At 66.8% G+C, this 229,741-nt stretch carries 209 protein-coding genes and 2 tRNA genes (1 of these 211 only partly in view); 132 read left to right on the forward strand and 79 right to left on the reverse strand.

From position 1 onward, the window contains the following. Positions 1–137 precede the first annotated feature (137 nt). From H4W27_RS11770 to H4W27_RS11830, 14 genes are all read right to left on the reverse strand, one after another. Positions 138–1,214: a CNNM domain-containing protein gene (locus tag H4W27_RS11770; protein WP_192596098.1), complete on the reverse strand. Its 1,077-nt coding sequence runs from the start codon at positions 1,212–1,214 to the stop codon at positions 138–140. Beyond that, positions 1,211–2,572: a hemolysin family protein gene (locus H4W27_RS11775; RefSeq protein WP_192596099.1), complete on the reverse strand. Its 1,362-nt coding sequence runs from the start codon at positions 2,570–2,572 to the stop codon at positions 1,211–1,213. Before H4W27_RS11775 ends, H4W27_RS11770 begins: the two co-directional genes overlap by 4 nt. A gap of 297 nt (positions 2,573–2,869) precedes the next feature. Beyond that, positions 2,870–2,945 (reverse strand) — tRNA-Ala (locus tag H4W27_RS11780). A 15-nt stretch (positions 2,946–2,960) separates the two neighbouring features. Then, positions 2,961–3,074: a DLW-39 family protein gene (locus H4W27_RS13965; protein ID WP_225939106.1), complete on the reverse strand. Its 114-nt coding sequence runs from the start codon at positions 3,072–3,074 to the stop codon at positions 2,961–2,963. 22 nt (positions 3,075–3,096) lie between these two features. Next, positions 3,097–3,170 (reverse strand) — tRNA-Ile (locus H4W27_RS11785). Positions 3,171–3,286: 116 nt separating this feature from the next. Beyond that, a complete protein-coding gene (locus H4W27_RS11790) occupies positions 3,287–3,925 on the reverse strand; it encodes a DUF3566 domain-containing protein (protein WP_192596100.1) in 639 nt (212 codons plus the stop codon). A 12-nt stretch (positions 3,926–3,937) separates the two neighbouring features. Next, positions 3,938–6,589, reverse strand: a complete 2,652-nt coding sequence (gene gyrA / locus H4W27_RS11795) for a DNA gyrase subunit A (RefSeq protein WP_192596101.1) — start codon at positions 6,587–6,589, stop codon at positions 3,938–3,940. 69 nt (positions 6,590–6,658) lie between these two features. Next, positions 6,659–8,743 carry a DNA topoisomerase (ATP-hydrolyzing) subunit B gene (gyrB, locus tag H4W27_RS11800; protein ID WP_192596102.1) on the reverse strand — a complete coding sequence of 695 codons (2,085 nt, stop codon included), beginning with the start codon at positions 8,741–8,743 and terminating at the stop codon, positions 6,659–6,661. A 337-nt stretch (positions 8,744–9,080) separates the two neighbouring features. Then, positions 9,081–9,641 (reverse strand): DUF721 domain-containing protein, encoded by a 561-nt coding sequence (locus H4W27_RS11805; RefSeq protein WP_192596103.1) that lies wholly within the window; start codon positions 9,639–9,641, stop codon positions 9,081–9,083. After that, positions 9,628–10,866 carry a DNA replication/repair protein RecF gene (gene recF, locus H4W27_RS11810; protein ID WP_192596104.1) on the reverse strand — a complete coding sequence of 413 codons (1,239 nt, stop codon included), beginning with the start codon at positions 10,864–10,866 and terminating at the stop codon, positions 9,628–9,630. The genes H4W27_RS11805 and recF overlap by 14 nt, the downstream gene beginning before the upstream one ends. Positions 10,867–10,887: 21 nt before the next feature. Next, positions 10,888–12,015, reverse strand: a complete 1,128-nt coding sequence (gene dnaN / locus H4W27_RS11815; protein ID WP_192596105.1) for a DNA polymerase III subunit beta — start codon at positions 12,013–12,015, stop codon at positions 10,888–10,890. A gap of 637 nt (positions 12,016–12,652) precedes the next feature. Next, positions 12,653–14,188, reverse strand: a complete 1,536-nt coding sequence (gene dnaA / locus H4W27_RS11820; protein WP_425572373.1) for a chromosomal replication initiator protein DnaA — start codon at positions 14,186–14,188, stop codon at positions 12,653–12,655. Between the two features lie 200 nt (positions 14,189–14,388). Further along, positions 14,389–16,041 carry an ABC transporter permease gene (locus H4W27_RS11825; RefSeq protein ID WP_192596106.1) on the reverse strand — a complete coding sequence of 551 codons (1,653 nt, stop codon included), beginning with the start codon at positions 16,039–16,041 and terminating at the stop codon, positions 14,389–14,391. Continuing rightward, on the reverse strand, positions 16,038–16,985 hold the full coding sequence (locus H4W27_RS11830; RefSeq protein WP_192596107.1) for an ABC transporter ATP-binding protein: 948 nt from the start codon (positions 16,983–16,985) through the stop codon (positions 16,038–16,040). Before H4W27_RS11830 ends, H4W27_RS11825 begins: the two co-directional genes overlap by 4 nt. A 244-nt stretch (positions 16,986–17,229) precedes the next feature. Here H4W27_RS11830 and rpmH point away from each other — a divergent pair, with 244 nt between their 5' ends. The 8 genes from rpmH to H4W27_RS11870 all read left to right on the forward strand — a co-directional run bounded on the left by rpmH (position 17,230) and on the right by H4W27_RS11870 (position 23,839). Further along, on the forward strand, positions 17,230–17,367 hold the full coding sequence (rpmH, locus tag H4W27_RS11835; protein ID WP_083504652.1) for a 50S ribosomal protein L34: 138 nt from the start codon (positions 17,230–17,232) through the stop codon (positions 17,365–17,367). A 174-nt stretch (positions 17,368–17,541) separates the two neighbouring features. Next, positions 17,542–17,934 (forward strand): ribonuclease P protein component, encoded by a 393-nt coding sequence (gene rnpA, locus H4W27_RS11840; RefSeq protein ID WP_192596108.1) that lies wholly within the window; start codon positions 17,542–17,544, stop codon positions 17,932–17,934. Then, a complete protein-coding gene (gene yidD, locus H4W27_RS11845; RefSeq protein WP_318782343.1) occupies positions 17,931–18,386 on the forward strand; it encodes a membrane protein insertion efficiency factor YidD in 456 nt (151 codons plus the stop codon). Before rnpA ends, yidD begins: the two co-directional genes overlap by 4 nt. Before the next feature lie 68 nt (positions 18,387–18,454). Then, positions 18,455–19,414 carry a membrane protein insertase YidC gene (gene yidC / locus H4W27_RS11850; RefSeq protein WP_192596110.1) on the forward strand — a complete coding sequence of 320 codons (960 nt, stop codon included), beginning with the start codon at positions 18,455–18,457 and terminating at the stop codon, positions 19,412–19,414. A gap of 5 nt (positions 19,415–19,419) precedes the next feature. Then, the gene (locus tag H4W27_RS11855; RefSeq protein WP_318782344.1) at positions 19,420–20,097 is read left to right on the forward strand and encodes a Jag family protein; all 678 of its coding nucleotides are present in this window, start codon (positions 19,420–19,422) and stop codon (positions 20,095–20,097) included. A 98-nt stretch (positions 20,098–20,195) separates the two neighbouring features. Next, positions 20,196–20,891, forward strand: coding sequence for a 16S rRNA (guanine(527)-N(7))-methyltransferase RsmG (gene rsmG, locus H4W27_RS11860; RefSeq protein WP_192596592.1), 696 nt, complete (start codon positions 20,196–20,198; stop codon positions 20,889–20,891). A 233-nt stretch (positions 20,892–21,124) separates the two neighbouring features. After that, on the forward strand, positions 21,125–22,033 hold the full coding sequence (locus tag H4W27_RS11865) for a ParA family protein (RefSeq protein ID WP_192596111.1): 909 nt from the start codon (positions 21,125–21,127) through the stop codon (positions 22,031–22,033). A 489-nt stretch (positions 22,034–22,522) separates the two neighbouring features. After that, positions 22,523–23,839, forward strand: coding sequence for a ParB/RepB/Spo0J family partition protein (locus H4W27_RS11870; RefSeq protein ID WP_192596112.1), 1,317 nt, complete (start codon positions 22,523–22,525; stop codon positions 23,837–23,839). An 85-nt stretch (positions 23,840–23,924) separates the two neighbouring features. Here the strand turns inward: H4W27_RS11870 and trxA are convergent, their stop codons facing one another. From trxA to H4W27_RS11895, 5 genes are all read right to left on the reverse strand, one after another. Next, entirely contained in the window at positions 23,925–24,251 is a 327-nt protein-coding gene (gene trxA, locus H4W27_RS11875; RefSeq protein ID WP_192596113.1) for a thioredoxin, read from the reverse strand. A gap of 14 nt (positions 24,252–24,265) precedes the next feature. Continuing rightward, on the reverse strand, positions 24,266–25,276 hold the full coding sequence (trxB, locus tag H4W27_RS11880; protein ID WP_404821855.1) for a thioredoxin-disulfide reductase: 1,011 nt from the start codon (positions 25,274–25,276) through the stop codon (positions 24,266–24,268). A gap of 130 nt (positions 25,277–25,406) precedes the next feature. Continuing rightward, positions 25,407–27,326, reverse strand: a complete 1,920-nt coding sequence (locus H4W27_RS11885; RefSeq protein WP_192596115.1) for a hypothetical protein — start codon at positions 27,324–27,326, stop codon at positions 25,407–25,409. Between the two features lie 70 nt (positions 27,327–27,396). Continuing rightward, positions 27,397–29,148 carry a murein biosynthesis integral membrane protein MurJ gene (gene murJ / locus H4W27_RS11890; RefSeq protein ID WP_225939107.1) on the reverse strand — a complete coding sequence of 584 codons (1,752 nt, stop codon included), beginning with the start codon at positions 29,146–29,148 and terminating at the stop codon, positions 27,397–27,399. Positions 29,149–29,277: 129 nt separating this feature from the next. Further along, entirely contained in the window at positions 29,278–29,781 is a 504-nt protein-coding gene (locus H4W27_RS11895) for an NUDIX hydrolase (protein ID WP_225939108.1), read from the reverse strand. Positions 29,782–29,908: 127 nt separating this feature from the next. On the opposite strand from H4W27_RS11895, the gene H4W27_RS11900 reads away from it, so the two are divergent. After that, positions 29,909–31,333: a CCA tRNA nucleotidyltransferase gene (locus tag H4W27_RS11900; RefSeq protein ID WP_192596117.1), complete on the forward strand. Its 1,425-nt coding sequence runs from the start codon at positions 29,909–29,911 to the stop codon at positions 31,331–31,333. Here H4W27_RS11900 and H4W27_RS11905 read toward each other — a convergent pair. Beyond that, positions 31,305–32,732, reverse strand: coding sequence for a glycosyltransferase family 87 protein (locus H4W27_RS11905; protein WP_192596118.1), 1,428 nt, complete (start codon positions 32,730–32,732; stop codon positions 31,305–31,307). The two genes, H4W27_RS11900 and H4W27_RS11905, sit on opposite strands and share 29 nt — an antisense overlap. A 142-nt stretch (positions 32,733–32,874) precedes the next feature. Between H4W27_RS11905 and H4W27_RS11910 the strand changes: the two genes are divergently transcribed. Further along, positions 32,875–33,960 carry an inositol-3-phosphate synthase gene (locus H4W27_RS11910; RefSeq protein WP_192596119.1) on the forward strand — a complete coding sequence of 362 codons (1,086 nt, stop codon included), beginning with the start codon at positions 32,875–32,877 and terminating at the stop codon, positions 33,958–33,960. 177 nt (positions 33,961–34,137) lie between these two features. Here the strand turns inward: H4W27_RS11910 and H4W27_RS11915 are convergent, their stop codons facing one another. Then, the gene (locus tag H4W27_RS11915; RefSeq protein ID WP_318782346.1) at positions 34,138–35,016 is read right to left on the reverse strand and encodes a potassium channel family protein; all 879 of its coding nucleotides are present in this window, start codon (positions 35,014–35,016) and stop codon (positions 34,138–34,140) included. A 151-nt stretch (positions 35,017–35,167) separates the two neighbouring features. Between H4W27_RS11915 and H4W27_RS11920 the strand changes: the two genes are divergently transcribed. The 5 genes from H4W27_RS11920 (at position 35,168) to H4W27_RS11940 (ending at position 40,659) form a co-directional block, all read left to right on the forward strand. Further along, on the forward strand, positions 35,168–36,460 hold the full coding sequence (locus tag H4W27_RS11920; protein ID WP_192596120.1) for a DUF418 domain-containing protein: 1,293 nt from the start codon (positions 35,168–35,170) through the stop codon (positions 36,458–36,460). Between the two features lie 34 nt (positions 36,461–36,494). After that, the gene (locus tag H4W27_RS11925; RefSeq protein ID WP_192596121.1) at positions 36,495–37,406 is read left to right on the forward strand and encodes an ABC transporter ATP-binding protein; all 912 of its coding nucleotides are present in this window, start codon (positions 36,495–36,497) and stop codon (positions 37,404–37,406) included. Next, on the forward strand, positions 37,403–38,278 hold the full coding sequence (locus tag H4W27_RS11930) for an ABC transporter permease (RefSeq protein ID WP_192596122.1): 876 nt from the start codon (positions 37,403–37,405) through the stop codon (positions 38,276–38,278). Before H4W27_RS11925 ends, H4W27_RS11930 begins: the two co-directional genes overlap by 4 nt. A 64-nt stretch (positions 38,279–38,342) precedes the next feature. Next, complete coding sequence (locus H4W27_RS13895; RefSeq protein ID WP_192596123.1) at positions 38,343–39,722, forward strand: sensor histidine kinase; 1,380 nt, start codon at positions 38,343–38,345, stop codon at positions 39,720–39,722. 115 nt (positions 39,723–39,837) lie between these two features. After that, positions 39,838–40,659, forward strand: a complete 822-nt coding sequence (locus H4W27_RS11940) for a response regulator transcription factor (RefSeq protein WP_192596595.1) — start codon at positions 39,838–39,840, stop codon at positions 40,657–40,659. Positions 40,660–40,678: 19 nt separating this feature from the next. Here the strand turns inward: H4W27_RS11940 and H4W27_RS11945 are convergent, their stop codons facing one another. Then, positions 40,679–40,864 carry a hypothetical protein gene (locus tag H4W27_RS11945; RefSeq protein ID WP_192596124.1) on the reverse strand — a complete coding sequence of 62 codons (186 nt, stop codon included), beginning with the start codon at positions 40,862–40,864 and terminating at the stop codon, positions 40,679–40,681. A gap of 39 nt (positions 40,865–40,903) precedes the next feature. Here H4W27_RS11945 and H4W27_RS11950 point away from each other — a divergent pair, with 39 nt between their 5' ends. The 6 genes from H4W27_RS11950 to H4W27_RS11975 all read left to right on the forward strand — a co-directional run bounded on the left by H4W27_RS11950 (position 40,904) and on the right by H4W27_RS11975 (position 45,693). Next, a complete protein-coding gene (locus tag H4W27_RS11950; RefSeq protein ID WP_225939109.1) occupies positions 40,904–42,223 on the forward strand; it encodes a M18 family aminopeptidase in 1,320 nt (439 codons plus the stop codon). A gap of 232 nt (positions 42,224–42,455) precedes the next feature. After that, entirely contained in the window at positions 42,456–42,755 is a 300-nt protein-coding gene (rpsF, locus tag H4W27_RS11955) for a 30S ribosomal protein S6 (RefSeq protein WP_192596126.1), read from the forward strand. Between the two features lie 57 nt (positions 42,756–42,812). Beyond that, positions 42,813–43,418, forward strand: a complete 606-nt coding sequence (locus H4W27_RS11960; protein ID WP_192596127.1) for a single-stranded DNA-binding protein — start codon at positions 42,813–42,815, stop codon at positions 43,416–43,418. 110 nt (positions 43,419–43,528) lie between these two features. Further along, positions 43,529–43,768: a 30S ribosomal protein S18 gene (gene rpsR / locus H4W27_RS11965; RefSeq protein ID WP_036475751.1), complete on the forward strand. Its 240-nt coding sequence runs from the start codon at positions 43,529–43,531 to the stop codon at positions 43,766–43,768. 34 nt (positions 43,769–43,802) lie between these two features. Further along, positions 43,803–44,255 carry a 50S ribosomal protein L9 gene (gene rplI / locus H4W27_RS11970; RefSeq protein ID WP_192596128.1) on the forward strand — a complete coding sequence of 151 codons (453 nt, stop codon included), beginning with the start codon at positions 43,803–43,805 and terminating at the stop codon, positions 44,253–44,255. A gap of 316 nt (positions 44,256–44,571) precedes the next feature. After that, a complete protein-coding gene (locus H4W27_RS11975; RefSeq protein ID WP_192596129.1) occupies positions 44,572–45,693 on the forward strand; it encodes an LLM class flavin-dependent oxidoreductase in 1,122 nt (373 codons plus the stop codon). A 22-nt stretch (positions 45,694–45,715) separates the two neighbouring features. Here the strand turns inward: H4W27_RS11975 and glsA are convergent, their stop codons facing one another. Both glsA and H4W27_RS11985 read right to left on the reverse strand, forming a co-directional pair. Further along, positions 45,716–46,726, reverse strand: a complete 1,011-nt coding sequence (gene glsA / locus H4W27_RS11980; RefSeq protein ID WP_192596130.1) for a glutaminase A — start codon at positions 46,724–46,726, stop codon at positions 45,716–45,718. A 623-nt stretch (positions 46,727–47,349) separates the two neighbouring features. Next, positions 47,350–48,186, reverse strand: coding sequence for an alpha/beta fold hydrolase (locus tag H4W27_RS11985; protein ID WP_192596131.1), 837 nt, complete (start codon positions 48,184–48,186; stop codon positions 47,350–47,352). An 85-nt stretch (positions 48,187–48,271) separates the two neighbouring features. Here H4W27_RS11985 and H4W27_RS11990 point away from each other — a divergent pair, with 85 nt between their 5' ends. Further along, positions 48,272–49,831 (forward strand): condensation domain-containing protein, encoded by a 1,560-nt coding sequence (locus H4W27_RS11990; protein ID WP_192596132.1) that lies wholly within the window; start codon positions 48,272–48,274, stop codon positions 49,829–49,831. Then, a complete protein-coding gene (dnaB, locus tag H4W27_RS11995; protein WP_192596133.1) occupies positions 49,777–51,189 on the forward strand; it encodes a replicative DNA helicase in 1,413 nt (470 codons plus the stop codon). The genes H4W27_RS11990 and dnaB overlap by 55 nt, the downstream gene beginning before the upstream one ends. Before the next feature lie 45 nt (positions 51,190–51,234). On the opposite strand, the gene H4W27_RS12000 is transcribed toward dnaB, so the two are convergent. Further along, the gene (locus H4W27_RS12000) at positions 51,235–51,459 is read right to left on the reverse strand and encodes a hypothetical protein (RefSeq protein WP_192596134.1); all 225 of its coding nucleotides are present in this window, start codon (positions 51,457–51,459) and stop codon (positions 51,235–51,237) included. Here H4W27_RS12000 and H4W27_RS12005 point away from each other — a divergent pair. Continuing rightward, the gene (locus H4W27_RS12005; protein WP_192596135.1) at positions 51,458–51,931 is read left to right on the forward strand and encodes a hypothetical protein; all 474 of its coding nucleotides are present in this window, start codon (positions 51,458–51,460) and stop codon (positions 51,929–51,931) included. The genes H4W27_RS12000 and H4W27_RS12005 overlap by 2 nt on opposite strands. Before the next feature lie 45 nt (positions 51,932–51,976). Here H4W27_RS12005 and H4W27_RS12010 read toward each other — a convergent pair whose 3' ends face one another. Both H4W27_RS12010 and H4W27_RS12015 read right to left on the reverse strand, forming a co-directional pair. After that, positions 51,977–52,174 (reverse strand): hypothetical protein, encoded by a 198-nt coding sequence (locus tag H4W27_RS12010; protein WP_192596136.1) that lies wholly within the window; start codon positions 52,172–52,174, stop codon positions 51,977–51,979. 134 nt (positions 52,175–52,308) lie between these two features. Further along, positions 52,309–53,688 (reverse strand): galactokinase, encoded by a 1,380-nt coding sequence (locus H4W27_RS12015; RefSeq protein WP_192596137.1) that lies wholly within the window; start codon positions 53,686–53,688, stop codon positions 52,309–52,311. 193 nt (positions 53,689–53,881) lie between these two features. On the opposite strand from H4W27_RS12015, the gene H4W27_RS12020 reads away from it, so the two are divergent. From H4W27_RS12020 to H4W27_RS12045, 6 genes are all read left to right on the forward strand, one after another. Then, the gene (locus H4W27_RS12020; RefSeq protein ID WP_192596138.1) at positions 53,882–54,154 is read left to right on the forward strand and encodes an OsmC family protein; all 273 of its coding nucleotides are present in this window, start codon (positions 53,882–53,884) and stop codon (positions 54,152–54,154) included. Between the two features lie 44 nt (positions 54,155–54,198). After that, complete coding sequence (locus tag H4W27_RS12025; protein WP_192596139.1) at positions 54,199–55,386, forward strand: pirin family protein; 1,188 nt, start codon at positions 54,199–54,201, stop codon at positions 55,384–55,386. Positions 55,387–55,486: 100 nt separating this feature from the next. Then, positions 55,487–56,302, forward strand: a complete 816-nt coding sequence (locus H4W27_RS12030) for an SDR family NAD(P)-dependent oxidoreductase (protein WP_192596140.1) — start codon at positions 55,487–55,489, stop codon at positions 56,300–56,302. An 88-nt stretch (positions 56,303–56,390) separates the two neighbouring features. Then, positions 56,391–56,768: a YidH family protein gene (locus H4W27_RS12035; RefSeq protein ID WP_192596141.1), complete on the forward strand. Its 378-nt coding sequence runs from the start codon at positions 56,391–56,393 to the stop codon at positions 56,766–56,768. Continuing rightward, positions 56,768–57,094 carry a DUF202 domain-containing protein gene (locus tag H4W27_RS12040; protein ID WP_192596142.1) on the forward strand — a complete coding sequence of 109 codons (327 nt, stop codon included), beginning with the start codon at positions 56,768–56,770 and terminating at the stop codon, positions 57,092–57,094. The genes H4W27_RS12035 and H4W27_RS12040 overlap by 1 nt, the downstream gene beginning before the upstream one ends. A gap of 84 nt (positions 57,095–57,178) precedes the next feature. Further along, positions 57,179–57,976 (forward strand): SurA N-terminal domain-containing protein, encoded by a 798-nt coding sequence (locus H4W27_RS12045; RefSeq protein ID WP_192596143.1) that lies wholly within the window; start codon positions 57,179–57,181, stop codon positions 57,974–57,976. A 60-nt stretch (positions 57,977–58,036) separates the two neighbouring features. Here the strand turns inward: H4W27_RS12045 and H4W27_RS12050 are convergent, their stop codons facing one another. Then, on the reverse strand, positions 58,037–59,221 hold the full coding sequence (locus tag H4W27_RS12050; RefSeq protein ID WP_192596144.1) for a glycerate kinase: 1,185 nt from the start codon (positions 59,219–59,221) through the stop codon (positions 58,037–58,039). 34 nt (positions 59,222–59,255) lie between these two features. Continuing rightward, a complete protein-coding gene (locus H4W27_RS12055) occupies positions 59,256–60,395 on the reverse strand; it encodes a mandelate racemase/muconate lactonizing enzyme family protein (protein ID WP_225939112.1) in 1,140 nt (379 codons plus the stop codon). Positions 60,396–60,810: 415 nt separating this feature from the next. Between H4W27_RS12055 and H4W27_RS12060 the strand changes: the two genes are divergently transcribed. The 4 genes from H4W27_RS12060 (at position 60,811) to H4W27_RS12075 (ending at position 65,123) form a co-directional block, all read left to right on the forward strand. After that, positions 60,811–61,740 carry a carbohydrate ABC transporter permease gene (locus H4W27_RS12060; protein ID WP_192596145.1) on the forward strand — a complete coding sequence of 310 codons (930 nt, stop codon included), beginning with the start codon at positions 60,811–60,813 and terminating at the stop codon, positions 61,738–61,740. Between the two features lie 130 nt (positions 61,741–61,870). Next, entirely contained in the window at positions 61,871–62,719 is an 849-nt protein-coding gene (locus H4W27_RS12065; protein WP_225939493.1) for a carbohydrate ABC transporter permease, read from the forward strand. 147 nt (positions 62,720–62,866) lie between these two features. Further along, positions 62,867–64,225 carry a Gfo/Idh/MocA family protein gene (locus tag H4W27_RS12070; RefSeq protein WP_192596146.1) on the forward strand — a complete coding sequence of 453 codons (1,359 nt, stop codon included), beginning with the start codon at positions 62,867–62,869 and terminating at the stop codon, positions 64,223–64,225. Beyond that, a complete protein-coding gene (locus H4W27_RS12075; protein WP_192596147.1) occupies positions 64,218–65,123 on the forward strand; it encodes an NAD-dependent epimerase/dehydratase family protein in 906 nt (301 codons plus the stop codon). The genes H4W27_RS12070 and H4W27_RS12075 overlap by 8 nt, the downstream gene beginning before the upstream one ends. Before the next feature lie 129 nt (positions 65,124–65,252). Here the strand turns inward: H4W27_RS12075 and H4W27_RS12080 are convergent, their stop codons facing one another. The 6 genes from H4W27_RS12080 to H4W27_RS12105 form a co-directional block, all read right to left on the reverse strand. Beyond that, positions 65,253–65,681 (reverse strand): universal stress protein, encoded by a 429-nt coding sequence (locus H4W27_RS12080; protein ID WP_192596148.1) that lies wholly within the window; start codon positions 65,679–65,681, stop codon positions 65,253–65,255. 106 nt (positions 65,682–65,787) lie between these two features. Beyond that, on the reverse strand, positions 65,788–66,966 hold the full coding sequence (locus H4W27_RS12085) for a M24 family metallopeptidase (RefSeq protein WP_192596149.1): 1,179 nt from the start codon (positions 66,964–66,966) through the stop codon (positions 65,788–65,790). Continuing rightward, a complete protein-coding gene (locus H4W27_RS12090) occupies positions 66,956–69,070 on the reverse strand; it encodes a DUF6807 family protein (protein WP_192596150.1) in 2,115 nt (704 codons plus the stop codon). The genes H4W27_RS12085 and H4W27_RS12090 overlap by 11 nt, the downstream gene beginning before the upstream one ends. Then, positions 69,067–69,963, reverse strand: coding sequence for a sugar phosphate isomerase/epimerase family protein (locus tag H4W27_RS12095; RefSeq protein WP_192596151.1), 897 nt, complete (start codon positions 69,961–69,963; stop codon positions 69,067–69,069). The genes H4W27_RS12090 and H4W27_RS12095 overlap by 4 nt, the downstream gene beginning before the upstream one ends. Continuing rightward, entirely contained in the window at positions 69,960–71,174 is a 1,215-nt protein-coding gene (locus H4W27_RS12100; RefSeq protein WP_404821869.1) for a dihydrodipicolinate synthase family protein, read from the reverse strand. Before H4W27_RS12100 ends, H4W27_RS12095 begins: the two co-directional genes overlap by 4 nt. 17 nt (positions 71,175–71,191) lie before the next feature. Continuing rightward, positions 71,192–72,358, reverse strand: coding sequence for a Gfo/Idh/MocA family protein (locus tag H4W27_RS12105; protein WP_192596153.1), 1,167 nt, complete (start codon positions 72,356–72,358; stop codon positions 71,192–71,194). 132 nt (positions 72,359–72,490) lie between these two features. On the opposite strand from H4W27_RS12105, the gene H4W27_RS12110 reads away from it, so the two are divergent. The 25 genes from H4W27_RS12110 to H4W27_RS12230 all read left to right on the forward strand — a co-directional run bounded on the left by H4W27_RS12110 (position 72,491) and on the right by H4W27_RS12230 (position 108,454). Then, entirely contained in the window at positions 72,491–73,507 is a 1,017-nt protein-coding gene (locus H4W27_RS12110; protein WP_192596154.1) for a LacI family DNA-binding transcriptional regulator, read from the forward strand. Between the two features lie 591 nt (positions 73,508–74,098). After that, positions 74,099–77,479, forward strand: coding sequence for a fibronectin type III domain-containing protein (locus H4W27_RS12115; RefSeq protein WP_192596155.1), 3,381 nt, complete (start codon positions 74,099–74,101; stop codon positions 77,477–77,479). Between the two features lie 106 nt (positions 77,480–77,585). Then, entirely contained in the window at positions 77,586–78,575 is a 990-nt protein-coding gene (locus tag H4W27_RS12120; protein ID WP_192596156.1) for a LacI family DNA-binding transcriptional regulator, read from the forward strand. 185 nt (positions 78,576–78,760) lie between these two features. Further along, entirely contained in the window at positions 78,761–80,440 is a 1,680-nt protein-coding gene (araB, locus tag H4W27_RS12125) for a ribulokinase (RefSeq protein ID WP_192596157.1), read from the forward strand. Beyond that, entirely contained in the window at positions 80,437–81,177 is a 741-nt protein-coding gene (locus H4W27_RS12130; protein ID WP_192596158.1) for an L-ribulose-5-phosphate 4-epimerase, read from the forward strand. The genes araB and H4W27_RS12130 overlap by 4 nt, the downstream gene beginning before the upstream one ends. Next, entirely contained in the window at positions 81,174–82,706 is a 1,533-nt protein-coding gene (araA, locus tag H4W27_RS12135; RefSeq protein ID WP_192596159.1) for an L-arabinose isomerase, read from the forward strand. The genes H4W27_RS12130 and araA overlap by 4 nt, the downstream gene beginning before the upstream one ends. Before the next feature lie 81 nt (positions 82,707–82,787). Beyond that, positions 82,788–83,948: a multiple monosaccharide ABC transporter substrate-binding protein gene (chvE, locus tag H4W27_RS12140; RefSeq protein WP_192596160.1), complete on the forward strand. Its 1,161-nt coding sequence runs from the start codon at positions 82,788–82,790 to the stop codon at positions 83,946–83,948. Between the two features lie 114 nt (positions 83,949–84,062). Beyond that, entirely contained in the window at positions 84,063–85,604 is a 1,542-nt protein-coding gene (gene mmsA / locus H4W27_RS12145) for a multiple monosaccharide ABC transporter ATP-binding protein (protein ID WP_192596161.1), read from the forward strand. Between the two features lie 3 nt (positions 85,605–85,607). Beyond that, entirely contained in the window at positions 85,608–86,789 is a 1,182-nt protein-coding gene (gene mmsB, locus H4W27_RS12150) for a multiple monosaccharide ABC transporter permease (protein WP_192596162.1), read from the forward strand. Positions 86,790–87,127: 338 nt separating this feature from the next. Then, complete coding sequence (locus H4W27_RS12155; protein WP_192596163.1) at positions 87,128–88,411, forward strand: ABC transporter substrate-binding protein; 1,284 nt, start codon at positions 87,128–87,130, stop codon at positions 88,409–88,411. A 132-nt stretch (positions 88,412–88,543) separates the two neighbouring features. Next, complete coding sequence (locus tag H4W27_RS12160) at positions 88,544–91,201, forward strand: glycosyl hydrolase (protein ID WP_192596164.1); 2,658 nt, start codon at positions 88,544–88,546, stop codon at positions 91,199–91,201. Positions 91,202–91,392: 191 nt separating this feature from the next. Then, positions 91,393–92,679 (forward strand): ABC transporter substrate-binding protein, encoded by a 1,287-nt coding sequence (locus H4W27_RS12165; RefSeq protein WP_192596165.1) that lies wholly within the window; start codon positions 91,393–91,395, stop codon positions 92,677–92,679. Positions 92,680–92,912: 233 nt separating this feature from the next. Beyond that, positions 92,913–93,956 (forward strand): SMP-30/gluconolactonase/LRE family protein, encoded by a 1,044-nt coding sequence (locus H4W27_RS12170; RefSeq protein WP_192596166.1) that lies wholly within the window; start codon positions 92,913–92,915, stop codon positions 93,954–93,956. A 39-nt stretch (positions 93,957–93,995) separates the two neighbouring features. After that, positions 93,996–95,273, forward strand: coding sequence for an FAD-binding protein (locus tag H4W27_RS12175; protein WP_318782352.1), 1,278 nt, complete (start codon positions 93,996–93,998; stop codon positions 95,271–95,273). A gap of 5 nt (positions 95,274–95,278) precedes the next feature. Next, the gene (locus H4W27_RS12180; RefSeq protein WP_192596167.1) at positions 95,279–95,779 is read left to right on the forward strand and encodes a DUF421 domain-containing protein; all 501 of its coding nucleotides are present in this window, start codon (positions 95,279–95,281) and stop codon (positions 95,777–95,779) included. A 106-nt stretch (positions 95,780–95,885) separates the two neighbouring features. Further along, entirely contained in the window at positions 95,886–97,115 is a 1,230-nt protein-coding gene (locus tag H4W27_RS12185) for a Gfo/Idh/MocA family protein (protein ID WP_318782353.1), read from the forward strand. 72 nt (positions 97,116–97,187) lie between these two features. Next, entirely contained in the window at positions 97,188–97,880 is a 693-nt protein-coding gene (locus H4W27_RS12190; protein WP_192596168.1) for a ThuA domain-containing protein, read from the forward strand. After that, complete coding sequence (locus H4W27_RS12195; protein ID WP_318782354.1) at positions 97,877–98,986, forward strand: Gfo/Idh/MocA family protein; 1,110 nt, start codon at positions 97,877–97,879, stop codon at positions 98,984–98,986. Before H4W27_RS12190 ends, H4W27_RS12195 begins: the two co-directional genes overlap by 4 nt. Positions 98,987–99,034: 48 nt before the next feature. After that, positions 99,035–100,102, forward strand: a complete 1,068-nt coding sequence (locus tag H4W27_RS12200) for a LacI family DNA-binding transcriptional regulator (RefSeq protein ID WP_192596170.1) — start codon at positions 99,035–99,037, stop codon at positions 100,100–100,102. A gap of 105 nt (positions 100,103–100,207) precedes the next feature. Then, entirely contained in the window at positions 100,208–101,533 is a 1,326-nt protein-coding gene (locus H4W27_RS12205; RefSeq protein WP_192596171.1) for an extracellular solute-binding protein, read from the forward strand. After that, positions 101,530–102,504 (forward strand): carbohydrate ABC transporter permease, encoded by a 975-nt coding sequence (locus H4W27_RS12210; protein ID WP_192596172.1) that lies wholly within the window; start codon positions 101,530–101,532, stop codon positions 102,502–102,504. Before H4W27_RS12205 ends, H4W27_RS12210 begins: the two co-directional genes overlap by 4 nt. Continuing rightward, positions 102,501–103,430 carry a carbohydrate ABC transporter permease gene (locus H4W27_RS12215; RefSeq protein WP_192596173.1) on the forward strand — a complete coding sequence of 310 codons (930 nt, stop codon included), beginning with the start codon at positions 102,501–102,503 and terminating at the stop codon, positions 103,428–103,430. The genes H4W27_RS12210 and H4W27_RS12215 overlap by 4 nt, the downstream gene beginning before the upstream one ends. A gap of 98 nt (positions 103,431–103,528) precedes the next feature. Further along, on the forward strand, positions 103,529–105,085 hold the full coding sequence (arfA, locus tag H4W27_RS12220; RefSeq protein WP_192596174.1) for an arabinosylfuranosidase ArfA: 1,557 nt from the start codon (positions 103,529–103,531) through the stop codon (positions 105,083–105,085). 149 nt (positions 105,086–105,234) lie between these two features. Then, positions 105,235–106,335 (forward strand): serine hydrolase domain-containing protein, encoded by a 1,101-nt coding sequence (locus tag H4W27_RS12225; RefSeq protein ID WP_192596175.1) that lies wholly within the window; start codon positions 105,235–105,237, stop codon positions 106,333–106,335. Next, the gene (locus tag H4W27_RS12230; protein WP_192596176.1) at positions 106,319–108,454 is read left to right on the forward strand and encodes a beta-galactosidase; all 2,136 of its coding nucleotides are present in this window, start codon (positions 106,319–106,321) and stop codon (positions 108,452–108,454) included. Before H4W27_RS12225 ends, H4W27_RS12230 begins: the two co-directional genes overlap by 17 nt. A gap of 73 nt (positions 108,455–108,527) precedes the next feature. On the opposite strand, the gene H4W27_RS12235 is transcribed toward H4W27_RS12230, so the two are convergent. From H4W27_RS12235 to H4W27_RS12255, 5 genes are all read right to left on the reverse strand, one after another. Then, entirely contained in the window at positions 108,528–110,156 is a 1,629-nt protein-coding gene (locus H4W27_RS12235) for an aldehyde dehydrogenase (NADP(+)) (protein ID WP_192596177.1), read from the reverse strand. Positions 110,157–110,169: 13 nt separating this feature from the next. Next, a complete protein-coding gene (locus tag H4W27_RS12240) occupies positions 110,170–111,120 on the reverse strand; it encodes a 5-dehydro-4-deoxyglucarate dehydratase (RefSeq protein ID WP_192596178.1) in 951 nt (316 codons plus the stop codon). Positions 111,121–111,315: 195 nt separating this feature from the next. Next, complete coding sequence (locus H4W27_RS12245; RefSeq protein ID WP_192596179.1) at positions 111,316–112,200, reverse strand: LysR family transcriptional regulator; 885 nt, start codon at positions 112,198–112,200, stop codon at positions 111,316–111,318. 118 nt (positions 112,201–112,318) lie between these two features. Continuing rightward, a complete protein-coding gene (locus H4W27_RS12250) occupies positions 112,319–112,987 on the reverse strand; it encodes a FadR/GntR family transcriptional regulator (protein WP_192596180.1) in 669 nt (222 codons plus the stop codon). Between the two features lie 61 nt (positions 112,988–113,048). Then, positions 113,049–114,182, reverse strand: a complete 1,134-nt coding sequence (locus H4W27_RS12255) for an L-talarate/galactarate dehydratase (protein ID WP_192596181.1) — start codon at positions 114,180–114,182, stop codon at positions 113,049–113,051. A gap of 104 nt (positions 114,183–114,286) precedes the next feature. Here H4W27_RS12255 and H4W27_RS12260 point away from each other — a divergent pair, with 104 nt between their 5' ends. After that, the gene (locus H4W27_RS12260; RefSeq protein WP_225939113.1) at positions 114,287–116,596 is read left to right on the forward strand and encodes an alpha-L-rhamnosidase; all 2,310 of its coding nucleotides are present in this window, start codon (positions 114,287–114,289) and stop codon (positions 116,594–116,596) included. A gap of 7 nt (positions 116,597–116,603) precedes the next feature. Here the strand turns inward: H4W27_RS12260 and H4W27_RS12265 are convergent, their stop codons facing one another. Beyond that, positions 116,604–117,611, reverse strand: coding sequence for a LacI family DNA-binding transcriptional regulator (locus tag H4W27_RS12265; RefSeq protein ID WP_192596182.1), 1,008 nt, complete (start codon positions 117,609–117,611; stop codon positions 116,604–116,606). A 41-nt stretch (positions 117,612–117,652) separates the two neighbouring features. Between H4W27_RS12265 and H4W27_RS12270 the strand changes: the two genes are divergently transcribed. From H4W27_RS12270 to H4W27_RS12315, 10 genes are all read left to right on the forward strand, one after another. Next, entirely contained in the window at positions 117,653–118,084 is a 432-nt protein-coding gene (locus H4W27_RS12270) for a hypothetical protein (RefSeq protein WP_192596183.1), read from the forward strand. A 187-nt stretch (positions 118,085–118,271) separates the two neighbouring features. Further along, on the forward strand, positions 118,272–119,801 hold the full coding sequence (locus tag H4W27_RS12275; protein WP_192596184.1) for a sugar ABC transporter ATP-binding protein: 1,530 nt from the start codon (positions 118,272–118,274) through the stop codon (positions 119,799–119,801). After that, a complete protein-coding gene (locus H4W27_RS12280) occupies positions 119,798–120,835 on the forward strand; it encodes an ABC transporter permease (protein ID WP_192596185.1) in 1,038 nt (345 codons plus the stop codon). Before H4W27_RS12275 ends, H4W27_RS12280 begins: the two co-directional genes overlap by 4 nt. Further along, entirely contained in the window at positions 120,832–122,058 is a 1,227-nt protein-coding gene (locus H4W27_RS12285) for an ABC transporter permease (protein ID WP_192596186.1), read from the forward strand. Before H4W27_RS12280 ends, H4W27_RS12285 begins: the two co-directional genes overlap by 4 nt. A 14-nt stretch (positions 122,059–122,072) precedes the next feature. Then, complete coding sequence (gene rhaS, locus H4W27_RS12290; RefSeq protein ID WP_192596187.1) at positions 122,073–123,113, forward strand: rhamnose ABC transporter substrate-binding protein; 1,041 nt, start codon at positions 122,073–122,075, stop codon at positions 123,111–123,113. Positions 123,114–123,208: 95 nt separating this feature from the next. Then, positions 123,209–123,658 (forward strand): L-rhamnose mutarotase, encoded by a 450-nt coding sequence (locus H4W27_RS12295; RefSeq protein ID WP_318782356.1) that lies wholly within the window; start codon positions 123,209–123,211, stop codon positions 123,656–123,658. Positions 123,659–123,664: 6 nt separating this feature from the next. Then, a complete protein-coding gene (gene rhaI, locus H4W27_RS12300; protein WP_192596188.1) occupies positions 123,665–124,825 on the forward strand; it encodes an L-rhamnose isomerase in 1,161 nt (386 codons plus the stop codon). 11 nt (positions 124,826–124,836) lie between these two features. Next, positions 124,837–126,873, forward strand: a complete 2,037-nt coding sequence (locus H4W27_RS12305; protein ID WP_192596189.1) for a bifunctional aldolase/short-chain dehydrogenase — start codon at positions 124,837–124,839, stop codon at positions 126,871–126,873. A 119-nt stretch (positions 126,874–126,992) separates the two neighbouring features. Then, positions 126,993–128,414 carry a rhamnulokinase gene (locus H4W27_RS12310; protein ID WP_192596602.1) on the forward strand — a complete coding sequence of 474 codons (1,422 nt, stop codon included), beginning with the start codon at positions 126,993–126,995 and terminating at the stop codon, positions 128,412–128,414. 44 nt (positions 128,415–128,458) lie between these two features. Further along, positions 128,459–129,694 (forward strand): alpha-hydroxy acid oxidase, encoded by a 1,236-nt coding sequence (locus H4W27_RS12315; protein ID WP_192596190.1) that lies wholly within the window; start codon positions 128,459–128,461, stop codon positions 129,692–129,694. Between the two features lie 78 nt (positions 129,695–129,772). Here the strand turns inward: H4W27_RS12315 and H4W27_RS14000 are convergent, their stop codons facing one another. Then, positions 129,773–129,931, reverse strand: coding sequence for a sunset domain-containing protein (locus H4W27_RS14000; protein ID WP_449867021.1), 159 nt, complete (start codon positions 129,929–129,931; stop codon positions 129,773–129,775). On the opposite strand from H4W27_RS14000, the gene H4W27_RS12320 reads away from it, so the two are divergent. The 6 genes from H4W27_RS12320 to H4W27_RS12345 all read left to right on the forward strand — a co-directional run bounded on the left by H4W27_RS12320 (position 129,923) and on the right by H4W27_RS12345 (position 135,051). Then, complete coding sequence (locus tag H4W27_RS12320; RefSeq protein WP_192596191.1) at positions 129,923–130,090, forward strand: hypothetical protein; 168 nt, start codon at positions 129,923–129,925, stop codon at positions 130,088–130,090. The two genes, H4W27_RS14000 and H4W27_RS12320, sit on opposite strands and share 9 nt — an antisense overlap. 132 nt (positions 130,091–130,222) lie before the next feature. Next, the gene (locus H4W27_RS12325) at positions 130,223–130,828 is read left to right on the forward strand and encodes a hypothetical protein (protein WP_192596192.1); all 606 of its coding nucleotides are present in this window, start codon (positions 130,223–130,225) and stop codon (positions 130,826–130,828) included. A gap of 226 nt (positions 130,829–131,054) precedes the next feature. After that, the gene (locus H4W27_RS12330; protein ID WP_225939114.1) at positions 131,055–131,870 is read left to right on the forward strand and encodes an electron transfer flavoprotein subunit beta/FixA family protein; all 816 of its coding nucleotides are present in this window, start codon (positions 131,055–131,057) and stop codon (positions 131,868–131,870) included. Beyond that, positions 131,867–132,832: an electron transfer flavoprotein subunit alpha/FixB family protein gene (locus H4W27_RS12335; RefSeq protein ID WP_192596193.1), complete on the forward strand. Its 966-nt coding sequence runs from the start codon at positions 131,867–131,869 to the stop codon at positions 132,830–132,832. Before H4W27_RS12330 ends, H4W27_RS12335 begins: the two co-directional genes overlap by 4 nt. 99 nt (positions 132,833–132,931) lie before the next feature. Further along, the gene (locus tag H4W27_RS12340) at positions 132,932–133,846 is read left to right on the forward strand and encodes an HpcH/HpaI aldolase/citrate lyase family protein (protein WP_192596194.1); all 915 of its coding nucleotides are present in this window, start codon (positions 132,932–132,934) and stop codon (positions 133,844–133,846) included. A gap of 35 nt (positions 133,847–133,881) precedes the next feature. After that, a complete protein-coding gene (locus H4W27_RS12345; RefSeq protein ID WP_192596195.1) occupies positions 133,882–135,051 on the forward strand; it encodes an acyl-CoA dehydrogenase family protein in 1,170 nt (389 codons plus the stop codon). Positions 135,052–135,102: 51 nt separating this feature from the next. On the opposite strand, the gene H4W27_RS12350 is transcribed toward H4W27_RS12345, so the two are convergent. Then, complete coding sequence (locus H4W27_RS12350) at positions 135,103–135,603, reverse strand: GNAT family N-acetyltransferase (protein WP_192596196.1); 501 nt, start codon at positions 135,601–135,603, stop codon at positions 135,103–135,105. 90 nt (positions 135,604–135,693) lie between these two features. Here H4W27_RS12350 and H4W27_RS12355 point away from each other — a divergent pair, with 90 nt between their 5' ends. Continuing rightward, positions 135,694–137,073, forward strand: a complete 1,380-nt coding sequence (locus H4W27_RS12355; RefSeq protein ID WP_192596197.1) for a sugar porter family MFS transporter — start codon at positions 135,694–135,696, stop codon at positions 137,071–137,073. A 50-nt stretch (positions 137,074–137,123) separates the two neighbouring features. Here the strand turns inward: H4W27_RS12355 and H4W27_RS12360 are convergent, their stop codons facing one another. Continuing rightward, positions 137,124–137,588: a hypothetical protein gene (locus H4W27_RS12360; protein WP_192596198.1), complete on the reverse strand. Its 465-nt coding sequence runs from the start codon at positions 137,586–137,588 to the stop codon at positions 137,124–137,126. 127 nt (positions 137,589–137,715) lie between these two features. Further along, positions 137,716–138,600, reverse strand: a complete 885-nt coding sequence (locus H4W27_RS12365; protein WP_192596199.1) for a LysR family transcriptional regulator — start codon at positions 138,598–138,600, stop codon at positions 137,716–137,718. A 97-nt stretch (positions 138,601–138,697) separates the two neighbouring features. On the opposite strand from H4W27_RS12365, the gene H4W27_RS12370 reads away from it, so the two are divergent. The 3 genes from H4W27_RS12370 to H4W27_RS12380 all read left to right on the forward strand — a co-directional run bounded on the left by H4W27_RS12370 (position 138,698) and on the right by H4W27_RS12380 (position 143,170). After that, complete coding sequence (locus tag H4W27_RS12370) at positions 138,698–140,098, forward strand: NAD-dependent succinate-semialdehyde dehydrogenase (RefSeq protein ID WP_192596200.1); 1,401 nt, start codon at positions 138,698–138,700, stop codon at positions 140,096–140,098. Positions 140,099–140,346: 248 nt separating this feature from the next. Further along, the gene (locus H4W27_RS12375; RefSeq protein WP_318782357.1) at positions 140,347–142,029 is read left to right on the forward strand and encodes a thiamine pyrophosphate-dependent enzyme; all 1,683 of its coding nucleotides are present in this window, start codon (positions 140,347–140,349) and stop codon (positions 142,027–142,029) included. A 34-nt stretch (positions 142,030–142,063) separates the two neighbouring features. Further along, positions 142,064–143,170, forward strand: coding sequence for a maleylacetate reductase (locus H4W27_RS12380; RefSeq protein ID WP_192596201.1), 1,107 nt, complete (start codon positions 142,064–142,066; stop codon positions 143,168–143,170). An 87-nt stretch (positions 143,171–143,257) separates the two neighbouring features. Here H4W27_RS12380 and H4W27_RS12385 read toward each other — a convergent pair whose 3' ends face one another. Beyond that, a complete protein-coding gene (locus H4W27_RS12385; RefSeq protein ID WP_192596202.1) occupies positions 143,258–144,748 on the reverse strand; it encodes an amidohydrolase family protein in 1,491 nt (496 codons plus the stop codon). Between the two features lie 340 nt (positions 144,749–145,088). On the opposite strand from H4W27_RS12385, the gene H4W27_RS12390 reads away from it, so the two are divergent. The 4 genes from H4W27_RS12390 to H4W27_RS12405 are packed head-to-tail and all read left to right on the forward strand — an operon-like array spanning position 145,089 to position 148,569. After that, positions 145,089–146,375, forward strand: a complete 1,287-nt coding sequence (locus tag H4W27_RS12390; protein ID WP_192596203.1) for a CaiB/BaiF CoA transferase family protein — start codon at positions 145,089–145,091, stop codon at positions 146,373–146,375. Further along, entirely contained in the window at positions 146,372–147,199 is an 828-nt protein-coding gene (locus tag H4W27_RS12395; RefSeq protein ID WP_192596204.1) for a citryl-CoA lyase, read from the forward strand. The genes H4W27_RS12390 and H4W27_RS12395 overlap by 4 nt, the downstream gene beginning before the upstream one ends. Before the next feature lie 2 nt (positions 147,200–147,201). Then, on the forward strand, positions 147,202–148,191 hold the full coding sequence (locus H4W27_RS12400) for a DODA-type extradiol aromatic ring-opening family dioxygenase (RefSeq protein ID WP_192596205.1): 990 nt from the start codon (positions 147,202–147,204) through the stop codon (positions 148,189–148,191). 12 nt (positions 148,192–148,203) lie between these two features. After that, a complete protein-coding gene (locus tag H4W27_RS12405; RefSeq protein ID WP_192596206.1) occupies positions 148,204–148,569 on the forward strand; it encodes a hypothetical protein in 366 nt (121 codons plus the stop codon). A 72-nt stretch (positions 148,570–148,641) separates the two neighbouring features. On the opposite strand, the gene H4W27_RS12410 is transcribed toward H4W27_RS12405, so the two are convergent. Next, positions 148,642–149,490 carry an IclR family transcriptional regulator domain-containing protein gene (locus tag H4W27_RS12410; protein ID WP_192596207.1) on the reverse strand — a complete coding sequence of 283 codons (849 nt, stop codon included), beginning with the start codon at positions 149,488–149,490 and terminating at the stop codon, positions 148,642–148,644. 10 nt (positions 149,491–149,500) lie between these two features. Then, the gene (locus tag H4W27_RS12415) at positions 149,501–150,214 is read right to left on the reverse strand and encodes a GntR family transcriptional regulator (RefSeq protein WP_225939115.1); all 714 of its coding nucleotides are present in this window, start codon (positions 150,212–150,214) and stop codon (positions 149,501–149,503) included. Between the two features lie 94 nt (positions 150,215–150,308). Here H4W27_RS12415 and H4W27_RS12420 point away from each other — a divergent pair, with 94 nt between their 5' ends. The 3 genes from H4W27_RS12420 to madM are packed head-to-tail and all read left to right on the forward strand — an operon-like array spanning position 150,309 to position 154,421. Next, complete coding sequence (locus tag H4W27_RS12420) at positions 150,309–153,215, forward strand: AMP-binding protein (protein ID WP_192596208.1); 2,907 nt, start codon at positions 150,309–150,311, stop codon at positions 153,213–153,215. A 41-nt stretch (positions 153,216–153,256) separates the two neighbouring features. Beyond that, positions 153,257–153,658 (forward strand): malonate transporter subunit MadL, encoded by a 402-nt coding sequence (gene madL, locus H4W27_RS12425; protein WP_192596209.1) that lies wholly within the window; start codon positions 153,257–153,259, stop codon positions 153,656–153,658. Between the two features lies 1 nt (position 153,659). Next, positions 153,660–154,421, forward strand: a complete 762-nt coding sequence (madM, locus tag H4W27_RS12430) for a malonate transporter subunit MadM (protein WP_192596210.1) — start codon at positions 153,660–153,662, stop codon at positions 154,419–154,421. 114 nt (positions 154,422–154,535) lie between these two features. On the opposite strand, the gene H4W27_RS12435 is transcribed toward madM, so the two are convergent. Continuing rightward, positions 154,536–157,757 carry a beta-phosphoglucomutase family hydrolase gene (locus H4W27_RS12435; protein ID WP_192596211.1) on the reverse strand — a complete coding sequence of 1,074 codons (3,222 nt, stop codon included), beginning with the start codon at positions 157,755–157,757 and terminating at the stop codon, positions 154,536–154,538. A 167-nt stretch (positions 157,758–157,924) separates the two neighbouring features. Between H4W27_RS12435 and H4W27_RS12440 the strand changes: the two genes are divergently transcribed. From H4W27_RS12440 to H4W27_RS12460, 5 genes are all read left to right on the forward strand, one after another. Then, the gene (locus H4W27_RS12440) at positions 157,925–158,869 is read left to right on the forward strand and encodes an acyl-CoA thioesterase (RefSeq protein ID WP_192596212.1); all 945 of its coding nucleotides are present in this window, start codon (positions 157,925–157,927) and stop codon (positions 158,867–158,869) included. Between the two features lie 11 nt (positions 158,870–158,880). Further along, the gene (locus tag H4W27_RS12445) at positions 158,881–160,023 is read left to right on the forward strand and encodes a CPBP family intramembrane glutamic endopeptidase (RefSeq protein ID WP_192596213.1); all 1,143 of its coding nucleotides are present in this window, start codon (positions 158,881–158,883) and stop codon (positions 160,021–160,023) included. 10 nt (positions 160,024–160,033) lie between these two features. Further along, on the forward strand, positions 160,034–161,392 hold the full coding sequence (locus H4W27_RS12450) for an MATE family efflux transporter (RefSeq protein ID WP_192596214.1): 1,359 nt from the start codon (positions 160,034–160,036) through the stop codon (positions 161,390–161,392). Positions 161,393–161,402: 10 nt separating this feature from the next. Further along, entirely contained in the window at positions 161,403–161,972 is a 570-nt protein-coding gene (locus H4W27_RS12455) for a hypothetical protein (protein WP_192596215.1), read from the forward strand. 112 nt (positions 161,973–162,084) lie between these two features. Beyond that, positions 162,085–162,498 carry a hypothetical protein gene (locus H4W27_RS12460; RefSeq protein ID WP_192596216.1) on the forward strand — a complete coding sequence of 138 codons (414 nt, stop codon included), beginning with the start codon at positions 162,085–162,087 and terminating at the stop codon, positions 162,496–162,498. Between the two features lie 13 nt (positions 162,499–162,511). Here H4W27_RS12460 and H4W27_RS12465 read toward each other — a convergent pair whose 3' ends face one another. Continuing rightward, a complete protein-coding gene (locus H4W27_RS12465; protein WP_192596217.1) occupies positions 162,512–163,312 on the reverse strand; it encodes a CGNR zinc finger domain-containing protein in 801 nt (266 codons plus the stop codon). Between the two features lie 78 nt (positions 163,313–163,390). Then, positions 163,391–163,978 (reverse strand): SRPBCC family protein, encoded by a 588-nt coding sequence (locus H4W27_RS12470; protein ID WP_192596218.1) that lies wholly within the window; start codon positions 163,976–163,978, stop codon positions 163,391–163,393. A gap of 101 nt (positions 163,979–164,079) precedes the next feature. Between H4W27_RS12470 and H4W27_RS12475 the strand changes: the two genes are divergently transcribed. Then, positions 164,080–165,339 (forward strand): hypothetical protein, encoded by a 1,260-nt coding sequence (locus tag H4W27_RS12475; RefSeq protein ID WP_192596219.1) that lies wholly within the window; start codon positions 164,080–164,082, stop codon positions 165,337–165,339. Continuing rightward, positions 165,336–166,922 carry a phytoene desaturase family protein gene (locus H4W27_RS12480; protein ID WP_192596220.1) on the forward strand — a complete coding sequence of 529 codons (1,587 nt, stop codon included), beginning with the start codon at positions 165,336–165,338 and terminating at the stop codon, positions 166,920–166,922. The genes H4W27_RS12475 and H4W27_RS12480 overlap by 4 nt, the downstream gene beginning before the upstream one ends. A 92-nt stretch (positions 166,923–167,014) precedes the next feature. Here H4W27_RS12480 and H4W27_RS12485 read toward each other — a convergent pair whose 3' ends face one another. Beyond that, entirely contained in the window at positions 167,015–167,704 is a 690-nt protein-coding gene (locus tag H4W27_RS12485; RefSeq protein ID WP_192596221.1) for a LysE/ArgO family amino acid transporter, read from the reverse strand. Positions 167,705–167,797: 93 nt separating this feature from the next. On the opposite strand from H4W27_RS12485, the gene H4W27_RS12490 reads away from it, so the two are divergent. From H4W27_RS12490 to H4W27_RS12500, 3 genes are all read left to right on the forward strand, one after another. After that, on the forward strand, positions 167,798–168,691 hold the full coding sequence (locus H4W27_RS12490) for an ArgP/LysG family DNA-binding transcriptional regulator (protein ID WP_192596222.1): 894 nt from the start codon (positions 167,798–167,800) through the stop codon (positions 168,689–168,691). An 86-nt stretch (positions 168,692–168,777) separates the two neighbouring features. After that, positions 168,778–169,851, forward strand: coding sequence for an LLM class flavin-dependent oxidoreductase (locus H4W27_RS12495; protein ID WP_192596223.1), 1,074 nt, complete (start codon positions 168,778–168,780; stop codon positions 169,849–169,851). 72 nt (positions 169,852–169,923) lie between these two features. After that, positions 169,924–171,066: a hypothetical protein gene (locus H4W27_RS12500; RefSeq protein ID WP_192596224.1), complete on the forward strand. Its 1,143-nt coding sequence runs from the start codon at positions 169,924–169,926 to the stop codon at positions 171,064–171,066. On the opposite strand, the gene H4W27_RS12505 is transcribed toward H4W27_RS12500, so the two are convergent. Beyond that, entirely contained in the window at positions 171,063–171,602 is a 540-nt protein-coding gene (locus H4W27_RS12505) for a small multi-drug export protein (RefSeq protein WP_192596225.1), read from the reverse strand. The two genes, H4W27_RS12500 and H4W27_RS12505, sit on opposite strands and share 4 nt — an antisense overlap. Before the next feature lie 128 nt (positions 171,603–171,730). Here H4W27_RS12505 and H4W27_RS13710 point away from each other — a divergent pair, with 128 nt between their 5' ends. Together H4W27_RS13710 and H4W27_RS12515 are read left to right on the forward strand one after the other, a co-directional pair. Then, the gene (locus tag H4W27_RS13710; RefSeq protein ID WP_225939116.1) at positions 171,731–172,330 is read left to right on the forward strand and encodes a TetR family transcriptional regulator; all 600 of its coding nucleotides are present in this window, start codon (positions 171,731–171,733) and stop codon (positions 172,328–172,330) included. Beyond that, on the forward strand, positions 172,327–173,925 hold the full coding sequence (locus H4W27_RS12515) for an MDR family MFS transporter (protein ID WP_192596226.1): 1,599 nt from the start codon (positions 172,327–172,329) through the stop codon (positions 173,923–173,925). The genes H4W27_RS13710 and H4W27_RS12515 overlap by 4 nt, the downstream gene beginning before the upstream one ends. A gap of 13 nt (positions 173,926–173,938) precedes the next feature. On the opposite strand, the gene H4W27_RS12520 is transcribed toward H4W27_RS12515, so the two are convergent. Continuing rightward, entirely contained in the window at positions 173,939–174,352 is a 414-nt protein-coding gene (locus tag H4W27_RS12520; RefSeq protein ID WP_192596227.1) for a hypothetical protein, read from the reverse strand. Between the two features lie 267 nt (positions 174,353–174,619). On the opposite strand from H4W27_RS12520, the gene H4W27_RS12525 reads away from it, so the two are divergent. Both H4W27_RS12525 and H4W27_RS12530 read left to right on the forward strand, forming a co-directional pair. Continuing rightward, positions 174,620–175,294, forward strand: a complete 675-nt coding sequence (locus H4W27_RS12525; protein WP_192596228.1) for a copper resistance CopC family protein — start codon at positions 174,620–174,622, stop codon at positions 175,292–175,294. Positions 175,295–175,364: 70 nt separating this feature from the next. After that, positions 175,365–175,784 carry a YccF domain-containing protein gene (locus H4W27_RS12530; RefSeq protein WP_192596229.1) on the forward strand — a complete coding sequence of 140 codons (420 nt, stop codon included), beginning with the start codon at positions 175,365–175,367 and terminating at the stop codon, positions 175,782–175,784. A gap of 122 nt (positions 175,785–175,906) precedes the next feature. Here the strand turns inward: H4W27_RS12530 and H4W27_RS12535 are convergent, their stop codons facing one another. Continuing rightward, on the reverse strand, positions 175,907–177,337 hold the full coding sequence (locus H4W27_RS12535) for an aldehyde dehydrogenase family protein (protein ID WP_192596230.1): 1,431 nt from the start codon (positions 177,335–177,337) through the stop codon (positions 175,907–175,909). 60 nt (positions 177,338–177,397) lie between these two features. After that, positions 177,398–177,820 (reverse strand): rhodanese-like domain-containing protein, encoded by a 423-nt coding sequence (locus H4W27_RS12540; protein WP_192596231.1) that lies wholly within the window; start codon positions 177,818–177,820, stop codon positions 177,398–177,400. Between the two features lie 341 nt (positions 177,821–178,161). On the opposite strand from H4W27_RS12540, the gene H4W27_RS12545 reads away from it, so the two are divergent. The 3 genes from H4W27_RS12545 to H4W27_RS12550 are packed head-to-tail and all read left to right on the forward strand — an operon-like array spanning position 178,162 to position 179,693. After that, the gene (locus tag H4W27_RS12545; protein WP_192596232.1) at positions 178,162–178,416 is read left to right on the forward strand and encodes a hypothetical protein; all 255 of its coding nucleotides are present in this window, start codon (positions 178,162–178,164) and stop codon (positions 178,414–178,416) included. Between the two features lie 37 nt (positions 178,417–178,453). Continuing rightward, complete coding sequence (locus H4W27_RS13770) at positions 178,454–178,576, forward strand: hypothetical protein (protein ID WP_264080983.1); 123 nt, start codon at positions 178,454–178,456, stop codon at positions 178,574–178,576. A gap of 16 nt (positions 178,577–178,592) precedes the next feature. Next, complete coding sequence (locus H4W27_RS12550; protein WP_192596233.1) at positions 178,593–179,693, forward strand: SDR family oxidoreductase; 1,101 nt, start codon at positions 178,593–178,595, stop codon at positions 179,691–179,693. A gap of 25 nt (positions 179,694–179,718) precedes the next feature. Here the strand turns inward: H4W27_RS12550 and H4W27_RS12555 are convergent, their stop codons facing one another. After that, the gene (locus H4W27_RS12555) at positions 179,719–180,126 is read right to left on the reverse strand and encodes a RidA family protein (RefSeq protein ID WP_192596234.1); all 408 of its coding nucleotides are present in this window, start codon (positions 180,124–180,126) and stop codon (positions 179,719–179,721) included. A gap of 184 nt (positions 180,127–180,310) precedes the next feature. On the opposite strand from H4W27_RS12555, the gene H4W27_RS12560 reads away from it, so the two are divergent. Continuing rightward, on the forward strand, positions 180,311–181,225 hold the full coding sequence (locus tag H4W27_RS12560; RefSeq protein WP_192596235.1) for a VOC family protein: 915 nt from the start codon (positions 180,311–180,313) through the stop codon (positions 181,223–181,225). A gap of 235 nt (positions 181,226–181,460) precedes the next feature. Here H4W27_RS12560 and H4W27_RS12565 read toward each other — a convergent pair whose 3' ends face one another. From H4W27_RS12565 to H4W27_RS12585, 5 genes are all read right to left on the reverse strand, one after another. Next, positions 181,461–182,015: a MarR family winged helix-turn-helix transcriptional regulator gene (locus H4W27_RS12565; protein WP_192596236.1), complete on the reverse strand. Its 555-nt coding sequence runs from the start codon at positions 182,013–182,015 to the stop codon at positions 181,461–181,463. A gap of 68 nt (positions 182,016–182,083) precedes the next feature. Continuing rightward, positions 182,084–183,148, reverse strand: a complete 1,065-nt coding sequence (locus H4W27_RS12570) for an NAD(P)-dependent alcohol dehydrogenase (RefSeq protein ID WP_192596237.1) — start codon at positions 183,146–183,148, stop codon at positions 182,084–182,086. A gap of 106 nt (positions 183,149–183,254) precedes the next feature. After that, positions 183,255–183,695, reverse strand: coding sequence for an OsmC family peroxiredoxin (locus H4W27_RS12575; RefSeq protein WP_192596238.1), 441 nt, complete (start codon positions 183,693–183,695; stop codon positions 183,255–183,257). Positions 183,696–183,839: 144 nt separating this feature from the next. Further along, positions 183,840–185,558, reverse strand: coding sequence for an ABC-ATPase domain-containing protein (locus H4W27_RS12580; protein ID WP_192596239.1), 1,719 nt, complete (start codon positions 185,556–185,558; stop codon positions 183,840–183,842). A gap of 76 nt (positions 185,559–185,634) precedes the next feature. Next, positions 185,635–186,027, reverse strand: a complete 393-nt coding sequence (locus H4W27_RS12585) for a DoxX family protein (protein WP_192596240.1) — start codon at positions 186,025–186,027, stop codon at positions 185,635–185,637. 168 nt (positions 186,028–186,195) lie between these two features. Here H4W27_RS12585 and H4W27_RS12590 point away from each other — a divergent pair, with 168 nt between their 5' ends. Next, the gene (locus tag H4W27_RS12590; RefSeq protein WP_192596241.1) at positions 186,196–187,053 is read left to right on the forward strand and encodes a UbiA family prenyltransferase; all 858 of its coding nucleotides are present in this window, start codon (positions 186,196–186,198) and stop codon (positions 187,051–187,053) included. A gap of 26 nt (positions 187,054–187,079) precedes the next feature. On the opposite strand, the gene H4W27_RS12595 is transcribed toward H4W27_RS12590, so the two are convergent. Genes H4W27_RS12595 through H4W27_RS12610 form a run of 4 tightly spaced genes read right to left on the reverse strand, consistent with a single transcriptional unit; the run spans position 187,080 to position 190,561 of the window. Next, positions 187,080–188,192, reverse strand: a complete 1,113-nt coding sequence (locus tag H4W27_RS12595; RefSeq protein WP_192596242.1) for an FAD-dependent oxidoreductase — start codon at positions 188,190–188,192, stop codon at positions 187,080–187,082. Next, positions 188,185–188,877, reverse strand: coding sequence for a methyltransferase domain-containing protein (locus H4W27_RS12600; protein WP_192596606.1), 693 nt, complete (start codon positions 188,875–188,877; stop codon positions 188,185–188,187). Before H4W27_RS12600 ends, H4W27_RS12595 begins: the two co-directional genes overlap by 8 nt. A gap of 21 nt (positions 188,878–188,898) precedes the next feature. Next, positions 188,899–189,981: a type III polyketide synthase gene (locus H4W27_RS12605; RefSeq protein ID WP_192596243.1), complete on the reverse strand. Its 1,083-nt coding sequence runs from the start codon at positions 189,979–189,981 to the stop codon at positions 188,899–188,901. Between the two features lie 46 nt (positions 189,982–190,027). Continuing rightward, positions 190,028–190,561, reverse strand: coding sequence for a DinB family protein (locus tag H4W27_RS12610; protein WP_192596244.1), 534 nt, complete (start codon positions 190,559–190,561; stop codon positions 190,028–190,030). A gap of 154 nt (positions 190,562–190,715) precedes the next feature. Here H4W27_RS12610 and H4W27_RS12615 point away from each other — a divergent pair, with 154 nt between their 5' ends. The 4 genes from H4W27_RS12615 (at position 190,716) to H4W27_RS12630 (ending at position 196,263) form a co-directional block, all read left to right on the forward strand. Continuing rightward, positions 190,716–192,350, forward strand: coding sequence for an ABC transporter substrate-binding protein (locus tag H4W27_RS12615; protein ID WP_192596245.1), 1,635 nt, complete (start codon positions 190,716–190,718; stop codon positions 192,348–192,350). Positions 192,351–192,419: 69 nt separating this feature from the next. Next, the gene (locus H4W27_RS12620) at positions 192,420–193,502 is read left to right on the forward strand and encodes an ABC transporter permease (protein WP_404821856.1); all 1,083 of its coding nucleotides are present in this window, start codon (positions 192,420–192,422) and stop codon (positions 193,500–193,502) included. Positions 193,503–193,504: 2 nt separating this feature from the next. Then, positions 193,505–194,560, forward strand: a complete 1,056-nt coding sequence (locus tag H4W27_RS12625; protein WP_192596246.1) for an ABC transporter permease — start codon at positions 193,505–193,507, stop codon at positions 194,558–194,560. Next, positions 194,560–196,263: an ABC transporter ATP-binding protein gene (locus H4W27_RS12630; protein WP_192596247.1), complete on the forward strand. Its 1,704-nt coding sequence runs from the start codon at positions 194,560–194,562 to the stop codon at positions 196,261–196,263. Before H4W27_RS12625 ends, H4W27_RS12630 begins: the two co-directional genes overlap by 1 nt. 50 nt (positions 196,264–196,313) lie before the next feature. On the opposite strand, the gene H4W27_RS12635 is transcribed toward H4W27_RS12630, so the two are convergent. The 3 genes from H4W27_RS12635 to H4W27_RS12645 form a co-directional block, all read right to left on the reverse strand. Beyond that, a complete protein-coding gene (locus tag H4W27_RS12635) occupies positions 196,314–197,066 on the reverse strand; it encodes an esterase/lipase family protein (RefSeq protein WP_192596248.1) in 753 nt (250 codons plus the stop codon). After that, the gene (locus tag H4W27_RS12640; protein WP_192596249.1) at positions 197,063–197,872 is read right to left on the reverse strand and encodes an alpha/beta fold hydrolase; all 810 of its coding nucleotides are present in this window, start codon (positions 197,870–197,872) and stop codon (positions 197,063–197,065) included. Before H4W27_RS12640 ends, H4W27_RS12635 begins: the two co-directional genes overlap by 4 nt. A gap of 115 nt (positions 197,873–197,987) precedes the next feature. Further along, positions 197,988–200,225: an MMPL family transporter gene (locus H4W27_RS12645; RefSeq protein WP_192596250.1), complete on the reverse strand. Its 2,238-nt coding sequence runs from the start codon at positions 200,223–200,225 to the stop codon at positions 197,988–197,990. A gap of 118 nt (positions 200,226–200,343) precedes the next feature. Here H4W27_RS12645 and H4W27_RS12650 point away from each other — a divergent pair, with 118 nt between their 5' ends. Then, on the forward strand, positions 200,344–200,937 hold the full coding sequence (locus H4W27_RS12650) for a MarR family winged helix-turn-helix transcriptional regulator (RefSeq protein WP_192596251.1): 594 nt from the start codon (positions 200,344–200,346) through the stop codon (positions 200,935–200,937). Positions 200,938–201,047: 110 nt separating this feature from the next. On the opposite strand, the gene H4W27_RS12655 is transcribed toward H4W27_RS12650, so the two are convergent. Continuing rightward, positions 201,048–202,034 (reverse strand): IS481 family transposase, encoded by a 987-nt coding sequence (locus H4W27_RS12655; RefSeq protein ID WP_192594253.1) that lies wholly within the window; start codon positions 202,032–202,034, stop codon positions 201,048–201,050. 135 nt (positions 202,035–202,169) lie between these two features. Here H4W27_RS12655 and H4W27_RS12660 point away from each other — a divergent pair, with 135 nt between their 5' ends. From H4W27_RS12660 to H4W27_RS12680, 5 genes are all read left to right on the forward strand, one after another. Next, positions 202,170–202,745 carry a PadR family transcriptional regulator gene (locus H4W27_RS12660; RefSeq protein WP_404821857.1) on the forward strand — a complete coding sequence of 192 codons (576 nt, stop codon included), beginning with the start codon at positions 202,170–202,172 and terminating at the stop codon, positions 202,743–202,745. A gap of 63 nt (positions 202,746–202,808) precedes the next feature. After that, on the forward strand, positions 202,809–204,515 hold the full coding sequence (locus tag H4W27_RS12665) for an ABC1 kinase family protein (RefSeq protein WP_192596252.1): 1,707 nt from the start codon (positions 202,809–202,811) through the stop codon (positions 204,513–204,515). Positions 204,516–204,637: 122 nt separating this feature from the next. Then, entirely contained in the window at positions 204,638–205,624 is a 987-nt protein-coding gene (locus tag H4W27_RS12670; protein ID WP_192596253.1) for an IS481 family transposase, read from the forward strand. A 197-nt stretch (positions 205,625–205,821) separates the two neighbouring features. After that, positions 205,822–206,763, forward strand: coding sequence for an iron-containing redox enzyme family protein (locus tag H4W27_RS12675; protein ID WP_192596254.1), 942 nt, complete (start codon positions 205,822–205,824; stop codon positions 206,761–206,763). Beyond that, on the forward strand, positions 206,760–206,972 hold the full coding sequence (locus tag H4W27_RS12680; protein ID WP_192596255.1) for a CDGSH iron-sulfur domain-containing protein: 213 nt from the start codon (positions 206,760–206,762) through the stop codon (positions 206,970–206,972). Before H4W27_RS12675 ends, H4W27_RS12680 begins: the two co-directional genes overlap by 4 nt. A gap of 11 nt (positions 206,973–206,983) precedes the next feature. Here the strand turns inward: H4W27_RS12680 and H4W27_RS12685 are convergent, their stop codons facing one another. After that, complete coding sequence (locus tag H4W27_RS12685; protein ID WP_192596256.1) at positions 206,984–207,598, reverse strand: methyltransferase; 615 nt, start codon at positions 207,596–207,598, stop codon at positions 206,984–206,986. Between the two features lie 25 nt (positions 207,599–207,623). Then, positions 207,624–208,340, reverse strand: coding sequence for a TetR/AcrR family transcriptional regulator C-terminal domain-containing protein (locus tag H4W27_RS12690; RefSeq protein ID WP_192596257.1), 717 nt, complete (start codon positions 208,338–208,340; stop codon positions 207,624–207,626). Between the two features lie 71 nt (positions 208,341–208,411). Here H4W27_RS12690 and H4W27_RS12695 point away from each other — a divergent pair, with 71 nt between their 5' ends. The 8 genes from H4W27_RS12695 (at position 208,412) to H4W27_RS12730 (ending at position 214,881) form a co-directional block, all read left to right on the forward strand. Next, on the forward strand, positions 208,412–209,650 hold the full coding sequence (locus H4W27_RS12695) for a CPBP family intramembrane glutamic endopeptidase (protein ID WP_192596258.1): 1,239 nt from the start codon (positions 208,412–208,414) through the stop codon (positions 209,648–209,650). Positions 209,651–209,745: 95 nt separating this feature from the next. Continuing rightward, positions 209,746–210,582, forward strand: a complete 837-nt coding sequence (locus H4W27_RS12700) for an ABC transporter ATP-binding protein (RefSeq protein ID WP_192596259.1) — start codon at positions 209,746–209,748, stop codon at positions 210,580–210,582. Between the two features lie 8 nt (positions 210,583–210,590). Further along, positions 210,591–211,355, forward strand: coding sequence for an ABC transporter permease (locus H4W27_RS12705; RefSeq protein WP_192596260.1), 765 nt, complete (start codon positions 210,591–210,593; stop codon positions 211,353–211,355). 58 nt (positions 211,356–211,413) lie between these two features. Then, positions 211,414–212,016 carry a cysteine hydrolase family protein gene (locus H4W27_RS12710; protein WP_192596261.1) on the forward strand — a complete coding sequence of 201 codons (603 nt, stop codon included), beginning with the start codon at positions 211,414–211,416 and terminating at the stop codon, positions 212,014–212,016. Positions 212,017–212,198: 182 nt separating this feature from the next. Further along, a complete protein-coding gene (locus tag H4W27_RS12715) occupies positions 212,199–212,579 on the forward strand; it encodes a nuclear transport factor 2 family protein (RefSeq protein ID WP_225939118.1) in 381 nt (126 codons plus the stop codon). A 132-nt stretch (positions 212,580–212,711) separates the two neighbouring features. Next, positions 212,712–213,089: an ArsR/SmtB family transcription factor gene (locus H4W27_RS12720; protein WP_192596262.1), complete on the forward strand. Its 378-nt coding sequence runs from the start codon at positions 212,712–212,714 to the stop codon at positions 213,087–213,089. Continuing rightward, positions 213,073–213,537, forward strand: coding sequence for an SRPBCC family protein (locus H4W27_RS12725; protein ID WP_192596263.1), 465 nt, complete (start codon positions 213,073–213,075; stop codon positions 213,535–213,537). The genes H4W27_RS12720 and H4W27_RS12725 overlap by 17 nt, the downstream gene beginning before the upstream one ends. Positions 213,538–214,302: 765 nt before the next feature. Next, the gene (locus tag H4W27_RS12730; protein ID WP_225939119.1) at positions 214,303–214,881 is read left to right on the forward strand and encodes a GAF and ANTAR domain-containing protein; all 579 of its coding nucleotides are present in this window, start codon (positions 214,303–214,305) and stop codon (positions 214,879–214,881) included. 741 nt (positions 214,882–215,622) lie between these two features. Here the strand turns inward: H4W27_RS12730 and H4W27_RS12735 are convergent. The 4 genes from H4W27_RS12735 to H4W27_RS12750 all read right to left on the reverse strand — a co-directional run bounded on the left by H4W27_RS12735 (position 215,623) and on the right by H4W27_RS12750 (position 218,175). After that, the gene (locus H4W27_RS12735; protein WP_192596265.1) at positions 215,623–215,985 is read right to left on the reverse strand and encodes a DUF1801 domain-containing protein; all 363 of its coding nucleotides are present in this window, start codon (positions 215,983–215,985) and stop codon (positions 215,623–215,625) included. 44 nt (positions 215,986–216,029) lie between these two features. Further along, on the reverse strand, positions 216,030–216,266 hold the full coding sequence (locus tag H4W27_RS12740; protein ID WP_192596266.1) for a hypothetical protein: 237 nt from the start codon (positions 216,264–216,266) through the stop codon (positions 216,030–216,032). 121 nt (positions 216,267–216,387) lie between these two features. Then, the gene (locus tag H4W27_RS12745; RefSeq protein WP_192596267.1) at positions 216,388–217,227 is read right to left on the reverse strand and encodes a sigma-70 family RNA polymerase sigma factor; all 840 of its coding nucleotides are present in this window, start codon (positions 217,225–217,227) and stop codon (positions 216,388–216,390) included. A 222-nt stretch (positions 217,228–217,449) separates the two neighbouring features. Then, a complete protein-coding gene (locus tag H4W27_RS12750) occupies positions 217,450–218,175 on the reverse strand; it encodes an AAA family ATPase (RefSeq protein WP_192596268.1) in 726 nt (241 codons plus the stop codon). Positions 218,176–218,451: 276 nt separating this feature from the next. Here H4W27_RS12750 and clpB point away from each other — a divergent pair, with 276 nt between their 5' ends. Then, positions 218,452–221,061 carry an ATP-dependent chaperone ClpB gene (clpB, locus tag H4W27_RS12755; RefSeq protein ID WP_192596269.1) on the forward strand — a complete coding sequence of 870 codons (2,610 nt, stop codon included), beginning with the start codon at positions 218,452–218,454 and terminating at the stop codon, positions 221,059–221,061. An 83-nt stretch (positions 221,062–221,144) separates the two neighbouring features. Here clpB and H4W27_RS12760 read toward each other — a convergent pair whose 3' ends face one another. Then, the gene (locus H4W27_RS12760) at positions 221,145–221,747 is read right to left on the reverse strand and encodes a methylated-DNA--[protein]-cysteine S-methyltransferase (protein ID WP_192596270.1); all 603 of its coding nucleotides are present in this window, start codon (positions 221,745–221,747) and stop codon (positions 221,145–221,147) included. A 327-nt stretch (positions 221,748–222,074) separates the two neighbouring features. Here H4W27_RS12760 and H4W27_RS12765 point away from each other — a divergent pair, with 327 nt between their 5' ends. The 7 genes from H4W27_RS12765 (at position 222,075) to H4W27_RS13970 (ending at position 227,392) form a co-directional block, all read left to right on the forward strand. Beyond that, entirely contained in the window at positions 222,075–222,275 is a 201-nt protein-coding gene (locus H4W27_RS12765; protein WP_192596271.1) for a DUF3073 domain-containing protein, read from the forward strand. Between the two features lie 3 nt (positions 222,276–222,278). Beyond that, the gene (locus H4W27_RS12770) at positions 222,279–223,238 is read left to right on the forward strand and encodes a Sir2 family NAD-dependent protein deacetylase (RefSeq protein ID WP_192596272.1); all 960 of its coding nucleotides are present in this window, start codon (positions 222,279–222,281) and stop codon (positions 223,236–223,238) included. Positions 223,239–223,271: 33 nt separating this feature from the next. Beyond that, positions 223,272–224,810, forward strand: coding sequence for an MFS transporter (locus H4W27_RS12775; RefSeq protein WP_225939120.1), 1,539 nt, complete (start codon positions 223,272–223,274; stop codon positions 224,808–224,810). Between the two features lie 37 nt (positions 224,811–224,847). Next, positions 224,848–225,441 carry a TetR/AcrR family transcriptional regulator gene (locus H4W27_RS12780; protein ID WP_192596273.1) on the forward strand — a complete coding sequence of 198 codons (594 nt, stop codon included), beginning with the start codon at positions 224,848–224,850 and terminating at the stop codon, positions 225,439–225,441. Between the two features lie 9 nt (positions 225,442–225,450). Further along, positions 225,451–226,062, forward strand: a complete 612-nt coding sequence (locus H4W27_RS12785) for a LysE family translocator (RefSeq protein ID WP_192596274.1) — start codon at positions 225,451–225,453, stop codon at positions 226,060–226,062. 334 nt (positions 226,063–226,396) lie between these two features. Next, positions 226,397–226,747: a hypothetical protein gene (locus H4W27_RS12790; RefSeq protein WP_192596275.1), complete on the forward strand. Its 351-nt coding sequence runs from the start codon at positions 226,397–226,399 to the stop codon at positions 226,745–226,747. Positions 226,748–226,750: 3 nt separating this feature from the next. Beyond that, positions 226,751–227,392 carry a Fic family protein gene (locus H4W27_RS13970; protein WP_192596610.1) on the forward strand — a complete coding sequence of 214 codons (642 nt, stop codon included), beginning with the start codon at positions 226,751–226,753 and terminating at the stop codon, positions 227,390–227,392. 580 nt (positions 227,393–227,972) lie between these two features. Here H4W27_RS13970 and H4W27_RS12800 read toward each other — a convergent pair. Next, the gene (locus H4W27_RS12800) at positions 227,973–229,484 is read right to left on the reverse strand and encodes an ATP-binding cassette domain-containing protein (RefSeq protein ID WP_192596276.1); all 1,512 of its coding nucleotides are present in this window, start codon (positions 229,482–229,484) and stop codon (positions 227,973–227,975) included. Next, positions 229,477–229,741, reverse strand: partial view of an energy-coupling factor transporter transmembrane component T family protein gene (locus H4W27_RS12805; RefSeq protein ID WP_318782365.1) — the final stretch only. Its footprint extends 518 nt past the window's final position; the window shows 265 of its 783 coding nt (coding positions 519–783); its start codon lies off the right edge, out of view; it ends in the stop codon at positions 229,477–229,479. Before H4W27_RS12805 ends, H4W27_RS12800 begins: the two co-directional genes overlap by 8 nt.

Genomic DNA, 229,741 nt, shown 5'->3' on the forward strand with positions numbered 1-229,741 from the left:
TGTAACTTATGCACACTGTGGATAAACCCTGTGAACAATGCTTCTCGGCCTCGGTCCCGGTGACAAAAGATGCCGGACCCACCGTGCGGTGGATCCGGCATCCCGGTGCTTCCTTGAGCCGGCCTGCGGCCTGGGGCCTACCGCCGAGGGGCCGAACCCTGCGGACGGCGCTCTGCAGCGCTGGAGCCGCTCCACTGCTCCTCCATGGTGGGCCACATCCGTTTGAGGATGTCGTTCCACGTGATCGCGCCCGCCAGACCGGTGTCCGAATAGACCACCGCCAGCTGTTCCCCCGCCTCCCGCATGGTCTGGAACGCCTCATAGACCGAGGCACCGGTGCTCACCACCAGCGCCGGACGCGCCAGGTCGCTGACCGGGTGCTCCGCGTCCACGGTGAGGGTGTCCCGGACATGGACGACCAGCGGATCCGCCCCCGTCTCGGGGATGATCAGCACGCGCAGGTGCCCCGTTCGCCGGGCGGCCGCCTGGACATCTGCCGCCGTGGCGCTGGCCGGCACCGTGGTCGTCTCCTGGCGCGTGCGGGCGGCGATCACGTCGTCGACGGTGAGCGTCTCCAGATCGATGACCCGGGAGATCTGCGAGGCGGAGGCCTCGTCCAGGGTTCCGGTGCGGGTGGAATGCTCCACCAGATGCCGGATCGTCTCCGAGTCGTAGCCTCCCGCCGCCGCCCGGTCCACCGGGGTGATGCCAGTGGCTGAGACGAGGCGGTTGGCGATGTGGTTGATCCACAGCAGCAGGGGGCGGAACCCCCAGAGGATGATCTGCGCGGGGAGCGCGACGAGCTTGACGGCCCGCTCAGGGTGGGCGATGGCCCAGGACTTCGGGGCCATCTCGCCGACCACCAGGTGCAGGAACGTCATCAGCAGCAGCGCCAGCGCAAAGGCCAGTGCATCCGCCGCCCAGTACGGCAGGCTCCAGGACTCGAAGACCGGGGTCAGCGCATAGTGCACCGCCGGCTTGCTGACCGCACCCAGAGCAAAGGTGCACGCGGTGATGCCCAGCTGGGCGCCTGCGAGCATGACCGTGAGTTCATTGAGTCCGCGCAGCGCGGCTCGGGCGGAGCGGCTGTGCTCTGCCGACTCCTCCAGCCGGTGCCGGCGTGCAGCCAGCAGGGCGAACTCCAGGATGACGAAGAACGCGGAGATGACGATGATGGCGACGGTGATCGCCAGAGTGATGACCCAGTCGCTCATCGTTCCTCCTCGTTCTCTTCGGTCAGGCGAAGGTGCACTGACTCCGGGACATGTCGGTCGACGCTGAGCACTGTCACATCGAGCCAGCGCTGCGGCGGGGAGGACTCTGCGAAGTCCGCGGGATCCGCCGGGAGCTCCACACGGACCTCCTGCCCCTCGGTCAGCAGGGAGCCCTCCTGGGCCATCAGCAGACCGGAGAGCGTCTCATAGTCTCCCTCGGGGAAGCTTCGGCCGATGACTCGTTCCACCTCATCGAGGTGAAGGTCACCGTCCACTCGCCAGAATCCTTCGCTCACGGCCTCGATGCCGCTGGGCGCCTCGTCGTCGTGCTCATCAGTGATGTCGCCGAGGATCTCCTCGGCGAGGTCCTCCATCGTGACGACCCCGGTGAATCCGCCATATTCATCGATGACGCAGGCAAGCTTCGCCTCGGCGGCGCGCAGCGTGCGGACCGCGTCAGGCAGCGGCATGAGCGTGGGGACGATGACCGGTCTGCGCATCAGCTCGGTGGCCGGGACGTCCTCGCTGAGATCGGTGCCCAGAAGATCCACCAGATGCACGACCCCCACGGGTTCGTCATGGGTGTCGACCACCGGATAACGGGTGTGCTCCTCGGCCATCAGCGTCCGAATCTCACCGAGAGTGGTGTCGGGGTGGATCAGGCCGGTCCGTGAACGGGGCACCATCGCGTGCTCGACATCGTGTTCGGGAAAGTCCAGGATCCGGTCCAGGGTCAGGTACATCTCTTCGGCGAGGTCCCCGCTCTCATGCGAGCTCGAGACGATGTGCTCCAGGTCCTTTGCAGTGGCGCTGGACTCCACATCATGGACCGGTTCGATCCGCAGCAGCTTCAGCAGGGCGTTGGCGGCCACGTCGAAGATCGAGATGAGCCAGCCGAAGGATGCCAGGTAGAACTTGGTGGAGCCGGCCAGGCCCAGCGCCAGCGGGGTGGGATTCGCAATGGCGTAGTTCTTCGGGAAGAGCTCCCCGAAGATCATCTGCACCACGGTGGAGACCAGCAGCGCGACGACGGTGCCCACGGCGATGCCGGCTGCGGCGGGGACTCCGACGCCGCCGAGCAGCTCGCCCAGACCCGCGCCGACGAAGGGCTCGGCCACGTAGCCGACCATCAGGCCGGTCACCGTGATGCCCAGCTGTGCCCCGGAGAGCATGAACGAGGTCCGCCCGGTGACATCGAGCGCGCGCTGCGCCCGCTTGTCGCCACCGGCGGCCATGGACCGCAGACGGTTTCTGTCCACCGACATATAGGCGAACTCCTGGGCCACGAAATAGCCGTTGGCGGCGATGATCACCAGGATCAGCACGATGCCGAGGAGAAGGAGCAGCAGGGCGATCACCGGAGGGCCACCCTCGGGGCGCCGCTGCAGCGGTCAGCATGACCGGCATACGCAGTGCTCGGGGGACGATGTCGTCGGCGGCGGAGCACTGCGCGTTGTAAGTCGTACACCTGTGTCAGGCACCTCTTCAGTCGTTCGGATGTTGTGTTAGATGGAGACTATAGCCGAACTGCCCTCGCGCGACAGTGCGCCGGCGGCCTTCAGCAGGAACAGAGCAGGTGAGAACGGCTCAGCGAAAAGAAAAGGCTCTCCGCACCTGCAGGTGCGGAGAGCCGGTTTCTTCAGCTGGAGCTCATCTGGTGGAGGCAAGGGGACTCGAACCCCTAACCCCCTGCTTGCAAAGCAGGTGCGCTACCAATTGCGCCATGCCCCCAGATTTTTCAGGCTATCAGACCGAATCTGTAGCCCGGGACCAGACTTCGCGAGCATCCTCAGCGCGTCGCCATTGGCGATAACCGAGGATCCCCGCCACGGAGAGAGCCGCAAAGACAATGCGCTTCATTGCTTCCTCCTGGAGTCCGGGGTGGGCGTAGGAGGACTTGAACCTCCGACCTCATCGTTATCAGCGATGCGCTCTAACCGCCTGAGCTATACGCCCCCGACACCTCATACAAGGTGCGTCATCCTCATCAGGACGACCACTACACGTTACATCGTCCCCAGCGGCGCCGCCAAATCGGGAACCGGCATCCGGTCCCACGGGAGCCGCGAGGCTCAGTCGTCGGTCAGTGTGACGCCGACGCCTCCCACCAGGGAGGCGGAGAGGTTGTACAGCACCGCTGCCAGCATCGAGAGCACGGTCAGCAGCACCACATTGATCACCGCGATGATCGTCGCGAAGGAGGCGACCTGTCCGATGGTGACGAGCTCCTCCACGCGGAAGGTCCCGCCGCCGCCCTCGGTGCCCAGAATCTGGCCCAGGAGCTCGTTGACCCGGTCGAAGATGCCTGTGACGTCCATCACCGACCACAGGGTGACCGCGGCGACCACGGTCATGATCCCCAGCGCCACCGAGAGCAGGAAGCTCATCTTCAGCACCGACCAGGGATCGACCTTGGAGATCAGCAGCCGGGCCTTGCGCACCTTCGCCTTGGGCGTGGGTCGCACGAGACCGGGCTGAGGACGGGACCCGGCGGGACGCTGTCCGGCCGCAGGACGTCCGGCAGGGGCTCGCGAGCCGGCGCTGGGACGGGGACCCGGGGCCCCCGTCTGCGCGCCCTGGGGTGGGCTGGCCGTGGTGGCGCCCGCAGCAGACTGGGCGCGAGGCCGCGGCGCGGGGAACCGGTTGGCCGGGCGCGCCGCGGAGGAGCCGGTCTGGCTCCCTGAATTACCTGCGCCTTTGCTTGCGCTCACTGAAGACCTCCATCAGGCATCATCTCGGGCCGCTTCGTCTCGGTCCGCTTCATCAGGGACCAACGCTACTGCATCGGCGGGGTCTGGGCTGTCAGCTGGTTCCGAGCCGACCTCGGGTGTCTCGGACTCTCCGGTGACCGCCAGGGTCACTGCAGAGCTCCGCGCCACCTTGAGGATCCGGTCCTTCTTGCGCGGCTTCGCGAAGATGACCCCCATGGTGTCACGTCCCTTGGAGGGCACGCCGGAGACGGGGGAGCGCACCACCATGCCGGATTCCATGACCACGAGGACCTCGTCGTCGTCCTCGACCACCATGGCGCCGACGAGATCGCCGCGGTCCTCGACGAGCTTGCCCACCTTGATCCCGAGACCGCCGCGACCCTGCACGCGGTATTCGTCCACGTCTGAGCGCTTGGCATAGCCGGCCTCGGTGACCACGAACACATAGGAGCCCTCGGTGACGACGTCTGCGGCGAGCAGCTCGTCCTCCTCGCGGAACTTCATGCCGGTCACACCGGAGGTGGCGCGTCCCATCGGGCGCAGCGCCTCATCGGTGGCGGTGAAGCGCAGCGACTGGCCCTTTCGCGATACCAGCATCAGGTCATCCTCGGCTGAGACCAGCTTGGAGGAGACCAGCTCATCGTCCTCGCGCAGGTTGATCGCGATGACGCCGGCCTGGCGGGGGGTGTCGTAGTCGGTGAGCACCGTCTTCTTCACCAGGCCCCGCTTGGTGGCGAGCACCAGGTACGGCGCGTCCTCATAGGTGCGCAGCGGCAGCACCCCGGCGATGTACTCATCGGGCTGGAACGCCACGATGTTCGCCACGTGCTGGCCCTTGGAATCCCGTCCCGACTCCATCAGGTCATAGCACTTGGTGCGGTAGACCCGGCCGAGATTGGTGAAGAAGAGGATCCAGTGATGTGTGGTGGTGACGAAGAAGTGCTCGACGATGTCATCGGCGCGCAGCTGGGCTCCGCGCACGCCCTTGCCGCCGCGGTGCTGCGCGCGGTAGTTGTCGATCTTGGTGCGCTTGACGTAGCCATCACGGGTGATGGACACGACCACGTCCTCCTCGGGGATCAGATCCTCCATGGCCATGTCACCGTCGTAGCCGAGCTGGATATGCGTCCGTCGATCGTCGCCGTGCTTCTCCACGATCGTGTCCAGCTCAGCGCCGACGATGCGCCGCTGCCGGTCCTCCGAGCCCAGAATGTCCTGGAAGTCGGCGATCATGGTCATCAGCTCGTCGTATTCGTCCTGCAGCCGCTGCCGCTCGAGCGCGGCGAGCTTGCGCAGCTGCATGTCCAGGATGGCCTGGGCCTGATCGTCGTCGATCTCCAGCAGCGACTTCAGGTTCTGCCTCGCCTCGTCCACGGTGGAGGAGCCGCGGATCGTGGAGATCACGCGGTCGAGATCATCCAGCGCCTTGAGCAGGCCCACCTTGATGTGCGCCTCACGCTGGGCCTTGTCGAGCCGGAACTGGGTGCGCCGGACGATCACCTCGATCTGGTGCGTGACCCAGTGGTGGACGAAGGCATCCAGGCTCAGCGTGCGCGGTATCCCGTCGACCAGCGCGAGCATGTTCGCGGAGAAGTTCTCCTGCAGCTGGGTGTGCTTATAGAGGTTGTTCAGCACCACCTTCGCCACGGCATCGCGCTTGAGCACGACCACCAGGCGCTGACCGGTGCGGCCCGAGGACTCGTCACGCAGGTCAGCGATCCCTGAGACCTTGCCGTCCTTGACCAGCAGTGCGATCTTCCGCGCCAGGTTGTCGGGGTTGGCGTGGTACGGCAGCTCGGTGACCACCAGGCAGGTGCGCCCCTGGAGCTCCTCGACGCTGACCACTGCGCGCATGGTGATCGAGCCGCGACCGGTGCGGTAGGCCTCTTCGATGCCCCGGGTGCCCAGGATCTGCGCGCCGGTGGGGAAATCGGGACCCTTGATGCGGGTCAGCAGCGCCTCCAGCAGCTCTTCGCGGCTGGCCTGCGGGTTCTGCAGGTACCACTGCACCCCGGAGGCCACCTCGCGCAGGTTGTGCGGCGGGATGTTCGTGGCCATGCCCACGGCGATGCCGGATGAGCCGTTGACCAGCAGGTTCGGGAAGCGGGAGGGCAGGACAACCGGTTCCTGCTGCTTGCCGTCGTAGTTGTCCTGGAAGTCGACGGTGTTTTCGTTGATGTCCCGGACCATCTCCATGGCCAGCTGGGCCATCTTGGTCTCGGTGTACCGAGGAGCGGCCGCGCCGTCGTCGCCGGGGTTGCCGAAGTTTCCCTGCCCGGTGGCCAGCGGATAGCGCATCACCCAGTCCTGGATGAGCCGCACCAGGGCATCGTAGATCGCCGAGTCACCATGCGGGTGATAGGAACCCATCACCTCGCCCACCACGCGGGCGCACTTGTTGAAAGACCGGTCCGGGCGGAAGCCGCCGTCGTACATCGCGTAGAGCACGCGGCGGTGGACCGGCTTGAGCCCGTCGCGGACGTCAGGCAGCGCTCGGCCGACGATCACGGCCATCGCGTAGTCCAGATAGGACCGCTTCATCTCGGTCTGCAGATCAATCTGGCGGATCCGGTCGGTGGTCACGATGTCATCGACGACGACGCCCTCGACTGCCTCGGACGGACCGCCCTGGGAATCCTGTGGTTCTTCGGTGTTGTCACTCACGTGTGGTGTTCTCCCTGTTGCGGAATTCGACGGCTGATCTTCTCCTGGGCCCTGGTGGGCATGCGGGGATCAGATGTCGAGGAAGCGGACGTCCTTGGCGTTCTGCTGGATGAATCCGCGGCGGGACTCGACGTCTTCACCCATGAGGATGGAGAACACCTCGTCGGCGGCGGCGGCGTCCTCCATGGAGACCTGGAGCAGCGTGCGGTGGTCCGGATCCATGGTGGTCTCCCACAGCTCCGAGTAGTCCATCTCGCCCAGACCCTTATAGCGCTGGATGCCCAGCTCCTTGGGCAGCTTGCGGCCCTTGGATCGACCCTCGGCGAGGGCCCTGTCCCGCTCGGAGTCGGTGTAGACATAGTCCATGGGTCCGGACTGCCACTTGATCTTGTACAGCGGCGGCTGGGCCAGGAAGACGTTGCCGTGCTCGATCAGCGGGCGCATATAGCGGAAGAGCAGGGTCAGCATCAGGGTGGTGATGTGCTGACCGTCCACGTCAGCATCGGCCATCAGCACGATCTTGTGGTAGCGCAGCTTGGCCTGGTCGAAGTCCTCACCGATGCCGGTGCCGAAGGCGGTGATCATCGACTGGACCTCTTGATTGCCCATGGCCCGGTCGAGCCGGGCGCGCTCCACATTGAGGATCTTCCCGCGCAGCGGCAGGATCGCCTGGGTGCGCGGGTCGCGACCGCGCTTGGCCGAGCCGCCGGCGGAGTCACCCTCGACCAGGTAGATCTCAGACTCGGAGGGGTCCTTGGAGGAGCAGTCCGCGAGCTTGCCGGGCATGCCCATGGTCTCCAGCGGAGATTTCCGGCGGGCGTTCTCCCTGGCCTTTCGCGCGGCGACGCGGGCATGCGCGGCGGACTGGGCCTTGCGCACGATGTCCCGCGCCGGACCGGGGTTCCGCTCCAGCCAGTCACCGAGGTAGTCGTTGACCACGCGCTGAACGAAGCCGCGGGTCTCGGTGTTGCCCAGCTTGGTCTTGGTCTGGCCCTCGAACTGCGGTTCGCGCAGCTTCACCGAGATCACCGCGGTGAGGCCCTCGCGGATGTCCTCGCCGGTGAGATTGTCATCCTTCTCGCGCAGGATCTGCTTGTCCCGGGAGTACTTGTTGATCAGCGTGGTCATGGCCGCGCGGAAGCCCTCCTCGTGGGTGCCGCCCTCATGAGTGTTGATCGTGTTCGCGTAGGTGTGCACTGATTCTGAGTAGGACAGCGTCCACTGCATCGCCAGCTCGGCCGCCATGCCGCGCTCGGTGTCCTCGGTCTCGAAGGCGATCACGTCATCGTGGACCACCTCGGCACGCTTGGTCGAGTTGAGATGGTTGACGTAGTCCAGGAGCCCGGCGTCGTACTGGTAGACGACAACACGGCCCTTGGGGGTCTCGATGATGCCGTCGCTTCCTCCGCCAGCTTCGGTGGGCTCCAGCTCGGCTGCGGCGGCGTCGTCCTCATGATGTCCCTCGAGGATCTCGTCGTGGACCACTTCGTTGCCAGCGATGTTGCGCTCGTCGCGCAGGGTGATGCGCAGTCCCTTGTTCAGGAAGGCCATCTGCTGGAACCGCGCGCGCAGGGTCTCGAAGTCGAACTCGGTGCTCTCGAAGATCTGCGGATCCGGGAAGAAGATCTGGGTGGTGCCGGTGGCCTCGGTCTCGGCACCGCGGGTCAGCTCATGAGTGGTCTCGCCGCCGTTGCCGAAGCCGATGCTCCACTCGTAGCCCTGCCGGCGCACGGTGGTGCGGACCTCCTCGGAGAGCGCGTTGACCACCGAGATGCCCACACCGTGCAGACCGCCGGAGACGGCGTAGCCGCTGCCGCCGAACTTGCCTCCCGCGTGCAGCACAGTCATCACGACCTCGACAGTGGGACGACCCTCTTTGGGGTGCATGTCCACGGGGATGCCGCGTCCATCGTCCTCGACGCGAACGCCGCCGTCCTCCTGCAGAGTGACCTGGATGTGCGAGCAGTAGCCGGCCAGGGCCTCATCCACAGAGTTGTCGACGACTTCATAGACCAGGTGGTGCAGACCGCGCTCTCCAGTGGAGCCGATGTACATGCCGGGACGCTTGCGGACTGCTTCCAGGCCCTCCAGGACGGTGATGTCCGAGGCGCCGTAGGTGCCCTGATGCTGCTTGTTCTCGTTAGCCGAGGTCACGGGCTATGCCGTCTCCTTGAGTCGCCGGGAAGGTCGTGGAAGCTGACCTTGTCATGACACAGACCAGTCCGAGTGGCATGAGCGCTCGGACCGTGTCCCCAGTCTACCGCGCCACGGCCACAGATCCGCATTTCTCGACCGCTCCGAAGGCATGGATCCAGGCTCTGGAGACCGGCGAAGGGGCCTGCAAGCAATCAGCAGACCTTCCGACAGGGATGGGTTCCACCCTATGGGCCCCAGTGCGGCATATCGCGGCCTGGCGATTCCGACCCGGCACCGTGTGCCAGGCGCGGCGAGGTGCGCGGCAAGGTGCCCGACGCTGCAGCTGACGCGGGGGTCATCCGTAGGTGTCGCGGGGGCCGCGCCCGCGCACCGACCAGCGGCCCTTCTTCCAGCTCGGTGCCTGGGGACCGCGGATGCTCAGTCCCGTCACGATGCCGGGTCCGAGCTCTCGGTTGAAGACATCCATCAGCTGGGGCTGCATGAGCTTCAGGTTCGTGGCCCAGGCGGACGAGTCGCAGAGGACTTCGACCACGCCGTTCTCGAACTTCTCCGGCCTGCAGTGTTCTGCGATCGCGCTGCCCACCAGCTGTTCCCATCGCGCGATCACCGAACCCACCGCCACCGGCGAACTCCAGCCGCGGGTCTTGATCAGTCCATCGACCACGCCGCCGAGCAGGTTCGGGTCCCGCCGATCGGCGCCGGGTCCCCGCTTGGCCGCCGCGGCGCGCTTCTGGCGGTCCCCTCCGCTGCTGCGCGGATCCCCGGCGAGCGAGGTTCCCTTCGGGGTCCCGCGGAGTCGGTGTTCACCGCGCCCCCTGGCGGCGGCCCGCATGCGGGCGAGCAGGATCTTGGCGGCGTCCTCATGGTCCTGGAGGTGGTCCTCAAGGCTGTTCATGGACTGACACCTGGCTGATCTGGTCCACCGATTCCACGCGCAGCGCGTGTCCCATGAGGCTCTCCGGGACATCATCGTCCACGGCCGCGGTCACGATCAGCTGCTCCGCCTCGGCCGCGAGCTCGGCCAGACGACGACGGCGGCGCGCGTCCAGCTCGGCGAAGACATCGTCGAGGATCAGCACCGGCTGGGCGCCCTCGGCGGGATCGTCATCGACCATCACGCGGTAGGCGCCGAGACGCAGCGCCAGCGCGAAGGACCAGGTCTCGCCGTGGGAGGCGAACCCCTTCACAGGCACCTCGTCCAGGCTGAAGGCGATGTCATCGCGATGCGGCCCCACCAGGGTGATGGCTCGGTCGCGCTCTGCGCGCCGGCTGGCCTGCAGCCGCTGCAGCATCAGGGCACCCAGCTCCGCGCGGGAGAGCAGCTCCAGCGCCGAGGCATCCGGCAGCTCGGTCCCGACCTCGGAGAGGTCATGCTCCTGCCCGAGGGCGGCCGGGGCCACCGATCCCGGATCCCCCTCGGGCTCGAGCGAGCTGAAGTATTGGACCCTGGCCGTGCGAACACTCCCGGAGAGCTGCTCGTAGGCGGTCGCCACATGCGGTCGCATCGCGGTGAGCATCTCAAGCCGTGCCTTGAGCAGATGAGATCCGGTTTCGGAGAGCTGATGGTCCCAGACCGCGAGCGTGGATTCATGCGTGGAGCTGAAACCCTCGTGTCGGATCGACTTCAGCAGAGCGTTGCGCTGTCTGAGGACCTTCTCGTAGTCCAGCCGCACGCGTCCCAGCGCGGGCCGCAGCTGCACGGCGAGGTCGTCGAAGAGCCGGCGCCGAAAGGTGGGCGGGCCTTTGATCAGCTCAAGGTCCTCGGGGGCGAACAGCACTGTGCGCAGGATCCCGAGCACATCGGTGGCCCGGACCGGGTTTCCCCGATTGATCCGGGCGCGATTGCTGCGGCCGGGGTTGATCTCCACCTCAAGCTTGGCCTGTCTGCTCCCGCGGTGTGCATCCGCGCGGATGAAGGCCTGCTTCTCGCCGTGGCGCACCAGCGGCGCATCCTGGGTGACCCGGTGCGAGCTCAAGGTGGAGAGATAGCCGATGGCCTCGGCGATGTTGGTCTTGCCGACTCCGTTGAAGCCCAGCAGCACGTTGGGACCCGGGTGCAGCTGCAGCTCCGCATGGGCGTAGCTGCGGAAGTCCGTGAGGGTCAGCTGTGACAGCCGCATGGTCTCCTCGGCTGCCCGCGTCTACTGGTTGATCAGACGCACCGGCATCAGCAGATACCGGAAGTCGATGGACTTCTCCCCATCGGCCTCGGCCTGGCCCGTGATCATCGCGGGTTTGGGAGCCGAGACGAAGGAGAACCGCAGGTACTGGGAATCGATGACGTTGAGTCCCTCGTTCAGGTACGCCGGGTTGAAGCCGACGGTGATCGGTTCGCCGTTGAGGGTGGCCGGAATGACCTCGGAGGCTGAGGCGGCGTCGTCCACGCCGGCGTCGAGGATGACCTCGTCGTCCTCGGTGAACTGCAGACGCACGTGACCGTTGCGCTCGGAGACCAGTGAGACACGACGTGCCGCTTCGATGAACTCCGCGGTGTTGACCACGGCGTGGATCGGGGTGTCCTCGGGGAAGAGCTGACGGATCTTCGGGTAGTCACCGTCGACGAGCACTGAGGTCGTGCGACGCCCACCGGAGGAGAAGCCCACCAGCTCGGCCGATTCGGAGAGGGCGATCTGCAGCGATCCGGCTCCGGCCAGGGACTTTGCGACATCGTTGAGGGTCTTGGCCTTGATCAGCACGGAGGTGGAGATGTCCGGCGTCACGGGGCTCCAGTGGATCTCGCGCATGGCCAGCCGGTACCGGTCTGTGGCCAGGAAGGTGATCGTGTCGCCCTCGATCTCGACCTTGACGCCGGTGAGGATGGGCAGGGTGTCGTCCTTGGAGGCGGCGGTGATCACCTGTGAGACCGCCCGGGCGAACGCTGCGCCGTCCACGGTTCCTGCGGTCTCGGGCATGCCCGGAAGCTCCGGGTACTCGTCCACCGGCATCGTGGAGAGCGTGAACTTCGAGGATCGGCAGGTCAGGAGCACGCGAGAATCCTGAAGCTGCACTGTCACCGGCGCATTGGGCAGGGACTTGACGATGTCGTTGAGAAGCCGTCCGGAGACGAGGATCGTTCCCTGCTGCACGACATCTGCTTCGATGTGCAGCTGGGCCGAGATCTCGTGGTCGAAGCTGGAGATGGTGACCGTCTGGTCGGCCGCGGTGATGTGCAGACCTGCCAGGACCGGTGCGGGGGGTCGAGGGGAGAGTGAACGGGCGGCCCATGAGACCGCTTCGGAGAGAACGTCCCGTTCAACAGTGAACTCCACTGATCCCTGCCTTCCTTGGTGCGCTTCGACAGCCGGGTCGGTGAATGTCAAGCATCTGCGGGTTGTGTCGAGTGTCGAGCCTACCTGCAAATCCGAGGGGGACGCTAGCAGAGAGGAAGAGGACCACCATATGAGGTCTCTGTGGTGCACGCAGGCACAAGATCTGGGATGGCTCTCGTTCTTCCCCGCTCTGCACCGACCGGTGATTGTTCTCTGTCATTCAAAGGGTTAAGGGGCAGAAGTGTTAACAGGTGTTGTGGAAACTGTGGATAAGTCCCTCGATGCGGGTGTCTGGCCTGAACTGCCTGTGTACTCGGCGGTGGACGCTTTCCGCTTCGGGTGTGCAGGGATGTGGAATATCTCCACGCCGCCGACATGTCATTTCCCCAGCTCGACGGTCATGGTCCCCAATGTCAGCGGATGGTGCACCGCATACTGCACCGGTTTATCCACAGCCGTTGAAGAGAATCTGGGAAACTCCACTGCGTCCTGTGGATATGTGGGAAAACCTGTGGAGATCTCCCTGAGGTCTGGCCCCTGATCCTATGGGAGACGCGGAATGACAATGGTGTGAGCTGTGGAGCGGAGAGTTCTCCACAGGTGTCAACAGTGGTCCTGACTGCGGAGCGCGCAGCGGTTAGCGCTGCTGCTTGATCTTGTTGGTCAGCTCGGTGACCTGGTTGAAGACGGCCCGCCGCTCGGCCATGAGCTCGCGGATCTTGCGCTCCGCGTACATCACCGTCGTGTGATCGCGGCCTCCCAGCGCCTGACCGATCTTGGGCAGGGACATCTCCGTGAGCTCCCGCAGCAGGTACATGGCGATCTGCCGGGCGTTGACGAGCTTCCGGTTGCGGGACTTCGAGGTCAGCTCCTCCACTGTGAAGGTGAAGTACTCCGCGGTCGCGTTGATGATCTGGTCTGCTGTGATCTCTTGAGCGTGGTCATCGGATATCAGATCCCGCATGACCTGTTCCGCGAGAGCAAGGTCCACGGACTGCTTGTTCAGCGCGGCATAGGCGGTGACCCGGATCAGCGCACCCTCGAGCTCGCGGATGTTCGAGGAGATCTTCGAGCCGATGTACTCCAGGACGTCGTCGGGACAGGAGAAGTTCTCGGCGGTGGCCTTCTTCCGCAGGATCGCGATGCGCGTCTCCAGCTCAGGAGGCTGGATGTCAGTGATCAGTCCGAGCTCGAACCGCGACCTGAGCCGCTCCTCGAAGCCGGAGAGCCGCTTCGGCGGCAGGTCCGAGGTGATGACCACCTGCTTGTTGTTGTTGTAGAGCGTGTTGAAGGTATGGAAGAACTCCTCGACGGTTCGTTCTTTGTCAGCGAGGAACTGGATGTCGTCGAGGAGCAGGATGTCGACGTTGCGGTACAGGTGCTTGAAGCTGGCGCCCTCGTCGTCGCGGATCGAATTGATGAAGTCATTGGTGAACTCCTCGGAGTTCACGTAGCGGACGCGGATCCCGGAGTAGAGCCGCTGCGCGTAATGGCCGATCGCGTGGAGCAGGTGAGTCTTGCCCAGGCCCGAGTCCCCGTAGATGAACAACGGGTTATAGGCCTTGGCGGGAGCCTCGGCCACGGCGTTCGCCGCGGCGTGGGCGAAGCGGTTCGAGGAGCCGATCACGAAGGTGTCGAAGGTGTAGCGGGGATTCAGCCGGGATGTCTCGTAGTGCTCGATGCCGCTGGCCGCGAAGGAGGCCGGAGCAGCCGGTCGTGCCAGAGGCCTCCGCTCGGAGAGCCGCTCCTGGTGCAGGGGCTGTTCGGCGCGTTCGTACTGGGAATAATCCGTCGGCGCGAAGCTGCGCCGGCCGAACCCGTCATGCGCCGGCTCGGCACGCTCGTACACGCTGCGAGCGGGGGCGGGACTGCGCCCGGTCTCCTCCTGAGGCAGTTCGCTGGGATAGAGATCATCCACGGCGGTGGAGGATGCCGAAGCCGCCGAAGGGGCTGACGCGGCGCTGCCGGAGAGACCGATCTCACGCTGGCGCTGGGCGAGCTCCGGGTCGATCACATAGGCGCAGCGGACCGCTTTTCCGAACACCGTGCGCAGGGCGGCGCTGAGCTGGGTGGCCAACGTGGACTGCATGAGTTCCCGCACGCGCTCGTGGGGGACGGCCAACAGCAGGGTGTCCCCGATGAGCTGGTCTCCCTGCGGCACCGCCCGGCCCACATCGGTGAGCTTCAGACCGGCGATGCCGTGGTTCTCGCGGAGCTCGGCCAGCACCTGCTGCCATTGGCGCGGCACATCGACCTCATACTCAGCAGGCACGCTGCTCCCCTCGTGGACATCGGCGAATTTCTGCACACAGTATTCCACAGCTTCTGTGGATACTCCTGTGGGAAAACCGGCATCTTCCGCGTCATCCCGGCTCAGACCGCGTTGATCTCGCGGCGCTGCCAGCCGAGCAGTCCCAGCAGGATCCCGCCGATCCCGAGTCCGCTGAGCCAGAGCACCGGAGCCCAGGCGATGGGTTCCACCGGGTACTGGGCGAGGTGGGAGAAGATGTTGACCTCATGCAAGAGCTCAGGCAGGTCCAGGAGCTGCCCGAAGTTGGTCATCACCGCCGCCCAGCCCACGAGGCTGAAGCCGACCACGCCGGTGAAGCGGGGAGCCCAGCCGAAGGCCGCGGCAGTCATCCCCACCACGGCGAGCACGGCCGGGCCCTGATGAAGGCTCGCCAGGAGAAGGTCTGCGAAGTGCTGACCCGAGTCTTCACGCAGCACCGCAGCGGCCGCGCCGCCGGTGGAGAGCCCCACCAGGAGCAGGATCAGCGCGAGGCCTCCCAGCAGCACGGTGAGGTGCGCCGTCATCCAGCCTCGACGGCCCAACGGGGCGGTGAGCAGCAGCTCCGCTCGCCCGTGAGCCTCCTCCCGACGCATATGGGCCACCCCGCTCACACCTGCCGCGGCGACGAAGATCGCCAGGAATACCCCCATGTACGCCAGGTAGCCCAGCATCAGGTCTTCGCCGGTGAAGACCTGTTGGAACTGTTCGGGCAGATCGTCCGCGGCCTCCATCATGGTCCGGGCATAGCCTCCGAACATGGCCCCGCACAGCACCAGGGCGATGCCCCAGCCGCGCAGGCCGCTGCGCAGACCATGGGCCGCGATTCCAACCGGGGTCCCGAGCGAGGCACGAGCGCGTGCCGGCCCCGGCCGCGCGGGGAGAAGGCCAGCACCGAGATCCCGACGCGTGCTGAGCTTCAAGGCCCAGGCGACGCCCGCGAGGGCCAGGACGAGCAAGAGAGCCAGCGGCCACCAGCGGTCCTCCACATAGGGGGCGGTCTGCTGTGACCAGCCCAGGGGCGAGAACCAGGACAGAGCCGTGCCTCCGGCAGCCGCCATGTCCCCGCCCATGCGGATCAGATAGCTCAGCCCGAGCAGTGATCCGGCCAGGCCCGAAGCGGTTCGAGCGGATTCGGTGAGCTGGGCAGCGACGGCACCGGCGGCCGCGAAGAAGATTCCGACCGAGGACCCTGACCCTGCCACCAGCAACGAACCAGCAGGGGCGAATCCGCCGGAGAGTGCTCCCAGCAGGACCAGGATCGCGGCCAGGAGATTCGCCAGCAGCACCAGCATCAGCGCGGCGGCCAGGGTGGCGTGGCGACCCACCACATTGGCCCGCAGCAGCTCGGCCCGGCCTGACTGCTCCTCCCCCCGGGTGTGCCGCACCACGGTGAAGATGCTCATGAGTGCGGTCAAGAGATAGATGAAGAGCACGTAGCCTGCGGCGTAGAACCGCTCGAAGGTGGGTTCTGCCATTCCGTAGGCCGGACCGGTCATCAGCCGTCCCACCGGATCGGCGAAGATTCCGGCCATCTGGATCAGCTCAGCCTCGTCGGCGACGATGGCCTGGACTGCGTTGGCCACGTAGAAGCTCATCAGCCCGATGCCGAGGACCCAGAGCCCCAGCCGCAGGCGATCCCGGCGCAGCATCAGGCGCAGCAGCAGGCCGGTGCCGGTCAGGCTGGCGTGGTCGGCCGAGCTGCGAGTGGCGGAGGGTGCCCGAGGCGGCGTCGTCATGATGCCCCGCTGGAGGCCGTCGCGCCGTCGGGGCCGTAGTGACGGATCAGGAGCTGTTCCAGGGTGGGCGGGTGGGCCGTGAGGGCGCGGAGCCCCAGGGACGTCAGGTACTGCATGGTCTCGGCCAGATGGTCTGCGTCGACCTCCACGATCGTCCGCGGGGAGCCCCCTGCGGTGCTGAGTCGCAGATCATGGACGCCCTCGAGGTGTCCCAGACGCTCAGGCGGCCGCTCGGTCTCGAACTCCACCGTGGTCCGCGTCATATGACGAAGCTGGGAGAGGCTCCCGGATTCGACGACGCGACCCTCGCGGATGATGGAGATGCGGTCTGAGAGCGCCTCGACCTGGGCGAGGATGTGACTGGAGAGCAGCACCGAGCGTCCCTCGGACCTGGTCTCCGCGATGACCTGCTGAAACACGACCTCCATGAGCGGGTCCAGGCCCGCGGTGGGCTCGTCGAGCAGCAACAGATCCACCTCAGCCGCCAGCGCGGCGATCAGAGCGACCTTCTGCCGATTGCCCTTGGAATACGTGCGGGTCTTCCGGCGGGGGTCCAGTGCGAAGCGCTCGATGAGGGCATCGCGACGAGAAGTGACGTGCCTGGAGCCGGCGGCACGGCTGCGCAGGCGAAGGAACATGTCGATGACTTCGCCTCCGGTCAGAGTCGGCCAGAGCTCGACGTCGCCGGGGACGTAGGCCAGGCGACGGTGCAGGGCCACCGCATCGCGCCAGGGGTCGCCGCCGAGGACCCGGACGGTTCCCGAGTCCGGTCTCAGCTGACCCAGCAGCACACGCAGCGCGGTGGACTTTCCTGCGCCATTGGGCCCGAGGAAGCCGTGGACCTCTCCCGCGGGGATGCTGAGATCCAGACCATCCAGGGCTCGCACCCGGCCGAAGGTCTTTCTCAGCTGCTCCACCTGGATGACGGGGTTCTCGGCAGTCATGTCCGCTCCTCTCGCCGTCCGATCCTGGGCCGGAGATACTACGATAGATCTCAGCGATGCCGCGGCCAATGGGCTGCGGGCCGGTGTCGGCCAGGATGCGGTGTGGATGAAGCCCGGCCTGACTTGACGACGCGCCGGGAACTCCCCTAGTGTTGACAGGTCGCCCCACAGTCCTGTCGTGCCTGCACACAGAATACTTGTCCGGGGCCCGATTGACTTCAAACCATCCAAGTGGGAGTACACAGTGAGCAAGCGGACTTTCCAGCCGAGCAACCGCCGTCGCAGCCGCAAGCACGGCTTCCGTTCCCGTATGCGCACCCGTGCCGGCCGATCCATCATCTCGACCCGCCGCGCCAAGGGCCGCAAGGAACTCTCGGCCTGATCCAGAACCATCCACGCTGACCAGCTGGTCAGCCGGGGAGAGTGCCTGCACCTTCCCCGACACCACGGCCCGTCCCACAGACCAGGGAACGGGCCGTTCGTGCATCTGCGGCAGTGTGCTCCTGATCCGGGCCCTGCGGCACAGGCTCCACCGCACCGAAGGAGAACTGACGCCGTGCTTCCCCGAGAACACCGGCTGACCTCCTCGCGCGACCACCGCGACACGATGAGGCAGGGTGTCCGTGCCGGTGGCGGAGGGGTGATGGTCGCAGTGAGGTTCCGGGCGCCGTCGTCGCCGAGGGAGACCTCCTGGCGGTGTGGACTCGTGGTGTCCAAAGCTGTGGGCAATGCCGTCGTGCGGCACCGGATCCAGCGTCGACTGCGGCACATCGTCTTTGGCCTCATGCGGGAAGGTGCCGTGGCCGTGCCGACCGACGCTCGGCTGGACATGGTGATCCGAGCGTTCCCCGAGATCGTCGACCTCGATCACCTGCGGCTGAGGGCCGAGGTGCTCAGATGCGCTCAGCGGGCTCTGCAGAAGAGCTCCCGGAAGGCAGAGAAGCTGTGATCCCGCACAGAGACCACGCACACCCCGAACCTTCGGGAGCGCAGTGGGTCCGACATCGCGCCTATTACGTGGCCGTGGACGAGACCCCGGGACTGCCCTCCACGCTCGTCGAGGAGGAAGAGCTGCGGCGCGGCCGCTGGGGCTGGCTCAGGGCAGCACCCTCCCTGCTGCTCGCTCTGCTGATCAGGGGCTACCGCAGGATCATCTCGCCGCTCTACGGGCAGGTGTGCAGCTTCTACCCCAGCTGCTCCGCCTATGGGCTGGAGGCGGTGACCACGCATGGAGTCATCCGTGGGGTGCCGCTGACCATCTGGAGGGTCCTGCGCTGCAATCCCTTCACCGGCGGCGGGGTGGACGCGGTCCCCGCCACGTCTCGGATTTGGCCGCAGGGTGCAGTACCGACGATCATAGAGACAAACCACCCACCGATCCCACGCGACGATGATGACTGATGTCATCAGCGCCGCCGAGCCGGCAGGCTGCTTCCGCATGACGCCTGGCCACGAAATCTGAGAGATACATGGGCTTTTTCGATACAATCATGTGGCCCTTCACCTGGGCCGTCTCCTTCATCCTGAGCACCTTCCACGGGCTGTTGAGCGCCATCGGGCTGCCCTCAGAATCGGGATGGAACTGGGTTCTGTCCATCGTCCTGCTCGTGCTCGTGATCCGCATCATCCTGATCCCGTTGTTCGTCAAGCAGATCAAGTCCCAGCGGGGCATGCAGGTCGTCCAGCCCGAGGTCCAGAAGCTGCAGGCCAAGTACAAGGGCAAGAAGGACGCCGTCTCGCGTCAGCAGATGGCCCAGGAGCAGCAGGCGCTGTTCAAGAAGCACAACGTGAATCCGTTCATGACGTGTCTTCCGCTGCTGGCTCAGATGCCGATCTTCTTCGCGCTCTTCTGGATGCTCAACCGCATGCGCGAGGAGCAGAACCAGCAGCAGGGATATGGTGCGCTCTCCGCCGAGGAGGTGCAGAGCTTCGACGGCTCCTCGATCTTCGGCGTCAGCATGTCGGACATGTTCCTGCCCTCCTTCAGTGCAGATCCGACTCGGTGGGACGTCGTCCTCCTGACCTCGGTCATGATCGTCACCATGGTGGCCACTCAGTTCTTCACCCAGAAGCAGCTGATGAGCAAGAACATGTCTGAGGCAGCACTGACCGGACAGTTCGCCCAGACCCAGAAGATGATGCTCTACCTCCTGCCGCTGGTGTTCGTGGTCGGCGGCGTGAACTTCCCGGTGGGTGTGCTGGTCTACTGGACCGCCACCAACTTCTGGACCATGGGGCAGCAGTGGTGGGTCATCCGCAACAACCCGACCCCCGGCTCCCAGGCAGAGAAGGAGCTCAACCTGCGCCGCGCCGCCCGCGGCCTGCCGCCCTTCAACGAGACCCCGAAACCGGTGGAGCAGCCGAAGCCGACGGGCAAGCACCTCGGCCAGACCTCCCAGCCGGCGAAGAAGAAGAAGAGGAAGAAGTAGCCATCATGAGCGAGAAAGAGACGCAGCTGACCGAGGCGGAGAGCCCGGAGCAGGCTCCGACGCCCGCAGAGCATACGGACAGCCCGCAGGACGCGGCGAACTCGACCGGTGCTGAGAGCGGCGAGCCGGCGGACAGCGCGCAGCCCGCGGAGCACACCGCGTCTGATGAGGACGCTCCCGCCGCCGATCTGGAGAGCACGCCTGAGACAGCTCCGACGGAAGGTGCCACCGACGAGGGTGACATCGCTGCGGACTACCTGGAGGAGCTCCTGGACATCGTGGACCTGGATGGCGACATCGACATCGAGGTCCGTGGCGGTCGCACCTATGTCTCGATCCTCACCGAAGAGGGCGGCGAGGAGCTGGATGACCTCGTGGGCACCAGCGGGGAGGTGCTTGATGCGCTTCAGGAGCTGACTCGCCTGGCCGTGCTCACCGCCACGGGCGATCGCACGCGCCTGGTCCTCGACATCGCCGGACATCGCGAACGTCGACAGGGAGAGCTGCAGAAGCTGACCGAGAGCGCGATCACCAAGGTGCAGGAGCGCGGCGAGGACGTCCACCTGGAGCCGATGAGCGCCTATGAGCGCAAGATCGTCCACGACTTCGTTGCCGACTCGGGTCTGGTCAGCGAGTCCGACGGCGAGGGCAAGCGCCGTCACGTGGTCATCTCACCGGCATGAGCGACACTCAGCACGACCACCAGACTCCCGCTCCCGAGGACGACGGTCAGGAGCAGATGTCGAGCGGGAAGTCCGCTGAGCATGCTCCTGATGCTGGGATGGCCGAGCCGACGCTGGAGACTGGGACGGTCGAACCCGCCCAGGAGGCTCCCGGGCTCACCGCCGGTGAGCTGCATGCAGCGCAGACCCTCTTCGGAGACCGCCTCGGACTCGCCGAGACCTATGTCAAGCACCTGTGCTCCACAGGCATCGACCATGGACTGCTCGGTCCTCGGGAAGTCCCCAGGATCTGGTCACGCCACGTGCTCAACTGCGCAGTGCTCGCCCCAGAGCTCACCGCCGGCACGACGGTCGCGGACGTGGGTTCTGGAGCCGGTCTTCCGGGACTTGCGCTCGCCATCGCGCGGCCTGATGTTGAGTTCATCCTGATCGAACCGATGGAGCGGCGCGTTGAATGGCTGAGCTCGGTGGTCCAGGACCTTCAGCTGGACAACGTGCAGCTGATCCGGGCGCGCGCGGAGGAGGTCACTGACGAGGTCATGGCCGATGTCGTCACTGCCCGCGCCGTGACAGCTCTGAAAAAGCTTTTGCCCCTTACAGTTCCGCTGTTGGACGACGACGGGGAGCTGCTCCTGCTCAAGGGCCGCAGCGTCCACGGCGAGATCGAGGCGGCATCGAAGTCCTTCAGTCGGCACAAGCTGCACAAGCCCACGGTGCAGCTTCTGGGTGAAGGGCTCCTGGAGGAGCCGAGCACCGTGGTGCGCTGCCGGCGCCGCTCCGCTCGAGCACGCTGAGCCGTCCAGCAGGATACGGACCACGGCGTTGAAGCCGCGGTCCAGCCTCCGGAGGGCGCAGCCGTGCCTGTGGCCTAGACTCATAGATGTGCCGGCGGTGCACCATCTCGAGGGTGCCCTGCGCGGGAGCGTGACCTGGACCAGTCGTGACGAAGGAAGTGTGGCCCGTGCAAGAGAACCCCGTTTCACGTGAAACCAGTGGTACGGCGAAGGCCGCCGATGCGGCCGCGAGCATGGCAGAAGGATCCTCGATCCTGGAATCCCTCGGCGCCTCCTCTCCCCTGGCCGCAGAACTCGCGGACGAGAACCGACGCCGCAAGAAGCTCGTCTCCACGGAGCTGAACCGCCCCGACCACACGCGAGCGATCACCGTCTCGAATCAGAAGGGCGGGGTCGGCAAGACCACCAGCACAGTCAACCTCTCTGCTGCACTTGCAGACCAGGGGTTCAATGTCCTGGTCATTGACATCGACCCGCAGGGCAACGCCTCGACGGCTTTGGGCATCGAGCACTCCGCAGACACCGATTCCATCTACGATGTGCTCATCGAAGACTTCGCGCTGGCGGACGTGGTGGCAGACTGCCCAGACATCCAGCGACTTCAGGTCGTTCCGGCGACCATCCATCTGGCCGGAGCTGAGATCGAGCTGGTCTCCCTGGTCGCGCGTGAACAGCGACTCCAGCGGGCTCTCGCCGAGTACTACCGGTACCGGGAGGAGAACGGTCTGGAGCGCCTGGACTTCGTGTTCATCGACTGCCCCCCGAGTCTAGGTCTCCTCACGGTCAATGCTTTCGTCGCGGCGCAGGAAGTTCTCATCCCCATCCAGTGTGAGTACTACGCACTCGAAGGTCTGAGTCAGCTGTTGAACAACATCGGGATGATCCAGAAGCACCTGAACCCGCCGCTGCGGGTGTCCACGATTCTGCTCACCATGTATGACGGGCGGACGAACCTCGCGTCTCAGGTGGCAGGCGAGGTGCGTGAGCACTTCCCCGAGTCGGTGCTCAAGTCGGTCATTCCGCGAAGCGTGCGGATCTCGGAAGCGCCCTCTTATCAGCAGTCGGTCATCAGCTACGACCGCTCCTCCACGGGTGCACTGGCCTACCTCGAGGCTGCTGCGGAACTCGTCCAGCGCTCCTGAACTTCCCGGCCTCCGCGCGGGTCGCGCGGGTCGCGCGGGGTCAGTGGCAGCGCGAACGTGGGCGAGGTGCGTGCGGCCGCTGCCCACGCGTGTTCTGCTGAGTTTCACGTGAAACGCAGCAAGTGACGCTACGCCCGCAGTGTGGATCGCGGGGCGTGATGGGGTGGGCTGGCGAGGCCAGGTTTCACGTGAAACGTCGGCGACCGCGTTGAGCCCATTGGCGGCCGGGAACAACGACCGCTGTCCGCGCTGGGCACGTCAAGATCCACGGCAGACCGGAGTCTGTTCTGTCGTGCGGTTCGACCAGGTCCCGCCTTGCCTTCCTTTCGGCGTTCTCAGCTCAGTTCTATGGCGATGAGGACGCTGTTTCACGTGAAACGCCGCTGCGCAGCACTGTTCTGGACTGATCGGTGAGGATTCCTCCGTAGAATAGGATCTACCGCGCCAAAGTTCACGCGGGTTGAGGCGAGAACTCTAGGAGGCTTCTGCATGGCGGAACGTAAACGGCGCGGGCTTGGACGAGGTCTGGGTGCCTTGATCAACAGCGATTCTCAGGACGCAGAGACAGAGGCAGAGCCAGGGGCTCTGGCGGAAGCCGATGTGCCTGAGGAAGCTGCCGACGCTGCGCCTGCCACGCAGGTTTCACGTGGAACATCTGGGCCCCGAGCTGCGGCCCCGCGTCCGATCGACGTGTTCTTCTCTGCGAAGTCTGACCTTGAGGGGCCGTATGTGGCCCGAGATTCTGCAGCGATTCCCCGCTCTGCCACGACCTCGCGTCGGGTCAGCCCGGGTCAGCGCGCTCCTATGCCGGACGTGTTGTCGCGAAGCAGCGCCAGACAGGCGGAATCTGAGAGCGTCACCTCCGATGGCAGCGCGAAGACGAGCGATCCCTCAGGTGCGGCAGAACCGCCAGCGAGGACGCCTGAAGGGGAACCACCGTCCGCCACGGCCCCCGAGGGCGCGTGGACTGGTTCCGTTTCACGTGAAACAGGCGGATCCGTGAATGGTGCGGAGTTCCGCTCGATTCCAGTGGACTCCATCGTGCCCAACCCTCGTCAGCCTCGCCAGGAGTTCGACGAGGAGCATATGGACGAGCTCATCCACTCCATCCGCGAGATCGGCATGCTGCAGCCCGTCGTCGTGCGCCCAGCGGGACCCGATCATTATGAATTGGTCATGGGCGAGCGCAGGTGGAGGGCATCGAAGGCCGCTGATCTGCAGACTGTCCCCGCGATCGTGCGGATGACCAAGGACGATGACCTCCTGCGTGACGCGCTCCTGGAGAACATCCACCGCTCCCAGTTGAATCCGCTGGAGGAGGCGGCGGCGTACCGACAGCTCCTGGATGACTTCAACTGCACCCAGGATGAGCTCGCCGAACGCATCGGGCGTTCGCGCCCGCAGATCAGCAATACGCTGCGGCTGATGAAGCTGCCTCCTGCTGTGCAGCGACGCGTTGCCGCTGGCGTGCTGTCCTCCGGACACGCACGGGCGCTGCTCGGTCTGAAGTCCACAGAGCAGATGGAGCAGCTCGCCGGACGCATCGTCGCGGAAGGTCTCTCGGTGCGCGCGACGGAAGAAGCCGTGACCTTGGCGCAGCGGAGTCAGGGGACGGAGGATCTGGGACGCGAGCGAGCGAAGAGCCCACGGGTCCGCCAGCTGGAGGAGTTCTCGGACGCCCTGACGGACCGGCTCGACACGCAGGTGAAGATCACCCTGGGTGCCAAGAAGGGACGCATCGCCATTGATTTCGGATCCATCGATGATCTGCATCGACTGATGGACATGATCGGCAGTCGCCCCTGAGGTTTCACGTGAAACAGGTCGGGCCCGGAACGAGAAATCGCTCCGGGCCCGACCTGTGCGCCCCAACAACTGGCGCTTTTGATGCCTACTGCAGCAGGTCAGCGAACTCCTGCTCCAGAACCTGCTTCGGCTTGGCGCCGATGGAGGACTGGACGTGCTCGCCGCCCTTGAAGGCGTACACGGCAGGAATAGAGGTGATGCCGAACTTCGCGGCGGTCCCGGGATTCTCATCCACGTTGACCTTCACCACCTCGATCTTCTCTGGGTTCTCAGCCGCGAGCTCTTCCAGGATCGGGGTCAGCATGCGGCAGGGACCGCACCATTCCGCCCAGAAGTCGACGAGAACCGGCTTGTCGGCCTGCAGGACATCCTGCTCGAAGGTTGCATCGGTGACATTCTTGAGATCTGACATATAGATCTCCTTCCTTAGAGGGGTACAGGTGAATTGAGGGTCGTCTCGGAGGGAACCTCCGCCGCATCGGTCGGGACGTTGTCGGCCAACCAGTGCTCGACATCCAGCGCGGCTACACAGCCTGAGCCTGCTGCTGTGATGGCCTGGCGGTACGTGGGATCGAGGACATCACCGGCGGCGAACACACCGGGGAGCGAGGTCCGTGAGCTTCGTCCGTCGACCCAGGCGGTGCCGTCTGCAGTGAGAGTCAGCTGGTCCTTGAAGAGGGCCGTCCGGGGGTCATGACCGATTGCCACGAACAGTCCTGTCACATCCAGGGCGGAGGGCTCTCCGGTGACGGTGTCACGCAGGATGAGGCGGCTGACCTTGCCCTCGCCCTGGACCTCGGTGACCTCGGTGTTCCAGACAAAGGTGATCTTCTCGTTGGCCTTGGCGCGGTCCACCATGATCTGGGAGGCACGGAGCTCCTCACGGCGGTGCAGCACGGTGACCTGAGAGGCGAACTTGGTCAGGAAGAGGGCCTCCTCCATGGCGGAGTCGCCGCCTCCGACCACGGCGATGTTCTGTTCACGGAAGAAGAACCCGTCACAGGTGGCGCACCAGCTGACGCCGTGCCCGGACAGCTCCTTCTCACCCGGGACGCCCAGCTCGCGGTAGGCCGAGCCAGTGGCCAGCACCACTGCCCTGGAATGCAGGACCTCGCCGGCGCCGGTGGTGATCTGCTTGATCGGGCGGTCCAGAATCAGTTCGGTGGCGTCCTCATGGCGGATGTCCGCACCGAAGCGGCGCGCCTGCTGCTCCATGTTCATCATGAGGTCGGGACCCATGATGCCTTCCGGGAATCCGGGGAAGTTCTCGACATCCGTGGTGTTCATCAGCTCTCCGCCTGCGGTGACGGAGCCGGTGAGTACGATGGGGTTCAGGTTCGCGCGAGCCATGTAGACGGCTGCGGTGTAGCCAGCCGGGCCGGAGCCGACGATGACCACGTCATGTACCTGGTCAGGGGTCTGTTCAGTCACAATCACATGTCCTTAGCAACGGTCGTGGTGTCTGGAATATTGAACATCATCGATGTTCAACCTATTCCTTCATCCGTCAGCCTACTGGAGCCATGCGTGTGTCCCCACTGGTGCCGAGGCGCCCTCGCGGCGGCTCTCAGTCCAGGCTGATCTCGGTCAGTTCTGCACTGAAGGGAAGATCGGCCTGATCCGGCGAATCCTGGGTGGGCAGCTCGGTGATGTTGATGATCACATAGGCGGCATCGGTCTCGCCGTCGAGCTCCACAGTGGTCTCGTTCCAGTTGAGGGTGCCCGTTCCGACCTGCTCGGCGCCCTCGAGACTGGCCGTGTCATTGGTCAGGACCTCGAAGCTGCCGCCCGAGGCACCGTCCGCCTGGTTGATCGTGACGCTGGAGACCTCGGCGGGCTCCTCCAGCTCCGCGACGAGGGCCACGCTGGAGCTGAATCCGCCGAAGTCCGCCGTGGCGAAGGACAGCGTCACCCAGGAGCTGGAGGTGTCGCCGTCGTAGAGGTTGGGCAGCTGGGGATCGCGGTCCGCGATGAGCTCCGGAGAGTCGGGCACGACCCTGCTGACCTCGGCGATGGCGGGCTCTGGACCGGCGTCCTCGGCGGGTGAGGATTCCTCGCTGGGCTCCTCCTCCTCGGACTCGGCCGGCTCCTCAGCGGGCTCGTCCTGCTGTGCGTCCTGCTGCTCGGAGTCCTCGGGGGCGGAGGCATCCTCGACCTCGCCTCCGCGCAGGCTGAGGAACATGATGACCGCAGCCACCACCAGCACGGCAGCGAGGGCCACGGCGAGGACCCAGCGGCGGGGGCCGGGCTTCTCATCCCGGAACTCAGCGTCTGCGTCTTCCTCTTCGAAGTGCGTCTGGCCCGGCGCGGCACGGTCCGCGTCGACGGCCGGCGGAGAGTCTCGAGCGGGGGCCGGCTGTGCGTCCTGCGGCCCTGGCGCTGAGCTCGGTGCCTGCAGGGCTGCTTCCTCCTCGATGCTCGGGACGGGACGGATCAGTCCGGTGAAGGACAGGGCGTCCCTGAGTCGAGCCGGTGCGCCTGGCGGCGGGGTGGCTCCGGCGCCAGGGGAGGGCAGGACGGGGGGCAGGTCGTAGTCGTCCACCGGTCCATCCGGAGGATTGTCCACGACCTCCTCACCGTCGGCCAGCCGGGCCTCATCGTCATGACTGTCACGATGTTCGCTGCTGTCCTCGACCTCGCTGCCCTCGGCTTGCGAGTCACTGGCCTCGGCGGGGCCGGTGCCCAGGGGCGCATCATCCGCGGCGCGGCGTGCACCTGCAGCGGCACCGGTGGCGATTCCTGCACCAGCGGTCCGCGTGGATGCCGCACCTGCAGCGCCCGTTCCGCCGGTGCTGCGCCCGTCAGCCTCGGCGTCGAGGAGCGCAGAGAAGTCCTCTTCGGTGTCACCCGCGGGATCGGCTGAACGCACCTCCATGTCGCTGCGCAGGAAGGACGCTGCCCCGGCGCGGGCCTGTTCTTCCTGCTCGGCGGCCATGGCGAGCGCGGCGGCGTCGTTCTCGGAGTTCAGGCGGCGGTTCAGCGAGTCGGAGACCTTGTCGAGAAAAGCCGGTCGGCGGCGGCGGAAGCGGCGCGCGGGGTCCTCCGGGCGTTCAGCCTCCCCATGCAGGGCAGCGTAGTACTCGTCGTCGTCGTCATAGGTCTCCGGCTCCATCACGCGGGACTGGCCGAAGAGCTCGGAGCCGAGGGAGTCGGTGAAGAAGGGCTCCACGTACGGGGCGGAGTCGGGGACCACGAGGTCGAGAAGGTGGTTGGGGTCCACCAGGGAGGAGATCAGATAGGTCCGCTCCTCGGCGAGTCCGAGGTCGAGGACCTGGACGTCGGAGTCCCGGGCACCGATGGCGAGCTCCCGTGCGGAGGTTGCGACCTGCTTGGCGTTGGACCGGGAGGCCAGCAGGATGCTGACGTCGCGGTCGAGGACCTCGTCACTGGCCTGAAAGACGATGTCCTGATCGGCAGAGGTCACCACATGGTGGGTGATGCGGTATCGCCCTCCAACAACATCGCCGACGCCGAAAGGCTGGGCCACAAGTCCTCCTGGGTCCGGGAAACTTCCTGTCCGCTCATGGGAAGCGGCCAGGAACACATCAGGGGCAAGCCTACCGGGCGAGCCTGGACAATGCAGGGAGCCGGCGGGCCAGCGGCGCGATCGCCGCAGTGAACTCCTCGACCTTGAGCCAGCGCAGCATCAGCACGAACACCACGGCCATGACCACGCCGACGACGGCGCAGCTGGCCACCGCGGTGAAGATCGACTCCCAGGCGAAGCCCCAGGAGTAGCCGCCCAGCAGCCACAGCGTCCCGGCCCCGGCGGCCCCCGCCACTGCCGCACAGGCGCCGGAGCGCAGGTATGCGCTCAGCACGGAGGCGAAGTCGTAGCCTCCCCAGCGGCGGACCACCAGCAGATGACAGATCAGGTACTGCAGCACATGCAGGGCGGAGAACAGTCCGATGACGAGATAGGCGATGTTCTCCCCGTCGACGACGGTGGCCAGGCCATAGGCGGTGGTGAGACCCACGGCCGCGATGATCGCGTAGATCAGCATCGGTGTCTTGGCGTCCTCTGCCGAGTAGAACACGCGCATCAGATAGAAGCTGGCGGAGCGGAAGGGCATGCCCAGCGCGAGCAGCACGAGCAGCTGACCGATGGCCGCGCCCGCAAGGTTCGCGTCCGCCGCCGCACCGCCGAAGATTCGACCCAGCGGGCCCGCCAGGACCAGCACCGCCACCATGGAGAACATCACCGGTATGGCGAAGATCCGCAGTCCCTCGTTGATGATCTCCCGGGACCGGCCATAGCGTCTGAGGTCCATGGCGCGGGCCAGCTGGTTGAACAGCACCGTGGCGATGGAGAGCACGAAGACCGAATGCGGGAGGATCGCGATCAGCTCGGCGACGTTGGCCGCATACTCTCCCGGCACGGCGGCGCCCAGCTCCCCCATGTCCGCACGCGTCGCCGTCGCCCCGGAGATCAGCCGCATATAGGCGAGGTTGGCGAGGTTGCCGATCAGCATCGTGACCAGGGTCCACCCGGCGATCTTCCCAGTGGAGGCCAGCCCCATGCCCTTGAGGCCGAACTTCGGGCGCAGGCGCAGCCCCAGCCGAGACAGCGGCCACAGCAGCAGCGCAGCCTGGGCGATGATCCCGACCGTGTGCCCGGCCGCCAGCCAGATGGTCTGCTGGGCGGTCCATTCGGTGAGCTGGTCATCGCTGGCGGCGTACTGCCCGAAGGTGATGATGAAGCTGAGGATCACACCGATGGCGATCACATTGTTGAGCACCGGGGCCCACATGTACCAGCCGAATCGGGCGTTGGCGTTGAGCACCTGACCGGTGACCGCATAGAGCCCGTAGAAGAAGATCTGCGGCAGCGTCCAGATGGCGAAGGCGGTGCCCAGGGCGAGCATGGGCTCGGTCCAGCCGCGGGTCAGCGTGACCATGATCGGGTAGGCCGCCAGCGTGAGCAGAACGGTGAACACCGCCAGCACGGCGGCGGTCAGGGTCAGCAGCCGCGAGGTGTAGTCCGCGCCGCGATCCGGACGGCGGGCGGCCTTGATCAGCTGCGGGACCAGGACCACGTTGAACATGCCGCCGGCGAGCAGCAGGTAGAGGACATTGGGGACCGTGTTGGACTTCTCGAAGATGTCGGCCACCAGCGTGGTGGAGCCGATGGCCACGGCCAGCAGTGCGGTGCGCACGAACCCGAGCACTCGGGAGACCAGGGTTCCCGCGGCCATGACGGCGCTGGCACGGGCCATGCCCTTGGCCGGGAGGTGTCCCTGAGCTGCGGCGGGTTCCCCCTCAGGCGGGGGCGGCGGGCCGGTCTCGGTCTGTGGGGAAGTAGCTGTCATCGTCAGTGGACTATAGCCCAGTCACCGGGGACCCGCCCTGCCGCGAACCGGCACGGTGCGCCTGACCCGCATCACTCGGCTGGAGCGTCCGGCTCAGCTGGTCTGCACGGCTCAGCTGGAGTGCCCGGGTCAGTTGGACTGCACGGTCTCATCGATGACCTGGCGGGCGAGCGTGATGATGCGTCGCTCGTTGGGGAAGGAGAGGGTGCGGTCGAGTTCGTCCATGTTGACCCAGGCCACGTCCACGGCTTCATGGTCGGGATCGTTCTCGATGCTCAGCTGCCCGCCCACCGCCTCCATCAGATAGTGGTGCACAGTCTTGTGCACCCGGTGCGTGGGCACGGTGAACCAGTATTCGATGCTGCCCAGCGAGGTCAGGATGGCACCTTCGACGCCGGTCTCCTCCGCGACCTCTCGGAGCGCAGCCTGTTCGTGCGTCTCGGCGCCCTCCGGGTGTCCTTTGGGCAGGCACCATTCCAACCTGCCGCCGCGGTTGTACCGGGCGATGATCGCGACGTCGAAACCAGTGGCAGCGGGCCGGATGATGACCCCGCCGGCGCTGACCTCCTCCACGGTGGGGAGGCTCCCCTGCTGGCGGGAGGACTGCCGGTTCGGCATGCGACGGGCGCCCATTGACACTGTCAATGGGGTGCGCCGTTCACCACCGCTCTCCGGTCTGTTCATACAGAACACTCTAATGGCCGTGCAGGTCTGAACACGGCGAGCCCGTGCTGTGGGCATATGGGACACTGTTTTCGCTATGCCTTACCTCCCCTCTGGTTTCCCCGACGGCGCCTGGCTGCCGGACGTCGTCGTCGATCTCGGCAGACTCTTCGCCGCGCGCGGCTTCGAGCTCTCCCTGGTGGGGGGTCCCGTACGGGATCTCTTCCTCGGGCGGACATCCCCGGACCTGGACTTCACCACCGATGCCAGTCCGGATCAGATCATCGCCACGGTCTCTGGGTGGGCCGAGGCACACTGGGACATCGGTCGGGATTTCGGCACCATCGGCCTGCGCAAGGGCGGGGACACCATCGAGGTGACCACCTATCGGGCCGAGGCGTATGACGCGACCTCGCGCAAGCCGCAGGTCAATTTCGGGACGGATCTGGGCGAGGACCTCGTGCGTCGCGACTTCACCGTCAACGCGATGGCGCTGAAGCTGCCCAGCTTCGAGCTGGTGGACCCGCACGGGGGCGTGAAGGACCTGCACCTGCGGCTGCTGCGCACCCCGGCCACGCCTGAGGAGTCTTTCTCTGATGATCCGCTGCGCATGATGCGCGCAGCGAGGTTCGTCTCCCAGCTGCGCATGGAGGTCGCACCCGAGGTGCGAGTGGCCATGACCGAGATGGCCCGGCGTGTGGAGATCGTCTCCGCAGAGCGCGTCCGCGAGGAGCTGGTGAAGCTCATCTGCGGCGCCGATCCCAGTGCCGGGATCGACCTGCTGGTGGAGTCGGGACTGGCGGAGATCATGCTCCCCGAGGTCCCCGCGCTCAAGCTCACCGATGATGAGCACCACCGGCACAAGGATGTCTATCAGCACTCGCTGAAGGTGCTGGAGCAGGCATGTTCGCTGGAGACCGACGCCGAGGGCCCGGTGCCCGGACCGGACTTCGTGCTGCGTTTCGCGGCGCTGATGCACGACGTCGGCAAGCCCAAGACCCGCCGCTTCGAACCGGGCGGGGCAGTCAGCTTCCGGCACCACGACGTCGTGGGCGCCAAGCAGACCCGCCGACGCATGCAGGCGCTGAGGTTCGACAAGGCGACCATCTCTGCGGTCTGCCTGCTGGTGGAGCTGCACATGCGCTTCTACGGCTACGGCGATCAGGGATGGAGCGACTCCGCGGTGCGACGCTACGTCACCGATGCCGGAGACCAGCTTCAGCGGCTGCATCGGCTGACGCGGTCGGATGTGACCACGCGAAACCGCAAGAAGGCTGCCCGACTGGACCATGCCTATGACGACCTCGAAGCACGCATCGCCGAGCTCGCCGAGCGTGAACAGCTGGAGCGGATACGGCCGCACCTGGACGGGGAGCAGATCATGTCCGTGCTGGGGATCCCTCCCGGCCCCGAGGTCGGACGGGCCTATAAGTTCCTGCTCGAGCACCGGATGGAGCACGGGCCCGTGCCCGAGGAGCAGGCGGTGCAGATCCTCAGGGAATGGGCCGTGACCCAGCCCTAGAGGACTCCGGGGAGCGGTCCTGGAGCTTCACCTGCGCGGCTGAGCGTCTGACCGGGTCCCGGGCCGGATGCAGGATGTCCAGCACCACCTGCACCATCAGGTAGCCCGTCGCTCCGATGTGACCGAGCACGGCGGCCACGTAGAGCACGGAGTCGAAGGAATGCTGCGGATCCTGCTCGCCCGCAAGGCTGGCCAGGTACATCCAGACGGCCCAGAAGTGGAGCACCTCGAACCCCTGCCAGATCAGGGCGTCCCTGATGCGCGGGGCCGCCAGCGCGATGAGCGGGACCAGCCAGATCATGAACTGCGGCGAATAGACCTTGTTGACCAGCAGGAACGCCGCCACGATCAGGAAGAGCAGCTGCACCATGCGTGGGGGCTTCGGCGCCAGCAGCCCCAGGACCAGGATCCCTGCGCAGCTGGCGGCGAAGAGCACAAAGGACCAGACCGAGATGGTCTCCGCGGCCAGGCCCGTGCCGCCGCTGCGCTCGGCGATCACCTGCCAGATGTGCCAGGGGGAGGAATACCCGGCCCCGCGTTCAGCCGAGAGCTCGAAGAACTGTGCCCAGGAGCTGAAGCTCAGGATCATCGCCGGGACATTGAGCACCAGCCAGCTCGCCAGGGCGCCGAGCAGGGTGCGCAGGAAGACCGCCATGGAGAGCCCGGAGTCCCGGCGCAGCACCAGCACGAGCACGGCCCCGAGCATGAACAGCGGGAACAGCTTGAAGGAGACCCCGACGCCGATCATCAGCCCCGCGCTCAGATGGGCCCCGCGCTGGAAGGCGAGCACCGCCAGTGCGAGCGCGGCCACCGCCCAGATGTCCCAGTTGATGCCGATGCCGAAGATGATGGCCGGTGACGCGGCGACGATCGCGGCGTCCCAGGGGCGAGCTCCGGCGGCCTTCATCACCGTCAGCACCAGAACCAGCCACACCAGGGCGGCGGCGGCGAAGCTGAGGTCCCAGTAGAGCAGCGAGGCGCGACCCTCCTCCCAGAGGATCCCCTCGAGGAGCTCGAGTCCCAGCAGGAACTGGGTCAGCGCCGCCGCAAGTGCGGCCACGACGCTGGTGAGCACCGGATACTCGAAGTACCCGGGAGCGATCAGCGGACTGAAGGGCTCCTCAGCGAGTCCGCGCTGGCTGTAGAGGGCGCTGATGTCGGAATAGCAGCCCGCGTGAAAGACCTCCACCCCGCCCCAGCCGTTGATCCGGCAGTACTGGCTGGTCAGCGCCGAGAGCAGGATGGCCAGCACGGCGAGTCCGAGCAGCACCTGGGTCGGCCGCCAGCGTGGCCGCAGTCGCCGGCCCGCCGGTCCGCCGAAGCGGTCCGAGAGGTGCCGCAGCAGCGGATCATCCCGGCTGGCCGCGACCGGGAACCTGTCCTTCGGAGCTGGAGTCATCGGCTCAACGATAACCCTCGGGCGGGTGGCCGGGGCTCGTGATGGCTATAGGCTTCTCGATCAGGGACACACCATGACCGGGGTCACCTTCACCGGATGCTGTGTCGTGACCGTTGAGCACGAGAACCACAAGGAGAACAAGTTGGCAGCAAAACCTATCCGTGTCGCCGTCGTCGGCGTCGGAAACTGCGCGGCATCCCTCGTCCAGGGTGTGGAGTACTACAAGGACGCACCGGATGATCAGAAGGTCCCCGGGCTGATGCACGTGCGCTTCGGCGATTATCACGTCTCGGACGTGCAGGTCGTGGCCGCCTTCGACGTGGATGCCAAGAAGGTGGGCCTGGACCTGGCCGAGGCCATCTCCGCCTCGGAGAACAACACCATCAAGATCGCCGACGTGCCGGAGACCGGCGTCACCGTCCAGCGCGGCCCGACCCTGGACGGGCTCGGCAAGTACTACCGCGAGACCATCGAAGAATCTGCGGCCGAGCCGGTGGACGTGGTGGCCGCGCTGAAGCAGGCGCAGGTCGAAGTGCTCGTCTGTTACCTGCCGGTGGGCTCGGAGGACGCGGCGCGCTTCTACGCACAGGCCGCGATCGATGCCGGCGTGGCGTTCGTGAACGCGCTTCCGGTGTTCATCGCAGGCACTCCGGAGTGGGCGGATAAGTTCACCGCCGCCGGGGTGCCGATCGTCGGTGATGACATCAAGTCGCAGATCGGTGCCACCATCACCCACCGCGAGCTGGCGCATCTCTTCGAGGATCGAGGGGTCCATCTGGACCGCACGTACCAGCTCAACGTGGGCGGGAACATGGACTTCAAGAACATGCTCGAGCGCGACCGGCTGGAGTCGAAGAAGACCTCCAAGACCCAGGCCGTCACCTCGAACACTTCGGCGAAGCTGGCCGCTCGCGATGTGCACATCGGCCCCAGCGACTACATCCAGTGGCTCGATGATCGAAAGTGGGCCTTCATCCGGTTGGAGGGCCGCAACTTCGGGGACGCCCCGGTGTCCATCGAGCTCAAGCTGGAGGTCTGGGATTCACCGAACTCGGCGGGCGTGATCATCGACGCCGTCCGCGCGGCGAGGATCGGTCTGGACCGCGGCATCGGCGGTCCGCTGCTCTCGGCGTCGAGCTACTTCATGAAGTCCCCGCCGGAACAGTTCCACGACGACATCGCCCACGAGAAGGTCGAGGCCTTCATCCGAGGCGAAGTCGACCGCTGACCCACCCCCTCTCCCATCCTTCCCCGCGTTTTACCGGGGTCTACGTGGTCTACCGTGGTTCCCGCAGCACTGGTAAACCCCGCAAGACCCGGTAAAACGCTGGGGAGAGGACAAGGTCGACGACCCCGTGACCCGGTTCGCGCGGCACCGTCGGCACGCCACCCCGGAGGCGAACGCTCAGCCGCGCCGCCGATGCGGGTGATCGGCGGTGTAGGCGGCGAAGATCTCATCCAGCCCTTCGCCGGAGACGAAGCCAGGACTGAGCACGGTGCTCAGCTGCGTCAGCATCGTGCGCAACTTCGCAGCCCCCATCCGGACCTCGAGCGCCGGCGAGGCCTGGGCGGCTCGCTGCAGCGTCAGGGCATAGGGCAGATGGTGGGAGAAGGACAGCTCTGCGTCGGTCACCTGGAAGTAGTAGGTCTCGCTGTGCTGGTCCAGATCGACGCAGATCTGCGAGATCTGTTCGGAGATCCGATCAAGCTCAGCGAGGACCGCCCAGGGTTGCAGCTGCGGGAGCTTCTCCGCATACTCCGCCTCGGCCAGCGCCTTGAGCGTCAACGCCGAAGCACGACGACGAAACAGCGGCGGATAGACCTGGACGAACCAGGTGAGCGCGCCCGTGAGCAGCGCGAAGCCGGTCAGACCCTGGATCGGGGCCGCGAGCCGCAGCGCGGGCTCCACCGCGACCGCGTCGCCGAAGCCCAGCGTCGCCAGCGTCACCAGCGAGATGTAGAGCGCCTCCGCGAACCTCGCGTAGTCCGCAGGGCTGATGCCGTCGGAGTAGAGGAAGCCCGTCGGGACATGGGGGTAGTAGATCAGGGCCCATCCGACTCCCTGGATCAGCACCCAGAACATGATGACGGCGACCATGGTGGCCGGTCCCAGAGCGATGCCGAATCGATGGCCGGTGGCGCGGGAAGCTTTCCACACCAGCCCGAACACGAGGCCGCTCAGCGGACCCTGCCCCCGGGGGTGGAGCAGCTGGTGGAACATGTCCCACAGTCCGAACAGGATCACCACGATCCCCGCGATCACCAGCACGATCTCCACAGCCACACTCCGCTCTCGATGTCTTCCTCCCGACCCTACCGCCAAGCGTTTTACCGGCGCTTGCGTGCTCTACCGGCGTGACGGTGGGCCCGGTATTCCACGGAGGGCCCGGTAAAACGAGGAGGAGGCGGGCGGGGAAGTCCCGTAATTTGGAGGGATGCAGAGACTTCACGCCGTGGACGCGCTGCGGGCCCTCGCGCTGCTCGGGATCCTGGCCGTCAACATCTGGTACTTCGCCTTCCCCGAGAATCTGACCGGCGCCGGCGGGGCCCGCTCCGCCGGGCTGACCTCGGAGACCGTCGGGCAGGGGGCCGGGGCGCTCGCCGATCACTGGGTGGTCTTCGCCGTCACCGCCATCTTCGAGGGCAAGTCCTATGTGATCTTCTCCTTCCTCTTCGGGCTCTCCTTCGTGCTGCAGTGGGGCTCCGCGCACCGTGCCGGCGCCAGTGAAGTCACCCGCTCGGTCCGCCGCTTCATCGGGCTGATCATCCTGGGACTGCTGCATGGGATCTTCCTGTTCGTCGGAGACATCCTGCTCGCCTATGCGCTGCTCGGCTTCGCGCTGCTGGGTCTGCGCCGGATCCGGGCGCGCACCGCCCTGCTCCTCGCCGCCGGGCTCTGGGTCGCCGTCGCGCTGGCGATCCTCGGTCTGGGCATGCTCACCCTGGTGCTGGAGTCCTCAATGACGATGGGCGAGGGCGGGGGAGCCATGGACGTCTCCATGCTGACCGGTTCGGTGCAGGAGGCCCGAGATGCCTACACCGGGGGACTCGGCAGCTATCTGATCTTCCAGCTCAGCGCCTATGTCCTGGTGGCGCCGTCCACGCTGATCGTCCAGGGGCCGGTTGCCCTGGCGGCCTTCCTGCTCGGACTGGTGCTGGGCCGCGGCCGGGTCCTGGAGCGCATCATCAGCGGCGAGGCCACGACGGCGCGGCTGCTCTGGCTGATGATCCCCACTCTGGCGGTGGGGGGAGCGCTGAGCCTGACCGCCGCCTGGCTGACCTGGGGCGCCCCGTGGGCGCCGGAGGATTCCGGAGGGCCGGCAGGCGGCGGGATCGGCCTGGAGACGCTCAGCGCGGGGCTGATCTTCCTTGCGGGGCCCCTTCAGGCCACCGGCTATGTGGTCGGAGCCCTGCTGATCCTGCGTCACCGGAGGTTCGGCTGGCTCGTGCGGGCCCTTGCTCCGGCGGGTCGGATGTCGCTGAGCAATTATCTGGGCCAGTCCCTGGTGCTTGCCGTGATGTTCTCCGCGCTCGGGTCCCCGGTGGGCCTGGGTCTGGCAGGAGAGCTGAGTGCGAGCCAGGTGGGTCTCGTCGTCGTCGTGCTGTGGGCGGTGCAGCTGACCCTGTCGCAGCTGTGGCTGCGCCGCTTCGCGCGCGGGCCGGTGGAGATCCCACTGCGGGCGTGGACCTATGCCGATCCGAAGGCGCAGAATCATCCTTCAGCGTGATGTGCCCTCCTGAAGACGGACCTAATCTTGAGCCATGATCACAGCGAGCGGCCTGCGCAAGGCCTACGGGGCGACCACCGCGGTGGACGGCATCAGCTTCTCGCTGGCTCCCGGCAAGGTCACCGGCTTCCTGGGCCCCAACGGGGCGGGAAAGTCCACCACGATGCGCATGGCCATGGGCCTGGATCGGCCCACCGCCGGCAGCATCACCATCAACGGCAAGGCGTTCGCCGAACACCGGGCACCGCTGCGCGAGGTCGGAGCCGTGCTCGATGCGGGAGCCGCCCATCCGGGCTGGACCGGACATCAGCAGCTGCGCATCCTCGCCGCCACCCATGACATCAGCACCGCGCGGGTGGACGAGGTCATCGAGATGACCGGACTCACCTCCGTGGCGGACAAACGGATCAGGGGCTACTCCCTGGGGATGAGTCAGCGGCTGGGCATCGCCGCCGCGCTGCTGGGCGATCCCGGGGTGCTGATCTTCGACGAGCCCATCAACGGCCTGGATCCGGAGGGGGTGCGCTGGGTGCGACAGCTGGTGCGCCGACTGGCGGGTCAGGGACGCACCGTCTTCATCTCCTCCCACCTGATGTCCGAGATGGCGCAGACTGCCGACCACCTGATCGTGCTCGGCCGCGGCCGCATCATCGCTGATCAGCCGGTGGGAGACTTCCTCGACGCCGCCGGGGAGACGCGGGTGCTGGTGCGCACGGAGAGCTCCCAGGAGCTCATGAACGCCCTGGCCGGGCCGGAGATCACGCTGGTCTGCCAGGACGCCGAGACCTTCGAGGTGCGCGGCCTGGATGCCCGCACGATCGGTCGGCGGGCGCTGGAGAGCGGCGTGGTGGTCCATGAGCTCACACCGCTGCATTCCTCGCTGGAGGACTCTTACCTCAAACTCACCGGGGACTACGTCGAACACCGTTCCGGAGGACTCGCATGAATGCCGACGTCTCGCACGCCATCGGGGCCCCTGGGCCGACCGCCGCCCCGAGCGTGGTCTCCGGCGAGGTGACCTTCGCTCGGGCACTGCGCGCCGAGTGGCTGAAGCTGACCGCGCTGCGGCTGAACTGGTGGCTGTGCGCCGCCGCGGTGGCCCTGCTGATCCTCACGCTGATCGCCACGGTGCTCAGCACTCGATTCCTGATCGCCGACGCCTCGGTGAGCGGCGGTGACGCCCAGCTGACCGGGTTCAGCCTGTTCGAGAACGTCTTCTCGATCTTCACCCTGGTCACCATCCTGATGGGCGCGCTCGCGGCGGTGTCCATCACCACGGAGCACACCTCCGGGTCCATCCGCTCCTCGCTGGCGGCGGTCCCGAACCGGACCATGTTCTACTTCGCGAAGCTGCTCGCGGTGCTGGGCTTCATCGGTGCGCTGACCGCCGCGCTGGTGGTGCTCAGCTCAGTCGTCCTGCTGCCGCTCAGCGGCTTCTATGACGTGCTGCCGGAGCTGCTCGGGTTCGAGATCTGGTGGCTGGTGTTCAGCAGCTGGGCCGCAGTGGTGGTGACCTCGGCGATCGGCTTCGGTCTGGGCGCGCTGCTGCGCAGCACCGCCGGGGCGGTGGTCACCTACTGTCTGCTGCTCTTCAGCGGACCCATCGCGCTGGGCCTGCTGCTTGCGCTCAGCGGCGGGGCTGCGTGGGTCACCGACCTGATGCGCTTCGAGATCTTCGCCCTGCAGCGTCAGTTCAGCGCCGGGTCAGCGTCCATGAGCACAGACCTTCCGGTCCCGGTGGCCGGGCTGCTGCTGCTGGTCTGGGCCGCGGTCGCGCTGGTGCCGGGCTGGCTGGTCTTCATCCGGCGGGATGCCTGAGCCCGATGCTCCACGCCTGCCGGTTCCGCACCGGGGCACTGCCCGGCTCGGTACAGTCGAGGCTGTGAACACCCAGGTCGCACCCGAATCCCCCGCCGGAGCATCGGTGCCCGCGGGTTTCGAGGAGCTCGGGATCGTGCGGCGCCGGGGCGTGCGCGGCTGGTTCCGCCGGCACCCGAGGTGCATGAACGCCGTCGTCATCGGGGTCTATGTGCTGCTGACCCTGTGGACCTATCCCTATGCCTTCTACGACCTGGGCGACGGGGCCTGGTGGCTGCTGATCGGCTACGGAGCCATCGCCGTCGCGCTGGCCTTCCGTCGGACCCATCCCATCGCCGTGCTGGCGATGATTGCGCTGGCCGAAACCTTCCTGCTGCTGCTCTACCCCTGGCACGGCTCCCAGATGATCGGACTCTGCTTCGCCGCCTACGCGGTGGCGCGCCACCGCGGGCTCCTGGTGGGTCTGGTCACCGCGCTGCCGGCCTGCGTGCTCGGCTACCTGACCTTCCTGCGCAACGATCTGTGGACCGCCCGGCATGGACGCAGCTGGTGGATGGAGAACTACTACGACCCCATGGGGCTCAGCGAGTTCGAATCCCAGGGCATCGTTGCCGTGACCATGTTCTTCGTGGTGGGCATCTCCGCTGGCATCGGCGCAGCCGTGCGCCGCGGGCGCAGCCACGAGCAGGAGGTGCTGGAATGGGCCCGGCGCACCCAGCAGTACGCCCAGGTGGCCGAGCGGAACCGGATCGCTCGGGAGATGCATGACGTGATCGCCCATTCACTCTCGGTGATGATCTCCCTGGCCGACGGCGCGCGCATCGTGGCCCGGAAGGATCCCCAGCGCGCCGGAGCGGTCCTGGAAGAGCTCTCCGACACCGGCCGCACCGCACTGGGCGACATGCGCCGGGTGATCGGTGTGCTGCGCGAGGGACAGGACGTGGGGGCCGCGCGGCGACCCGTCGCAGAGTCTCTGGAGGATCTCTCCGAGGGCTTCCGGCAGGCGGGCCTGCCGCTGACAGTGAGCCTGACCGGCCCGCAGCTGCCCGAGGACGCCGCCTTCGGACTCACTGTTCACCGGATCATCCAGGAGTCACTGACCAATGTGCTGCGCTACGGCCGTCAGGTCACCGAGGTGACGGTGAGCATCGAGCACCGGCCCGGACCGGATGCCGAAGAGGCACGGAGTCTGCGTGCGCAGGGACTCAGCCCCACAGATCAGGCTGCCCTGGGAATGCCTGCGGCCGGGCAGGTGGTGCTCACCATCACCGACGACGGCGTGCACCCGGCCCATGGTGAGCGCCGGGAGTCCGTGGGCAGCGGACAGGGAATCCACGGCATGGAGGAGCGGGCCGCGTTCTACAACGGCTCGGTCTACGCAGGTCCGGCATCCCGCCGGGGCTGGATGGTGCGGGCGGTCCTTGAACCGCCACAGAAGGGATGATCAGATGAACCAGATCAACGATGACGAGGCGGCCGACGAAGCGGCCGATGACGCGGGCTCCGCCGCCGAGCCGACGGGGCCTGAAGAGGCCGGCGGCCGGGCACCACTGAAGGTGATGCTCGTCGATGACCAGCATCTGCTGCGGATGGGGTTCCGGCTGATCCTCGAGGGGGAAGACGATCTCCAGGTCGTCGCCGAAGCCGCCGATGGCGTGGAGGCGCTGGAGACGCTGAGCGGGCTTCCCGCCGAAAGGCGCCCGGATGTGGTGCTCATGGACGTCCGAATGCCGCGGATGGATGGGATCGAGGCCACCACGAAGGTGGTGGCGCAGTTCCCGCAGACCCGGGTGATCATCCTGACCACCTTCGACCTGGACGAATATGCGTTCTCGGGTCTGCAGGCAGGAGCCAGCGCCTTCCTGCTCAAGGACGTGACCCCCGAGGATCTCGTCCATGCGGTGCGGGTGGTGGCTGAGGGCGACGCCGTGGTGGCTCCCCGGATCACCCAGCGCCTGCTGGAGGTGTATCTGCGCGGTGCCGGCGCAGCCCCGGCCGCCGCCGTTCCCGCCGCACTGGACGCCTCAGGACGCCGTCAGGGAACTCGTCCCGGTGCACGGGCGGACCGGGATTCCCGCGACGATGGTCTCCTGCGCGGGGAGGCCGAGCGTCGGACGCAGCCACGAGCTGTGCCCACCGGTGAGCAGATCGCTGCGGCCATGGATGACGGGGTCCCGCGGGAGCCGCTGACCGCGCGTGAGACGGAGGTGCTCTTCGCGGTGGCCGAGGGACTCTCCAACGCCGAGATCGCGGCCAGGTTCTTCCTCTCCGAAGCCACGGTGAAGACTCACGTGCGACGGATCCTGACCAAGCTGCAGCTGCGCGACCGGGTCCAGGTCGTGGTCTATGTCTTCCAGACCGGGCTGATCAGCCCCTCCTGAGGCGCGCCGGGCCTGGGACTCAGCGGTAGAGCTGAGCTCCCCCACGCCGAGCGGCGCGCTCCTGCTCCTGAAGGTGCTGATCGTGGTCCCGCAGTCCATTGCGCACGCCCGCGCGGATGACGGCATGCAGCATGAAAGCGACCACCGCCAGCACGAGGAACAGGAGCAGGAGGTTGACCACGAGACCGGTCCACATCATCGACATGGACACACGCTAGCAAAGCCCCCGATTAGGATGACCGGCATGACGACTCGGGAGCACATCGCAGACCTGGCGGAGTATGTCACCGCCTCGCCCTCCTCCTACCACGCGGCTGCAGTCGCCGCAGAGCGCCTGGTGGAGGCCGGATTCACCCAGCTGGGCGAGCACGAGGACTGGCCGATCGAACCAGGACGCTATGTGGTGCTGCGCGACGGCGCGGTCCTGGGCTGGGTGGTGCCCGACGCCGCGGGACCGACCACCCCCGTCCGGATTCTCGGGGCGCATACGGACTCCCCGGGGTTCAAGCTCAAGCCCAAGTCCACACTGATCCGGCAGGGCTGGCTGCAGGCCGGCGTCGAGATCTACGGCGGACCGCTGCTGAACTCGTGGCTGGACCGCGAGCTTCGTCTGGCCGGGAGGCTGGTCACCCGCGACGGCGCCACACACCTGGTGGCCACCGGACCGGTGGCCCGCATCCCCCAGCTGGCCATCCACCTGGATCGACAGGTCAATGAGGGACTGACCCTGAGTCGACAGGCACATACCGCGCCGGTGCTCGGGCTCGCCGGCTCCTCCGAGCAGGCGGCCGCCGCCGACGTGCTCGCCGTGCTTGCCTCCTCGGCGGGAGTGGACCCCGAGGACGTGGACGGCTACGACGTCGTCCTCGCCGATGCGCAGGCGCCTGGAACCTTCGGAGTCGAGCAGGAGTTCCTGGCCTCGGGCAGGCTGGACAATCTCTCCTCCGTGCACGCCGGGCTGAGCGCGCTGGAGGCGACGGCAGATCAGGCCGCAGCGGGACAGGTCATTCCGATGCTCGCCGCCTTCGACCATGAGGAGCTCGGGTCCGCCTCGCGCTCCGGAGCAGCCGGTCCCTTCCTGGAGGAGGTGCTGGGCAGGATCTACGAGGGTCTGGGCCATGCTGCCGGACAGTCCGCCTGCACGCTCTCCCAGCGAGCTCAGGCGCTCGCCGGCTCCTGGCACCTCTCCTGCGATGCCGGGCACGCTGTGCACCCGAACTACTCCGAGCGGCACGATCCGGCGAACCGGCCCCTTCCCAACGGCGGGCCGCTGCTGAAGATCAACGCCAACCAGCGCTACACCACCGATGCGCCCGGCGCTGCCATGTGGGCCAAGGTCTGCCGGGACGCCGGGGTGCCCACTCAGGAGTTCGTCTCGAACAACGATCTCCCCTGCGGGTCCACCATCGGGCCGATCACCGCGACTCGACTGGGAATCCGCACGGCAGACGTGGGGATCGCGCTGCTGTCGATGCATTCGGCGCGGGAGATGTGCGGGGTGGATGATCTCGGGCACCTGCGTGACGCGGTGGCCAGCTTCTTCACCACCGAGCTGAGCCGCTGAACCGAACAGCTGAGGCTGAGCTGCTGAGGCTGGACAGCCGAACCGCTGCGATTCGATGAGACCCCGGGTTCATCTCCGCGCCTGGAACCTGTAGCATGGTGCAGGTTGTCTGACCTCGATCCTTCCTGCCCACAAACCGAGGGTGGCGCGGATCAGGTCAGCTGCAGATGCAATTAGAACCTCCTGTTACGGAAATCCCGTGACCGCAAGTCCGAAGGAGGTGGGTTCACTCATGCGTCACTATGAACTGATGGTGCTCGTCGACCCAGAGGTCGATGAGCGCACCGTGGAGCCGACACTCGGCAAGTACATGGAGATCGTCAAGAAGGACGGCGGCACCGTGGACAAGGTCGATGTCTGGGGACGTCGCCGCCTGGCTTACGAGATCCAGAAGAAGACGGAAGCGGTCTACGCCGTCGTCAACTTCCACTCCACACCGGACTCGGCTGCCGAGCTCGACCGACTGCTGCGCCTGAACGAGACGATCATGCGCACCAAGATCACTCGCCCCGAGGAACAGAAGATCGAATAATCCTCCAGGTGGACTGATCCACCTGTCAGGGCGAACCAGCAACCAAGGAGCAGATCCATGGCCGGCGAGACCATCATCACCGTTGTAGGCAATCTGACGGCAGACCCGGAGCTCCGCTTCACCCCCTCGGGTGCCGCGGTCTCCAACTTCGCCATTGCGTCCACACCCCGGTTCTTCGACCGACAGGCGAATGAGTGGAAGGACGGGGAGACTCTCTTCGTCCGCTGTTCACTGTGGCGTGAAGCCGCAGAGAACGCCGCTGAATCCCTGACCAAGGGCACCCGCGTCATCGCACAGGGTCGCCTGAAGGCTCGGTCGTTCCAGACCAAGGAGGGGGAGAACCGCACCTCCTGGGAGCTTGACGTCGATGAGATCGGTCCCTCGCTGCGCTTCGCAACTGCCAGTGTCCAGCGCTCCGGCGGTGGACAGGGCGGTCGTTCCGGCGGATCCGGAGGCGGGTTCGGCGGCGCCAGCGCCGGCGGCGCAGCCTCCGGAGGCTTCGGCGCAGGGGGAGACTCCTTCGGCGGCGGCGGCAGCGGCGGTGGGGGCGGATCGCAGTCCGGCGGGTGGAGCAACGACTCTGCACCGCAGGACCCGTGGGGCGGACAGCCCTCCGGCGGCGGCAGCTGGGGCACCCCTGACAACAACGAGCCACCGTTCTGATCCTGAGGAGCGTCTGACGCTTCCAGGATGAGGAGCACGGCTCATCTGCACATATTCACCATCCCGCATCCCAGAGGGTGCGGGCTCCGCTTATGAAAAGGAGCACCACGATGGCAAAGGCTGAACTCAAGAAGCCAAAGCCCAAGGCGAATCCGCTGAAGGCTGCTGACATCACGGTCATCGACTACAAGGACACCGCCCTGCTGCGGAAGTTCATTTCCGACCGAGGCAAGATCCGCGCACGCCGTGTCACCGGCGTGACTGTCCAGGAGCAGCGCAAGATCGCCCAGGCGATCAAGAACGCTCGCGAAGTCGCACTGCTGCCGTACGCCGGCGCGGGCCGCGGCTGATCCGGGACTGACTGGGAAGGAAAGGAACAACCCAATGGCAAAGCTCATCCTGACTCAGGAAGTGACCGGACTCGGCGCTTCCGGCGATGTGGTCGAGGTCAAGGGCGGCTACGCACGCAACTATCTGTTGCCGCGTGGCTTCGCAATGACCTGGACCAAGGGCGGCGAGAAAGACGTGGAGCGCCTGCGCTCCGCTCGCAAGGCGCGCGAGATCGCCACGGTTGAGGAAGCACAGGCGGTGGCCGCCAGGCTGCAGTCTGCCCCCGTGAAGATCACCGTGAAGACCGGCGACTCCGGTCGGCTGTTCGGCACCGTCGGTGCCGCGCAGATCGCCGAGGCCGTCGAGGCCTCAGGTCTCGGCTCCATCGACAAGCGCACCGTGGAGATCCCAGCACGCATCAAGGCTGTCGGCAGCTACACCGCCACTGTCCGGCTGCATGCTGACGTCTCCGCGTCCCTCGACCTTCAGGTCGTCGGCTCGAAGTAAGCACTGCGCAGCAGTTCTGCCGTTCATCGGTGGAACGCGCACGAGGCTCCTGTCCCGCGTCTGATGCGGGGGACAGGAGCCTCTTGCGCGTCTGGACTCGGTGTGGGCTGGACTCGGTGTGGGCTGGACTCGGTGTGGGCTGGACTCGGTGTGGGCTGGACTCGGTGTGGGAATGGCCCGCCGCGTGGAGGCGTTGACCCTGAGGTGCTTCAAATTTAAAGCACCAGACCGTGCCTGCACGGGCATCACTCAGGGTCGTCCCCCGGGCGTCCTAAGAACCATCCACAGGGTCAACCACTCCAGCACAGGAGCAGCTATGCAGTTCGGCGTCTTCAGCATCGGCGACATCACACCTGATCCGACCACGGGACGGGTCCCCACCGAGCACGAGCGCATCACCTCGATGGTGGCGATCGCGAAGAAGGCCGAGGAGGTCGGACTCGACGTCTTCGCAGTGGGTCAGCACCACAATCCTCCCTTCGTGGCACCGGCGAATCCTCCGATCCTGATGGCACACCTGGCGGCACAGACCCGCCGCATCCTGCTCTCCACGGCGACGACGCTGATCACCACCACTGACCCGGTGCGCATCGCGGAGGACTACGCGTATGCGCAGCACCTGGCTGAGGGTCGGATCGATCTCACCCTCGGACGGGGGAACACCGGGCCCGTCTACCCCTGGTTCGGCAAGGACATCCGCGCCGGAGTCCCGCTGGCCGTGGAGAACTATGCCCTGCTGCATAGGCTCTGGCGGGAGTCTGAGGTGGACTGGTCGGGACGTTTCCGCACTCCGCTGCAGGGCTTCACCTCCACCCCGCGCCCCCTGGACGGCATCCCGCCCTTCGTCTGGCACGGCTCGATCCGGTCCCCGGAGATCGCCGAGCAGGCCGCCTACTACGGTGACGGCTTCTTCCACAACAACATCTTCTGGAACAAGGAACACACCGGGCGGATGATCGACCTCTACCGCAGCCGCTACGAGCACCACGGACACGGCCCCGCAGAGCAGGCGATCGTCGGGCTCGGGGGACAGGTCTTCATGCGCCGAAGCTCGCAGGACGCCATCCGCGAATTCCGCCCCTACTTCGACCGGGCGCCGGTCTATGGCGGGGGTCCTTCGCTGGAGGACTTCAGCGCACAGACGCCGCTGACCGTGGGCACCCCCGAGCAGGTCATCGAACGGACCCTGAGCTTCCGCGAATACGCGGGGGACTACCAGCGCCAGCTCTTCCTGATCGACCACGCCGGACTGCCGCTGAAGACCGTGCTGGAGCAGATAGACCTGCTGGGCGAAGAGGTGGTCCCGGTGCTGCGCCGCGAGGTGGCCGCACGCGCCCCAGAGGGCACTCCGGAGCCGCCCACGCACGCGGTGCTGACCCGCCGCAGGCGCGAGGGCCGCGACCCCGTGCCCGGAGGCGGCAGCGCGTCCGCAGCCTGAGAGGGCGCCTGCGACCGCGGCCTCAGGCGCGCGCCCGAAGCTCCTCGATGACGTTGATCCGCTGATTGCTCAGCACATGCAGGGAGAGTTCGTTGGAGAGGTGCTGGAACATGCTCACGCCCTGGACGCTGCTGCCTTCCTCATCGAGTCGAGGTGCGAAGGACGCGATCCCCACCTGGCCCGGCAGCACGCCGATGATCCCGCCCGAGATCCCCGACTTCGCCGGGATGCCGATCTGGGTCAGCCAGCGCCCCGAGGCGTCGTACATGCCGCAGGTGGCCATGACGCCCAGCGTGGTGCGCGCGGACTCGGCGGAGACGACCTGCTGGCCGGTCTCCGGATTGACGCCGCTGTTGGCCAGCGTGGCGGCCATCAGGGCAAGATCCCTGACCGTGACCAGCACGGAGCAGCTGTCGATGTAGCCGCGGACGGCCTCGTCGGGCTCGATGTCCAGAGAACCATGAGACTTCAACATATGGGCGATCGCCATATTGCGATAGGTGGTCGCGAACTCCTCCTCGGCGGCATCCCAGTCCACCTCAAGGGTGCGGCCTGCGAATCCCGCCATCCCCTCCAGGATGCGAGCCGTGCGACTGCGCACCTGGGAGGTGCGTGAATCGCTCGCCCGGCCCCCGGAGTGCGAGTCATGACGCGTGTGGTCCAACAGCTGGTGGGTGGCGATCGCCCCTGCATTGATCATGGGGTTGAGCGGTCGTCCGGTCCCTCCTTCGAGGGAGAGCTCGTTGAACGCCTCTCCCGAGGGCTCCATGCCGACCATCTCGCGCACGCGCTCCAGACCGACGTCGTCCAGCGCCAGGGCATAGACGAAGGGCTTGGAGATCGACTGGATGGTGAAGAGATGCTCGTCATCGCCCACCGAGCAGGCCTGGGCGTCGGTCGTCGCCAGCGCCAGCGCCTGCAGATTCTCATCGGCATCGCGGAGCCGCGGAATGTACCCGGCGAGCGTGCCGCTGACGTCCTGACTGGACTCCTTGAGGATCTCGCGAAGATAGCTGTTGATCGATTCGTGCACTGAGTGACTCCTGAGGTATCGGTCTGCCCACGCTACCCGGGGAAACCTGAGGGCTGACCTGGGATTTCCTGGACGTGTTTTCACCAGGCTGTGGAGAGGCTGTGGAAAATCGGGACGATATCCCCGCATACACCTAACAGCGGGCCACGGCAAGGTGGTTCCACAGCCCGGAAAACTCAACAGTAGTTTTTTCGATGCACAGGCGTGTCGCTGCATAACCCCAGGTCACGAGGATCTCTCCAGGTGAATCAACAGGCTATCCACAGCCTTCTGCACATGTTGTGCACAAGACACGCCGCATAGTCCACATGATTTCCACAGGCACTTGATTTTGATCTATTGCCCCGGGTGAGCTCTGGACCTAAAGTGTGGAAAGTCCCTCGGGTGTGGATATTGGCTGGGCACCGTCCAGCGCGCATTCACAAGGGTCGCAGACTGCGGCCCGAGCGGAGACACGAGGGCCGGGAAGCGATTCGCGGGTCGGCCCGTGCCACTGCTTCCGAGGACTCGGGAAATCCGAGGAGATCCTGATCTCCGCAGCTGCTGAGCGATTGCCTCTCAGGGGCCGACGCGGCTGGATCTCAACACATCGGGTCGCCGGGACACCGGCCAAGGGAAGGGAATCACGCGCTCACGCCACGTGATTCTGCTGTGTATCCCGGCGATCCGTTCCCGCTCTCCACCGGGTGGGCGGCGATGAAGTCCGCCACCCGGCGCGGCCAGGTGTCGAGCTCCTCCGGGGTCTCGGCGATGTTCAGCTGTGAGCCGGGGATCAGCTCATGCAGCTTCTCCGCCGTAGAGACCGGATGGGCGTAGTCATCCACCCAGGCGAGGATCAGCGTGGGCACGGAGAGCGCTGCGATGCGTTCCGGCGCGGGCAGGTCGGTGAGGCCTGCCCCTCTGAAGATCGAAGGAAGCAGCTCCTGGCTCACTGCAGGCACCCGCTCCTTGGGCCGGTCCGCCAGCGCCGGAGGCGGCAGCACCTGGCGACCCACGCGGACGAACGCGCCGATGCCATGGTCCTCCACGAGCTCGGCGGACCTCTGATAGGTGTCCGCCTGGCCCGCGCGCGTGGACCAGGCGGTGGGCGGCACCAGCAGAGTCAAGGAGCTGAACCGCTGCGGGTCCCGCACCGCCGCGTGGAGCAGGGTCGCCGCCCCCATGGAGGGCCCGGCGGCGTGGACCTTCTCCCCGGGTGCGAGGTCGTCCAGCAGAGCGAGCAGATCGTCGGCGAGTCGAGGCCACACGTAGTCCTCCGGCACGGCGCGTCCGGTGGAGGAGCCGTGGCCGCGAGCGTCGTAGCGCAGCACCCGGCAGTCCTGCAGTCCGAGGGTCATGTCCAGGCCTGCGCGCTGCTCACGCGAGGCGCATGAGGTCAGCCCATGCAGCTGGACGAAAGTGGGCCCCTCCCCGGAGATCTCGTAGGCGAGTTTCGCCCCGGCTGTCTGGAAAAGCCCCACAGTCTCTGACTCCTGAGCATCAGGTCAACAACAAGTTGCGCCGGAACAGGTTCAGGCGCAGTGAACGCCCTCTAGACTACGCCGTATGCGGTTGACGAATGTGGCGCAGATGCACACCCGGCCCGGCCGGCTGTCCAGCTATTCGGTGGTGGCCCAGCCCGTCTCCGGTGGCGCCGTGGAGCCGCGCCGCGGTGTCGGCTTCGGCTCGGCTCCGCCCGAGTCCGCCTCGCGTGCCCCCGAGGCACCGGCTTCGCTGCCGGTATCCTTCGATCAGAACCGCCATGTCAGCTTCGGGTCACGGCCGGGATCCTGGATGGCGGTCTCTTTCCAGCTCGACGGCCCCGCCTCCCTGGAGGAGATCGCGGCGGCCTGGCATGAGGTCATCCAGCGCCATGGGACCCTGCGCACGATCTTTGACTGGCAGCCCCCTGCCTCCGCAGAGTCAGGTGAGGCATATCACCAGGATCCCCGACCGGCTGCCGGGGTCCGCTCCGGAGGCCCGGACAGCGATCTGCTGCTCCGCGAGGTGGGAATCCGACCGGGTTCCTGGGAGCGGCTCGAAGCCCCGGATGCGCCGCGGGACTCGGTGGGATTCAGCACCGGTGACCACCAGAGCCGCCTCAGCGCCTGCAAGCAGCACCTCAGCGCCGCCGAGGTCAAGGCCGCGCTGCGCGCCCATTTCGACTCCGTCTGCGATCCCTTCGGCCGCCCCTCGCATCGGATCTGCGTGATCGACGACGGCGAGTCGGCCGCCGTCCGTGACACCGCCGGCTCCCCACAGATCGTCATCGGTTCGGATCATTCCCACGTGGACGCATGGTCGCTGCTGGTCCTGGTCCGGGACTTCACCGCCGTGCTGGGGAATCTGCGCGCCGGGCTCGACCCTGCGCAGGGCCTGCCCGTGCCGGAGCCGTTCGCCGCGCACACCGCCGCCTGGGAGGACAAGCCCCTGCCTCCCGAGGAGGTTCGCACCCGCTGGCAGGAGATCCTTGAGGCAGGGGGGAGTGTGATGCCCACCTTCCCGCTTCCGCTGGGGGACATCTCGCTTCCGGTCAGCGAGAAGGTGGAGGTCCGGGACGTGCTGGACACCACCGAGCTGGAGCGGCTGGAGGTCCATGCCAAGGCCGCGGGGGTCAGGCTGATCGCCGTCGCCGTCTCGGTGATGACCCGGCTCTTCCGGGAGCTGGGGGACCAGCCGCTGCGCACCGTGTTCCCCGTGCACAGCAGGGATGAGCCGCGCTGGTTCGATTCGGTGGGGTGGTTCATCACCAACGCGGTCCTGGAGAACGACGACGACGACCTGCTCGCCAGCTACCGGGCGGTCAAGGAGGCCATCCGGCTCGGCTCGCACCCGATGGCTCCGATCATGCGGCCCTACGGCGGGATGCCGGCGAAGCCGGGCATGTTCGCGATGAGCTGGCTCGATCATCGCCGGCTGCCCATCAACGTGGATGAGGCGCTCAACGCCCAGCATGTCTCAGCCGTGGTGCAGACGGACGGGGTGATGATCTGGTTCGTGGTCAATGAGACGGGACTGCACCTGCGCTGCCGATATCCCGACACCGCACAGGCTCGCGAGACCATGCACACATGGTTGGACGCCGTGGTCGAGGGACTGCGCGCACCGAGTATCGTGGAGGGGTGACTACCGAGCTCTACGACACCGGTTCCCCCGCTGGGGTGGACTCCCGCACGCCTCCGCAGGACATGGTGGCGGAGCAGTCAGTCCTGGGCGGCATGATGCTCTCCAAGGACGCCATCGCCGACGTCGTCGAGGTGCTGCGCGGCTCCGACTTCTACCGCCCGGCCCATGAGCTGATCTATGACGCCATCATCGATCTCTACGGACGCGGCGAGCCCGCCGATGTGGTGACGATCTCGGATCATCTGACCAAGCGCGGCGAGCTGCAGCGCATCGGTGGCCCGGCGTACCTGCACAACCTTGCGCAGTCGGTGCCCACTGCCGCCAATGCCGGCTTCTACGCGGAGATCGTGCGCGAGCGGGCGATACTTCGTCGGCTCGTCGATGCCGGCACCAAGATCGTCCAGCTCGGACACACCGCCGACGGTGAGGTCGAGGGCATCGTCAACCAGGCGCAGTCTGAGATCTACAACGTGGCCGAGAACCGACAGAGCGAGGACTATGTCTCGCTCTCTGAGGTGCTGGGACCCACGATCGATGAGATCGAGACCAACTCGGCTCACGACGGCGGACTCACCGGGATCCCCACCGGGTTCCGCGAGCTCGACGACCTGACCCACGGCTTCCACGGCGGGCAGATGATCATCATCGCGGCCCGCCCGGCCATGGGAAAGTCCACGCTGGCGCTGGACTTCGCCCGTGCGGCCGCGGTGAGCAACGGCATGACCGCCGCCTTCTTCTCCCTGGAGATGGGTCGCAACGAGATCGCGATGCGTCTGCTCTCGGCCGAGTCGCGGATCCTCTTCTCCGACCTGCGCAAGGGCAACATCCGCGATGAGGACTGGGAGAAGATGTCGGAGGCGGTGGACCGGCTCAATGACGTGCCGCTGTTCATCGATGACTCCCCGAACATGTCACTCATGGAGATCCGCGCCAAATGCCGCCGGCTCAAGCAGCGCCACAACCTCAAGCTGGTGGTGCTGGACTATCTGCAGCTGCTCTCCTCGGGCAAGCGCGTGGAGTCGCGCCAGCAGGAGGTCAGTGAGTTCTCCCGCACGCTGAAGCTCCTGGCCAAGGAGCTCGACGTGCCGATCATCGCGCTCTCGCAGCTCAACCGCGGGTCCGAGTCTCGGCCGGACAAGAAGCCTCAGGTCTCTGACCTGCGTGAGTCCGGCTCCATCGAGCAGGATGCCGATATGGTCATGCTGCTGCACCGGCCCGAGGTCTACGACAAGGAGACCGAGCGAGCCGGGGAGGCGGACATCATCGTGGCGAAGAACCGCAACGGTCCCACCCGCGACATCACGGTCGCCTTCCAGGGGCACTACGCCCGCTTTCAGGACATGGCCCGGGACTTCTAGCGGCTCTCGAGCTGCCTTCCTTCGCGCAGCGATCCCGGCGGCGAGCTAGATCGCGCGGAGCACGACGTCGAGGAAGGCGAACCCGAGACCGCCGTAGAGCAGACCGATCCACAGCGCGTGCGTCAGTGCCGTCCAGAACCTGCCGGTGGCGATGAGCAGTCCGAACGCCGCGGGAGTGCAGGCCAGGGCGTAGCCCGCCACGAGGAGCCACAGGCCGGTGAACTCCCCGAGGGCCAGCATGTAGAAGCCCACGCCGATCGTCCAAGCCATGGTGAACTCGAACATCAGGGCGGCGATGACCACGGCGACCACGACTGCCCAGAGGCAGCGCCCCCAGCTGCCGGCGAATCGGCGAAGGCCGCTTCGCTCCTCGGCCCTGGGCGGAGCGCTGCGGCCTGTGGAGCTGTTCTTCCCCGAGCGACTGGTCGCGGAGTTCTTCCCCGAGCGCCTGGCTGAGCTGTTCTTCGCCGGTCGTGTCGCGGTGGAGCTGCGCCGCGCGGGCGTCGAGGCGGTGGTCCTGGTCGCAGCAGCGCGACCGCCGGACGTGGTGCGGGATCCTCTGGCTGCAGTGCCGGTTCGGGCGGCGGTGGTGCGAGACTTTCCGGATGAGGTGCGGGGTTCCCCGGATGAGGTGCGAGAGGTGGAGGGGCGCCGCGTCGCCGTGTTCTTCTTCGCGGCCGGAGAGGGGGGTCTTGCTGGACTCTTCCGGGCTTGGCTCTTCCTTGGGGTGCTCACAGCCTGACAGCGTACCGCGCGGCGCGTGCGGCAGCGGGGAGCCGGGCGGTGGTCAGAGCCACCCGAGGTAGGGCAGGGCCAGAAGGAAGAGGATCAGCCCGATTCCGACGCCGAGCGTCACAGCCACCGTCCGATTCGAGTTCGCGCGACCGAGCTCGTGGGGATTCTGCTGCGGGGCACCTTTGTGGGCGGGATCAGGGACGGAGGAATCCGCTCGCCGGTGGTCGTGACGCGCTGGATGAGATGACATTCATGCACCTCGCTTGGCGGAGCATTGCCGGACAGATGGTGTAGATGTTTCCGTCCGAGTCTATGAAGCGTCTCTGAGAAGGAGCTGTGCGGCAGGTGAGACCTTGCCGGTAGCTGAGCTGGGCCTTTGTCGGGTCACAACGCCTGGGCCGCAGCCGAGGGCACCACGTCGAGCAGCCGGATGCTGCGGCTGATCCCTTCCAGGGCGGCAGTCAGCCGGGGGAGGGCACCGATGGGGACCAGCACCAGCACCGAACCGCCGAATCCGCCGCCGATGAGCCGTGCCCCCTCGGCACCCTGAGCCAGTGCTGTCTCCACCACGAGGTCAGCCACTGCGAAGGACACCTCGGCGTCATCGCGCATGCTCATGTGTCCTGAGGTGAGGATGTCGCCCACGGTGGAGGCGACGTGCCGGACCCCATAGGCCTCACCGGAGAGCAGATGGTGCAGCTTCTCCGAACGCACCATCTCGGTCAGCGCATGGCGCAGCCGACGGCGGCAGGCCTGGGTGTCTCTGCCGTCCACCGAGTCCAGCTGCTCGGCCAGTCTGTCGAACTCCTCGAGGACGTGCAGCACATCAGCCTTGCGCGGCTTCTCGGGAAGGGCGTCGCGCAGCCGATCGAAGCCCAGCAGGTGGGCCGCCGCCTCGGCGTCGGCTCGGCGATCGCTGAACTGGCCGTCGACAAGACGGTGGGCCTGACCGGTGTCCACCGCGACCAGACGGTAGCCGCGCTGGATGCATCCGATGTCCAGCGGCTGGACGCTGAAGTCTCGACAGTCCAGCGAGAGGACCTTGCCCGCCCGGGCGCGCAGCGCGACGGTCTGGTCGAGTCCTCCTGTGCCGGCCCCGACGACCTCCACCTCGGCCCGCACGCAGGCGGCCGCCAGATCCTTGCGATGCTGGCGACTCAGCGCCGCGTTGATGTCCTGGAGCGGGTTCTGCCGTCCGAGCGGGGTGCCCAGAGCGACGAAGGCCAGTATGGAGGCGCATTCCAGCGCGGCGGAGGAGGAGAGTCCGCCGCCGATCGGAAGAGTGGAGACCACCAGGAGGTCGGCGCCGAAGCCGTCCTGCATGCGGAAGTCCGGCTGGGAGACGCCGAGTTCGCGCAGCGACCAGAGCACCCCGGAGACGTAGTCGCTCCAATGTCCGGAGCCTCTGGGGGAGCGGGCGTGGTGATCCTGAAGGTCCTGATCCGTGCCGGACCCGTTCACTGGGCCGATCTGCTCGGCGGGAACGGTGGTGACGCCGTCGTCCAGCGATGCGTCCAGGGTGCGCAGGCGCAGCTGCCCGTCCTGGCGCGGGGCCGCAGCGACGTAGGTGCCGTGGGCCAGCGCCAGCGGGAGGCAGCGCCCGCCATGGAAGTCGATGTGCTCCCCGTTGAGGTTCGCCCTCCCCGGAGCGAACCAGACGCCCGAAGCCGGCCGACCGTACTCCGCCTGGAAGCGGCTGATCAGGTCAGAGTGAATCTCTTGCGGCTCGCCAGGGGCCAGCCAGACGGCATCGGTTGTTCGCACGGTGATCCATTGTGCCACTTCATATCCAGTGGTGTTCCATGACGTTCTCCGGCACCGCCGCAGCAGGACCCCGGCGACCGCAGTCCCAGGAGAAGCAGCGAGAGGAACCATCCATGGCGATCGAGATCGGTCACCCGCAGCGGCCCTGGCCGCCAGTGACTGGAGCAGACGGCGCAGCCGCACCTCAGACGGCATGATCGACCTCGACATGACGCCTGCGCAGACCATGGTCTGCGCGGGTGCCGGCGCGGATCCCGAGCAGCTCTTCGCGGCGGGCTGCGGGGCCTGCCTCCCTGGCGCCCTGGGCAGGGTCGCCTCCCGCGAGGGGTCCGATGTGACCGATCGCTCAGTCGGAACCGTCACGGAGGACTCAGCAGTGCTGCGGGACGGGGGCGCGGGGCCGGGGCGTCTCTGCGCCCCCGGCGCACCCCCGCCGCATACCCTGGGCTTACTCGTTGAAATTTGAAAGACTGACGGGGACACCAGGAGAACGTGCGTGAGGAGACGGCGATGAGCGGCACTGACCTTGAGACCCAGGAGCAGGTCTGCATCAACGGGCCCTATACCTTCGAGGGTCTGCGCGATGGCGTCACCCGTGCGGAGGGGGGAGTGGAGCTGCTCGAACCTCGGACGGTGCCTCTGGGCGGACCCCGTGCCATGAACGTGCGGCGGACGCTGCCCCAGCGCGCGCGATCGCTGGTGGGGGCGTGGTGCTTCCTTGACTTCTACGGCCCGGATGATCTCACCGAGGCCACGTCGATGCGGGTGCCCCGCCATCCGCATACGGGCCTGGCCACCGTCTCCTGGCTCTTCGACGGTCGGATCGACCATATGGACTCCGCCGGCAACTGGGCCACGGTTCGCCCGGGCGAGGTGGCCGTGATGAATGCCGGACGCGGCATCAGTCACTCCGAGTACTCCTCTGCGGACACCACCGTCCTCCACGGGGCGCAGCTCTGGTATGCCTTTCCAGAGGAGCACCGGTTCGTGGAGCCTTCTCTGGAGACTCACCGCACTGAGCCCGTTCAGGGATCGGGATGGGAGGTGCGGGTCTTTCTCGGCGAGCTGCTGGGGCGGCGTTCCCCGGTGAAGACCTATGTCCCGCTGACGGGGGCGGAGCTGCGGCTCGAGCCGGGCGCGGTGCTGGACCTCGACGTTCCCGCCGGGCACGAGCACGGCCTGCTGCGCATCTCCGGAGCTGTCCGGCTCAATGGAGCCGTGCTGCCCGAGGATCATCTGGCGGTGGTCGAGACGGGAGCTGACACCCTCCGGGTGGAAGCTCTGGATGAGCCGGTGCTGGCGCTGCTGGTCGGCGGGGAGCCGCTGGGGGAGCAGATCGTGATGTGGTGGAACTTCGTGGGACGCAGCCATGAGGAGATCTCGGCCTTCCGGGCCGCCTACCAGGCGGAGATGGGCTTCGAGTCCCCCACACCGGACTCGCCGCTGTCTGGCCACGCCAGCGGCTCCGGGGAGGGGGTCACCGAGCGCGCGGCTCGGCCCGACGGGTCAGAACATCAGGTTCCGGTGCAGGAAGGCGCCTTCGGGGACCCCGTGCACGGTCAGCTGCGGGACGTCCTGGCCGGGTCCCGGTACGCCGACGGGCGGCCCTTCCCCCAGTTCGGAGACTTCCCCCCGGGCCAGTCCGCACCGCTTCCAGCCCCACCGCTGCCCAGTGCACGGATGAAGCCGCGCGGATGAGCCCATCGGGGCTCATCGCAGCCTTCCCCCGCAGGTGCCCCTGGATTACGCTGAGGTCCTGGGCGGGAACAGCCTGTCTGTGAGGCATGGAGGCACGAGCATGGACTGTTCAGGACGAGTCTTTGTCGTCACCGGGGCGGCGGCGGGCATAGGCCGTGCAGTCGCGCTGGATCTGCTCGGCCGCGGAGCCCGCGTGGCCGCCGTCGATCTCAACTCCGAGGGGCTGCAGCGCACGGTCGAACTCGCCCAGGCAGGGAACCGGCTCAGCACGCACACGCTGAACATCGTTGACCGCGAGGCGGTCGGCGTCCTCCCCGCACAGGTCACCCAGGCTCACGGAGCGGTCGACGGGCTGATCAACGTGGCCGGGATCATCCAGCCCTTCGTCCACATCGAAGACCTCGACTACGAGGTGATCGAGCGTGTCATGGACGTCAATTTCTGGGGCACGGTGCACATGGTCAAGGCCTTCCTCCCGGGTCTGAAGGCGCGGCCCGAGGCCTCGCTGGTCAATGTGGTCAGCATGGGCGCACTGCTGCCGGTTCCGGGCCAGTCCGCCTACGGTGCGTCAAAGGCCGCGGTGCGCCTGCTCACCGAGGGACTCTACGCCGAGCTGCAGGGCACCGCGGTGGCGGTCAGCGAGGTGTTCCCGGGAGCCGTGGGCACGGAGATCAGCAGGAACTCCGGCGCCGGATTCAGCGGCAGCGGCGGTGACACCTCCAAGACGACCAGCGCGCAGGAGGCCGGACGGATCATCGTCGACGCCGTGGAGAAGCGGAGCTTCCGGGTGATGATCGGCAATGATGCCAGGCTCTTCGACCTGCTCTCCCGGATGGCCCCACGACGGGGCATCGAGATGATCGCGAAGAAGATGAAGGACCTGGTGGTCAGCCGTCCCGCGAAGGCCAGCGCCTGAGCCGGGGCGCTGGGCCGGTGTGACAGACTTGGGCGCGCGCCGCCGGTGACCCGGTGGATCGGCGCGAAGGCCAGCAGCAGGAGGACCAGTGACCGAGATCCCCCCCAGAGGGCGCCTGTCCACGCGCCTGCTCGCCCACGGCCGCGAGCCTGACCCGCGGTTCACGCTGGCCAACGAACGCACCTTCCTCGCTTGGATCCGCACGGCGCTGGCGTTCTTGGCCGGGGGTGTGGCTGTGGAGGCCTTCGCCGCAGACGTCTTCGCCGATCCTTACCGGACAGTGATCTCGGTGCTCACCATCAGCGTGGGTCTGCTGATCAGCGTGGGCGCAGCCCTGCGCTGGCTCAACATCGAGCGCAGCATGCGACTGGGCCGGCCGCTGCCGATGCCGCTGATCATTCCGCTGCTGAGCTTTGCCTGCGGTGCCGCCATGGCCGTGGTCATCGTGCTGGTGGTTCTGGACTGATGCCTCCCGGGGCCCCGCTGCACTTGGATCCGGGCCTGCAGCCCGAACGGACCGTGCTCTCCTGGGGCCGCACCATGCTGCTCTTCGCGCTGGCCGGAGCGGTCTTTCTGCGCTGGGTGCCCTACTACGGGGTGTGGACCGTCGCACTGACGGCAGGCTGCGCCGTCGTCGCCGGAACCATCTATCTCACTCAGCGAAGGCGCTATGCGAAACAGTCTCACGGCATCGCCGAGGAGCAGGTCGAGGCCGACGTCCCCGCGGTGCTGGGCACGACCCTCGCCACACTGTGCCTCGGGCTCATGGGCCTGCTCGCGGTCCTCAGCTGAATTTCAGCTGGACGCAGGCTGGTCTGACCATTGTGGCAGGGATGCTACGTTTCGCGCTCGACTACATATGAGGAGGTCCTTGTCATGTCGAAGAAACTGATGACAAGTTTTGCCCTGGCCGGAGTCCTGGCCCTCGCCGCATGCGGGGATTCATCCGAGACTGAGCCCGAAGGCGGCGACACGGCATCGCAGAGCGCCCAGGACGAGGGGCAGAGCACCGAAGGGGGCGCCGCCGGTGAGTCGGAGTCCGGCGAGCAGCCGGAGATGCCCGAGGCGGACACGGAGGACATCCCCGACGTCGTCGCAGAGGTCAACGGTGACGAGCTCAGCGGTGAAGACTTCACCGTGCTCTACGAATCGCAGTTCCAGCAGCTCGCCATGCAGTCGCAGATGACCGGGGAGGAGCCCGACCAGGATCAGCTCAAGGAGCAGACCCTGGACTCGATGATCGGCAACGAGCTGCTGCTCCAGGACGCCCGCGACCAGGGCTTCGAGGCCTCGGATGAGGACGTCGAAGCGCTGATCACCGAGCAGGCCGAGGCCAACGGCATGGAATCAGCCGATGAGTTCATCGAGGCCTATGAGGAGCAGGGCATGTCCGAGGAGCAGCTGACCGAGGATGCGCGCAGCCAGGTGCTGATCAACCAGCTCCTCGATGACCTGGACGTGGAGGAACCCTCTGAGGAGGAGCTGCGCGAGATCTATGACGAGGCGGCCGCAGCGCAGGAGGAGTCGGGCGAGGAGGAGCAGACCGAGCTGCCGCCCTTCGAAGAGGTCCGAGACGATGTCGCGGAGCAGGCGACCTCTGATGCTCGCAATGAGGCCGCGCTGGATCACGTCGAGCAGCTCCGCTCCGATGCAGAGATCGAGACCCACCTCTGAGCATGAGGCCGAACTCTTCCAGCCGCTGGCCGGGATGAGATCTGCCGGCAGGCCCCGGGTTCAGGCCCGGGGTTCAGGCCCGGGGGCATGGCGCAGAAGAGAGCAGGCCTGCGCGGCGGTGTCTTCGATCAGCTCGGGCGCCCGGCGGAGCAGCTCCTCGAGCGCCGCCGGGCCCGCGGCGATGGAGAAGGCCCCGGCCAGCCCGGCGCTGCGGCACTGAGCCGCGCTGAGCCTGACCGTGCCGGCGACGACGACGACGGCGGCCTCCTGCGGTGCGTATCGCCGCACCGCGTGGACCACCTTGCCGCCCAGCGATTGGGCGTCCAGGGCTCCTTCGCCGGTGAGCACCAGATCTGCCTCGGCCAGGACCCGCTCGAGTCCCACCGCCTCGGCCACCATCTGCGAGCCGGGCAGCACCTCGGCGGCGAGCAGCGCCGAGAGCCCCAGCGGCAGTCCCCCGGCGGCGCCGAAGCCCGGGGTCTCGTCCAGCTGCTGCGGGTCGCGTCCCGTGCTGAGCGCCAGCACCTGGGCCAGCTGCTCGAGTCCTGCGTCGAGCAGCGCGACATCCTGCTCCGTCGCGCCCTTCTGGGGTCCGAAGACCGCTGCGGCTCCGCGGGCGCCGAGCAGCGGATTGTCCACATCCACAGCGATCCGCCAGCGCACCGCGCGAGCACGAGGATCCAGCCCTGTGGTGTCCACAGAGGCGATGTGCGCGAGCCCGGCTCCGCCGGGGCTGACCGGCTCACCGGCCTCGTCGAGGAACTGCACCCCCAGGGCGCGGAGCAGCCCGGTCCCGCCGTCGGTGCTCGCGGAGCCGCCGATGCAGAGCAGGATCTCCTCGCAGCGAGGATCGGCGAGCAGCTCGCGAGCGATGAGTCCCACCCCGTAGCTGTCTGCGCGCAGCGGCTGCAGCGGAAGGTCAGCCACCTGGGGCAGCCCGTTGGCCTGTGCGGCTTCGATGACGCCGAGGAGTCCGTCGGGGGAGCGCCCGTATTCGGCAGTCGCGACGCGACCGATCGCGTCCTGGACCACCGTGCTCTCCACCGGTGCGCCCCAGGCGGAGAGCAGCGCGGCCAGGGTGCCCTCACCGCCGTCTGCGAACGGGAGCTCGATGATCTCCGCCTGGGGAAAGACCTGTCGCGCGCCCCGAGCCATGGCGGCCGCGGCCTCGGCCGCAGTGGCTGATCCCTTGAACGAGTCGGGCACGCAGACGATGCGGCGCGGACCGGTGCTGGGGCTGGTCATGTGGGGAGGGCCTCTCGTGTCCTGGGGCGTCGGGTCAGCTCAGCGAAGCGTAGCGGATCAGGTGCTTCTGCAGGACGGCGTCATCTGGGTCAAAGCCAAGCCCCGGGGCACTGCTGAGCTGGATCTGCGGACCGGCGCCGTGGAGGGCGTGCAGCTGCTCGGGCCACTGCAGGAAGGGGACCTCCAGCTGCGTCTCCGCGCCCAGGGCGGCGGTGATCTGTGCGGAGGCATGCAGAGCCGGACCATAGTAGAAGCAGTGCGGGACGACCGCGACGCCCATCTTCGTGCCGGCATCCATGATCTCGCGCATGGCTGAGATCCCGCCGATCTTGCCCACGCTCGGCTGGGCGTAGGCGAGTGCTCCGCTGCGCATCTGCTCCAGCAGTCCCAGGACCCCCGAGGCGTTCTCACCCGCCGAGACGCACCCGAACTCCCGATTGAGTCGACCCAGCGCCGCAGTGTCGTCCGGAGGGAACACCGGCTCCTCCAGCCACTTCAGTCGACTGGGACGCAGCGCGGTGATGGCCGCGGCGGCCTCCTCGGTGGTCCAGCGGCAGTTCACATCGGTCATCAGATCTGCGGCGTCACCCGCCTGAGCGCGGGCGGCGGCGACAGCCTCAGGGGTGGATTCATGCAGTTTGAAGGAGTTGTAGCCCTGCGCCTGGGCGCGGGAGATGTGGTGGGCCACCTCCACGGGGTCCTCCCCGTAGTGGACCAGGGAGGCGTAGCAGTCCACAGCGTCACGTGCTGAGGCGGAGAGCAGGTGCCGCAGCGGCTTGTCCTCGCGCTGGGCGCGGAGGTCCCAGAGCGCCGTGTCGATGGCCGAGAGCGCGTAGTGGACCGGACCAGTGCGTCCAAATGCGTGGAACGCGTATTCCGCCTCGTGGCGCGCATCGAGCGGGTCAGCGGGACGGTGCAGATGAAACGGCCCAACGATGCCCTCCAGCGCCGCCCAGGAGGCAGGGTTGCTGCGGTGGCCGAAGGCCTCCCCCCAGCCCACTCGACCCTCGGTGTCGGTCAGCTTCACCATCAGGGACTCCATCTGCGTGAAGGACTGCGAGGACGCGTTGTACTCGTCCACGGATTCCTCACCCACCACGCGTCGCCCCGCGGCGAAGGGCATCGACACCAGCAGCAGCTCGATCCCTGCCACAGCGGGCTTCTTCTCGGTCATGACGCTCCTCTGAAGGTCTGATGCTGCGGTTCCCGGCGGCCCTCGCGCACCGACACGTTCGAGCCTATCCATGCCGTGTGATGCAGTCCACAGGTCGATCCCGCATCAATTGATGCGCAAAGAGCATCAGTTCACGGGCGCAAGCTCGGTCATCAGCAGGGATCCGGGCGCCTCGGCGGATCCGGGAACCTGTTCGAGCGCCAGGCTTCCGGCGCCCGGGTGGAACGGGGCGATTATTTTGTTCACGAAGGTCGATGTGCTTGACCTCACAATGTGAGCTATCTTACGGTGGACCCGAACTAGTTTGGAAAGCGATTTCCCACATGACCCATGAGGAGGCAGCCGTGCTGTCCCAGACACATCACAGGAGACTGCGCAGTCAGTGCAGTCCCCCCGTGGCAGGAGAGGTGACGCCATGAGCGTCGTCGCTGAAATCCGGGAGCTGCGCAAGACCCCCAAGGGGGAGCGCCGCAAGAACAAGGACAACAAGGCAGGGCACCTGTTCCTGCTGCCCTGGACCGTCGGTCTGTTCGGCATCACGCTGTTCCCGATGGCCGCCTCGCTCTACCTGGCCTTCACGGACTACAACCTGCTGCAGTCCCCGAACTGGATCGGGCTGGACAACATCACACGGATGATCGGCGACGATCGTCTGCACAATTCGATCCAGGTGACCTTCACCTACGTCTTCGTCGGCGTGCCCATCCAGCTCGTGGTCTCGCTGGCGATCGCCATGCTGCTGGACCGGGGCATGCGCGCGCTGCCCTTCTATCGCTCGGTCTTCTACCTGCCGTCCATGCTGGGCGCCTCGGTCGCCATCGCGGTGCTGTGGCGCCAGATCTTCGGACACAGCGGTCTGATCAACCAGGTGCTGGCGATGGTGGGAATCGAAGGACGGGGCTGGGTCTCCAGTCCGGACACGGCACTGGCCACGCTGATCATCCTGCATGTCTGGACCTTCGGTGCCCCGATGGTGATCTTCCTGGCAGGGCTGCGGCAGATCCCCGACATGTACTACGAGGCGGCCTCCATCGACGGAGCAAGCCGGTTCAAGCAGTTCTTCACGATCACCATCCCGCTGCTCACCCCGATCATCTTCTTCAACCTGGTGCTGCAGCTCATCGGTGCTTTCCAGAACTTCACCCAGGCCTTCGTGGTCTCGGGTGGCACGGGCGGCCCGGCAGATTCCACGCTGTTCTACACGTTGTATCTGTACCAGCAGGGCTTCAACCGCTTCGACATGGGCTACGCCTCCGCCATGGCCTGGCTGTTGGTCCTGATCATCTCCGCCATCACGGTGGTCAACTTCTGGCTCTCGAAATACTGGGTGCACTACGATGACTGATTCAACTTTCACCTCCCCGACCGGCGCGAAGTCCGGCGCGGTCACCGATACCCGCGCCGAGAAGGAGATGTCCGTCGCGACATCATCTCTGGCCGACGCGGCCACGACCAGTTCCGGCGCGAAGCAGCCGATGCGATCGGTCTCCGACAAGGAGCGGCGGGTCAAGGCCACGATCAAGCACATCGTGATGGTCCTGGCCTCGCTGGTGATGATCTATCCGCTGCTGTGGATGCTCGTCTCCTCGCTGCGGCCCAATGATCTGATCTTCCGTGAGCCCGGCATTCTGCTGACCACCTTGGAGTTCAGCAACTACGTACAGGGCTGGAATGCGCTGAGCCACCCGTTCAGCCACTTCCTCTGGAACTCCGCGATCGTGGTCTTCGGATCCATCCTCGCGAACCTGGTCTCTTGCTCGATGGCCGCCTACGCCTTCGCCCGGCTCGACTTCAGGTTCAAGAAGCCGATGTTCGCGCTCATGCTGCTGACCATCATGCTTCCCGTGCACGTGGTGATCATCCCGCAGTACATCCTGTTCTCGAACCTCGGCTGGGTGAACACCTTCCTGCCGCTGATCGTGCCCAAGATGCTCGCCACGGACGCGTTCTTCATCTTCCTGATGATCCAGTTCATCCGCGGCATTCCGAAGGACCTGGACGAGGCGGCGCGCATCGATGGCGCCGGACATATCCGGATCTTCCTGCAGATCATCCTGCCGCTGATGATCCCGGCGCTGGCCACGACCACGATCTTCACGTTCATGTGGACCTGGAACGACCTGTTCAGCCAGCTGATCTTCCTGACCTCGCCGGACATGTACACGGTGCCGCTGGCGCTCTCCGCGTTCATCGACTCCACCGGCGAGTCCAACTGGGGCGCGATGTTCGCCATGTCGATCGTCTCGATCCTGCCGCTGTTCCTGATCTTCCTCTTCGGTCAGCGGTTCCTCATCAAGGGCATGGCCACCACCGGCATCAAATAGATCCGTGCCGGTTCAAGGAGAAGCGACCGTCCCCGTCCACGACGGTGGGCGGTCGCTTCTCGTTGACGGCTTCCGATCCCGCGCAGGACCTTGCCAGACCCCTCTCCAGACCAGCAAGCCAGACCAGCACAAAGGAGCGGCTCACCCATGAGCGCAGCAACGACATCAGAGACCGCACGCACCCGCTATGTGATCATCGGCATGGGCAACCGCTGCGAGATGTACATCAACGCTATAGCGGGTCCTCACGCTGATGTGGCCGAGCTGGTCGCCCTCGCCGACACCAATCCCGGCAGGGTCGAGTACTACCAGCAGCAGGTGCACGACGAACACGGCCAGCGGCCTGGAAGCTTCGACCCCGCAGCCCTGACCCAGTTCATCCAGAGTGAGGGCATCGACCGGGTCATCATCACCAGCCCTGACTTCACCCACGCCGACTACATCGTGGAGAGCCTCACCGCCGGCGCAGACGTCATCGTCGAGAAGCCGCTGACCGTCAGCGCAGAGGCCAGCGCCCGGATCGCGAGGACCGTCCAGGAGACCGGGCGCGAGGTCATCGTGACCTTCAACTACCGCTACTCCCCGCGCAACACGGTGCTGAAGGCCGCCATCCAGGACGGGACCATCGGTGAGGTCACCTCCGTGGACTTCACCTGGGTGCTGGACACGGTGCACGGAGCCGACTACTTCCGCCGCTGGCACCGGCTCAAGGAGAACTCAGGGGGACTGCTGATCCACAAGGCGAGCCATCACTTCGACCTGGTCAACTGGTGGCTCGCCGATGTTCCACAGCGCGTCTACGCCTCCGGCGGCCTGAAGTTCTATGGCGCCGAGGCGGCCTCCAAGCGTGGAGTCTCCGCCTCAGAACGAGGCACCCGCGACGGCTCAGAGGCTGACCCCTTCGCCCTGGACCTGCGCTCGGACGATCGACTCCAGGCGCTCTACCTCGACAACGAGCACCACGACGGATACCGGCGCGATCAGGACGTGTTCTCCGCGGGCATCACCATCGAGGACAATCTCGCACTCGTGGTGGACTACTCCCGGGGAGCGATCCTGAACTACTCGCTCAACGCGCACAGCCCCTGGGAGGGCTACCGGGTGGCCGTGAACGGCACCGAAGGACGTCTCGAACTGGACGTGATCGAACGGGCAGCAGTGCTGCCGGCGGCCGGTGGAGCCCCGGTGGACCCCTCGGTCAGTGAAGATGCCCAGTCCAACACGCTGCGTGCCAAGGGCGAGCGGCTGCTGCTGCAGCGTCACTGGGAACAGGCCCGCGAGGTCGAGATCATCAACGGCGAGGGCGCCCACGGCGGCGGAGACAAGCTCCTGCTGGCAGACATCTTCCGCGGCGCAGGCGAGGATCCCTATCAGCGCCCGGCCGGGCTGGTGGACGGGATCCAGGCCATCGCCGTCGGCGTCTGCGGCAACCAGTCCCTGGCCACCGGCGCGGCGGTGAAGGTCGCAGACCTGGATCTGGGTCTGGAGGCGGCTGCCCATGTATGAGCGGGTCATCATCACCGGCGGCTCCGGCCGACTCGGACGCAGCGTGGTGGCCGGCTTTGCCGAGCACGGCCACGATGTCATCAGCATCGACCAGACCGTGCCGGGCAGCCCTGTCCCGGGCGTCACCTATCGCAGCATGGATCTGCTCGACGCGGCCGGCACTCGGGCGCTCTTCGAAGAGATCAGGCCCTCGGCCGTGGTCTCGCTGGCAGCCATCGCCGTGCCCTTCAGCGCACCCGAGGACGTCATCCTGCGCACCAATGCAGGGATCGCCCACAATGTCACCGCCGCGGCGGTGGCCTCGGGAGCGAAGAAGGTCATCATCGCCTCCAGCCCTTCGATCATGGGCTACGGCTCTCCCGCCGGGTGGGTGCCGCCGCGCCTGCCGCTGGACGAGGACGTGACCCCGCAGCCCTGGCACGCCTACGGGTTGAGCAAATACGTGGCGGAACAGGTCGCGGCGATGTTCGCCCAGCAGACCGAGGACGTGAAGTTCATCAGCTTCAGGCCCTGCTATGTGATCGCGCCGGAAGAGTGGGAGGGCGCGCCGACCCAGCAGGGCCACACGATCACCGAGCGCCTGGATGACCCGGCCCTCTCGGCGGTCGCACTGTTCAACTATGTCGACGCACGGGACGTGACCGACTTCCTGCTCACCGCCCTGGCGAACATCGACCGGGTGCAGAACGGCTCGGTGTTCTTCGTCGGTGCCAAGGACGCGCTGGCACGGCGGCCGCTGGCTGAGCTGATCCCAGAGCACCATCCCGGGCTGGCGCACCTGGCCCACGGGCTCACCGGTGACTCGCCGGCGTTCTCGATCCAGAAGGCCAAGGAGGTGCTCGGCTGGGAACCCACGCGCTCCTGGCACACCGAGCTGCGCACTGAGCTGCAGGCATGAGCTGCGGCGACGTGCACGTCTGACTGCGAAGACTCATGACAGAGCAAGGCCCGCTCCGCGCGCATGCGGAGCGGGCCTTGCTCTGTCTGGATCGTGCTCAGACCTCTGAGATCTCTCAGACGACTGGGATCACTCGGCGTTGGTGTTGGCGATGTAGACATCGCAGCCGGCGTTGTGCGAGACCGAGTTGGCCACGCTGCCCAGCACCCGCTTGGCGCCGCGCAAGCGCTGGTTCCCGACGACGATCATCTCGGCGTCGGTCTTCTCCGCGTAGTCGATGAGCGCCTCGGAGGGCTTGCCGTGGGCCGCGCCAGCCTGGATTTTCAATCCTGGGGTTCGCAGGCCCTTGACGACCTGCTCCGCGATGTAGAGGGCATTGTCCGCGCCTGAGACCACCCACTGGTCCGAGCCGCTGTTCACATGTTCGATGGTGGCATCGGTGTGCGCCGACACCACATGAAGGGGCACCCCCAGGCGCAGCGCGAGATCCCGCGCCTTCTGCGCTGCCCGCTGAGCCGTGGGACTTCCGTCCACACCGACGACGATCGGTCCGGTCATGATGTTTCTCCTTCTCGGGTGGTGGGCGTTGCTGCGATTCAGCCTAGTCGAGGTGCACCGGTGACGTGGTGCGTCAGCGACGTGGACCATCAGCGGCGCAGGTCCGTCAGCGGCGCAGGACCGCCGGACGGGCTCGGCCGCCGACCTGCACGGTGGGCCAGCGCGGATCTGAGGAGAGCACATCGATGGTGGGGAGCGCCGAAGCGGCTGTGCTGCGCAGCACCACGGTGTCCTCGATCTTCGCTGCGAGGCCGCGCGCGGAGTCGAACCCGCTGGGATTCAGGGCAAACGCCTGATCCGGGTGGATGAGGTCCGGCACGCCCGGGCTGAGCCGCGGATCGCGACCCTGGTATCCAGCCGCGCCGCCCTGGTGGTGCCGGGTCCACTCCGCGGAGTCCAGCCCGTGGCGGGGGTATGCCGATTTCAGCTCCTCGAGGACGGCTTCCAGCCTCGCCCCGGGGGTCAGTGCTCCCAGTGCGTCTGCCTCGACCTGTGCGATCGCCTGGTCCAGCTCGTGCTCTCCCGGAACCGGCTCCGAAAAGCCGACCCAGCGGGTGACATTCGCGATCAGTCCGCCTCGGCGGGCACACACCACAGCCATGGCTCGACGGCCCAGAGCGGCGTCAGTGGGCAGCGGGTGGCGGTGGCCTGCGCGCGCGGCACCGCTGGCGAGCAGGACCACCGGGTCTGCTCCTGCGCCGATGATCAGCGGCGAGAGCCTCGCTGTGAGTTCGCGCTCGGTGGTCTGCGGGGTCGCTGCGGAGAGCACGTCGGTCAGTGCGGAGGCCGCGTCTGTGCAGAGGCTGCGATAGCGCTCGATCTCTGCGGGCAGCAACGAGGCGCGGGCCGCTCGCAGCTCCAGGGCGGCGGACGCTTCGTCCAACAGCCTCCAGCCGGTGCTGGAGGGAAGCCAGTCGCTGGTCATGCCCAGCGCCCCGTACCAGGGAAGTTCATGCAGCCGCACCGGTGCTGAGGCCGCCAGCAGGGTGTTCAGCTCCTCCCCGCGGATCCGGGCAGCCTCATTGGCGAACACACCGATCTCGACGCCCTCCCGGTGCACCACGGCGCTGAGGATGGGCGGGCCTGCCAGGGAGACATGGACGCGCGCCCCGATCAGCAGCCAGGAGAGGGCCCCCGCGGTGCTCAGCACGAGAGCGTCAGCGCCCCGCTCGTCCAAGATGCGGACGAGTCGGGAGTGCTTGACGCTGAACTCGTGCAGCACCGGGTCTCCTGCCACGCGTCCCCGGCTCTGTTCCGTGGCGGCGTGCTCAGGCTCAGCGGACATGACCGGCCACCTCCTCGCGGCTGAGTCGGCCATCCAGGATCAGCACCCTCAGTCCGCGCTGTACGCTCTCGCCGGGTCTCACCGGCACTGCCTTCTCCCAGGCCAGGGACATTCCCACGCCTGGGTAGGACTCGTGCCGGACGAACCAGGGATCGGGATTCTCCGTCCCGCGCAGGAAGATGAGCGTCGCGGGACCCGCCGAGCCTGCGCGGCTGGGAAGCGGCAGAAATTCTGCGCTGACCGCCAGCCAGTCGGTCAGGCTGCCATGCACGGCCTCCTCGCCGCTGGCCTCGGCGGTGAAGAACTCAGCACCGCCCACCGCCGGCAGTCGCCAGAAGAATCCTCCGTAGCCGCCCCTGAGGCGACCGTTCGACCCGGGGCTGCCCAATGACACCGTCTCTTCGCCCGCCGGGCTCAGAGATGTGTTGAAGTCCATGGCCCAGCCGGAGGGCAGGTCTGACTCGTGGCCGACAGTGATCTCGCGCTGCTCGCGCAGCAGCGTGTGGCCGGCCGCATCGATCCAGGACAGCTGCTGACTCACCCGCTGCCCGGTCTGCGTGTCGGCGAGCTCCTGGTGCGCGGTCTCGATTCTGCCGTGGTCCTCCCGCCAGATGTACCGGCCCGCGTCACGGGTATAGGTGCGCCCGCCCCAGAAATTGGTGCCGTTGACGTCTTGGAGGGCCACGCCCACACCCAGGTGCCAGGTGTGGTCCAGGGGCTGCTGGTCCGTGACCACCACACCGCCGATGGTCCGCACCTCGTCCAGGAATGGGCGGGGAGAGTCGGTGGGAGAGATGTCGGTGCCCGTGCGCAGATCGGCCACGGTTCTGCGCTCCGCACCGACGACGACGTCCAGCTGACCCGAAGAAGCAGGTGCGGCCGCCCAGGGCACGCCCAGCGAGGAGAAGGAGCTCGGAGCCGCCTTCACCGCCCGGGCGAGGTGCTCCTCGATATGCAGGAGGACCGGGTGTGATTCCACCCCGCTGCCGACCCAGTTCTGGTGCTCGGCCGGAACAGCGGCAGGAGGCTTCGCGGTGCGCACGGCTTCCAGCACACGCATGAAGGCGCCGTGGGAGGCCAGCGGGGAGAGCAGCTGGATCGGGTCTCCGTCGGCTGCGCGAGCCCCCTGCTGTACGTCGATGAGGTTCTCCAGCAGATCCGTCCGCTCGAACTGATAGGTCTGCGGTCCGGTCTCCGTATATCCGGGGCGCTGGGGGTTCGGATGGACGACCAGCTCATCGCGGGTGTAGTAGAAGAGCGCTTCACCCTCGGTCCCGGAGATCGTGATCCAGGGGTCCTGCTGCTCGGCGGCGCAGAGGGTCAGCGCAGCGGTGACGGGAATCCCGGAGGCGGTGCGCAGCTGCACGATGGAGGTGTCATCGGCCTCGATGTCGTGGGCGTGATGCAGCTCGGTGCTCAGCTCCGCCACGTCCTCGAGCGTCTTGGCGCCGGCGATGTGCAGGGCGGTCTTGACGGCGTGGGCCAGGGGATTGGTGACGACCCCGTCCACCACGGGCACACCGTCCATCTCTCGCTTGCCGGCCCACGGGGAGCGCTGGTAGTAGTAGACGGTGCGCACCCAGAGCCCGGTGGCTCCCACGGCGCGGAGCTCTCCGATGGGCCCGGGTTCTTCTCGGGTGCCCGCCAGCAGCTCAGCGATCGCGGGCAGCGCATGGGAGCCCAGCGACTGGAACCCGACCTGCACCCGTCCGCCGGACTCCTCGGCCACCTCCAGCAGCTCGGTGAACTGCTCCAGGGTGGCCGTCGGAGGCTTCTCCAGCAACACGTCCGCCCCGGACCTCAGCGCCTCTGCCGCCAGCTCATAGTGCGTGTTGATCGGAGTCGAGACGATGACGACGTCGGGATGATGACCATCCCGCCTCGCCTCGGCGAGGGTCTGATAGACCGGGATCTCACCGCGGACCTCGGGACCCGGGTCGGAGAAGGACACCCCTGCGATCAGCTTCGCGCGGCCGGCTGTGGCGAGCCGGGCGAGGTTGAGCAGATGCTGACGCCCGAAGCCGTCCAGACCGATGAGCACGACGGTCCGGACGGCGTCGTCGGTCCGGACGGCTGCGGGAGCCGCCTCGTGGGCCGATCTCATGCGGGGGCTCCGACGTGTGCGTGCTCCAGCGACGGCAGGACCAACTGCTGATAGCGCTGCTTCATGGTCTCCAGGGTGATGGAGGCGTCCTGAGTGTTGATCTGTTCGTTGAAGATCTCCACCTCCACCGGTCCGGAGTATCCGGCGGCAGCCACCCAGCGGCTGATCGTGGGAAAGTCGATGTAGCCGTCGCCCATCATGCCGCGGGACTTCAGCGCATCGGCGGCCAGGGGCAGGTTGAAGTCACAGACCTGATAGCTGGCGATGCGGTTCTCCTCGCCCGCACGGGCGATCATCTCCTCGAGCTGAGGGTCCCACCACACATGGAAGGTGTCGACCACGACCCCGACGGTCTCCGCCGGATGGTCAGCGGCGAGGCTCAGCGCCTCACCCAGGGTGGAGAGCACCGCCCGGTCTGCGGCATACATGGGATGCAGCGGCTCCAGGACGAGTCTGACCCTGTGCTCAGCCGCGTATGGGACCAGTTCGGCGATGCCCTCGGCCACTCGTGCCCGGGCGCCGAGGATGTCCTTGTCTGCCGGGTCGCCGCTGCCACCGATCAGATGTGCTGCCGCGGGGAGCCCGCCGACCACCATGATCAGTTCACCGGCTCCGATGGTCGCGGCCTCGCGGATCGCCGCGCGGTTGGACTCCAGCGCGGCGCTGCGACCCTCGGGGTCCGCCGGGGTGAGGAACCCGCCGCGGCAGAGGGTGGTGGCGCTCAGTCCTGCGGCGGAGATGATCGAGGCCGACTTCTCCGCACCCCCCGCCTGCTGCAGCAGGTGCCGCCAGGGACCGATGTGCTTGAGCCCCGAAGTGGCCACCGCCTCCGCGGCCTGCTCCAGGGTCAGATTCGGCGTGGTGCCGGTGTTCAGTGAGAGTTCAAAGCTCATGCCAGGCCTCCGGTCTTCAACAGCGAGGTCATGCGGTCGGCGGCCAGCTGCGGCTCGCGGAGCAGTCCCGCCTGGTCTGCCAGCACGAAGGTGTGCGCCAGATGGGTCAGTGAACGTCCGGAATGCAGTCCTCCGACCAGCTGGAAGCCGGTCTGATGTCCGTTGAGCCAGGACAGGAAGGCGATGCCGGTCTTGTAGTACAGCGTAGGTGCGGCGAAGATGTGCTTGCCCAGGGCTCGGGTGGAGTCCAGGATCTCGCGCCCTCGCTGGGGCTGACCGGCGTCATAGGCCTGCAGGGCCGCCGAGGCCGCGGGGTAGATGGCGGCGAAGATGCCCAGCAGAGCATCAGAGTATGCCTGCTCGTCGCCGTCGATGAGCTCCGGATAGTTGAAGTCATCCCCGGTGTAGAGCCGCATGTCTGCCGGAAGAGCGGCACGCAGCTGCTTCTCATGTTCGGCGTCCAGCAGCGAGACCTTCACGCCGTCCACCTTGGCGGCGTGATCCTGGATCAGCTTCAGGAACGTGCTCGTGGCGGTGGGGACCTCGGCGGAGCCCCAGTAGCCGGCGAGGGCGGGGTCGAACATCGGGCCCAGCCAGTGCAGGATGACGGGGTCCTTGGCCTGCTCGAGAAGCTGGGAGTAGATCGCGACATAGTCCTCGGGGCCGCGGGCCACCTTGGCGAGCGCGCGGGAGGCCATCAGAATGACCTTTGCGCCTGAATCCTCGACCACCTGCAGCTGCTCCAGATAGGCGGCCAGCACCGCGTCGAGCCCAGCCTGGCCGGCCTCCACCGCGGCGGGGTCCAGCTGATCGGTTCCGGCGCCGCAGGCGATCAGATCGCGCACGGAACGCCCGGCCAGCGCCGGATGCTTCTGGGTGCGCACGACGTCGGCGGCCTCGGCGGCCGAGCGGCGGATGAGCTCCTTCGTCGCGCTCCAGTCGAGGCCCATGCCGCGCTGGGCGGTGTCCATGGCATCGGCCACGCCGAGCCCATAGGACCACAGCTCGTGGCGGTAGGCCAGAGTGGACTCCCAGTCCAGCTGCGCCGGGGCTCCGGGCACGTTCTCCGCAGTCATCACCGGGACCACATGGGCCGCGGCGTAGACCTTGCGAGAGGTGAGCGGCTTCTCTGGGCGGGGGAAGTCCCCCGGGCCGCTCATCGTGTAGCTGATCAGCTGGCCCTCGGGCGAGGGCAGGCGCAGCGTGGGCAGCGTCGGGCTGGAGTTGCTCATAGGGTGATCTCCGGGATGTCGAGGGTGCGGCGCTCTGCTGCGGACTGCAGGCCGAGCTCGGCCAGCTGGACGCCGCGGGCGGCGGAGAGCAGGCCGAAGCGATGCTCGCGGCTGGCGACGACATCGGCCAGGAACTCCTCCCACTGGGCCTTGAACCCGTTGTCCAGGTCGCCGTTCGCGGGGACCTCCATCCACTGCTCACGGAAGGACTCGGTGACCGGCAGGTCAGGGTTCCAGACCGGCTTGGGAGTGTGGGCGCGCTGCTGTGCCACACACTTGTTCAGTCCGGCGACAGCCGAGCCGTGGGTGCCGTCGATCTGGAACTCCACGAGCTCGTCACGGTAGACACGCACGGCCCAGGAGGAGTTGATCTGACCGATGACCTGGTCGCCGTCCGGGGTCTCGAGATCGAAGATCCCGTAGGCGGCGTCGTCGGCGTCGGCCTCATAGCGCTCGCCCTTCTCATCCCAGCGCTGCGGGATGTGGGTGGCGGTCTTGGAGGTCACGGTCTTGACCTTGCCGATGATGCCCTCGAGCACATAGTTCCAGTGGCAGTACATGTCCGTGGTCATGGATCCGCCGTCTGCGAGGCGGTAGTTCCACGAGGGACGCTGCGCGGGCTGATGGTCTCCCTCGAACACCCAGTAGCCGAACTCGCCGCGCAGCGAGAGGATGCGGCCGAAGAAGCCCTCCTCGACCAGACGGCGCAGCTTCACGAGTCCCGGGAGGTACAGCTTGTCGTGGACCACGCCGGCGGTGATGCCCGCCTTCTCGGCCTGGCGGGCCAGGTCCACCGCTTCTTCGAGCGTCTCAGCGGTGGGCTTCTCGGTGAAGATGTGCTTGCCGGCGCTGATGGCCTTGGACAGCGTGCTGTGGCGCAGGGAGGTCATCGAGGCGTCAAAGACGATGTCTATGCTCGGATCGTTGATGGCGCCGTCGAGGTCCGTGGTGTAGTGCTCGACGTCGTGCTGGGCGGCCAGCTCCTTGATCCGGGCCTCATTGCGGCCGATCAGAATGGGCTCGACGGTGACCTTCGATCCGTCGGCCAGGGTGATCCCGCCCTGGTCGCGGATCGGAAGGATCGAGCGCAGCAGGTGCTGGCGGTATCCCATCCGGCCGGTGATGCCGTTCATGGCGATGCGCAGGACGCGGGGCTCAGACATTGTGGGGGGACTCCTTGGTCGACAGGCAGTGGAATGCGCTTTCCAAGCTAGTATCCTGACCTGTATTGTGTCAACCATCACAGTGGCGAACGGTCGCGATCGGCAACACGAAGAGTTCGGAAGGATGTGCACATGGCGGTTCGCCTGGCGGATGTGGCAGAGGCGGCGGGAGTCTCCCCGTCGACTGCTTCACGAGTGCTCAACGGATCTGCACGCAGTCCGAAGGCTGAGATCGCCGCGCGCGTGCGAGTGGCCGCCGAGGAGCTCGGGTACTTCCCGAATGCCCAGGCCCAGGCGCTGGCGCGCTCCAGCGCGGGGCTCATGGGCCTGGTGGTCCATGACATCTCAGACCCGTATTTCTCCTCGATCGCACGCGGGGCCCAGCGGGCCCTCGTCGGCTCCGGGATCCAGCTCATGCTCGCCTCCACGGAGCGTGGGGCTGAGGCGGAGGTCGAAGCGGTGCGCACCTTCATGTCATATCGGACTGACGCGATTCTTCTCGCGGGCTCCCGGGGCCTCGCCGATGACGCGCTGCTCGATCAGGTGCTGCGCACCTACCGGGCCAACGGGGGGCGGGTTGCCATGATCGGCCAGCCGCTGCCCAACGCCGGGGGAGTGCAGATCGCCAACGAGTCAGGCGGCGCCGATCTGGCTGAGGCGCTGCTGCACCAGGGGCATCGCCGGTTCGCGGTCCTCTCTGGCGCGGCCACTCTGTCCACGTCTTCTCAGCGGGCATCGGGATTTCTCGGAAAGCTTCGCTCGGCGGGCGTGATTCCCGAGCGAGTCGTGGAAGGCGCGTTCACGCGCGACGGCGGCTACCTGATGATGTCCGAACTCATCGAGTCCGGCGCCCTGAAGACAGATGCGCCCCGGCCACTCTGCGTCTTCTGCGTCAATGACGTGATGGCACTCGGCGCACTGGCGGCGGTGCGCGACGCGGGGCTCACGGTGCCGGGGGATGTTGCCCTGGCCGGGTTCGACGACATCCCCACGCTTGCGGATCAGCATCCGACGATCACCACCGTGCGACTGCCGCTGGAGGAGATCGGCCGGATGAGTGCGGAGATGCTCCTCGCCGACGGCGACATGGATCGGCGCCTCGTGGTGGAGGGGTTTCCGGTGCTGCGGGAGTCCACGCGCCTGGGCTGAGTCCGGCCTCAGGCCAGGATGACGGGACCTCCATCTGCCGGCATCACGCGATGGTGAGGATGTCGCCCTGCGCTTCACATTCCGGGGTTCGGACACGGCCCGGCAGAGCCTGCAACGGCGCAGGGCGGGTCATCGTTCTCCCAGATCCTCTCCCGCTGTCGGGGAGAGGTCTTCTTCGAGCGCGGCATTCCGGCTGAAGCCGCTGAGGCGTTGCCGAGATGGAAGCCGCGATCCAGCAGCCCCGGCGACCGCCCGGGGGGCGGGGTATCGCCGCATGTCGAAGTGGTCACGCCGATCGAGCCTCTCTCCATTGAGCGCGACCCAGTCCACACATAGTGTGATCCGGGTCACTCACGTCTCAATGAGGAGATACATGTTGCTCCATTCATCCATCCCGGGCTCCCGTCCGGTTCACCGCGCGCTGGCCACGTTCGGAGCCGCAGCGCTTCTGCTGGCAGGCCTGGCCCCCAGGCCGCCGCCGCTCCCACCGACTCGACCGGTGCGCTCAATGCCGATGATCTCCCGCTGGGGGACATCCAGGAGGACCTGGAGGCGGGGGACTTCACCGTCCGGGCCACCGACTCGTCCCCGGTGACCGTCGCCGAGCATGACCGCACGTCGGATCAGGGCACCTCCTTCTCCCAGCGGCTGCAGCTCAACGGTGCCGGAGCGGCGGACAATCGCTCGGTCCAGTTTGAGGCCGAGGCAGGCGAGCAGGTGACCGTTTACGCACAGTCGGGCGGCGGCACGGCCGACCGAGCGCTCGGTCTCTACGACGACTCCTGGAGCGAGCTGGATCGGGTTCCCGCCTACCGCGGAGACTCAGGAGAGATGCTCCCGGCCCAGACCTTCGAGATCGACACCGACGGAACCTACTGGATCGCCTCCCCCAGCTCGGGAGTCAACCTCTATCAGCTGGAGATCGGGGAGGCTGCGGACGCACCGGAACGCCCAGCCTGGGGGGATGTCACGGCACCGGTCATCGAGGAGACGGCAGTCGCGGAGGACGACCCCGCGCGGATCCAGATCAGCTACAGCGGCACCGTGGGGGCGCAGGGCGGCGACCGGGCGAGGGCCCAGCTTCTCGACGCCGAGGGCGAGGTCATCGATGATCAGCTCGATGTCGCCCCCGGCGAGGGCGGCACCATCGCTGTGACCCCTCCTGCCTCGGGAGACTACGAGGTCCAGGTCCAGCTCGAACGCGAAGGCGAGGAGGAGACGCTGAGCTCGGAACGAGTCCTGCACGAGGATTTCGTCCTGCCTCTGGGCGTGCCGGAGATCACGTCTGTGCTCACCACTGATGTGCAGTCGGAGAGCGCCCAGGCGACCGCACAATGGAACGCGGTCGCCGAGGCCGAGTCATACCGACTCGCGGTGCGGGAATCCGGGGAGCAGGAGTTCCGCGAGGTCGGGGAGTCCGTCGAGGGCACCGAAGCGGTGATCCGAGACCTCACCGTGGGAAGCAGCTACGAGCTGCAGGTCACGGCCGAACGGGGCGAGCAGGCGTCGTCGTCGGGGGCCTTTGACTTCACGGTGGCCGGCGAAGTCCAGCGCTGGGACACTGCCCATGCGGGCGTGGGCTCCGGCGGAACCGTCACCGAGGAGGAAGACGACAGCCTCGAGTTCGATCTGCGCGGGAACAACTCCAAGATCGCCGATTCCGAGGACGGCTTCTGGTACCACTACACACAGATCGACCCGAGCACCGAGAACTTCACCCTCAGCGCAAGCTTCACAGTGGACGAGGACGCCGGAAAGGACAACCAGAGTGGCTTCGGCCTCATCGCCGTGGACGACTTCGTCCCCGGTGACAGCTCCGCGCGCTATTTCAACTCCGCGGGAACCATGGCGGCGAAGTACACCTTCGGAGCCGACGGCGAAGAGGGCGTCCGTTACGGGACCCCGGGTGCGAAGTTCGTTCACGGCTACACCGAAGGTCCGGGCACTTCCAGCGCGGCGCGAGACATGAGTGATTCACGCGCCTTCGACTGGGACTACAAGTCCGACTACACCGAGGGCAGCAACGTCAATCCGCCTCGCTTCGAGGCGGGGGAGACCTATGAGTTCACGCTGCGCCGGTCCAACACCGGCTTCCACTCCATCTGGGAGCGTGAGGATGGAGAGGTCGAGGAGGTCATCCACTACGACCCGGACATGCTGCTGACTCAAGACTCCGAGAGCTTCTCCCTGGGAGTCTTCGCGGCCCGCGACATCGCCGTCACGGTCTCGGACCTGGACTTCACCACGATCGCCCCGGAGGATGACGGGCCCGCCGAGGAGGCTCCGGCGGTATACGTGACTCCCGAGCTCAGCGCTGACGTCACCTCCACCACCCCGAAGGAGGAGATCGAGGTTCCTCTGGTCGCGAACCTGCACGGTGAGGCGAGGATCTTCGACGCTGAGGGCGACCCCGTGACCGACACGGTGCGCCTGGCCCCGGGAGAGCAGGGACTGCTGGACCTGCGGGCTCTGCAGTCCGGAGGGAACTCCTTCACCGCAGAGTTCACCCCGGATGAGGATCAGCCGCAGTTCACCGATCGCCAGGAGCTCGAGTCCACGGACCCGGTGGAGCTGGCGCTGGACTTCACGGTGAACTCCTACGGCAGCACAGGTGAGTCCATCTGGGTCTCCCCAGAGGGGACCGCCGAAGGGGCGGGCACTAAGGAGGATCCCCTGGATGTGCATACCGCCGTGGCCTATGCCGACGCCGGACAACAGATCGTGCTCACAGAGGGGACCTACCTTCCCGAAGAGGCCATCGTGATCGAACGTGGGCGCGACGGCACCGAAGAGGAGCCCATCACCATGCTTGCGGAACCCGGTGCACAGGTCACCTTTGACCTCTCCGAATCCGAGGGCGGCGGGATCATCCTGCGCGGAGACCACTGGCACCTCTATGACCTGGAGATCACGGAGTCCCGCGGCTACGAGAAGCCGCTGCTGATCCAGGGCCACCACAACGTGGTGGAGAAGATCGAGTCGCATCACAACCAGGACACGGGGATCCAGATCTCCGGGTTGGCTGAAGAGCCCACCGAGATGTGGCCCTCGAACAACCTGGTGCTCTCCTCGGAGTCCCACAACAACGCGGACCCCACGGCCAATGACGCCGACGGGTTCGCCGCGAAGCTGACCGTGGGTGAGGGCAACGAGTTCCGGGACAGCATCGCGCATCACAACATCGACGACGGCTGGGACCTCTACGCCAAATCCACCGAGGGGCCGATCGGCACCGTGGTCATTGAGGATTCGGTGGCCTACAGCAATGGATGGCTCGAGGAGAGCGGGTTCGACCTGCTCGGCGAGGGCAACGGATTCAAGCTCGGCGGAGAGTCGATGCCGGGCGATCATCTGCTGAGCAACTCGATCTCCTTCAACAACCTCGCCAGCGGGGTCACCTCCAACTCCGGGCCCGACGTGCGGGTCCAGGATGTCACGGCGGCGGGCAACGGCGCCGTCACCGAGGGGCGAGAGGGAGCCAACATCAACCTGTACACCAATGCCGAGCAGACCGGCTATGAGGTGGGCGGCCTTCTCTCCTTCGGGGGCGGAGCCGCGGATTCGATCCAGCTCGATCAGGAAGACACCTCCCTGCAGAGCGACCCCTCCAACTTCTTCGACGGCGTGCGGACGGACGACTCCTCCGTCGAGGTCAGCGAAGCCTGGTTCAGCTCCACGGACTACTCGCTGCATCCGCAGATCTCCGAGGATGGATCGATCAACATGGGTGGTCTGCTCGAGCTCACCGGCGAGGCCCCCTCCGACACAGGCGCTCGGCTGAGCGTGAATCCAGACCCAACGGTCATCGAACTGCTGCCTCCGGTCGGAGCCGAGGGGGACAGCGGCGAGGGGGAGCAGTCCGGGCCCCCACGCGGGCCTGGGAACAACAACGGCAACGGGAACGGTCCCGGCGGTAACAACGGGAACGGCAACGGTCCGAGCCGCCCGGGGCACCCGGTGTTCGGAGGCTGAGCCGCAGGCGCGTCTCCCTCGTTGGGGTATGGCAGGATCAACTCCAGCGAGGGAGAGGAGCCGCAGGGTGAGCGGGGTGATGCGCAGAGGAGCCAGGCGGCCGTCCATGATCGACGTCGCCAAGCATGCTGGCGTCTCCCACCAGAGCGTCTCCAGAGTTCTGAACACCCCCGAAGCGGTCCATCCGGACACCCGTCAGCGGATCGAGCGCTCGATGGCGGCGCTGGGGTACCGGCGCAACAGCCAGGCCCGTGCGCTGAAGACCCAGAGCAGCGGGTTGATCGGCGTCGTCGGCCAGGGAGACACCGATTTCGGTCCGACCCGGATGACCTGGGCCATCGAGAGCGCGGCACGTCAGCGCGGCTATGCGACCGCGCTGAGCGTGGTGCGCGACCAGCGTCCTGAGACGATCGACTCCACGCTGGACTTCTTCCTCAGCCATGGCATCGACGGGATCGTGGTGATCACTCCGGTGCCGGCGCTCGCCGAAGCGGCCAAGCAGCTCTCCGCACGACTGCCGCTGGTGCTGGTGACCTCCGGACTGTGGCCTGCGGACAATATGAACGTGGCAGGGATCGACCAGGAACTGGGCGCTCGCCGAGCCACTCAGCATCTGATCGATCAGGGCCACCGGTCGATCGCGCATATCGCCGGGCCCATGGACTGGTTCGATGCGCGGGGCCGTGTGGTCGGCTGGCGGCAGGCGCTCGCCGTCGCGGACCTCAGTGCTCCACAGATGATCCGCGCCGGAGGATGGACCGCCGAAGCGGGGTACGACGCGGCCCAGCTGCTTCTCGCTGCCGATGAGCTGCCTGATGCCGTGTTCGCCGCCAATGACTTCATCGCCCTGGGGCTGATCCGCGCCCTGCAGGAACAGGGGCTCACCGTGCCGGGAGACATCTCAGTGGTCGGCTTCGACGACGTGGACGCCGCTGGATACTTCTCCCCGCCGCTGACGACCGTTCGCCAGCCCTTTGAAGAGGCCGGACGTGCCGCGCTGGAGCTGCTGCTCGATGTCAGCGACGGCCTGACCCACGTGCCGAACTTCATCTCGCCTGAACTCGTGGAGCGTGGCTCCACCGCTTTCAAAAGCTGAAGAGAATCTTGGGCGTGGCTTGACGGAACCTGGGATGTTAACGTTAACATGACTGAGACGTGGATCACGTGATGCCTGTCACCGGATCAGCGGCGGGCGGCGAAGGCCACGTGCGGAGCGTCAGCAAGTCAGTTCATTCAGAGGCCGTTCACGGTCAGGTCCAGTTCAAGGAAGAACGGTGTTCAATGCCAGCTGCGGATGCAGTCGTCATCGGAGTCGATTACGGCACGCTCTCAGGACGCGCCCTGGTGGTCCGGGTCAGCGACGGCGCGGAGCTCGGCTCGGCGGTGCACCCCTACGCCCACGCGGTGATGGATCAGCGCCTGACCGCTCACCGTTCAGAGCCGCTGCCGCCGGAATGGGCGCTGCAGGTCCCCGGTGATTACGTGGATGTGTTGAAGAACGCGGTTCCAGCAGCCCTGCGCGAGGCAGCAGTAAGCCCTGAGGACGTCATCGGGATCGCCACCGACTTCACCGCCTGCACCATGGTGCCGACGAGGACGGACGGCACTCCGCTGAGTGAACTCCCCGAATACGCTGATCGCCCCCATGCATACGTCAAGCTCTGGAAGCACCACGCCGCCCAGGCGCAGGCTGACCGGATCAACGAGCTCGCCCATGCCCGGAACGAACCGTGGATCGGCCGCTACGGCGGGTTCATCTCCTCCGAATGGGAGTTCGCCAAGGGGCTGCAGGTCCTGGAGGAGGATCCGGAGATCTATGCCGCGATGGACCACTGGGTCGAAGCGGCAGACTGGATCGTCTGGCAGCTCACCGGAGAATATCTCCGCAATGCCTGCACCGCAGGATATAAGGGCATCTATCAGGACGGGTCCTATCCGGACGCCGACTTCCTGCACGCCCTGAACCCCGACTTCTCCGGCTTCGTGACCGAGAAGCTCGAACATGAGATCGGTCAGCTCGGCGAACGCGCAGGCGGCCTCACGGCGCAGGCCGCGGCCTGGACCGGGCTCCCCGAAGGCATCGCGGTGGCCGTGGGCAACGTCGACGCCCATGTCACCGCCCCCGCTGCGGACGCCGTGGCCCCCGGACAGATGGTCGCGATCATGGGCACCTCCACCTGCCACGTGATGAACGGTGACCGGCTCGCCGAGGTTCCTGGGATGTGCGGCGCCGTCCAGGGCGGCATCACCGAAGGACTCTGGGGCTACGAGGCCGGCCAGTCAGGCGTCGGAGACATCTTCGCCTGGTACGTGGAGAACCAGGTGCCCGGCAGCTACAGCGAAGAGGCTGAATCCCGGGGCATCAGCATCCATGAGCTGCTCACCGAGAAGGCCGCCGCGCAGCCGGTGGGAGCCCACGGACTGGTGGCCCTGGACTGGCATTCCGGCAACCGGTCCGTGCTCGTGGACCACGAGCTGTCCGGGCTGATGCTGGGTCAGACCCTGGCCACCAGGCCCGAGGACGGATACCGGGCGCTGCTCGAGGCCACGGCATTCGGAACCCGCACCATCGTCGAGGCCTTCAACGCCTCCGGTGTTCCGGTGACCGAGCTCGTGGTCGCCGGCGGACTGCTCCGGAACGCCTTCCTGATGCAGACCTATGCCGATGTCACCGGACTGCCGATCTCGACCATCACCTCGACGCAGGGACCGGCGCTGGGCTCCGCCATCCACGCGGCCGTGGCCGCGGGCGCCCACCCGGACGTCTCCACCGCGGGGTCCATCATGGGCGGACGACGCAAGAACGCCTACACCCCGCAGCCCGAGGCGGCGGCCGCCTATGACGAGCTCTTCGCCGAATACCGCGCCCTGCATGACTACTTCGGTCGCGGCACCAATGACATGATGCGCCGGCTCAAGGCGATCCGTCGTCGCGCCCATGCTCAGGCGGTGACCGCATGAGCACTCTGCATCTGAACGAGTTCTCGGACTCGGCGAACCAGGCCATCGCAGCCACCCGGCAGATCGTGGCAGATCTGCATGCGGAGCTGCCGCGCAATGACCTGGTCGCCTGGACCGCGGGCAACGTCTCCCAACGGGTGGACCTCGGCGAGGACGCACCCGAGCCGGTCCCGGCGGTCTTCGTGATCAAGCCCTCCGGGGTCAGCTACGACGAGCTGACCGCTTCGAACATGGTGGTCTGCACATTGGACGGCACCAAGATCGACGACGACACCTCCACCGGGCTGTCCCCCTCCTCCGACACCGCCGCCCACGCCTACGTCTACCGGCACATGCCCGCCGTGGGCGGGGTCGTGCACACCCATTCGGCGTATGCGACCTCCTGGGCCGCCCGGGGTGAAGTCATCCCGTGCGTGCTGACCATGATGGCTGATGAGTTCGGCGGAGACGTGCCTGTCGGGCCCTTCGCGCTGATCGGAGATGACTCCATCGGCCGCGGCATCGTGGAGACCCTGCAGGGCTCCCGATCACCGGCGGTGCTGATGGACCGTCATGGTCCCTTCACCATCGGGGCCGGGGCCCAAGAGGCGGTGAAGGCGGCGGTGCTCTGTGAAGAGGTCGCCCGCACGGTGCACCTGGCCCGGGCCTACGGGGAGCCGCAGCGGATCGCCCAGCACCAGATCGACGCGCTGTATGCGCGGTATCAGAACGTCTATGGACAGAAGGACCACGCATGAGCTCGAAGTCTCACACCCCCGCTTCCCCGCCGTTTGAGGGGAAGTCGATCTGGTTCCTCACCGGGTCTCAGGGGCTCTATGGCCAGGAGACCCTGGATCAGGTCGCCGCCCAGTCTCAGCAGGTCACCGCCGCCCTCGACGGCGCCGGACAGATCCCGGTGGACATCGTGTGGAAGCCGGTGCTCACCGAGCGTGACGCGATCAGACGTGCTGCTCTGGAGGCCAACGCCGATGAGGACTGCCTGGGGGTGATCGTGTGGATGCACACGTTCTCTCCGGCGAAGATGTGGATCGCCGGGCTCGAGGCGCTGGCGAAGCCGCTGCTGCATTTCCACACCCAGGCGAACATGGCGCTGCCCTGGGCTGATATCGACATGGACTTCATGAACCTGAACCAGGCCGCCCATGGTGACCGGGAGTTCGGTTACATCGCGACCCGCACCGGGGTGCGCCGCAAGACCGTCGTCGGTCACAGCACCGACCCGCGGGTCCAGTCCGAGGTGGGCACCTGGGCGCGTGCCGCCGCGGGGTGGAACGCGCTGCAGAACATGCGGGTGTGTCGGTTCGGGGACAACATGCGCAATGTCGCGGTCACCGAGGGCGACAAGACCGAGGCGGAGATCCGGCTGGGCACCTCGATCAATACCTGGGCGGTCAATGACCTGGTTGAGCGTGTGGACGCGGTCAGCCAGGACCAGGTGGACGCGCTGCTGGCTGAATACGACGCGCACTACGAGGTCGCCGTCGAGCTTCAGGCAGGCGGGGCGCGCCGGGAGTCCCTGGCCTATGCCGCCCGCCAGGAGGCAGGGATCCGTTCCTTCCTGGAAGAGGGCGGGTTCGAAGCGTTCACCACCAACTTCGAAGACCTCGGCGGGCTGCGTCAGCTTCCGGGCCTGGCGGTGCAGCGACTGATGGCCGCCGGCTACGGCTTCGGCGCTGAGGGCGACTGGAAGACCGCGGTTCTGGTCCGCGCGGCGAAGGTCATGGGCCACGGGCTCCCCGGGGGTGCGTCGCTGATGGAGGACTACACCTACGAGATGACTCCGGGGCGGGAGAAGATCCTCGGGGCCCACATGCTTGAGATCTGTCCCTCGCTGACCCGCTCGACTCCGCGGATCGAGATCCACCCGCTGGGCATCGGAGACCGGGAGGACCCGGTGAGGATGGTCTTCGACACCGACCCCGGCGAGGGTGTGGTCGTGGCGATGTCTGATCTGCGTGAACGCTTCCGGCTGACGGCGAACCTGGTGGATGTGGTGGCTCCGGACGAGCCACTGCCGAATCTGCCGGTGGCCCGGGCTGTGTGGGAGCCGCGTCCGGACTTCGCGACCTCGGCGACCTGCTGGCTCACCGCGGGAGCGGCGCATCACACGGTGCTCTCCACTGCGGCCGGGATTGAGGCCTTCGAGGACCTGGCAGAGATCGCCGGGATGGAGCTGGTGGTCATCGACGATGAGACGACTGCTCGGGGCTTCGCCCGGGAGCTGCGGCACAACGCGGCGTACCACCGACTTGCGCAGGGCCTCTAGCCCGTCTGCGCACCAAGAACCCACTCATTCGCACCACGTGCCTACCGCAGGGGCGGGCACGAAACCCAGGAGGAATACACCATGCAGAACCGATCAATGAAGATGCTGGGCGCCTCGGCCGCCCTGGTTTTGGGACTCACCGCATGTTCCGGCGGAGGCGCCGGCAGTGACGGCGGCGACGGCGGCGGTGACGCCGACGCAGCACCGGAGGACATGACAGTCGGCGTCGCGATGCCGACCCAGACCTACGAGCGCTGGCTCAATGACGGCGCCTCGGTGGAGGAGGGACTGGAGGAGCTCGGCTACACCGCAGACCTGCAGTTCGCTGACGACGACATCCCCACCCAGCAGCAGCAGATCGACCAGATGATCACCCAGGAGTATGACGCGCTGATCATCGCCTCCATCGACGGCTCGGCGCTGACCAGCCAGCTCGATGCCGCCGCGGCGGCAGACATCCCCGTGATCTCCTATGACCGACTGCTGACCAACAGCGAGAACGTCGACTTCTACGTCACCTTCGACAACTTCGCCGTGGGCCAGGAACAGGCCAATGCGCTGCTCTACGGACTCGGCGTCTTCGATGAGAACTTCGAGGAGGCCGAAGATGCTCCCGAGGAGACGCTGAACGTGGAGCTCTTCGCCGGATCCCTGGATGACAACAACGCCCGTTTCTTCTGGGACGGTGCGATGGATGTGCTGGAGCCCTATATCGAGGACGGGACCCTCGCGGTTCCCTCCGGCCAGACCACCATTGATCAGGCCGCCACCCAGCGCTGGGAGCAGGAGACCGCCCAGGAGCGCATGGAGAACCTGCTCACCAGTGACTACCGCGGCGAGGAGGAGCTCCACGGTGTGCTCTCCCCGGCAGATCCGCTCTCCCGCGGCATCATCAACGCTCTGCGCAGCGCCGGCATGGGTGATGACATCGAAAGCGGTCTGCCGATCGTGACCGGGCAGGACGCGGAGATCGCTTCGGTCTCGCTGATCGCCGAGGGCGTGCAGCACTCGACCATCTTCAAGGACACGCGCAACCTCGCCGATGAGGCCGTCAATGCCGCGGACGCCTTCCTCAACGGGGAAGAGCCTGAGGCCAACGACACCGAGAGCTATGACAACGGCTCCGCTGTGATCCCCTCCTACCTGCTGCCGGTGGAGATGATCCTGGAGGAGAACTACGAGGAGATCCTCGTGGACTCCGACTTCTACACCGAGGAACAGGTCGAATCCGGCCAGCAGTGATCGAACACTGAGCACGATCTGTCACTGAGCTGAGCACCGCTCACCAGTTTCGCCGGTCGGGTCCGGGGTGAAAGCCCCGGGCCCGACCTTCGGCAGAGGTCCTAAGGAGGGCCCATGAATGAGAACATCCTTGAGATGCGCTCCATCACCAAGCGATTCCCCGGTGTGGTGGCGCTCCAAGACGTGAATCTGCAGGTCCGCAGGGGAGAGATCCACGCTGTCTGCGGCGAGAACGGAGCCGGCAAGTCCACTCTGATGAAGGTGCTCTCCGGCGTGCACCCCGCCGGCACCTATGAGGGCGAGATCCACTTCGAGTCCAAGCAGGTGAGCTTCTCCTCGCTCAATGACTCCGAGGACCTGGGCATCGTCATCATCCACCAGGAGCTGGCGCTGGTGCCCCACCTCTCCGTGGCAGAGAACATCTTCCTCGGCAATGAGAAGAGCCGCGCCGGGATCATCAACTGGCACGAGGTCAACCTGGCGGCCGCAGATCTCCTGGAGAAGGTCGGTCTCCGTGAGAACCCGGTGACCCCCGTGGGTCACCTCGGCGTGGGCAAGCAGCAGCTGGTGGAGATCGCCAAGGCGCTGAGCAAAGACGTGAAGCTGCTGATCCTGGACGAACCGACGGCAGCCCTGAACGACGACGACTCCGCACACCTGCTCGGCCTCATCCGAGACCTGCGGGAGGAAGGCGTCACCTGCATCATCATCTCGCACAAGCTCGGCGAGATCGCCGCAGTGGCCGACTCCACCACAGTCATCCGAGACGGCAGCACCGTGGAGACCATCGACATGGCGGAGGCCTCCCGCAATGGGGAGGACCTCACCAGGCGGATCATCCGCGACATGGTCGGGCGCGATATGGAGAACATGTATCCGGGACGGGATGTCACCCTCGGCGAGGAGGTCTTCCGCATCGAGGACTGGCACGTGCGCCATCCGACGCAGCGCGATCGAAAGGTGGTGGACGGGGCCTCGCTCAACGTCCGCGCCGGCGAGGTGGTCGGCATCGCCGGCCTCATGGGTGCCGGGCGCACCGAGCTCGCCATGAGCGTCTTCGGCAAGTCCTACGGCCGCGACATCTCCGGAACCGTGTACATGCATGGGAAGCCGGTGAAGATCGAGAACGTCTCGGATGCGATCAAGGAGGGCATCGCCTATGTCAGCGAGGACCGCAAGCGCTACGGGCTGAATCTGATCGACGACATCCGTCGCAACATCAGCGCCTCCGCCCTGAAGCGGATCGCGCCGCGTGGATGGATCAACGAGAACGAAGAGATCGCAGTGGCCGAGCGATACCGCAGCTCGATGAACATCAAGGCACCCACCGTGATGTCAGTCCTCGGCAAGCTCTCCGGAGGCAACCAGCAGAAGGTCGTGCTGAGCAAATGGCTCTACACCGAGCCCGAGCTGCTGATCCTCGACGAACCTACCCGCGGCATCGACGTCGGGGCGAAGTACGAGATCTACTCGATCATCAACAAATTGGCGGCCTCCGGGAAGGCGATCATCGTGATCTCCTCGGAGCTGCCCGAGGTGCTCGGCATGTGTGACCGCGTCTACACGCTGTCCTCCGGTCAGATCACCGGGCAGCTTCCCGTGGAAGATGCCACCCAGGAGCGCCTCATGGAGCTCATGACTATGGAGAAGGACTGAGGCATGACCGGTACATCTAATCTCATCGAGCTCCTGACGCGAAACCTGCGTCAGAGCGGCATCTACATCGCCTTCGTGCTCATCGTCCTGCTCTTCACGGTGCTCACCGGCGGCACGCTGCTGAGCCCGGGAAACATCACGAACCTGGTGCTACAGTACTCCTATATCCTCATCCTCGCCATCGGCATGGTGATGATCATCGTCGCCGGCCATATCGACCTCTCCGTAGGTTCGGTGGTGGCGCTCACCGGTGGTGTGGCCGCCGTCGTGGTGATCCGAGAGGGGATGCCGTGGTGGGTCGGTGTCATCGCCGCCCTGATCACCGGTGTGCTGGTCGGCATCTGGCAGGGCTTCTGGGTGGCGATCGTCGGGATCCCCGCGTTCATCGTGACCCTCGCGGGCATGCTGATCTTCCGTGGTCTGGCCATGCAGGTGCTGGACAACGTCTCGCTCTCTCCGTTCCCGGACGAGTACCGACAGATCGCCGGCGGCTTCTCCAACGGGCTGCTCGGCGGACCCGGGTATGACCTCTTCACCCTGGTGATCTTCGCTCTGGCTTCGGTCGGCTTCGCCGTGCAGCAGTGGCGAGGACGGATGCGCAAGCTTGAATATAAGCAGCCCGTGGAGGCCCTGTGGCTCTTCGTCATCAAGGTGGTGGTCGTGGTCGCCGTGATCATGGCCTTCGGCTGGCAGCTGGCCAACTCCCGCGGCATGCCGTACGTGCTGGTCCTGCTGGCCGCGCTGGTGCTGATCTACGGATTCGTCACGCAGCGCACCGTCTTTGGGCGCCACATCTACGCCATGGGCGGCAACCTTGACGCCGCCAAGCTCTCCGGCGTCAAGACCAGGCGCGTGAACTTCCTGCTCTTCGTCAACATGGGTGTGCTGGCCGCCGTCGCCGGCATCGTCTACTCGGCACGCTCGAACTCGGCGCAGCCCGCCGCGGGCAACATGTTCGAGCTGGATGCGATCGCTGCCGCGTTCATCGGCGGCGCGGCGGTCACCGGCGGCGTCGGCAAGGTTCAGGGCGCCATCATCGGTGGCCTGATCATGGCGGTGATGTCCAACGGCATGCAGATCATGGGCATCGACCAGTCCACGCAGAACGTGGTGCGCGGCGTGGTCCTCGTCCTGGCCGTGGCCTACGACGTCTGGAGCAAGAAGAAGGCGAGGGTGAGCAGCTGACCCGCTCAGCACGATGAACGATGAACGCTGAAGGCCGCTCCGGGTGAAGACATCGGGGCGGCCTTCTGCGTTCCCGGGTCCGGCCGTCTGCTGACCGCCTTCGGGCTGTCCCGGGGCGCTCCCTGATCGCCATCTGCGGGCCGGCCGCCAGGGCGTCGCAGCGCAGGAGACCTGACCGGTCATGCGCTGGGAGCATCGTCCGATAGCCATCGGGTCTTCTTGAATCGATTTATTGATAGTGTTCCAGATCACAAGTAGGCTCGAAACAGCGGGTCCCGGGTTTTACCAGCCCGAGGATTGAAACGATTTACCACTTGCACATCGACGTGAGGGATCAGATGAAAATCACGAAATTCTCCAAGCTGGCGGCGGCGACCACCATCGGCGCACTAGCCCTGACCTCCTGCGGCGGCGGGGGGGATGCCGAGGGCACAGCGGAAGATCCTGTGGAGCTGCGCTTCGCGTGGTGGGGTTCCGAGGACCGCAATGCAAGCACCCAAGAGATCATCGATGCCTTCGAGGAAGAGAACCCCGGCATCACGGTCGAAGGCAGCTACAACGACTGGACCGGCTACCAGGACCAGCTCGCCACCCAGGTCGCCTCCGGTGACGGTCCTGACATCGTGCAGCTCGACGACGAATTCATCAGCGAGTACGCCGACCGCGGGTCCTTGCTCGAACTCACCGACGTGGACACATCCGAGATCGCTCCGGCGGTGGTCGAGGGCGGCCAGGCCGACGGCACGCAGTACGCGATTCCCACCGGTGTCAACGCCCTGGTCATGATGGCCAATCCTCAGCTGTTCGAGGAGGCGGGTGTCGAGATCCCCGACGACACCACCTGGACCTGGGATGACTACCTGGAGATCAGCGAGACCATCCACGAGGAGACCGGCGCCTACGGGACAAACAAGCCCATCGCCCAGACCATGATGATCTGGCTCCGTCAGCACGACAAGTCAATGTTCACGGAGGACGGTGGGATCGGCTTCAACGAGGAGGACGCCGAGGAGTACTTCACCCTGCTGAGCGACATGATGGACTCCAACGCGCTCGCCAGCGCCTCGGAGCTGGTCGAGGAGGAGTCGCAGACGTTGGAGGCAGCGCTGATCGCCACCAACCAGGCGGCCATGGGCATGTCGTGGACCAACCAGCTTCCGGTCATGTCTGAGGCCTCCGGCAATGAGCTCATCCCACTGCGCTTCCCGAGCCCCACCGGAAACGTGGAGGACAACGGCCTCTGGTTCAAGAACACGATGCTCGTCGCTGCCACAGCTTCCACTGACTACCCCGAAGAAGCACAGATGTTCATCGACTTCATGATCAACTCGGAAGAGGCTGGCGAGGCCAACCTCATGGATCGTGGACTTCCTTCCAACCTTCAGGTGCGTGAAAGCGTCCTGGAGTCGGTCGAAGGTCAGGATCTGGTCGCCGCCGAGTTTGTGGCGGATCTCGATGACGAGATCACCGACTCAGAGGTGCTGCCCCCCGTCGGATTCACCGGCATCTCGGATGCGTTGACGAACCGTCAGCAGGATGTCTACTTCGACCGGATGACCCCCGCTGAAGCGGCCGAGTCCTTCGTCGCGGATGTTGAAGAGATCCTTGCCAGCAACGAGTGACCAGCTGAGCATCTGATCGGCAGATCCAGCTGAGCAGCCCGCCGTCGTCCCCCCGGCACACTCGGAGGGGGCGGCGGCGGGCCTGTGTCCGAGCAGCCTTCCAGGCTGCGCATGAGGGAGATTGAGACCAGCATGACGATGACCGAGATTGAACGCCTCCACTCCGGGTTCCGGAATCCTGACCCCGCGGCCCGAGCCATGATGCGCTGGTGGTGGTTCGGCCCTGACGTCGCGCGGGGGGACCTGTTGCGAGACCTGAACGACATGGCTGCGGCGGGCATCGGCGGAGTCGAGTGTTCCTTCGTGTACCCCATGGAGGCAGCCAGTGACACGTTCCTCTCGGACACGTTCCTGGCCGATCTCCGGTTCGCCGCCCAGGCGGCACAGGATCGTGGACTGCGCTTCGATGTCACACTCGGCTCGGGCTGGCCCTACGGCGGACCGCACATCGATGAGTCCACCGCTTCCCGACGCCTGCACTGGGAGCGCGAAGAGGTTCTGATGCAGGCCCAGCGCATCCCGATTCCACGCGCGTGGGCCAGCGACCGGTTCATCGCGGGATATATCGGGGAGGGCACCCGGTGGGAGGCCCCTGCTTCCTATACGCAGCTCCAGCGCGAGGGTGATCACCTCATCGTCCCTCCCGGCCGCGGGCCCCGCGTGCTGCTCATGGCGATCAGCCGGCTCAGCGGCCAGACGCTCAAGCGCGCGGCCAGCGGTGCCGAGGGCTGGGTCCTGGACCACATGAACCCGGCCGCCGCCAGGGCGCATATCCAGGCTGTGGCCGAGCCGCTGGTCGCCGCAGCAGGAGCGGAGCGCATCGGCACCGTCTTCTGCGACAGCCTTGAGGTCTTCAACGCTGACTGGACCGGCACCCTGGTCGAGGAGTTCTCCGACCGCCGTGGATATGACCCGTTGCCGCAGCTCTGGCAGCTGACCCTTGCGCAGGGGGCGGGGCGCGAGTTCCAGGCGGACTTCCACCGCACCCTGACCGAACTGGTCGAGGAGAACTTCGTGCAGGTCTTCGGGGAGTGGGCGCGATCCAGGGGGCTCAGCTTCCGGATCCAGTGCTACGGGCAGCCCCCGGTCACGATCAGTTCGTATCGTCACGCAGATGCGTTCGAGGGCGAGGGATGGGGGTGGGACACGATCACCGCCTGCCGCTGGGCCAGTTCGGCGGGGCAGATCTACGGCAAGGAGGTCATCTCCTCCGAGACCTGGACCTGGAATCACTCCCCCTCCTTCCGATCCACGCCGCTGGACATCCTCGGCGAGGCCCACGACCACCTGCTGATGGGCATCAACCAGTTCGTCGGTCACGGCTGGCCCAGCTCGCCACGACCCGAGACAGACCCGCACTCGCCGGCGGCAGCAGAGCTTGGACGTGTCTTCTACGCCTCGGCGGCCCTCGACTCACGCAACGCCTGGTGGGACACGGCTCCTGCGCTCTGGGGCACGCTGCACCGGCTGTCCTGGCTCATGCGCCAAGGGCATCGGCTCTCCCAGGTAGGCGTCTACCTGCCTGCCCGGGACATCTCGACAGGCTTCGGCGGGGCGGGGCGGGTGGACCTGTACAAGGAATCGAGGCTCCACATCGGCGACGATCTCCCTCACGCCATCCGCACCTCGGGTCTCGACTTCGACCTCTTCGACGACGACGCCGCAGCAGTCCTCGATCCCGCCAGGTTTCCGCTCGTGGTGCTTCCCCACGCCCGGGAGATCCCGCCGGAGACGATCGCCTGGCTGCACGCGGTCGAGGAGGCGGGCGGCGTGGTGCTGGACCTGGGGGGCGCGGCCGGAATCGGTCTGGCCATCACCGACCCAGATGTGGTTCCCGACCACCTTCCCATCACGACCGAGGTTCCGGTGCGAATCCTCCCTGGAGCGAAGCTCGTTTCGGGCGTGGAATCGGGGGTGGCGAAGAACGAGACCGTGGCCGTCACCACCCGGGCCGTGGGAGCGGCACGGGTGCACTTCGTGGCGAACACCGGCCAGGCCACGACGGAGGTGGAGTTGATCCTGGCGCCGGCCGGATCGATCGGGAGCGCGGCTCACGACCGCGTCGTCGAGCGCTGGGACGCCGAGACCGGAGCAGTGCACATGATTCAGCGCTCCTCCGGGCGCGTCCAGCTGATGCTGGAGGCCTATGAGGCCGTGGTGCTGGTCGAACATGGGGAAACCTCCCGAGCGGAGAGTGCCGACAGTGCCGCATTCACAGGTGCCCCGGATCCGCAGCCCCAGCGGGTCAGCATCGACGGGTGGAGAGTCCAGTTCACCGACCAGGACCACTCACAGCCGGTGGAGCTGCCGCATCAGTGGGAGAAGGACCCGGCTCGCAGCCTCTACTCCGGGACCGCGGTCTACACCGCAGCAATCGAGATCCCCGACAGTGCGCACAGCGTGCTGCTGGATCTGGGTCAGGCGAAGCCGCATGCACTCACGGACCCAGAGGCTGCGGGACTGATGGAGGCGTCCTTCAGCGCAGAGGTGCTGCCCCCGGTCGGCGCAGCGGCGAAGGTGCTGATCGACGGCGAGGAGGTCGGATTCCTCTGGAAGACGCCATATCGCATCAACCTCACCGATCGGGTGCGACCGGGAGGCACCCACGAGCTCGCGCTGGTCGTCTCCAATGTGACCAGCCATCGCCTGGCCGCGGACGCGGGGATTCCTCGCCTCGTGGCCGAATCTCAGCAGTCCTTCGGCCTCCGCTTCGGCATCCAGACCTTGGACCTGGCGCTCGCCGATGTGGCCTCGGGCCTGCTGACCAAACCCACGCTAAGCATCACTTGAGCAGAAGTGATACGTCTGCGGTATCACTGCATGTCGAAGCGGTCACGCATCTGATCGAAACTGCGTTGACGTGTCCTGAGTCACACACCTACAGTCAAGGGCAACCGCTGTCCCAGTGACGTGATTCACCACTGACCTCTCTTCTGGGCCGGCGCAGCATTCGCACCGTTTCACTCAATGAAGAGGACACCATGAAGAACTTTCGGTACACCAAGCTCGCCGCCGCTGCGCTCGTCGGTGCTGTCGCGCTGACCGCCTGCGGCGGGGACGCCGGCGGCGACGGCGGAGACGAGAACGGCGATGTCACCCTTCGATTCAGCTGGTGGGGATCCGACACGCGGCACCAGGCCACCGAGGAAGCCATCGAGGTGTTCAACGAATCACACGACGGCATCACCGTGGAAGGCGAATATGGCGACTGGGGAGGCTACTGGGACCAGCTGGCCACCCAGGCTGCGGGCAATGACGCCCCGGACATCATCCAGATGGACGACAAATACCTGCGTGAATACGCCGACCGCGGCAGCCTGCTCGACCTCTCGGACGTGGACACCTCCGAGTTCGACCAGGGCACTCTGGACAACGGTCGCACCGAGGATGGTCTCTTCGGCATCACCACCGGCATCAACTCCCTCGCCATGGTGACCAACCCCGACATCTTCGAAGAAGCCGGGGTGGAGATGCCCGATGACAGCTCGTGGACCTGGGAGGACTTCGCCGAGATCTCGGCCGAGATCAGCGAGAGCGGCGATGACGTCTACGGCACCAACAACCCCAATGAACCAGGCTCGTTCCAGGTCTGGCTGCGTCAGCAGGACACGAACTTCACCACCGAGGACGGCGAGCTCGGCTTCGACCAGGCTCAGGCCGCCGAATACTTCCAGTACTGGCTCGACATGGTCGGCAACGGCATGGGCTCGCCGTCGGAGCTCGCCGAGAACCAGGCCCAGGGTCCCGACCAGTCCATGCTGGGCACCGGCACTGCCGCGATGGCCTCCTGGTGGACCAACCAGCTGGGCGGCCTCACCGATGCCTCGGGTGCTGACCTTGAACTGCTGCGCTTCCCCACCCAGGACGGCAACACCGACGAGAGCGGCATGTGGTACAAATCCTCGATGATGCTCTCCGGCTACGCCGGCACTGATCACCCCGAGGAGGTGCAGACCTTCATCGACTGGTTCGTGAACTCCGAGGAGGCCGCAGACTTCAACGGCTTCGACCGAGGACTGCCTGCGAACGCGTCGATCCGTGAGTACGTCTTGGAAGATGCCTCGGAGCCGGATCAGAAGACCGCCGACTTCATCAGCGACATCGAATCCGAGGTGGAGGCCCAGGAGGTCGAGCCCGTTCCGGCTCTGGGCTTCTCCTCCCTGCAGGAGATCCTCTACCGCTATGAGTCCGAGGTCTTCTTCGAGTCCATGACTCCGGAAGAGGCCGCCGAGGCCATGATCGGTGAGATGGAGGCCGAGCTGGGCTGATCCGGTCGGGGAGCTGCGCGCTCCCTGTCCAGGACTGCAGAGGGAGGGGATGGCCGAGCAGGTCATCCCCTCCCTCTGTGTCGTCATGTCGCCATGTCTCTGTGTCTCTGTGTCTCTGTGTCTCTGTGTCGCCATGTCTCTGTGTCGCCGTGTCTCTGTGTCGCCATGTCTCTGTGTCGCCATGTCTCTGTGTCGCCGTGTCTCCGCGGCGACGGGTCTGTGATGATGATCAGGTGAACACCGAAGAAGTCCTCCAGCCGTCAGTGATCTCCTCCGAGTGGGCGCCTGTGGATGACCAGCGCCTCGGCCTGGGGGAGGGGGCGCGCTTCCTGCAGGACGGGCTCCCGGGGCAGGCCGCTGGCACCGCCGAGGGGGATGGGCCCGATGCACCTTCCGTCCATCACTTCATCCTCGTGGACATCCTGGACGGCGACTTCTACTCGACCACGGCGGAACCAGGTTCCGGACTCACCCGCCGCGCACACCTCGATGAGCCGCTGGGGGCTCTCGCCCCGCTGGGCGGTGGAGATCGTCCTGCCCAGTCGTCCGGGGGGCGCTCGGCTGCCCGGGCAGAGGGCGAGTCGCAGACCGGCTGGGTGGCCGCAGTCGGCGAGGGTCTCGTCATCCTTGATCAGACGCCGAGCGGGGAACTGGTGATCACCGAACTCCTCGGCAAGCCGGCGGCCGGCAGAGCACAGGTCCCGCTGCGCATGAACGACGCCGTGGCCGATCCGCACGGACGGTTCTGGGCCGGGGCGATGACCTACGACGGAGATCCGGGGGAGGGGATTGTGCTCCGTCTGGACCCGGACGGCTCCATCCACATCGTCCTGGAGGGTCTGGCCATCCCCAACGGCCCGGCCTTCACCGCCGACGGCGACACCATGTACCTCTCGGAGACCACCACGGGATGGATCCGCCGATTCCCCGTGGATGTCTCCAGCGGCGACCTCGGCCCGGGGGAGGATTTCGTCCACGTCAGCGAGGGCGGGCCCGACGGCATGACCGTGGATGCCGAAGGATGCCTCTGGTCAGCGGTCTGGGGCGCGTCATGTCTGCACCGATATTCCCCTGCCGGAGAGCTGCTGGAGCGCATCCCCGTGCCGGTGCGTCAGCCGACCAGCATCGCGATCAGTTCCGTGGCTCCCTACCGGGTGATGGTCACCTCGGCCACCCAGCACCTCGACTCGCCCACGCGTCATGATGGCCGCGTCATCACCGCCGAGGTGAACGTGGCCGGGCGAGCGGCCGTAAGCTACACCCGCAGGCACGCTTAGGGAAGAACAAGAAGGCAGAACGTTCCAGGAAGGAACCACGTGGAGAAGAGTCGCACCCAGGAACAGCAGGGGGTCCAGATGAACTGGGCCAAGAACCTCACCTACTCCGCGAGTCAGCTGGAGCGGCCTCGCACCGTGGCCGAACTCAGTGAGATCGTGGCCGCCTCGGACCGGGTCAAGGCCCTGGGCAGTCGGCACAGCTTCAGCTCCGTGGCGGACACGACCGGCACCCTGATCGAGCTCAGCGCCATGCCACGCATCTTCGAGCTCGATGCCGAGGCGCACACCGTCACGATCGATGCTTCCACCCGCTACGGGGACCTGGCCGCCGCGCTCCAGGCGCGGGGCTGGGCGCTGCCGAACATGGCATCGCTTCCACACATCACCGTCGCCGGCACGGTCGCGACCGGCACCCACGGATCAGGCGACCGCAATCCGCCGCTGGCCTCCTCGGTCCGCAGCCTGGACATGGTGCTCGCCGATGGGAGCCTGCGCACCTTCACCCGCGGGGCGGCAGACTTCGACGGTGCTGTGGTCAGTCTCGGCGCCCTGGGCGTGGTCACCCAGCTCACCCTCGATGTGATCCCCAGCTTTCAGCTGCGCCAGGACGTCTACGCCGGTGTCGGATGGGACGGGGTGCTGGCCGAGTTCGACGAGCTGACCGCTTCCGCGTACAGCGTGAGTCTGTTCACCCGATGGACCGGTGAGGACTTCGGTCTGGTGTGGATGAAGTCCACTGCAGAGCCTCCGGCTCAGGTTCTCGGCGTCTCTGCACTGACGCAGGACATCGGCCTCGCCGAGGGCCCTGCCGAATATGCCACGGACCAGTGCGGGAAGTGGGGCAGCTGGGACCAGCGTCTGCCGCATTTCCGTCTGGACTTCACGCCCAGCAACGGCGAGGAGCTGCAGAGCGAGTATCTGCTGCCGCGCGAGCACGCGGTCGAGGGGCTGCGCCGCATGCGTGCCCTCGCCGCAGAGATCGAGCCCCTGCTGCTGATCAGCGAGATCCGCACCATGGCCGCGGACGAGCAGTGGATGAGCGGAGCATTCGACCGGGACACCGTCGGATTCCACTTCACCTGGCGCCAGCGTCCCGCAGAGGTGTCAGAGGTCCTGCTGAAGATCGAGGAGGAGCTGCTTCCGCTGGAGGCGCGCCCGCACTGGGGCAAGCGCTTCGTCACCACTGAGATCGTCGGCCTGTATCCGCGAGCGGATGATTTCCTCGAGCTCGCAGCGCGGCTCGACCCCGCCGGCACCTTCCGCAATGACTTCCTGGAACGCATGTTGTTCAGCAGAGCTGCCGAGAAGAAGGAGTAGAGAAGATGTGGTTCGACACCTGGGCCGACCTGGGGCGGGTCCTGCTGATCGGGGTCGCGGCCTATGCTGTGCTCGTCGCGGTGATCCGGCTCTCAGGCAAGCGGACGCTCAGTCAGCTCAATGCCTTCGACTTCATCGTCACGGTCGCCCTCGGCTCCACGCTGGCGACGATCCTGCTCAGCAGCGATGTGTCATGGACCGAAGGTGCATCCGCGCTGATCCTGCTGGCAGGGCTCCAGTTCGTGCTGGCGTGGATCTCCTCCCGTGTGCCGGCCTTCCGGACGCTGATCACGGCACGCCCGGCGGTCGTCCTCTGGCACGGGGAGATGCGTCCGGAGGCGCTGCGGCGGAACCGGCTCGCCGAATCAGAGGTGTACCAGGCCGTGCGGAGCAGCGGCTCGGGGGATCTCTCCACGATCGCCGCTGTGGTGCTGGAGACCAATGGCAAGCTCAGCGTCATCTCCAGACAGAGCCAGGGGGACGGCTCGGCGCTTCAGGACCTCTGAGCGTCCAGCATTCGGCGCAGCGCGCAGGGTCTCGCGGTGACGTGTTCCACGCCACTCGGCGTATTGTTTCTTCGGACAACATCATCGTCGCCGTGAGGGAGTCTGAGTGACCGAGTCGACCGAAGTCCAGCCATCGAGCACCGGAGCCGAGTCCGCTCCGCTGCGCGTCGCGATCATCGGCCATGCCTTCATGGGCGTGGCTCATGCCCACGCCTGGAGGACGGCGCCGAGGTTCTTCCCGATGGCGCGTGCCCCGCAGGTCACAGTGCTCGTCGGTCGGGACGAGGTGCGCACCCGGGCGGCGGCCGATCGTCTGGAGATCGACCAGATCGAGACAGACTGGCGCCGCGCCGTCGAACGCGATGACGTCGACGTCATCGACATCTGCACCCCGGGGGACACCCACGCGGAGATCGCACTGGCTGCTCTGGCGGCGGGCAAGCACGTGCTGTGTGAGAAGCCGCTGGCGAATTCGGTGGCCGAGGCGGAGGCCATGACTGCCGCGGCCGAGAAGGCGGCGACCGAAGGTGTGCGCAGCTTCTGCGGATTCAGCTACCGCCGCACTCCTGCGCTGGCGCTGGCGAAGCGCTTCGTGGACGAGGGTCGACTGGGCGAGATCCGACATGTTCGGGCGCAGTATCTCCAGGACTGGCTCAGTGACGCGGACGCTCCGCTGAACTGGCGGCTGGACAGAGAGAAGGCAGGCAGCGGGGCGCTCGGAGACATCGGCGCGCACTCCGTGGACGCGGCCCAGTGGGTGTCCGGGCAGCTCATCGACGGGGTCTCCGCCATGATGCACACCTTCGTGGACTCCCGACCCCTCGCCGGCACCGCCGAAGGTCTGGGCGGCAGCGCGGCCGCCGGAGCGGAGCGGGGCCCGGTGACCGTCGATGACGCCGCCGCCTTCACCGCCCGGTTCAGCGGCGGCGCGATCGGTGTCTTCGAGGCGACGCGGTTCGCCCTGGGGCGGCGCAATGCCAACCGGCTGGAGATCAACGGCAGCGCGGGTTCCGTCGCCTTCGACTTCGAGCAGATGAACCAGCTCGAGTATTTCGACGGGCGTGACGATCAGGCGGCCCAGGGCTTCCGGACCATCCAGGTCACCGACGCCGTCCACCCCTACACCGATCACTGGTGGCCGGTGGGACATGGCCTGGGCTACGGGGATCTCTTCGTGCACCAGGTGGCCGACGTCGTCGCGGCGCTGGAGACGGACACCGCCCCGCGCCCCGACTTCGGCGAGGCCCTTCAGGTCCAGCGGGTGCTCCATGCGGTGGAGTCCAGCGCCGCCGAGAGCAGCCGGTACACCACGGTGGCACGCACCGCGCAGGCATAACAGGCTGGACCGGCCGATCGAGACCCGAGTCGCTGCCCTGAACGACTCCGAAAACACGAGACTGGAGAGACCATGACCAGAAGAGCGCTCATCGTCCGCGGCGGCTGGGACGGGCATCAGCCCGTGGAGACCACCGAGATGTTCCTGCCGTTCCTGCAGGAGAACGGTTACGAAATCCAGATCCATGAGTCTCCGGAGGTCTACTCCGACGCCTCCACGATGGATGCCGTGGACCTGATCGTGCAGTGCATGACCATGTCCACCATCGAGAAGGACCAGGTCGCCGGGCTCCGCGCGGCCGTGGCGGGGGGCGCCGGTCTGGCAGGCTGGCATGGCGGCATCGCGGACTCCTACCGGGCCAGCGATCAGTACCTGCAGCTGATCGGCGGGCAGTTCGCGCACCACCCAGCGGTCCATCCCGATGAGCGGACCGGCGAACAGTCCGACTACTACACACCACATCGCATCGACATCCTCCCCGAGGCCGCCGAGCATCCGATCACACAGGGCATCGAGAGCTTCGATCTGGTCACCGAGCAGTACTGGGTGCTCCATGATCAGCTGATCGACGTGCTCGCCACCACCACGCTGCCCAAGCGCGAGTTCGACGATTGGGAGAAGCCGCACGTGAATCCCGCGATCTGGACCAGGCGGTGGGGCCGCGGCAGAGTCTTCGTCTCCACCCCGGGGCACCGCGTCGAGGTGCTGGCGAACCCGAACGTGCGCACCATGATCGAGCGCGGCATGCTGTGGGCCAGCCGGTGAACGGCGGACCAGCGCCAGCGCGACGGCTCAGTGTCGGGCTCATCGGGGCCGGCAACATCAGCGGCCAGTACATCGAGACGCTGAATCGGCTGGACGACCTGCATCTGCTCGCCGTGGCAGATCTGGACCTGGACCGCGCCCGTCAGGTGGCGGAGACCGGCAGGGCACATGGGATGAGCGTCGAGGAGCTGCTGGCGAGCCCGGACGTGGAAGCGGTCATCAACCTGACGATCCCGCGCGCCCATGCGGAGACCTCCCTGGCCGCCATCGCAGCCGGCAAGGGCGTCTACGTGGAGAAGCCCTTCGCCGCCACGGTGGCGGAGGGCCGGGCGATGTTGGCCGCCGCAGAGGCCAGCGGGGTGGTCATGGGCAGCGCTCCGGACACCGTGCTCGGAACCGGTGTGCAGACAGCACGGGCGGCTGTGGATGCTGGGCTCATCGGCACTCCGATGAGCGCGGTGGCCACCATGGTCACCCCGGGCCACGAGCGCTGGCACCCGAACCCGGACTTCTACTATCAGCCCGGCGGCGGACCGCTGCTGGACATGGGTCCCTACTACGTCACGAGCCTCATCACCCTGCTGGGCCCCGTGACCTCGGTGATCGGCGCCGCCAGCGCCACGCGGTCCGAGCGCGAGATCGGCTCAGGACCGCGCGCCGGGGAACGTGTGCCGGTCACCACCCCGAGCCACATCACCGGGGCGCTGATCCACGCATCAGGCGCGATCTCGACATTGGTGATGAGCTTCGACGGCACGGCCAGCCAGGCGCCTCCCATCGAGGTGCACGGCACTGAGGCCTCGCTGTCGGTCCCGGACCCGAATCACTTCGCCGGAGAGGTGCAGCTGGCGCACGCTCGGGGCGAGTGGCAGTCCCTGGAGGTCGCCGGCGGCTACGTCGGCGCCGCGCGAGGCTATGGTCTCGCGGACCTGCTGTGGTCTGGAGCCTTCGACGGCGACCCCACGCTCGGCCGGGCCCAGGGCGCCCTGGGACTGCATGTGCTGGAGGTGATGTCCGGGGTGCTCACCGCCGCGGAGACCGGCGCCTCGGTGACGATCAGCTCGCGGGCGGACCGACCGAGCGCCGTGCCGCTGGACCAGCGCTGAAGTCGCACCGGCGCGTCACGGCCGTCGGTGCGCGCCTAAGCTTGAGCCATGACGCCACCCAGCACCCGGCCCACCATGCGCGACGTCGCCGAGCGCGCAGGGGTGTCCCCGAAGACTGTGTCCAATGTCCTGACGGGCACCGCCCAGGTTCGGGAGCCCACGCGGCTGCGCGTGGAGCTGGCCATGCGAGAGCTCGACTTCGTCCCCAACTTCAGTGCTCGGGGGCTCCGCAATGGCAGGACCGGAGTCATCGGACTGGCGCTGCCCGACCTCCGGACGGCGTTCTCCGCCAGCATCACACATGCGGTGGTGGAGGCCGCCCATGCTCGTGGCCTGGTGGTGCAGGTGGAGGAGACGGCCGCCGAGCCCGCGCGCGAGCACGATCTCGTGACGCGTGCCCGTACGCACCAGATCGACGGCATGATCCTGAATCCTGTGCGTCTGCAGGACAGTGTGGTCGAGCACCTGGACCACCTGCCTCCGATCGTCCTGATCGGTGAGGTGGAACAGCACCGTACGGACCGGGTCTTCATCGACTCCAGAGCTGCGGCAAGCGAGGCGGTGCTTCACCTGGTTGCCAACGGGGCACGAAGAATCGTGGCGCTCGGTGGTGCCGAGGCCGGGGCCGTCTCGGGCAAAGCCACCGTGGGACAGCGGCTGCGCGGCTATCTGGACGCGCTGACTGAGTCCGGCCTGCCGCGGGACGCGTCCCTGGAGATCGAGGTCCCCGAGTGGACGATCACGGGCGGCGCTGCGGGAATGCGCGAGATCCTGGATCGGCGCGTCGAGTTCGACGCGGTGCTCGCCTTCACGGACTCCATAGGACTGGGAGCCCTGCACGAGCTGGATCAAGCGGGCCTCAGCGTTCCGGCTGACGTTCTGATCTGCGGATTCGACGACGTCGAACATGCTCGATATGCGGGAACACCATTGACCACCATCGGCTTCGATCATGTTGGCTATGCAGGGGCGGCGTTGGACCTGCTCGCCACACGTGTGGCTGATCGTTCCTTGGAGCCGCGAGCTCAGACGATTCCCCACGAGCTGCTCGTCCGAGCGAGCACGGCCGGCCCTCCCGCAGGAAGCGGAAGAAGGAATTCACCCGAACTGGTGTGATTCAGGACACATCTATGTAGCATGGACGCAGTCTTTACATCGATGTAAAAGACGCGGGCTCCGGATGGTGGAGCTTGATTCCGCGTACGTCCGGAGTGGTTACTCATGATCGACACACGCATCAACCGCCGCAGCGTCCTCGCCGGGGGTCTGGCAGCGGCAGGTATGGCAGCTCTCGCGGGCTGCACCCCGGCTCAGAGTTCACAGACGACCACCCTGCAGTTCTGGCACCTGCTCAGCGGCGGAGACGGCGTCGCGCTTCAGGGGCTGATCGACCAGGTCAATGCCTCGCACTCGGAATTCCATGTGCGTCCCACCGTGCTGGCATGGGGCGCCCCTTACTACACGAAGCTCTCGATGGCGGGAGCTGGCGGGCGGGCTCCTGAGCTTGCGGTCATGCACTCGTCTCGTGTTCCCGGCTACGTCCCCGGAGGACTGTTGGATCCTTGGGACCTCGAGCGGCTCAGCGCGCTGGGCGTGGATGAATCGACATTCACCGAACCCGTCTGGAGCTCGAGCGTCGTCGACGGTCAGCTCTACAGCGTTGCGCTGGATGCTCATCCGTTCATCGCCCTGTACAACACCGAGATCTGCGAAGAAGCCGGCGCCCTGGACTCGGATGGGCGGCTGCTGCGCCCGGACAATCCGGAGGACTTCTTCGAGATGTGCCGAGAGATCGCCGGGGTCACCGGAGCCCATGGGCTCTCCTACGGGTTCATCGGCGACGGAATGCAGATGTGGCGCCTCTTCTACACGCTCTACTGCCAGCACGGCGAGCGGATGACCTTTCCGGAAGGGGGCACGGTGGAGGTCGATGAGGATGCCTTCATCGCCTCGCTGGAGTTCATGCACACCCTGGCCGACGGCGAGATCACCGCGGAGCGCGGAACCATCGACTCCGCCATCGCCGAGTTTGCGGCCCAGCGCTCCGGCATCCATTTCACCGGAGTGTGGGAGCTGCCGGCCATGCAGTCTGCCGGAGTCCCGGTGGGGGCCACCATGATTCCACCCTTCTTCGGTGAGGAGGCCGTCTACGCGGACTCCCACTCCTTCGTGCTGCCCCATCAGGCGGATCCCGATGAACAGGCCCGCGAATACACCTACACGGTGGTGGCCGATCTGCTCAAGAATTCGCTGACCTGGGCCGAAGCCGGGCACATCCCGGCCTACCTGCCCATCACGGAGAAGCCTGAGTATGCGCAGCTGACGCCGCAGTCGAACTACGCGGCTGCTGCGGACCATCTCGTCTATGACCCGGTGGCCTGGTTCACCGGGTCCGGGTCGAACTTCGTCCAGCAGTTCGGCCAGATCGTCGGCAATCCAATCGTCTCGGGAAGCGGATATGAAGAGGCCTTGACGCGGTTCCGCAGCTATGTGAACAGTCTTCTCGCCCAACCCAATCCTGCTGATCCCCAGGGAGAACGGTCATGACAGACGTGATGGCAAGCCGCAGCGCTGCGGGGCCGGAGCCCGAGGTGACTCCCGGAGAGGACTCAGGGGGCCGCCGGACCTCGCCCACCCGCGGGCAGGCCAGCCGACGCGGGCAACTCGCAGCCTGGGCCTTCCTGGCTCCGTTCATGGCCGCCTTCCTGCTCTTTGTGATCTGGCCGCTGATCCACGGCATCGTCCTGTCACTGACGGACCAGTCGCTGACCGGGGCAGGCGGAAGCTTCATCGGCTTCGAGAACTATTCCGAGGCGCTCTCGGAGCCCGTCATGTGGAGCTCCATCGGGAACACTGTCTGGTTCACCGTCATCACAACGGTGCCGCTGGTGCTGCTGGCGCTGATCATGGCACTGCTGGTCAACACCGGGCTCCCGGGACAGTGGCTCTGGCGACTGTCCTTCTTCATGCCCTTCCTGCTGGCCTCCACGGTGATCTCGCAGATCTGGGTCTGGATCTTCAACCCGGAGATCGGCGCGGCGAACGAGATCCTCTCCGCGGTCGGACTCGAACCCATCGCCTGGCTGCAGACCGCGAACGTCGACCTGATCTCGATCGCCATTGCGACCATCTGGTGGACGGTGGGATTCAACTTCCTGCTCTACCTCGCGGCGCTGCAGAACATCCCCGACCTGCAGTATGAGGCTGCTGCGGTGGACGGCGCGGGGCGCTGGCGACAGCTGTTCTCGATCACCATTCCCCAGCTCGGACCGGTCACCGGAGTCATTCTGGTTCTGCAGATGCTGGCCTCGCTGAAGCTCTTCGACCAGGCCTACCAGATGATGGAGGGCGGCTCCTCGGAGACCTCCCGGCCCATCGTCCAGTACATCTTCGAGGCGGGCTTCGTCGGCTACAGGTTCGGCTATGCCTCTGCCATCTCCTATATCTTCTTCGTCCTGATCCTCATCGTCGGGATCTTCCAGATGGTCGTGCTCCGCCATCGAAAGGCAGACTCATGAGTTCCACAGTCACCGCCACCAGGACCGATGCCGCGCCTGTCGACGTCGCAGAGGTCGACGTCACCAACGTCCGACGGACGAACCGGCTGCCCGGAGAGAAGCCGCTCGGCATCGCTCGGGTCCTGGCGTTCGCCGCGCTGGCATTCATGGCGCTGCTCTGGCTGCTCCCGGTCTTGTGGGCGATCATCACCTCCTTCAAGACCGAAGCCGATGCCGCCTCCGGGGGGCTGGATCTGATCGGGCCCAGCGGTTTCACCACCCAGGCCTTCGAGGCGATCCTCTCGCAGGGCAACGTATATATCTGGGCCCTCAACAGCCTCTGGACCTCAGCGGTGATCACGCTCATCACGGTGACGATCTCGGCGCTGGCCGCCTATGCGTTCTCCCGGCTCGATTTCAAAGGCAGTCGCTGGATCTTCCTGGCGATCATCGCCTCGATCATCGTGCCCCCGCAGGCGCTGATCATCCCGCTGTACTACCAGATGCTGACCTTCAACATGGTGGACACCTACTGGGGTCTGATCCTTCCGCAGATCGTGATGGCACCGATCATCTTCATCTTGAAGAAGTTCTTCGATGCGGTACCCGTGGAGCTTGAAGATGCCGCCCGGGTCGACGGCGCAGGGCGGCTGCGGGTGTTCTTCTCGGTGGTGCTCCCGCTCTCGCGACCGATCCTCGGGGCTGTCTCGATCTTCGTCTTCATCCAGGCGTGGAACAACTTCCTGTGGCCCTTCCTGATCATCAACGACACCACGCTGATGACGCTGCCGGTGGGGCTGCAAACCGTGCTGAGCGCCTACGGGGTGCAGTACTCCCAGGTCATGGCCCAGGCCGTGCTTGCGGCCCTTCCCCTGGTGGTCGTCTTCCTCTTCTATCAGCGTCAGATCGTCAAGGGGGTCGCCACCACCGGCTTCGGCGGACAGTGAGTCGCCGTGCTGCACCATTGCTGCCTCCCCGCCCCCGCAAGCTTTCCCCTCTTCACCGCTTTGCCATCTTGACCAGCAGCGCCGATCCAAGGAGCCCCATGTCTCACGCACGTATCACCCTCGACCGCGACTTCACCATCGCTGATGTCCCTGCCCGCCTGTTCGGCTCCTTCGTGGAGCACATGGGTCGCTGCGTCTACACCGGGATCTACGAGCCCGGACACCCTGAGGCGGATGACCAGGGGTACCGCAAGGATGTGATGGCCCTGGCCAAGGAGCTCGGGGCCACTGTGGTGCGCTATCCCGGAGGCAATTTCGTCTCGGGCTACAACTGGGAGGACGGGGTCGGTCCGCGCCAGGACCGTCCCGTGCGGATCGACGGCGCCTGGCACACCATCGAGACCAACGCCTTCGGTCTGCATGAATTCGTCGAGTGGGCGAGGCGCGCGGACATGGAGGTCATGGAGGCGATCAACCTGGGCACGCGAGGGGTGGATGAGGCCCGCGCGCTGGTGGAGTACGCCAACCATCCCTCCGGGACCTACTGGTCTGATCTGCGACGCAAGAACGCCGCGGCGATGGGCACCAGTGAGGAGCCCTTCGGGATCAAGCTGTGGTGCCTGGGCAATGAACTGGACGGACCCTGGCAGATCGGGCACAAGACCGCCGAGGAGTACGGGAGGCTCGCGCAGGAGACCGCCAAGGCGATGAAGCTCGTCGATCCGGCTATCGAACTGGTCGCCGTCGGCTCCTCGAACCGGCGGATGCCGACCTTCGGCTCCTGGGAGCACACGGTGCTCACCCACGCCTATGAGGAGGTCGACTACATCTCCATGCATGCCTACTACCAGGAGCACGACGGCGACGCCGCCTCGTTCCTGGCCGAGGCGGTGGACATGGACGGCTTCATCGAAGGCGTGATCGCCACGGTCGATGCCGTCAAGGCGGCCGGCAAGCACTCGAAGCAGATCGACATCTCCTTTGACGAGTGGAACGTCTGGTACCAGGAGGGGCTCGACACCGAGGACCAGCCGGACCAGGTGGCCAAAGGGTGGAATACCCATCCGCGGCTCATCGAAGACAAGTACTCGGTCACGGACGCCGTCGTCGTGGGTACGCTGATGCATTCGCTGCTGCGCCATGGTGATCGCGTGCGGATCGCCAATCAGGCGCAGCTGGTGAACGTGATCGCTCCGATCCGCTCCGAGGAGGGCGGACCGGCTTGGCGGCAGACCATCTTCTGGCCCTTCGCGCGGATCGCGGAGCTGGCCACGGGGGAGATCATGCGGCTCGCAGTGCAGGCTGATCAGGTGCACACTGAACGCTACGGGGATGTGGACGTCGTCGACGCTGCGAGCACCTATGACGCGGAAGCGGGGACGGTGTCCCTCTTCGTCGCGAACCGAGGCCTCGAGGAGCCCGCCGAGGTATCCCTGGATCTGCGCGGACTGGCGGCGAAATCGATCCTCCGGGCAGAGGTTCTGCGAATTCCCGAAGGCGGAGACCGGCATGCCGCCAACGACCTCCAGACCCCGGAGGCCGTGGGGCTCGTGCCGTTGGACGGGATCCGGCTCGAGGAGTCCACTGAGGGTGCCGGAGTGCACCTGAGCCTGCCGGCGCTCTCGTGGTCGGTGGTGCAGCTGAAAGTAGGCTGACGCCGCCCTGTCAGGAGGAGACACTTCCGAGGCGGGGCGACCGTGGCAAGATTGACGAGTGAATCGGGTCACATTAGCGTATGAAACGATTTACTCACAGAGCGTCGATACCAGCGACCCTGCCCGGGCCCCCGGGCGAGAGAGCGGCCATGCCTTCCCTGATCCCCGAACCTGCTCTGGCGCGACTCTTGGAGCGGATCGAGTCTGAGCAGCTGGATGTGCATGCCCTGCTGGTCCTGCACCGCGGCGCGCTGGTGACCGAGAAGTACTATCCCGGGCACAGCATGACCGATGTTCACCGGCTCTACTCGGTGGCGAAATCCTTCACCGCGCTCGCCGTGGGTGCGCTGTGCGACGAGGGGCGGCTGAGCCTCGAGGACCGGATCGTCGATCACTTTCCGGAGAAGCTGCCGGCCCAGGTCCACCCGTGGATCGCTGCGATGAGCGTGCGGGATCTGATGACCATGCGCACAGCACACCGCACCACCAGTTTCGTCCAGGTGCCGGACACCGACTGGGTGCGGACCTTCTTCACCGTCGCGCCCACGCAGCAGCCCGGCACCGAGTTCAGCTACGACACCTCCGCCTCCGTGGTGCTCAGCGCACTGGTGGAGAAGCTCACCGGTCGATGGCTCGAAGAGTTCCTGCTGGAACGCGTCCTCGGCCCCCTCGGATTCGGGGCCGAGACCCGGGGGACCCGACCCGCGCTGAGCGCCTGGCGCAGTCCGCAGGGGATGTCCATGGAGTCCCTGGACGGGAGTCCCAGCTGGGAAGCGGTCCCCGTGAACCCCGACGGCGTCACCCACGGCGGTTCGGCCATGTTCTGCACCGCCCGTGACCTGGCGCGGTTCGCCCAGCTCTGCCTGGCGAGCGGGCGTCATCAGGACCGGCAGATCATCTCTGCCCAGTTCATGGCCGCCGCCACCGGCTGGCAGGTTCCCACTGCCGATGAGAGCTTCCCCTGCCTCGACAACCGCCAGGGCTACGGCTACCAGTTCTGGCGCACCCGGCATCACGGGTTCCTCGCCTGGGGCATCGGCGGGCAGATCGCCCTGTGCCTGCCCGACTACGACCTCGCACTGGTGACCCTCGGCAGCACCTTCGACCGCAGTGACGACCACCAGATCATCCTCGACGCCGTCTGGGAGGAGCTGCTTCCGGTGCTCGATCCGGTGGATGCCACACAGACGGCTCTGAGACTCGACCACCCTGAAGCGCAAGGAAGGGCCCCGCATGACCGACCCGCATGAGATCCAGCCGACTCAGGACGCCTCGCCGCCGCAGTGGCCGAGCACTGTCCCCGGACTCGCCTACGGCGGTGACTACAACCCGGAGCAGTGGCCCGAATCCACGCGCCTGGAGGACGTTGAGCTGATGGGCGTGGCCGGGGTGAACCTGGTCAGCGTGGGCATCTTCTCCTGGGCGATGCTCGAACCTCGCGAGGGCGAGTTTGAGTGGGACTGGCTGGACCAGACCATGGACCGGCTCCACGGCGCAGGTGTCCGCGCAGCCCTCGCCACTGCCACCGCCTCACCTCCGCCGTGGCTCACCCATCGGCACCCGGAGATCCTGCCCGAGACAGCGGACGGCGTCACCCTGTGGCCAGGCGCGCGGCAGGCCTACTCGGTCTCCAGCCCGATCTTCCGTGAGTATGCGCTGCGGATGACCAGAGCCATCGCGCAGCGCTACGCGAAGCACCCTGCCCTGGCACTGTGGCACGTGGACAATGAGCTGGGCTGCCACAACGCCCACGACTACTCCGACGACGCGGCGGAGGCCTTCCGGTCCTGGCTCGAGACCCGGTACGGAAGCGTCGAGGAGCTCAACAGGGCCTGGGGCACCGCCTTCTGGTCCCAGCGCTATTCCAGCTTCGCCGAGGTCCTTCCCCCGCGCACAGCGCCGATGTTCGTCAACCCCACCCAGCAGCTGGATTTCCATCGCTACTCCTCGGATGAGCTGCTGGACTATTTTCGCGAGATGAAGGCCATCCTGCGCGAAGTCACCCCGACGGTGCCCGTGACGACGAACTTCATGTGCACGACCCGCTCCAAGAACATGGACTACTACTCCTGGGCCGGGGAGATGGACGTCATCGCCACGGACCACTACACGGTCGCCGATGATGCGCACCGGCACATCGAACTTGCCTTCAGCGCGGATCTGACCCGCGGCGTCGCCGGGGGCAGGCCCTGGATGCTCATGGAGCACTCCACCTCCGGCGTGAACTGGCAGCTGCGCAACCACACCAAGGCCCCCGCGGAGATGATGCGTGACTCCTTGGCGCATGTGGCCCGCGGTGCGGACGCGGTCATGTTCTTCCAGTGGCGGCAGTCTCAGACCGGTGCCGAGAAGTACCACTCTGCGATGGTTCCCCACGCGGGCACCGCCAGCGACGTGTGGAACACGACGGTGAGCTTGGGCGAGGCCCTGCAGCGCCTGGCGCCGGTCAAAGGCACCCGGGTCGAGGCCGAGGTCGCGCTGGTCTTCGATTACGAGGCGTGGTGGGGCGCGGAGCTGGACTCGCATCCGATCAATGACCTCTCCTATCCGGAGGAGATGCTGCACTGGTACCGCGGCCTGTGGGAGTCGGGAGTCAGCGTCGACGTCGTCCATCCCTCGGCCGACCTGAGCCGCTACCGGGCGATCGTCGTGCCCACGCTGTATCTGGTCACCGACGCCCACGCCGCAAACATCGCAGCGGCGGCCGCGCAGGGAGCTTCGGTGCTGATCACCTACTTCAGCGGGATCGTGGACGAGCATGACGCCGTCCGGCTGGGTGGATACCCGGGCGCCTTCCGAGAGCTGCTGGGCATCCGCACCGAAGAGTTCTGGCCCCTGCAGGCCCAGGAGCAGCTGCGCCTGCAGGACGGCACGCGGGCCGAGCTGTGGAGCGAGAAGATTCACCTGCACGACGGCGCAGGGGCAGCTGCGCGAGCAGTGCGACGGTTCGAGTCCCTGAATCTGACGGAGGACTCGGATGCCGACCCCGCAGCCCCCGCCCCCACCGTGGCGCCCACGGGGGAGTTCCCCCTGGCTGGCTGGCCTGCGGTCACCCGCAGAGAGACGGGTCAGGGCGCCGCCTGGTACGCCGGCACGCGACCTGACCACGAAGGAGTGCGCGCCCTGCTTGCGGAGCTGCTGATCGAGGCCGGAGTGGCGCCGGTGCATGAGGACGCACCCGAGGGCGTCGACGTGATCCGCCGCAGCGCGGGAACTGGCCGGGAGGCGGAGAGCTTCCTCTTCGCGCTCAACCACACCGGGAAGGACGCCCGGCTGCGGGTCCGAGGTGTCGATCTGCTCACCGGGAAGAAGACCCGGGGCCGGCTGACCGTGCCCGCCGGTGGGGTGGCCGTGGTGCACGAGGCCTGAGACGAGCTCGACCCCGGTCCTGAAGTGGACCGGGGTCGAGCTCGTGCTGGGCCAGCGGGCCAGCGGCGTCGTCTCAGTCAGCCAGCGTGATGGTGCCGTTGACTCGGCGGTTCAACTTCCAGGGGTTCTCCGTCTGCACCGGCTTGGGCAGCAGCGACTCCGGGAGATTCTGGTACGCCACCGGCCGCAGGAACCGCTCGATGGCCCGCGTGCCCACCGAAGTGGTGCGTGAGTCCGAGGTGGCCGGGAAGGGCCCGCCGTGGACCATGGCGTGGTTGACCTCCACGCCGGTGGGCCAGCCGTTGGCCAGGATGCGCCCCACCTTGCCCTCCAGCACGGGGATCAGCGGTGCTGCCTGTTTGTGGTCGGCCTCGGTCAGGTGCAGGGTCGCGGTCAGCTGACCCTCCAGCTTCTGGGCTGCGGAGACCAGGTCCTCAGCTGAGTCGTAGCGGATGACCAGGGAGGCGGCCCCGAAGATCTCCTCATGCAGCACAGGGTTGTCCCGGAACGCAGGGGTGGACGCCTGGTAGACCACCGGCGCCGGAGCGTTCTCGCCTGCCCCGTCGGTTCCCCTGCCCACCAGTTCCACGCCATCCTGGGAAGCGAGCTGTTCGACCCCTTCGTTCCAGGAGGCAGCGATGGACTGGGTCAGCATGGTCTGACCGGCGGCCGGTTTCGCCGCCTCGGCCACGGCTGCCAGAAACGCATCTCCGTTGGCACCGGTAGGAACGAAGACCAGGCCGGGGGAGGTGCAGAGCTGTCCCGAGGAGCCGGTGACCGAGCCGAGATAGGCCGTGGCGAGCTTCTGCGTGGCTTCTGCGCCCTGGGAGACGGTGTCCTCGAGCAGACCATCGAAGAAGAACACCGGGTTGATGCTGCTCATCTCCGCGTAGACCGGGATGGGCACCTCGCGGGCTGCGGCTGCCTTCATCAGGGCAAGGCCGGCGCCGCGGGAACCGGTGAAGCCCACGGCCTTGATCGCCGGGTCGCTCGCGAGGGCCTGACCGATCGATGCCCCGGGGCCGTAGATCAGCGAGAACACTCCCGGATGCATCCCGATCTCCTTGACCGCCGCGGTGATGGCCGCACCGACGATCTCGGAGGTGCCGGGATGGGCGTTGTGCGCCTTGAACACGACCGGGCATCCGGCGGCCAGGGCGGAGGCGGTGTCTCCGCCAGCCACGGAGAACGCCAGCGGGAAGTTGCTGGCACCGAAGACCGCCACCGGCCCGAGCGGGATCATGCGCTGGCGGACGTCGGGCTTGGGCAGCGGCTGACGCTCGGGGTCTGCAGTGTCCCAGCGGGTGCCGCGGAAATCGCCCTGTCGCACGACGGCGGCGAACAGACGCAGCTGGTTGACCGTGCGGCCCCGTTCACCCTGAACGCGGGCCTGCGGCAGTCCGGTCTCAGCCATCACCCGCTCGGTGAGCGGTTCTGCAGCTGCTTCGATGTTCTCGGCGACCTTCTCCAGGAACGCGGCATGCGTCTCCGGGTCCAGCTGAGAGAAGGACTCGAAGGCTTCGGCTGCGGCCTCGGTGGCCGCGGTGAGCTGGGATTCATCGATCAGCGAGTACCCGGGTTCAAGGATCTCATTCGTCGCGGGGTTGTATCCGTTGATGGTTCTGCCGCCCCCGGTCACGCGTTCTCCCGCGATGATGGAGCGACCCGTCAGGTCGTGGGTCTGCATGGTTTCTGCGCTCATGAGTGTGCTCCTTTCAGGCGCTGGCCAGAGCCGGCGCTTCTGCCGGCCGGATCCCGGCGGCATCGATCAGATCGGACAGGTCTTGGATGTCCTGCTCGGTCATGTCCTGCAACGGCGGACGCACCGGACCGGCGTCGCGGCCCACAGCTTTGAGTCCGCCCTTGACGATGGAGACACCGTAGCCCTTCACCCGGTCGCGGATGTCCAGATAGGGCAGCACGAAGCGGTTGAGCTTCTCGGTCACCGCCACGCGGTCCTGCCGGCGGACATCCGAGTAGAACTCGAGGGCGAACTCAGGAACGAAGTTGTACATCGCCGAGGAGTAGGTGCTCATCCCCAGCTGCAGCATCGGCAGCGCGAAGGTCTCTGCGGTGGGCAGGCCGCCCAGGTAGAAGAGCCGGTCCCCGGCGGTGGCGACCACCCGGGTGACCGCCTCGATGTCGCCGGTGGCGTCTTTGAACCCGATGAAGTTCTCATGCTTCTCGGCCAGCTTGACGACCGTGTCCGCGCGGTAGATCGCATTCGCCCGGTTGTAGACGATCACACCGATGTCCACTGAGGAGCAGACCGCGTCCACATGGGCCTCGAGGCCCTGCTGGTCGCATTCGGTGAGGTAGGGAGGAAGCAGCAGGAGTCCCTCGCAGCCTGCGGCCTGGGCGGCTCGGGCGTTCGCCACGGCGAGGTAGGTGGCCCCGCCGGCTGAACCGAGGACCGGGACGACGTCGCCCGCCTCCTCCACCGCCATGCGCGCCACCAGAGCATTCTCCTCGGGAGAGAGGCTGAATCCCTCTCCGGTGCCCCCGGCGGCGAAGAGTCCGGCGACGCCCTGACGTGCCTGCCAGTTCAGGTGGGTGCGGTAGGCCTCTTCATCGATCTCCAGCTCCGAGGTGAAGGCAGTGACGGGGAAGGACAGCAGTCCGTCCTTGAGCTGGTCCGCCAGTTCTTGCGGGGTGTACTTGGACACGGTGACCTTCCTAGTCATGGTTCGAGCGCGCCGGCCTCCCGGAGGCGGCGGTGTTCACGGGGTGGGCATGCCGCTGAGCGATAGCTCAAGGGATAGTCATTGCCACTCTAGGTTCCGCGAGTGATGCCCGTCTAAGCCTTGTTTCGTATGGATTGATGCCGAACGCGCATCAGGAGCGACCGCTGGGGAGCTCGCTCACCGGGGAGCGTCTCCCAGGACCTCCAGCAGGCTGGTCAAGGCCGGATTGCGGTGGTTCCTTCTCCAGATGGCATGCAGCTCCACCACGTCCTCAGCCTTCTCGGCGAGCTCCAGGTGGGTCACTCCGGTGATCCCGAGCCGGGCCGCGGACTCAGGGACGAAGGCGACTCCGCGCCCGGCGCCGACGAGGGAGACCATGGTGAGGATCTGGCTCACGGTATGGACCACGTTTCCATGCTGGATCGGCATGTGCCGGATGGCCAGGTCGTAGAAGTAGCGCGCTTTGAGCGGGGAGTACATGATCAGCGGCGTCTCTCTGAGATCCGCCGCCTCCACGGGGCGGTCCAGCTCCGTGAGCGGATGGTCAGCCGGGACGGCGAGGCGCAGTGACTCGGTCTGGACGAGCCGCGACTCGAAGTGGTCGGGATCGATCGGGGGGCGTGCCAGCCCGAGATCGATGCCCCCGCTGGTCAGCGCGGCCAGCTGTTCGCGCGTCACCATCTCGCGCAGGTCGACGTCCACCTGGGGCAGGTGCTCCGCGGCCGTGCCCAGGACCTGTCCGAGGATGCTCAGGGCCGATGTGGCCGTGAAGCCGATGCGCAGCACCCCGGCGCGGCCGCGCGCGATGCGCCGGGCGGTCAGCGGAGCCTGGTCTGCAGCGATCAGCAGCTTGCGCGCGTCGCTGAGGAATGCCCGGCCGGCCGTGGTCAGCGAGACCTTGCGGTTGTCCCGTTCGATCAGGCGAACGCCGACGGATTTCTCAAGCTTCTGGATCTGCCGGCTCAGCGGCGGCTGGGTCATGTTGAGGCGTTCGGCCGCCCGCCCGAAATGCAGCTCTTCGGCCACGGCGACGAAGCTGCGGGTCTGGTCCAAGGTGAACACAATGCGCTCCGAGTATCAATATCGAGTTGTGGTGATCATTTGAGCATCATCGTGCCACGCGGGTCACATCGGCTCAAGCGGGGGCATCCGTGATGCAGAAAGGAGATCGTGCGGTGCCCTATGGGTCCAGCACCCGGCGGCGGGAGGCGGAGAGGTGCGCGCGCATCGCGGCGGCGGCTCCCGCAGAATCGGACTCGGCGACGGCGTCGAGGATGCTGCGGTGCTCCTGTGCGGCCAGCTGGTGGCGGACGGCGCCGGCTTCGAGACGGGTGCGCGGCATGGAGATCATGGCCGGGCCCAGGTCGGCGACCGCCTTCTGCAGGTGGGGGTTCGTGGACGCCTCGGCGAGTGCCCTGTGGAAGGCGAAGTCGTGCTCCACGGCGGTCGCGGGGTGGTCCCCCGCCGCAGCGAAGGCGGCCAGCGCTTCGCCCAGGCCTCTGAGCTGGGCCTCGGTTCGACGCTGGGCTGCCAGAGCGGCGGCCTCACATTCGACGGCGATGCGGTACTCGATGAGGCTGACGCGTTCGGCCGCGGTGCGCGGGGCGATCATCGCGGCGGAGGGCGTCTGCGTGGGTGCGGTCAGCACGAAGCTGCCGGTGCCGCGGCGAGTGTGGATCAGCCCATCAGCGCGCAGCTGCGTGAGGGCCTCGCGGACCACCGTGCGGCTGACCCCGTGCTCGGCGATCAGTTCGGACTCGCTGGGCAGCTTCGCACCGATGGCGAGAGTGTCCTCGAGGATCTGTTGCCGGAGATGGGCGACGAGGCCTGCCGTGCGATGGAAGCTCATGCCCCGATTCTGCCCCACAGCCCCGCCAGCTCGGTGCCTGGCCGGTCAGCCTCTGCCGGACTCAACTCCTGCCGAACTCCGCGGTGGCGTGGGTGAGCTCCCGCGCCCGGGGACTCAGCGAGACTCCCAGCCCGGGGCGCTGCGGCACCAGCATGCGTCCCTCAGCGATCTCCAGGCGCTCTTCGAAGAGCTGATCCAGCCAGTCGAAGTGCTCGACCCATGGCTCGGTGGGGTAGGCCGCGGCGAGGTGCAGGTGGATCTCCATGGCGAAATGGGGAGCCAGCATGAGTCCCGCCTGATGAGCAAGCGTGGAGAGCCGCAGGAACTGAGTGATGCCGCCTACTCGGGGGGCGTCCGGCTGGATGATGTCGCAGGCGCGCCCGGCGATGAGCTTCTCGTGCTCGGCGACGGAGGCGAGCATCTCTCCGGTGGCGATCGGCGTGTCCAGAGCTGCCGTCAGCCGGGCATGGCCTTCGACGTCGTAGGCGTCCAGCGGCTCCTCGATCCAGACCAGGTTGAAATCCTCCAGCTGGCGGCCCATGCGCAGCGCGGTGGCCCGATCCCACTGCTGATTCGCATCGACCATGAGCGGGACATCCGGTCCCAGATGCTCGCGGATGGCGGTGACCCGGCGGAGATCCTCATGGGCATCGGGAAGTCCCACCTTGATCTTGATGCCGCCGATGCCCTGGGCCAGAGACTTCGACGCGTTCTCGCAGATCTCCTCCACCGACGCGTTCAGGAAGCCCCCGGAGGTGTTGTAGGTCCGCACCGAGTCCCGATGGGCGCCGAGCAGCTTGGCGAGGGGCAGATCGGCCCGGCGCGCCTTGAGATCGTAGAGCGCGATGTCGATGGCGGCCAGGGCCTGGGTGGCCACTCCGGAGCGGCCCACGGAGGCGCCGGCCCAGAGCAGCCTGTCATAGAGTTTGGCGATGTCATTCGGGTCCTCCCCGATGACAAGCTCCGCGACCTCTTTGGCATGGGCATATTGTGCGGGTCCGCCGGCGCGCTTGGAATAGGAGAATCCCAGACCGGTGAATCCCTGCTCGGTGGTGATCTCTGCGAAGAGCATCGCGACCTCGGTCATGGGGCGCTGTCTCCCGGTGAAGACCTTGGCGTCGGAGATGGGTCCGGCCAGCGGGAGGGTGGCGGCAGAGAGTGTGAGGTGACGGATGGCATCAGGTGCGTAGGACATGCTGTGATCGTACAAGTGGGGTATCGGTATAACAAGTGGTGACTGATAGCGTCATGCCCCATTCGGGCACGACAGTCCTGCCCGCAGGGAGGTTGATCACTGACATGACACCGCATTCACCCGCTCCGCTCACCGCGCCGATGATCTCCCCCGCCGCCGCCTGCACCTCTGCGCCACGGTTCCGCGGCACGTTCAGCGTGGAGGAGGGCCACGGTCCGGTGAGTTACGCAGTGCTGCGAGCGAGTGCCCTGGGCGTGTACGAGGCGCTGCTGGACGGCCAGGCCGTCAGCGATCACGTGCTGGCTCCAGGTTGGACGAGCTTCGAGTGGCGCCTGCACTATCAGAGCCATGACCTGACACCGCAGCTCCGGGAGACCCAGGCCGGGCAGCGCCACGTGCTGGCCGCCGTCGTGGGTCGCGGCTGGTGCCGAGGTCAGCTGGCCTGGGACAAGGTGGCCGATGTCTATGCTTCACGCCCAGGTCTGCTGATGCAGCTCGACATCACCTTCGCGGACGGGCACGTGCAGACGGTGCAGACAGACAGCACCTGGGTGGTCCAGGAATCTGAGGTGCGTGCCGATGACCTCTTCGACGGACAGACCGTCGACGCGAGGCTGCGGAGTCCTGGATGGGCTTCTCCGACGTTCGAGCTGGAGAACTCACAGTGGGGCGCTGTCGAGAGGTCCCCGCTCGTCATGGACCTCATGGAACAGCGCAGGCCTCCGATGCGCAGACAGCAGGAGCTGCTGCCAGAGCGGATCTGGACATCCCCGAGCGGGGCCACGCTGGTGGACTTCGGCCAGAACCTGGTGGGCTGGACGCGTCTGTCGGTCAGGGGCCGTGCCGGCGAGACGGTCAGGCTTCGACATGCAGAGGTGCTCGAACATGGAGAACTGGGCACACGGCCGCTTCGCAGCGCGTTGGCCGCCGACAGCTTCATCCTCAGCGGCGCCGAGGACATCTTCGAACCGACGTTCACGATCCACGGCTTTCGCTATGTCGAGATCAGCGGGCACCGCGGTGAGCTGCGACGGGGGGACCTGGTCGCCGTCGTCGTCCACGCTGACATGACACGGACGGGAACCTTCCGCTGCTCGAACGAGCTGGTCAACCGGCTCCATGAGAACGTGCTCTGGAGTCTGCGCGGGAACTTCCTGACCATCCCCACCGATTGTCCGCAGCGGGATGAACGCCTCGGCTGGACCGGGGACATCGCAGTGTTCGCCCCCGCCGCCGCACATCTCTACGACGTGAAGACCTTTCTGGGCGATTGGCTCAAGGACCTCTCCGCCGAGCAGCGTGCCGCTGACGGCGTGGTTCCGCTGGTGGTTCCCGACATCATCAAGTACCTGGATCTTCCGGAGGACTTTCCGCCGCGGGAGACGATGGCGATCTGGTCGGATGCCGCGGTCTGGGTCCCCTGGGCGCTCTGGGAGGCCTACGGTGATGTGAAGGTCCTCGAGGACCAGTACGAGTCCATGGTGGACCACGTGCAGCGCGTCGAGTCGCTGCTCTCCGACACCGGAGTGTGGGACCGCAGCTTCCAGCTCGGCGACTGGCTGGACCCAGATGCGCCGCCGGACGCGCCGGGAGCTGCCAAGGCCGATCCGGCGGTGGTGGCCACTGCCTGTGCCGCTCGCTCCGCGGGGCTTCTCGCGCAGAGCGCCCTCATCCTCGGACATGAGCAGGACGCCCGGAGGTTCACAGACCTGGCGCGGCGTCTCAGGGATGCGTTCAATCAGCGCTATGTGACTCCGGCCGGGCTCATACGGTCTGACAGTGCGACGGTCTATGCGCTGGCCCTGGTGTTCGACCTGCTCACCGAGGAGCAGCGTCCTCTGGCGGCACGACGGCTCGCCGACCTCGTTCAGGGCGCGGGCCACAGGATCAGCACCGGCTTCGCCGGCACGCCCTTCGTGCTCCAGGCCCTGAGCAGCACCGGCCACGTGGAGGACGCCTACCGGCTCCTGCTGCAGAAGGAGTGCCCGTCGTGGCTGTACCCGGTGACGATGGGTGCGACCACGGTCTGGGAGCGATGGGACGCGATGAGGCCCGATGGCAGCATCAATCCGGGGCAGATGACCAGTTTCAACCACTATGCGCTGGGAGCGGTCGCCGAATGGCTGCACCGTGTCGTGGGCGGGATCGCACCGGCGACGGCGGGCTACTCCCGGGTGCGCGTCGCGCCGCGCCCGCCGGGGCCGGGTCTGGCCACCGAGATGTCGTGGGCGCAGAGCACGATGCTGACTCCGCGGGGGCTGGTCAGCGTCCGCTGGGAGCTCGACCAAGGGGTCCTGGTGCTGACGGTGCAGCTTCCCCCCGGGGTGCAGGCGGATCTGGTCCTTCCCGGACAGGAGACTCAGGAGCTGCTGAGCGGAGAACACACGTTGCGCGTGCCCTGGACGGGGGCGTGAAGGCGAGTCACCGGCCCAGCGTGGACTCCCGGGCGATGAGGGAGGGCGTGAAGACCTGATGGTCCACTCCCGCTTCAGGATCGTCGATCGCGGTGACCAGCAGCTGCGCAGCGCGGGTTCCCATCTCCTCAGCAGGCTGGCGGATCGAACTGATGGGCACGGTGGCGGAGGCGGTGAACGCGATGTCGTCGTATCCGATCAGCGCGATGTCCTCCGGCACCCTGACCCCGGCGCGAGCGAGTTCCTGCAGGGCTCCGAGCGCCACCAGGTCATTGGTCGCGAACAGGGCATCCGGGCGCTGCCCGGACGGTAGCTCCAGCAGTCTCCGGGTGGCCTCCCGGCCTGATCTCGCGTCCATGGCCCCGGTGTCCCACAGGCGCACCTGCGCGTCCTCCCGTGCTGCGGCAGCGGACTGCGCGCCTTGAAAGCGGTGAGCCACCTGGCGGATGTGCTGCGGTCCACCGACCACTGCGATCCTGCGCCGTCCCAGCTCCAGCAGGTGCTCAGTGGCCAGCTGCCCGCCGAGCACGTCATCCGTGGAGACGGAGGAGATCTCATCGGCGCCGGCCTCCCGGTCCACGATCACCACGGCGATGCCTCGGTCCTTGATCTGGCGGAGTCGATCCAGGATGTCTCCGGCCGGGGTGACCAGGATCCCGGCGACTCGCTGCTCCTCGAAGAGCTGAAGCTGAGTGAGTTCACGCCGCGGATTCTGGCTTGAGTTTCCCAGGAGCAGGGGGCGATGGAGCTCCTCCAGGCTGTTCTCGGCTCCGCGCGCGACGTCGGCGAAGAAGGGGTTGCCGATGTCGAGCACGATCATCCCCACGGCGAGATTCTGCTGCTGCCTCAGCTGGCGGGCCGCGTCATTGCGGACGTAGCCGAGTTCAGAGATCGCCGCCTGCACGCGCTCTCGCGTGACCTCGGAGACTTTATCGGGATGATTGAGCGCATTGGAGACCGTCGCGGGGGAGACTCCGGCCCGTGCCGCCACATCCCGCACTTGAGCCAGAGCCATGCGATTCAGAATACATCGCGGCTTCAGGCATCATGAGGGCCATGGATGTTCCGCTTCAGCCCCCCGCTCCCGCCCGTCGAGTTCTCTTCGCCGCCGCAGGTGCGGCCCTGGCCACCGTGCTGGTCCTGCTGGTGGCCCTGCCCGTGGACCTCGCGCAGGGATACATCGAGGGCGAGGATCTCCTGCGTGCGGCGGGGGCCTATGCTGTGGCGATGATTCCGGTCGGAGCGGTGGCCGGCGCCCTCGGCGGCGGCGTCGCGGCATATTCGCGCTGGTCCACCGGCACCAGGGCGGTGGGCACGTCGATCCTGGCCGGGGTCACCGCAGCGGGGGTGGGAGCGGTCTGCACCTTCGGCCTGCTCTGGGCGCCGCTGGCCGCCTGGGCGCAGGTCAGCTGGATCATCCTGATCGGTGTCGGAGCCGCGCTGGCGACCCGCCAGCTGGACTCCAGGCTGGCCCGCGCCGACGTCTGAACTGCCTGGCGCGACGTCGAGATGACGGCCGGTGAGAGTGGCCCGGCCCACGGGCCTGCCCGGGACTGAGCGCGGGGTCCGGCGCGCCATGCCCCAGCGTCATGCGGTATTGACACTCTGTGATGCGCGTCATAACATCGTGGACAGAGATTGAAACGATTTAATGACTGCGGTCCCTGGAGGTTCCATGTCGCTCAGCGATTCAACGCCCGTGCTGGAGCTGGCCGGTGTGCGCAAGACGTTCGGCAGCGTCACAGCGCTGGCCGACGGCAGCATCACCGTCTATCCGGGGTCGATCCACGCGCTGGTGGGTGAGAACGGCGCCGGGAAGTCCACGCTGATCAAGATCGTCGCAGGCCTGCACCGCCGCGACAGCGGCACCTTCCGCTTCCGTGGCGCGGACGCCGCCTTCAGCTCCACCGCTGAGGCCAAGAACGCCGGCATCGCCGTGATCTACCAGGAGCCGACCCTCTTCCCAGACCTCTCCGTGACCGAGAACATCTTCATGGGACGGCAGCCGCGCGCCCGCGGCGGACGCATCGACAAGCAGGCCATGCAGGAAGAGGCGGCCGAGATCTTCGATCGCCTCGGCGTGAAGCTGGATCTCGACCGTCCGGCCGACGGGCTGTCGATCGCGGACCAGCAGATCATCGAGATCGCCAAGGCCATCTCGCTGGATGCCCACCTGCTCATCATGGATGAGCCCACGGCCGCCCTCTCCGGCGTGGAGGTGGAGCGGCTCTTCGCCGTGGCCAGGAGCCTGCGCGACGAGGGGCGCGGGATCGTCTTCATCTCTCACCGCTTCGATGAGATCTTCACCCTGTGCGACACCATCACGGTCATGCGCGACGGCTCCTATGTGGCCACCACGCCCACGGCGCAGACCAGCAACGATGAGCTGGTCACCATGATGGTGGGGCGGGAGGTCGCCGAGCTCTACCCGAAGACCCCGGCCGAGATCGGCGAGGTGGTCCTGGAGGTGGAGAACCTGCGCTCCGCCGGCACCTTCGCCGACGTGAGCTTCACGGTGCGTGCCGGCGAGATCGTCGGCCTCGCAGGACTCGTCGGGGCGGGACGCAGCGAGATTGCCCGGGCGGTCTTCGGCGTCGACCCCTATGACTCAGGCACGGTCAAGATCAACGGAGCCCCGGTCCCCAAGGGACAGCCCGCTGCGGCGATCCGCGCCGGCATGGCCCTGGTGCCCGAGGACCGGCGCCAGCAGGGCCTGGTGGTCGATGCATCGCTGGCTCGCAATATGGGCGCCGCCATCAGGCGCAGGCTCTCCCGCTTCGGCCTGATCACGAACTCCATGGAGAACCGGGCTGCGGGCCCCTGGGCAGGACGGCTGGAGGTCAAGACCGCGGCCCTGTCGATGAACGCCGCCACGATGAGCGGCGGCAACCAGCAGAAGGTGGCGATCGCCAAATGGCTGGCGACCGAGCCCAGTCTGCTGATCATCGATGAGCCCACCCGCGGGATCGACGTCGGCACCAAAGCGGAGGTGCACCGCCTGCTGTCCCAGCTTGCGGGCGAGGGCATGGCCATCCTGATGATCTCCTCGGAGCTTCCCGAGGTGATGGGCATGGCGGATCGGATCCTGGTCGTCGGCGAGGGACGCATCAGTGCGGATCTCACCCGCGAGGAGGCGACCGCCGAGAAGGTCATGCACGCCGCGACGGCGCGACATGAGAAGAACCGACAGGAGGCCGCTGCATGAGCGCCGAGACTCTCACCCCCGTGGCCAGGCGGCAGGGCGCAACGATGCGCGCAGCCAGGTCGCTCTTCGCCTCCCGCGAGACAGCCATCGTGCTGGTCATCCTGGTCATCATCGCGGTGGCCACCACGATGAACCAGTCCTTCCTCTTCAGCGCTCAGGGTTGGCGCGATCTGCTGCTCACGCCCTCGATCCTGATGGTGGTGGCCATCGGTTCGGCCGTGGTGATCATCACCCGCAACGTGGACCTCTCGGTGGGCTCCACCCTTGCGATCACGGCGTATATGAGCGGACGGCTGTTCATCGACCTCCCCGGAATCCCGATCTTCGTCGTGGTCCTGCTGGGCATCCTCGTCGGCGCGGGCCTGGGACTCATCAACGGAGCCCTGGTCGCCTTCGGCAAGGTCCCTGCACTGGTGGTCACGCTCGGGACCATGTACATCTACCGCGGGGCCGTGCTGACCTGGGCCGGCAGTGATCGCATCAACGCCTCTGACATGCCACGAGAGTTCCTGGGCCTGGGGACCATGCAGATCGCCAGCATCCCGCTGCTGACCATCGTGGCAGTGATGGTGCTGATCATCGCCGGATACTGGCTCTCCTCGACCCGCAGCGGGCGAGAGATGTATGCCATCGGCTCTGACCCGGAAGCCGCCAAGCTCTACGGTCTGCCCACCACCAAGCGGGTCATCTTCGCCTTCATCCTGGGAGGCGCCCTGGCAGGGCTGGCCGGCGTGATGTACGCCGCCCGGTACGGCACGGTCAGCGCCAGCGCCGGTCTCGGCTGGGAGTTCCAGGCCATCGGCGCCGCTGTGATCGGAGGGGTCGCGATCTTCGGCGGCTCCGGCAGCGTCTGGGGAGCCGCCTTCGGCGCCATCCTGCTGATGACCATCAATCGGGTGCTCCCCATCGTCGGCATCCCTGACTTCTGGCAGCGCGCCGTCGTGGGCGCGCTGATCATCGGGGCGATCGTTCTGGATCGCTACCTCTCCGTGAGACGACACCGCAAGCTGCAAGAAGCGAGGGACAAGGCATGACCGCTGCAACTCGCGCTGAGACGGGCGCCTCCACCGGTGCACCAGAGCGCCGACGCGGTGACGGACGCACCTACGCGGCCTACCATCGCCCGTGGTGGTTCCGCACCTTCATCAGCGCCGAATTCCTGATCATCGCCCTGCTGGTGGTGGTGTGGATCATCGCCACCACCTCGGTGGACAACTTCTCGGGACCGCTGACCGTGCGCTATCTGCTCATGGACATCGCTCCGCTGATGATGATCGCGCTGCCCATGACCCTGGTCATCATCACCGGACAGATCGATCTCTCCGTGGCGAGCACCATGGGACTCTCCACAGTGGTCGTGGGCATCCTTCACGTCCAGGTCGGTCTGAGCATTCCGGTGGCGGGTCTGCTGGCGATCCTGGTCGGAGTGCTCTGCGGGGTCTTCAACGGCTTCCTCGTCGCCTATGTGAAGCTGCCCTCGCTGGCGGTGACCATCGGCACGCTTGCGCTCTACCGCGGGATCGCCGTGGGCCTGCTGGGCACCACGGCCCTGACAGACTTCGATCAGGAATGGTCTGATCTGGCGACCTCCAGCATCGGAGAGTCACGCATACCCGCCATCATGATCCCCGTGGTGATCCTCATCGTGATCTTCGCGGTCCTGCTGCACTTCACGCCCTTCGGGCGCGGGCTCTACGACATCGGCCACAACGATCAGGCCGCCCGGTTCAGCGGGGTCAATGTGGCCCGCTCTCAGATGACGACCTTCATCCTCACCGGGGCCGTCTCAGCCGCCGCCGGCATCTTCTACACACTGCGCTTCGGCAACTCCCGCGGAGACAACGCCACCGGCCTGGAGCTGGAGGTCATCGCTGCTGTGCTGCTGGGCGGAGTCCTCATCTTCGGCGGACGCGGCGCCATCCACGGCGTGCTCGCCGGAGCCCTGCTGATCGGGGTGCTCTCCTCCGCGCTGCGACTGGAGGGTGTGACCGTCAACGTCATCAACATCATCATCGGCCTGCTGCTGGTGATCTCAGTCCTCGCACCGACCCTGGTCGCCGGCGTTCAGCGGCTCACCTCCCGCCGCGGCGGCTCAGGCCCTGGTCCCGAGCGCTCATCTCCCGCCTCTGCACCGCCTGAACCGTCAGATCCGGCGACGCAGCAAGAACCCACCCAGCACGACTCAGCACCGAACCAATCGACACACCAAGAATCGGCTCGAGCAGACTCGGCATCGAAGCCGACTGTCACGCCTTGATGAAAGGAATCACCATGCGCACCACTGCACATAAGCGGTCCATCCCAGCCCTGGCGGTCTTCGCCGTCGGTGCCCTCGCCCTGACCTCCTGCGGAGGCGACTCCGGAGAAGGCGACTCGGCAGAGGGGGAATCGGGAGGAGAGGCGCTGAGCGTCACCTTCCTGCCCAAGAACCTCGGCAACCCCTATTTCGAGACCTCCAACGCCGGAGGCGAGGAGGCCGTGGAGGAGTTCGGCGGCAGCTACTCCGAGGTCGGACCGCAGGAGGCAACTCCGGACGGCCAGGTCGAATACATCAACACCGCTGCTCAGCAGGGCGAGGACGCGCTCGTGCTCTCCGCCAATGACCCCAGCGCGATCTGCGGGGCGCTGAACGAGGCGCGAGACGTCGACGTCGCCGTCGTCACCTTCGACTCGGACACCGACGCCGAGTGCCGCGACCTCTTCGTCAACCAGGCCACCGCCGAGGGGATCGCCAGCGCCCAGGTGCAGCTCGTCGCGGAACAGATCGACGAAGAGGGCCAGATCGCCATTCTCTCCGCCTCGGCGAACGCCACCAACCAGAATCTGTGGATCGAACTCATGGAAGAGGAGATCGCCGCCGATTACCCCGACATCGAGATCGTGGACACCGTCTACGGCGACGACGACGATCAGCGCTCCTTCGACCAGACGGCGGCCCTGCTGCAGACCCACTCCGATCTGGACGCCATCGTCTCGCCCACCACTGTCGGCATCGCCGCAGCGGCGCGCTACATCGCTGACTCCGACTACGCCGGCGAGGTTGCGGTGACCGGTCTCGGCACCCCGAACCAGATGCGCGAGTACGTGGAGGACGGAACAGTTGAAGCGTTCGCGCTGTGGAACCCGGAAGACCTCGGCTACCTCTCCGCTTGGGCCGCCAACGCTCTCGCCTCCGGTGAGATCGAGGGCAACGAGGGGGACACCTTCGAGGCAGGACGTCTCGGCGAGTACACGGTCGGCGCAGACGGAGAGGTCGTCCTGGGCGAGCCCTTCGTCTTCGACTCCGAGAACATCGGTGACTTCGACTTCTGATCCGCACGTCTCTCCCGGGGCGGGGCGCGACGTCCCGCCCCGGGAGCACCACGACGATGCTGGCCCGGCCGGCCGAGAGGACTCCTGTGCGACGAGTGTGTTTTCAGCTCCAGGTCAAGCCTGACCGCCTGGAGGAGTACGCCGAGCGACACCGCGCCGTATGGCCCGAGATGCTCCAGGCGCTGAAGCGTTCAGGGTGGAACAACTATTCGCTGTTCCTGCGCGAGGACGGACTGCTCATCGGCTATGTGGAGGTCGACTCGCTGGAGCGGGCACAGGCCGCCATGGACGCCGAGACGATCAACGCGGCGTGGCAGGAACAGATGGGCGAGTTCTTCATCGATCTCGAGGGCGCACGGCCCGACACGGGATTCGTGGAACTCCGCGAGGTCTTCCATCTGGAGGACCAGCTGGCCGAGACCGGGGGCTCCGCAGACACGTCGCCCGAGCCGCAGCCAGCAGCACCAGCATCAGCAGCACCAGCATCAGCAGCACCAGCATCAGCAGCACCGACTGACAACAGCACAGACGCAGAGCAGAACTGAGGAATCATGCCAACTTTCGACCAGATCTCGAGCCAGCTCGAGCACCAGGCCATCGAAGTGCCCTCCTGGGCCTATGGGAATTCGGGCACCCGCTTCAAGGTCTTCGGAGCCGCCGGAACCCCGCGCAGCGTCGAGGAGAAGATCGCCGACGCCGCCACTGTGCACCGCTTCACGGGTCTGGCTCCCAAAGTGGCTCTGCACATCCCTTGGGACAAGGTCGATGACTATTCCGCGCTGCGCCGCTATGCGCAGGACCAGGGGATCGAGATCGGCACGATCAACTCCAATACCTTCCAGGACGACGACTATAAGCTCGGCGGTCTCACCCATCACGACCCGGTGGTGCGGCAGAAGGCCATCGATCACCACCTGGAGTGCATCCGGGTGATGGGCGAGACTGGCTCTCGCGACCTCAAGATCTGGCTCGCCGACGGCTCCAACTACCCGGGCCAGGCCGACATCCGTGCCCGTCAGGACTGGCTGGCAGAGTCTCTGGCCGCCATCTACGCGCAGATCGCCGACGATCAGCGCCTGGTGCTGGAGTACAAGATCTTCGAACCGGCGTTCTACCACATGGACGTTCCCGACTGGGGCACTGCGCTGGGTCATGTGCAGGCTCTGGGCGAGAACGCCACGGTCTGCCTGGACACCGGCCATCACGCGCCCAGCACCAACGTCGAGTTCATCGTGGCGCAGCTGCTGCGCGCCGGGAAGCTCGGATCCTTCGACTTCAACTCGCGGTTCTACGCCGATGACGACCTGATCGTCGGCTCGGCAGACCCCTTCCAGCTCTTCCGCATCATGTTCGAGGTCATCCGCGGCGGCGGCTACGGACCCGAGTCAGATGTGGCCTTCATGCTCGATCAGTGCCACAACATCGAGAAGAAGATCCCGGGCCAGATCCGCAGCGTGCTCAACGTCCAGGAGATGACGGCACGCGCGCTCATGATCGACCGCGAAGCGCTCAAGGCCGCCCAGCAGGCCGGTGATGTGCTCGGCGCCCACGAGGTCTTCATGGACGCCTTCTACACCGATGTGCGTGCCGACCTCGCCGCCTGGCGCGAATCCCGCGGACTGCCGGCACAGCCGATGCGCGCCTTCGCCGAGTCCGGATACCAAGAGAAGATCGAAGCCGACCGCGTCGGCGGAACCCAGCTCAGCTGGTGAAGGAGCTACCCATGACCAACCCAATTGTCGCTGACCTCATCTCACGGTCCAACAGCCTCGGCTCGGACCCGAAGAACACCAACTACGCCGGCGGCAACACCTCGGCCAAGGGCGCGGAGAAGGATCCCGTCACCGGCGAGGACGTCGAGCTGCTCTGGGTCAAGGGCTCCGGCGGAGACCTCGGCACGCTGAAGGAGACCGGCCTGGCGACCCTGCGGCTGGACCGCATGCGCGCGCTGGTCGACGTCTATCCCGGCGTCGAACGTGAAGACGAGATGGTCGCCGCCTTTGACTACTGCCTGCACGGCAAGGGCGGGGCGGCACCGAGCATCGACACTGCCATGCACGGCCTGGTCGACGCCGCCCATGTGGACCACCTGCACCCCGACTCCGGCATCGCGATCGCCACGGCCGCAGACGGCCCGGAGCTGACCGCAAAGATCTTCGGCGAGAAGGTCGTCTGGGTGCCCTGGCGCCGTCCCGGCTTCCAGCTGGGCCTGGACATCGCCGAGATCAAGAAGCAGAATCCGCAGGCCATCGGCTGCATCCTGGGCGGCCACGGCATCACCGCCTGGGGCGACACCTCTGCGGAGTCACAGCGCAACTCGCTGTGGATCATCGACACCGCCGCGGCGCACATCGCCGAGCATTCCACGCCCGAGCCCTTCGGCCCGGCTCTGGACGGCTACGCAGCGCTGGACGAGGCGGAGCGCCGGGCCAAGGCCGCGGCGCTGATGCCCACCATCCGTTCCATCGCCAGCGCGGACAAGCCGCAGGTCGGCCATTACACCGACGCCGAGGTTGTCCTGGAGTTCCTGGGCCACGCCGAGCACCCCCGCCTGGCCGAGATGGGCACCTCCTGCCCGGACCACTTCCTGCGCACAAAGGTCAAGCCGCTGGTGCTGGACCTGCCTGCAGACGCCTCCGTGGAGGACTCCATCGCGCGGCTGCGTGAGCTGCACGAGTCCTACCGCGAGGACTATCAGGCCTATTACGACCGCCACGCCAACGCCGACAGCCCGGCCATCCGCGGCGCCGACCCGGCGATCGTGCTGGTCCCCGGGGTCGGCATGTTCAGCTTCGGCAAGGACAAGCAGACGGCACGGGTGGCCGGAGAGTTCTACGTCAACGCCATCAACGTGATGCGGGGCGCCGAGGGCCTCTCCAGCTACGCCCCTATTGACGAGTCGGAGAAGTTCCGCATCGAGTACTGGGCGCTGGAGGAGGCCAAGCTGGCGCGCATGCCGAAGCCGAAGCCTCTGGCCACGCGGATCGCCCTGGTGACCGGTGCCGCATCGGGCATCGGCAAGGCCATCGCCGAGCGGCTGGCCGAGGAGGGCGCCGTCGTCGCCATCGCGGACCTGAACCTCGAGAAGGCCAAGGAGGCCGCCGCCGAAATCGGCGGCCCCGACAAGGCCGTCGGCATCGCCGTGGACGTCTCCGACGAGGAGGCCGTGATCAAGGCGATCGACGAGACTCTGCTGGCCTTCGGCGGACTCGACATCGTGGTCAACAACGCCGGGCTCAGCCTCTCGAAGTCGCTGCTGGAGACCACCGCTAAGGACTGGGATCTGCAGCACAACGTGATGGCCAAGGGCTCCTTCCTGGTGTCCAAGGCCGCCGCGCGGGTGCTCATCGATCAGGACCTGGGCGGCGATGTCATCTACATCTCCTCGAAGAACAGCGTCTTCGCCGGGCCCAACAACATCGCCTACTCCGCCACCAAGGCGGACCAGGCGCATCAGGTGCGCCTGCTCGCCGCCGAGCTCGGGGCGCACCAGATCCGGGTCAACGGGATCAACCCCGACGGCGTGGTCCAGGGCTCGGGCATCTTCGCCTCCGGCTGGGGCGCCAACCGCGCCGCGACCTACGGCATCGAGGAGAAGGACCTGGGCAAGTTCTACGCCCAGCGCACCATCCTCAAGCGCGAGGTGCTCCCGCGCAATGTGGCCAACGCGGTGTTTGCACTGGTCGGTCCTGAGCTGTCCCACACCACAGGCCTGCACGTACCCGTCGACGCCGGCGTGGCCGCCGCATTCCTGCGCTGAGTCCAGCACCCATGGCAGAACAGAAGCACACGACGGCATCGAGACCGGCTGCGACGACGGCCGTGACACCGGCTGCCGGGGCCCCGGCTGTGACACCGGGTGCTGGGCCCGCGGCGACGATGCATGCCGCCGTGGACCTCGGCGCCTCATCCGGGCGCGTGGTCCTGGGTCGGGTCGGGCCGGACACGCTCGAGTTCCACGAGTCCGCGCGCTTCTCCAACGGCGTGGTTCCCATGCCCGACGGGCTGCACTGGAACCTCGTGGGCCTCTATGAGCAGGCGCTGGCCGGCCTTGGTGCCGCCGTCCGCGAGACCGGCGGGGAGCTGGCCTCCGTGGCCATCGACTCCTGGGCGGTGGACTATGGTCTGCTGGCCGGCACGGATTCGTCAAAGATGCAGCTGCTGGGCACTCCGTTCCACTACCGGGACGAGCGCACCGCAGCTGGCGTGGAGAAGGTCCACCGAAGCGTCGCCTTCGAGGAGCTCTATCGTCGGAACGGACTGCAGTTCCTTCCCTTCAACACGCTCTACCAGCTGGCCCAGGAGGGCCTGGCATCGCATGCAGATCGGCTGCTGCTGGTGCCGGACCTCCTGGGCTATTGGTTGACCGGTGAGCAGCTCACCGAGGTCACCAATGCTTCGACCACAGGCCTGCTCGACGTGCACACCAAGGCCTGGGACACGGAGCTGATGTCCCGGCTCGGTCTCTCCGCGGACCTCTTCGCCCCGGTCGCGGTTCCCGGCGAAACGCTGGGCCAGACCCGCGCCGAACTTGCCCCACTGCTGGGCGGCAAGCAGCTGCCGGTCACCCTGGTGGGCTCCCATGACACCGCGAGCGCCATCGTGGGCACCCCGCTCTCCACCGAGGATGCCGCCTATATCTCGTGCGGCACCTGGGGACTTGTGGGCCTGGAGCTGGACAGCCCCGTGGTCACCGACGCCTCCCGCGCGGCGAACTTCACCAATGAGGGCGGCGTGGACGGCCGCACCAGGTTCCTGACCAACGTCATGGGCACCTGGCTGCTCTCCGAGACGCTGCGCACCTGGGAGCGCGAAGAGGGGAAGAGCCAAGATCTGGTGGGTCTGCTCGACGCCGCGGCACACGTTCGCTCGGACGCCGTCGTCGTCTTCGATGTCCAGGACGAGCGGTTCGTGGCACCGGGCGACATGCCCGCACGGATCGGGCAGCTCTGCACGGAGCAGGACCTGCCCATCCCGGCGGGAAAGGCCGAGCTGGTGCGCAGCATCGTGGAGTCCATCGCCGCCGGGTTCGCCCGAGCGCTGTCCACCGCCGGTGAACTGGCTGACCGCCGGGTCGACGTCGTCCACATGGTCGGTGGAGGTTCGCTGAACGCGCTCCTCTGCCAGGCCACCGCTGACCGCAGCGGATATCCTGTGGTCGCTGGCCCCGTGGAGGCCACCGCCATCGGCAACCTCCTCATCCAGGCCCGCACCGCAGGGACGCTCTCGGGCAGCCTCGAGGATCTGCGTGAGCTCATCATCCGCACCCATTCCCCCATCACGTACCGTCCACAGTCCTGAAGTCCCGTCTACGGTCGGAAAAGTGACCCGTCTAGGAGCATCCAATGGTTCAGCGTCAACTGCCCAAGCCGCGCGACATCGCGCCGCTGATGAAGTTCAAGAAGTTCGACTTCAACGCCTCCCGCCGTCGCCTCTCGGCGGCGCTGACCATCGAGGATCTGCACAAGATCGCCAAGCGGCGCACCCCGAAGGCCGCCTTCGACTACACCGACGGCGCCGCCGAGGGCGAGTTCTCGCTGACCCGAGCCCGGGAGGCGTTCCAGGACATCGAGTTCAACCCCTCGATCCTGCGCGACGTCTCGGAGGTCGACACCTCCTGCGAGATCTTCGGCGGACGCTCCGCACTGCCCTTCGGGATCGCTCCCACCGGGTTCACCCGGCTGATGCAGACCGAGGGTGAGATCGCCGGGGCCACTGCGGCAGGGGCGGCGGGGATTCCGTTCACCCTCTCCACCCTGGGCACCACCTCCATCGAGGCGGTCAAAGAGGCGAACCCGGAAGGGCGCAACTGGTTCCAGCTCTATGTGATGAAGGACCGGGAGATCTCCTATGCGCTGACCGAACGTGCTGGTCAGGCCGGGTTCGACACCCTCTTCTTCACCGTGGACACCCCCGTGGCAGGAGCCCGGCTGCGCGATAAGCGCAACGGGTTCTCGATCCCGCCGCAGCTGAGCCTGGGCACCGTGGTCAACGCGATCCCGCGTCCCTGGTGGTGGTATGACTTCCTGACCACCCCTCCGCTGGAGTTCGCCTCGCTGTCCTCGACCGGGGGGACCGTGGGGGAGCTGCTGGACAAGGCCATGGATCCCTCGATCAGCTTCGATGACCTGAAGATCATCCGCGAGCTGTTCCCCGGCAAGCTGGTGGTCAAGGGTGTGCAGAACGTGGAGGACGCGAAGAAGCTCGCCGATCTGGGCGTGGACGGCATCGTGCTCTCGAACCACGGCGGCCGGCAGCTGGACCGCGCGCCGGTGCCGTTCCACCTGCTGCCCGAGGTGGTGCGCGAGGTCGGCGACGACCTCGAGGTCACCATCGACACCGGGATCATGAACGGCGCCGACATCGTCGCGGCGATGGCGCTGGGCGCGAAGTTCACGCTGATCGGGCGGGCCTACCTCTATGGGCTGATGGCCGGTGGTCGTGCTGGTGTGGACCGGACCATCGAGATCCTCGCGGATCAGGTGGAGCGCACCATGAAGCTGCTGGAGGTCCCGAACCTGGCGGAGCTGCAGCCCAAGCACGTGACCCAGCTGGAACGGCTCGTCCCCCGCGCCCGCTGACCATTCCTCCAGGCTGGTTGAGTCATCCGGCGGCCACGTGGGGGCCGGATTGCTCAACCGCCCAGGAGGGACGGTGGTTCAGCGCTTGGACTTCCGGTACCCGGCGTTCCGTGCGGCCGACTCCGTGGCGAAGCACCGCTCGGGTTTCGTCCGCTTGTAGTAGGACCCGCTCGGCACGTGATAGATCCCCGAGCTGGCGTTGCCCTTGATCGGGTAGCCCCGGGGCAGTTGAATGATGAAGAGGACACCTTCACGCTCGTCGCCTTCTTCGCCGGAGCGGCCTTCTTCACCGTGGACGTCGACGCAGAGGTCCGGGTCAGCGTGGTGTGCCCGGACTTCTTGCCGGTCACCCGCACCGAGAGCTTCTTGCCCACGTGGGAGGCGGAGACCTTGTAGGTCCGGCTCGTCGCACCCTTGATGGCGGTGCCGTTGGCGCGCCACTGGTAGGAGAAGGCGGTCGACGGCGTCCAGGTCCCCACACTGGCAGAGAGGGTCTTCCCGCTGACGGCCGAGCCGTTCACCTTCGGGGTGGAGGCCCGCGCCACCTTCAACGTGGGCGCGGAAGTGCGGCTCACGGTGCTGTACCCGGATCTCTTCCCGGTCACCTTCACCGTGATCCGTTTGCCCTGGTGGGCGGTGCTCGGGGTGAAGGTGCTGCGGTGCCCGCCGCTGATCGCTCTGCCATCGGCGTACCAGCGGTGGCTTCGCGAGGTCCCAGTGGTCCAGGTGCCCGGCTTCACCGTGAGCTTCGTCCCCACTGCTGCTGATCCGGAGATCTTCGGAGTCCCAGCGCGAAGAGTCTTCCCCGCTGACCGGCTGGTCGCCAGAGCGTCGCTGGGTGACGCCGACGCCGACGCCGACGCGGCACCGGTCTGCGGCGCGGTGCTCGCGACAGACATAGTGCTCGCGACAGACGCGATGGCCGCGGACTGGGTGGACTGCGTCGTCGTCGGGAACTCTGGGGGTGGCGCGGAGGCGCCGATCAGAGTGGCGGCCAATACGGCGGTGGTCAGGACCGAGGTGATGGTCCGCCAATGCTGGGAGCTCCCCATGGCATTCGTCTCCAGTGTGAGGCGTCCACTGCGCGGGACGGGGCGGCATCAGGACCCCGTCCTGAACAGAATGATCATATAGCCGGCCCGGGACGAGTCCACCTCTCGATGTGTCCCGATCGTCCTGGCTGGTTGAGCAATCCGGTGGCTGCGTCCGGACCGGATTGCTCAACCGCCCAGGAGGGGTGGCGCGTGGGGCTGCCCCCGGGGACCTGGACCCCTCGCTGAGCCTGCCCCAGCGCGGGATCCATGCGACCATGGACAGGTCTGTTACTCCACAATTTTCGAGAGTGAGGCGGGAGCACCACATGGTGAATGCACCCCTGCACATCATCACGCTGGTCAAATGGGTCCCGGACGCCCAGCTGGAGCGTCGATACAACGCCGAGGGGCGCATCGACCGCTCCGAGGGCGTGCTGAGCGAGCTGGACGAGTATCCGCTCGAGGCCGCCCTGCATATCAAGGAAGCCGCGCAGGATCGTGAGGTCCGCGTGACCGCGCTGACCATGGGCCCCGCCGGCGCCAGCACCGCGGCGAAGAAGGCCCTTCAGATCGGCGCCGACGACGCCTACCAGCTCACCGACGACGCCCTGATCGGGGCGGACATCTGGGCCACCTCGGTCGCCCTGAAGGCTGCCGTGGAGACCGCCACCGGTGCCGCGGAGTTCGAATCGGGCGAGCCCGAGTACCTGGTGCTCACCGGCATGGCCTCCGAGGAGGGCGAGTCGGGTGCAGTGCCCGCTCAGCTCGCCGAGCGTCTGGGTGCGCATGTCGTCACCTATGCCACCGCGCTGGACCTCGAGGCCGAACGCCTGGTGGTCACGCGCTCCGGCGGCACCGAGTCGCAGAAGGTCGCCGTGACCATGCCCGCGGTCGTCTCGGTCACCGATCAGGCCAATGACCCGCGATACCCCAACTTCAAGGCGATCATGGCGGCGAAGAAGAAGCCGCTGACCCGATGGACCCTCGCCGACATCGACCTGCGCCCCGAGCAGGTCGGTGCCATGGTGCGCGTGCTGCGCACCGACGCGCGGCCGCCGCGCACCGCCGGAGAGATCATCACCGATGAAGGTGACGCCGGCGTCAAGATCGTTGAATTCCTGGTGAAGGAGCGTCTGCTGTGAGCAACGTACTGGTCTTTTTCGATGAGCTGGGCGAGGCGCTGAGCTCGGCCCAGAAGGAGCTGATCGCCCAGGCGGGAGCCCTCGGCGAGGTGCATATCGCCGTCGGCGCCTATACCGGCGACCCGACTCCGGCACTGGCCATCGACGGCGTCCAGGAGGTCTATCTCCCCGAGGAGAGCCTCCCCGCCCCCGAGGTCGCCGTGGTGGATCTGCTGGAGACCTCCGTGACCGAGTCCCGCGCCGTCGTCGTCCTGGGCTCCGCCACTGCTGACGTCACCGATGCGCTGGCCCGGCTCGCGGTCAGGCTGGACACCGGACTGATCTGCGGCGCGGCCGGGATATCCGCAGACCTGGTGGTCACCAAGGGCGAGCTGGCGGGTTCGTACACGACGACGTCGCAGCTGATCTCCGCGACGGCCCCCGCCGCACCGCTGGTGGTGACCTTCAAACCGAACAACATCGACCCGCAGCGGGTCCAGACGCTCGTCACCCGCGGGGAGCAGCCCGAGGTCAACGTGCTCCCGGTCCGGCCCTCGGTCGGAGGAGTGGAGATCCTCGAACGCACTGCGATGGAGGTCTCCGCGAGGCCGCCGCTGACCGAGGCGCGCATCGTCGTCGCCGGAGGCCGTGGAACCGACGGGGACTTCACCCCGCTCGAGGAGCTGGCCGATGAGCTCGGCGCAGGCCTGGGAGCCTCCCGTGCGGCCACCGATGCGGGATGGATCGAGCATGCCGCCCAGGTCGGTCAGACCGGAGTGACGGTGTCCCCGCAGCTCTACATCTCCGCAGGCATCTCTGGCGCGGTCCACCAGCGCGCAGGCATGCAGACGGCGGGGACGATCGTGGCGATCAACAAGGATGAGGACGCACAGGTCTTCGAGATCGCTGACTTCGGCGTCGTCGGGGACCTCCACGAGGTGATCCCGCAGATGATCGAGGAGCTGCGTCGGCGCAAGAGATGACATCGGCCTCGGGGGCACTGCACCTGCCCACACCGACCGGCGCCTGAGCGGGCCTTCCGCCCGAGCGCCTGGACACCCACCACACCTAAGAAGAGAACCATGCCCGAGAAGACCCCCGTCCGGTTCGACCTGGGCCCCGCCCTGCTGTTCTGCCCCGCCAGCCGACCCGAGATCTTCGGCAAGGCCGCCTCCGCCGCAGACGCCGTGATCATCGACCTCGAGGACGCGGTGATCTCGGGTCAGAAGGAGATCGCGCGGCAGAACATGATCCACGCCCTGGACCAGTCAGCGCCGGGCATGGACCTGAGTCGCACGCTCGTCCGGATCAACGCCCCGGGCTCCGGAGAGCTCGAGGCCGATCTCCGCGCGCTGGCGGACACAGAGGTCAGCTACGTGGTGGTCTCCAAGGCGGAGCGGACCGAGGTCCTGGACCAGGTGGCGAAGGCGCTGCCCGGCGTCGGACTCATCCCGCAGATCGAGACCCCGGTGGGGGTGCTCAATGACCTCGCGCTGGCCCAGCATCCCGCCACGGTCGCCCTGATCTGGGGCACCGAGGACCTCATCGCCGGCATCGGCGGGACCACCTCGCGCCACAACGACGGCACCCAGCGCGACATCATCTGCTTCACGCGCAACCGGCTGCTGCTCACCGCAGGCGCCGTGGGCGTCCCGGTGATCGACGCGGTGTTCACCCGCGTCCCCGATCTGCAGCGACTGGCCGTGGAGACCGAGGACGCCTGCGCCTCCGGCTTCATCGGCAAGGCCTGCATCCACCCCGATCAGGTCGAACCCATCCGCCGGGCCTACACGCCCACCGCGACCGATCTGGAATGGGCCAAGGGTGTGATCGCCGCCTTCGAGAGGCACGCCGGACTGCATCCCGGCCAGGGCCGCCGGTCCGACCCAGAGCTGTCCGGAGTCTTCAGCTTCCGCGGGGAGATGATCGATGTGCCCGTGATCATCCAGGTCCAGCGCATCCTCACCCGCTTCGAATCCATCGGCCAGGTCGCCTGAACCTGCAGCCCACGTCCGAAAGGCGGTCCGCCCTCATGTTTGCTGGCTTCTACGACGAGATCCACGAAGAGTTCCGCGAGGTGGTGCGCGAGTTCGTCACCCGCGAGGTGAGCCCGCACTCCAAGACGTGGGACTCCGAGCACATGATCGAGCGCTCGCTGTGGTCCGCCGCAGCGGAGAACGGCTTGCTGGGCCTGGCTGTCGATGAGGAGCACGGGGGCATGGGTCTGGGTGACTACCGGTTCCGCATGATCATCGATGAGGAGCTCGCCCGCGCGAACGCGCTCTCGGTGGCACTGGCCCTCCACCTCCACGATGACTGGGTGCTTCCGGCGCTGCTGAAGTTCGCCACGGCGCAGCAGAAGCAGACGTGGCTTCCTCGCTTCATGGACGGCAGCTTCGTCTCCTCGGTGGCCTTCACCGAGCCGGGAGCCGGTTCAGATCTGCGCTCCGTGCGTACCAAGGCAGTCAAGGACGACGACGGCGGCTGGACCCTGAACGGACAGAAGACCTTCATCGGCAATGGAATCTCCGGGGACGGTGCCCTGGTGCTGGCCCGCACCGACGGCTCAGAGCCGCGGGAACGCGGCGCCGAGACCTCCTTCAGCCTCTTCCTGGTGGAGAAGGCGGACAATCCCGGCTACCAGCCCGGACGCCAGCTCGAGAAGATGGGACTCACGGCTTCCGACACGGCCGAGCTGTTCTTCTCCGATGTGCACGTCCCGGCGGGGAACCTCATCGGGGAGCCGGGCCGCGGGCTGGAGTACGCCAAGGCCATCCTGCCCCAGGGCCGGCTCGGGGTCGCCACCTCTGCGGCTGCGGTCACCGCCGAGGTGCTGCGCCAGACCGTCGACTATGTGGGGCAGCGCGAGGCCTTCGGGCAGTCGATCCGCGAGTTCCAGCACACCAGATTCCAGCTGGCCGAGCTGCAGGTGGGCCTCGAGGCCACCCAGCGCTATGTGGCCGCTGCGGTGGAGAGCTTCAACGCCGGCAGCCTCGACCTTGTCGCCGCCTCCAAGGCGAAGCTCTGGGCGAGCGAACAGGCCAAGAGCAGCGTGGATGCCTGTCTGCAGCTGCATGGCGGGTACGGCTACATCCTGGACTACCCCGTGGCTCACGCGTACCTCGCAGTGCGCCTGCTGACCATCTTCGGCGGCACCAGTGAGATCCTCAAGGAGACCATCTCCGCCGACCTGACCGGCTAGAACGCTGCGGCGGCCCTGACCGGCTGGAGCGCGGCTGCGCCGGCCCGCCGGTCACCGCAGGGCACGGGTCATGAACACGCTGTTCGGATCCGGGACATAGCTGCCGAACGGGGGACAGACGGTGAACCCGTGCCGCGCGTAGAGCCGCCGGGCCGCCGCGAAGTAATCCTCGACCCCGGTCTCCAGGCTCAGTCGCGAGTAGCCTCGCGCGGCGGCCACCGCGATCAGGTGCTCCAGCATGGTGCTGGCCACCCCGCGTCCCCGCGCCTGAGGGGCCGTGCGCATGGTCTTGATCTCCCCGTGGGAGGGGCCCAGCTCCTTGAGCGCCGCGCAGCCGGCCAGGGAGTCACCGGGGGTCAGGGAGTCACCGGCGGCCAGGGATCCCCGGGGCTGGATCCAGGCGCTCCAGAAGGTCAGCTCAGGGGCATGCAGCGCGGTCAGGTCCAGGGCGTGGATGCTCTCGGGCGGGGAGGTGTCGTGCATGTCCTTCAGGTGTTCCGTGATGAGCTCCCGCACGGCTGGATGATCCAGGGTCCCCTCAGTGATGCGCATGCGCAATATTCTGCCACCGGGCTGTGTGGAGATTAGTCTTGCTGAATTCCGAACCCGTTCCAGGGCAGCGCCGGAGGAGAACAGGACAGCATGAGAACAGCACCACCACCGTCGGTGAAGCCGCGCGCAGGCTCCACACTGATCTACCTCTTCGGTGCCCTCGGTGGACTGAACTGGGGTTATGACACCGGGGTCATCTCCGCCGCGCTGGTCTACCTGCGCCGGGACTTCGAGCTCTCCAGCTGGGCCGAAGGTTCCATCGTCACCGGCCTGATGATCGGCGCCGCCGTCGGTGCGGGCCTGGGCGGTCGGCTCTCGGACCGCTATGGCCGCCGCGCCGTGCTGCTCGCCACCGCCGTGCTGTTCCTCATCGCCCCGCTGGGCATGGCCTTCGCTCCCAATGCGGAGGTGCTCTTCGCCGCCCGCCTGGTGGTGGGCCTGGGCACCGGGCTGGCCGCCGTCGTCCTGCCGGTGTATCTCTCCGAGATCGCTCCGGCGCGGATCCGCGGCCGGGTCACCGCCTCCTACGTGCTGGCCATCGTGATCGGCCAGTTCCTGGGCTTCGTGGTCGGTGTGGCCTTCGCCCCGATGGAGTCCTGGCGCTGGATGCTCGGCCTCTCGGTGGTCCCCTCGGTGCTCTTCGCGCTGGGCCTGACTGTGGTCCGCGAGACCCCTCGCTGGCTGGTGCACAGGGGGAGGGAGACCGAGGCCGAGCAGATGCTGCTGCGCGATCGCACCCCCGAAGAGGCGCGCCGCGAGCTGGGCGAGATCCACGAGGTGCACGAGGCGGAGAAGGCCGACGGCGTCTCCGGCCTGCGCGCGCTGCGCCGGCCCTGGGTGCTCTCCATCCTCGGCGTGGGCTTCGGCCTGGGCGTCTATCAACAGATCATGGGCATCAACGCGGTGCTCTACTACGCGCCCACCACGCTGCAGAACGTCGGCTTCTCCGATGAGGGGGCGATCGCCTCGAACCTGATCATCGGAGTGCTCAACATCGTGGCCGTCTGGATCGCGATCAGCTACACCGACCGCTGGGGCCGGCGGCCGATGCTGCTGGTGGGTGCGCTGGGCACCTCGCTCGCGCTCGCGGTCCTGGCAGTGGTGAACCTGGCGCTGCCCTCTCCGGACGGGCTCGGGGCACTGGGCATCGCCACGCTGGCCTGCCTGGGCGTGTTCATCTTCATGTTCCAGGTCAGCTGGGGCGCACTGGTCTGGGTGGTGCTCGGGGAGATCTTCCCGCTGGGCGTGCGCGCCGCGGCGATGGGCGTGGTGACCACCGCCCACTGGCTGGCCAACGGCCTGGTCTCGCTGCTGTTCCCGACGGCGCTCGCCGCCTTCGGCGTGGGATGGATCTTCGCCGGCTTCGCCGTCATCTGCTTCACCGCCTTCCTCTTCACCTGGAGGAAGGTCCCGGAGACCAAGGAGCGCACGCTGGAGCAGATCGAGACCGCCTTCCGTCGCGCCGGCTGAGGCTGTCAGAAGACAGGAGCGGCGTGCCGCCCTCCGGGGAGTCCCGGACCTCAGATGCCCGGCTGGTGAGGGTTTCCCGGCACGGAGTTCGCCCAGGGCACCCGAGTGCCGGCGGAGGGGTTGTCCATGAGCAGCTCGAGACCGCTTCCGGACGGCTCGGCGGTCGCGCGCACATGCGCAGTGCTCGGCGGAGACCAGAGCGGCACCAGAGCCGCCAGTGCCGGCAGCACGGAGATCAGCAGCTCGGCGCCGAGGAGGAGCAGCAGCGGGGTCAGTGCCAGCACAACGGTCGAGGTGATCCGCCCCCGTCGGGAGCCGCTGGTTCCGCGCAGTGCGGAGAGCCCCAGAGTCAGCGCGAGGAACGCCGCGCCGCCCAGCACGGAGATGGCGTAGGTGACCGGTCCGACCGCGGGATCGATGGCCTCCACGGTGAGCAGATGCACCACCGCGCAGCCCAGGACCGCTGCTGCTGCCATGAGCTGCAGCACGAGACTGATTCGCATCGTCTTCGGCATGGCCTCACCTTCCTGTCCCCTGCTTCCGCTGTATCCGTCTGTATCCGTCTGTGCGGGATGGCTCGGGGACTGGCCGTGTGTCGTGAGTCGTGCATGTGTCGTGGGGCACAGATTCTACACGCCTGGGTCACCTGGCCTGGGTGGGATAGCGCTCCCGGCAGAAGCTGCGCAGCCGTTCAGCCAGGGCCTCCAGGCTCGTCTCCGCGTGGTGTCCGCCGCGCCATGAGGCGTAGAGATGGATCTGCAGGGCACCGCTGACACCCAGGATGCGCAGTCCATGCAGCCCGTACCTAGGGTCATCGGTGAGGATGGCGGCACCGCGTCCGGCGGCGGCGAGGGCCTGCGCCACCTGGCTGTATTCCGACTCCAGCGTCCGAGCTGGGGCGATCTGTTCCGCGTCCAGCGCCGCGTCGATCACTCGTCGTGCCTTGAACCTGCCGGTGGGCAGGATCAGCGTCTCCTGTCCCAGCTCGGTCAAGGTGACCGCCTCCCGATCCGCCCATGCATGTGTGCGCGGGACATAGGCCCACACGGGCAGGGTGGCCAGGTGCAGGCTGCGCGCCGTCTCGGAGGGCCGGCCGGGGCTCAGCACCAGATCAAACTCTGAGAGCTCGGGGATGATGTCGGCGTCGATGGCGATCTCGGCGACGGAGGGCACGGGATCCTCCGGTTCAAAGGTGGCGACGAAGGGAGCGAGGATGTCGGTCAGCGTCGTGGCCGGTGCTGCGAGGGAGACCGTGCTGATCTCTCCCTTGGCCAGCTGCGAGGCGAGCTGCGCGGTCTCCCGGTGGTGCCGGATCAGGTCACTCGCCGCGGCATGAAACTCACGGCCCCCGCTGGTGAGCCGGAGACGACCGTTCCTGCGGTGGAACAGGGTCAGTCCCAGCTGGGTCTCGAGTTGTCGGATCTGACGGGAGAGCGAGGGCTGCGTGAGATGGAGCTGCTGTGCCGCCGCTGAGACGGTGCCGGCCTCGACCACGGCGAGGAAGTATTGCAGGTGACGCGTGTCCATGCCTCCCAAGCATAGTGTGTCGTCGAAGCAGGCATTGGACTGCATGGGAATGCTCTGTGAAGCTGAAGAAAAGCATCCCGATAACAGGAGACCACTCATGAGCACCTCAGCTGCCACCTTCCCCGTGACGAACCCGGCCACGGGGGAGCACCTGCAGGACGTCGCCGACATCGATGCAGACCAGGCGCTTCAGCGGGCAGAACTCGCCCAGCAGGCCTTCCTGCAGTGGCGTGAGAAGGCCCCCAGGGCCCGCGCCGAGATCCTTGCCCGGGCCCACGCGCTCATGATCGAGGACGTGGAGCGGCTGCGAGACCTCATCGTCGCGGAGAACGGCAAGTCCCGGGCAGACGCCGAGGCCGAGGTCCGCTACGCGGCCGAGTTCTTCCGCTGGTACGCCGAGGAGGCCGTGCGCATCGGCGGCCAGTACACCGAGGCGCCAGCGGGCGGAGTGCGCAACATCGTCACACACCACCCGGTCGGGGTCGCGCTGCTGATCACACCCTGGAACTTCCCTGCGGCCATGGCCACGCGGAAGATCGGCCCCGCCCTGGCGGCCGGCTGTGCAGTGGTGCTCAAGCCCGCGCGGGAGACTCCGCTGACGGCGATCGCCATCGCCGAGATCCTGCAGCAGGCAGGACTCCCCGAGGGAGTGCTGCAGATCGTCACGACCACGACCACCAGAAAAGTCGTCTCGGCGTTGCTGGCCGATGACCGGATCAAGAAGGTCTCCTTCACCGGATCCACCCCCGTGGGACGGACCCTGTTGGCACAGTGCGCCGAACGGGTGGTCAACGCCTCCATGGAGCTGGGCGGCAACGCTCCGTTCATCGTCACCGCCGACGCTGACGTCGAGGCGGCGGTTCAGGGCGCCATGATCGCGAAGTTCCGCAACTCCGGGCAGGCCTGCACCGCGGCGAACCGCTTCTATGTCCACGCTGATGTGGCCGAGGAGTTCATCGCCGGCTTCGGCGCGCGGATCCAGGAGCTGACCGTGGGCGATCCCGCCGGTGGTGCGCAGCTGGGACCGGTCATCCATGACAAGGCGGCCGCGGAGATCCGCGAGATGATCCAGGCCGCGGTGGACGAGGGCGCCACGGCCTCCCATGTCGGGACCCTCCCCGCAGACACCGCCACAGAGAGCTTCATCGCGCCCACGTTGCTGCGCGATGTCCCGGCCGACGCCGCCATCCTGAGCCAGGAGATCTTCGGACCGGTGGCCCCTGTGGTCACCTGGGAGGACCCCGAGGTGATGCTCGCCCTGGCCAACGCGGCCGAAGTGGGCCTGGCCTCGTATGTCTACGCCGGGGACCTGCAGCAGGCGATCAAGATCGCCGAGCGTCTCGAGGCAGGAATGGTCGGGGTCAACCGGGGCATCGTCTCGGATCCCAGCGCACCGTTCGGCGGCGTGAAGCAGGCAGGCATCGGCCGTGAAGGCGGCCACTGGGGCATCGAGGAGTTCACCGAGCCGCAGTACCTCAGCGTCGACTGGTCGAACTGAGCCGTCAGCCGCGCCGGCGGCGTGCCGGAGCCCCGGAGCTGTGCGCCCGCGGTGCTGGCGGAGCCGTCGAAGCCGCCCCGGGCGAGACCGCAGCTGAGACCGCAGCTGTGCCCGCAGGGCGCTCTCGCCCGGGTGGCTCACCTGGTGGACTCCGGGGTGCGCGAGCGGCCCAGCCTCGGGGGCCGCGGCTATGCTCAGATCCGGCGAGAAGCCCATCCCCATTCAATGACGAATAGGACCCAGCTGCTGTGACTGACACCATCTCAAACCTCTCCCGCCAGGCGACGGAGCCGAGCGGTCCTCGAAAGTCCGCCGGCCACGTCATCGTGGACACGCTCGTGGCGCACGGCGTGGAACGCACCTATGTGGTCCCCGGAGAGTCCTATCTGGACGTGCTCGACGGACTGCACCACTCTCCGATCGAGACCATCGTGTGTCGGCACGAGGGTGGCGCCGCCTATATGGCCGAGGCCGACGGCAAGATGACCTCCGTCCCCGGTGTCGCCATGGTGACCCGCGGCCCCGGCGCCGCCAACGCCCACGTGGGCCTGCACACCTCCTGGCAGGACTCCACCCCGATGGTCCTCTTCGTCGGACTCATCCCGTTCGAGCACCGTGACCGGGAGGCGTTCCAGGAGTTCGACCCGCATGCCTGGTTCGACTCCGGTGCCAAGCGGGTGATGGTCCTCGACCACCCCGAGCGGGCCTCCGAGATCGTGGCCGAAGCGATGTTCGCCGCCAACTCCGGGCGCCCCGGGCCCGTGGTGGTCGGTCTGCCGGAGGACATCATCAAAGTCGAGATCGACGCCGCGCTGCATCCCCCGATCCCCGTGGCCACCGGCGGGATGACCGTCAACGACTGGAAGGCGCTGCGCGACGCTCTGCAGACTGCAGACAAGCCGCTGTTCGTCACCGGGGGAAACGACTGGACCGACGACGGCGCCCGGGGACTCACCACATGGCTGGAGGAGCACCATCTCCCGGCAGCCGCGGAATGGCGCACCGAGGGGACCATCCCCTTCGACTCATCCTCCTATGTGGGTCCGATCGGCTACGGCCGACCCCAGCTGACCCTTCAGATGCTTGAGGAGACCGACCTGCTGGTCTTCGTGGGCACAGTCCCGGGCGATGTGATCACCGACGGGTTCCTGGTCCGCCAGAACTGGGACAAGAAGAACTTCCTGGTCACCATCGACCCGGCCCTGCGAGGACGCTCGGGTCCGGTCTCGTACCAGATCGTGGCCAAGCCTGATGTGTTCGTGCGGGACCTGGTGCGGATCGATCTTCCCGTGAAGGAGGAGTGGAAGGAGTGGACTGCCCGGCTGCGGGCTCATCAGGTCGACTTCTCCACCCCTGTCTCCACCACCCCGACCCAGGGCAGAGCGCGGATGGACACCATGATGGCCCAGCTGGTGGCCGGACTGCCCGAGGATGCCATGTGCACCTTCGGCGCCGGAGAGCACACGAACTGGGCTCACCGCTACTTCCCCGCCAAGGGCTATGCCTCGATGATCTCCGCACGCAATGGATCCATGGGCTACTCGGTGCCCTCGGCAGTCGCGGCGTCCCTGCGCTTTCCCGGCCGACGCGTGGTCACCATCGCTGGTGACGGGGAGTTCCTGATGAACGGTCAGGAGCTGGCCACAGCCACCCAATATGGCGCCACTCCGCTGGTGATCGTGATGGACAACCAGGAGTATGGCACCATCCGCACGCACCAGGAGCGGGACTACCCAGACCGGGTCTCGGGCACCCAGCTGAAGAACCCGGATTTCGCCCTCATGGCGCAGTCCTTCGGCGGATTCGGGGTGCGGGTGGAGCAGGACTCAGAGATTCCTGCAGCCCTCGAGGCCGCATTGCGCGCGATCGACGAGGAAGGTCGCTTCGCGCTGATCCACCTGATCGTGGACCAGCGCGTCAAGGCCTACTGACCGTGGTTGCTCAGCCGGTGCGAGGTGGTCAGCCGTGACCAGGTCCTTCAGCCATCGGACGCTCGGCCAGCGCGTCTTCTTCGGGGCAGGCAATCTGACCTCGGATGTGGGTGCAGAGCGTGAGCGACTCGCCGCCCGGCGGGTCATGCTCATCGCCTCCTCCAGCGCCGTGGCCGCAGCAGATCAGCTCGGCGATGTCCTGCCGGTGGCGCACCGGTACGACGGCGCGCGCCAGCATGTCCCGATCGAGGATGCCCACGCGGCACGGCAGATCGCGGCCGAGGTCGAAGCAGACCTCCTGGTCTGTGTGGGCGGCGGTTCCGCGATCGGCCTGGGCAAGGCGATCGCGCTGCGCTCCCGGACGCCGCTGATCGCCGTCCCCACCACCTTCGCCGGCTCCGAGGCGACGAACGCCTGGGGCATGACACGTCAGGGGCGCAAGACCACCGGGGTCGAGGACGCGGTCCTTCCGAGCAGCGTCGTCTACGACGTCGATCTGGTCGCCTCTCTTCCGGCGGATCTGGTGACCTCCTCGGGGATGAACGCGCTGGCGCACTGTCTGGACTCCCTCTGGGCGCCCGGAGCCGACCCGATCAACGAGGTCTTGGCCGTTGAGGCCATGCGTGCACTGTCGCAGGGTCTCGTGCAGTTCACGGCGAACCCCGGGGCCGACCCCGGGGCCGACCACGGGGCTGACGCCGACGGGCTCCAGCAGCTGCAGCAGGGGGCCTACCTCGCGGGCGCCGCCTTCGCCTCCGCCGGATCCGGGCTGCATCACCGGATCTGTCATGTCCTCGGGGGGACCTACAACCTCCCCCATGCCCAGACCCACGCCGTGGTGCTTCCCCATGTCCTCGCCTTCAACCTGGAGGCCGCCCCGGCAGCCGGCGCGCGCATCGCCGCAGCGCTCGGGGGCGCTGATGCGCTCCACGGGCTGATGCAGCTCGGCGCCCGCGTCGATGCGCCTCGGGCGTTGAAGGACCTTGGAATGCTCGAGCGGGACCTGGAAGCGGCAGCCCACCGGATCCACGCTGTCGTCCCGCCGAGCAACCCGCGCAGCATGGACCGTCGAGATGCAGCGCGGCTGCTCCGTGCCGCCTGGTCCGGCGATGATCCGGCGCAGCTTCGACACCCGCTGTAGCCACGGCTGGGCAGGGCACCACCGCGGCACATCTGCTCCGCGGCTCGGCGGCCCAAGGCTCAGACCCCCAGGTTCTGGCTCCGGAGTTCAGGCCCCGGGGCCTCGACCCTGAGCGGCGTGGGTGGTGTCGGTGCGGTAGTCGGTGTAGGTGTATGGATTGTCGAGGATCTTGGTCTCGGGAACCTCCGGGCTCATCCCGGCCTCCCACTCCTGCTGGCCCAGCTCGCCGATGAGGTGCTCCACGGTCTGCTCCACCGTGCGGCGGACCTTGGTGAGATCGATGTCCACCAGCTTGTGCTCGTGCTTGACGATCCGGCCGTTGACCATGACCGTGTGCACGTCTCCGCGCTGGGCCTGGAACACGACGTGCCCGTGGGGGTTCAGGATCGGGAACATGGCGGGGGAGTCATCATTCTTGATCAGCACGATGTCGGCCTTCTTGCCGACCTCCAGGGAGCCGATCCTGTCCTCCATGCCCAGCGCGGCGGCGCCGCCCATCGTGGCCCAGTCGACCACCTGATCTGCGCGCAGCCCCAGGTTGGTGCAGGTCTCGCCCGTGGCGTGGTGCTCGAAGTGTTCACGGGCGCGGTCGGAGCTCAATGTCGAACGCATGGCGGCGAAGGGATCGGCGCTCCACCAGACCGAGGTGTCCACCGACAGGGAGACGGGGATCCCGTGCTTGCGCAGCTGCCAGGAGGACGGGTAGCCCTGGCCGCAGCTGGACTCTGATTCGGCCGAGACCGAGGCCGCACCTCCGGTGGCGGCGATGCGCTGGTAGGAGTCCTGGCCCAGCGTGGCCGCGTGGACATAGACCGACTTCTCGTTCATGAACCCGTGCTCGTGCATGAGCCGGATCCCGTCGTCGTTGGTGGCGCCCCAGACTCCGGCGTGGGTGGTGACGCCGACGTCGAGGTCTCGGGCGACCTCGAAGGCCTTCTTCTCGGGGAACTCCGGGTCGCCGGTGACGTCGAAGGCCATCTGAAAGCCAAGCATGTCGTCCCCGACGGACCCGCCGGAGCGGGGGATCCGGCGATCCACGAAGTCGCGGAACTCGGGAGCGGCGGACCATTCCCAGGGTCCGGCGTGGATGTTGCCGTAGGCGAAGACGAAGCGACCGGCGACCTCTTCCAGCGCGTCCACCGCGGCATCGGCGTGGTCCACCGTGGACAGCCCGTGCGACCAGTCCACAGAGGTGGTGACGCCGGCGTCGATGGCCTCCACGGCGGAGAGCAGATTCCCGGCGTAGATGTCCTCGGGGCGGAACTTCTTCCCGTGCTCGAGATAGTTCCACACGAAGTACTGGGTCAGGGTCCAGTCCGCGCCATAGCCGCGCATGGCGGTCTGCCACATGTGACGGTGGGTGTCGATGAAGCCCGGGGTGATCATGCCGCCGGAGGCGTCGATCACCTGGGCGTGCTCCGGAGTCTCCAGATCGGGCCCGATGGCCGCGATGGTGTCTCCGCGGACCAGCACGTCCGCCTTGGCCAGGACGCTGTGGTTCTTGTCCATGGTCAGCACGATCCCGTTCTTGAACAGCACCGGGGCGCCGGTGCCGTTGACTGCGGCTTCAGAACTCATGTCAGCCTCCTGTGACGATATCTGTGATTCCTCTCACAGTAGCGGGTGTTCGCACAGTGGACAAGAGTCCGCTGACCCGGACGACTCCCACAGCTGAGCGACAGGGAGAGTGCAGAGCCGCCGTGGGGGCGCCGAGGGAGACCGAGGGGCAGGCCACAGCGGACAGCACGGGGCGCCGGAGACGTCGCCAGGCGGGTCGCCAGCCGGGTCGGTGGACGCAGGGTTGACGCTCCTGCCGCGCAGTGTGAAACTGATCACCAGACAAGCGGACGAATGTCCGCATGACGACCGGGGAGTCATCAGATCCTCCTCGGCACGTGCTGTTCGAGAGGATCCCGCCATGAGTCATCCCGGTTCCGACGATCGTGGGGGCGGCGTCGCCGCCCCCACACAGAATCCTGTCGGCACTGCCGCGCACGGACCCCGGCAGACGGGCGGCAGACTGCCGCTCGAGGGCATCGTGATCGCCGATTTCTCTCGCGTGCTCGCGGGCCCCTACGCCACCATGCTGCTGGCCGATCTCGGCGCCGAGGTGATCAAGGTCGAGGGCACCGGCGGCGACGACACCCGCACCTGGGTCCCGCCTCGCCGCCCGGACGGGGTCTCCACCTATTACGCGGCGATCAACCGCAACAAGAAGTCCATCGTGCTGGACTTCAAGGACGCCGATGATCTGGACGCGGCCCAGCAGCTCGCCGCCCGCGCCGACGTCGTCATCGAGAACTTTAAGCCCGGCGGGCTGAAGAAGTTCGGGCTGGACTATGACTCGGTGTCGAAGACCAATCCCAGCGTCATCTATTCCTCGATCACTGGTTTCGGCGCGCAGGGTGAGGGAGCGAAGTACCCCGGCTACGACCTGATCGTGCAGGCGATGTCAGGCCTGATGAGCCTCACCGGCTCCCCGGACGGCCCGCCCTTCCGCGCCGGCATCAGCGTCTTCGACGTGATGGCGGGTCTGCACTCGAGCATCGGCATCCTTGCGGCGCTGCGCCAGCGAGACCACACCGGGGAGGGCACCCATGTGGAGGCATCCCTGATGGCCTCGGCCATGTCCGGACTGGTCAACCAGACCCACGCCTACGTGGGCGGAGGCACCACCCCGATGCGGATGGGCAACGCCCACCCCTCGCTGTACCCCTACGAGGCGATGCCCACCGCTGACGATGACGTCATCATCGCGGCGGGCAACAACACCCAGTTCAGCCGACTGTGCACAGTGCTGGGCATCCCGGAGATCGCCGAGGACGAGCGCTTCGCCGATGTCGGGGACCGCACCGAGCGCCGCGACGAGCTGCGTCCCGTCCTCGAAGCGGAGCTGAGAAAGCACACCGCCCAGGAGCTCTTCGAGAAGCTCAACGATGTGGGCGTCCCCTGCGGGCCGATCAACACCATCAAACAGGGTGTCGAGTATGCCGAGGCGCTGGGCCTTGAGCCGGTGGTCCAGGTCGGCAGCGGCGCCGACGCCGTCCCCGGGGTCCGCCATCCGCTGACCTTCAGCACGATGACCCCGCGCTATGAGCTGGCACCGCCCAGGCTGGGCGAGCACACCGAGGAGATCAAAGCCTGGCTGAAGCAGCCGGAATCCCAGCAGCCGGAATCCCAGCAGAGCGAGAGGACGCAGCGATGAGCGCCGCAGAGCACGAGAACCAGACACCGAGCTACCCGACCTCGCTGGGGACCTCCACCGCCGAGGAGATCAGCCTCATGGGCCAGTCCCTCTCCGACGACCTCATGGGCAAGGTGGGCTTCGCGGAGCTGGCGTTCTGGATGACCGCCACCCGCCGGCCCGCCCCCGGAGAGCTGCGCACCTTCGAAGCGGTGCTGGTCGCGCTCGCCGATCACGGCTTCACCCCCACGGCGATCGCCGCCCGGCTGACCTACCTCTCAGCACCCGAGTCCATCCAGGGGGCCATCGCCGCGGGCCTGCTGGGCGGAGGCTCCCGATTCCTGGGCGTCACCGAGGACACCGGCAGGTTCCTGCACCAGGTGCTGGCAGACGACGACGGCGAGCGCAGCACCGACGCGGACTATGACGCCCTGGCGCGGGAGGCCATCACTGCGGCACGTGCCGCCCGGCAGATCGTCCCCGGCCTCGGACATCCGGTGCACAAGTCAGGCGATCCCCGCACCCCGCGGCTGATCCAGATCGCCGAAGAGGGCGGCACCCGCGGTGAGCACCTGCGTCTGTTCGAGGCCATGGGCAGGGTCAGCGAGGAGGTGCTGGGCAAGAAGCTGCCGCTCAACGGCGCGGGCGTCTGTGGTGCGGCCCTGGCCGACCTGGGCCTGCCCGTGGACTTCCTCCGCGGCTTCGCGCTCCTGGCGCGCACCGCCGGGCTGCTGGGCCAGATCGCGGAGGAGCGGCGGAACCCCATCGCCAATGACATCTATATGCACGTGGACCGGAATGCGAAGTTCGTTCCGCTGAGCACCGAAGCCCCTGAGGAGAGCTGACAATGGCAGAGCTGACAGCGGTGCTGGCGAGCACCCACCATCCCTTTTATTACAAGGCTACGACCTCGCCTGAAGAAGAGCGTCCGCCCTACGCCGCGGACTGGCAGCGCAAGGTCGAGGCCTATCGGGAGACGCTCACGGCAGCGGAGCCGGACATCCTGGTGATGGTCGGGGCCGATCATTTCCATCAGCTGTGGCTGGACAACTATCCGCAGTTCCTGATCGGGAAGCAGGAGACCTACGACGCCACGTTCTACAACGAGGAGCGGGAGTTCGGGATCCCGAAGTTCACCCTGAACGGAGACATCGAGCTCTCCCGTTACATGCACGAGCAACTGCTGGGCAAGGACTTCGACTTCGCGGTGAGCCACGAGTTGAAGATCGACCACTCGATCATCTGCCCGATCATCACGGTCCGGCCGGATGCGGACCTTCCCGTGGTGCCGATCTACACCAACATCTTTGTGCCCCCGCTGCCCTCGCCGAAGAGGTTCTATCAGTTGGGACGTGCCATTCGTGAAGTCATCGACAGCTTCCCCAGCGACAAGAAGGTCGCGGCGATCGGCACCGGGCACCTGTCCCTGGAGCTTGGGGGCCCACGACAGTTCGGCGAGCACGGTCCTGATCCGCTCTTCGACGCGGACGCCATCGAATGGCTCTCCACCGGCAACATCGACGCGATCCTGGCCAACGTCACCCATGAATCCATGGCGGGGTCGGGCAACGCCACACACGGCTTCATGGACCTGTTGCTCATGATGGGCATTGCCGGGCCTGATGTGCACGCCGATTATGTCGACCAGCTTGACCTCTTTCACACCCGGGAGATGTACATGACCTGGTATCCGAACAAGAATCAGAGCCAGCTCGACGCCGCAGCGCGTGCGGCAGAGACCGCACAGGCGAGCACCGGTCCGATCTACGCCAGCGATCCCGCCTGGGAACAGTTCCGCACCGCGCAGGGCCGTCCAGCCGCTGCAGCGGGATCCTGAGTCAGGAGTGTCATGAGCAAGTACTACGTCAACAAGTTCCTCTACACCATTGATCGGGACCCTGAATGGGTGGCGAGTTATAGGCACGATCCTCGAGGCACCCTGAGCCGATGGGAGAAGGAGATCGGCGGGTGGATCAACCCGACAGAGCAGACCAGCTGGCTCGAGTTCACCCCCGCGGAGCGCGAGGCCCTGGCCACCCATGACTATGTGTGGCTCTTCGAGAACGGCGCGCACTTCTTCCTCAACCTCACGCTGTTCATCGCGCTGTTCGACGACGAGTATGCGGCGGAGAGCGGGCCGCTGGCCTTTCAGCTCGAGATGGCGCAGAAGCTGGGCCACTGGACGGGCCGGGAGTACCCCTCCGTGGCGCTGTAGACGATCGGGCGGCGCTCATGCCGCTCCAGGTGCTCTGGCGCAGGCGGTGGAACAGTGCCCGTTCCACTGCGGTCACTCCTCAGGGTCAACGAGCAGCGGAATTCTGCCCAACGCGGCAGGATCCCGTTCGCGCATATGGGTCGGCAGCGACTGCCAACGGCGCCAGTCCTGTTCCACGGCTGCGGCCGCCTCCCGCAGCGGTGGAAGCAAGGTGGTGACCAGGGCTTCCAAGCTGGTCTCCGCCGCGTGCACAGTGGTGTTCATGGCCGCGCGAACGCGCCCCTCGGCGTCGTGGACCGGCACCGCGATGGAGCGGATCCCACGGGCCAGCTCCTCATCGGCCACCGCGTAGCCCTGCTGCCGGACGCGGTCCAGCTCCTCCAGAAAGACCTTCTGGGTCCACTGGACGACAGGGATGACCGAGGACCGGGAAGGGACGGAGAGGCGCTGCAGGATCTCCCGGCGCTTCATGTCAGCCAGCAGCACCTTGCCCTGCGAGGTGGGCGGGGCGGGGAATCGGGTGCCGATGTCCACCCGCAGACCGATCAGCTTGGGCACAGCGACTCGGGCCACGTAGACCACATCGGGCCCGTCCAGCTGAGTCATCGATGCGGACTCATGGGTGCGCGAGACCAGCGCCTGCAGATGGGGTCTGGCCACATCCCAGAGTCCCAGCGAGCTGACGTAGGCCATGCCGAGCTCCATCACTCGCGGCGTCAGTCCGAAGAGTCCGTTCTCTGCGCGCACGTACTCCAGCTCCTGCAGCGTCATCAGGATCCGCCGGGCCGTGGGGCGCGCCAGGCCGGTGGCCTTGGCCACCTGGCTCAGCGTGAGACTCGGGTACTCGGCGGAGAAGGCTGTGATCACGGACAGTCCGCGTGAGATGGCTTCGATGAACTCGGGACTTCGCTCCGGTGACATCGGCTTCCTTTCAGTGGAGCTGGGCCTGGGCATGGTCCGTCCGCGCCTCGCGCAGCCTGTTCCAGGTTCGTACAAGCTGACTGAACTCCTTGACCTGCACCAGGACGTGGTCCCTGGCGGTGTTCTCCGCAGTCTCCGTGTCCCCGGTGCTGATGGCCTCCACGATCGCGTGATGCTCGGCCAGCGAACGTCGCATGCGATCAGGGGCCCGCAGCTGGAGCCTCCGGTAGGGCTGGAGGACCCTGCGCAGATGATGGGCCTGCTGCTGCAGGTACCCGTTGCCGCAGGAGTCATAGATGATGCCGTGGAACCACGCATTGGCGTAGTAGTAGCCGTCGGCGTCCCCGGCCGCCTCGTGGAGCTCACATTCTTCAAGCGCTCGGCCCAGCTCGCTCAGCGGCTCCCGCTCGATGCGCCGGGCCGCCAGCCGGGCCGCCATCCCCTCGAGCTCGGCCATCAGCTCAAAGCGCTCCGCCAGCTCCGGGAGGCTCAGCTCGGTGACATAGGTGCCCTGCTTGGGGCGTATCCGCACCAGGCCGGAGCGTTCCAGCCCCTGCAGCGCCTCCCGCACCGGGGTGCGCGAACAGCCGAACTCCTCCTGGAGCTTGGCAGGGTCGAGCCGCTCGCCCGGGCTGTACTGCCCGTCGACGATGGCGTTCTCCAGCGCATCCCGCACGCGCTGAGATTCCGGGACCCGGACCATGGCACCTCCTGTCTCGAGCATATCGCCAGCGGGACACTGTGGCGTGGATCACTTCAATACTCTATAGTCGCTGTTATATACATCAGCACTCTTGTTATACACGGAAGGAGGCGTCATGGCGGCAACTCAGAGCTGGATCCTCGCAGATCTGGTGCGGGCGTTGAGCGGGGCACGCCACCAGCCGGAGCCGGGGGCGCCGGAGCCGGCACCGCTGGAGCAGCTGACGGCGGCCTGCGATGTGTTGATGGGGGACCTGGGTGAGGCCTCGATGCGCGCCGTCGCTGATCGTGCTCTGGCCGCCTACCGGGACCTGGAGGAGGACGCCGAACGCGTGGTCTTCTTCGAGCACATGCTCGCCTCCTACTCCGTGGACGATGAGGCGCTGCGACAGGCCTACCAGCAGTGGGAGCGCACCCGCGGGCAGAACGAGCTGGCGGACCTCTTCGATGCCAGCGAACCCACGCGCCAGCAGCTGCTGCGGCGACTGAACCACGCCCCCGGCGCGACCCTGCACCTGGTCAACATGCGGGCCGATCTGCGCCGGCTGCTGCGCGAGCACCCAGACCTGGCGCCGCTGGACCGCGACTTCCGGCACCTGCTCAGCTCCTGGTTCAACCGCGGCTTCCTTCGCATGGAGCAGGTGGGCTGGGACGCCCCGCGTCAGATGCGCAACCACCTGTTGGCCTCCGAGCGCGTGCACCCGATGCAGGACATGAATGACCTCAAGCGCCGCCTCCGTCCGAAGGATCGGACCTGCTATGCCTTCTTCCACCCCGCCACAGGTGATCTCCCGCTGATCTTCGTGGAGGTCGCCCTGGTCAGGGGGATCCCGGGTGCGATCGAACCGCTGCTGGCTCCCACCGAGGCGATCTCACCGGCGAAGGCCGACACCGCCGTGCTCTATTCCATCAACAACGCGCTGGACGGTCTGGCCGGGATCTCCTTCGGCAGTCTGCTCATCAAACAGGTCATCGACCAGGTCTCCGCGGAGCTGCCCCACCTCGAGCAGTTCGTCACGCTGTCCCCGATCCCCGGCTTCAGGAGATGGCTGCGCGAGCAGTCCCTGGACCCGCGACGAGAAGATCTGCGCCTGCTCTTCACCGAGCTGGAGCGGCACGACGGAGCCGAGGAGCTGACCGAGCTGCAGCTGGAGGACCTTCGGGTTCGGCTGGCCTCGGCTGTGGCGCACTACATCGCCGTCGAGCGCAGGCCCGATGGCCAGCCGCTGGATTCTGTGGCCCGGTTCCACCTGGGCAACGGGGCCACCGCCTGGCAGCTGCACTGGCCGGCCAGCACCGCCGACTACATGTGGGAGCAGTCCTACGGGGCGATGATCAACTACCGCTACGAACCGGGCCTGGTCGAGCAGCGCCACGAGGATTACGTCAGGAACGGCACGGTCGCCCTCGGCGTCCGCGTCTCCCGGCTGATCTCCCCGGAGACCGCAGAGAACAGCAGCACGAAAGGAACCACACCAGTGGAGAACTCAGCAGTGGAGAACGAGCTCAGCGGCATCTATCAGGGCTTCCTCGCGCAGGCCCAGGCGCGTCCGGAGAAGCCGCTGTTCAAGCTGCCGGGCGGTGCGGTCCTGAGCTACGCGGAGGTGCTGCACACCTCGCGCCGGATCGCTGCGAAGCTGATCGGCGACGGCGTCGTGCCGGGAGACCGGGTCGCGGCCCAGGTGGAGAAGTCCCCGGAAGCCATCGCGCTGTATCTGGCGACGCTGCAGATCGGCGGGGTGTACCTGCCGCTGAACACCGCCTACACCGGCGCCGAGATGGACTATTTCATGTCCGACGCGGCCCCCCGAGTGCTGGTCTGTGACCCGACTCAGGCCGCGGATCATGTGCGCCGGGGCAAAGACGGGATCGTCGTGGAGACCCTCGGGACCACCGGGGACGGGACGCTGCTTGCGGCCGAGCAGGAGCACGCCGCCATCGCGGAGACGCGCCCCGAGGATCCGGGCGCGATCCTCTACACCTCCGGCACCACGGGCCGCTCCAAGGGCGCCGTGCTGACGAACCAGAACCTGGCGTCGAACTGCGCCTCGCTGGTGAAGTCCTGGGAGTTCACGGCTGAGGACGTGCTCATCCACGCACTGCCCATCTTCCACATCCACGGGCTCTTCGTGGCCGTGAACATGACCCTGGCCGCGGGCGCCTCGATGATCTGGCTGCCGAGGTTCGAGGTCCCTGCGGTGCTCGACGCCATGGAGGATCCCACGGCCGGTGCCACAGTGCTGATGGGCGTGCCGACCTTCTACACCCGCCTGCTCGGCTCAGATCGGTTCAGCGAGGAGTCATGCTCCGGAATGCGACTCTTCGTCTCCGGCTCCGCGCCCCTGCTGGCCGCGGACCACGAGGCCTTCCAGTCCCGCACGGGTCACGCCATCCTTGAGCGCTACGGCATGACCGAGACCGGCATGAACACCTCCAACCCCTACCGCGGAGGACCCCGCCGTCCCGGAACAGTGGGACACCCGCTGCCCGGGGTCGAGGTGCGGATCACCGACCGCGAGAGCGGCCAGGCCCTTCCGCAGGGAGAGGTCGGCATCATCGAGGTGCGCGGTGCCAACGTCTTCGCCGGGTACTGGAACATGCCGGAGAAGACCGCTGAGGAGTTCCGTGCGGACGGCTTCTTCATCACCGGCGATCTCGGGGTCATCGACGAGCAGGGCTACCTGAGCATCGTCGGCCGTGACAAGGACCTGGTCATCTCCGGAGGGTTCAACATCTACCCCAAGGAGGTGGAGGGGCTCATCGATGACCAGCCCGGCGTCGCCGAATCCGCCGTCATCGGTGTGCCCCACCCGGACCTGGGAGAAGGACTGGTGGCCGTGGTGGTCCCTGCCGCCGAGGGAGCTCCCGACGAGGCACAGATCCTCGGCGCGCTGGCCGGGGAGCTGGCCCGCTTCAAGCAGCCCCGCGCCGTCCGGTTCGTCGAGGCCCTGCCGCGCAATGTCATGGGCAAGGTGCAGAAGGCCGAGCTCCGCAAGCAGTACACAGACCTCTTCAGCGCCTGATCGCGCGGCGAAGTTCTCACACACTAGTCAGGAGAGAAACGATGGTCCTCTATGGAGTTGCAGCGCTGGCGCTGTGCATGCTCATAGGAATGCTGATCGGTGACGGTCTCGGCGTCCTCGTCGGAGTGGACGCCAATGTGGGCGGGGTCGGCTTCGCCATGATCCTTCTGGTGGTGGCCACCGATCGGCTGCGCAGGCGCGGCCTGTTCCCCAAGCCCACCGAACAGGGAGTGTTGTTCTGGAGCGCCCTGTACATCCCGATCGTGATCGCGATGGCCTCCACGCAGAACGTGGCCGAGGCCATCGGTGGCGGCCCCATGGCCGCCATCGCGGGGCTGGGTGCGCTCGCCGCAGGTGCCGCGCTGGTCCCGGTGATCGCCCGCATCGGGGGACAGTCTCAACCGCTGCCCCCGATGACCGAGGCAGAGAAGCAGGAGGCCTGAGATGGACATCATCGCTGATGTGCTCGAACGCAACGGACTGCTCTTCGCCTTCGTCGTGGTCGGCGCGCTCATGCTGGTCTCTGGGTGGCTCTCGAAGACCCTGACCCGGGGGCGGCTCCAGGGATCAGCCATCGCCATCATGCTGGGCCTGGTGCTCGCCTATCTCGGCGGCATCCAGACCGGAGGCGAGGACGGGCTGGCCGATATCGCGATCTTCAGCGGACTCGGCCTGATGGGCGGAGCCATGCTGCGCGACTTCGCCATCGTCGCGACCGCCTACGGAGTGGACCTCCAGGAGATCAAGAAGGCCGGAGCCGCAGGTGTGCTGGCGCTGATGGCCGGCATCGTGGTCTCCTTCATCGTGGGCGCCGCAGTCGCCGCCGCCTTCGGGTACACGGACCCGGAGTCGATGGCCACCATCGGCGCCGGTGCGGCCACCTACATCGTCGGCCCCGTCACCGGCACCGCCATCGGCGCCAGCTCCGAGGTGATCGCGCTCTCCGTGGCCGCCGGGCTGATCAAGGCCGTGGTGGTCATGGTGTGCACACCGCTGATCGCACCCTTCATCGGACTGAACAACCCGAAGTCGGCCATGGCCTACGGCGGTCTCATGGGCACCACCTCCGGCGTGGCCGGCGGACTGGCCGCCACGGACAAGCGGCTGGTCCCGTATGGGGCCATGACGGCCACCTTCTACACCGGTCTGGGCTGCCTGCTGGGACCCTCGGTGTTCTACTTCGCCCTGGTCGGACTCTTCGGCTGAGTCCGGAAGACCCTGAGACAGAGATCAGGGAAGTCAGAGAGGACGACGACGGCCGCTCACCTGTGAAGGTGAGCGGCCGTCGTCGTCGGTCAGTTCTGGGTCAGACTACTTCGGTCAGACCCCGGCGGGCTGGCGCTGATGCACCCGAGCGGAATGCGCCAGCTTCACCGTCCAGGTCTCCCCCGGGGCCAGGGTCTTGCGCGTGCCCTCCACGTTGACCTCGATGGGCTCGGCCGAGCCTTCTGAGAGATTGAGCTCCACGGCCTCGTGGTCGATGTGGACCACGATGGGCTGGTTGCGGTACCGCATCCGGAAGGTCAGCGAAGGAAGCTCATCGGGCAGCAGCGGGTGCAGCCACAGCGCGTCGGCGCGGGTCTCCACCCCGCCGTAGCAGCGCAGCACCATGTCCACCGTCCCGGCCATGGCGCCCAGGTGCACGCCCTCTCGAGTCGTGCCTCCCTGGGTGTCGGCGAGGTCAGCTTCCAGCGCCTCCTTGAACAGGTTCCAGGAGCCGGAGCGGTCGAAGCGTGCCGCCACCCAGCCATGGACCAGACGAGACAGCGTGGAGCCGTGGGAGGACCGGGCCAGGTAGTACTCCACCGTGCGGCCGAAGTCCTCCATGGTGAGCGTGTAACCCATGTGGTCCAGGGTCTCGACCAGCTCATCTGCGGAGAAGATGTAGCAGAGCATGAGCACATCGGCCTGCTTGGAGAGCTTGTACCGGTTGGTGGAGTCACCCTCGGCCTGCAGGATCAGGTCCAGGCGGCCGATGTTGCCGTATCTCGCCCGGTAGCCCTCCCAGTCGAACTCCTCCAGGTCCTCGTAGCCGTCGAACTGGCTGATCACGTTGTCCTCGTGGAAGGGCACATGCAGCCGCCGGGCGATGTGCTCCCACTGGTCCAGCTCGTCCTCGAAGATGTCCAGCCATTCAGAGAGCGGATCATCGCGACCGTCGAGATCGCGCACCAGCCGTGCAGTGTGGCGCAACATCCAGGAGGTCAGCACGTTCGTGTAGGCGTTGTCGCGCAGCCCGGATCCATGAGAATCGGGGTAGCCGTCGTGGTACTCGTCCGGGCCCATGACGCCTTCGATGCTGAAGCGGTCCTTCTCGGCGTCATAGGTGGTCATGGACACGAAGAACCGGGAGATCTCCACCAGGATCTCGGCCCCGTAGTCGGCCAGGAAGGTGTAGTCCTGCGTGGTCTCGAAGTACTGCAGGACCGAGTACGCGATGGCCAGGGACACATGGCGCTGGCGGTGGGAGTTGTCCGGAATCCACATGCCCGAACGTGGGTTCCACAGCTCGCTCGGCGTCTCCTCGCGCCCGTCCGAACCGGCCTGCCAGGGGAACATCGCCCCGTCATAGCCTTCGGCGCGGGCCATGGAGCGGGCTTCGCTCAGCCGCCGGTAGCGGTAGAGCAGCAGCCCGCGGGTGAGCTCCGGTCGGCGCAGGGTCAGCATCGGGTACATGAACATTTCGTCCCAGAAGAGATGCCCGCGGTAGCCCTCCCCGGTGAGTCCGCGCGCCGGCAGTGTGGCGTCGAGGTCATGGCGGGCGCCGAAGGCGGTCTGCAGCACGTGGAAGGTGTGCAGGTTCAGCGCCATCTGCTGGCGTGAGGGGTCCTGGCCGATGGAGACGGCGAAGCGGTGCCACAGCACGCCCCACATCTCCTCGTGGTAGGTCAGCATGGTGCGGAAGCTGGAGGCGCGCTGGACCTTCTTGACTGCGTTGTGCCAGACCGTGGAGATGGCCTGGTCGTGAGAGTTCGAGACCGCGGCGATCTTCTCCAGGATCACCGGTCTGCCCGATTCAAGCGCCAGCGAGATGTCATGCCCCGCGACCAGCTCACCCTCATGGATGGGGCGGCGCATGGGGTTGCTGGAGCCTGAGGTGGTCACCGAGGTGCGGGTGGCCAGGGCGATGCGCACCTGGGACTGATTGGTCTGTGTCTCCAGGAGCACCGTGTCGCCGTCGACCTCCCGGGACTGCACCGGGTGCAGGTGGTTGCCGGCGAGCTCCCGGTCGGCGTCGACATTGCGGTTGGCCACGCGGCCGTCGATCATCGAGCGCACATTGACGTTGCCGGACCAGTTCTCGGCCTCGATCTTCATCTCGAGCCCGGCGATCTGCACTCCGGCCAGGGACTGGAACTGGCGCATGGTGATCTTGGTGCGGCGTCCGTGCAGGTCCTGGTAGCGGGCGATCCGGGTGACCAGTCCCCGCCGCATGTCCAGCTCCTGGTGGTAGGCGATCAGCTCGGGGGAGCCCGGCAGCAGCGGCGTGCCGGCATCCGGAGTGACCTGCAGGAAGGTCCAGTCCGGCACATTGACCATGTGCTCGGTCTCCACCGTCTTGCCCATCAGGTCCGTCTTGAGCCGGTTGAAGACTCCGGCGATGTAGCTGCCGGGATAGTGTGTGGCGTCCGCCGCAGTGCCCGGATAGTGCCCGCGGGTGCCCCAGTAGCCGTTGGCCATCGCCATCAGGACCTCGCGGGTGGGCTCCAGCTTCGGGTCGAAGCCGTCGTAGGAGAGGACCCAGTCCGAGTCATAGGGCCGGGTGGTGCGGCTGGAGAGGTTCATCACGGCGAGGTCGTCGACGACGACGTCGGCCCCCGCCTCCTTCAGTCGGGCCGGATCATCGCCGCGGTTCAGACCAACGACCATGCCGAAGTCTCCGGCGCGGCCGGCCTGGACTCCGGAGGCGGCGTCTTCGATCACGATGGCGTCCTGAGGCTCGACCCGCAGCAGCTCGGCAGCGTGGAGGAACATATGTGGATTGGGCTTGCCCGGAATGCCGAGCTCCAGGGCGTCCGAGCCGTCGACGATCACGGTGAAGGCATCGAGCAGCCCGGCGATCGTGAGCACCTCGCGCCCGTTCCGAGACGAGGTCACCAGGGCGGTGGGGATGCCGTCTCTGCGCAGCCGCTCGATCAGCTCGACCGTGGTGGCGAAGACCTCCACGCCGTCGCGCGCCAGGACGGCTTCGAAGTACCCCTGCTTGCGGGCCGCGAGCCCGTGAATGCTCAGCGTCTCGGGCGTGTCACTGGGGCTGCCCTCGCGCACCGGAAGGTTCCGGGCCTTCAGCAGGGAGCGGACCCCATCCTCTCTCGGGCGCCCATCGACATAGTTGAGGTAGTCCTCCTCGGTGAACTCGGGCTGCGGAGATCCGGCGATCTCCGGCAGAGCCGTGTCGAAGAGCTCCTTCCACGCTCGCGTGTGGACTCCGGCCGTATCTGTGACCACACCGTCCATATCGAAGATCACGGTGCGGAAATGACGCAGGGCGTGACGCTTGGCCTCGGCGCTGTGTCGGAACGGATTCTCAAAGGGGTGCATATCTGCCTCATGCTGAGATGGTTCGAAGGTCGGATGGTCACCCGGGACATGGGCACGTCCGTGCGGGCACGGTGCCCCATCCTAGGGCTCCAGGGTCCACGATATACACCTGCTCGCCTGTGACCTATGGCGCAGGTCTCCCATGTGGGGGTGCTAGCGTCGTGGTCATGGCGCGGCGCAGCAGCATCGAACTGACTTTCCGAGAGGTCACGAGTGCCTCCAGCGACTCCTATGTGGCCGCAGGCGTGGTCGTCGACTGGATCGACAAGACCGCCTACGCATGCGCTGCCTCCTGGACGCGGGTCGACTGCGTGACCTCCTACGTGGGGAACATGCACTTCACCGTTCCGGTCCCCCGGGACACACCGGTGACGGTGCAGGCGCGAGTGGTCCACACCGGCCGCACCTCGGTGCACATCCAGACCCGCGTGCTCATCCGCCAGGACGAGGGCTGGGTGGTGTGCACCGAGTGCTTCATGATCTACGTGGCAGTGGGCGAGGACGGCGAGCCCGCCGAGGCGGCCGCCTTCGAGCCGCAGACCGAGCTGGAGCGCCGTCGTGACCTCGACGCCTCCCAGCGGATGGTGTACCGCCGCCAGGTCGAAGAGACGATCCAGGCGCTGCCCGAGGGCATGGGCACCTCCGAGGCGCTGACGCTGCGCTTCCTGGCAGACACCGACGAGCGCTACCCCGACGGCAAGATCCGCGGCGGCGCGGTGATGAAGTGGATCGACAAGACAGCTGAGATATGTGCGCAGCGTTACAGCGGACATGACGCGGCGGCCGTGCTGACCGGCGGTGTGCGCTTCTATCGACCGATCACCATCGGCGATCTGGTCGAGGTCGATGCCCGGCTGGTCCTCACCGGTTCGAAGTCCATGCACATCCTGGTCCGCGTCCGGGCCGGGGATCGCCGCGAGAAGAACCCCGCGGTGGTGGCCTATGGGCTGCCCGTCATGGTCTCCCCGGACGGAACCGGCTCTGCTCGGCACATCGCGCCCTGGGAGCCCATCACCGATGAGGACCACGCTGTCGCGGCGCAGGCCAGGAAGCTGCGTGACCTGCGCAATGCCACTCTCCTCACCCCAAGCCCCATCACCTCACAGAACTGAACTGGGACCTGATGACTCAGCCTCCGCACGATCCGCATCCCCACGGGCAGCCGCCCCAGCAGTATGGGCAGCCGCCCCAGCAGTATGGGCAGCCGCCCGAGCCGTACGGACAGCCGAATCACTATGGGCAGGCGCCCCAGCCGTATGGGCAGCCGAATCAGCAGTATGGGCAGGCGCCCCAGCCGTACGGGCAGCCGAATCAGCTCTACGGGCAATCGCCGCAGGGCGGCTGGCAGCCAGCTTCCCCACCGCGCGCGCGGCGGGGGCAGCGCGACTCCGAACCTGGACGCTTCACCTGGTCCGACCTGATCGCGGTGCTCGCCTATGTCGTGGTGATGCTCGTGGGCGGGGTCAGCCTGCTGGGCCTGGTCCCACCGTTCTCCACGATGCTCGGTTCGGGCATCGAGGAAGAGGTCCAGCAGGCCCAGTTCCTGCTCAATGTCGTCGGCTACGGACTCATCTTCGCGCTGGCCATCGCATTCTCCGCCAAGGCCTTCTGGCGATCGGTGAAGGCCTTCGGCTACCTCTGGTGGCTGAAGCTTCTGCTGGTGCCCGTGGCCTGGGTGGGCACGCTCATCCTGACCGCGCTGGTGGTCTTCGGCCTGGGTGGAGAGCCCGAGACCTCTGAGAACCAGCTCGCCATCGAGGGCATGCTCCAATATGTCCCCTTCCTGGCCGCCGTGGTGGTCATGGGGCTGCTGGGGCCCTATGTGGAGGAGTACTTCTTCCGGCACCTGCTCATCGGCAAGCTCTCCCGCTTCATCAACATCTGGATCTGCGGCGTGATCTCCGTGATCACCTTCCCGCTGCTGCACTTCATCCCAGCGCTGGTGACGATGCTGATCAGTCCCGGAATGGCCACGGACCTGACCATCGTCTCCGTGGTGCCGTATCTGGTCATGGGCTCGGTGTTCACCCTTGCCTATATCCTCACGGGTCGTTCGCTGGTCTATGCCTGGCTCCTGCATGCCTTCAACAACGTGATGGCCCTGGTCATGGCGTACTTCGTCCAGCCCCGGCTGGAGCAGTTCCTCGAGGACAGCGGCATGGACATGGAGGACATGCCGGGGCTGGTCTCCAACGCCCTCTCCACCAGCACCGCTCTGCTGCGCCTGGTCGCCGAGGTGACCTTCACACTGACCGGCGGCCGGTGAGCCGGGACTGATGCCCGATCCGCAGACCGGGGATCCCCGCCCGATGGGCCGGCAGATCCTCGCCCTGGCAGTGCCCGCACTGGGCGCACTGGTGGCGGAGCCGCTGTTCCTGCTCGCCGACACCGCCATCATCGGTCGGCTCGGTGTGGACGAGCTCGCCGGCGCCGCGCTCGGCATCACCGTGATGCACACCGTCACCGGGCTGATGATCTTTCTCGCCTACTCCACCACCCCCGCCGTGGCACGCCTCATCGGTGCAGGGCGGCTCAGGCGGGCGCTCGCGGCGGGGCGCGACGGCCTCTGGCTCTCGGTCATGCTGGGGGCTGTGCTGGCCTTCGCCGGCCTGGCCTTCGGCGAGCAGCTGCTCCTGGCCATGGGCAGCTCCGGAGGCATGCAGGTCCACGCCTGGAACTATCTGCTCTGGTCGCTGCCGGGGGTCCCCGCGATCCTGCTGGTGTTCGCCGCCGTCGGGATGCTGCGCGGCATGCAGGACACCAAGACCCCGCTGGTGGTGGCCGCCGTCGGCTTCGGGGCAAATATCGTGCTGAATCTGATCCTGGTGCACCCGCTGGGGCTGGGCACCGCCGGAGCCGCGCTGGGCACCTCCATCGCCCAGTGGGGGATGGCCATCGCCTATCTGATCATGCTCATCCCGCAGATGCGCGCCGCGGGAGTCCCGCTGGGGGTGGACCCGGTGGCACTGCGCCAGGCGGCGGGCGTGGGCTCCTGGATGATGCTGCGCACCCTCTCGCTGCGCGCGGCCATCGTGGCCACGGTGCTGGTGGCCACCGATCTCGGCCCGCATGCCCTGGCCGCCCACCAGGTGGCCTTCACCATCTTCTCCACCCTGGCGTTCGTGCTCGATGCGCTGGCCATCGCCGCGCAGGCGCTCATCGGAAAAGAGCTGGGTGCCTCGCGGGTGTCTCAGGCCAGAGCGATGACTCGCACGATGATCCGCTGGGGGTTGGGGTTCGGGGTCATCACCGGGGGACTGATCGCAGTCGCCGCTCCCTTCGCCCCGGGCCTGTTCACCCCCGACTCCCGCGTGGCCGCAGGAATCACCACCGCGCTGCTGGTCATGGCGCTGGCGCAGCCGCTGGCCGGCTTCGTGTTCGTGCTCGACGGCGTGCTCATGGGTGCCGGAGACGTGAAGTATCTCGCGGTGGTCGGCCTCGTGAACCTGGCGCTCTACCTCCCGCTGCTGTGGTGGATCGCCTCCGCAGGGTTCTCCGGGACCGAGGCGATCGGCTGGCTCTGGGCAGGCTTCGCAGTGGTGTTCATGGGCGCGCGCGGGGTGACCCTGGGCCTGCGGGCCCACGGAGGACGCTGGATGATCGCGGGCGAGCACCGCCCCGGCTCCCGGCGGTAGACTTGCCGTCGTGTCTGTGAAGAAGATCCCGGCCTCCACCGCCGAAGAGCTGATCCGCCCCGTCTGGGTGCGGGCCGTCATCACCGCTGTCTTCGCGGTGGTCGCGATCTTCTGGCAGGAGGAGACCGTCACCCTGCTCAAGATCTCGCTGGCCGCGTTCTTCGTGCTCGGCGCCACCGCCGTCTGGGACTACGCCAAGATCGAATCCGTCCCGATGGCTCTGCGCGGACCGCTCGCCCTGGGAGCGGCCGCCTGGGTGCTCTCCGGGATAGCGGTCCTCTTCGTGAACACCCCCGCCGCCGCGGCGGTGATCGCTGCAGTCGGCTTCGGCGCGATGGGGGTCGCGGAACTCGTCGGCGGGCTCCGCACTCGGCGCGAGTTCATCCCCGCGCGGGAGCAGCTCACCCTCGGCGCCGTCGGGGTGCTCACGGCGCTCGGGCTCGCCGTCGGGCTCGGCCTGGACCCCCACGGCGTTCTCGGCATCGCCGGGATGGGCGTGGTGATCATGGCGGTTCTGCTGCTGATCAGCGGCGCCGGACTGCTCCATGACGCCAGGCGCGGCCGAGCGCACGCCGGCTGAACCCCTGAATCGTCGCCGTTCTACTACAGGACGTAGAATTGACCGTGGTGCCACGCCGCAGGCGCAGGACACCAGAGACCAGATCCCGATGTTCAGGAATGAGGAACTCTCAGTGGCTGAAGACGACAAGGGGCGCCGTTCTCTGCTCGAGACGGTCAAGGTCCCGCTGATCTTCTCCTTCGCCATGGGTTTCGTGGCGGGCTTTGTCACGCTCATCACCGCCTCGGGCGGCACTGACAACGTGGCGCGGCTGGACCTGGCGCTGATCGTCTTCGGCATCGCGTTCATCGCCACGCTGCTGGTCATCTCGATGCTTCACCTGGCCTCCCGGGAGAATCCCGAGCACCTCGCCGAAGGTTCCGGGGTGAATCGGAACTCCGAGGAGCTCTACCGCCAGCAGGTGGCGAAGCGCCGCGAGGACGCTCGCCGCAGACGAGCAGACGAGGCCGCCCAGGCGCGGCGCGACGCAGGAGAGTCCGAGGACGGCGAGGAACCGACCTACGGACGCCGCGACGATCGCCGCTGAACCTCCTGAAGCGCTACTTCTTCTTCCCCTTCTTTGACTTCTTGGACTTCTTGCCGCGCTTCTCCATCAGCTCGTCCCGCATCCGTTCCCGGAACTCCTTGGCGGCAGTGGCCGACTGGGAGGTGGGTTCCTGGATCTGAGCCGCCTTCTCGGCGGCGCTGGGCTTGACCAGACGGGCGCTCGCAGCCCCCTCTGTCTCCACCGGCGTCTGCGCGGCGGGCGTCGGACGCGGAGAGGGGTCCTTCCGGTGGGCCGCCTGGCGTGCGCGGTAGGCCCGCACGTGGGCGCGGTTCGCGCAGTTGCCGAAGTCGCAGAACAGCCTCGACCTGTTCCGGGTGAGGTCGATGATGACGGCCTCACAGCTCTCCCCCCTGCAGGTACGCATCCGGGCCGTCTCCTCGCGCACCACAAGGTGCTGGATGGACGTGGCGATGCTCGCGGTCATCACATCGGCGAGCTCTGCGGAGGCGGGCACGGGTTCCGCTCGGTGCTGCCCGTCGGAGGTGCGGCCGATCCTCAGCCCCACCCCGCTCAGAAGCTGGTTCAGCACCTGGACCGGCGCCTCCGTCTCGATCGGCGCGGCCGCCCAGATCTCGTGGACCTTGTCCCTCAGATCCCGGACACGGCTGAGCTGTGTCCTGTCCGCGTTCGAAGCTGGCCAGCGGATGTCGCCATCGCGCTGGTTCAGATACTTCTTCAGCTGCGCCACTGTGGCGAGCTGGTCCGGACCGGGCGTGGCGCTGCGCAGCCCGGCGGCGGTGTTCACCAGGTCTGCCGCGGCCACAAGGGTCCGGTCAGTGTCAACATCGAACATGCATCTCCTCTCCCTGCTGGGCAGCACCCGGCCGAGATTCGTGGCCTCGCGGCGGCGGGGGCTGGTGTGTGGCCAAGCTTAGCCCCTGACATGGCCAGGACCCGGGGTGCGGTCTCCCGCGGGGATGACCTCCTCGCGGCTGGGCTGTTCGCAGCGCTCCTGCAGGCGCCGGAGGGAGCCTCTGATGCTGGCCGCATTGCGTGGGCAGACCTTGAGCAGCCGCAGGAGACCGCGCACCGGGCGGAGCTGACGGCGCGCGTCATAGGTCTCGGTGACGAGGGTATGACCCGGCCGCCCGGTCAAGGAGGTCATCTCCCAGCGCCACCGGTGTCCTGTGGGCTGCACCCATTCCAGCACTCCGGGCCGCTGCGCCGACGGCGGCTGGGAGGTCAGCACGCGCAGCGGCAGTCTGTAGGGAACCCCGAACAGCCGCATGTGAACGCTGAAACGGTCTCCCGTCTGCAGCTGACGGGGCCCGATGGCCCGGGGCTGAACGGTTCCGGAGCCGTCGAGCTCGTGGTGCCGGTGCGGGTCGGAGACCAGCACGAAGAGCTCCTCGGCGGGCGCGCTGATCTCAGCGGAGTAGGCCACCACGTGATCTCCGCGGTCCAGACGACGGGGCGCAGGGGGACCGGTGGACCGCTGATCGGTGTGCTGAGAACTCATGGACGGAAGTGTAGAGCCCGAGGCCTGCGGTGCGGCGTCCGTTGGCTGGGAGTTCACCGGACCAGCTTGCGCGAATCTATGCAGGCGGCAAGGCTTGAGCGGTGAGCACATCGACCCCCTCCCACGGCATGGCGCGTCGGCTCGCGGCGCAGGCTGCCGTGGAGGAGTCCTCCCACCCCGCCGGGGTCTCGCGCACCCAGGCCCAGACGCAGGCGAAGCTGCAGGTGCTCATCGAGTCCCGTGCCATCTGGTGCGCGATCGGTGGGGCACTGATCGGCGTGGTCCTGGGCTTCGTGGTCTTCGCCGAGCATCGACCGCCGCTGGCGGGGGAGGAGTCCATCCAGGTCTACGGCTCGGCCGTGGGCGGTGTGACGGCGGCTCTGGCCTTCCTGCTGGGCTTCTCGCTCAATGCCAGGCTGGCGAACATCTGGCTGGGCGAGCGGCCGAAGATCCGTCAGCTGATGGACACCGTGGCTCTGCTGGTGGTACATGCCTCGATCGCGGTGATGGTCTCCCTGGGCCTGTTTCGGGTCTTCCAGGAGGCCTTCATCGGGCTGACCGTGGACTCCATCGCCGGGGCGGTGCTGCTGGCGATCGTGGGCGGGATCTCCGGCTACTTCAGCTTCAACTCCGGCGCGCGGATCACCGCGTTCTCGCTCTCCACCCTGCTGGCGCTGTTCATGGCCTCGGGCGTGCTGGTCTCGATGATCTTCGCCGAGAACCCGTTCTGGTGGCACGTGATGTTCTCCGAGCTGGGCACCGGTCAGGCGGGACTGACCTCCTTCTGGACCTTCAACACCACGCTGGTCGTCTCCGGGACGATTATCACCACGCTGACCGCCTTCATCACCCGGGACCTGGAGATCTGGTCCGAGTTCATCACGGGACTCCGGGCGGAGAAGCTGGAGCAGCGACAGGCCGGGCAGCGTCGCGCCGATGGCAGGCTTCCCTGGTGGGCGCGACTGCGGGCCGCCTGGACCCGGCACGTCTCCCGGCCTCGGATAGGCATGGTCCGTGCGGTGATGATCAGCATGGGCGTCTCTCTGGCAGGGGTGGGTCTGGTTCCGATCAGCCTGCACCATGACATCCACGTCCTCTTCTCGGCCTTCTTCGTGCTCTCCTTCCTGGTGCTGCTGGTCGGGATGCCGTACGTGCTCCCGGGGTTCCCGCGCACCTTCTACCTGATCAGCTACCTGTCAGCGGCCGGGGTGATCCTCGCCGCCGCCCTCTGGCAGCCGATCGGCTACTACAACCTGACCTCGCTGGAGCTCATCGGCGCCGCCGTGCTCTTCTCCTGGATGGTCGTCTTCATCCGCAACATCGCCGCCCTGGTCGCCCAGCTGAAAGGTCCTGTCGCATGAGTCGTCGCGCCGCCGTCGTCGGGTCGGGCCCGAACGGTCTGACCGCCGCCTGCCTGCTCGCTCAGGCGGGCTGGGAGGTCACCGTCTATGAGGCTGCGGAGGCTCCGGGCGGCGCGCTGCGCTCGGCCGAGCTGTTCCGCGCGGAACCTGGGCGCGGGATCCTGGGCGGGGAGGGCGTCATCAGCGACCTCGGCGCCAGCGTCTTCCCCTTCGGTCCGCCGCCGGTTCCCGGCCTCGAGCGGCATGGTCTTGAATATCTCAGTCCGGTCATCCCCGCCGCGCACGGTCTCGACCACGGCGCACCGCCGGCCCTGCTGCACTCCACAGTGGCCGCCACGGCCGCTGGGCTGGGGGACGACGGCGCGGCGTGGACCCGTCTCTTCGAACCGGTGGTCCGGAACTGGGACCGGGTGCTCCGGGCCGGGCTCACTCCGGTCACCGCACCGCTGAGCAACCTGGGCGCGGACACCCCGGCCCAGCGGATCGGTGCCCTGCTGCAGATCGGCGGCCGCGGGGCGTGGCCCTCGACCTGGCTGCAGCAGATCTTCTCCGGGGAGCCGGCCAAGGCGCTCTTCGCCGGAGTGGCCGGCCACGCCACCACCGACCTGCGTGCGCCGCTGACCACCGCCTTCGGGCTCCTCCTGGGCGCCGCCGCGCAGGCGCACGGGTGGCCCGTGGCGCGCGGCGGCTCAGGCGAGGTGGTTCGAGCCCTGGTCGCCGAGCTGGAGGCCCACGGCGGAGTGCTGGTGACCAACCGCAGGATCGAAGGCCTCGAGGATCTCCGTGCGGCGGCTGGCGGAGCTTCGGGAGCCGGCGCAGCGGCCGCGGCGCAGACCCGGCCGGGCTACGACGCCGTGCTGCTGGACATCACCCCCGGTCAGCTGCGCAGCTTCGGCGGGCTGCGGCTTCCGCGCGGGTACTCCCGCGCGCTGAGCCGGTGGAACTACGGCGCCGGCATCGTGAAGATCGATTATCTGCTCGAGGGCCCGATCCCATGGCGGCATGAGCAGATGGGTCAGGCCGGCACCGTGCACCTCGGCGGCGGTGCGGCTCAGCTCGCCGCGGCAGAGGCCGCGGCGGTGCGGGGGGTGCTCCCGGGCAGGCCCTATGTTCTGCTGACCCAGCCCAGTGTGGCCGATCCCTCCAGGACTCCGGATGAGCGGACCGTGGCCTGGGCCTACGCCCATGTTCCCGGCGGACTGTCCGGGTCTGCCGCGACCCGCGCCGCACTGATGATCGAGGCGGAGATCGAGGCGCAGGCCCCCGGCTTCGGCACAGCAGTTCTGGCACGGAAGCTGTGGAGCCCGGCGGATCTGCAGGAGTGGAATCCCAACCTGGTCGGCGGCTCCATCAGCGCCGGAGCGCCGACGCTGGGCCAGTTCCTCGCCCGGCCGGCGCTGCGGGCCGATCCCTACCGCGTGCCCCATTCCGCTGCTGAGCCACCCGGTGTCCCCGAGGGGCTGCCTGCGGGTGCGGCGGATGCGGGGGTGTACCTGTGTTCAGCCTCCACCCCGCCCGGCGGCGGCGCACACGGCATGGCGGGCTATCACGCAGCCCAGTCAGTCCTGCGCCGCCACTCCTGAGCCTGCCGGCGTCCCAGACTCCCGGCGCCCCGGCGTCCCACGCTCCCTATGTCCCAGACTCCCAGTCTCCCAGACTCCCTACGGCTCGGGGCTCAGAATCCGCCGAAGGCCAGGAGCCCCGCGACCACGAGCATGATCGCACCGACCACCAGGTCGAGGACCTGCCAGGTGCGCGGCCGGTTCAGCCACTTGGAGAGCACAGCCCCGCCCAGGGCCAGCGTGCTGAACCACACCACCGAAGCGGTGACGGCGCCCACGGCGAAGAGCCATCGCTCATCGCCGAAGGTGTTGGCCATGGTTCCCAGCACCACCATCGTGTCCACCCAGGCATGGGGGTTGAGGATCGACACGCTCAGGCCCGTGGCGGCGATGGAGGAGATCCGAGTGACCTGCACCTTCTGGACCGTCTTCACGCCGGTGCCCGCTGCAGAGGGGGAGAGCACGGCGTCGTCGGTCCCCTGGCTGGACATCTCGACACGGACGCCAGGCTTCAGCGCCTGGCCCGCACGGTGTGCAGCCGCGAAGGAGCGGGCGGCGAACCAGGTCAGGTAGGCCACGCCGGCCCAGCGGAGGACCTCCATCAGCCATGGTGCGTGATCGAGCACCGCGCCGACACCTGCGGTCCCGAGGCCGATGAGCAGGATGTCGCCGAAGACGCAGCAGGAGACGGCGAGCAGCACACGGTCTCTGCGCAGACCCTGGCGCAGCAGCCAGGCGCTCTGCGGGCCGATGGCGACGATGAGGGCCAGGCAGGTCAGGAGTCCGGTGAGCACGATAGTCATGAGTCCCATCCTGGGGTCTGCAGCTCATCCATACCAGCTCATGATCCTTCACTATCTGAAGCAATGCTTCAGATGCGTGACTAGACTGGCGGGATGAACACAGATCACCTGCGGGCCTTCGTCGTCGCGGTGGACGAGGGGACCTTCGAGGCCGCCGCCGCGCTGCTGCAGATCTCGGGTTCGGCCTTCTCCCAGCGGATCAAGGCCCTGGAGCGGGAGGTGGGTCATGTGCTGGTGACCCGCACGATTCCCGTGATGCCCACAGAGTCGGGCACGGAGCTGCTGCGCATCGCGCGGCAGACCGTGACGCTGGAGGACGAGGCTCGCCGCAGCCTCGGCTTCCATCGGCTCCCGGGCCAGGCCGCCCCCACTGTGACCCTCTCTGTGGCAGTCAATGCCGATTCCCTGGCCAGCTGGTTCCTGCGCGTGCTGCAGGAGGCGGCGACCTGGGATGACGTGGAGCTGCACTTCTACGCCGAGGACCAGGAACACACGCACGAGCTGCTGCGCAACGGCACCGTGGCCGCCGCAGTGACCGAGAATCCGACCCCGGTCTCCGGTTGCCGTGCCACGGCGCTGGGAACCATGCGCTATTGGCCGGTGGCCAGCGCCGAGCTGCTGGATCGGCATCGCGGCGCAGACGGAGCGGTGGACTGGGAGCGGGTGCCGCTGATCGAGTACGGCATCCGTGACTCGCTGCAGCGCGGGGCTCTGCGCCGACTGGGGATCTCTGGGACGCCGACCACGCATATGGTGCCCTCGGTGGAGGCTTATAACGCGGGGGTGGGCTTCGGGCTGGGCTGGGGAATGATCCCCGAGTCGATGATTCCCCCCGGGCTGGTGGAGGGAACCCATCCGGACCTGGTGATCGTGGAGGCGATCGGGCCGCAGGAGACCACGCTGCACTGGCAGCACTGGTCCAGCACGATCTCCGTCATGGACCGCCTCACCCGAGCCGTTCGTCGGGCGGCGGCCCGCATGCGCTGAGGGCGGCGGCCCGCATGCGCTGAGGGCGGCGGAAACTCTTTCAAATTTTGAGGAATGCGGCGGCCGCGGGTGACGTTGTACCAGCCATGACCATCAGCACAGAGCGCCACAGCGATCAGTTCGAACTCGGCCTGCACACCTTCGGGGATGTCACCAAGACCCTCGACGGCGAGCAGGATGTCCCCCAGCCCCAGGTGCTGCGCAACGTCCTCGCCGAGGCCAAGATGGCCGACGCCTCAGGGGTGGATGTCATCGGCATCGGCGAGCACCACCGTCCCGATTACGCCATCTCCGCCCCCGACGTCGTGCTTTCAGCCATCGGGGCAGTCACCGAGCGCATCAAGCTCACCTCTGCCGTGACGGTGCTCTCCTCAGATGATCCGGTGCGCGTCTATCAGCGCTTCGCCACCATCGACGGGCTCACCGGTGGCCGCGCCGAGGTCTCACTGGGCCGCGGCTCGTTCATCGAGTCCTATCCGCTCTTCGGCTACGACCTCTCCGACTATGAGCAGCTGTTCGAGGAGAAGGTCGACCTCTTCTTCCGGCTGCGCAGCGAAGGGCCTGTGAGCTGGCAGGGCAACACGCGCGGCACGCTGAAGGACCAGGAGATCTACCCCAAGACCGAGCATGAGCACGGCCTGCCCACGTGGATCGCCGTGGGCGGGACCCCCAATTCAGTGGTGCGTGCGGCACGCCATGGCGCGGGGCTGGAGCTGGCGATCATCGGCGGCGCCCCTGAGCGGTTCCGTCCGCTGGCCCAGCTCTATCAGAAGGCGCTGGATGAGTTCGGCCACAGCGGCAGCCGTCGCGTGGCGGTCCACTCTCACGGATTCGTGGCCTCCACCGATGAGGAGGCCCTTGATGTCTTCTATCCCTCCTGGGCCGAGTCCATGGCCAAGCTGGGCCGGGAACGCGGCTGGGGCAACGGCCACCCGAGCCGCGCACAGTTCGAGCAGGAGGTCCATCAGGGAGCCCTGTACGTCGGATCCCCGGAGACGGTGGCGAAGAAGATCGTGCGCACGCAGAAGCTCTTGGGCAACAGCCGTTTCGGGATGAAATATGGCAACGCGAGCCTGGCGCATGAGCACATGCTCAGTGCCGTCGAGCTCTACGGCACCCAGGTCAAGCCGCTGGTGCTGGACATGCTCAGCGATTCCTGACCCGGCTCTGAGCCGGTGTCGGTTTCCCTGGAAGCGGGCACCGGTTCGGGGTGAAACGGTAGCGTGGCCGCCATGGCATCTCAGGAGACGGCTGGGGGGACGGCCCCCGGGCAGCAGGACACCCAGAATCAGGGCCAGGTGGATCAGGTCCGGGAGAATGAGTCTGTCGGCGGCGAACGCAGCATCATGGTCTACTCCGATCCAGGAAGAACCTCGTGGCTCCTGCGCAAGCTGTTTCAGCACCCTGACCGAGGCCGCAACGCCGACTGGGCACGTGGCGCGAGCGTCACGCACAAACAGGCGCTGATTCCGCTGCGTGAGGACGCCACACTTGACCTGGAGCTGGCAAAGCGATGGTCGCGCGAGGACGATGCAGACATCACCATCATCCTGACTGAGATTCCCAGGATGGCGGGCAAGCGCCCCAAGACCGCCGAGCTGCACTTCTCAGACGGTCTCGCGGTGATCTCGCTCCCCGCGCTGGGGCCGATGTTCGTCCTGCATTCCCTGCGCCGAGAACTCCACCGCGTGGTCACTGCCCTGCTCCATGAGTCGGTGGAGGCGGCGCGCGGCTACGACGGCTATTCCGCGCATGTGGAACCGCAGCAGGGAGAGGACTCCTTCTTCATATCCCCGGGCATGCTCTTCCCTGGGCGCGTGTGGCTGACCCTGGGAATGGTGGCCGCCAATGAGCCGATGTGGTCGCTGACCAAGCTCTCGGGCGTCTTCGCCGGTGCCGCAGCGACCGGAGCCTTCGGCGTCTTCTTCACCACCATCTGGGAGATGGCGAGTTTCCTCCCGCACTGGCGACTCGCCGTGGTCTCTGTGGCGGCCATCGCGATCGTCACCTCATGGCTGATCATCAGCAACAGGCTCTGGAACAGGCCCTCCGAGGTCGGCGGAGCCCGCGAGGCGTTCATGTACAACACCTCCACGGTCGTCAGCATGCTGGTCAGCGTGACCGTGCTCTATATCCTGCTGTTCGTCTCGATCCTGGTGGTGGGGCTGCTGCTCATCGAACCCAGGTTCATGTCCAACGTCCTGGGCGAGGACGCCGGCTTCATCAACTATGTGGAGATCGCCTGGCTCTCGGCCTCTCTGGGCACCTTCGCCGGGGCGATCGGCTCCAACTTCGACGACGACGCGGACCTGCAGAACCTCACGCAGGGTTCACGGGCGCTGCAGCGATACCCGAAGGACGAGGAGCAGCGCTAGCCGACGAGGCTCAGTCCCCAGGCCGCGAGCAGACCGAAACCTGCGCCCCAGAGGATCACTGACACGAGCATCCAGGCCATCACGGCATGGCGGGAGGCTCCGAAGGAGACCATCAGCGGGGCCGTGAACTGGCTCGGCAGCGCCAGGGGGCCGAGGATCGAGACCCCGGGGACGCCGAATCGATCAAAGATGCGCCGCACCTTCTCACGCTTGGCGGACTTCTCCGGGTCCACCGGTCGGGCACGCTTGTGCAGGATCGCGGTGCGCACCCAGTGGGCCACGTAGACCACCAGGATCAGTGAGAGCATATTGCCCACGACGGCGGCGATGATCGCCACGGCGGGATGCATCCCCGCCAGTATTCCGATGGGGGCGCCGAAGAAGGATTCCACGAAGGGGATCGCTGAGACCAGGATGACGCCCAGCCACTGCAGCGCGGCGGGCAGGTCCTGGGTCCAGTTCTGCAGGCCGGTGATCCAGTGGTCCTCACCCATGGTGGCGGCGAGATTGGTCGCGAGTGTCAGTGATTCGTACATGGGCTCATTCTTTCGAATCATTCGGGCCGCGTCGTCAGCCCCAGGGGTGAGCCTGGTTGCGCAGCTCACACGTTCTTGCACTTGTGCAAAGTTTCCCCGGTGCATAAGATGCATGAGTGCAAGAAACTATGAGTCAACGGGAACGCAACCAGCTCCAGAGCTGGAACGCCATCCACCGCGCCGCCTTCGAGCTGGCCAGGACGAGCGGGCCGGGTGCCGCCACGGTGGATGAGATCGCCGCTCGCGCCGGGGTGTCACGGCGAACGTTCTTCAACTACTTTCCGGTCAAGGAGGACGCGGTCCTCGGGACCCGGTCTGCGGAACTGGACCCTCTCGCCGTCGAACGCTTCCATGCCTCTGCGGAGGACGAGCTGACCCGGGTGGTGCATCTCTTTGTGGCCGTGGTCCGCACCTGCCTGCCGGAGGAGACCGCGGCCAGCCGCCGCCGAATCATCGCCGAGCACCCGCACCTGCGCGCCCGGCTGGCAGAGCTGCTGGCTCAGGTGGAGCAGCTCGTCCATGGTGCCGTGCACGCCGAGGCCGAGCAGGGCGGACTTCGTCTGCCCGGCGGTGGGGGAGAGCACGCCTTCGAGGCCCTGCTGATCCTGGCCGGAGGCATCACCAAGTTCACCTTCACCCGTTATCACGAGTCCGAGTCCGCGAGTCTCGACCCGTTCATCAGCGAGTCCATCGCCCAGTTCAGAAACGTCATGGAGAACACCCGATGACCAGTCACGACACCTCTTCTCCTTCGAAGACCACCCCGCCCAGCACTCCTGTCGGTCCGGTCCCGGGCTCTGCTCAGGCCGCTGAAGCTCCCGCGCCTGCGGAGCCGGAGACCGGGCATCTCGGTCTGATCTTCAGCGCGCTGATCCTTGCCATGCTCATGGCCTCGCTGGGCCAGACCGTGCTGGCCACGGCGCTGCCGACCATCGTGGGCGAGCTCGACGGCGTGGAGCATATGGCCTGGGTCATCACGGCCTTCATCCTCGCCTCCACCGTGATGATGCCCGTCTACGGCAAGCTCGGCGACATGTTCGGCCGCAAGCCGCTCTTCATGTTCGCCATCCTGACCTTCGTCATCGGTTCCGCACTCGGCGGCGCCGCGGACGGCATGGGTCAGCTGGTCGGTGCTCGCGTGATCCAGGGCATCGGCGGCGGCGGACTCATGATCCTGTCCCAGGCGACCATCGCCGACGTCGTCCCGGCCCGCGAGCGCGGAAAATACATGGGCGTCATGGGCGGCGTCTTCGCGTTCTCCTCGGTGGCCGGTCCGCTGCTCGGCGGCTGGCTCACCGACGGGCCCGGCTGGCGCTGGACGCTCTGGATGAATGTCCCGCTCGGACTGCTGGCCCTGGTGGGCATCGCCATCCTGTTGAAGCTCCCGGAGCGTCCCACCGAGAAGCGCGGACGCATCGACGTGTGGGGGATGGCGCTGCTCGCCGCCGCGACCACCGCCGTCGTGCTGGTGGCCACCTGGGGCGGCGGCGAGTATGCCTGGTCCTCCCCGCTCATCCTGGGACTGATCGCCGCGGCGATCATCACTGGAGCCATCTTCACCTGGGTCGAATCTCGGACTCCCGAGCCGATCATGCCGCTCATGCTCTTCCGCAACCGGAACTTCGTGCTCACCATGGTGGCGGGGCTGATCACGGGCGTGGCCATGTTCGGCGCGCTGGGGTACATGCCCACCTACCTGCAGATGGTCACCGGCTACAGCCCTGCCCAGGCGGGGATGCTGATGATCCCGATGATGGGCACGCTGCTGGTGGCGGGCATCGTCGTCGGCCGCAGGGTCAGCGCCACGGGCCGCTACAAGAAGGTGATGGTGGTCGGCAGTGTGATCACCGCACTCGGTCTCGGCCTGCTCTCCACGGTGAGCGCCGACTCTCCGGTGATCCTGGAGTGCCTCTACCTGGGCGTGCTCGGCCTCGGCCTGGGCTGCACCATGCAGCTGCTGACGCTGGTCGCGCAGAACTCCTTCGCGCTGCGCCACGTGGGCACCGCGACCGCGGGACAGAACTACTTCCGTCAGGTCGGGGCGACCCTGGGCTCCGCCGTCGTCGGTTCCCTCTTCGCCGCGCGGCTGACCCACCTGCTCAGCGAGCGGCTGCCTGCTGGTGCCGCCGATGGTGCCGGTGCGAACTCGCTGACCCCGGAGCTGGTGCGCGCGCTGCCGGATTCGATCTACACGGTGGTGGTGGAGTCCTATAACGAGGCGCTGATGCCGCTGTTCCTGGTGCTCGCACCGTTCGCGCTGATCGCCACGCTGATGCTGATCTTCGTCGACGAGAAGCCGCTGGCAACCACACTGGACCGCTGACTGCGGTGAACCGTCAGGGCCTGGTCAGTCGGGCGATGCCCAGGATGATCAGGGTGCCCACCGTGCTGCCGACCAGCACCATGATGGCTCCCACCACCCACAGCCCGGTCGAGTCCTCGCTGGCGGTCACGCTCCATGCCAGGGTGAACGAGGGCGGCAGCAGCAGCACGGTAGGCCAGCAGCGGTGGATCGAGGTCCAGATGGCGATGGCCACCAGTGTGATTCCACACCCGATGACCTGCCATGCGCGGTAGGGGCCGTGTTCCAGCCCGGTTGCCGAATCCACCCAGTACTCCTGGTCCCATCCCATCCACGCGAACCAGGAGGCGGCCGAGCCGAGGATCACGAAGGCGCTCCAGCCCAGCAGGCGGAGAAGCATCTGGGAGCGGGGCCCATGAGCGCGGGCGGAGGCGGAAGAGTCTGTCATAGCGCCATTATGTGCGGCCTGCGCATCTGCTGGGCGATCTGAGGGCGGTTCGGCGCAAAACCGGGCCAGAAATCCCCGCATATCACCCACCAGATGAGGTCAGGAGCAGAAATGGCGGGGCAGCGGAGGCGGCTCGCCTCGCCAGGTTCTTCTTCTACACGCTGTAGTAGACTCGCCCGCATCAGCCCAGGAAAGGGGTCTCCTGTGGTCCAGGGCGCGGCCCCGCCGCAGGCCAGTCGCTCCACGTTCGAAGGTCCAGATACTCCCATGACACACCAAGCAACCGCGTCCCCGCGCATGCAGGCGGCACGCATCAGCCTCCTCTCTGCCGCAGCCGGCATCGGGCTGAGCCTCGCCGCCGTCGCCGCGCCCGCCTGGGCACATGACTCCCTCATCTCCTCCTCTCCGGAGGCTGAGGAAGTCCTCGAGCGCAGCCCCGAGGAGATCACCCTTGAATTCTCCGGGGACGGACTGACCGACGGCGAGTCCATCGCCAACGTCATCGAGGTCAGCGACGCCGAAGGTGCGAACTGGCACGGCGAGACCGAGGTCGAGGGCTCCACCCTGTCCGCCGACCTCCCCGAGGAGCTGCCCGGGGGCGAATACACCGTGGCGTACCGGGCGGTCTACTCCGACGGCCACGCCGAGGAGCAGTCCTTCGACTTCGAGGTCGCGGACTCCGGGCCCGGCTCCGCCGCGGGGGAGCCGGACACTTCCGAGGACGACGACGCCGCGGCCGCTCCCAGCGAGCCGGCGGCGGAGGAGTCCGCCGCCGAAGATCCCGAAGCCCAGCAGACCATGACCCAGGCGCCCGCCGAGGAGGTCGGGTACAGCGTGGGGGTGCCCACCTGGGCGGTCGTGGCCGGGGGAATCGTCGTGCTGGGCCTGATCGCGGGCGCGGTCATCGCAGTGCTTCGCGGAAGGGCGCGGCGCCGGGGCTGACAGGCGCGCTGATGCCGGGCACGGGACCGCCGCCCTTCTGGCCAGCGGTGCGATGCGATTCAATGGAGGGATGAACTCCATGGTCTCTCTGATACTCAACGTCATCTGGCTGGTCTTCGGCGGTCTCTGGCTCGCGCTCGGCTACTTCCTCGCCGGGATCATCTGTTGTCTGCTGATCATCACGATCCCCTTCGGCATCGCATCCTTCCGCATCGGGGTCTATGCGCTGTGGCCCTTCGGGCGGACCATCGTGGATCGCAGCCCCCGGGGAGGCGGCCTGTTCTCCGCCGTGGGCAACGTCATCTGGCTGCTGGTGGCCGGAATCTGGATCGCCATCGGGCATGTGCTCACCGCGATCCCGATGTTCGTCAGCATCATCGGCATTCCGCTGGGCATCGCAAACCTGAAGCTGATCCCGGTCTCGCTGATGCCGCTGGGCAAGGTCATCGTCCCCTCCCGAGCGGTGCTGCCGACCTACCGGCACGCCTGAGCCTGCCGCACGCCACCGGGCGTCTGAGTCTGCATGCCACCGGGCGTCTGGGCCTGCCGGACGCCGGCGCATGAACCTCAGGGACGCCGGCTCCGCACTCTGCTTCAGCGCGGCGAGGATCCTCAGCCCTTGAGCAGGATCCGGCGCACGCCCCGGGAGATCGGAGCTTTGGCCAGCCGGGCGGGCTCGAAGCCGGGCAGCCTGCGCAGCACGGCCCGCTCGTGGCTGAACGTGGCCACGCTGTACTCGCCGTGGTATCTGCCCATGCCGCTGGCTCCCACGCCGCCGAAGGGGAGCGCGGAGACAGCCAGCTGGGTCATGACCGTGTTGAAGGTGATCCCGCCGGACGAGGTGCGCTGCAGCAGGTCCTCGCGGACCTCGGGACGCTCGGTGAAGGCGTAGAGGGCCAGCGGCTTCGGACGCTCGTTGATGAACTCGATGGCCTCGTGATGATCGCCCACCGCCAGGATCGGCAGGATCGGTCCGAAGATCTCGTCCTTCATGATGGCGGAGTCGGGGGCCACGTCGATCAGGACCGTCGGTGCCACGTATCTCGCGGCTGCATCGGCCGTGCCGCCCATCACGGGGATGCCGGAGCCGAGCAGCCCGGCGAGACGTTCGGTGTGGCGCTCATTGATGATGCGCCCGTAGTTCTTCGCGGTGCGCGGGTTCTTCCCGAAGGCCCGGGTCGTCACCCGGGCGATCTCCGCGGCCAGCGGCTCGGCCAGGGCGGGCGTGGTGAGCACGTAGTCCGGGGCCACGCACGTCTGGCCGCAGTTGCTGAACTTGCCCCACACGAGAGACTCGGCCGTCTGAGCGAGGTCTGCGGAGGCGTCGACCCAGACGGGGGACTTGCCGCCCAGCTCCAGGGTCACAGGCGTCAGATGTCTGGCGGCGGCGGCCATCACGATCGACCCCACAGCCCCGTTGCCGGTGTAGAAGATGTGATCGAAGCGGTGTTCGAGAAGTCGCGTGGTCACCTCGACTCCGCCCTCCACCACCTGGACGGCTTCACGGTCCAGGTACTCCGGCACCAGTCTCGCCACGGTCTGGGAGACGGTGGGAGCCAGCTCGCTGGGCTTGAGGACCACCGAGTTGCCGGCCGCCAGGGCGCCGATCAGCGGCATCAGCAGCAGGTGAAACGGGTAGTTCCAGGGTCCGATGATCAGGACCGTGCCCAGCGGCTGCGGCTGCACGTGTGCACGAGCCGTTCCTACGATGAACGGAACAGGGGTTCGTCGATCCCGAGTCCAGCGGCTCAGGTTCTTCAGGGCGTTCTTGACCTCAGATTTCACCGCCAGCACTTCGGTGAGGTGAGTCTCGACGTCGCTCTTGCCCAGATCCGCCTCCATCGCCGCATGAAACTCGCCGGCGCGCTCCTCGAGCAGTCGCAGCAGTGCCTCCAGCTGTTCGCGGCGCCACTGGAGGGGCTGGGTGAGCCCGGTCCGAAAGGCGTGCTGGGTTCCGGCCACCTGGGCGTCGAGGGTGCCCAGCGGCGTGGACACGTGCCGCTCGGACGGCGGGCGCTCGTCAGCTGCTAAGTAGGGAGTCATGGAGCGAACCTCTCGGGTCGGGGACTGCCACCACCCTACAGAGCAGCGATGCCGCAGCCGTCAGTCATGGAGCGGGGCGGTCAGCGGATCGGGGGACCGACGGTGGCGCCCGGTGGCGCTCTCGACGAGGAATCCCTCCCGGGCCCAGTACTCGAACCCGCCGATGAGCTCGCGAACTGCCGTGTGGCCCAGCGAGGCAAGGGTCAGCGCCGCTCGGGTGCTGCCGTTGCAGCCGGGCCCCCAGCAGTAGACGACGACGGCGCGATCCAGGTCTGAGCCCAGCTCAGCCGCCCGCTCGGAGAGTTCGGCGTTGGGCATGTGCAGGGCACCGGGGATATGGCCCTGGTTCCACGCTTCGGCAGAGCGGACGTCGACCACCAGCGGGGAGGCCCCGGCCGCGCGATCGGCGGCGAGGTCTGCCGGGTCGGTCTCGAAGCTGAGCTTTGCGGAGAAGAACTCCACGGCAGTCAGTGCAGGTGTCATCGGTCCATTGAACACCAGGGGCGTCTTTCGAATGGACCGCACCAGCATGAGTGTCACGCGCGGGCTTCCCGCGGCCACGTTGCTTTAGGGCAACTAATAGTTATACCGTCTAACAGTAAGCAGGATCAAGAGGTACATGGGTGGCCGCCCCGGGGGCGGTCGCAAGTGGGTATGGAGAAACCAGATGAGTGCACAGGCAGTCCCCCCGCAGCATCAGCGGATCAGACATCGTCATGACTCCGCGAGCGCGGACGTCAGCGAAGATGACAGCGCAGCCGGCTGGGCCGGCAGGTGGTCCTGGAGTGGGGGCACGAGAGCTCAGGTGCACTCGATATGACCAGATGGCCAAGGCGGCCTCCGCCGGGCTGATGTCCCACCCCCAGGTCGAATGCGCCATAGTGGAGATCTCCGGGGATGAGGCTGACCTCGTGTTCCATCTCAACTGCACGGTCACGGCAGAGTCGGACCCCTCAGACCTGATGGAGACGGTGTCCCACGGGGTGATCTCCAACATCGAGCGCATGCTGGGCACAAGCTTCACCTCGCGCCGTCTGCATTTCAACCGCAGTCTCTACCGCGACACATCAGCACGATGATCCACCCAAGACCGGCATCCTCACTCGGAGTAGGTCCATGATGGACATCACGCTGGTCGCGACGCTCAACGCGTTCCTCATGGCCGCCCTCGTGCTCACGGTGCCTGCCCTGGTGATCATCGGAGTCTGGACGGCGGTCGGGGAATTTCTGCGCGGCTGAATGCCTTCCACCGTCCATGACCTCCTCCGACGAAACCTCGTCCTCTCCCGCGACTCGCACCGCACTGATCGTGGGCGCCTCGGGGATCACTGGATCGGCGATCGGCGAACAGCTCGTCGCCGAAGGTTGGGATGTGCTGGCGCTTTCGCGCAGCGCATCTTCCACGCCGGGGCTGCGCGGGGTGGCCGCCGATCTCCGCGACCCTGCGAGCTTGACTGCGGCGCTCGCGGAGCACCGACCCACTCATGTCTTCTTCACCGCCTGGCAGAAGCAGGACACCGAGGCCGAGAACATCCGGGTCAACCAGGCGATGCTGCATGACCTTCTTGCAGCGCTCTCCCATGCCCCGCTCGAGCATGTGGCCATCGTGACCGGGTTGAAGCACTATCTGGGCCCTTTCGAGGCCTATGCCGCCGGTGCCACGCCCGAGACTCCTTTCCACGAGGAGGAGCCGCGGCTGGAGACCCCCAACTTCTACTACGCGCAGGAGGATGAGCTGTTCGCCGCGGCGGAGACCCAGGGATTCACCTGGTCCGTCCACCGTGCGCACACGATCATCGGGCACGCTGTGGGCAATGCGATGAACATGGGCCTGACCATCGCGGTCCAGGCCACGCTGGCCAAGGAGCTCGACCTTGACTTCGTGTTCCCGGGCAGTGAGCAGCAGTGGAACGGGCTCACCGACATGACCGACGCCGGCCTGCTCGCCGAGCAGATGATCTGGGCCTCCACTGATCCGGCAGGGGCGAACGAGCCGTTCAACATCGTCAACGGCGACGTGTTCCGGTGGCGGTGGATGTGGCCCCGCCTCGCCGCCGACCTCGGGGTCGCCCCCGAGCGCGTGGTCGGATTCTCCGCGACCCCTCGCCCGCTCGAGGAGCAGATGGCACCGCACGAGTCCGCATGGCCCGCGATCGCGGAGAAGCATGGACTGGTGGAGACGGACATCAACAGACTCGCCTCCTGGTGGCACACCGATGCCGACCTGGGGCGTGAGATGGAGGTCGTCACGGACATGGGCAAGAGCCGCGACGCCGGATTCCTCGCCCACCGCAGAACCGAGCAGGCGTTCAAAGACCTCTTCGCCCGCTACCGCGCGGACCGGGTCATCCCCTGAATCTCTCCACGGTCTGCACTGTGAGTCAGTCCTGGACCGCAGCAACGGCCTCGATCTCGACCAGCTGATGCTCATACCCGAGCATGGAGACGCCGAGCAGCGTGCTGGGCGGATCGTGGTCACCGAAGGCGGAGCGCACCGCTCTCCAGGTCTCAAGAAGATCTGCGCGGCGGGCTGACGCGACGAGCACGCGCGTGTTCACCACGTCCTGGAGACCGGCTCCGGCGTCTCGCAGGGCAGTGCGCAGGTTCTCCACGCACTGTTCGGCCTGGGCGGTGCAGTCATCGATCCCCACGGTGAAGCCGTCCTCGTCCAGCGGGCAGGCGCCAGCCATGAAGATCAGCCTCGACCGCCCCGGCACCTGTGCGGCGTAGGCGTATTCGACTCCCGGGAACAGCGATGCCGAGCGGATGAATCGGGTTGACGCTGTCATCGGGACTCCTCAGTCTCAGGCGATGCACTGTGCCGCGTCGACGCGTCGTCCCGCGCGAGCTTCAGCAGCTCGGTCTCGCGGCAGGTCTCCCTCCGGGAGGCCGTCTTGTATCAGCCTACGCGAATGCTTATACTTGTCCCTACAACCAATAAATCCACCCACTTTGGAATCCAGGTGCAAGACCATGTCCCACACTGCCTCTGACGAGCAGACGCTCAGCTCCGCCGCCGCCATGGACGCGGTGACACTTCACGTCGGCGATCTCGAGCTGATGTCCTCCTACTACAACCAGGCCCTCGCGCTCGCCCCCGTGGAGGAGATCGCCCGGGGTGGCCAGGTGCATCGCGTCCTGGGTCGAGGCAGCGTCCCGATGCTGCGCCTCGTGCACACGCCGGATCTTCCATCCGTCAACCCCCGGGACGCGGGGCTGTTTCACACGGCGTTCCTCTTCGAGAGTCCTGCGGCGCTGGCGGCAACGGTGCATCGGGCCGCCTCCGATTCGCGGTCGCAGTTCGTGGGATCCAGTGATCACCTGGTCAGTGAGGCCTTTTACTTCACGGATCCGGAGGGCAACGGAATCGAGGTGTACCGGGACCGGCCGCGGGAAAAGTGGGAGTACCGCAACGGGGAGCTGCAGATGGCGAGCTACCCGTTGGATCCGACGGAGTACCTGCGGCGGCATCTTGGAGATGCTCCGGCGGGAACGCCGAGCGCCCCGGGAACGGTGGGTCATGTCCACCTGCAGGTCGGTGACGTGGATCAGGCGCGTGCGTTCTACGTGGAGGCTCTGGGCTTTCAGACCACCGTGAGCAGCTATCCGGGTGCACTCTTCGCCGCCGCTGGCGGGTATCACCACCATGTGGCCATGAACATCTGGAACAGTCGAGGAGCCGGTCCTCGTGCCGCCCGGCTGGGACTGGGTGATGTCGCCATCTCGGTTCCGCTGCGTGAAGACCTCGATGCCCTGGCCGCCCGGCTGCGGGCGCGCAGCATCTCCCATGACGACGACGGGCGTCGGATCGCCACTCGTGACCCGTGGGGCACCCAGGTCACTGTCGCGCTGCCGGGTGGGACGACGGAGGAGCTTCTCGCGCGCTAGACCGTCCAGTTGAAGAGGCGCTGGCCGCTCCTGCGTCGCCGGCAGGCCGGCGGCGTTCTGGGGGCGGGGCTCTGCGGACGAGGTGATCACCCAAGCGGCCGTGGCGCGCACCGCATCGTGGCTGCCGCTGCACACGTCTCCCCAGGAGCGTGTATACCAAGGTCTGGGCCACAGCATGCATGCGGAGCAGATCAGCGACGCGCAGCAGTTCTGCCGAGCTGAGCTCGCGGCGGGTTCAGTCGAGGGAGGCTGAATCTGCGGAGACCGAGGGATGCCGACGTGCCTGTTCCGCAGTCACGTCGGCATCATGGGCCGCGTAGAGCGGACGCAGGGTGTCCCCCGCGTCGAGGCGATCCAGGATGCGGCTCGTGATATCGGTGAGCTGGGTGACCTGCTCGGGGCTCAGCCCGTCCAGCACCAGTGAACGGACCGCCTCGACATGCCCCGGCGCCGCCGCGACGACCTTCTCCCATCCGCTCTCGGTGAGCACGGCATTCGTGGCGCGGCGGTCCTCCTCACAGGGGCTGCGCCTGAGGTATCCCCGCTTCTCGAGCCGGGAGACCACATGGGACAGGCGCGGGAGCGTGGCGTTGGTCACCTGTGCCAGGTAGGTCATCCGGAGCGTCTGATTCTCCGATTCCGAGAGGAAGGAGAGCACCCGGTAGTCAAAATGGGTCAGTTCGGCATCCCGACGAAGCTGGCCGTCGAGGGCACCGGGCAGCATCTCCAGGATGGAGGCGAGCCTCACCCAGGCGGCGAGTTCATACGATGTCAGCCAACGGGTGGTCATGGTTCTTCTCTCTGCGGGACGCGAAACCGTTTTCGCGACAACTTTACGCGGCGGCCGTGGCGTCGTGCTCAGGCGGTGGGGACGGTGTCTCCCAGTGAGGCGATGTCGATGACCGCGCGGTAGCGCACATCGCCGGAGACGACCTTGTCGTAGTACGCGGCCACCTGGTCGGCCTGGATCAGCTCCGTGGTGGCGGTGATGCCGTGCTCGGCGCAGAAGTTGAGCATCTCCTGGGTCTCCGGCAGCCCGCCGACCATGGAGCCGGCGTAGTTGCGGCGCATGGTGAGCAGCGAGAACATCTGGAAGGACTGCTCCTCGCTCGGGGCTCCGACGTTGACCATGGTCCCGCCCCGGCCCAGCAGACCGAGGAAGGAGTCCAGGCTGACCGAAGCACCCACGGTGTTGATGATCAGGTCGAAGCTGCCGGCGAGGTCTGTGAAGGCCTGGCCGTCCTCGGTGGCGCGGTACGCGAAGGCGCCGAAGCTCAGTCCGTCCTCCTTCTTGCTGTCGGTGCGGCTGAGCACAGTGATTTCGGCACCCATGGCCGCGCCGATCTTGACCGCGATGTGTCCCAATCCGCCCATGCCGATCACGCCGACCTTGACGCCTGGACCGGCCCCGTAGCGCTTGAGCGGGGCGTATGTGGTGATTCCGGCACAGAGCAGCGGAGTGGTGGAGGCGGGGTCCATGCCTTCCGGGATGCGCAGCACGAAGTGGTCGCGGACCACGATCTGCTGGCTGTAGCCGCCATGGGTGGTCTCGCCGTCCTTGTCCTGTCCGTTGTAGGTCGCGACGACGCCCTGGCTGCAGAACTGCTCCTCGCCGTCTCTGCAGGCTTCGCATTCCATGCAGGAGTCGGCGAAGCAGCCGACGCCCACAGTGTCGCCGACGGTGAACTCGGAGACTTCGGCGCCGACCTCGACCACGTCTCCGACGATCTCGTGTCCAGGGGTCATCGGGTAGCTGGCGCCGCCCCATTCATTGCGGACCTGGTGGATGTCGGTGTGGCAGATGCCGGCGTAGCGGATGGCGATGCGCACGTCATCGGCGCGCAGGCTGCGTCGCTGGAGCGGGCGGGTGGTGAAGTCACCCTCGGCGTTGTCGGCCTGGAGCGCGGTGATGGTCGTCGTCATAGGGGTCCTCAGCTGTGGGGAATGGGGAGACGGCGCAGGGCCGCGGCGCGCAATCCAGCTCGCCGCGGCCCTGCAGGGGTGTGTGAGACCGTTCTGGTCTCGGGGATCAGCTCTCGAAGGTGGCGTCCAGAGTGATGTCCACTGCGGCCAGTGCCTTGCTGACCGGGCAGCCGGTCTTGGCCTCTTCGGCGGACTTCAGGAAGGTGTCCTCGTCGATTCCGCTGACTTCGCCGCTGACGATCAGCTTGATGCCCGTGATCTTGAAGCCGCCGTCGGGATCCTCGCCCAGGGAGACCTCGGCCTTGACGTCCAGGGACTCCACGGTGCCGCCGGCGCCGGTGAGCACGGCGGAGAGCTGCATGGCGTAGCAGGAGGAGTGTGCTGCCGCGATCAGCTCCTCGGGGCTGGTGGTGCCATTGGCTTCTTCTGCTGTGCGCTTGGGGAACGACACATCATAGGTGCCGACCTTGGAGCTGCTCAGCTCAACCTGGCCGGAGCCCTCCTGGACTGATCCGTTCCATGCAGTGCGGGCTGTGCGTGTAGGCATATCTGTTCTCCTTGGTTGTTCCGGTTGATCTTGGCTGTGGCTTGTCGTCGATGTTGATTGTCGTGCGCGGTATCAGTCTCCCGGATGCGGCCTGACGATTCCTGAACGCGGACGGGAAGGCGCCGAAGGGCGGCGCAGAGCAGGTCAGTCCCGCACCGGCGCGTCCAGGATCTTCAGACTTCGGCAGCGGTTGATCGCGGCGTGGATCTCGTGGGCTCGGGGCCGGGCGAGGTGCCCGGGATGCCCGCGGTGCGTGGACAGCGAGTCCAGTCCCTCGGCCTCGACCTGCTCCAGCAGCGCCGTGACCATGCCGGCGATGTCACTGGTACCGTCGGCGCTCTCGGCGAGCCGGTCCAGGGCCTTGGCGATGGCCTCTGTCTGGGCCACGTCCACGAGCTGGGTGACGGCGGCCAGGTCCACGTCCTCGGGTCCGTACTGGATGGTCTCGCGACCGCGGCTGCGGGCGGGCTTGGTCTTCTTCGCCGGGCGCAGGGAGCCCCGTCGGGGCACGCGCGCAGCGACCTCGGCGAAGGCTGGCGGGTCTGCGGCCGAGGTGTGTGCCGACGTCGGGTTCTCCATGGCGATCTGCCGGGCCTGGGCAGTGACGTCCCGCAGGGTGTAGTCCTGCAGGACGATCACGTGATCGGCGACGTCGAAGAACGCCCCGGAGCCGCCGGCCACCAGGACCGTGGAGATTCCGCGCTCGGTGAAGAGCGGACGGACCCTGTCTACGAAGGGCGTGATCGGCTCGTGTTCGGCGGGGATGAGCTGCCGCATGCGCTCGTCGCGGATCATGAAGTTGGTCGCTGAGGTGTCCTCGTCGATCAGCAGAGCACTCGCGCCCGCCTCCACCGCTTCCACGAGGTTCGCCGCCTGCGAGGTGGAGCCGGAGGCGTTGGTGCTGGAGAAGCTGCGGGTGTCGGTGCCTGAGGGCAGCCCCGAGATGAAGGGCGAGATGTCCACGCCGGCGGCGGCGCGGCCGTCCTCCGCACGGATGGACACCGCGTCCGCGCGGGTGATGACCCATTCACGGCCGTCGCCGGCGACATGCGGATAGACGCCGCGTTCGATCGCCCGCAGCAGCGTGGACTTGCCGTGGTATCCGCCGCCCACGATCACGCTGATGCCCTCGGGCACGCCCATGCCGGTGAGTGTCCGCCCGCTGGGCAGCTCAAAGCTGACTCGCAGCGCGTCCGGGCTGCGGAACGCCACGACGTCACCCTCCAGCGGATGGTCCGAGTCTCCTGCTCGCCGCGGCAGGACAGAGCCGTCGGCCAGGAAGCAGATCAGGCCCCTGTCGGTCAGCTGGGACCGCAGCCCTGCCTGGTCGCGATAGAGGGTGACGTGGTCCCGGAGCGCGTCGACATCCAGGCCGGCGCCCAGCAGTGAGTCCTGGGCGATGCGCGGAAGCGTCTGGGTGAGCAGTCGAGCTGCCCTGCGGCCCAGCGCCCTGCGCCCGGCGGCGGGAAGGCTGACGGCGATGCGCACCTCGATGAAGTCCTGCGTGATCAGCACGCTGGTGCGCTCGAGCACCTGCTGCCCGGGGGTGCCGATGCTGATCGCACTGCGGTCTTCGGGCTCCTCGCGGCCGGTGCGCAGCCTGGCCGCGAAGGCCCGGGTCAGGAAGTCTCCGGCCGCGACCCGGCCGTGGTGGTCCGAGAGCAGCTCGGCGGGGAGGGCCGCCTGCGTGCGGCTGACGCGCAGTCGCATCAGCGAGGGCGGCGCGAACGGATCCACCTGCACCTTGTCCACAGACAGCCGGAGGTTCCCGAGATCATAGGACCCGGTCAGCTGCTTATAGGAGGCGTATCCCCGGCCGTCGAGGGCCGTGAGCATCGTGCTCAATGAGTGCTGATCGTCCATGCGCCCCGAGTGTAGTGGCGCTGCCGCTTCCGTGTTCCCCTGGTCCGCGATGGTCCCGTCTGGGGTCTGCTCCACCTCAGCGTGGCCGTGGGTCGCCGAGGCCTGTCGGACTCTGGGCCCGCGCGACGTTCCACCCTGCGCGGACGAGCGGGATCTGCAGCGGCAGCCGGGCCAGGGTGACCGCCCGCGCTCGCGGGCTGCTCCAGAATCTCTTCACCGAGTAGATGTTCGCCGGGTAGACCGCGAGCATCAGCGCCGCCGTGCACAGCCCGCCGGTGTTCCGCGTCGCGGGAACGGCCAGCAGGACCGCGCAGCCGAGCTCGGCGACGCCGCTGGCATAGGTGACCGCGCGCCTGTTGCCCAGCTGCGGCGGAACGATCGAGTCGAAGGGGCTCGGGTGCAGAAGGTGGAGGGCTCCGGTGAAGCTGAGGAGCCCGGCCAGGGCCAGCGCCTGCTGGTCGGTGTTCATCTGGCTTCCTCCTGGCGGGAACGAGGGTGGGACAAGGGCGGGAATGAGGGTCGATGATGAGGGTCGATGACGAGGGCTGACGACCAGGGTGACAGCACCGATCCGTGACAGCCAGTGACGACTGCGCAGTGACAGCCCGTGGTCCCCGCGCAGTGAGACACTGATTCCATGACCGGTGCTTCTCTCAGGGTGATCCGCGGGCTGTGGGGCTCCACTCATCCCGGACCCACTCTGGTGGTCACTGTACTCGCGGCGGCGCTCTCGCTCGCCGCAGGGCTGGGTCCTGGGCGGATCGGGCTGCTCACAGCCGCGGTCTTCGCCGGCCAGCTCTCGGTGGGCCTGTCCAATGACGCCTTCGACGCCGCACGTGACCGGGCCGTGGGGCGCACCGACAAACCCATCGCGCGCGGCGAGATCAGCACATCCGCCGCATGGACGGCCGCGTTCGTCTCGCTGGCCCTCGCCCTGGCCCTCTCGGTCCCGCTGGGTCTGGGGCTGGTCGCCGCACATGCACTCTTCCTGGCCTCGGCCTGGTCCTACAACGCGGGGGTGAAGGCCAGTCCGCTGTCCATCGTGCCGTTCATCCTCGGCTTCGGCGCCTTCCCGGCCTTCGCCACTCTCGCGGCACCGGATCCCCAGCTCGCGGCGTTCTGGGCCCTGCTCGCCGGCGGTGCGCTGGGGGCCGCGATCCACCTGACCAATGTGCTGCCAGATCTCGACGACGACGCCCGCACCGGCATCTCCGGGCTGCCGCACCGGCTCGGTGCCCGGCCCTCGGCGGCGCTCGCGGCCGCTGCCGTGCTGACCGGAGCGATCGCCGTGACCGCCGGCGCGGCGCAGGGGGAGCTGGCGGAGATCCCAGCGATCTCCTGGGTATTCTTCGCACTGGAGGTCGCCGTGGTTCTGGTGACCTTCCTCCTGGCGGTGAAGGGACGCTCCGGGCGGGTGCTGTTCCGCCTCGTGATGCTGGCGGCCCTGCTCCTGGCCGCCCAGCTGGTGGCAGCCGGCGGTTCGCTCACCGGCTGAGCCGCTGGCCCAGGTCGGTCGGCGACTCAGGCGGCGGAGTCGAAGCCCATCGCGTAGGCGCGGGTGAAGGCGGTGCCGACGCCGGGGCCCAGCATCAGACGCACCCCCTGGCCGCGCAGCCGGTTCAGCGTCGGTGCGGCGGGCCGGCCCAGCCGCGTGTTCAGCCCGGCGAGTGCGGCGGCCCGGCGCGCGGAGCCCAGCCGCTGCTGTTCCCAACGCTGCAGGGACTCCTCTGGGGCCGATCCGGTGTTGATCCATCGGGCCAGCAGGGGCGCCAGTGTGGCGGCGTCCAACAGGCCCAGGTTCATGCCCTGGCCCCCGATCGGGCTGACCTCGTGGGCGGCATCCCCGATCACCAGCAGACGGCCGCTGCGCATTCGCGGAGCTACGAAGCGGCGCACCCCGAACCCCGTCACATCGCCGGTGACCTTCTCGCCGTGGGCCGCCAGCGTCCGTTCCATCCTGGCGGTGCGCGGCCGGGCCTCTGCGGAGGCGCGCGGGAAGTCCCAGGCGACGAAGCGTCGTCGTCGTCCGGGCAGCGGGAAGGACTCCAGCACCCCGGCCTTCTCCAGATGGACGACGGCGGTGGCCGCGTCCTCGCGGTCTGAGACCTCGGCGTCGGTCATCAGATAGCGGTCCTGGTAGGTGTGCGCCGCGGGGTTCCGGTACACCAGGTCGCGGGAGCGGGGCCCGCCGGCCAGGACCACGAGCGGGGCGCGTCGATCCCGCTGGCTGGTGCGCAGATCCACATGGTCCGCGGCGGGACAGAGCGCGCTGACCTGGACTCCGCGCTGCGGCTCCGGCGCCACTGTCGAGAGCACCTTCTCCGTGGCGGCCTGCGGAAGCGTGGCGACGAAGGGAAATCGAGTGGAGAGACGGTCGAAGCGCACGGTGCCCAGCAGTCGACCCTGGGAGCGGGCCTCGCCGCGGCCCACCCGGACCGCGTGCTCCAGCAGGGCCTCCGTGAGCCCGGAGTCCTCCAATGCGGCGAGCACCGGGGCATGGACGCCGATGGCTCGGCTGTCCGATCCCCTCTGCTCGCGCTGCTCCAGGACCTCGACGCTGACCCCGCGGCGGAACAGCTCGCCGGCCATCAGCAGGCCCACCGGGCCTGCGCCGATCACGATGACCTCAGACATGCCCGGCCCCCTGGGCCAGCAGCCGGAAGGGAGCGGGGGAGGAGACGTCCCAGTCCGGGCCCAGTGCGGAGGCCAGCTCCGCGCGCTGATAGCTGCGCCGGATCGAGCGCAGGCCGTCCGTGCGCAGGAAGGTGCCGGGAGCCAACGGGGTGATGGCCACGGAGTAGAGCCCATAGGCGAGGCGCCCGCGGGCGATGTCCGTGTGCATCACCGTGCCCGAGCAGAGCTGACGGGAGGCGGCGGTGAACTGCTGAAGCTCGGCCGCGCTCAGGTGGTGCAGGACGTGGTTGGAGAGCACGACGTCGAAGCTCTCGCCGCGGGAGATCAGCTCATCGGCATCGGCGCAGAGGAAGCTGATGCCGGGTTCGGCCCGGGCGCGGGCAGCCTCGTGGGCCCGCGGATCCGGGTCGGCCCCGGTCCAGTCCACCGCGATGCCGTCGCGGGCCGCCAGCTCGGCCAGGCGGGCGAGGACGTCACCACCTCCGGAGCCGAGATCCAGCACGCGGGCCGGCCGGTCGAGGCTGGTCAGGATGCCGCGCAGCCGACGGCGGTAGATCAGGTCCCAGCCGGAGATCAGGCGGTTGACCAGTCCGAACCGGCGCAGGGTCGCGTTCAGGCGCTGTGGATCGCAGTTCGGGTCATCCATGAGCTCGAGCAGCTGCTCGTCGCGACGGGAGAGGTTCACCGGGGTCATGGGATTCACCGCTCAGGAGATCTTGTGCAGCAGGGCAGACTCCACGGTGAGTCCGGGACCGAAGGCGAGCGCCGCGATGGGCCCGGAGACGTCAGGGTCCTCCAGCAGCCGGCGCAGAATGAAGAGCAGCGTCGCGCTGGACATGTTTCCGTTCTCGCGCAGCACCGCGCGGGAGGCACTCAGCGCGGTGGACTCCAGGCCCAGGCCGGTCTCCACCCGGTCCAGGACGCTGCGCCCCCCGGGGTGCACCGCCCAGGCCGCGGGGGCGTCGGCCTCTCCGAGGAAGCGGTCGACGGCGGCGCGGATCTCGCGTCCGATGATGCGTGGGACCTCGGCCGAGAGGGTCATGTTGAAGCCGTGATCGCCGATGGTCCAGACCATGTCGGACTCTCCCTCGCTGGTCAGGGCTGTGGCGAAGCGCTCCAGGCGGATCCCGCCGGCCCGACCGACGGCGTCGTCGGAGGTCACCACCGCCGCCGCGGCCCCATCGGCGAAGACCGAGGCGGCGACGATCTGCTCCGCATCGGCGGTGTCGCGGATGTGCAGCGAGCACAGCTCCACGCAGACCACCAGCACCACCGCCCCAGGCTGGGCGGCGGTGATCTGCGAGGCCGCCCGCAGTCCTGGCAGCGCCGCGGCGCAGCCCATGAACCCGAGGTGGCTGCGCTCCACCGTCTCCGGCAGCCCGAGGTCCCGGATCAGCCGGTAGTCCAGGCCGGGAGCGAAGAATCCCGTGCAGGAGACCGTGACGACGTGGGTCACCTGGCTGGGCATGATGTCTCCCTGGGCGAGGGCGCTGCCGGCAGCCTCGGCCGCGAGCACAGGGGCAGCGCGGCGGTAGAGATCATTGCGCGTGCCGGTGGTGGGGGAGAGCAGGGTGGCGCCCTCGCCGATGAACTCTCCGTCGGGGGTGCCGGCGAGACCCGACAGCACGGTGTGGCGCGTCTCGATGCCAGCGGCGTCGAAGGCGGCGCCGATCAGCCGACGCGTCAATCTGCTGGCGTCGGGCTGCTCAGCGAAGAAGGCGCGCAGGTCCTGCTGCGGGACCGATGTCGCCGGCAGTGCGGTGCCGATTGAGGTGATGCGCGCGGGCATGTCACCACTAAACCATGACGGCGAAGATTTGGTCGGCTGAGCCTCGCTACGCCGTCTCGGGGTGCTCATCGGAGAAGGCGGAGGACTGCATCCCGGTGATGTAGGCCGCCTGGTTGACGTGCGCCACGGCGTCCAGGGAGATGCTGACCAGCCGCGCCGAGCGCGTCACCGGGGGGTCCCACTGCTCATCGATGACCTCGGTCAGGTCGGCTTCGTCCAGCGAGTCGAGGTAGGTCAGCTGGGCCTGGACCGCGGCGCGCAGGTGCTCCAGCAGCAGGTCGGTGTCCTCGACGTGGATCTGGCGGGCCTGGCTCCCGCTGTGGCCAAGACCCATGTCGTGATCCTCGAGTCCGAGGCTGAACCGTGCGTCGAAGCCCTGGGCGGTCCACGCCGGTTCCGTCCCGGAGAGCGCGGCGATCTGCTCATCGATCTCGCGGGCGGAGTGCCACAACAGCCAAGCGATGGAATTGTCATGATGCGGGTGCGCGTTCACCAGCTCCGGCGTCAGCGCCGGGCGCAGGGCCCGGGCCTCATCGAGAGGACGCTGGGCGATGTCTCTGAGAATGTCGAGGCTGCTCATGGACATACATTACATTCTGAATAACTCCACCATGCCTCTCACATGGTGAGAAAGTTGTGTGTTTCAATTGACGCCGGACACGGAGGACACCCCGTGTCTCCGGCCGCCGCAGCACCCCGCCGACGGTCGCCCATCACTCGCAAGGACTTGAATCATGGCATCAGCTGGACAGCGGCGCCGCGTGCTCAGCGCGGTCGGCCTCACGGCATCGCTCGCACTCGTGCTCGCAGCATGCGCCGAGACGGAGAACATCGACGGTGGAGGCGACTCGGAAGATTCCGGGGGCAGCATCGCCATCGGAACCACTGACGTGGTCACATCCCTGGACCCTGCCGGTTCTTATGACAACGGCTCCTTCTCCGTGCAGAACCAGGTCTATCCATTCCTGATGAACACCCCCTATGGCAGCCCGGACGTCGAGCCGGACATCGCCGAGTCCGCGGAGTTCACCGAGCCCACGCAGTACACCGTCACGCTGAAGGAGGGTCTGACCTTCGCCAACGGCAACGAGCTGACCTCCTCCGATGTGAAGTTCACCTTCGACCGCCAGCTGGAGATCGCCGATCCCAACGGACCGTCCTCCCTGCTCTACAACCTGGACAGCGTCGAGACCCCGGATGACCAGACCGTGGTCTTCAACCTCAACAGCGAGGACGACCAGACGTTCCCGCAGATCCTCTCCTCGCCGGCAGGCCCGATCGTGGATGAGGATGTCTTCTCCGCCACCGAGCTGACTCCCTCCGAGGAGATCGTCGAGGGCGACGCGTTCGCCGGGCAGTATGCGATCACGGATTACACCGAGAACGAGCTGATCCGCTACGAGGCCTTCGAGGACTACCAGGGTCTGCTCGACCCGGCGGAGACCGACGTCGTCACCGCGCAGTACTTCACCGAGGAGACCCAGCTCAAGCTTGCAGTGCAGGAGGGCGACATTGATCTGGCCTTCCGCAACCTGAGCCCCACCGACCTCGGTGACCTGCGTGAGGACGAGAATGTCACCGTCCATGACGGCCCCGGCGGCGAGATCCGCTACATCGTCTTCGACTTCAACACGCAGCCCTTCGGTGCCGAGACCGAGGACGCCGACGAGGAGCAGGCCCTGGCCGTGCGCCAGGCAGCGGCGAGCCTGCTGGACCGCGAGGCGCTGAGCGAGGAGATCTACCAGGGCACCTACACCCCGCTGTACTCCTACGTCCCTGAGGGCCTGACCGGTGCTGTCGAGCCGCTGCGTGAGATGTACGGCGACGGCGAGGGCGGCCCGGATGCCGAGGCTGCTGCCAGCGCGCTGGAGGAGGCCGGTGTCGAGACACCGGTCGAGCTGAACCTGCAGTACAGCCCGGATCACTACGGCAACTCCTCGGATGAGGAATACGCCATGATCGAGAGCCAGCTGGAATCCGATGGTCTCTTCGAGGTCAACCTGCAGTCCACGCTGTGGGACACGTACAACTCGGAGCGCGTCGAGGGCGTCTACCCGGCCTACCAGCTCGGCTGGTTCCCGGACTACTCGGATGCAGACAACTACCTCGCCCCGTTCTTCCTGGAGGACAACTTCCTCGTCAACGGCTACTCCAACCAGGAGGTCAACGACCTCATCCTGGAGCAGGCCAGCACCTCCGACGAGGCAGAGCGCACCTCCATGATCGAGGAGGCCCAGGAGCTGGTGGCAGAGGATCTCTCCACGCTGCCGTACCTCCAGGGTGCACAGGTCGCGGTCTCGGGCACTGACATCAGCGGCGTGACGCTGGATGCGTCCTTCAAGTTCCGCTACGCCTCGCTGACCCGCTGATCTGTCGACCCGCTGATGCTGCCGGTCTGGGCAGCGTCGCATGAGAAATTCTGAGAGAAGAGGACCAGCGTGACCATCGCTGACACAGCAACGGCTCCGGCCGCCGCCGCCACCGGAAAGACATCCGGGGGCGGCGGTCTGGGCCGCTACATCCTGGTGCGGTTTCTGCTGATCATCCCCACCGTGTTCATCCTGGTGACGCTGGTCTTCTTCCTCATGCGGGTGGTCGGTGACCCGATCTCCGCCTCGGTGGGAGGTCGGCTGACCCCCGACCAGCTCAACGCCCGCCTTGCCGAGGCCGGGTACGACCGGCCCGTGCTGGTGCAGTACTTCGAGTACATCGGCCAGATCTTCACCGGAGACTTCGGCCGCACCCTCACGGACAATCGTGAGATCAGCGAGATCCTGGTGACCTACGGCACCGGAACTCTCGAGCTGGTCATCTACTCCCTGATCGTCGCGCTCGCGGTCGGCATCCCGCTGGGACGCTTCGCCGCCTACCGCCGCGATCAGATCCCGGATGCGCTGCTGCGGATCTTCGCGATCCTCTGCTACGCCACTCCTGTCTTCTTCGCCGCCCTGCTGCTGAAGCTCGTCTTCTCCGTCTGGCTCGGCTGGTTCCCGCTGGGCGGCCGGGCGAGCACGAGCACCCAGCTGGTGCTCGACCGGATCTCGGGCTCCACGGGGATCAACATCATCGACGCGCTGCGCACCGGGCGGTGGGACCTCATCTCGGATGTGCTGGCACACGCGGTGCTGCCCGCCGTCGCCCTGGGTCTGCTCACCGCCGGAGTGTTCCTGCGGCTGGTGCGGACCAACCTCATCGGCACTCTCTCCATGGACTATGTCGACGCCGCCCGCTCCCGCGGAGTGCGCGAGGGCCGGCTGCTGCGCAAGCACGCGTACAAGCCGGCGCTGATCCCGATCATCACGGTCATGGGCATGCAGATTGCGCTGATGCTCGGCGGCGCCATCCTGACCGAGACGGCGTTCGGCTGGCGCGGGCTGGGCTTCCAGCTCGCCCAGTATCTCGGCGCCCGCGACTTCGTGGCCGTGCAGGGGATCGTGGCGCTGCTCGCCGTGATCGTCGCGCTGACCAACTTCGCCGTGGACGTCCTCGCCGCGCTGATCGACCCGAGAGTGAGGTACTGACCATGTCTGTTCCCACTGATGACCATTCCTCCGTCCCGGAACCTGTGGAGGGCTCCGGCGCGGAGGCCGATCCCCTCGTGACCGGCCAGGCCCGCCAGCGTGAGCCGCGCTGGAAGCGGCTGCCCGTGGTCTGGCAGCTGCGCCGCAGCACCGGACTGCAGCGCGGCATGCTCGTCGCCGGGCTGGTGCTCTGTGCCGTGTTCATCCTCGCGGCGGTGCTTGCTCCGCTGATCGCCCCCTACGGCTTCAACCAGCTCTCCGACGCCGAGGGCACCTTCCCCCGCCAGGCCGAGCCTTCGTCCCAGTTCTGGTGGGGAACCACCGTCGGCGGCTATGACGTCTTCTCCCGGGTCGTCTGGGGTGCCCAGACCGCAGTGCTGACCGTGGTGCTCGCCGTCGTCCTCTCGATCTTCCTGGGCATCGCACTGGGTCTGATCTCGGGCTACCTCGGCGGCTGGCTGGACCGGATCCTGGTCACCATCGCCGACGCCATCTACGCCTTCCCCTCGCTGCTGCTGGCGATCGTGGTCTCCATCGTGATCTCCGGCGGCGAGTCCGGATTCATCAGCGGCATCCTGGCGGCGGCCATCTCGATCACCGTGGTCTTCGTGCCGCAGTACTTCCGCGTGGTGCGTGCCGAGACGGTGCGGCTCAAGGCGGAGCCCTTCGTGGAATCTGCTCGCGTGCTGGGAGCGTCCACGCCGCGGATCCTCTCCCGGCACGTGCTGCGCAACGCCACCCGGTCTCTGCCGCTGATCGTCACGCTCAACGCCTCCGAGGCGATCCTCACCCTCGCCGGGCTGGGGTTCCTCGGCTTCGGCATCAACCCCACGGCGGCCTCCGAGTGGGGCTATGACCTCAATCGGGCGATCTCCGACGTCGCCGGCGGGATCTGGTGGACCGGTGTCTTCCCGGGCGCCGCCATCGTCCTGCTGGTCCTCGGCATCACACTTGTCGGTGAGTCGCTCAACGATCTCTCCGATCCTCGTCTGCGGATCCGGCGCCGCCCCAAGCGCGTGCCCCGGCGCACCGCCACGGTCATGAAGGGAGCGGCGTGATGACCGCTGTTCAGCACAACGAAGGTGCGGCCTCCGCCGCCGAACCCGCCGTCGACATCCGTGATCTGCGCATCAGCTTCGCCACCGACGGCGAGCCGGTCAGCGCCGTGGACGGGGTTTCGCTGCACGTGCAGCCCGGCGAGGTGCTGGCGATCGTCGGCGAGTCCGGGTCCGGAAAGACCGTGACCGCCAAATCCATCCTCGGTCTGCTGCCCGACAACGCCACTGTCTCCGGTGCCGTGGTGCTTCAGGGCAACGACGTCGTCCAGCTCTCCGGCGCGCAGCTGCGCCAGGTCAGGGGCCGCGACGTGGCGATGGTCTTCCAGGAGGCCTCCACCGCGCTGAACCCGGTCTATACGGTCGGCTGGCAGATCGCCGAGGGCCTGCGCGCCCACGGCAAGTACTCCAAGAAGCAGGCGAGGGAACGCGCCGTCGAGATCCTCGGCACGGTCGGCATCCCCGACCCGGAGAAGCGGGTCGACCAGTACCCCCACCAGTTCTCCGGCGGACAGAAGCAGCGCGTCGTGATCGCCATGGCGCTGGCGCTGGGTTCCAAGGTCATCGTGGCCGATGAGCCCACCACGGCTCTGGACGTCACCGTGCAGGCTGAGATCCTGGACCTGCTGCGCCGGGTCCGTGATGACTTCGGCCGCGCCATCGTGCTCATCACCCACAACATGGGTGTGGTCGCAGACCTCGCCGACCGCGTCGCCGTGATGTACCGCGGTGAGGTGGTCGAGGAGGCCGATGTCCGCGACCTGTTCGCGAACCCCCAGCATGAATACACCCAGCATCTGCTCGGCGCCGTGCCGCGGCTCGGTGCCCACACCGCCTATAAGGTCACCGCTGAAGCGGGCCCGGGCGAGCCCGCGGCTCCGCTGGTCCAGGCCCGGGATCTGGAGATCGTCTACCCGGGCCGACTGGGTCGATCGGGGTTCCGCGCCGTCGGCGGGGTGAACTTCACGATCTCCCCCGGCGAGGTGCTCGGGCTGGTCGGGGAATCCGGGTCCGGCAAGACCACCATCGGCCGGGCTATCGTCGGGCTGACCCGCGCCACCGGAGGATCGCTGAGCGTGCTCGGCCACGAGATGGTGGGCTTCAAGGAGCGCACCTTCCGTCCGCTGCGCTCCCGGGTCGGATTCGTCTTCCAGGATCCCGCCACCAGCTTCAACCCGCTGCTGACCGTGGGGGAGGCCATCGCGGAGCCGCTGCTGATCCACGGCGAGGCCACTGATGCCGCCGGGACCAGGGCCCGGGTCAACGAGCTTCTCGACTCGGTGCACCTGCCCACGCACTATGGGCAACGCTACCCGCATGAGCTCTCCGGAGGTCAGCGCCAGCGTGCCAGCCTGGCCCGCGCACTCGCGCTGGACCCGGAGCTGCTGGTGGCCGATGAGCCGACCTCGGCGCTGGATGTCTCGGTGCAGGCGCGAGTGCTGGAGGTCTTCAGCGAGCTGCAGGAGAGACGCGGATTCGCCACCTTGTTCATCAGCCACGACCTGGCCGTGGTGGGGATGCTCTCTGACCACATCGGGGTGCTCTACCGCGGCGAACTCGTGGAGCACGGGACCGGCAGACAGGTCCTGACCGACCCGCAGCACCCCTATACGCAGCGTCTGCTGGCCTCGGTTCCGGTGCCGGACCCGGTGGAGCAGCAGCAGCGCCGCGAGGCCCTGGCCGCCCATCGCGCAGCGGAGGGCTGAGCAGCTTCGCCGCCCTGCGGCCGCCCTGCGGCTGCCCGGTGGCGCATCCGTCAGCGGGTGAGCCGTCGAATCCCCTCGAGGACCGCGGCGTGCACACGGGCATCGCCGAGCGGCCGGAAGTGCCCGCGCGTCTGAAGCTGGATGTTGTGGGCGCCCTCGAGGCGGCTTCCGCCCGGGATGTGCGGGTCGAACTGCCCGTAGATCGAGACGATGTGCCGGTCCACGTCCCGGCTGGCGCTCAGCTCGACGAGTTCTGGGGAGCGTGGAAGGAACACCCGGATGGCGGGAAGCGGCAGCAGGCGAGCCAGCGGGGACCCCTCAAAAGGGGTGTTGAGCGCGACCATCCCCTGCAGCGCCCCGGCCTCGTTGTGGTGGGCGAGCAGGAGCTTGCCGATGAGCCCTCCCTTGCTGTGCGCCACGAGCACGCAGCGGCTGACCCCCTCTCGGCGGATGTACTCGTTCACCAGCTCTGCCATGTCCGCAATGGTGCCGCCGTTGTAGCCGAGGTCGAGGACCGCGTGCACATCGAAGCCGCGCTCCCGGAGCGTGTCGGCCAACGGACGCATGAAGGACCAGGTCTCGTAGATCCCAGGCAGGAGCACGATCGCGGGCTCCGTCGAGTCCGGTCGGCGATACCGCTGCGGATCGGGTCGGCGCACCAAGCCTGAGGCCTGGCGATGCAGCGCGTAGGCATAGTCGCGGACCCAGGCCTCGAGGTTGACCCCCGCCTCGGCGAGCGTCGCGGACAGGGGCCTTGACCTCTCGCAGGCGGGGCTGCGGTGGCGCTTCCTCCGGCCGATCATGTGTTCCGAGCCTCCGTGGACGCATCGGGACGACGGCGCGCCAGCGACGTCAAGAACGGCATGCACGCTGCCGCGAGCTGCTCGGGCTGATTGTGCTGGAGCGCATGAGGACCCCCGGGGACCTCCAGGAGGGCCGCGTTCGGCGCCAGGCGGACCAGCTCACGCACCCATGGAGCAGATGCGATCGGATCAAGCTCCCCGCGGATGACCAGGCCGGGGATGGGGCAGCGCCGGATGGTGTCCTCCGTGTGATCGGCCAGCATGTACCGGGCAGTGCGCAGGTAACGCAGCGGACCCATCCGCAGGTAGTTGCGGAAGATCACCGTGTTGCTGGAGAGGGGTTCGCTCGTGCTGTCCTTCAGCAGCCGGAGGCCCTGCCTGGGGAGGCTGCGGGCCCGCGGGTCCACAGTCGGTCCGACCAGCACGTATCCCGCGCTCAGCTCCGGATGGTCGGCGACGGCGTGGGCCACAATCTGGCACCCCATGGAATGGCCGATGAGCACCGGGGCGTCCAGTCCCAGCGCGACGACGATCTCTGTGACGATCCCGCCGAGTTCGGCGACGGTGAGCGCGCGGGCCGGATTGGGCGTTCCTCCGTAGCCCGGCAGGTCCACTGCGTAGACATCATGGGTGGCCGCCATCACCTCGGCGAAGGGCAGGAAGTACTCTGCGGACATGCCGATGCCATGCACCAGCACGATCGGCGGACGCTGCGGGGCAAAGGTCCCGCGCACATCGACAGCATGGCCGCCGGCGTGCACGCGACGCATGGTCAGCGCGACAGAAGGTTCACTGGGCCGGGACACCATCGCCTCCTCGAGAATCGCTGCGCAGTCTGGACGCCGGGCAGGGCCTGGCCTGTCCACCAGGGCATCACGGCATCGATAGGCGGCCTACGCTACATGGTGCATCGGGACAGCCTCACGCCCGATCAGGCACCGGCGATTCTTCCTCCGTGCGCTTCGCGAGCTTCGAGGGCCACCAGACGGCGGGTCCGATGTCCCGCACCAGGGCGGGGACCAGCAGCGCTCTCACCAGGAACGTGTCCAGGAGCACGCCGAAGGCCACGATGAACGCGATCTGGGCGAGGAAGAGGATGGGGATCACGGAGAGCGCCGCGAACGTCGCCGCGAGCACGACACCGGCCGAGGTGATGACGCCTCCGGTGACGGTCAGTCCGCGGATGACTCCGGAGCGGGTCCCGTGAGCCAGTGCTTCCTCTCTGACGCGTGTCATGAGGAAGATGTTGTAGTCGATGCCCAGGGCCACCAGGAACACGAAGCCGTAGAGGGGCACGGTGGGATCGGCCCCGGGAAAATCGAAGAGACCGTTGAACACCAGGGCCGAGACGCCCAGGGCTGTGCCGAAGGACAGCACGGTCGTCAGGACCAGCAGGACCGGTGCGAGGACCGAGCGCAGCAGCACCATGAGGATGACCAGGATGACGACCAGCACGATCGGGATGATGAGGTTCCGATCATGGATGGCGGCCTCGTTGGTGTCGAGCGCGGTGGCGGTGACGCCGCCCACCAGCACGTCGGTCTCCGCTGAGGCATAGGTGCTCCGCAGGTCACGGACGGTGTCCTGGGCCTCTGCCGAGTCTGCCGGCGCGCTCAGTGTGGCCTGGAGCATGATGGACCCGTCGACCACGGCGGGATCCGGAGCAGGTGCGCCGGGGCCGTAGGCGCTGATGCCCTCGTCGTCGACCGGGGCCGAGCCGGCGTCGTCCTCGGTCACGGCGGTGACGCCGTCGACCCCTGGGTTCTCCAGAAGCACATCGGCGGTGTCCTGGAGGGAGTCCTCCGCCGTGACGACATATGCGGGACTGCCCGAGCCCTCCGGGAAGTGCTCGCCGAGGGCGACCTGTCCCTCGCGGGCCTCGGACTCTCCCAGCACCAGCTCCGACTGCGGCACCCCCTGGGCGTCGAGCTGAGTGAGGCCCAGCGCACCCACGAAGAGAAGCAGGGTCGTGGCGATCCAGATGCGGCGCGGCCGGCGCGCCACGAATCGTCCTGTTCGGGCCCAGACGCCGCGGTTCGGCACTCCGCCTTCAGCGGCGACGACCTCGGGTTCGAACCGAGGGCGGCGGGGCCAGAAGGCGGCCCGGCCGAAGGCGTAGAGGACCGCCGGGAGGAAGGTCAGCGCGGAGATCATGGCGAAGACGATGCCGATCGACGCGACGGGGCCCAGGGTGCTGTTCGACTTGAGGTCGCTCAGCAGCAGGCACAGCAGGCCGGCGATGACAGTGCCTCCGGAGGCAAGGATCGGTTCGAATGATCCCCGCAGCCCCTTCCAGGAGGCGGTCCATCTGTCTTCATGGACCCGCAGCGCCTCCCGGTAGCGCGCGACGTACAGCAGCGAATAGTCGGTGGCCGCGCCGATGACCAGGATGAACAGGATGCCCTGGGTCTGCCCGCTGAGCAGGAGGATCTCCGCCTCGGCCAGCCACCAGACGGTCAGCAGCGAGACGGTGAGGGCGAACACGCTGGTCGCAAGCACCGCGATGGGCAGCAGCAGCGACCGATACACGACGATCAGGATGAGGAAGACAGCGGCCAGGGAGACTGCGAGCAGCAGCCCGTCGATGCCGGCGAACCCGGCGGCGAGATCCGCGCTGAACCCGGCGGGTCCCGTGACGAAGACGTCCACATTCGAAAGCTCTGCGCTCAGCGTCTGCGACACCTCCTCGACGACGGCTCCGAGATCCTCCTCCGATCCGATCGGGACGAAGGCCTGCACGGCGAATCCGTCCTCGGAGGGGATGGCCGGAGAGAGGTCATCCTGCACGCCGGGGACCTCAGGGAGCTGTGCGACGGCCTCCTCGATCTCCGTGGTCTCAGACTCGCTGAGCTGCGTGTCAGAGGTGACGACGACGACCGCGGGGACGGTGTCTGAGTCATTGAACTCGCCCAACAGCTCCTGCACCGTCGTCGCGTCCGCAGACTCGGGAAGATAGGTCGTCTGATCGTTGGAGGAGACCTCCGAGACCTTCCCGAAGTAGGGGCCGCCCACGGCGGCGCCCGCGAGCCAGACCAGGATGAGAACGGCCGGGAGGAACACCCGCAGCCACCGAGGGACGTGTCCCCGGGCGGAGCGACGGCCGCGGCGCGTGCCGGAAGCACCGTCCTCGTCGAGAACATCCAACTCGCGCTGCGGCATCTCTGCTCTCCTCATCTGACGGGTCGTGTGGACCTGGAATATACTGTCCTTGTGGATAAACTACACCAAAGGATAGTAACCTGCACTCGCGTCCCCGACGCGTCGTAAGGTGGGCAGCATGGCAGCACCAGAAGCAGGGTCCGATTCCGTAGCAGATCACCTGTATGAGGTGGACGCCGCGGACCCGCAGCACCAGCTTGTCGATCGCTCCGGCGTCCCCGCCGAGGACACCGCCCAGATCGGTCGACTCATGCGGGCGCTGTCTGAGCTTCGTGCGGCCGAGGAGCGCCTCTCAGAGGCTTCGCAGCAATACATGAAGCTCAGCCAGCAGGACATGCGAGCGATCCACTATCTGATCGTGGCGGACCACCGCGGGACCATGGTGACCCCGGGCATGCTCGCCGCCCACCTGGAGATCTCCGCGGCATCGACCACCAAGCTCCTCAATCGCCTGGAGAGCGGCGGCCACATCACCCGGGAAGTGCATCACTCCGATCGTCGCGCCTTCATCCTGCGGGTGACGCCAGAGACCGCGAAGACCGCGATGGACACGGTCGGGCGTCAACAGGCCAAGCGGTTCCATTCGGCAGCACGGCTGAGCGCGGGCGAGCGAGATGTCGTGATCGGATTTCTCCAGGACATGACGCAGCAGCTCTCACTGGAGGGTGTTGACTGGGCGAAGGTGGGCGAGGAGCCCGCTGAACCCCGCTGAACCCACCTGAACCGCACTGAACCGCACCGAACCCACAGCGTCACACCTTCACACCCTCCCGCTGGGCGATATATCGTTTACTCCAGCCTGACCCACCGCGGGTGCGGCGCCTAGGTGTACTGACCTGACAGGTTAATCAATCTGGTGATGGGAGCCTTGTTCCCGCAGGCGGTGTGGGGCCGGTGATGATTATATTCGTGGAGCCATCCCGCAAGGTCATCCCGGCGCTGTGTCTCGCTGGTATAACAACGCGCATAACCCCACCCATCAGCCAGGGTGCGATGGAATCGTTCGATCTTGCCGTTGGTCTGTGGCCGGCGAGGCCGAGTCCGGCAGTGCCGGATGCCGAGTTCGATACATGTGTCTCGCCACAGGTGTGAGACGTAGGCCGAACCGTTGTCTGAGAGAACCCTTCGGGTGGTGACCCCGCGCTCGGCGAACCACGTCACGGCCCGTTTCAGCACCGCGGTGGCCGTGGCGGCGGTCTCGTCATCGTGGACCTCGGCGTAGGCCACCCGGGAGTGGTCATCGATCACCGTATGCACGAAGGCGTACCCCATTTTGGGGTTGCGATACTGATTCTTCGGCTTTCCCAGGGTCGCGGCCCGGTTCCGTCCACCCTGGGAGCGACCTACGAAGCGCCAGCCGCCGCCGTCGGGGATGTTGCCGAGCTTCTTGACATCTACGTGGAGCAGATCCCCGGGTGCAGCGTGTTCGTAGCGGCGAACGGGCTCACCGGTGGCCCGGTCCACATGGGCGAGCCGATGCAGCCCGCACCGAGTCAGCACCCGGTGAGCGGTCGAGGGAGCGACCCCGGTCGCGGCGGCGAGCTGGACCGGACCGACCCGCTTACGAAGCCGCAGCGACACGATCCGCTTCGTCACCGCAGGCGGGGTCTTTGCCGGCATGCGGTCTGGACGGCTGGAGCGATCGGCCATCGGCTCCCCGGCTGCGTACCGGTCCGCCCAGCGCTTCACGGTCGGCCAGGCGCATTGAAACCGTGCCGCGACTTCGGAGATCGGGACGCCTCGATCGATGACCAGCTGGGCGACCTTCAGGCGGTGACGCGGAGTCAGAGCAGCGTTAGCGTGGGACATGGGAGCCTCCTGTGCGTGAGCGGATACTTAGGCAGTTCCACTCCACCGCAGGAGGCTCTCTTTGTGCCAGGGTTCAGATCAGCGGATCACACAGAGTTAACCAACGTCCCCGGTCAGTACACCTAGGAGGTTGTCATGACTGGAACACCCCACTCACACGCACGAGGCATCTTCGGCGATTTTCCGCCAGCGATGGGCGGATCCCCAGGCGATATCTGGGAGGCGCTGGACCAGCTGCGTGGCGCCTTCAAGCCGAGAGCGGCCCCGCGAGCCAGCCGCGGCGACGTTCGCACAGCGGTTCTCACTCTGCTGGCCGAGCGGTCTATGCACGGCTATCAGATCATCAATGAGATCGAGCAGCGCAGCGGCGGAGCCTGGAAGCCCAGCCCGGGCTCGGTGTACCCGACCCTGCAGCTCTTGGCCGATGAAGGACTGATCCAGGCCGAAGAAGAGGGCGGCCGCAAGACGTATTCGCTGACTCCGGAAGGCCGTGCGGCAGCAGCTGCGACCTCGACGGATCAGATGCCTGCCCAGTGGCAAGGCGGTGAGCCTCGCGGCCACTCAGTGCGAAGCTTGTCCAAGGCCGGCATGGAACTGGCTCAGGCGGCGGCACAGGTCGGCCGTTCCGGGACCCCTGAACAGATCAAGCAGGCGGAGAAGGAGCTGGACCAGGTGCGCCGCAGGCTGTATTCCATCCTCGCCCAGGACTGAACGGCATGCCTGCAGCAGGTGACAACCCGGGGCCCGGGCACCAGGGCGCCGAGTGAGCCTTCGGTGAGCCTTTCGTCCAAGACGCTGCGCACTCGGTACCGTCGCATCCTTCGCTTCGCTGCTCTTCACCTGGTCCAGGTGTGGTGGTTCGAGCTGATTCTGCCGCGCATCGGTCTGGCCCGATTCGCAGCTTCGGGACGTGCACGACGCATGCGGCGCTTCGCCGAACGCTTCCACGTGCTTGCCGTCGATCTCGGCGGGCTGATGATCAAGGTCGGTCAGTTCCTGTCGTCCCGCCTGGACGTGCTTCCTCCTGAGATCACCAAAGAGCTGGAAGGACTGCAGGACGAGGTGAGCCCCGTGGCCTTCTCCGCCATCAGGACCGTGGCGGAGCAGGAACTCGGAGTCTCGCTGGATCACGCATATTCTTCCGTCGACCCGAACCCGCTGGCCGCCGCCTCACTGGGCCAGGCGCATCGCGCTGAACCGGGGGCGGAAGACGCTGAGCTGGCGGGCTTCGCCGGGGCAGTCGTGAAGATCCAGCGCCCAGGCATCGGCGAGATCGTCGACGTCGATCTGGCGGCCCTGCGACGGGTGGGTCGCTGGTTGTCCCATATCCGAGTGGTGAGCAACCGGGTGGATGCGCCAGCGCTCGTGGAGGAGTTCGCCGTGACCAGCCTGGAGGAAGTGGATTACCTTCACGAGGCCGCCAACGCTGAACGGTTCACCGCGAACTTCTCTGGGGACGCGCGGGTCTCTGCTCCGGCTGTGATGTGGGAACGCACCACGCGGCGGGTGCTCACTCTGGAGGACGTCACCGCGATCAAGATCAACGATGTGAAGAGGCTCAGAGCCGCAGGAATCGACCCCTCCGAGGTCGCCACCCAGTTTGCGAACGTGATGTTCGATCAGATCTTCGTCCATGGGTTCTTCCATGCGGACCCGCATCCGGGAAACATCTTCGTCACGCCAGCCTCCCCCGACCAGGCGCTCCTTCCAGGGGTCGCTCAGCGACCCTCCTGGCGCCTGACGTTCATCGATTTCGGGATGATGGGCGAGATCCCGGATACTCTGCGCGACGGGCTGCGCGGGGTGTTCATCGCCGCGGCCTCTCGCGACGGCAAGAGCCTGGTCGACGGGATCCAGCGGGTCGGGGTGCTGCTTCCCTCGGCCGAGACCACCGAACTCGAAGAAGCCATGACGCAGCTCTTCGCCCGATTCGGCGGCATGGGCTTCGCGGAACTGAAGGAGGTCGACCCGCGCGAATTCCGGGAGTTCGCGAGAGAGTTCGGCGAGCTGGTCCGTTCGCTGCCGTTCCAGCTGCCCGAGAACTTCCTGCTGATGCTGCGCACGGTCTCCCTGATCTCGGGCGTGTGCAGCACCCTGGACCCCCGGTTCAACATCTGGGACGCCGTGGAGCCCTACGCGCAGCAGCTGATCCGCGACCAGCGCGGGCCGGCGGTCCAGGACGCGGCGCACAAGGCAGCGGACACAGTCGCTGTGGCGCTGCGGCTGCCGGGCCGGCTCTCTGACGTGGCCGACCGCATTGAAGACGGGCACATTTCGGTGCGCACCCCGGATCTCGACCGGCGGGTCGCAGCTCTGGAGCGCGTGGGTCGACGGATCATCTCGGCGATCCTGTTCACCGGGCTGCTGGTCACGGGCACACTGCTGCGAACAGAGGACGGTCTCATCGGTCCCACACTGATGGGGGTCTCCCTCCTTCCGCTGCTGCACGCGGTCCTGCCGTCGCGGAGAGTGCGGAACTAGATGTACTGACCGGGGACGTTGGTTAACTCTGTGTGATCCGCTGATCTGAACCCTGGCACAAAGAGAGCCTCCTGCGGTGGAGTGGAACTGCCTAAGTATCCGCTCACGCACAGGAGGCTCCCATGTCCCACGCTAACGCTGCTCTGACTCCGCGTCACCGCCTGAAGGTCGCCCAGCTGGTCATCGATCGAGGCGTCCCGATCTCCGAAGTCGCGGCACGGTTTCAATGCGCCTGGCCGACCGTGAAGCGCTGGGCGGACCGGTACGCAGCCGGGGAGCCGATGGCCGATCGCTCCAGCCGTCCAGACCGCATGCCGGCAAAGACCCCGCCTGCGGTGACGAAGCGGATCGTGTCGCTGCGGCTTCGTAAGCGGGTCGGTCCGGTCCAGCTCGCCGCCGCGACCGGGGTCGCTCCCTCGACCGCTCACCGGGTGCTGACTCGGTGCGGGCTGCATCGGCTCGCCCATGTGGACCGGGCCACCGGTGAGCCCGTTCGCCGCTACGAACACGCTGCACCCGGGGATCTGCTCCACGTAGATGTCAAGAAGCTCGGCAACATCCCCGACGGCGGCGGCTGGCGCTTCGTAGGTCGCTCCCAGGGTGGACGGAACCGGGCCGCGACCCTGGGAAAGCCGAAGAATCAGTATCGCAACCCCAAAATGGGGTACGCCTTCGTGCATACGGTGATCGATGACCACTCCCGGGTGGCCTACGCCGAGGTCCACGATGACGAGACCGCCGCCACGGCCACCGCGGTGCTGAAACGGGCCGTGACGTGGTTCGCCGAGCGCGGGGTCACCACCCGAAGGGTTCTCTCAGACAACGGTTCGGCCTACGTCTCACACCTGTGGCGAGACACATGTATCGAACTCGGCATCCGGCACTGCCGGACTCGGCCTCGCCGGCCACAGACCAACGGCAAGATCGAACGATTCCATCGCACCCTGGCTGATGGGTGGGGTTATGCGCGTTGTTATACCAGCGAGACACAGCGCCGGGATGACCTTGCGGGATGGCTCCACGAATATAATCATCACCGGCCCCACACCGCCTGCGGGAACAAGGCTCCCATCACCAGATTGATTAACCTGTCAGGTCAGTACAACTAGACCCCACAGACGGCGAGGCCTCGTGAATGTGACATCCGCTCCCGGCGTCGTCGTGCTTCTCATATGGTTATAGTCCTTCTGGAAACACCATCGAGTGCATGGATCACTCGGGATCATGAGATGAGGACTTAGATGCGCAGCTCCACCGGCGGATCTCCGGTTGTCTGGCCGATGTCGCCCGGAAGGGGGACGCGCCCATGTTGAGTCCACGGGGCCGAGGTGCCCTCAGTGAAGCCGTCTTGACGGCGATGCGCGCCGGGAAGACGTCCCGCCTGGCCGAGGCGCCACAGCCGGACGGCGCCGAGGATGCGCAGCTCGCCTTGTGGGTCCTGTACGAGCAGCACTACCAGGGCTTCGAGGATGTCGCGGGGGAGTTGGAGTGGGATCCGCACCTGATCACCGTGCGGCGGGGCCTCGAGCAGGAGTTTGAGCGGACTCTGCGGGCCCGGACGCCTGAGGCGCCGAGTCCGGAGAACTTCGCTGAGAAGTTCTTCTCCTTCGTGGCCGAGCACGACGGGCCTTCGGTGGCGGCCCATGTCCAGCGCAAGGCGACCGAGGATCAGGTGCGCGAGCTGCTCCGACACCGTTCGATCTACCACCTGAAGGAGTCGGATCACACGACGTGGGTGATCCCCCGTCTGTCCGATCGGGTGAAAGCCGCCGTCATGGAGCTGCAGTTCGACGAATACGGCGATGGTGACCCCAGTCGTCTCCACGCCCACCTCTTCCGTCGTGGGCTGCAGGACAGCGGCCTGGACTCTGGCTACGGCGCCTATATCGACGAGGCGCCGCTGGAGGTCCTCGAGGAGAACAACGCGATGTCCCTGTTCGGCCTCAACCGCCGGCTGCGCGCCGCGTCCCTGGGATTCCTGGCCGCATTCGAGGCGACCAGCTCGGGTCCGTCTCGGCGGATGGCCGGAGGCCTGGAGCGGCTCGGATTCCCGGCGTCCATGATCGGCTACTACACCGAGCACGTCGAGGCGGACGCGGTGCACGAACAGCTCGCGGTGCGCACCATCTGCGGAGCCTTGCTGGAGGAGGAGCCGGACCTGCACGACGATGTCTATTTCGGCGCCTGGACATCTTTGGACCTCGAAGACCGCTACGCGGAGAGGATGCTGAAACAGTGGGCCGCATGAACGAGAATCCAGAGCCTGGCCACCCCGATGTGATCTTCTGTCCCGGTGGGCCGATGCTGCTTCGCGGTGATCACCTGGTTCAGGACGAGGCTGGCAACGAACATCGGACGACACGCCCGGTCAGCGCCGTCTGCCGCTGCGGCGGGTCCAAGATCAAACCCTGGTGCGATGGCACGCACAAGGCCATGCACAAGCGCTCCCGCGACTGATCAGTCTGGGATCAGCGCGTCATCCGCACCAGCACGCCACGTTCGAAGACGCGGGTTTCGACGACCCTGACGGAGCCGGACAGCGCTTCTGCGGCATAGCCCGCGATCGTCTCTGCCTGTGCGGTGTTCCCGAGCTGGAGGAGCCCGGAACCGCCTGCGGAGAGATGGCGGTCCATGAGGTCCACACAGGTGCGCGCGAGAACGAGCCCGTCGTCACCGCCATCGATGGCGAGGATCGGGTCCTCCGGGAACATCGAGGTCTCCGCTGAACGAACCCAGGGCGGATCTGCGACGATCAGGCTGAACCGCTCCTCGGCTGCCAGTGCGGTGTCGATCCGGCTCAGCCGGAACTCGACCTCGGATCCCAGACCATTGGCGGCGGCATTCTCCTGGGCGAACTGTTCTGCGACCGGGTTGACGTCCACCATGACGAGGCGACGGTCCGAGTCGCGCATGGCGCCCAGTCCGATGTGCCCGACGCCGGCACAGAGCTCCAGCACCGGGCCCGGCGGCGCTTCGATGAGCAGCTCAGCCGCCCACGCAGACTGAGCTTCGGTCCATGGCCTCGGCTCGAGCACTCGGTCGTCGAACGAGATGGCGAGCCCGCGAAAGGTCAGCTGCTTCATGACTCCTATTGTGTCCCAATCGGGTTCATGCGATTTCGAGGCGGAGCGCGAGTCCGTCGAGAAGCACATCGATGCCGAAGTCGAAAGAGGGCTCCCAGTGGGTTGCCCCGGGAAGGGGAGAGCCGGCCCTGGCGGCTTGTCGAGTGACCAGCTGGGCCAAGGGTGACGTGGGAGTATCCAGGCCTGCCGCGTGAGCGCTGGCGGCAGCCGTCGCGCTTCCGAGAATGAAGTCAGAAATGGTTGCCGCGGCCTGAGTCTGGGTCTCTGCGGGTGCCCCCGTCGACGCGAGAGACGTCACTATGCGACGAAAAATTTCCAGGGCGTTGGGGCCCAACAGGGGTCTTGTTGCGGCGAAGCCTGGTGCCCACGGGTGTGATGCGAGAGCGTTGTGCATCTGGGTGGCCGTCTCAGAGATCTCCTCGCGCCAGGATCCTGGCGTGGCTGAACGCTCGACGGCCGTGCGGAGAATCTCGTCCAGCGACAGATCGATCAGGTCCTCGCGGCGCTTGACGTACCAATAGAGGCTCGTGGCGTGTACGCCGAGTTTTCCAGCGACCTTTCGCATCGTCAGGGCGTTGGACCCCTGTTCATCCAGGAGCTTGATGCACGCCTGAACGATGGCCGCCTGCGACAGATCGGTCGTGACGCGGCCAGGCTTTACCGGGCGGGCAAAGACGTGGTCGGCCTCAGCAGTCTCTCCTGCGACCTCATCGCCGGCATCTGAAGAGGGTGAAGCATCCATCTTCCAAGCGTACAGCGCTGCATGGATCCTACACTGTTGGAGAATCATACGGTGTATGAGAAGGTTGCCGCATGACAACCACTACGTTCGCCGTCGACCGCTCCGCCACTGCCACGAGTCGGGTGGATCCACTGCGGGGACTCTCGGGATTCTTCGCCATCACCTTCGCCGTCTCCTGGCTGATCTGGTGGCTCGGCCCACTGGCAGCCCCCGGTTCATCAGCCACCATGCCCCTGGTCATCGCCGGCAGCTTCGGTCCCGCGATCGCTGCCGTCGTCGTGACGGCCTGCCTCGAGGGTCGTGCTGGGATCAAGTCCCTCTTCGGCAGGTACCTGCCCAAGAGGCAAGGTGGGATTCGTCCGTTCCTCCTCGGATTGGTGGTCTTCGGGGTTCTGCTGGCCTCTGGTGGCGTGGCACTGCTGGCGGGTGCGTCACTCGAAGTCGAAGGGCTCCGCGCGGGACTCATCGCACTGCCGGGAAGCATCATCCTGATCGCACTGGTCGGCGGCGGAAACGAGGAGCTGGGATGGAGAGGATTCGCGCTGCCCCGTCTGCAGGCGGTGATGCCCCCGGTCATCGCGAACATCATGCTCGGAGTCATCTGGGCGGTCTGGCACGCCCCGCTCTGGTCGATGGCGACATCCCAGTCCGAGATGTCCTTTCCGATCTCCGTGCTCATGGTCGTCGCGATCTCCATCGTTCTGGGATTCATCTTCAACGTCGCCGGCGGAGGACTGCTCGCCGTGGTCGCAGCGCACACGGCAGTCAATGCAGCGGGTGGGCTCAAGGCCGCAGCGCTCGGGGGCATCAACGAGATTCATGAGCTCTTCGCGATTGCCCTGATCGCTGTGGCCCTGCTGATCAGCACTCGGGGATGGCTCGGACTTCCCCACCACAGGGCGACTCGCTCGGTTTGGAACCTGCAGCTTGTGAGTTGGATGGTCCTCGTGATTCTCGGCTCGGCCGGTGCCTGGTTCGCCTGGATGGGCTGGGACCAGAGCTACTGGACCGATCCGGTGACAGAACTGCAGCACGGACCGTACCGGGCGTGGCAGGTGGTCGGTTGCACGCTGACCCTGGTGGTGATCGCTGTGAGCGCGTCCCGCGGAAGGCACTGGCCGACGGTCTTGCTGTTGCCGCCCGCATTCACTCTGGCGTGGGTCGGCACCACGGTCAGCCAAGACACCACTGGATTGTGGATGATCGGCGCACTGCTCGTGCTCTGCGGGAGCGCCGCCGCAACGCTGCTCGTCCTCGCACTTGTCCGCGGAATACCTGCCATGTTGACGCGCCGCCGAAGAGCCGCCTAGACCACGGCGAACCCGCCCAGGGTGAGTGGCCCGCACACGATGAAAACCCACGAGTACACCCGACGAGCGTCAACCCAGGACAGGACAGACTCACGATGCAGTCTCGCCATTCATCCGCCGTGCAGAACAACTCATCGGGGATCTCCGTACAGGGCCTGCACAAGTCCTACGGTGAGCTCCCGGTGCTGCAGGGGGTGAGCTTCGATGTCGCCAGAGGCAGCATTCTGGCTCTGCTGGGAGCAAACGGCGCGGGCAAGACCACTGTGGTCAAGATCCTCGCCACGCTGCTGAAACCCGATCTCGGAACGGCCACCGTCAACGGCTGCGACGTCATCTCCCAGGCGGCGCACGTGCGCGGTTCGCTCAGTCTGACCGGACAGTTCGCCGCCATCGACGAGATCCTCACCGGGCGGGAGAATCTGATCCTCGTGGCCAGGCTGCGGCACCTGGAGAACCCCAGGGCTGTCGCCGACGCACTCTTGGATCGCTTCTCCCTGACGGAAGCCGGCTCGCGGAGGGCCTCGACGTATTCGGGGGGCATGCGTCGCCGCTTGGACATCGCGATGAGTCTCGTGGGTGAGCCGGCAGTCGTCGTCTTGGATGAGCCGACCACCGGCCTCGATCCGCAGGCGCGCCTCGAGGTGTGGGAGACCGTGCAGAAACTCGCCCAGGCAGGAACCACCGTGCTGCTCACCACGCAGTATCTGGAGGAGGCCGAACAGATCGCCGATCGGATCGCCATCCTGCACCGCGGCCGAATCATGGCCACCGGCACTCTGGACGATCTCAAGACGCTGATGCCGCCGGCAACGGTCGAGTACGTCGAGAAACAGCCCAGTCTCGAGGAGATCTTCCTGTCCATCACAGGAGACGCCACTGACCGCAGCGCCGACACGGACAACCCAGAAGACACCCCAGATTCTGCGACGTGAGGACCACCATGACCCCGCATTTCATCAGCGACACCGCCACCCTGACCGGCCGGTCCCTCCGCCATATTCTGCGCAGCCCAGACACGATCATCACGACGGCCCTGATGCCGATCGCCTTCCTCCTGTTGTTCGTCTACGTCTTCGGCGGGGCCATCGAGGCTGACGCAGAAGGGCCGTATGTGAACTACCTGCTGCCCGGAATTCTCTTGATCACGGTAGCTTCAGGGGTTTCCTACACGGCGTTCCGGTTGTTCTTGGACATGAAGGCCGGAATCGTCGAAAGATTCCAGTCGATGCCCATCGCGCGCTCCTCGGTCATCTGGGCTCACGTGCTGACATCGCTCGCCAGCAACCTGCTCGCTCTGGCCGTGGTGGTCATCGCGGCCCTGGTCATGGGGTTCCGTCCCAGCGCGGGAGCGGGGGAGTGGTTGGCCGTCGCGGGGATTCTGATGCTCTTCACCCTCGCGCTCACGTGGCTGGCGGTCATTCCTGGGCTGACCGCTCAATCGCAGGACGGAGCGGTCGCGATCTCCTACCCCTTGATCCTCCTGCCTTTCATCAGCTCAGCCTTCGTCCCGACCGAAACCATGCCTGGACCAGTCCGTGCCTTTGCAGAGCACCAGCCAGTGACCTCCATCGTCGACGCAGTGCGTCAACTGTTCGCGGGGCAACCTGTGACGGCCGATCTCTGGGTCGCGCTGGCCTGGTGCGTCGGCATCCTTCTTATCGCGTATCTCTTGGCGAACGCGATCTACCGGCGCCAGACCAGCTGAACCTCCCACCGCGCCGGGTTCCGTGGGTGGTCCGGGTTGGGGTCGCTACGATTGCTCCATGTCGGCCCCCTCAACGCACTTCGATCGTCCCGCGCTCATCGTCATCGACGTCCAACAAGGCTTTGACGATTCCGAATTCTGGGGTCCGCGCGACAACCCGGCGTGCGAGCAGAACATTGCGGCCCTTGTGGCCCACTGGAGGAACAAGGACTGGCCACTCGTGTTCGTTCAGCACCAATCGTCCGACCCCGGATCGCCGCTGGCCATGTCCAGTCCTGGTCGTGAGTTCAAGGACGTGATCACCGGGACCCCGGATCTGCTTGTCCGGAAGAACGTGAACTCCAGCTTCTACGGCTCTCCGGATCTGGATTCCTGGCTGCGAGCAGAAGGCATAGGGCAGGTGGTGATCTGCGGGATCACGACGAACCACTGCTGCGAGACCACTGCTCGCATGGCCGGCAATCTCGGCTATGACACGTACTTCGCTCTTGACGCGACACATACTTTCGATCGCAGGTCTCCCGACGGCACCACGGTGCCGGCGGCAACGCTGTCGATGGTCACGGCGACGAATCTGGACGGAGAGTTTGCCACCGTCTCAGAGACACGCGCCCTGCTCGAGAGTGACTCGAGTCCACGATCCTCATCGGTCTCCGGGTGAACAGGATGGTCACCGCTACGCACGTCCGTGGGCCACATACCGCCGGAGATCCGGGGAACGGAACGGGGAGCCCGAGTAAAGCGTCCCGATTACGGAGGACGAAACCATGATCTATTCGCGCATCGTTGAGACAAAGGTCCGGTCGGTCTTCGACCAGATCAACGCCGGCAACTACATTGGAGATGGTCGATGGATTGGGCGACCCTTTCACCTACCACTTCCACGGCGAGCACGCTCTCGGTGGGCGGCGGAGCTCCCGCGACGCCATGATCCGCTGGTGGCAACGGATCGTTGACCTGCTGCCCGGCGCAAGATTTACGATCCACGAGGTGATCGTGCGCGGGGGCCCCTGGCGCACCCGCGTCGCCGTGCGCTCAAGCGTCCGTGGCCCACTCCCTGATGGTGGTGTCTACAGCAACACCGTCTTCCAGTTCATGACACTGAGATGGGGCAAAGTGACTGAGGTCGAGACCATCGAGGATATCCAGGTGCTTGTACGCGCCCTCGAGGTAGTGGCGGCCAGCGGAAGTTCCGAGGCAGAGGCAGCCCCAATCGTCGATTGACCCGAGGCCTATAAGCCCTTGCTCGAGTGGTGGGGTCAGTCCCCCAGCACGCGGAGCCACTTTCATCACCTATTGACAGCTCCGCTCCAACGATTTACGGTTAAGCCCTTCATTAATTAAGGAGATGGCTAAGTGGCTGCGACGGATCCTCTGAGTCTGGTGTTCGCCGCACTCGCTGACCCCACCCGCCGAGAGATTCTCTCCCGGCTCTCCCGTGGCGCCGCCACCGTCGGTGAGGTCGCGGCGCCGTTTGATATGAGCGCCCCCGCGATCTCGCAGCACCTCAAGGTGCTCGAGCGTGCTGGTCTTGTCACCCGCACCGTCGAGGCACAGTGGCGAACGCTCTCATTGCAGGCGGAGCCCCTTGATGAGGCGTCGGCCTGGGTGGAGAAGCAGCGTATCGAGTGGAACCTGCGGCTTGACGCCCTTGAAGACCACCTCGGGACTATGAAGATGAAGGCATCAAGGAACCAAGATTCTAAGGAGACCGGCGATGAGCGCGACACCTGAACTCACCCCTGAATTCTCGATCACCCGCACTTTCGACGCCCCACGTGAACTCGTATGGCGCGCCTGGACTGAGGAGTCCGAACTGGCGCAGTGGCTGCGTCCGTTCGGCGTCAGGACAGACTCCGTCTCTTTCGACGTCCGCGTCGGGGGCCACTACGCGTACACGATGATCAATGACGAAACCGGGGAGAAGTTTCCCACCGGCGGCGTCTTCCTCGAGGTCGAGCCCATCAATCGTCTCGTGCTCACGTGGGGCGACCCGGACGGACCCGTCAAGGCGGCGTCGGTCATCACCCTGACCTTTGCTGCGCAGGGCCCCGGCCGAACTGAACTGGTGTTCCACCTGCGTGGGTTCGACGGCAGGCCGGGCGATGGTTCTGTCTACGACGGCTGGGATGAAGCGCTGACAAACTTCGGGCGACACCTGGTCGGTGATCTACGGGACTGAGGTTGCCGGCTGGTGCCGGGCGTCGCCGTCCCACAAGGTAGCCCGAAACAACATCGGCGCCGAGGTGCCACGCTTTCCCGGCCTGATCCACGTCGATCCTCTGTGGCACCCTCACGCCAGCCACGACCCCCGCCTCGACGGTCACGATGCCTGGATGGAGACCCTGCGGTAGCTCGCCGTCTGGGGTCTTTGTCCTGCCGTGATTACGCCTGTCACCTACGGCGCGGCGCATGGGGAGTCACATCTCGCAGGGTACGGGCTGTCTTATTGACTTGTCGCAATCCTCAGCTTCGTTCGCGGTCGCGTCCCGGCGACTCCTGGGTGAGGGCGCAACAGTGGCTCTATTCCTGAGGAGCTCAAGTGCGGAGATAGGTGTAGCAGATAAGGCACGCACCCCTGCGGGCATTTTCTTCGGGCGGGGTGAACGGGCCTCCCAGTGATGACAGGGGTGCAAGACGTCGATTACGTGGATCACGCGCGGTCACCGACCCGCTTACGCACAGTGTTTCAATTGCGAACTTGGTCCTTTGAAGCAGGAGAGCCGACTTCAACGCGTAGAGTCAGCTATACCGGTCCCCGTCTGGAGATGGGCACCCCACCGGATGGAGTCCATCATGGACACCACTTATCCTGCGCGCGATCATTCCGCAGAACTCACCAAAGTTCTTCTCGAACACCAAGACATCTCTGGGGTCCTGAGCTCCATCGCTCGCCTCGCCGCGGAACGCCTCTCGACCGAACGTCGGATTCTCTGCGGGATCGTCCTTGAGCGTGCCAGGAAGAACACTGTGGTCGCCAGCAGCTCCCGAAGCCCAGCAGATGGACGAGGCTCAGGCTGGTTTCGATGAAGGTCCCTGCCTTCAGGCGCAGAGGTCCAACACGATCATCCGGGTCTTCGATGTGCGCCAGGAAAAGCGCTGGCCCCAGTACATGGACGAGGTGCGCAGCCACGGACTCCGCAGTGCCCTGGCCATACCGCTGACCGTGAACGCCACCGCCACAGCCGCCATGAACTTCTACACGCACGAAGCCGCAGCCTTCACCGAAGAAGACGTTGAGGCAGCCAAGGGATACGCCGAGATGGCATCCACGGTCGTAGCGATCGCGCTGCACATCGCAGCCCACGCAGAGAACGCTGAAGACCGGCGAATCGCTATGGAGTCACGCACCGCGATCGACGTGGCGGTGGGCATCATGATGGGTCAGAACCGGTGCAGCCAGGACGAAGCAGTCACGCTTCTGAAAGACGCGTCCAATCACCGCAACATCAAACTGCGCGTCCTGGCTGAGCAGATCATCGCTTCAGCAGGACACGGACCAACATCGACGAACTTCGAGTCATAACTGGAGCCTCCGGTCTATCACGCGGGGGAATCCGGGTAGGAGTGCTCTCTGAGTAACCATCGGCGGGTTCGTACGGAGTGCGCTCCGTGCTCCTAGAGACGCCAAGTCAAGACCCGTACGGACACCACTGTTAGTCCCGTAGCGCGCTGAACCTGGATCTCTGCAGTTTCAATCGCCGTCGACGATGATGCGGCATAGAGCGAAACCACAACGACGTCTTCCCCATGCATCTCATAGTGAGAGATCGATCCATTGCGTCGCGCCCGCAACTCCGCGATCTCAGCCGCTAGCAGGCCGCGCCCGAGGCGCACGACTACGTGATACTTCGACAGCACCCTGGGCTCCTTATTGTTTGCAAAAGGAAGCGCGAGGGGTGGTAGCGGCTCCAAGAGGGACTCCTGTGGACTCTCTTCGCCCCGGGAGATGTCTCCGGCGTTACCATCGTCGCTGGGTGGAGGTGACCTGTCCGCAGAGACGAGTCCAGAGCAACATCCTGGTCGGCATTCGGGAGAACAGCGAGGAGCGAGGCGCAACGTCTGGGGCAGCGCCAGGAAGGTATTGAGAGAGGCTTCATAGCGGGACCTTGAGTAGAGGTTTCAAGTGCCCGTGGCTTGAGCTGTTGCCAGGATACCCCTCGGAGCAGAGTCATGTTCTCGTCGTGAGGAGGAACCCCGGGGCCCATGCTCGAGTGAGGACTGTCCATGAAGACCGTCGAGTGGGATGTCGTGTAGGGCCAGGGGGCTACTTTGAGCGGTTGTGTTTGATCGCTTCGCGTACGAGCTGCTTCAGCGCGGGTTCGTTCAGCACGTCGCCCTCGCTTAACTCGTAAGAGCGGCGCTGGTTACCTTTGAGTTCTCCGTTGAACAGGGTCTCTGGGTCCTCGAGAGATGCGCCGTGCATGAATCCGAGCTTCACTTTGCTCTTGAAGATGTTCCCGACGATGAGAATGCCGTCGAGTTCCCATACGGGGGAACCCATGTACTTCCATGTCTCGACAATGTCGGGGTCAACATTGAGGATCATACGACGAGCATCCTTGAGGATCTGGCCTCGCCAGTCGGGGTGGGAGGCAATGAGGTCATCGATGTTGTCGCTCGGTGTCACGGGAGAGGCTCCTGTCGGAAGGTGGTGGCGTCAGGCGGTGTTGGTCAGGCCTCGGGAAGCGCTGCAAAAGCCTTCTTCGTGTCGCGGTACCAGCCCATGCCCTTGATCGGGTTCCTCCACCGGCTTTTCATCGCCTCGTAGGCAGGCTGGTGAGTCGTGTCTCCGGATTTGGTGATGTCCTTGAGGTGTCGGTCCTGAGCCTTGATGATGTCGTCGGCAGTCTCACCGCGCAGTGGTAGCTCGCAGGGGCCGCCAAGCTGTCTACAGGTCATCGTCTTCATCGTTGTTCCTTCCATCTTGGTGCGTCAGTCGTGGGTTCGTCGGAGGTTCTACTTCTATGACGAGTGGGACAGCACGAATGTGACCGCAGGCCTAGCCGAGCCGAGAGGGAGCGGGTGTCGGTTACCTCTCGTGGTTCCCGGTCCGCCGGGCAAGTGAGGTCAGAACGTTCTGTCGTGCCCGGAAGGTGATGCTCTGGACCAGGCCGCCAGAGATGGTGAAGTCGAACGCCACGCGGGGTTGTCCTTGTTGGAACCACGCAGCACCAGGACGCCCGTCGATGAGGACAGGTAGCGCCGCTTTCGCGGCACCGTCGAACATCGCTGCGACGTTGTGTCGCCCTTCAATCCGTCGGGGGGTGCCGGCTGCGATGGCTTCGGTATCTGCGGTGAGGAGGGCATCGGGGGCGAGGAGGTGAAGAAGACGTGCGAAGTCACCACTTCGGGCAGCTGTAAGGAAAGCGTCGACCACTTCCCAGCTAGCGGGAGTTCCCTCTGGGGTGCTGGCCGTGACTTTGGAACGCGCTCTCGATGCCAGTTTGCGGGCTGCTTGTGGCGAGATGTCGAGAACACTCGCGATGGTGCGGAAGTCCACGCCGAAGGTGTCATGCAAGATGAAAGCTACGCGCTCAGGTGGCGAGAGGCGTTCGAGGACGATGTGCAGGGCAACTCCGACAGTGTCCGCCAGAACCACATGATCGGCTGGATCCTCTGCAGTCTCTGCATCAGTGAACTCGAGCTGTTCTCTTGGTTCGGGGGTCTTCGAACGAAGACGGTCCAGACACAGACGCGTCGTGACGACGGTCAGCCAAGCAGGCACGTTCTCGATCACACTTGCAGTGCCGTGAAACCGTATCCACGCCTGTTGGAGGATGTCTTCCGCCTCGGTCCGATCGCCGAGCAACCCAGCGGCTAGACGTACAAGCCGCGCACGCTCCGCCTCAAATTCTTCGATCTGGCCCATAGGTTCAAACCATAGATCGTGACGTCCTGCGGTGCGGTCGCTCCACATCGACATTGTTGCAGAACCCAGATCTGCAACAGACGTACTGGAACGCTCACGAATGACGCGGCGTGCCACGTTCCATTGGGCACTGACCGAAGCGGCACGCCGAGGCGAGCTGTGAAACGACTTGGACTTAGAAGCGTGTAGAGACCTCATCAACGGTTTGTGGCGGTGGTTCAGCTAGAGGTGTCTGAGGTAGCGCTCGGGCGAGGTGAGGAAGGCTTGCCAGCTGGTGACAAGCTCGAGATTCTTCCACTGCCGAGGACGAAGACCCCAGCTGCCTACTTCGAGGATCTGAGCATTTGGCAGGGCGGCCAGGAGAGGTGAGTGTGTCGAAAGGATCACCTGGGACTCTCCTGTCGCCACGATTTCTTTCAGTACGCTGAGCAACGCTAGGCAACCAGAGAAGGACAGTGCTGATTCTGGCTCATCGAGGACCCAGAGGCCCGGTCCACGAAATCGATCACCCACGAGTTCGAGGAACGATTCACCGTGGGACATCTCGTGGAAGGCAACGTCCGGTCGCCCGCTCGTGCTGGGGTTCGACTCGAGGTAGGTGTAGAAGCCGTGCATCGTTTCGGCTCTTAGGAAGTACCCGCGTCGGGTGGTGCCGGCGTTGCGGACCACTTGGAGGTGGTCGGCGAGCACCGACTCCGTTGAGCGTGTCCTGTGCTGGGCTCCTGTCGAGCCTCCCTCGGGGGACAGCCCGTACGCCAACGCGATTGCCTCGATGATGGTCGACTTGCCGGATCCGTTCTCACCCACCAGGACGGTAGCCAGGCCGAGATCCAGTCCGTGATCGAGGATCGTAGCTACGGGCGCCAACGTCGCCGGCCAAGTCTGCCGGTCCAGGGTGTTGGCAGGATGTTCGGTCAATCTTCGGATTGGAAACCGTTCGAAGGCCATGCGGTCAGTGTGCCAGCCACAGCGCTGGATCTGGGTTGCGCGGGGGAGACCGGCCTGCGGGCACCCGTAGACGATCCTTGAGAAAGCTCTCGTCTAGGAGCTCGCAGTGGCTCGCAGATGTTGGAAGAGACCTAGATAACTCCGTTACCAGGCATGACCGAGGAACGGGTCCCTGCGCGGAATACTTCCACCTCTCCCAAAGTTGAGTAGGATGGACTCAAGTTTCTGAGACGCGGGTGAGCAGCCAGCGTCAAACACACACCGGGAGGGGCAGACATGGACGTCAAACTCACGACCAAATCACAGGAGGCCGTCTCGGCCGCCGCGATGAACGCCAACACCGCGAGCAACCCGCAGGTGGAGCCCGCGCATATCCTCAAGGCCCTGATGGACCAGCGGGAATCCATGGCGGTGGCGCTGCTCAAGGCCGCCGGCGCCGATCCCGATGCGGTGAGCACTCGCGCGTCAGCCATCATCAAGTCTCTGCCCGCTACCAGCGGGGACTCGGTCGCTGCTCCCCAGTTCTCCCCTGCGGGGCTCAACGTGATCAAGGCGGCCCAGGCGCAGGCTGAGGACTTCGGAGATGAATTCGTGTCCACCGAGCACCTGCTCATCGGTGCCGCCTCTGACGGCGGACCCGCCGGCAGGACGCTGGCCGAGGCCGGTGCCACGGTGGAGGCGCTCAAGGCGGAGCTGCCCGGACTGCGCGGAGACCGCAAGGTCACCTCTCCGGACCCCGAGAACTCCTTCCAGGCGCTGGAGAAGTACGGCACGGACATGACCGAGATCGCCCGCTCCGGCAAGCTGGACCCGGTGATCGGACGCGATTCCGAGATCCGTCGTGTCGTCCAGGTGCTCTCCCGCCGCACCAAGAACAATCCGGTGCTGATCGGTGAGCCCGGGGTCGGCAAGACCGCCGTCGTCGAAGGCCTGGCCCAGCGCATGGTCGCCGGTGACGTCCCCGAGTCGCTGCGCGAGAAGACCCTGATCTCCCTGGACCTGGGCGCCATGATCGCCGGAGCGAAGTATCGCGGCGAGTTCGAGGAGCGGCTGAAGGCCGTGCTCGAAGAGATCAAGTCCGCAGAGGGCCGGATCGTGACCTTCATCGATGAGATCCACACCGTGGTCGGCGCCGGCGCCTCCCAGGGCTCCATGGACGCTTCCAACATGCTCAAGCCGATGCTGGCCCGCGGTGAGCTGCGGCTGATCGGCGCCACCACGCTGAATGAGTACCGGGAGAACATCGAATCCGACGCCGCCCTGGAGCGCCGCTTCCAGCAGGTCTATGTGGGCGAGCCCTCAGTGGCCGACGCCATCGCGATCCTGCGCGGGATCAAGGAGCGCTACGAGGCCCACCACAAGGTGGGGATCGCGGACAACGCCCTGGTCGCCGCCGTCACGCTCTCGGACCGCTATATCAGCGGGCGGCAGCTGCCGGACAAGGCCATCGACCTGATCGACGAGGCCGCGTCCCGGCTGCGCATGGAGATCGACTCCGCCCCGGTGGAGATCGACGAGCTGCGCCGCGTGGTGGACCGGCTCACCATGGAGGAGCTGGCCCTGGCGAATGAGACCGACCCGGGCTCAGCCGACCGCCTGCAGACGCTGCGCGCGGACCTGGCCGACAGGCGCGAGGAGCTGGCCGAGCTCACCGCGCGCTGGGAGGCCGAAAAGGGCGAGCTCAACCGGGCTGGTGAGCTGCGGGTGCGGTTGGACGAGCTGAGGTCCACCGCCGAGCGCGCCCAGCGCGATGGCGATCTTGCCGAGGCCTCCCGGCTGCTCTACGGGGAGATCCCTCAGGTGGAGAAGGACCTGGCCGCCGCGGAGGAGGAGGATGCCTCCACTCCCGCGCCGGAGAAGAAGATGGTCGCCGATGAGGTGGACGCCGACGGCATCGCCGAGGTCATCGCCGCCTGGACCGGCATCCCCGCCGGGCGGCTGCTCCAGGGGGAGACCGAGAAGCTGCTGCAGATGGAAGAGCTCATCGGCTCCCGGTTGATCGGCCAGACTAAGGCTGTGGGCGCGGTCTCCGACGCCGTGCGCCGGGCCCGCACCGGCGTGGCCGACCCTGACCGGCCCACCGGCTCCTTCATGTTCCTGGGCCCCACCGGCGTGGGCAAGACCGAGCTGGCCAAGGCGCTCGCGGAGTTCCTCTTCGACGACGAGCGCTCCATGGTCCGGATCGACATGTCCGAGTACTCGGAGAAGCACTCCGTCTCCCGCCTCGTCGGAGCACCCCCAGGCTATGTGGGCTATGACGAGGGCGGTCAGCTCACGGAAGCTGTCCGGCGTCGTCCGTACTCGGTGATCCTCCTCGACGAGGTGGAGAAGGCCCACCCGGAGGTATTCGACATCCTGCTGCAGGTTCTTGACGACGGCCGGCTCACCGACGGACAGGGCCGCACCGTGGACTTCCGCAACGTGGTGCTGATCCTGACCTCGAACATGGGCTCACAGTTCCTGGTCGATCAGACGCTGGAGCCCGCGACCAAGCAGCAGCGGGTCATGGACGTGGTCCATGCCTCCTTCAAGCCGGAGTTCCTGAACCGTCTCGATGACATCGTGATGTTCGATCCGCTGTCCATGGAGCAGCTCAGCGGGATCGTGGAGCTGCAGATCGGGCTGCTGCAGGAGCGCATGACGGCGCGCCGGCTGACCTTGGAGGTCACCGAGGCCGCGCGGGACTGGCTGGCGTTCACCGGCTATGACCCCGCCTACGGCGCCCGTCCGCTGCGTCGGCTGGTCCAGCGCGAGATCGGCGATCAGCTCGCCCGCGCGCTGCTCTCCGGCGAGGTCGAGGACGGGGACACCGTGCTGGTGGACCGCCAGGAGCTCAGCCTGGAGGGTGAGTCCGTCCACGGGCTCACCGTGACTCGAAAGGCATGACCCCGCCGTTCCTCTTGGCTGGTTGAGCTTTCCGGTCGGTGCGCAGCCACCGGAGAACTCAACCGCCCAGGGGAAGGTGGAGGTCAGCTGACGGTGAGGCCTTCGCGGGCCAGCAGTGCGCGCTTGGTCTCGGTGCCGCCGAAGCCGTAGCCGCCGATCCCGCCGTCGGAGCGGATCACCCGGTGGCACGGGACGGCGAAGGCCACCAGGTTGTTCGCGCAGGCGCTCGCTGCGGCTCGGTGCGCCAGCGGCCGGCCGGCCAGCTGGGCGAGCTCCGCATAGGAGACCGTCTCCCCGGCGGGGATCTCACGCATGGCGGCCCAGACATCCTGCCGGTAGTCCGAGCCCGGCTGCACCACAGCGAGGTCATCCAGCGCCCGGTGATCCTCGGACGCGTAGGCCTCCAGCGCTTCGGCCACAGTGCCGGTCCCCGCGGGCAGGGGCTTCATCTCTCGGGCGGCGGTGGCCGGGGCGAGCAGCTCCAGCCGGTCCATGAGCTGCTCGAGCACCCGGCCGATCGCCGCCACCTCCGGCTCGCCTCCCTCGGCCTGGGCCAACGAGGCAGCACGGATGGTCTCATCCTCGGGGGAGTGGATGACCACGATCGCCCCCAGCCCGTCGAGCGAGGCCGAGGACCAGCGCAGCTCGGGAAGATCGGACTCCGGAAGAGGCTGCACATCAGTCATAGGCTGAATTGTCCACCGCCCGCCGACCCAGGTCCACCTGCGTCATCCGCCGGACATGCTCAGCAGACGAATATTCAGATGAAGGTGCTGATCGAGCAGCTGCAGAGGGTGTGGAACAGAGCACGGCTCTGCGACGTTGCACAAGGTGCAGCACGCAGTGACCGGCATGCCCCGATGTGATCGTGCCGACCATGAGCACCGATCGGACGACGGCGCAGCGCCAGTCATGTTAACCTAGTGAGCACGAACTACTTTTAAACAGCTGATCCCGCGATGAGCCCTGCCCGGCGTCGTAGAGGACACGAGAAGACAGAGGGGGTCTCGCTTATGGGGCGTGGCCGTCAGAAGGCGAAAGCGACAAAGCAGGCTCGGGAGATCAAGTACTACACTCCGGACACCGACCTGACTGCTTTGGAGCGAGAGCTCGCCAAGACCCGCGGCAGCGCGGATGCTCCCGTTCGGTCGCGACCGGACTCCGAGGAACGCAGCAGCAGCGTTGATCCGTATGAGGACAAGTACGGGCGCTGACCCGTGACCGAGCCGACACCAGAGGCTTTCACCAGGCCTGTTGAGAACGCCCACAGGGCGGCACTGCGGTCCATCGCGCGCGTGGTCGAGGACACCGCCGAGCCCCAGCCTGCGGAGGTGGCCCGAGAGGGCATCGCCTCCCTGCTGAGGCGGGGCGGGGTCCTCGCCGTCACCGGCGCCGGGGTCTCCACCGACTCCGGGATCCCGGACTATCGCGGGCCGCAGGGCTCCCTGCATCGGCACCGGCCGATGACCTACCAGGAGTTTCAGCACGACACCGCGGCTCGCCACCGCTATTGGGCGCGCGGCTTCGTGGGCTGGCGCCAGATGCACCGCGCCGAGCCGAACCAGGCTCACCGGCTGCTCGCGAAGTGGCAGTCCTCGGGTCTGCTCAGCGGCCTGATCACCCAGAACGTGGACGGACTGCACCGCGCGGCAGGCTCCGATCCGCTGATCCCGCTGCACGGGGACATGGATTCGGTCATCTGCCTGAACTGCGGCAACCGCGAGACCCGGTCCTCCATGGATGCCCGGCTGCAGGAGGCGAATCCCGGATACGCCGAGGCCGCCTTCGCCGCCGCGGAGAACGTGAACCCGGACGGCGATGTCACCCTGGATCAGTCCTGGGTGGAGAAGTTCCACATGATCACCTGTCTGGTCTGCGGCTCCGACAGGCTCAAGCCCGACGTGGTCTATTTCGGCGAATCGGTGCCCGCCGAGCGAAAGGCCGCGGTGGATGCGCTCGTCGAGGCCTCCTCCGCGCTGCTGGTGGTGGGCAGCTCCATGGCTGTGATGAGCGGGTTCAAGATCGCGCTGACGATGCACCAGTCCCATCGGGCCATCGGTGTGATCAATGGCGGACCCTCCCGGGCAGACGCCAAGGCCGACTGGCGCTGGCGTACCCGCATCACCCCCGCGCTCGAGGAGCTCGACCAGCTGCTGGGTGACAGAACTCACCAGTAACTGTACCGGACGTATAGTATAGTTACTTCCGTGATGACCCTTCCCTCCCTGCATGCCTCGCTCGGCCACTCGCTCACCGCCTGGCAGCGCTGGACCATGCTCGCCATCGTCTCCTCGGCGTTGCTGCTGATCGCCCTGGACAACACGATCCTCTACACCGCTCTGCCCACGCTCACCGCGGAGCTCGGCGCCTCTTCCCCGGCTCAGCTCTGGATCATCAACGCCTACCCGCTGGTCATCGCCGGTCTGCTGCCCGGCTCCGGCGCGCTGGGGGACCGGTTCGGACATAAGCGGATCTTCCAGGTCGGCCTCGGGATCTTCGGCGTGGCCTCGATCCTGGCCGCGTTCTCCGGCAGCTCCGAGATGCTGATCGCCTCCCGTGCGCTGCTGGCCGTGGGCGCCGCCGCCATGATGCCGGCCACGCTCGCACTGATCCGGCTGACCTTCGCTGTGGAGCGGGAGCGCAACCTCGCTATCGCGATCTGGGCCGCCGTCGCCACTGTCGGCATGGCGCTGGGGCCGATCGTCTCCGGCGTCCTGCTGGAGTTCTTCTGGTGGGGCTCGGTCTTCCTGGTCAACGTGCCGATCGTGGTCGCAGCGCTGGTGCTGATGCTTGTGGTCGGACCGGCGAACATCGCCAACCCACGCCGTCGCTGGGACTGGCTCTCCTCCGTTCAGGTCATGGTCGGACTGACCGCCGCGGTGCTGGCGATCAAGACCATCGCCGCCACTCCGGTGAACTGGCCGCTCTTCCTGGTCTCCACGCTCATCGCCATCGTGATGCTGACGGTCTTCGGTCGCCGGCAGGTGCGGCTGAACCGCATATCCGAGCCGCTGGTGGACTTCAGCATCTTCCGCAATCGCGGGTTCAGCGGGGGTGTGATCGCCGCCGGAGCAAGCATCTTCGCCATCGTCGGGGTCCAGCTGGGCACGACCCAGCGCTTCCAGCTGGTGGAGGGTTTCAGCCCGCTCGACGCCGGGCTCATCGTCTCGGCGCTGGCCGTGGGTTCCATGCCCTTCGCGCTCTTCGGCGGAGCCATCCTGCACCGCTCGGGTCTGCTCACGCTGATCGGCGGCGGCATGGCGGTGGCCGCCGTCGGAGCCGGCGGTGCGATCCTCGCCACGGTCCAGGACTCGCTGCTGTGGCTGGTGATCAGCTTTGTGGTGCTCGGCGCCGGTCTGGGTGCGTCCATGTCCGTGGCCTCCACCGCGATCATGGGCAACGTCCCGCCGCGCCGCGCCGGGATGGCCGCCTCCATCGAGGAGGTCTCCTATGAGTTCGGCGGACTGGTCGGGGTGGGCCTGCTGGGCAGCCTGATCACCTTCGTCTACACCCGGGTGCTGGTGCTCCCGGCCGGGGCTGAACAGTTCAGCGGCCAGGCGCCCGCGGCAGTGCTCGAATCAGGCAGCGCACCGGCCATGGCCGCCGCCGCCGAGGCCTTCGACACCGCCTATCTCGCCGTGCTGATAGGTGTGGCACTGGTGATGGCGCTCGCCACCGTCGCCTCCGTCTGGATGCTGCGCCGGTACACCCCGGGCACCGAGTCCCAGGCCTACCCCGGAAACCACTGAGAAGTTCTGCGAAACCACTGAGCGGAGATCCACCACTGTGCGCCCCTCCAAACGCCTAGAGATCCTCGATGCCGCGACCCGGGTGGTCCAGCGCGAAGGCGTGACCATGCTGACCTACGAATCCGTGGCCGCTGAGGCTGGGATGACCAAGGGCGGACTGCTCTACCACTTCCCGTCCCGTGAGGAGCTGCTGCTGGGGCTGCACCGCCACGTGGCGGCGCAGTGGGAACACTCCATGGAGACGGAGGCGGGCGGCACCGCGCAGGAGCTCTCCCGCGCGGAGCGCTTCCGGGCCTTCGTCAAGGATTCACAGAACCCTGACCGCGCGGAGCTGCTGCTCATGCTGGAAGCCTCCGAGGACCCCGTGGCCAACGCGGCCTGGGACGAGGTCTATGCCCGCTGGGCCCCGCAGCCCCCTCAGGTCACTGCGGTCCCCGACCACGACGACGCGGAAGCCGCCGCGCTCCAGCGCTTTATCGCGCGGCTCGCCGCCGACGGACTGTGGTTCTACGAGGCACTCTCCACCGAGGGGCTGAGTCCGACGATGCGCGAGCGCGTCACCGAGGAGATCATCGCCCTGGCGTATCGCGCCAGTGTTTCGGCGGCGCCGCGCGCCGACGGCGCAGAGTAGTCTCAACCAGTGGCAATTCTCTCTCTGATGCTCTTCGTGGTGGCCGGTGCCGGCACCCCAGGCCCGAACAACACGATCGTGATGGCCTCAGGCGCCGCCTATGGGTTCAAGCGCACCCTTCCCGCCATCCTCGGTGTGAACCTCGGGTTCCCGTCCATGGTCCTGCTGGTAGGCATCGGGCTGGGCCAGGTGCTCGATCAGTGGCCGGTGATCCTGGACATCCTGCGCCCGATCGGCATCCTGTATCTGCTCTGGCTCGCGTTCAAGATCGCCACCGGCCCCACCGAGCTGACCCAGAAGCCCGGGGCAAAGCCCCCGGGGTTCGTGCAGATGGCGCTGTTCCAGTTTGTGAACCCCAAGGCGTGGACTCTCTCGGTCGCGGCGCTGAGCACCTTCACCGGTTTCTGGGACTCGTTCCTGGCCGAAGTCGCCGTGATCGCCCTGGTGGCCGGCTCATTCGGCGCCCCGTGCACCATCGCCTGGACCCTGCTCGGCGTCGGCGCCGGGAAAGTGATCTCTCAGCCCAAGCACATGCTCATCTTCAACCTGGTGATGGCCGCACTGCTGGTCGTCTCGGTCATCCCCGCCATGGTGGACACCTGGGAGTCCCTGCCGCTCTAGTCTCGCCGGAACCGGGTGCGACGCAGTCTGGTAATCCCACAAATTGCCAATGCCCCCTCTCGTCAATCGGCAGATGACAGGCGCGGGGCGCGTACTAAGGCTCCTAGCCAATTTCAACTGATAGCAAGTCCAAGGTGCCAGGCTTTCATTGCCCTTCTGCGATACGGTAGGCGACATGACTCCGTCCTCCCCAGAGGGTCCTGTGCTAAAAGGACAAACGCCAGCCGATAGTCTTCCGGAGCCAGCAAGCTCGGGCTATCAACGATTCCCCTCGTTTAGTCACTGGCTGGAGGCCAGATTTGACCCCCATATTTTCGCGCGGGCAGAGGAGAATATGCTCGCAAAACGTGAGGTTGTTGGGGACGAAGCACTCCGTCAGGCCGTTATAAGAGCCAGTCGAACAGCCGCCGTCGATACCGGTGCGATTGAAGGGCTGTATACGGTAGATCGCGGATTCACCTACAGTGTCGCTACACAGGCAGCCACTTGGGAGACCTTGGTGAGGTATAAGGGTGAGCCTGCGCGACGCGCTATCGAAGATGCACTCAATGCTTATGACTATGTTCTTGATGCCGCCACGGAGGATGTCGTCGTTAGCGAAAAGTGGATTCGCGAACTACATATGACGGTGTGTGCCCATCAAGACACATACGACGTGACAACTAACGTGGGAACCCAGCAGTGAGCCCTGGAAAAGGGTGCCTATAAAACGCTCCCGAATAGCCCTTGGAATCCCTCGACTGGAAAAGTTCATGAATATGCTCCCGTATGGGATACGGCGCCTGAAATGGATCGTCTTATTCAGGAATTAAGGAGCGATGAGTTCACGCAATCTCACCCCGTCTTGCAGGCGTCTTATGCGCATTACGCCTATGTCAGCGTACATCCCTTTCCAGACGGAAATGGTCGGGTAGCACGCGCCCTGGCGTCGATCTATCTCTACCGACGACCGGGAATCCCGCTTGTGATTTTTGCGGACCAGCGGGCGCGGTACTTCGAAGCATTGGAGTCCGCCGACCGTTCGGATTACGCAGGATTTATCAACTTCATCGAAGCTTGCGCTGTGGACACATTAGGTGTCATTACGGCGCAAATGCATCCATCGGCGCCAAGCGCTAGTGCAAGTTTGGCTGACTTGGCTAACTATTACGCCAGCACATCAAGCGAGTTGGTCTACTTTAGTGCCGCCGAACGATTGGCGAAGCTTGCGATGTCTGAATTTGATAGGCATATAGGCGAACTTCCAATCCCGCCTCAAATAAGGTGTAGGACCATGGGTACGGGTTCACGCCCTCGCAAAAAGCCTGGATATAAGCCGGGTGGAGAGTAGACTAAGTTCCGGGTTTCCATTATTGCATCCGAGCCTGCTCAAGAATCTATTCAACCTGTCATCCAGGCCCTGGTTCGTGATGATGATTCCGTGGCGGACTTGATCTTGGTTTCGGAAGCATCTGATGGCTTCTTGGAGGTCGCGCTGCGGGAAATCGAACCAGCAACAACGGAAACTCTGCGACTAAAAGTTTCAGGATGGGTAGAAGGGCAAATGGCTGTCTACCTCCAGTCGCTTCACAAACGAATGGGCCACTCGTAGAAGGGGCCAGAGGGCGCAGCCACGCCGCGCTATCTGTACTTTAACGGGCGACATAACTCGGGGTACTGAATCAGGTACTAACGCTGTACATCGCATTGTCGCTGACAGCCCTTCCATCGCCGTCAGCTAGACGCTTAGGGCCCCCAAACGAACGAGATGGCGTCGCAAGAACGTGCGGGAATCTTCTTGAACCTTCCTGCGATGCTGATTGGCCACAACCTGCTCGACGTTCTCGAGTATCGCGAGTGAGGCCATACAGGATTCGCTGGTCTCGTCGTTCCAAGTGAGTCTGGGGTGCACCCGAGACAGGCAAGACCAGTCAGCGGTCGTGCTGCAGGGGACCCGCGCTCAGGCGCAGCTGCTGGTGGCTTATCTCCGCGGCCCAGCGCTGGTCATGGGTGGCCACCAGCACCGCACCGCCCGCCACAGCGAAGTCACGCAGCACGGCGCTCAGCCGGGCCATCCCGGCGGCGTCCCGGCCCAGGGTCGGCTCGTCCAGCAGCAGCACCGAAGGCCGCAGCAGCAGCGCCGAGGCGATCACACAGTCCTTGCGCTGCGCCGGCTGCAGGTCATAGGGATGCTCCTCGGCGTAGGTGCTGAGGCCCGCGAGGTCCATCACGCGCTGGACATCCAGCTCCCGCTGACTCCGTGCCTGGTGCCGCTCCGCGCGGCGCAGCCGACGACCGCCGGAGCCCAGCGGGGCCGCGCGCATCAGCTCGCCATGCACCGTGGAGGCGGAGAGCTGATCTCCGGGGTCTTGGCCAACCCAGGCGATGTGGCCCGCCCGGCGATGCGTCGGTTCCCCTGCAAGCTCGACACCGCCGGGCCCGGCGATGCTGGTCCCAGGCTCTGTGGACACAAGTCCCGCGAGGGAGCCGAGCAGCGTGGATTTGCCTGAGCCATTGGCGCCCAGCAGTGCGGTGACTTCCCCGGCGCGCAGATCCAGTGCGAGGTCGCTGAGCACATGGACGGACGCGCGCTGGACGGTGAGTCCCCGCACGTGCAGCAGCACCTCCTGGTCGGGGCCGGTTGCCGGGCCAGAGGACTGGGCATGGGCCTCGGTCCGTGCACACGCCTCGCTGCGCGCATCCCAGATCCCGTGGTCGGACAGCTGAGTCGGGGTGGGCTGCGCCGACGTGAGTGTTGCCGGCGTGATCGACGCCGGAGCCAGACCGCCCGGTCCACTCGGAGTGGGCCGCCCGTTCTCCAGGAACAGCACCTGATCGCAGTCCGCGGTCAGCTCATCATGCTGATGTCCCGTGAGCAGCACCGCACCACCGTCGGCGCGGAACTCGCGCAGAGACCGGGCCAGGCGCCGTCGTGCGCTGTGGTCCAGTGATTGGGAGGGTTGGTCCAGCACCAGCACGCTGGGCCGAAGGGTGAGCAGGCCCGCCAGCGCAGTGAGCTGGCGCTCGCCGCCGGAGAGCGTCGAGAGGTCACGCTGAGCCAGGGCGCCGATGCCCAGCGACTCTAGGCTGGTCTCCGCGCGGTCGAGGCACTCCTGCAGCGACAGACCGAGCAGCCGCCCAGGCAGCGCCGCCTCAGCGCGAACGGTACGGGTCAGCCCGGTGAGCTGTGCCTCGGGGTCATCGCCCAGCATGCCGACGCCGATGCCGTTCAGCGCCCTGACGCCGCTGGCGTGGCCGTGTTCAGCGAGCAGCCCGGCGACGGCCCGGGCCAGGGTGGAGGTGCCTGCCCCCTGTGGACCGAGCACGGACATCCCGTCTCCGGCTTGCAGCGCCAGATCGATGCCGTCGAGCGCCGGGGACGAGGCCCCGCGGTAGGTGAAGCTGAACTCCCCCAGGGTCAGCAGCGGAGTGCGCTCACGCATCGGAGGCCCCCATCAGGTCAGTGGCGGCCGGAAGCGGCAGCAGCCCGGCCAGCGAGGCGCAGACCAGCAGCACCGAGACGGCCACGGCGCCCCAGCGCAGGCCTCGCTGAGCGGGGCCCCGGGGATAGAGCTGGGCGGGCGTGGGTCGGGGCGTCTCGCCGAATCCTCGCTGGGTCAGCGCGTCGTGGCGCTGATCCAGCTGGGTGATCGCGGTGACCAGCAGTCCGGCGAGCACACCGGTGAGCAGCCGCAGCCGC

Source organism: Nesterenkonia lutea (assembly GCF_014873955.1).
GTDB lineage: Bacteria > Actinomycetota > Actinomycetes > Actinomycetales > Micrococcaceae > Nesterenkonia > Nesterenkonia lutea.

Excerpts from the sequence above, each read along its gene's own strand:
- H4W27_RS11940 (WP_192596595.1), top strand. The coding sequence starts at position 39,838 with ATGCTCGTCGATGACCAGCATCTGCTGCGGATGGGGTTCCGGCTGATC.
- H4W27_RS12180 (WP_192596167.1), top strand. The coding sequence starts at position 95,279 with ATGTGGTTCGACACCTGGGCCGACCTGGGGCGGGTCCTGCTGATCGGG.
- H4W27_RS12250 (WP_192596180.1), bottom strand. The coding sequence starts at position 112,987 with ATGAGCTTCCATCGCACGGCAGGCCTCGTCGCCCATCTCCGGCAACAG.
- H4W27_RS12490 (WP_192596222.1), top strand. The coding sequence starts at position 167,798 with ATGAACACAGATCACCTGCGGGCCTTCGTCGTCGCGGTGGACGAGGGG.
- H4W27_RS12590 (WP_192596241.1), top strand. The coding sequence starts at position 186,196 with ATGACCGGTGCTTCTCTCAGGGTGATCCGCGGGCTGTGGGGCTCCACT.
- H4W27_RS12445 (WP_192596213.1), top strand. The coding sequence starts at position 158,881 with ATGACTCAGCCTCCGCACGATCCGCATCCCCACGGGCAGCCGCCCCAG.
- trxA (WP_192596113.1), bottom strand. The coding sequence starts at position 24,251 with ATGTCAGATCTCAAGAATGTCACCGATGCAACCTTCGAGCAGGATGTC.
- H4W27_RS12580 (WP_192596239.1), bottom strand. The coding sequence starts at position 185,558 with ATGGACGATCAGCACTCATTGAGCACGATGCTCACGGCCCTCGACGGC.
- H4W27_RS12415 (WP_225939115.1), bottom strand. The coding sequence starts at position 150,214 with ATGCTCGAGACAGGAGGTGCCATGGTCCGGGTCCCGGAATCTCAGCGC.
- H4W27_RS12645 (WP_192596250.1), bottom strand. The coding sequence starts at position 200,225 with ATGCCGCAGCGCGAGTTGGATGTTCTCGACGAGGACGGTGCTTCCGGC.
- H4W27_RS12625 (WP_192596246.1), top strand. The coding sequence starts at position 193,505 with ATGTCTGTTCCCACTGATGACCATTCCTCCGTCCCGGAACCTGTGGAG.
- H4W27_RS11990 (WP_192596132.1), top strand. The coding sequence starts at position 48,272 with ATGCGGTTGACGAATGTGGCGCAGATGCACACCCGGCCCGGCCGGCTG.
- H4W27_RS12420 (WP_192596208.1), top strand. The coding sequence starts at position 150,309 with ATGGCGGCAACTCAGAGCTGGATCCTCGCAGATCTGGTGCGGGCGTTG.
- mmsB (WP_192596162.1), top strand. The coding sequence starts at position 85,608 with ATGACCGGTACATCTAATCTCATCGAGCTCCTGACGCGAAACCTGCGT.
- rsmG (WP_192596592.1), top strand. The coding sequence starts at position 20,196 with ATGGCCGAGCCGACGCTGGAGACTGGGACGGTCGAACCCGCCCAGGAG.
- H4W27_RS12790 (WP_192596275.1), top strand. The coding sequence starts at position 226,397 with ATGCTCGCAAAACGTGAGGTTGTTGGGGACGAAGCACTCCGTCAGGCC.
- H4W27_RS11920 (WP_192596120.1), top strand. The coding sequence starts at position 35,168 with ATGCAGAGACTTCACGCCGTGGACGCGCTGCGGGCCCTCGCGCTGCTC.
- H4W27_RS12130 (WP_192596158.1), top strand. The coding sequence starts at position 80,437 with ATGAGCACTCTGCATCTGAACGAGTTCTCGGACTCGGCGAACCAGGCC.
- H4W27_RS12610 (WP_192596244.1), bottom strand. The coding sequence starts at position 190,561 with ATGAGCAGCCTCGACATTCTCAGAGACATCGCCCAGCGTCCTCTCGAT.
- H4W27_RS12480 (WP_192596220.1), top strand. The coding sequence starts at position 165,336 with ATGAGTCGTCGCGCCGCCGTCGTCGGGTCGGGCCCGAACGGTCTGACC.
- H4W27_RS12390 (WP_192596203.1), top strand. The coding sequence starts at position 145,089 with ATGAGTCATCCCGGTTCCGACGATCGTGGGGGCGGCGTCGCCGCCCCC.
- H4W27_RS12355 (WP_192596197.1), top strand. The coding sequence starts at position 135,694 with ATGAGAACAGCACCACCACCGTCGGTGAAGCCGCGCGCAGGCTCCACA.
- H4W27_RS12410 (WP_192596207.1), bottom strand. The coding sequence starts at position 149,490 with ATGTCACCGGAGCGAAGTCCCGAGTTCATCGAAGCCATCTCACGCGGA.
- H4W27_RS12485 (WP_192596221.1), bottom strand. The coding sequence starts at position 167,704 with ATGACTATCGTGCTCACCGGACTCCTGACCTGCCTGGCCCTCATCGTC.
- H4W27_RS13770 (WP_264080983.1), top strand. The coding sequence starts at position 178,454 with ATGATGGACATCACGCTGGTCGCGACGCTCAACGCGTTCCTCATGGCC.
- H4W27_RS12365 (WP_192596199.1), bottom strand. The coding sequence starts at position 138,600 with ATGGACACGCGTCACCTGCAATACTTCCTCGCCGTGGTCGAGGCCGGC.
- rpsF (WP_192596126.1), top strand. The coding sequence starts at position 42,456 with ATGCGTCACTATGAACTGATGGTGCTCGTCGACCCAGAGGTCGATGAG.
- H4W27_RS11945 (WP_192596124.1), bottom strand. The coding sequence starts at position 40,864 with ATGTCGATGATGTGGACCGGTCTCGTGGTCAACCTCCTGCTCCTGTTC.
- H4W27_RS12400 (WP_192596205.1), top strand. The coding sequence starts at position 147,202 with ATGGCAGAGCTGACAGCGGTGCTGGCGAGCACCCACCATCCCTTTTAT.
- H4W27_RS11805 (WP_192596103.1), bottom strand. The coding sequence starts at position 9,641 with ATGAACAGCCTTGAGGACCACCTCCAGGACCATGAGGACGCCGCCAAG.
- H4W27_RS12050 (WP_192596144.1), bottom strand. The coding sequence starts at position 59,221 with ATGACCAGCCCCAGCACCGGTCCGCGCCGCATCGTCTGCGTGCCCGAC.
- H4W27_RS12330 (WP_225939114.1), top strand. The coding sequence starts at position 131,055 with ATGGTGAATGCACCCCTGCACATCATCACGCTGGTCAAATGGGTCCCG.
- H4W27_RS12760 (WP_192596270.1), bottom strand. The coding sequence starts at position 221,747 with ATGACTGATGTGCAGCCTCTTCCGGAGTCCGATCTTCCCGAGCTGCGC.
- H4W27_RS12060 (WP_192596145.1), top strand. The coding sequence starts at position 60,811 with ATGAGCGTCGTCGCTGAAATCCGGGAGCTGCGCAAGACCCCCAAGGGG.
- H4W27_RS12315 (WP_192596190.1), top strand. The coding sequence starts at position 128,459 with ATGGTTCAGCGTCAACTGCCCAAGCCGCGCGACATCGCGCCGCTGATG.
- H4W27_RS12450 (WP_192596214.1), top strand. The coding sequence starts at position 160,034 with ATGCCCGATCCGCAGACCGGGGATCCCCGCCCGATGGGCCGGCAGATC.
- H4W27_RS12000 (WP_192596134.1), bottom strand. The coding sequence starts at position 51,459 with ATGGCTTGGACGATCGGCGTGGGCTTCTACATGCTGGCCCTCGGGGAG.
- H4W27_RS12675 (WP_192596254.1), top strand. The coding sequence starts at position 205,822 with ATGTTGAGTCCACGGGGCCGAGGTGCCCTCAGTGAAGCCGTCTTGACG.
- H4W27_RS12775 (WP_225939120.1), top strand. The coding sequence starts at position 223,272 with ATGACCCTTCCCTCCCTGCATGCCTCGCTCGGCCACTCGCTCACCGCC.
- H4W27_RS12565 (WP_192596236.1), bottom strand. The coding sequence starts at position 182,015 with ATGACCACCCGTTGGCTGACATCGTATGAACTCGCCGCCTGGGTGAGG.
- murJ (WP_225939107.1), bottom strand. The coding sequence starts at position 29,148 with ATGACAGCTACTTCCCCACAGACCGAGACCGGCCCGCCGCCCCCGCCT.
- H4W27_RS12740 (WP_192596266.1), bottom strand. The coding sequence starts at position 216,266 with ATGAAGACGATGACCTGTAGACAGCTTGGCGGCCCCTGCGAGCTACCA.
- H4W27_RS11960 (WP_192596127.1), top strand. The coding sequence starts at position 42,813 with ATGGCCGGCGAGACCATCATCACCGTTGTAGGCAATCTGACGGCAGAC.
- H4W27_RS12255 (WP_192596181.1), bottom strand. The coding sequence starts at position 114,182 with ATGTCCTACGCACCTGATGCCATCCGTCACCTCACACTCTCTGCCGCC.
- H4W27_RS12275 (WP_192596184.1), top strand. The coding sequence starts at position 118,272 with ATGTCGCTCAGCGATTCAACGCCCGTGCTGGAGCTGGCCGGTGTGCGC.
- rhaS (WP_192596187.1), top strand. The coding sequence starts at position 122,073 with ATGCGCACCACTGCACATAAGCGGTCCATCCCAGCCCTGGCGGTCTTC.
- H4W27_RS12160 (WP_192596164.1), top strand. The coding sequence starts at position 88,544 with ATGACGATGACCGAGATTGAACGCCTCCACTCCGGGTTCCGGAATCCT.
- H4W27_RS12215 (WP_192596173.1), top strand. The coding sequence starts at position 102,501 with ATGAGTTCCACAGTCACCGCCACCAGGACCGATGCCGCGCCTGTCGAC.
- H4W27_RS11975 (WP_192596129.1), top strand. The coding sequence starts at position 44,572 with ATGCAGTTCGGCGTCTTCAGCATCGGCGACATCACACCTGATCCGACC.
- arfA (WP_192596174.1), top strand. The coding sequence starts at position 103,529 with ATGTCTCACGCACGTATCACCCTCGACCGCGACTTCACCATCGCTGAT.
- H4W27_RS12085 (WP_192596149.1), bottom strand. The coding sequence starts at position 66,966 with ATGTCCGCTGAGCCTGAGCACGCCGCCACGGAACAGAGCCGGGGACGC.
- H4W27_RS11870 (WP_192596112.1), top strand. The coding sequence starts at position 22,523 with ATGGCGGAACGTAAACGGCGCGGGCTTGGACGAGGTCTGGGTGCCTTG.
- H4W27_RS12055 (WP_225939112.1), bottom strand. The coding sequence starts at position 60,395 with ATGACCGAGAAGAAGCCCGCTGTGGCAGGGATCGAGCTGCTGCTGGTG.
- H4W27_RS12205 (WP_192596171.1), top strand. The coding sequence starts at position 100,208 with ATGATCGACACACGCATCAACCGCCGCAGCGTCCTCGCCGGGGGTCTG.
- mmsA (WP_192596161.1), top strand. The coding sequence starts at position 84,063 with ATGAATGAGAACATCCTTGAGATGCGCTCCATCACCAAGCGATTCCCC.
- H4W27_RS12360 (WP_192596198.1), bottom strand. The coding sequence starts at position 137,588 with ATGCCGAAGACGATGCGAATCAGTCTCGTGCTGCAGCTCATGGCAGCA.
- recF (WP_192596104.1), bottom strand. The coding sequence starts at position 10,866 with ATGCGGCTGTCACAGCTGACCCTCACGGACTTCCGCAGCTACGCCCAT.
- H4W27_RS12710 (WP_192596261.1), top strand. The coding sequence starts at position 211,414 with ATGTCGGCCCCCTCAACGCACTTCGATCGTCCCGCGCTCATCGTCATC.
- H4W27_RS12345 (WP_192596195.1), top strand. The coding sequence starts at position 133,882 with ATGTTTGCTGGCTTCTACGACGAGATCCACGAAGAGTTCCGCGAGGTG.
- H4W27_RS12635 (WP_192596248.1), bottom strand. The coding sequence starts at position 197,066 with ATGATCGGCCGGAGGAAGCGCCACCGCAGCCCCGCCTGCGAGAGGTCA.
- H4W27_RS13710 (WP_225939116.1), top strand. The coding sequence starts at position 171,731 with ATGAGTCAACGGGAACGCAACCAGCTCCAGAGCTGGAACGCCATCCAC.
- H4W27_RS12075 (WP_192596147.1), top strand. The coding sequence starts at position 64,218 with ATGTATGAGCGGGTCATCATCACCGGCGGCTCCGGCCGACTCGGACGC.
- dnaB (WP_192596133.1), top strand. The coding sequence starts at position 49,777 with ATGGTTGGACGCCGTGGTCGAGGGACTGCGCGCACCGAGTATCGTGGA.
- H4W27_RS12630 (WP_192596247.1), top strand. The coding sequence starts at position 194,560 with ATGACCGCTGTTCAGCACAACGAAGGTGCGGCCTCCGCCGCCGAACCC.
- H4W27_RS12725 (WP_192596263.1), top strand. The coding sequence starts at position 213,073 with ATGAGCGCGACACCTGAACTCACCCCTGAATTCTCGATCACCCGCACT.
- H4W27_RS12765 (WP_192596271.1), top strand. The coding sequence starts at position 222,075 with ATGGGGCGTGGCCGTCAGAAGGCGAAAGCGACAAAGCAGGCTCGGGAG.
- H4W27_RS12385 (WP_192596202.1), bottom strand. The coding sequence starts at position 144,748 with ATGAGTTCTGAAGCCGCAGTCAACGGCACCGGCGCCCCGGTGCTGTTC.
- H4W27_RS12210 (WP_192596172.1), top strand. The coding sequence starts at position 101,530 with ATGACAGACGTGATGGCAAGCCGCAGCGCTGCGGGGCCGGAGCCCGAG.
- H4W27_RS12465 (WP_192596217.1), bottom strand. The coding sequence starts at position 163,312 with ATGTTCGATGTTGACACTGACCGGACCCTTGTGGCCGCGGCAGACCTG.
- clpB (WP_192596269.1), top strand. The coding sequence starts at position 218,452 with ATGGACGTCAAACTCACGACCAAATCACAGGAGGCCGTCTCGGCCGCC.
- H4W27_RS11950 (WP_225939109.1), top strand. The coding sequence starts at position 40,904 with ATGACGACTCGGGAGCACATCGCAGACCTGGCGGAGTATGTCACCGCC.
- H4W27_RS12370 (WP_192596200.1), top strand. The coding sequence starts at position 138,698 with ATGAGCACCTCAGCTGCCACCTTCCCCGTGACGAACCCGGCCACGGGG.
- H4W27_RS12010 (WP_192596136.1), bottom strand. The coding sequence starts at position 52,174 with ATGTCATCTCATCCAGCGCGTCACGACCACCGGCGAGCGGATTCCTCC.
- H4W27_RS12685 (WP_192596256.1), bottom strand. The coding sequence starts at position 207,598 with ATGAAGCAGCTGACCTTTCGCGGGCTCGCCATCTCGTTCGACGACCGA.
- H4W27_RS11895 (WP_225939108.1), bottom strand. The coding sequence starts at position 29,781 with ATGGGCGCCCGTCGCATGCCGAACCGGCAGTCCTCCCGCCAGCAGGGG.
- H4W27_RS11865 (WP_192596111.1), top strand. The coding sequence starts at position 21,125 with ATGGCAGAAGGATCCTCGATCCTGGAATCCCTCGGCGCCTCCTCTCCC.
- H4W27_RS12090 (WP_192596150.1), bottom strand. The coding sequence starts at position 69,070 with ATGAGATCGGCCCACGAGGCGGCTCCCGCAGCCGTCCGGACCGACGAC.
- araB (WP_192596157.1), top strand. The coding sequence starts at position 78,761 with ATGCCAGCTGCGGATGCAGTCGTCATCGGAGTCGATTACGGCACGCTC.
- H4W27_RS12515 (WP_192596226.1), top strand. The coding sequence starts at position 172,327 with ATGACCAGTCACGACACCTCTTCTCCTTCGAAGACCACCCCGCCCAGC.
- H4W27_RS12505 (WP_192596225.1), bottom strand. The coding sequence starts at position 171,602 with ATGTACGAATCACTGACACTCGCGACCAATCTCGCCGCCACCATGGGT.
- H4W27_RS12550 (WP_192596233.1), top strand. The coding sequence starts at position 178,593 with ATGACCTCCTCCGACGAAACCTCGTCCTCTCCCGCGACTCGCACCGCA.
- H4W27_RS12695 (WP_192596258.1), top strand. The coding sequence starts at position 208,412 with ATGACAACCACTACGTTCGCCGTCGACCGCTCCGCCACTGCCACGAGT.
- H4W27_RS12535 (WP_192596230.1), bottom strand. The coding sequence starts at position 177,337 with ATGACTCCCTACTTAGCAGCTGACGAGCGCCCGCCGTCCGAGCGGCAC.
- H4W27_RS12500 (WP_192596224.1), top strand. The coding sequence starts at position 169,924 with ATGGCATCTCAGGAGACGGCTGGGGGGACGGCCCCCGGGCAGCAGGAC.
- rpsR (WP_036475751.1), top strand. The coding sequence starts at position 43,529 with ATGGCAAAGGCTGAACTCAAGAAGCCAAAGCCCAAGGCGAATCCGCTG.
- H4W27_RS12200 (WP_192596170.1), top strand. The coding sequence starts at position 99,035 with ATGACGCCACCCAGCACCCGGCCCACCATGCGCGACGTCGCCGAGCGC.
- H4W27_RS11930 (WP_192596122.1), top strand. The coding sequence starts at position 37,403 with ATGAATGCCGACGTCTCGCACGCCATCGGGGCCCCTGGGCCGACCGCC.
- H4W27_RS12225 (WP_192596175.1), top strand. The coding sequence starts at position 105,235 with ATGCCTTCCCTGATCCCCGAACCTGCTCTGGCGCGACTCTTGGAGCGG.
- H4W27_RS12545 (WP_192596232.1), top strand. The coding sequence starts at position 178,162 with ATGGCCAAGGCGGCCTCCGCCGGGCTGATGTCCCACCCCCAGGTCGAA.
- H4W27_RS12165 (WP_192596165.1), top strand. The coding sequence starts at position 91,393 with ATGAAGAACTTTCGGTACACCAAGCTCGCCGCCGCTGCGCTCGTCGGT.
- H4W27_RS12650 (WP_192596251.1), top strand. The coding sequence starts at position 200,344 with ATGGCAGCACCAGAAGCAGGGTCCGATTCCGTAGCAGATCACCTGTAT.
- H4W27_RS12655 (WP_192594253.1), bottom strand. The coding sequence starts at position 202,034 with ATGTCCCACGCTAACGCTGCTCTGACTCCGCGTCACCGCCTGAAGGTC.
- H4W27_RS12715 (WP_225939118.1), top strand. The coding sequence starts at position 212,199 with ATGGTCGATGGATTGGGCGACCCTTTCACCTACCACTTCCACGGCGAG.
- H4W27_RS12440 (WP_192596212.1), top strand. The coding sequence starts at position 157,925 with ATGGCGCGGCGCAGCAGCATCGAACTGACTTTCCGAGAGGTCACGAGT.
- H4W27_RS12040 (WP_192596142.1), top strand. The coding sequence starts at position 56,768 with ATGCCTCCCGGGGCCCCGCTGCACTTGGATCCGGGCCTGCAGCCCGAA.
- H4W27_RS12670 (WP_192596253.1), top strand. The coding sequence starts at position 204,638 with ATGTCCCACGCTAACGCTGCTCTGACTCCGCGTCACCGCCTGAAGGTC.
- H4W27_RS12540 (WP_192596231.1), bottom strand. The coding sequence starts at position 177,820 with ATGACACCTGCACTGACTGCCGTGGAGTTCTTCTCCGCAAAGCTCAGC.
- H4W27_RS12555 (WP_192596234.1), bottom strand. The coding sequence starts at position 180,126 with ATGACAGCGTCAACCCGATTCATCCGCTCGGCATCGCTGTTCCCGGGA.
- H4W27_RS12065 (WP_225939493.1), top strand. The coding sequence starts at position 61,871 with ATGCGATCGGTCTCCGACAAGGAGCGGCGGGTCAAGGCCACGATCAAG.
- H4W27_RS12285 (WP_192596186.1), top strand. The coding sequence starts at position 120,832 with ATGACCGCTGCAACTCGCGCTGAGACGGGCGCCTCCACCGGTGCACCA.
- H4W27_RS11770 (WP_192596098.1), bottom strand. The coding sequence starts at position 1,214 with ATGAGCGACTGGGTCATCACTCTGGCGATCACCGTCGCCATCATCGTC.
- H4W27_RS12405 (WP_192596206.1), top strand. The coding sequence starts at position 148,204 with ATGAGCAAGTACTACGTCAACAAGTTCCTCTACACCATTGATCGGGAC.
- H4W27_RS12800 (WP_192596276.1), bottom strand. The coding sequence starts at position 229,484 with ATGCGTGAGCGCACTCCGCTGCTGACCCTGGGGGAGTTCAGCTTCACC.
- H4W27_RS12230 (WP_192596176.1), top strand. The coding sequence starts at position 106,319 with ATGACCGACCCGCATGAGATCCAGCCGACTCAGGACGCCTCGCCGCCG.
- H4W27_RS12005 (WP_192596135.1), top strand. The coding sequence starts at position 51,458 with ATGGTGAACTCGAACATCAGGGCGGCGATGACCACGGCGACCACGACT.
- H4W27_RS12110 (WP_192596154.1), top strand. The coding sequence starts at position 72,491 with ATGGCGGTTCGCCTGGCGGATGTGGCAGAGGCGGCGGGAGTCTCCCCG.
- H4W27_RS12680 (WP_192596255.1), top strand. The coding sequence starts at position 206,760 with ATGAACGAGAATCCAGAGCCTGGCCACCCCGATGTGATCTTCTGTCCC.
- H4W27_RS12310 (WP_192596602.1), top strand. The coding sequence starts at position 126,993 with ATGCATGCCGCCGTGGACCTCGGCGCCTCATCCGGGCGCGTGGTCCTG.
- H4W27_RS12305 (WP_192596189.1), top strand. The coding sequence starts at position 124,837 with ATGACCAACCCAATTGTCGCTGACCTCATCTCACGGTCCAACAGCCTC.
- H4W27_RS12265 (WP_192596182.1), bottom strand. The coding sequence starts at position 117,611 with ATGGCTCTGGCTCAAGTGCGGGATGTGGCGGCACGGGCCGGAGTCTCC.
- H4W27_RS12660 (WP_404821857.1), top strand. The coding sequence starts at position 202,170 with ATGACTGGAACACCCCACTCACACGCACGAGGCATCTTCGGCGATTTT.
- madL (WP_192596209.1), top strand. The coding sequence starts at position 153,257 with ATGGTCCTCTATGGAGTTGCAGCGCTGGCGCTGTGCATGCTCATAGGA.
- H4W27_RS12750 (WP_192596268.1), bottom strand. The coding sequence starts at position 218,175 with ATGGCCTTCGAACGGTTTCCAATCCGAAGATTGACCGAACATCCTGCC.
- H4W27_RS12030 (WP_192596140.1), top strand. The coding sequence starts at position 55,487 with ATGGACTGTTCAGGACGAGTCTTTGTCGTCACCGGGGCGGCGGCGGGC.
- H4W27_RS12435 (WP_192596211.1), bottom strand. The coding sequence starts at position 157,757 with ATGCACCCCTTTGAGAATCCGTTCCGACACAGCGCCGAGGCCAAGCGT.
- yidC (WP_192596110.1), top strand. The coding sequence starts at position 18,455 with ATGGGCTTTTTCGATACAATCATGTGGCCCTTCACCTGGGCCGTCTCC.
- rplI (WP_192596128.1), top strand. The coding sequence starts at position 43,803 with ATGGCAAAGCTCATCCTGACTCAGGAAGTGACCGGACTCGGCGCTTCC.
- H4W27_RS12745 (WP_192596267.1), bottom strand. The coding sequence starts at position 217,227 with ATGGGCCAGATCGAAGAATTTGAGGCGGAGCGTGCGCGGCTTGTACGT.
- H4W27_RS12155 (WP_192596163.1), top strand. The coding sequence starts at position 87,128 with ATGAAAATCACGAAATTCTCCAAGCTGGCGGCGGCGACCACCATCGGC.
- H4W27_RS12575 (WP_192596238.1), bottom strand. The coding sequence starts at position 183,695 with ATGCCTACACGCACAGCCCGCACTGCATGGAACGGATCAGTCCAGGAG.
- H4W27_RS11855 (WP_318782344.1), top strand. The coding sequence starts at position 19,420 with ATGAGCGAGAAAGAGACGCAGCTGACCGAGGCGGAGAGCCCGGAGCAG.
- H4W27_RS12020 (WP_192596138.1), top strand. The coding sequence starts at position 53,882 with ATGATCGACCTCGACATGACGCCTGCGCAGACCATGGTCTGCGCGGGT.
- rhaI (WP_192596188.1), top strand. The coding sequence starts at position 123,665 with ATGCCAACTTTCGACCAGATCTCGAGCCAGCTCGAGCACCAGGCCATC.
- H4W27_RS12190 (WP_192596168.1), top strand. The coding sequence starts at position 97,188 with ATGACCAGAAGAGCGCTCATCGTCCGCGGCGGCTGGGACGGGCATCAG.
- H4W27_RS12495 (WP_192596223.1), top strand. The coding sequence starts at position 168,778 with ATGACCATCAGCACAGAGCGCCACAGCGATCAGTTCGAACTCGGCCTG.
- H4W27_RS12340 (WP_192596194.1), top strand. The coding sequence starts at position 132,932 with ATGCCCGAGAAGACCCCCGTCCGGTTCGACCTGGGCCCCGCCCTGCTG.
- H4W27_RS12120 (WP_192596156.1), top strand. The coding sequence starts at position 77,586 with ATGATCGACGTCGCCAAGCATGCTGGCGTCTCCCACCAGAGCGTCTCC.
- H4W27_RS12525 (WP_192596228.1), top strand. The coding sequence starts at position 174,620 with ATGACACACCAAGCAACCGCGTCCCCGCGCATGCAGGCGGCACGCATC.
- H4W27_RS12570 (WP_192596237.1), bottom strand. The coding sequence starts at position 183,148 with ATGACGACGACCATCACCGCGCTCCAGGCCGACAACGCCGAGGGTGAC.
- H4W27_RS11830 (WP_192596107.1), bottom strand. The coding sequence starts at position 16,985 with ATGACTGCCGAGAACCCCGTCATCCAGGTGGAGCAGCTGAGAAAGACC.
- H4W27_RS12095 (WP_192596151.1), bottom strand. The coding sequence starts at position 69,963 with ATGAGCTTTGAACTCTCACTGAACACCGGCACCACGCCGAATCTGACC.
- H4W27_RS12280 (WP_192596185.1), top strand. The coding sequence starts at position 119,798 with ATGAGCGCCGAGACTCTCACCCCCGTGGCCAGGCGGCAGGGCGCAACG.
- madM (WP_192596210.1), top strand. The coding sequence starts at position 153,660 with ATGGACATCATCGCTGATGTGCTCGAACGCAACGGACTGCTCTTCGCC.
- H4W27_RS13965 (WP_225939106.1), bottom strand. The coding sequence starts at position 3,074 with ATGAAGCGCATTGTCTTTGCGGCTCTCTCCGTGGCGGGGATCCTCGGT.
- H4W27_RS12705 (WP_192596260.1), top strand. The coding sequence starts at position 210,591 with ATGACCCCGCATTTCATCAGCGACACCGCCACCCTGACCGGCCGGTCC.
- chvE (WP_192596160.1), top strand. The coding sequence starts at position 82,788 with ATGCAGAACCGATCAATGAAGATGCTGGGCGCCTCGGCCGCCCTGGTT.
- H4W27_RS11925 (WP_192596121.1), top strand. The coding sequence starts at position 36,495 with ATGATCACAGCGAGCGGCCTGCGCAAGGCCTACGGGGCGACCACCGCG.
- H4W27_RS12025 (WP_192596139.1), top strand. The coding sequence starts at position 54,199 with ATGAGCGGCACTGACCTTGAGACCCAGGAGCAGGTCTGCATCAACGGG.
- H4W27_RS12105 (WP_192596153.1), bottom strand. The coding sequence starts at position 72,358 with ATGTCTGAGCCCCGCGTCCTGCGCATCGCCATGAACGGCATCACCGGC.
- H4W27_RS12045 (WP_192596143.1), top strand. The coding sequence starts at position 57,179 with ATGTCGAAGAAACTGATGACAAGTTTTGCCCTGGCCGGAGTCCTGGCC.
- H4W27_RS11900 (WP_192596117.1), top strand. The coding sequence starts at position 29,909 with ATGCCTTACCTCCCCTCTGGTTTCCCCGACGGCGCCTGGCTGCCGGAC.
- H4W27_RS12615 (WP_192596245.1), top strand. The coding sequence starts at position 190,716 with ATGGCATCAGCTGGACAGCGGCGCCGCGTGCTCAGCGCGGTCGGCCTC.
- H4W27_RS12700 (WP_192596259.1), top strand. The coding sequence starts at position 209,746 with ATGCAGTCTCGCCATTCATCCGCCGTGCAGAACAACTCATCGGGGATC.
- H4W27_RS12395 (WP_192596204.1), top strand. The coding sequence starts at position 146,372 with ATGAGCGCCGCAGAGCACGAGAACCAGACACCGAGCTACCCGACCTCG.
- H4W27_RS12530 (WP_192596229.1), top strand. The coding sequence starts at position 175,365 with ATGAACTCCATGGTCTCTCTGATACTCAACGTCATCTGGCTGGTCTTC.
- H4W27_RS12560 (WP_192596235.1), top strand. The coding sequence starts at position 180,311 with ATGTCCCACACTGCCTCTGACGAGCAGACGCTCAGCTCCGCCGCCGCC.
- H4W27_RS12605 (WP_192596243.1), bottom strand. The coding sequence starts at position 189,981 with ATGCCCGCGCGCATCACCTCAATCGGCACCGCACTGCCGGCGACATCG.
- H4W27_RS12350 (WP_192596196.1), bottom strand. The coding sequence starts at position 135,603 with ATGCGCATCACTGAGGGGACCCTGGATCATCCAGCCGTGCGGGAGCTC.
- H4W27_RS12235 (WP_192596177.1), bottom strand. The coding sequence starts at position 110,156 with ATGAGCGCAGAAACCATGCAGACCCACGACCTGACGGGTCGCTCCATC.
- H4W27_RS12690 (WP_192596257.1), bottom strand. The coding sequence starts at position 208,340 with ATGGATGCTTCACCCTCTTCAGATGCCGGCGATGAGGTCGCAGGAGAG.
- araA (WP_192596159.1), top strand. The coding sequence starts at position 81,174 with ATGAGCTCGAAGTCTCACACCCCCGCTTCCCCGCCGTTTGAGGGGAAG.
- H4W27_RS12595 (WP_192596242.1), bottom strand. The coding sequence starts at position 188,192 with ATGTCTGAGGTCATCGTGATCGGCGCAGGCCCGGTGGGCCTGCTGATG.
- H4W27_RS12470 (WP_192596218.1), bottom strand. The coding sequence starts at position 163,978 with ATGAGTTCTCAGCACACCGATCAGCGGTCCACCGGTCCCCCTGCGCCC.
- H4W27_RS12270 (WP_192596183.1), top strand. The coding sequence starts at position 117,653 with ATGGATGTTCCGCTTCAGCCCCCCGCTCCCGCCCGTCGAGTTCTCTTC.
- H4W27_RS11905 (WP_192596118.1), bottom strand. The coding sequence starts at position 32,732 with ATGACTCCAGCTCCGAAGGACAGGTTCCCGGTCGCGGCCAGCCGGGAT.
- H4W27_RS12585 (WP_192596240.1), bottom strand. The coding sequence starts at position 186,027 with ATGAACACCGACCAGCAGGCGCTGGCCCTGGCCGGGCTCCTCAGCTTC.
- H4W27_RS12520 (WP_192596227.1), bottom strand. The coding sequence starts at position 174,352 with ATGACAGACTCTTCCGCCTCCGCCCGCGCTCATGGGCCCCGCTCCCAG.
- H4W27_RS12070 (WP_192596146.1), top strand. The coding sequence starts at position 62,867 with ATGAGCGCAGCAACGACATCAGAGACCGCACGCACCCGCTATGTGATC.
- H4W27_RS12260 (WP_225939113.1), top strand. The coding sequence starts at position 114,287 with ATGACACCGCATTCACCCGCTCCGCTCACCGCGCCGATGATCTCCCCC.
- H4W27_RS11825 (WP_192596106.1), bottom strand. The coding sequence starts at position 16,041 with ATGACGACGCCGCCTCGGGCACCCTCCGCCACTCGCAGCTCGGCCGAC.
- H4W27_RS12080 (WP_192596148.1), bottom strand. The coding sequence starts at position 65,681 with ATGACCGGACCGATCGTCGTCGGTGTGGACGGAAGTCCCACGGCTCAG.